General features: G+C 72.4%; 135 protein-coding genes, 1 tRNA gene and 1 pseudogene (2 of these 137 only partly in view). 55 read left to right on the top strand and 82 right to left on the bottom strand.

Features of this window, described 5'->3' with window-relative positions:
* From SD460_RS18770 to SD460_RS18730, 9 genes are all read right to left on the bottom strand, one after another.
* Positions 1-244, bottom strand: partial view of a type I polyketide synthase gene (locus SD460_RS18770; protein ID WP_318306443.1) — the beginning only. The gene continues 14,840 nt to the left of window position 1, outside the view; only the first 244 of its 15,084 coding nucleotides appear in the window; the start codon lies at positions 242-244; its stop codon lies off the left edge, out of view.
* Between the two features lie 32 nt (positions 245-276).
* Positions 277-9,450 carry a type I polyketide synthase gene (locus SD460_RS18765; protein ID WP_438860841.1) on the bottom strand — a complete coding sequence of 3,058 codons (9,174 nt, stop codon included), beginning with the start codon at positions 9,448-9,450 and terminating at the stop codon, positions 277-279.
* Between the two features lie 29 nt (positions 9,451-9,479).
* A complete protein-coding gene (locus SD460_RS18760) occupies positions 9,480-24,761 on the bottom strand; it encodes a type I polyketide synthase (protein ID WP_318306441.1) in 15,282 nt (5,093 codons plus the stop codon).
* A complete protein-coding gene (locus tag SD460_RS18755; protein WP_438860840.1) occupies positions 24,762-39,194 on the bottom strand; it encodes an SDR family NAD(P)-dependent oxidoreductase in 14,433 nt (4,810 codons plus the stop codon).
* Between the two features lie 233 nt (positions 39,195-39,427).
* The gene (locus tag SD460_RS18750) at positions 39,428-48,451 is read right to left on the bottom strand and encodes a type I polyketide synthase (protein WP_438860832.1); all 9,024 of its coding nucleotides are present in this window, start codon (positions 48,449-48,451) and stop codon (positions 39,428-39,430) included.
* Positions 48,452-48,457: 6 nt separating this feature from the next.
* The gene (locus tag SD460_RS18745; RefSeq protein WP_438860839.1) at positions 48,458-63,256 is read right to left on the bottom strand and encodes a type I polyketide synthase; all 14,799 of its coding nucleotides are present in this window, start codon (positions 63,254-63,256) and stop codon (positions 48,458-48,460) included.
* 39 nt (positions 63,257-63,295) lie between these two features.
* Entirely contained in the window at positions 63,296-82,684 is a 19,389-nt protein-coding gene (locus tag SD460_RS18740) for a type I polyketide synthase (protein WP_318306437.1), read from the bottom strand.
* 61 nt (positions 82,685-82,745) lie between these two features.
* Positions 82,746-85,511: an acyltransferase domain-containing protein gene (locus SD460_RS18735; protein ID WP_318306436.1), complete on the bottom strand. Its 2,766-nt coding sequence runs from the start codon at positions 85,509-85,511 to the stop codon at positions 82,746-82,748.
* 22 nt (positions 85,512-85,533) lie between these two features.
* Entirely contained in the window at positions 85,534-87,006 is a 1,473-nt protein-coding gene (locus SD460_RS18730; RefSeq protein WP_290056474.1) for an FAD-binding oxidoreductase, read from the bottom strand.
* A 232-nt stretch (positions 87,007-87,238) separates the two neighbouring features.
* Here SD460_RS18730 and SD460_RS18725 point away from each other — a divergent pair, with 232 nt between their 5' ends.
* Genes SD460_RS18725 through SD460_RS18705 form a run of 5 tightly spaced genes read left to right on the top strand, consistent with a single transcriptional unit; the run spans position 87,239 to position 95,360 of the window.
* A complete protein-coding gene (locus SD460_RS18725) occupies positions 87,239-88,030 on the top strand; it encodes a hypothetical protein (protein ID WP_290056475.1) in 792 nt (263 codons plus the stop codon).
* 41 nt (positions 88,031-88,071) lie between these two features.
* Positions 88,072-89,499 carry a methyltransferase gene (locus SD460_RS18720; RefSeq protein WP_290056476.1) on the top strand — a complete coding sequence of 476 codons (1,428 nt, stop codon included), beginning with the start codon at positions 88,072-88,074 and terminating at the stop codon, positions 89,497-89,499.
* Positions 89,486-92,356 carry a condensation domain-containing protein gene (locus SD460_RS18715; RefSeq protein ID WP_318306435.1) on the top strand — a complete coding sequence of 957 codons (2,871 nt, stop codon included), beginning with the start codon at positions 89,486-89,488 and terminating at the stop codon, positions 92,354-92,356. Before SD460_RS18720 ends, SD460_RS18715 begins: the two co-directional genes overlap by 14 nt.
* The gene (locus SD460_RS18710) at positions 92,353-94,119 is read left to right on the top strand and encodes a non-ribosomal peptide synthetase (RefSeq protein ID WP_290062886.1); all 1,767 of its coding nucleotides are present in this window, start codon (positions 92,353-92,355) and stop codon (positions 94,117-94,119) included. The genes SD460_RS18715 and SD460_RS18710 overlap by 4 nt, the downstream gene beginning before the upstream one ends.
* 11 nt (positions 94,120-94,130) lie before the next feature.
* The gene (locus SD460_RS18705) at positions 94,131-95,360 is read left to right on the top strand and encodes a cytochrome P450 (protein WP_290062885.1); all 1,230 of its coding nucleotides are present in this window, start codon (positions 94,131-94,133) and stop codon (positions 95,358-95,360) included.
* A 184-nt stretch (positions 95,361-95,544) separates the two neighbouring features.
* On the opposite strand, the gene SD460_RS18700 is transcribed toward SD460_RS18705, so the two are convergent.
* The 3 genes from SD460_RS18700 to SD460_RS18690 all read right to left on the bottom strand — a co-directional run bounded on the left by SD460_RS18700 (position 95,545) and on the right by SD460_RS18690 (position 99,765).
* Complete coding sequence (locus SD460_RS18700; protein WP_290062435.1) at positions 95,545-97,962, bottom strand: beta-glucosidase family protein; 2,418 nt, start codon at positions 97,960-97,962, stop codon at positions 95,545-95,547.
* 146 nt (positions 97,963-98,108) lie between these two features.
* Positions 98,109-98,417, bottom strand: a complete 309-nt coding sequence (locus SD460_RS18695; protein WP_290062436.1) for a hypothetical protein — start codon at positions 98,415-98,417, stop codon at positions 98,109-98,111.
* Positions 98,418-98,442: 25 nt separating this feature from the next.
* Positions 98,443-99,765, bottom strand: a complete 1,323-nt coding sequence (locus SD460_RS18690; RefSeq protein WP_318306434.1) for a sensor histidine kinase — start codon at positions 99,763-99,765, stop codon at positions 98,443-98,445.
* A gap of 301 nt (positions 99,766-100,066) precedes the next feature.
* Between SD460_RS18690 and SD460_RS18685 the strand changes: the two genes are divergently transcribed.
* From SD460_RS18685 to SD460_RS18665, 5 genes are all read left to right on the top strand, one after another.
* Positions 100,067-100,738 carry a VC0807 family protein gene (locus SD460_RS18685; RefSeq protein WP_290062438.1) on the top strand — a complete coding sequence of 224 codons (672 nt, stop codon included), beginning with the start codon at positions 100,067-100,069 and terminating at the stop codon, positions 100,736-100,738.
* Between the two features lie 39 nt (positions 100,739-100,777).
* Positions 100,778-101,971, top strand: coding sequence for a macrolide family glycosyltransferase (locus SD460_RS18680; protein ID WP_290062439.1), 1,194 nt, complete (start codon positions 100,778-100,780; stop codon positions 101,969-101,971).
* Between the two features lie 119 nt (positions 101,972-102,090).
* Positions 102,091-103,077 carry an ABC transporter ATP-binding protein gene (locus tag SD460_RS18675; RefSeq protein ID WP_290061581.1) on the top strand — a complete coding sequence of 329 codons (987 nt, stop codon included), beginning with the start codon at positions 102,091-102,093 and terminating at the stop codon, positions 103,075-103,077.
* Complete coding sequence (locus tag SD460_RS18670; RefSeq protein WP_290061582.1) at positions 103,074-103,910, top strand: ABC transporter permease; 837 nt, start codon at positions 103,074-103,076, stop codon at positions 103,908-103,910. Before SD460_RS18675 ends, SD460_RS18670 begins: the two co-directional genes overlap by 4 nt.
* An 86-nt stretch (positions 103,911-103,996) precedes the next feature.
* A complete protein-coding gene (locus SD460_RS18665; protein WP_290061584.1) occupies positions 103,997-104,656 on the top strand; it encodes a response regulator in 660 nt (219 codons plus the stop codon).
* Positions 104,657-104,708: 52 nt separating this feature from the next.
* Here SD460_RS18665 and SD460_RS18660 read toward each other — a convergent pair whose 3' ends face one another.
* From SD460_RS18660 to SD460_RS18625, 8 genes are all read right to left on the bottom strand, one after another.
* Complete coding sequence (locus tag SD460_RS18660; protein WP_290061585.1) at positions 104,709-105,764, bottom strand: DegT/DnrJ/EryC1/StrS family aminotransferase; 1,056 nt, start codon at positions 105,762-105,764, stop codon at positions 104,709-104,711.
* Positions 105,765-105,793: 29 nt separating this feature from the next.
* Positions 105,794-107,146 (bottom strand): glycosyltransferase, encoded by a 1,353-nt coding sequence (locus tag SD460_RS18655; RefSeq protein WP_290061586.1) that lies wholly within the window; start codon positions 107,144-107,146, stop codon positions 105,794-105,796.
* Between the two features lie 4 nt (positions 107,147-107,150).
* The gene (locus SD460_RS18650; RefSeq protein ID WP_290061587.1) at positions 107,151-108,182 is read right to left on the bottom strand and encodes a GDP-mannose 4,6-dehydratase; all 1,032 of its coding nucleotides are present in this window, start codon (positions 108,180-108,182) and stop codon (positions 107,151-107,153) included.
* 320 nt (positions 108,183-108,502) lie between these two features.
* Complete coding sequence (locus tag SD460_RS18645) at positions 108,503-111,355, bottom strand: helix-turn-helix transcriptional regulator (protein WP_318306433.1); 2,853 nt, start codon at positions 111,353-111,355, stop codon at positions 108,503-108,505.
* Positions 111,356-112,035: 680 nt separating this feature from the next.
* A complete protein-coding gene (locus tag SD460_RS18640; RefSeq protein ID WP_290061590.1) occupies positions 112,036-112,524 on the bottom strand; it encodes a hypothetical protein in 489 nt (162 codons plus the stop codon).
* 12 nt (positions 112,525-112,536) lie between these two features.
* Positions 112,537-113,139, bottom strand: coding sequence for a TetR/AcrR family transcriptional regulator (locus tag SD460_RS18635; RefSeq protein ID WP_318306432.1), 603 nt, complete (start codon positions 113,137-113,139; stop codon positions 112,537-112,539).
* Between the two features lie 390 nt (positions 113,140-113,529).
* Positions 113,530-113,976, bottom strand: a complete 447-nt coding sequence (locus SD460_RS18630) for a nuclear transport factor 2 family protein (protein ID WP_290058167.1) — start codon at positions 113,974-113,976, stop codon at positions 113,530-113,532.
* A 5-nt stretch (positions 113,977-113,981) separates the two neighbouring features.
* Positions 113,982-114,857, bottom strand: coding sequence for a TIGR03619 family F420-dependent LLM class oxidoreductase (locus SD460_RS18625; protein ID WP_290058166.1), 876 nt, complete (start codon positions 114,855-114,857; stop codon positions 113,982-113,984).
* 149 nt (positions 114,858-115,006) lie between these two features.
* Here SD460_RS18625 and SD460_RS18620 point away from each other — a divergent pair, with 149 nt between their 5' ends.
* The gene (locus SD460_RS18620; RefSeq protein ID WP_290058165.1) at positions 115,007-115,816 is read left to right on the top strand and encodes a hypothetical protein; all 810 of its coding nucleotides are present in this window, start codon (positions 115,007-115,009) and stop codon (positions 115,814-115,816) included.
* Positions 115,817-115,896: 80 nt separating this feature from the next.
* On the opposite strand, the gene SD460_RS18615 is transcribed toward SD460_RS18620, so the two are convergent.
* Both SD460_RS18615 and SD460_RS18610 read right to left on the bottom strand, forming a co-directional pair.
* Positions 115,897-116,706, bottom strand: a complete 810-nt coding sequence (locus SD460_RS18615) for an Fpg/Nei family DNA glycosylase (RefSeq protein WP_290058164.1) — start codon at positions 116,704-116,706, stop codon at positions 115,897-115,899.
* Positions 116,706-117,179 carry a ribose-5-phosphate isomerase gene (locus tag SD460_RS18610; RefSeq protein WP_290058163.1) on the bottom strand — a complete coding sequence of 158 codons (474 nt, stop codon included), beginning with the start codon at positions 117,177-117,179 and terminating at the stop codon, positions 116,706-116,708. The genes SD460_RS18615 and SD460_RS18610 overlap by 1 nt, the downstream gene beginning before the upstream one ends.
* 45 nt (positions 117,180-117,224) lie before the next feature.
* On the opposite strand from SD460_RS18610, the gene SD460_RS18605 reads away from it, so the two are divergent.
* On the top strand, positions 117,225-117,947 hold the full coding sequence (locus SD460_RS18605) for a 2-phosphosulfolactate phosphatase (protein WP_290058162.1): 723 nt from the start codon (positions 117,225-117,227) through the stop codon (positions 117,945-117,947).
* On the top strand, positions 117,944-118,753 hold the full coding sequence (locus SD460_RS18600) for an MBL fold metallo-hydrolase (protein ID WP_290058161.1): 810 nt from the start codon (positions 117,944-117,946) through the stop codon (positions 118,751-118,753). Before SD460_RS18605 ends, SD460_RS18600 begins: the two co-directional genes overlap by 4 nt.
* Before the next feature lie 79 nt (positions 118,754-118,832).
* Here the strand turns inward: SD460_RS18600 and SD460_RS18595 are convergent, their stop codons facing one another.
* Positions 118,833-119,453 (bottom strand): mycothiol-dependent nitroreductase Rv2466c family protein, encoded by a 621-nt coding sequence (locus tag SD460_RS18595; RefSeq protein ID WP_290058160.1) that lies wholly within the window; start codon positions 119,451-119,453, stop codon positions 118,833-118,835.
* A gap of 153 nt (positions 119,454-119,606) precedes the next feature.
* Here SD460_RS18595 and pepN point away from each other — a divergent pair, with 153 nt between their 5' ends.
* Positions 119,607-122,174 carry an aminopeptidase N gene (gene pepN, locus SD460_RS18590; RefSeq protein ID WP_290058169.1) on the top strand — a complete coding sequence of 856 codons (2,568 nt, stop codon included), beginning with the start codon at positions 119,607-119,609 and terminating at the stop codon, positions 122,172-122,174.
* A 112-nt stretch (positions 122,175-122,286) separates the two neighbouring features.
* On the opposite strand, the gene SD460_RS18585 is transcribed toward pepN, so the two are convergent.
* Positions 122,287-122,775, bottom strand: a complete 489-nt coding sequence (locus tag SD460_RS18585) for a DUF5130 family protein (RefSeq protein ID WP_290058159.1) — start codon at positions 122,773-122,775, stop codon at positions 122,287-122,289.
* Positions 122,762-123,016: an aa3-type cytochrome oxidase subunit CtaJ gene (ctaJ, locus tag SD460_RS18580; protein WP_290058158.1), complete on the bottom strand. Its 255-nt coding sequence runs from the start codon at positions 123,014-123,016 to the stop codon at positions 122,762-122,764. The genes SD460_RS18585 and ctaJ overlap by 14 nt, the downstream gene beginning before the upstream one ends.
* 278 nt (positions 123,017-123,294) lie before the next feature.
* Between ctaJ and SD460_RS18575 the strand changes: the two genes are divergently transcribed.
* Entirely contained in the window at positions 123,295-123,666 is a 372-nt protein-coding gene (locus SD460_RS18575) for a hypothetical protein (RefSeq protein ID WP_290058157.1), read from the top strand.
* A gap of 86 nt (positions 123,667-123,752) precedes the next feature.
* Here the strand turns inward: SD460_RS18575 and SD460_RS18570 are convergent, their stop codons facing one another.
* On the bottom strand, positions 123,753-124,247 hold the full coding sequence (locus tag SD460_RS18570) for an HNH endonuclease (protein ID WP_318306573.1): 495 nt from the start codon (positions 124,245-124,247) through the stop codon (positions 123,753-123,755).
* A gap of 361 nt (positions 124,248-124,608) precedes the next feature.
* Here SD460_RS18570 and SD460_RS18565 point away from each other — a divergent pair, with 361 nt between their 5' ends.
* The 4 genes from SD460_RS18565 (at position 124,609) to SD460_RS18550 (ending at position 128,204) form a co-directional block, all read left to right on the top strand.
* Positions 124,609-125,595, top strand: a complete 987-nt coding sequence (locus SD460_RS18565; protein ID WP_318306431.1) for a mechanosensitive ion channel family protein — start codon at positions 124,609-124,611, stop codon at positions 125,593-125,595.
* 100 nt (positions 125,596-125,695) lie between these two features.
* Positions 125,696-126,079 (top strand): globin, encoded by a 384-nt coding sequence (locus tag SD460_RS18560; protein ID WP_290058168.1) that lies wholly within the window; start codon positions 125,696-125,698, stop codon positions 126,077-126,079.
* Positions 126,076-127,629 (top strand): glycoside hydrolase family 13 protein, encoded by a 1,554-nt coding sequence (locus tag SD460_RS18555; protein ID WP_290058154.1) that lies wholly within the window; start codon positions 126,076-126,078, stop codon positions 127,627-127,629. The genes SD460_RS18560 and SD460_RS18555 overlap by 4 nt, the downstream gene beginning before the upstream one ends.
* A gap of 11 nt (positions 127,630-127,640) precedes the next feature.
* Positions 127,641-128,204: a dihydrofolate reductase family protein gene (locus SD460_RS18550; protein WP_290058153.1), complete on the top strand. Its 564-nt coding sequence runs from the start codon at positions 127,641-127,643 to the stop codon at positions 128,202-128,204.
* Positions 128,205-128,301: 97 nt separating this feature from the next.
* Here the strand turns inward: SD460_RS18550 and SD460_RS18545 are convergent, their stop codons facing one another.
* From SD460_RS18545 to SD460_RS18515, 7 genes are all read right to left on the bottom strand, one after another.
* Positions 128,302-128,547: a hypothetical protein gene (locus SD460_RS18545; RefSeq protein ID WP_290058152.1), complete on the bottom strand. Its 246-nt coding sequence runs from the start codon at positions 128,545-128,547 to the stop codon at positions 128,302-128,304.
* 52 nt (positions 128,548-128,599) lie between these two features.
* Entirely contained in the window at positions 128,600-129,235 is a 636-nt protein-coding gene (locus SD460_RS18540) for a DUF8010 domain-containing protein (RefSeq protein ID WP_318306430.1), read from the bottom strand.
* Complete coding sequence (locus tag SD460_RS18535; protein ID WP_290058150.1) at positions 129,228-129,647, bottom strand: acyl-CoA thioesterase; 420 nt, start codon at positions 129,645-129,647, stop codon at positions 129,228-129,230. The genes SD460_RS18540 and SD460_RS18535 overlap by 8 nt, the downstream gene beginning before the upstream one ends.
* Entirely contained in the window at positions 129,644-134,629 is a 4,986-nt protein-coding gene (locus tag SD460_RS18530) for an NAD-glutamate dehydrogenase (protein WP_318306429.1), read from the bottom strand. The genes SD460_RS18535 and SD460_RS18530 overlap by 4 nt, the downstream gene beginning before the upstream one ends.
* A gap of 978 nt (positions 134,630-135,607) precedes the next feature.
* Positions 135,608-138,274 carry a hypothetical protein gene (locus tag SD460_RS18525; protein WP_318306428.1) on the bottom strand — a complete coding sequence of 889 codons (2,667 nt, stop codon included), beginning with the start codon at positions 138,272-138,274 and terminating at the stop codon, positions 135,608-135,610.
* A gap of 16 nt (positions 138,275-138,290) precedes the next feature.
* Positions 138,291-139,967 (bottom strand): energy-dependent translational throttle protein EttA, encoded by a 1,677-nt coding sequence (ettA, locus tag SD460_RS18520; protein ID WP_290062225.1) that lies wholly within the window; start codon positions 139,965-139,967, stop codon positions 138,291-138,293.
* Positions 139,968-140,085: 118 nt separating this feature from the next.
* The gene (locus SD460_RS18515; RefSeq protein ID WP_290062226.1) at positions 140,086-142,113 is read right to left on the bottom strand and encodes a bifunctional copper resistance protein CopD/cytochrome c oxidase assembly protein; all 2,028 of its coding nucleotides are present in this window, start codon (positions 142,111-142,113) and stop codon (positions 140,086-140,088) included.
* Positions 142,114-142,169: 56 nt separating this feature from the next.
* Between SD460_RS18515 and SD460_RS18510 the strand changes: the two genes are divergently transcribed.
* Positions 142,170-142,808 carry a phosphoglycerate mutase family protein gene (locus SD460_RS18510; RefSeq protein WP_290062227.1) on the top strand — a complete coding sequence of 213 codons (639 nt, stop codon included), beginning with the start codon at positions 142,170-142,172 and terminating at the stop codon, positions 142,806-142,808.
* Here the strand turns inward: SD460_RS18510 and SD460_RS18505 are convergent.
* The gene (locus SD460_RS18505; protein WP_438860838.1) at positions 142,782-143,945 is read right to left on the bottom strand and encodes a sensor histidine kinase; all 1,164 of its coding nucleotides are present in this window, start codon (positions 143,943-143,945) and stop codon (positions 142,782-142,784) included. The genes SD460_RS18510 and SD460_RS18505 overlap by 27 nt on opposite strands.
* 369 nt (positions 143,946-144,314) lie before the next feature.
* Here SD460_RS18505 and SD460_RS18500 point away from each other — a divergent pair, with 369 nt between their 5' ends.
* The 3 genes from SD460_RS18500 to SD460_RS18490 are packed head-to-tail and all read left to right on the top strand — an operon-like array spanning position 144,315 to position 147,051.
* On the top strand, positions 144,315-145,568 hold the full coding sequence (locus SD460_RS18500) for an MDR family MFS transporter (RefSeq protein ID WP_318306426.1): 1,254 nt from the start codon (positions 144,315-144,317) through the stop codon (positions 145,566-145,568).
* Positions 145,565-145,714 (top strand): hypothetical protein, encoded by a 150-nt coding sequence (locus SD460_RS18495; protein ID WP_290062908.1) that lies wholly within the window; start codon positions 145,565-145,567, stop codon positions 145,712-145,714. Before SD460_RS18500 ends, SD460_RS18495 begins: the two co-directional genes overlap by 4 nt.
* Entirely contained in the window at positions 145,711-147,051 is a 1,341-nt protein-coding gene (locus SD460_RS18490; RefSeq protein ID WP_318306425.1) for a YcaO-like family protein, read from the top strand. The genes SD460_RS18495 and SD460_RS18490 overlap by 4 nt, the downstream gene beginning before the upstream one ends.
* Before the next feature lie 144 nt (positions 147,052-147,195).
* Here SD460_RS18490 and SD460_RS18485 read toward each other — a convergent pair whose 3' ends face one another.
* Positions 147,196-148,377: an MFS transporter gene (locus SD460_RS18485; protein WP_318306424.1), complete on the bottom strand. Its 1,182-nt coding sequence runs from the start codon at positions 148,375-148,377 to the stop codon at positions 147,196-147,198.
* A gap of 217 nt (positions 148,378-148,594) precedes the next feature.
* On the opposite strand from SD460_RS18485, the gene SD460_RS18480 reads away from it, so the two are divergent.
* From SD460_RS18480 to SD460_RS18450, 7 genes are all read left to right on the top strand, one after another.
* Positions 148,595-148,978 carry a peptidase inhibitor family I36 protein gene (locus SD460_RS18480; protein WP_290062905.1) on the top strand — a complete coding sequence of 128 codons (384 nt, stop codon included), beginning with the start codon at positions 148,595-148,597 and terminating at the stop codon, positions 148,976-148,978.
* A gap of 375 nt (positions 148,979-149,353) precedes the next feature.
* Positions 149,354-149,430, top strand: a tRNA-Arg gene (locus tag SD460_RS18475).
* Positions 149,431-149,758: 328 nt separating this feature from the next.
* Positions 149,759-150,034, top strand: coding sequence for a hypothetical protein (locus SD460_RS18470; RefSeq protein ID WP_318306423.1), 276 nt, complete (start codon positions 149,759-149,761; stop codon positions 150,032-150,034).
* Between the two features lie 133 nt (positions 150,035-150,167).
* A complete protein-coding gene (locus SD460_RS18465; RefSeq protein ID WP_318306422.1) occupies positions 150,168-150,773 on the top strand; it encodes a TIGR03086 family metal-binding protein in 606 nt (201 codons plus the stop codon).
* 28 nt (positions 150,774-150,801) lie between these two features.
* Positions 150,802-151,245, top strand: a complete 444-nt coding sequence (locus SD460_RS18460; RefSeq protein ID WP_290061380.1) for a VOC family protein — start codon at positions 150,802-150,804, stop codon at positions 151,243-151,245.
* A gap of 87 nt (positions 151,246-151,332) precedes the next feature.
* Positions 151,333-151,926, top strand: a complete 594-nt coding sequence (locus SD460_RS18455) for a dihydrofolate reductase family protein (RefSeq protein WP_290061379.1) — start codon at positions 151,333-151,335, stop codon at positions 151,924-151,926.
* Between the two features lie 107 nt (positions 151,927-152,033).
* Entirely contained in the window at positions 152,034-153,572 is a 1,539-nt protein-coding gene (locus SD460_RS18450; RefSeq protein WP_290061376.1) for an alpha-amylase family glycosyl hydrolase, read from the top strand.
* Between the two features lie 328 nt (positions 153,573-153,900).
* Here the strand turns inward: SD460_RS18450 and SD460_RS18445 are convergent, their stop codons facing one another.
* Complete coding sequence (locus SD460_RS18445; RefSeq protein WP_290061374.1) at positions 153,901-154,269, bottom strand: VOC family protein; 369 nt, start codon at positions 154,267-154,269, stop codon at positions 153,901-153,903.
* Positions 154,270-154,332: 63 nt separating this feature from the next.
* On the opposite strand from SD460_RS18445, the gene SD460_RS18440 reads away from it, so the two are divergent.
* On the top strand, positions 154,333-154,782 hold the full coding sequence (locus SD460_RS18440; protein ID WP_290061371.1) for a MarR family winged helix-turn-helix transcriptional regulator: 450 nt from the start codon (positions 154,333-154,335) through the stop codon (positions 154,780-154,782).
* Positions 154,783-154,841: 59 nt separating this feature from the next.
* Here SD460_RS18440 and SD460_RS18435 read toward each other — a convergent pair whose 3' ends face one another.
* A complete protein-coding gene (locus tag SD460_RS18435; RefSeq protein WP_290061369.1) occupies positions 154,842-155,795 on the bottom strand; it encodes an NAD-dependent epimerase/dehydratase family protein in 954 nt (317 codons plus the stop codon).
* Positions 155,796-155,972: 177 nt separating this feature from the next.
* Here SD460_RS18435 and SD460_RS18430 point away from each other — a divergent pair, with 177 nt between their 5' ends.
* A complete protein-coding gene (locus SD460_RS18430; RefSeq protein WP_290061367.1) occupies positions 155,973-156,575 on the top strand; it encodes a sugar O-acetyltransferase in 603 nt (200 codons plus the stop codon).
* Between the two features lie 63 nt (positions 156,576-156,638).
* Here SD460_RS18430 and SD460_RS18425 read toward each other — a convergent pair whose 3' ends face one another.
* Both SD460_RS18425 and SD460_RS18420 read right to left on the bottom strand, forming a co-directional pair.
* Complete coding sequence (locus SD460_RS18425; RefSeq protein WP_290061366.1) at positions 156,639-158,219, bottom strand: FAD-binding oxidoreductase; 1,581 nt, start codon at positions 158,217-158,219, stop codon at positions 156,639-156,641.
* Between the two features lie 248 nt (positions 158,220-158,467).
* Complete coding sequence (locus SD460_RS18420; protein WP_290061364.1) at positions 158,468-159,400, bottom strand: LLM class F420-dependent oxidoreductase; 933 nt, start codon at positions 159,398-159,400, stop codon at positions 158,468-158,470.
* 238 nt (positions 159,401-159,638) lie between these two features.
* Between SD460_RS18420 and aroB the strand changes: the two genes are divergently transcribed.
* Genes aroB through SD460_RS18375 form a run of 9 tightly spaced genes read left to right on the top strand, consistent with a single transcriptional unit; the run spans position 159,639 to position 167,761 of the window.
* A complete protein-coding gene (gene aroB, locus SD460_RS18415; RefSeq protein ID WP_290061363.1) occupies positions 159,639-160,829 on the top strand; it encodes a 3-dehydroquinate synthase in 1,191 nt (396 codons plus the stop codon).
* Positions 160,826-161,497, top strand: coding sequence for an HAD-IA family hydrolase (locus tag SD460_RS18410; RefSeq protein WP_318306421.1), 672 nt, complete (start codon positions 160,826-160,828; stop codon positions 161,495-161,497). Before aroB ends, SD460_RS18410 begins: the two co-directional genes overlap by 4 nt.
* Positions 161,490-162,389 (top strand): SDR family oxidoreductase, encoded by a 900-nt coding sequence (locus tag SD460_RS18405; RefSeq protein WP_290063210.1) that lies wholly within the window; start codon positions 161,490-161,492, stop codon positions 162,387-162,389. The genes SD460_RS18410 and SD460_RS18405 overlap by 8 nt, the downstream gene beginning before the upstream one ends.
* Complete coding sequence (locus SD460_RS18400) at positions 162,389-163,396, top strand: BadF/BadG/BcrA/BcrD ATPase family protein (RefSeq protein WP_318306420.1); 1,008 nt, start codon at positions 162,389-162,391, stop codon at positions 163,394-163,396. Before SD460_RS18405 ends, SD460_RS18400 begins: the two co-directional genes overlap by 1 nt.
* Entirely contained in the window at positions 163,362-164,318 is a 957-nt protein-coding gene (locus SD460_RS18395; RefSeq protein WP_318306419.1) for a sugar phosphate isomerase/epimerase family protein, read from the top strand. Before SD460_RS18400 ends, SD460_RS18395 begins: the two co-directional genes overlap by 35 nt.
* 11 nt (positions 164,319-164,329) lie before the next feature.
* Complete coding sequence (locus SD460_RS18390) at positions 164,330-165,586, top strand: glycosyltransferase (RefSeq protein WP_318306418.1); 1,257 nt, start codon at positions 164,330-164,332, stop codon at positions 165,584-165,586.
* Complete coding sequence (locus SD460_RS18385; protein WP_290058853.1) at positions 165,583-166,308, top strand: SDR family NAD(P)-dependent oxidoreductase; 726 nt, start codon at positions 165,583-165,585, stop codon at positions 166,306-166,308. Before SD460_RS18390 ends, SD460_RS18385 begins: the two co-directional genes overlap by 4 nt.
* A gap of 5 nt (positions 166,309-166,313) precedes the next feature.
* Positions 166,314-167,138, top strand: coding sequence for a mycothiol conjugate amidase Mca (mca, locus tag SD460_RS18380; RefSeq protein WP_290058854.1), 825 nt, complete (start codon positions 166,314-166,316; stop codon positions 167,136-167,138).
* A 2-nt stretch (positions 167,139-167,140) separates the two neighbouring features.
* Complete coding sequence (locus tag SD460_RS18375; protein ID WP_290058855.1) at positions 167,141-167,761, top strand: mycothiol-dependent nitroreductase Rv2466c family protein; 621 nt, start codon at positions 167,141-167,143, stop codon at positions 167,759-167,761.
* 63 nt (positions 167,762-167,824) lie between these two features.
* Here the strand turns inward: SD460_RS18375 and SD460_RS18370 are convergent, their stop codons facing one another.
* From SD460_RS18370 to SD460_RS18350, 5 genes are all read right to left on the bottom strand, one after another.
* Positions 167,825-169,021 carry an amidohydrolase family protein gene (locus SD460_RS18370; RefSeq protein WP_318306416.1) on the bottom strand — a complete coding sequence of 399 codons (1,197 nt, stop codon included), beginning with the start codon at positions 169,019-169,021 and terminating at the stop codon, positions 167,825-167,827.
* Positions 169,018-170,238: a MalY/PatB family protein gene (locus SD460_RS18365; RefSeq protein WP_290058857.1), complete on the bottom strand. Its 1,221-nt coding sequence runs from the start codon at positions 170,236-170,238 to the stop codon at positions 169,018-169,020. The genes SD460_RS18370 and SD460_RS18365 overlap by 4 nt, the downstream gene beginning before the upstream one ends.
* Positions 170,239-170,411: 173 nt before the next feature.
* Positions 170,412-170,861, bottom strand: coding sequence for an NUDIX domain-containing protein (locus tag SD460_RS18360; RefSeq protein WP_290058858.1), 450 nt, complete (start codon positions 170,859-170,861; stop codon positions 170,412-170,414).
* 26 nt (positions 170,862-170,887) lie between these two features.
* A complete protein-coding gene (locus tag SD460_RS18355) occupies positions 170,888-172,240 on the bottom strand; it encodes an FAD-binding oxidoreductase (RefSeq protein WP_318306415.1) in 1,353 nt (450 codons plus the stop codon).
* 21 nt (positions 172,241-172,261) lie between these two features.
* Positions 172,262-173,560 carry an MFS transporter gene (locus SD460_RS18350; protein WP_290058860.1) on the bottom strand — a complete coding sequence of 433 codons (1,299 nt, stop codon included), beginning with the start codon at positions 173,558-173,560 and terminating at the stop codon, positions 172,262-172,264.
* A 312-nt stretch (positions 173,561-173,872) separates the two neighbouring features.
* Here SD460_RS18350 and SD460_RS18345 point away from each other — a divergent pair, with 312 nt between their 5' ends.
* From SD460_RS18345 to SD460_RS18335, 3 genes are all read left to right on the top strand, one after another.
* Complete coding sequence (locus SD460_RS18345; protein WP_290058861.1) at positions 173,873-174,523, top strand: sigma-70 family RNA polymerase sigma factor; 651 nt, start codon at positions 173,873-173,875, stop codon at positions 174,521-174,523.
* A gap of 51 nt (positions 174,524-174,574) precedes the next feature.
* Positions 174,575-175,573: a dTDP-glucose 4,6-dehydratase gene (gene rfbB / locus SD460_RS18340; protein ID WP_290058862.1), complete on the top strand. Its 999-nt coding sequence runs from the start codon at positions 174,575-174,577 to the stop codon at positions 175,571-175,573.
* A gap of 87 nt (positions 175,574-175,660) precedes the next feature.
* The gene (locus SD460_RS18335) at positions 175,661-176,881 is read left to right on the top strand and encodes a class I SAM-dependent methyltransferase (protein WP_318306414.1); all 1,221 of its coding nucleotides are present in this window, start codon (positions 175,661-175,663) and stop codon (positions 176,879-176,881) included.
* 213 nt (positions 176,882-177,094) lie between these two features.
* Here the strand turns inward: SD460_RS18335 and SD460_RS18330 are convergent, their stop codons facing one another.
* Entirely contained in the window at positions 177,095-178,204 is a 1,110-nt protein-coding gene (locus SD460_RS18330; RefSeq protein WP_290058864.1) for an acyltransferase family protein, read from the bottom strand.
* Positions 178,205-178,448: 244 nt separating this feature from the next.
* On the opposite strand from SD460_RS18330, the gene SD460_RS18325 reads away from it, so the two are divergent.
* The 3 genes and pseudogenes from SD460_RS18325 (at position 178,449) to SD460_RS18315 (ending at position 180,874) form a co-directional block, all read left to right on the top strand.
* A complete protein-coding gene (locus tag SD460_RS18325; protein ID WP_290058865.1) occupies positions 178,449-179,702 on the top strand; it encodes a cytochrome P450 in 1,254 nt (417 codons plus the stop codon).
* A gap of 23 nt (positions 179,703-179,725) precedes the next feature.
* Positions 179,726-179,875: pseudogene (locus SD460_RS18320) on the top strand (hypothetical protein); the annotation flags it as partial.
* The gene (locus SD460_RS18315; RefSeq protein WP_318306413.1) at positions 179,858-180,874 is read left to right on the top strand and encodes a class I SAM-dependent methyltransferase; all 1,017 of its coding nucleotides are present in this window, start codon (positions 179,858-179,860) and stop codon (positions 180,872-180,874) included. The pseudogene SD460_RS18320 and the gene SD460_RS18315, both read left to right, overlap by 18 nt.
* Position 180,875: 1 nt before the next feature.
* On the opposite strand, the gene SD460_RS18310 is transcribed toward SD460_RS18315, so the two are convergent.
* Positions 180,876-182,459, bottom strand: coding sequence for an MFS transporter (locus SD460_RS18310; protein ID WP_290058866.1), 1,584 nt, complete (start codon positions 182,457-182,459; stop codon positions 180,876-180,878).
* 226 nt (positions 182,460-182,685) lie between these two features.
* On the opposite strand from SD460_RS18310, the gene SD460_RS18305 reads away from it, so the two are divergent.
* Positions 182,686-183,822 carry a nucleotide disphospho-sugar-binding domain-containing protein gene (locus tag SD460_RS18305; RefSeq protein ID WP_290058867.1) on the top strand — a complete coding sequence of 379 codons (1,137 nt, stop codon included), beginning with the start codon at positions 182,686-182,688 and terminating at the stop codon, positions 183,820-183,822.
* Between the two features lie 190 nt (positions 183,823-184,012).
* Here the strand turns inward: SD460_RS18305 and SD460_RS18300 are convergent, their stop codons facing one another.
* The 9 genes from SD460_RS18300 to SD460_RS18260 all read right to left on the bottom strand — a co-directional run bounded on the left by SD460_RS18300 (position 184,013) and on the right by SD460_RS18260 (position 194,773).
* The gene (locus SD460_RS18300) at positions 184,013-185,368 is read right to left on the bottom strand and encodes a nucleotide disphospho-sugar-binding domain-containing protein (RefSeq protein WP_290062966.1); all 1,356 of its coding nucleotides are present in this window, start codon (positions 185,366-185,368) and stop codon (positions 184,013-184,015) included.
* A gap of 101 nt (positions 185,369-185,469) precedes the next feature.
* Positions 185,470-186,978 (bottom strand): APC family permease, encoded by a 1,509-nt coding sequence (locus tag SD460_RS18295; RefSeq protein ID WP_318306412.1) that lies wholly within the window; start codon positions 186,976-186,978, stop codon positions 185,470-185,472.
* Between the two features lie 255 nt (positions 186,979-187,233).
* The gene (locus SD460_RS18290; protein ID WP_318306411.1) at positions 187,234-188,802 is read right to left on the bottom strand and encodes a GMC family oxidoreductase; all 1,569 of its coding nucleotides are present in this window, start codon (positions 188,800-188,802) and stop codon (positions 187,234-187,236) included.
* Positions 188,802-190,349, bottom strand: coding sequence for a GMC family oxidoreductase (locus SD460_RS18285; RefSeq protein ID WP_290062168.1), 1,548 nt, complete (start codon positions 190,347-190,349; stop codon positions 188,802-188,804). The genes SD460_RS18290 and SD460_RS18285 overlap by 1 nt, the downstream gene beginning before the upstream one ends.
* Before the next feature lie 95 nt (positions 190,350-190,444).
* The gene (locus tag SD460_RS18280; RefSeq protein ID WP_290062166.1) at positions 190,445-191,824 is read right to left on the bottom strand and encodes an aminotransferase family protein; all 1,380 of its coding nucleotides are present in this window, start codon (positions 191,822-191,824) and stop codon (positions 190,445-190,447) included.
* A gap of 127 nt (positions 191,825-191,951) precedes the next feature.
* A complete protein-coding gene (locus tag SD460_RS18275) occupies positions 191,952-193,139 on the bottom strand; it encodes an acyl-CoA dehydrogenase family protein (protein WP_290062165.1) in 1,188 nt (395 codons plus the stop codon).
* Between the two features lie 113 nt (positions 193,140-193,252).
* Entirely contained in the window at positions 193,253-193,714 is a 462-nt protein-coding gene (locus tag SD460_RS18270) for an SgcJ/EcaC family oxidoreductase (protein ID WP_290062164.1), read from the bottom strand.
* A gap of 29 nt (positions 193,715-193,743) precedes the next feature.
* A complete protein-coding gene (locus SD460_RS18265; RefSeq protein ID WP_290062163.1) occupies positions 193,744-194,211 on the bottom strand; it encodes an SgcJ/EcaC family oxidoreductase in 468 nt (155 codons plus the stop codon).
* A gap of 88 nt (positions 194,212-194,299) precedes the next feature.
* Positions 194,300-194,773 (bottom strand): hypothetical protein, encoded by a 474-nt coding sequence (locus SD460_RS18260; RefSeq protein WP_290062161.1) that lies wholly within the window; start codon positions 194,771-194,773, stop codon positions 194,300-194,302.
* Positions 194,774-194,947: 174 nt separating this feature from the next.
* On the opposite strand from SD460_RS18260, the gene SD460_RS18255 reads away from it, so the two are divergent.
* The gene (locus tag SD460_RS18255; protein ID WP_318306410.1) at positions 194,948-196,465 is read left to right on the top strand and encodes an acyl-CoA dehydrogenase family protein; all 1,518 of its coding nucleotides are present in this window, start codon (positions 194,948-194,950) and stop codon (positions 196,463-196,465) included.
* A gap of 52 nt (positions 196,466-196,517) precedes the next feature.
* Here the strand turns inward: SD460_RS18255 and SD460_RS18250 are convergent, their stop codons facing one another.
* From SD460_RS18250 to tpx, 4 genes are all read right to left on the bottom strand, one after another.
* Positions 196,518-197,546 carry a methyltransferase gene (locus SD460_RS18250; RefSeq protein WP_290056338.1) on the bottom strand — a complete coding sequence of 343 codons (1,029 nt, stop codon included), beginning with the start codon at positions 197,544-197,546 and terminating at the stop codon, positions 196,518-196,520.
* 145 nt (positions 197,547-197,691) lie between these two features.
* A complete protein-coding gene (locus SD460_RS18245; protein ID WP_290056336.1) occupies positions 197,692-198,147 on the bottom strand; it encodes an SgcJ/EcaC family oxidoreductase in 456 nt (151 codons plus the stop codon).
* A gap of 23 nt (positions 198,148-198,170) precedes the next feature.
* A complete protein-coding gene (locus tag SD460_RS18240) occupies positions 198,171-198,629 on the bottom strand; it encodes an SgcJ/EcaC family oxidoreductase (protein ID WP_160697723.1) in 459 nt (152 codons plus the stop codon).
* Positions 198,630-198,734: 105 nt separating this feature from the next.
* Positions 198,735-199,274, bottom strand: a complete 540-nt coding sequence (gene tpx / locus SD460_RS18235; protein ID WP_290056333.1) for a thiol peroxidase — start codon at positions 199,272-199,274, stop codon at positions 198,735-198,737.
* Between the two features lie 577 nt (positions 199,275-199,851).
* Between tpx and SD460_RS18230 the strand changes: the two genes are divergently transcribed.
* The 3 genes from SD460_RS18230 to SD460_RS18220 all read left to right on the top strand — a co-directional run bounded on the left by SD460_RS18230 (position 199,852) and on the right by SD460_RS18220 (position 202,549).
* Entirely contained in the window at positions 199,852-200,505 is a 654-nt protein-coding gene (locus SD460_RS18230) for a DUF899 domain-containing protein (RefSeq protein WP_290056331.1), read from the top strand.
* 78 nt (positions 200,506-200,583) lie between these two features.
* Positions 200,584-201,378, top strand: a complete 795-nt coding sequence (locus SD460_RS18225) for an SAM-dependent methyltransferase (RefSeq protein ID WP_290056329.1) — start codon at positions 200,584-200,586, stop codon at positions 201,376-201,378.
* 58 nt (positions 201,379-201,436) lie between these two features.
* Positions 201,437-202,549 carry an epoxide hydrolase family protein gene (locus SD460_RS18220; protein ID WP_290056327.1) on the top strand — a complete coding sequence of 371 codons (1,113 nt, stop codon included), beginning with the start codon at positions 201,437-201,439 and terminating at the stop codon, positions 202,547-202,549.
* 74 nt (positions 202,550-202,623) lie between these two features.
* On the opposite strand, the gene SD460_RS18215 is transcribed toward SD460_RS18220, so the two are convergent.
* From SD460_RS18215 to SD460_RS18190, 6 genes are all read right to left on the bottom strand, one after another.
* Positions 202,624-203,172, bottom strand: a complete 549-nt coding sequence (locus SD460_RS18215; protein WP_290056326.1) for a carboxymuconolactone decarboxylase family protein — start codon at positions 203,170-203,172, stop codon at positions 202,624-202,626.
* A complete protein-coding gene (locus SD460_RS18210) occupies positions 203,144-203,596 on the bottom strand; it encodes a DUF6187 family protein (protein WP_290056324.1) in 453 nt (150 codons plus the stop codon). The genes SD460_RS18215 and SD460_RS18210 overlap by 29 nt, the downstream gene beginning before the upstream one ends.
* An 11-nt stretch (positions 203,597-203,607) precedes the next feature.
* The gene (locus tag SD460_RS18205) at positions 203,608-204,936 is read right to left on the bottom strand and encodes an FAD-dependent monooxygenase (RefSeq protein WP_290056322.1); all 1,329 of its coding nucleotides are present in this window, start codon (positions 204,934-204,936) and stop codon (positions 203,608-203,610) included.
* A 34-nt stretch (positions 204,937-204,970) separates the two neighbouring features.
* The gene (locus tag SD460_RS18200) at positions 204,971-205,447 is read right to left on the bottom strand and encodes a DUF6423 family protein (protein WP_086857195.1); all 477 of its coding nucleotides are present in this window, start codon (positions 205,445-205,447) and stop codon (positions 204,971-204,973) included.
* A 256-nt stretch (positions 205,448-205,703) separates the two neighbouring features.
* A complete protein-coding gene (locus SD460_RS18195; protein ID WP_290056320.1) occupies positions 205,704-206,015 on the bottom strand; it encodes a DUF6235 family protein in 312 nt (103 codons plus the stop codon).
* A 158-nt stretch (positions 206,016-206,173) separates the two neighbouring features.
* On the bottom strand, positions 206,174-206,314 hold the full coding sequence (locus SD460_RS18190; protein ID WP_290056318.1) for a hypothetical protein: 141 nt from the start codon (positions 206,312-206,314) through the stop codon (positions 206,174-206,176).
* Positions 206,315-206,482: 168 nt separating this feature from the next.
* Here SD460_RS18190 and SD460_RS18185 point away from each other — a divergent pair, with 168 nt between their 5' ends.
* On the top strand, positions 206,483-206,728 hold the full coding sequence (locus tag SD460_RS18185) for a hypothetical protein (protein WP_290056316.1): 246 nt from the start codon (positions 206,483-206,485) through the stop codon (positions 206,726-206,728).
* 85 nt (positions 206,729-206,813) lie between these two features.
* Here the strand turns inward: SD460_RS18185 and SD460_RS18180 are convergent, their stop codons facing one another.
* The 17 genes from SD460_RS18180 to SD460_RS18100 form a co-directional block, all read right to left on the bottom strand.
* The gene (locus SD460_RS18180; RefSeq protein ID WP_290056315.1) at positions 206,814-207,005 is read right to left on the bottom strand and encodes an acyl-CoA carboxylase subunit epsilon; all 192 of its coding nucleotides are present in this window, start codon (positions 207,003-207,005) and stop codon (positions 206,814-206,816) included.
* A gap of 10 nt (positions 207,006-207,015) precedes the next feature.
* The gene (locus tag SD460_RS18175; protein ID WP_290056313.1) at positions 207,016-208,728 is read right to left on the bottom strand and encodes an acyl-CoA carboxylase subunit beta; all 1,713 of its coding nucleotides are present in this window, start codon (positions 208,726-208,728) and stop codon (positions 207,016-207,018) included.
* Positions 208,725-208,904, bottom strand: a complete 180-nt coding sequence (locus SD460_RS18170; RefSeq protein ID WP_290056312.1) for a DUF6222 family protein — start codon at positions 208,902-208,904, stop codon at positions 208,725-208,727. Before SD460_RS18170 ends, SD460_RS18175 begins: the two co-directional genes overlap by 4 nt.
* Entirely contained in the window at positions 208,901-209,944 is a 1,044-nt protein-coding gene (locus SD460_RS18165; RefSeq protein WP_318306409.1) for an NAD-dependent epimerase/dehydratase family protein, read from the bottom strand. The genes SD460_RS18170 and SD460_RS18165 overlap by 4 nt, the downstream gene beginning before the upstream one ends.
* A gap of 14 nt (positions 209,945-209,958) precedes the next feature.
* A complete protein-coding gene (locus SD460_RS18160) occupies positions 209,959-210,534 on the bottom strand; it encodes a flavin reductase family protein (RefSeq protein WP_290056309.1) in 576 nt (191 codons plus the stop codon).
* A gap of 1 nt (position 210,535) precedes the next feature.
* On the bottom strand, positions 210,536-210,988 hold the full coding sequence (locus tag SD460_RS18155; RefSeq protein WP_247020264.1) for an acyl-CoA thioesterase: 453 nt from the start codon (positions 210,986-210,988) through the stop codon (positions 210,536-210,538).
* 2 nt (positions 210,989-210,990) lie between these two features.
* Complete coding sequence (locus tag SD460_RS18150; RefSeq protein ID WP_318306408.1) at positions 210,991-216,816, bottom strand: SDR family NAD(P)-dependent oxidoreductase; 5,826 nt, start codon at positions 216,814-216,816, stop codon at positions 210,991-210,993.
* Between the two features lie 249 nt (positions 216,817-217,065).
* Positions 217,066-217,860 carry a TIGR03084 family metal-binding protein gene (locus tag SD460_RS18145; RefSeq protein WP_290056303.1) on the bottom strand — a complete coding sequence of 265 codons (795 nt, stop codon included), beginning with the start codon at positions 217,858-217,860 and terminating at the stop codon, positions 217,066-217,068.
* A 196-nt stretch (positions 217,861-218,056) separates the two neighbouring features.
* Positions 218,057-219,118 (bottom strand): carboxymuconolactone decarboxylase family protein, encoded by a 1,062-nt coding sequence (locus tag SD460_RS18140; RefSeq protein ID WP_290056301.1) that lies wholly within the window; start codon positions 219,116-219,118, stop codon positions 218,057-218,059.
* 66 nt (positions 219,119-219,184) lie between these two features.
* Positions 219,185-220,837, bottom strand: a complete 1,653-nt coding sequence (locus SD460_RS18135; RefSeq protein ID WP_290056299.1) for a GMC family oxidoreductase — start codon at positions 220,835-220,837, stop codon at positions 219,185-219,187.
* Positions 220,834-221,403, bottom strand: coding sequence for a DUF5987 family protein (locus SD460_RS18130; protein ID WP_290056297.1), 570 nt, complete (start codon positions 221,401-221,403; stop codon positions 220,834-220,836). Before SD460_RS18130 ends, SD460_RS18135 begins: the two co-directional genes overlap by 4 nt.
* Positions 221,404-221,438: 35 nt before the next feature.
* A complete protein-coding gene (locus SD460_RS18125) occupies positions 221,439-222,815 on the bottom strand; it encodes a cytochrome P450 (protein WP_318306407.1) in 1,377 nt (458 codons plus the stop codon).
* Complete coding sequence (locus SD460_RS18120; protein WP_290056293.1) at positions 222,812-223,816, bottom strand: enediyne biosynthesis protein; 1,005 nt, start codon at positions 223,814-223,816, stop codon at positions 222,812-222,814. Before SD460_RS18120 ends, SD460_RS18125 begins: the two co-directional genes overlap by 4 nt.
* Before the next feature lies 1 nt (position 223,817).
* Positions 223,818-225,791 carry a CRTAC1 family protein gene (locus SD460_RS18115; RefSeq protein WP_290056292.1) on the bottom strand — a complete coding sequence of 658 codons (1,974 nt, stop codon included), beginning with the start codon at positions 225,789-225,791 and terminating at the stop codon, positions 223,818-223,820.
* Positions 225,788-226,771 (bottom strand): DUF1702 family protein, encoded by a 984-nt coding sequence (locus tag SD460_RS18110; RefSeq protein ID WP_290056290.1) that lies wholly within the window; start codon positions 226,769-226,771, stop codon positions 225,788-225,790. The genes SD460_RS18115 and SD460_RS18110 overlap by 4 nt, the downstream gene beginning before the upstream one ends.
* A gap of 150 nt (positions 226,772-226,921) precedes the next feature.
* Entirely contained in the window at positions 226,922-227,917 is a 996-nt protein-coding gene (locus SD460_RS18105; RefSeq protein WP_318306406.1) for a DUF1702 family protein, read from the bottom strand.
* A 31-nt stretch (positions 227,918-227,948) separates the two neighbouring features.
* On the bottom strand, positions 227,949-228,854 hold the full coding sequence (locus SD460_RS18100; protein WP_290056287.1) for a helix-turn-helix domain-containing protein: 906 nt from the start codon (positions 228,852-228,854) through the stop codon (positions 227,949-227,951).
* Positions 228,855-229,352: 498 nt separating this feature from the next.
* Between SD460_RS18100 and SD460_RS18095 the strand changes: the two genes are divergently transcribed.
* Both SD460_RS18095 and SD460_RS18090 read left to right on the top strand, forming a co-directional pair.
* On the top strand, positions 229,353-230,159 hold the full coding sequence (locus SD460_RS18095) for an AfsR/SARP family transcriptional regulator (protein WP_290056286.1): 807 nt from the start codon (positions 229,353-229,355) through the stop codon (positions 230,157-230,159).
* A gap of 67 nt (positions 230,160-230,226) precedes the next feature.
* Positions 230,227-230,686, top strand: partial view of a winged helix-turn-helix transcriptional regulator gene (locus SD460_RS18090; RefSeq protein ID WP_290056285.1) — the 5' portion only. Its footprint extends 239 nt past the window's final position; 460 of the gene's 699 nt are visible here — the first part of the coding sequence; it begins with the start codon at positions 230,227-230,229; its stop codon lies off the right edge, out of view.

Below are 230,686 nucleotides of genomic sequence, written 5' to 3'. Positions count from 1 at the left end.
CGTACATGCGCTCGACGTCCCAGCCGCGGTCGTCCGGGAAGGCCGACATCGCGTCGGTGCCGGTCGCGACGAGGTCCCACAGGTCCTCGGGCGAGGCGACCCCGCCCGGGTACCGGCAGGCCAGGGAGATGATGGCGATCGGCTCCTGCTCGGCCGCCTCCGCCGCCTGCAGCCGCTGCCTGGTCTGGTGCAGGTCGGCCGTCACGCGCTTGAGGTACTCGAGGAGCTTGTCCTGCTCTGACATCGCCAACCTCATCCGTTCGTCCAGTCAGGGCGTCAGTGCGCCGGCGGGGAAATTCCGAGTTCGTTGTCGATGAAGGCGAACACCTCGTCGGCCGACGCGTCGGCGAGGTGTGCCTTCTGCGGCGCGGGTTCCGCGCTCCAGCGGTTCAACAGGGACTTCAGCCGCATTTCGACGCGCAGCCGGAGGTTCTCGTCGGTTTCAACGTCGCCCAGCGACGCCTCCAGCTGGTCCAGCGCGCCGAACGCCGACTCGCCGGGCGTGCCGCCGGGGGTGATCTCGGCCGTCAGGAACCGCGCCAGTGCCACGGGGGTCGGGTGGTCGAAGACGGCGGTGGCCGCCAGCCGCAGGCCGGTGACCTCCCGCAGCCGGTTGCGGACCTCGACCGCGGTCACCGAGTCGAACCCGAGGTCGCGGAACGGCCGTGTGCTGCCGATCGCGTCGGCGCCGCGGTGGCCGAGGACGACCGCGGCTTCGGTGCGGACCAGGTCGAGCACGGCCCGGTCGCGTTCGGCCGCCGTCAGCCCGGCCAGCCGCTCGCGCCAGCCGGCCGCAGCACCTTCGTCATAGCGAGTTTGTTCGTCTTCCAACCGGTCCAGCACCTGCCGGACCGCGGGCAGGTCCTCGATCAGCGGGCGGCGGCGCGACGCCGTGAAGGCCGGCACGAACCGCTCCCAGTCGACGTCGGCCACGGCGAGGAAGGTCTCGTCACGGTCGAGCGCGCCCTGCATGGCCGCCACCGCACGCTCGGGTGCCATCGGCCGCAGGCCGCGGCGGCGCAGCTGCTGCTCGCCTTCGTCCTGCGCCATGCCGCCGCCGGCCCACAGGCCCCAGGCCACCGAAGTCGCCTTGACGCCCCGGGCGCGGCGCTGTTCGGCGAGCGCGTCCAGGTAGGCGTTCGCGGCCGCGTAGGCACCCTGGCCCGCACTGCCCCAGACGCCGGAATTGGACGAGAACAGCACGAACGCTTCGAGGTCGTCGCCGAGCAGCTCGTCGAGGTGCGCGGCGCCCGCGACCTTGGCCGCGAGGACGTCTTCGAACTCGTGCAGCCCGGTTTCGGCCAGCGTGCTCGACTGCGGCAGCCCGGCGGCGTGCACGACGGCCGTGGGTGCGTCTTCCAACCCTGCCAACAGTTCCTCGACGGCCTTGCGCTCGGCGACGTCGCACGCGGCGATGGTCACCGCGCAGCCGAGTTCCCGCAGTTCTTCGGCCAGTTCGACGGCGCCGGGGGCGGCTTCGCCACGACGGCTGGTGAGCACGAGGTGCTCGGCGCCGGACCGGCCCAGCCAGCGGGCAACGTGAGCGCCCAGCGAACCGGTGCCCCCGGTGACGAGCACCGTGCCACGCGGCCGCCACGGCTCCCCCGCGGGCGCCGGACGGGCCGGCCGCAGCCGGCGAGCGAGGATGCCCTGGGCGCGGATCGCGAGCTGGTCTTCCCCGCCGGGCTCGGCCAGCACGCCGGCCAGCCGGTCGGCGGTGCGGTCGTCCACAGTGGCGGGCAGGTCGATCAGACCACCCCACAGTCCCGGGTATTCCAGGCCGACCACGCGGCCGAGGCCCCACAGCTGCGCGGGCACGCTCGACGCCGGTGCGTCGCCTGCTCCGGTGGCCACCGCGCCGCGGGTGACGATCCACAGTGGAGCGTCGATCCCGGCTTCGGCGAGTGCCGGAGCCAACGCCGCGGTCGCCGCGACGCCGGAAGCGATCAGCGGGTGACCGGGCAACGCCGTTTCATCCAAGCCCAGCAGGGAAACCACACCGGCGTACTCCCCCGGCGGCAGGTCCCGCTCCGAGGAGGTCGTGACGACGTCGGCGCCGCGGACGGCGAGTGCATCGACCACCGAAGTGCCGAAGGATCCGGCGGGCACGAGTGCCAGCCAACGTCCGGAAAGCAGCGGCAGCGCCGGTTCGGCGACCGGCGACCAGTCCACCTTCAGGCACCAGGAGTCCACAGTGGATTCTTCGGTGCGGCGGGTGCGCCAGCGGGACAGCGCGGGCAGCACGGCGTCCAAGGCCTCGCTGTCGACGCCGAGGACGCCGGCGAGGTCATCGGTCTCCTCCAAAGCCGTCCAGAGCCCGTCGTCGGCCGGGGCCGCCGGGGCCGGGTCCAGCCAGTACCGCTGGTGGTCGAAGGCGTACGTCGGCAGCGGGACCAGCCGGGCGCCTTCCCCGAACGCGGGCGTCCAGTCGACGTCGACGCCGTGCACCCACGCCTCGCCGAACGACGTGTACAGCCGCTCGAGGCCGCCTTCACCGCGGCGCAGGGTGCCGGTCACGACGGCTTCGTCCACAGTGTCCTGGATGCTCATCGTGAGCACCGGGTGCGAGCTGCACTCGATGAAGGCGTCGTAGCCGTCCTCGGCCAGCCGCCGCACGGTGGTGCCGAAGAGCACCGGGTTGCGCAGGTTCGTGTACCAGTAGGCGCCGTCGAGCCCGGCGGTGTCGATCGGCTCGGCGGTCACCGTGGAGTAGAAAGCGATTTCCGACGACCGCGGCGAGACCGGCGCGAGCAGCTCGCGCAGCTCGGCCTCGATCTCTTCGACCTGGGCCGAGTGGGAGGCGTAGTCGACGGGGATCCGCTTGGCGCGCACGCCGTCGGCTTCGCAGGAGCGGATCAACTCGTCCAGTGCGCCCGGTGAGCCGGAGACCACCACCGCGGCCGGGCCGTTCACGGCCGCGATCGAAAGCCCCTCGGTCAGGCGAGCCTCGACAGCCGAGACCGAAGCAGCCACCGAGACCATGCCCCCGCGCCCGGCCAGCGCCAGGATCGCCTTGCTGCGCAACGCGACCACGCGGGCAGCGTCCTCCAGGGACAGCGCACCGGCGACGGCGGCCGCGGCGATCTCGCCTTGGGAGTGCCCGATCACGGCGTCCGGCTCGACCCCGTGGGCCCGCCAGGCCTCGGCCAGCGACACCATCACGGCGAAGAGCGCGGGCTGCACGACGTCCACCCGCTGGAGCATGGCTTCGTCACCGAGGACGGCCGGCAGCGACCAGTCGACGAACGGCGTCAGCGCGCGTTCGCAGTCCCGCATGCGGGCCGCGAACGCCGGCGACGTGTCCATCAGGTCCAAAGCCATCCCCACCCACTGCGAGCCCTGCCCGGGAAAGACGAAGGCGACCTTGCCCCCGTGGCGCGCGCTGCCCCGCACCAGGCCGGGAGCGGCCTGGCCGTGGGCGAGCGCGCCCAGGACGTCGTGGCCGCTGTGCTCAGCGGCGGCCACGAGCACCGCCCGTTGTTCGAACGTAGACCGGGAGTTCGCGAGGGAGTACCCCACATCTGCGGCCCGGACCCCCTGTGCGGCCCCTACGCGCGCCTGCAGCCGGCGAGCTTGCGAAGCCAGGGAAACGGGGGTTTTCGCGGACAGTACCCAGGGCACCGGGCCGGTCGCGGCGGGCCCGGACGGCTCCGCCGCGACCGGCTCCGGTGCGGCTTCGAGGACCGCGTGGGCGTTGGTGCCGCTCATCCCGAACGACGACACGGCGGCCCGGCGCGGGCGCCCGGTCTCCGGCCACGGCCGGTTTTCCCCGACCAGCCGGACGTTCCCGGCCGTCCAGTCCACATGGGACGACGGCGTGCCGGCGTGCAGGGTGGCGGGCAGCACGCCGTGTCGCAGGGACAGGACCATCTTGATGATCCCGGCGACGCCGGAGGCGGCCTGGCTGTGGCCGATGTTCGACTTCACCGAACCGAGCCACAGGGGGTGCTCGCGGTCACGGCCGTAGGTGGCCAGGAGGGCCTGGGCCTCGATCGGGTCGCCGAGGGTGGTGCCGGTGCCGTGGGCCTCGACGGCGTCGACGTCGTCGAAGGTCAGCCGCGCGTTGGCCACGGCCTGGCGGATCACCTGCTGCTGGGCGGGGCCGTTGGGGGCGGTGAGGCCGTTGGAGGCGCCGTCCTGGTTGACCGCCGAGCCGCGGATCACCGCGAGGACCTCGTGGCCGTTGCGCTGGGCGTCGGCAAGTCGTTCGACCAGCACGACGCCGACGCCTTCGGCCATGCCCATGCCGTCGGCGTCGTCGGAGAAGGCCTTGCAGCGGCCGTCGGCGGCGAGCGCGCGCTGGCGGCTGAAGGCGACGAACGACGCCGGGGTCGACATCAGCGCCACCCCGCCGGCCAGCGCCATCGTGCACTCGCCGTTGCGCAGCGACTGGCAGGCCAGGTGCAGCGCGACCAGCGACGACGAGCACGCGGTGTCGACCGTGACGGCCGGGCCGGTGAGCCCGAAGGTGTAGGAGATCCGGCCGGAGACGACACTGGCCGCGCCGCCGGTGAGCAGGTGGCCCGCCGAGCTGTCCGGCTGGGCCAGCCCGATGCCGTAGTCGGCGTAGTTGGTGCCGACGAACACGCCGGTCGCGCTCCCCCGCAGGCTCTCCGGGTCGACGCCGGCGCGTTCCATCGCCTCCCACGTCGTCTCCAGCAGCAGCCGCTGCTGGGGGTCCATGGTGAGCGCTTCGCGCGGCGAAATGCCGAAGAAGCCCGGGTCGAAGTCGCCCGCTTCGTGCAGGAAGCCGCCGTGGCGGGTGTAGCTGGTGCCCTCGTGGTCGGGATCGGGGTCGAACAGGGCGTCGGTGTCCCAGCCGCGGTTGGCCGGGAACCCGGTGATGGCGTCGCCGCCCGCGGTGATCAGCTCCCAGAGGTCCTCGGGGCTGCTGATGCCGCCGGGGTAGCGGCAGCTCATCGCGACGATCGCGATCGGCTGGTCGTCGGCGACCGCGACGACGGTCTCGGTGACCGCGGTGGTGGCGCCGAAGAGGCCGTCGAGCAGGAACGCGGTGATCCGCTCGGCGGTCGGGTGGTCGAAGGCGAGGGTGGCAGGCAGGCTCTGGCCGGTCTCGGCGGCGAGGCGGTTGCGCAGCTCGACCGCGGTGAGCGAGTCGAAACCGAGCTCACGCAGGGCCACGCCCGGCGCGACGGCGTCCGGGCCGTCGTGGCCGAGCACCGCGGCCGCGGTCGCGCGGACCAGCTCCAGGACGGTCCGGGTGCGGTCCGCCGGGGACCGCCCGCTCAGGCGTTCGCGCAGGCCACCGGTGGTGACCGTGGTCTTCTCCACGGTCAGCGCGCGGCGCACCTCGGGCAGTTCGTCGAGCAGCGGCCGGGGCCGCAGGGCGGTGAACACCGGCGCGAACCGCGTCCAGTCGACGTCGGCCAGCGCGAGGAACGTCTCGTCGTCGGCCAGCACCTGGCGCAGCCCGGCGAAGGCGAGGTCGGGGTCGAGGAACGGCAGGCCCTGACGCAGCAGGCGGCTCGCGTCGAAGTCCTGGTTCTCCTTCGCGTTGTCCCAGGGGTTGACGGCGTTCCAGACGCCCCAGGCCAGCGAGGTGGCCCGGAGGCCGCGGGCACGACGGCGCTCGGCGAGCGCGTCGAGGTGGGCGTTGGCCGCCGCGTAGGCCGCGTGGTCGCCGCTGCCCCACACGCCGGCGATCGAGGAGAACAGCACGAACGCGTCGAGGTCGCGGTCGAACACCGCGTCGAGGTTTTCGGCGCCGAGCACCTTGGCCTTGGCGACGGCGGCGAACCCGGCGACGTCGGTGGCGTCGATGGAGGCCAGCTCGATCAGTGCGGCGGCGTGGATGACCGCGCTGAAGTCGTGGCGGTCGGCGAGGGCCTGGACGTCGGCGCGGTCGGCGACGTCGCAGGCCGCGAAGGTGACGGGGATGTCCAGTGCGGCGGCGAGTTCGGCCGCGCCGGGAGCCTGGTCGCCGCGGCGGCTGGCCAGGACGACGTGCTCGGCGCCGGTGCTCTGGAGCCACTGGGCGATCCGCGGGCCCAGCGCGCCGGTGCCGCCGGTGACCAGCACGGTGCCGCGCAGCGACCACGGACCGCTCTTCGACGCGGGCGCGCGGACCAGGCGGCGGACGAGGACCCCGGAGTCGCGGACGGCGAACTGGTCTTCATCGCCACCGGCGGCCAGGATCGCGGCGAGCCGGGTCGCGGCGCGGTCGTCGAAGTCGGCGGGCAGGTCGACCAGACCACCCCAGCGGTTCGGGTGTTCGAGGCCGATGACCCGGCCGAGGCCCCAGATCTGGGCCTGCGCGGACGACGGCGCCTCGGTGGCGACCGCACCCGAGGTCAGCAGCCACAGCGGCGCGGTGATCTCCGCGTCGCCGAGGGCCTGGGCGAGCAGCAGCGTGCCCGCGACGCCGGACGGCAGTTCCGGGAACTCCGGGTGGGGCTGTTCGTCGAAGCCCAGCAGCGAAACCACACCCGCCGGGTTCGGTTCGGCCTCGCGCAGGCGGGCGGCCAGGCTCTCGCGGTCGCCGGTCACCTCGACCGGCACGATCTCGACGCCGAGCGCGTCCAAAGTGGACGTCTCCTGGCCGGGCGCGACCACCGCGAGCCAGCGGCCCGACAGCGTTCCCGCGGGCTCGGGGGCCGGGCGCCAGCGAACGTCGTAACGCCACGACTCCACAGTGGACTTGTCGTGCGCGGTCCGGCGCCACTCACTGAGCGCGGGCAGCAGCTCGCTCAACGAAATTTCGGGGTCGACGCCGAGGGTGTCGGCGAGGGCCTGGAGGTCGTGGCTGTCGACGACCTCCCAGAACCCGTTGTCGCCTGGAGCCGCCGCGACCGGCGTACCGGGCTTCAGCCAGTAGTGGCGGTGCTGGAAGGCGTAGGTGGGCAGGTCGACGCGGCTCGCACCGGCGAAGTACGGCGTCCAGTCGACCTTGACACCGCGTACGTGTGCTTCGGCGACCGACAGTGCGAAGCGGGCCAGGCCGCCTTCGCCGCGACGCAGCGACCCGAGCGCGACGACGTCTTCGCCGATCGCCATGGTCAGCACCGGGTGCGGCGACGCCTCCACGAACGTGCCGAAGCCCTGGCTCTTCAGCTGCTCGACCGCGATGTCCAGCCGCACGGTGCTGCGCAGGTTCGTGTACCAGTACTCGGCGTCGAGCTCGGTGCCGTCGATCCACTCGCCGGTCACCGTGGAGAAGAACGCCGTCTCGCCCGCTCGCGGCGTGATCGGGGCCAGGACGTCCAGGAGTTCGTCGCGCAGCCGCTCGACCTGGACGGAGTGGGACGCGTAGTCCACCGGGATCCGGCGGGTGCGCACCTCTTCGCACGCGGCCATGAACTCCTCGAGCGCCACGGGCTCGCCGGAGACGACGGTCGCGGCCGGGCCGTTCACGGCGGCGATCGAGATGCGCTCACCCCAGGGCTCGGCCAGCGCCTCGGTCCGTTCCCGTGACGCGGCGACCGAGACCATCCCGCCGGCACCCGCCAGCGCGAGGATCGCCTTGCTACGCAGCGCGACCACCCGTGCACCGTCCTCAAGGGACAGTGCACCCGAGACGACGGCGGCGGCGATCTCACCCTGCGAGTGACCGATCACGGCGTCCGGCCGCACGCCGTGGGCTGCCCACAGCGCGGCGAGGGACACCATCATCGCGAACAACGCGGGCTGCACGACGTCGACGCGGTCCAAGTCGATTTCGCCGTCCAGCAGCGAGAAGCCGGTGTGCGGTTCGAGCGCCCGCGCGCACTCGGTGAACCGGGCCGCGAAGACCTCGGACGTCGCCAGCAGTTCCGTCGCCATCCCGGCCCACTGGGCACCCTGGCCCGGGAAGACCATGGCGACCTTGCCGGCGCTCCCGGCCGTGCCGGTGACGACGTTCGGGGCGGGGGTGCCGTCGGCCAGCGCGCGGACGCCGGCGAGCAGGCGCTCCCGGTCCTCGCCGACCACGACGGCGCGGTGCGCGAACGCGGACCGGGTCGTCGCCAGCGAGTACGCGACCCCGGCCGGGTGCGCCTCGACTGTGGACAGTCGAGCCGCCTGCTCTCGCAGTGCCTCGGCCGACTTCGCCGACAGCACCCACGGCAGCACTCCGGCAGCAGGCTCCGCAACCTCCGGTGAATCGGCGGATTCCTCGAGGATGATGTGCGCGTTGGTGCCGGAGATGCCGAACGACGACACCGCGCCCCGGCGCGGCCCGTCGGCGGTCCAGTCCCGGCCTTCCTGCAGCAGTTCGACCGCGCCTTCGGTCCAGTCGATCTTCGTCGACGGCGTCCCGGCGTGCAGGGTCGGCGGCATCCGGTGGTTCCGCAGCGCCATGACGAGCTTGATGATGCCGCTGACGCCGGCCGCGGCCTGGGTGTGCCCGATGTTGGACTTGACCGACCCGAGCCACAGCGGCGTCGAACGGTCCTGGCCGTAAGTCGCGAGCAATGCCTGCGCCTCGATCGGGTCGCCCAGCGCGGTCCCGGTGCCGTGCGCCTCGACCAGGTCGACGTCCACAGTGGACAGGCGGGCGTCGGCGAGCGCGTCCCGGATCACGCGCTGCTGGGACGGTCCGTTCGGCGCGGACAGGCCGCTGCTCGCGCCGTCCTGGTTCACCGCCGAGCCGCGGACGACGGCCAGTACCGGGTGCCCGAGCCGCCGCGCGTCGGAGAGCCGCTCGACGAGCAGCATGCCGGCGCCCTCGCCCCAGCCGGTGCCGTCGGCGCCCTCGGCGAACGCCTTGCACCGGCCGTTGCCGGACAGGCCGCCCTGGCGCTGCATCTCGGTGAACATGCCCGGGTTGACCATCACCGCGGCGCCACCGGCGAGCGCGAAGTCGGACTCCCCGCGCCGCAGCGATTGCACGGCCAGGTGCAGCGCGACCAGGGAAGACGAGCACGCCGTGTCGACGGTGACGGACGGACCTTCGAGCCCGAGGGTGTAGGAGATCCGGCCGGACAGGACGCTGGTCGCGGTGCCGGTCATCAGGTGCCCGGCGACCGCCTCGGCGTCCTCCCCCGCCTCGGTGGCGTAACCCTGGTGCGCGGCACCGACGAACACCGCGGACCGGCTGCCCCGCAACGTCTCCGGCACGATCCCGGCGCGCTCCAGCGCCTCCCACGACGTCTCCAGCAGCAGCCGCTGCTGCGGATCCATGGCCAATGCTTCCCGCGGCGAGATGCCGAAAAAGCCGGCGTCGAACAAGCCCGCGTCGTGGACGAACCCACCCTCGGCCGCGAAACCGGCGTCGTGCGCGTCGGGCCAGCCGCGGTCGGCGGGGAACCCGGACATCGCGTCGCGGCCGCCGTCCACCAGCTGCCACAGCTCCTCGGGCGAGCGGACGCCGCCCGGGAACCGGCAGGCCATCCCGACGATCGCGATCGGCTCGAACCCGGCGTCCTCCACCTCCTGGATGCGCTTGCGGGCGCGCCGGAGGTCCGCGGTCACCTTCTTCAGGTATTCCCGGAGCTTCGCGTCGTTGTCCATCAGGCCCCATCCCGTCGGTGCGTGGCGTCCATTCAGGACAGCCCGAGCTCGTTGTCGATCAGGTCGAAGATTTCGTCGTCGGTGGCGGCGTCGAGCCCGTCGCCGGACTCCTCCTCCGCCTGCGTGGCACGCCGCCGGGCCAGCAACGTCTCCAGGCGCGCGGTGATCCGCCTGCTGTCGCCGGCGGTTTCGAGCACGCGCTCGAGCCGGTCGAGCTCGGCCAGAACCGCCGCGTCCGCGTCCGCTTCTTCGGGCACGAGCCCGGCCAGCAGGTGCGCCGCCAGGTCGGCGGGCGACGGGTGGTCGAAGATCAGCGTGGCCGGCAGGCGCAGCCCCGTCTCGGCGGTGAGCCGGTTGCGCAACTCCACCGCGGTCAGCGAGTCGAAGCCGAGGTCCAGGAAGCCGCGGCCGCCTTCGACGTCGGCGGCCGAACCGTGGCCCAGCACCGTGGCGACGTGCCCGCGCACCACGTCGAGCAGGAACTCGCCGCGCTCGGCCGCGGGCACCGCCCCGAGGCGCTGGGCGAACGGCGGACCGGCGGGCTCTCCCTCCGACGCCACTTCGGCGGTCCGGCGGGCCGGGGCCCGCACCAGCGAAGCGAACAGCGGCGGCAATCCTTCCTGCGCGCCGAGCGCGGCCGTGTCGAGCTGCAGCGGCAGCAGCACCGGCTCGGGCCGCGCGGCGGCGACGTCGAACAGGTCGAGGCCGCTTTCGGCGGTGAACGGGACGAACGCGGACCGCTGCAGCTTCGCCCGGTCGGCGTCGCCGAGCCCGCCGAGCATCCCGTCGGTGGCCCACGGCCCCCACGCCAGCGAACCGGCGGGCAGGCCGCGGGCCGCGCGGTACTGCGCGAGCGCGTCGAGGAACGCGTTGGCCGCGGCGTAGTTGCCCTGGCCGGGGCTGCCCAGCGTGGCCGCCGCCGAGGAGAACAGCACGAACGCCGCCAGACCGAGGTGCCGCGTGAGCTCGTGCAGGTTCAGCGCGGCGTCCACCTTGGGCCGCAGCACCGCGTTCAGCCGCTCGGGCGTCAGCGACGCGACGACGCCGTCGTCGAGGACGCCGGCCGCGTGCACCACCCCGGTGAGCGGGCGGTCGGCCGGGATCGCGGCGAGCACCGCCGCCAGCTCCCGGCGGTCGGCGGCGTCCCCGGCGACGATCCGCACGTTCGCGCCGAGTTCCCGCAGGTCGGCGGCCAGTTCGGCGGCGCCGGGGGCGTCCGGCCCGCGCCGGCTCAGCAGGAGCAGGTCGCGGACGCCGTGCCCGGTGACCAGCCGCCGGGCGAGCAGGCCGCCCAGCGCGCCGGTGCCGCCGGTGATCAGCACCGTGCCGGGGCCGAAGCACGACGGCATGGTGAGCACGACCTTGCCGACGTGCTTGGCCTGGCTGACGAACCGGAACGCCTCGGGCGCGCGCCGCACGTCCCAGGTCCGCACCGGCAGCGGCGTCAGCGCGCCGGCTTCGAACAGCGCGATGACCTCGGTGAACAGTTCGCGGATCCGGTCCGGACCGGCTTCGACGAGGTCGAACGCCTGGTACGCCACGCCGGGGTGGGCGGCGGCGACGTCACCCGCGTCGCGGACGTCGGCCTTGCCCATCTCCAGGAACCGCCCGCCGCGCGGCATGAGCGCGAAGGACGCCTCGATGAACTCCTGCGTCAGCGCGTTGAGCACGACGTCGACGCCCCGGCCGCCGCTGGCCTCGCGGAACAGTTCGGCGAACCCGGTGGTGCGCGAGGACGCCAGGTGCGCGTCGTCGAGCCCGGACGCGCGCAGGACGTCCCACTTGCCGGGGCTCGCGGTGGCGTAGACCTCGGCGCCGAGGTGGCGGGCCAGCTGGATGGCGGCCATGCCGACGCCGCCGGCCCCGGCGTGGATCAGCACGGACTCCCCGGCCCGGAGCCCGGCCAGGTCGACGAGGCCGTAGTAGGCGGTGAGGAACACGATGGGCACCGAAGCCGCTTCGCTGAACGACCAGCCTTCGGGCATCTTCGCGAGCATCCGCTGGTCCGCGACCGAGCGCGGGCCGAACGAGCCGGGGAAGAAGCCCATCACCTTGTCGCCGGGCTTCATCCCGGTGACGCCCTCGCCGCACTCCAGCACGACGCCGGCGCCTTCGATGCCCATGATCGGCTCGCCCGGGTACATGCCGAGGCCGATGAGCACGTCCCGGAAGTTCATCCCGGCCGCGAGGATGGCCACCCGGACCTGGCCCGGTTCGAGCTTCTCCGGCAACGGGTTCGGGATGAGCGCGAGGTTTTCGAGGGTCCCGGCGCCGGTGGTGTCGAGCCGCCAGTTGCCCTCGGCGGGCACGCGCAGCAGCTCGCCGGAGCCGGCGCGGACCAGCCGCGCGGCCAGCGCGTGGCCGTCCCGCAGCGCGAGCTGCGGTTCGCCCGAAGCGACCGCGCCCAGCAACGCTGCCGAACGCGGGTCTTCGTCGTCGAGGTCGACCAGCACGAGCCGGCCGGGGTTCTCGAACTGCGCCGACCGCAGCAGGCCCCACACGGGCGCGGCGGTGAGGTCGGGTACGCGGTCGCCGTCGACCGCGCCGACCGCGCCGCGGGTGACCAGCACCAGCCGGGCGGTGCTGAACCGCTCGTCGGCCAGCCAGGCGCGGACGAGGTCCAGCGCGAAACCGGCCCGGTCCTTCGGCTGCGGCGAGTGCCGGATCGCGGAGAACACGAACTGCGGTTCCTCGCCGGTTTCCGCCGTGCTGCGGCCCAGGTCCGCGAGGTCCACATAGGACTCCACCGTGCCGGCGGAACCGAGCCCGGCGACCAGGCCGAGCGGGTCCGGGCCGATGACGGCGTACCGGCCACCGGTCGTTTCGGGCACCGGGATCGGTGTCCACTCGACGTGGAACAGGGAGTCGCCGCAGTCCGGGCCGCGGAGCTGCTCGGCCGAAACCGGCCGCAGCACCAGAGCGGCCACCGATGCGACCGGCGCCCCGGTGGCGTCGGCGACGTCGACCGCGACCGCGTCGCCGGCACCCGGGCGCAGCCGGACCCGCAGCGCGGCGGCCCCGGTGGCGTGCAGGGTGACGCCGGTCCAGGCGAACGGCAGCCGCGGCCCGGTTCCGCCGTCCCGCAGCCCGAGCGCGTGCAGTGCGGCGTCGAGCAACGCCGGGTGCAGGCCGAACGCGCCCGCCTGCTGTTGCTCCGGCAGGGCGACCTCGGCGTAGATCTCCTCGCCCGCACGCCAAGCCGCGCGCAGGCCGCGGAATGCCGGGCCGTAGCCGAAGCCGGACGCCGCGAGGGTGTCGTAGAAGTCCGTCACGTCAACGGGTTCCGCTCCGGCGGGCGGCCACTCGGTCAGTCCGGCGGCTTCCGCCGCGGCCGCCGGGGCGAGCACGCCGGCCGCGTGGGCGGTCCACTCGTCCTGGCCCTCCGGTCGCGAGTGGACGGTCAGCTCGCGGCGGCCCTCGGCGTCCGGACCGCCCACCGCGACCTGGATCGCGACGGCGTCGTGCTCGCGCAGCACGAGCGGGGCAGCCAGCGTCAGCTCTTCGAGCGCCGGGCAGCCCACCTGGTCACCCGCCCGCACCGCGAGCTCGACGAACGCGGTGCCGGGCAGCAGGATCGTGCCGAGCACGGCGTGGTCGGCCAGCCACGGCTGCGTGGCCAGGGACAGCCGTCCGGTGAGGACGACGCCGTCACCGCCGGCCAGCGGCAGGGTCGCGGCCAGCAGCGGGTGGCCCGCGTCGGTGAGTCCGGCCGCGCCGACGTCACCGGCAGCGGCGGAGACCTCGGGCCAGAAGCGCCGGTGCTGGAAGGCGTACGTCGGCAGCGGGACGCGGCGGGCGCCGGGGAATCCGGCCGAGAAGTCGACCGGGACCCCGCGGACCCAGAGCCCGGCGAGCGCGGTGGCGTACGTGCGCTCCTCCGGCCGGTCGCGGCGCAGCAGCGGCACGGCGACGACGTCCTCGCCGAGGCAGTCCGCGGCCATGGCGCTGAGGACGGCGTCCGGGCCCGCTTCGAGGAACGTCCGGACACCCTGGCCGGCCAGGGTCGCGACGGCGTCGGCGAACCGCACCGACGCGCGTACCTGGTGCACCCAGTAGTCCGGAGTGGACAGTTCGGAACCGGCGAGCTCGCCGGACACCGTGGACACCACAGCGCGCTCGGCCGGGTGGTAGGTCAGCCGGTTCGCGACCGCGGCGAAGTCGTCGAGCATCGCGTCCATCCGCGGGGAGTGGAACGCGTGGCTCACCTTGAGCCGCTTGGTCCGCACGCCGGCGGCCGCGAACCCGGCGGCCAGTTCCAGCACGACGTCTTCGTCGCCGGAGACGACGACCGACCCCGGCCCGTTGACGGCGGCGATGCCGGCCCGGCCGCCGGTCTTGGCCACCTCGGCGGCCACGGCTTCTTCGCCTGCCCGCAGCGAAATCATCGCGCCGCCGTCCGGCAGCGCGTCCATCAGGCGGCCGCGGGCGGCGACCAGCTCGGCGGCGTCGGCCAGCGACAGGACGCCGGCGACGTGCGCGGCGACGAGCTCGCCGATCGAGTGCCCGGCGAGGTAGTCCGCGTGCACGCCCCAGCTTTCGGCCAGCCGGTGCAGCGCCAGCTCCACGGCGAACAACGCGGTCTGGGTGTAGGCGGTCCGGTCCAGCAGGGCGGCCTTTTCGGTGCCGGGCGCGGCGAAGACGAGGTCCCGGATCGAGTGCTCCAGGTGCGGGTCGAGGTGCGCGCAGGCTTCGTCGAACGCGTCGGCGTAAACGCCGAACCGGGCGTACAGCTCCCGGCCCATACCGGCGCGCTGGGCGCCTTGCCCGGTGAACAGCACGGCGAGCGGGCCGGTGGCCGCCTCGCCGGAGAGCACGTCGGGCGCGGGCGTGCCCTCGGCGAGCGCGGCGAGTCCCGCCCGGAAGTCCGCGGCCGTGGTACCGAGCACGACGGCCCGGTGGTCCAGCGCGGCACGGCCGGTGGCGAGGGAGAACCCGATGTCGCCGGGCGTCCCGTCCACTTCGGACAGCCGGGCGGCCTGCGCCCGGAGCGCGGCCACCGACCGGCCCGAGACCGGCCACGGCACCAGCCCGGAGCGCCCCAATGTGGCGTTCGGTGCATTGAATGACACTGCGGCGCGAAGCGCCTCCGTTGAGGGTGGCGGCGGGGGCATGGGAGGAGCACCCAATGTGGCGTTCGGTGCATCCAGCGCACCCAATGTGGCGTTCGGTGCGTCCAACGCACCCAATGTGGCGTTCGGTGCGTCCAACGCACCCAACGCCACATTGGGGCGCTCGGCCTGCTCGATGATGGTGTGCGCGTTGGTGCCGGAGATGCCGAACGAGGAGACTCCGGCCCGGCGCGGGCGGTCGGCGGGCCACTCGCGGGCTTCGGTGAGCAGCTCGACCGCACCCGCCGTCCAGTCCACGTGCGACGATGGCGCGTCGACGTGCAACGACTTCGGCAGCACGCCGTGCCGCATCGCCATGACCACCTTGATCACGCCGGCGGCCCCGGCGGCGGCCTGTGTGTGGCCGATGTTGGACTTGATGGAACCCAGCCACAGCGGCGTTTCGCGGTCCTGGCCGTAGGTCGCGAGGACCGCCTGCGCCTCGATCGGGTCGCCGAGCGTCGTGCCGGTGCCGTGTGCCTCGACGACGTCCACCTCGGACGGCGCCAGGCCCGCGCTCGCCAGCGCCGCGCGGATCACGCGCTGCTGGGACGGGCCGTTCGGCGCGGTCAGGCCGTTCGAGGCGCCGTCGGAGTTGACCGCCGATCCGCGGACGAGCGCGAGGACTTCGTGGCCGTTGCGGCGGGCGTCGGAAAGCCGTTCCAGCAGCAGCAATCCCGCGCCTTCGGCCCAGCCGGTACCGTCGGCCGCCTCGGCGAACGGCTTGCACCGGCCGTCCGGGGCCAGCCCGCGCTGGCGGCTGAACTCGACGAACGCGCCGGGCGTCGACATGACCGTGACCCCGCCGGCGACGGCCATCGTGGACTCGCCCTGGCGCAGCGACTGGCAGGCCAGGTGCAGCGCGACCAGCGAGGACGAGCACGCCGTGTCGACCGCGACCGACGGCCCCTCCAGCCCGAAGGTGTAGGAGACGCGCCCGGCGATGACGCTCGTGGTGTTCCCGGTCAGCAGGTGCCCTTCGACGCCCGACGCCGAGCCGAGCATGGTGACGTAGTCCTGGCCGTTGGTGCCGGCGAACACGCCGGTTTTGCTACCACGCAGCGAATGCGGGTCGATGCCGGCCCGCTCGAACAGCTCCCACGACGTCTCGAGCAGCAGCCGCTGCTGCGGGTCCATCGCGAGGGCCTCGCGCGGTGAGATCCCGAAGAACGCCGCGTCGAACTGGCCGACACCCTCAAGGAAGCCGCCGTCGCGGGCGTAGCTGCGGCCGCTCTTGCCCGGGTCCGGGTCGTAGAGCGCGCCGAGGTCCCAGCCGCGGTCGTCGGGGAAGCCGGAAATGCCGTCGCCGCCTTCGCCGACGAGCCGCCAGAGGTCTTCGGGCGAGCGGACCCCGCCCGGGTAGCGGCAGCTCATCGCGACGATCGCGATCGGGTCGTCGGCGACCTCGGTCACGGTCGCGGGCGTGCCCGGTTTCGGGGCGTCGGCACCGAAGATTTCGCCGAGCAGGCGGTCGGTCAGGTCGGCCGGGGTCGGGTGGTCGAACACCAGCGTCGAGGGCAGGGCGAGGCCGGTGTCGGCGGTCAGGCCGTTGCGCAGCTCGACCGCGGTGAGCGAGTCGAAACCCAGGTCCTTGAAGGGCCGGACCGGCTCGATCGCCTCGGCGCCGTCGTGCCCGAGGACCGCCGCGGCGCGGGCGCGCACGACGTCGAGGAGCACGCGACGTCGTTCGGGCGCGGGCAGCCCGGCCAGCCGGGTGGTCAGCTCGGCCGTACCGCGAGCGGTTTCGCCTTCCGTCACGGCGAACTCGGGCAGTTCGGCCATCAGCGGCCGGGTGCGGGCGGCCGCGTACGACGGCGCGAACCGGGCCCAGTCGACGTCGGCCACGACGACGGTGGTCTCGTTCAGTTCGACGGCCTGGAGGAGCGCCCGCAGACCAAGGTCCGGGTCCAGCGGCCGGAGCCCGCGACGGCGGAGCAGCTCGTCACCCTCTTCGGACGCGCCCATGCCGGCGCCCGCCCACGGGCCCCAGGCGATCGACGTCCCGGCGAGCCCGGCGGCGCGGCGGCGTTCGGCGAGCGCGTCGAGGTGCGCGTTCGCGGCCGCGTACGCGCCCTGGTGGCCGCTGCCCCAGACGCCCGCGATGGACGAGAACAGCACGAAGGCTTCGAGGTCGTCGCCGAGCAGCTCGTCGAGGTGGACGGCGCCGTCGACCTTCGCGCTGACGACTTCCGCGAAGTCCTCAGTGGACGATTCGCCGATCGGCGTGAACCGGCCGTAGCCCGCGGCGTGGAAGGCCGCGGTCACGGACCGTCCTTCGAGGACTCCGGCCAGCGCGGTGCGGTCGGCCACGTCACAGGCGATGATCTCGGCGTCCGCGCCGAGGTCACGCAGCTGCGTCGCGAGTTCGGCCGCGCCGGGGGCATCCGGTCCGCGACGGCTGAGCAGCAGGAGGTGCCGGGCGCCCCGCGCGGCAAGTTTCCGCGCGAGAGCGCTGCCCAGTGCCCCGGTGCCGCCGGTGATCAGGGTGGTACCCGACGGCGTCCAGCCACCGGGTTCGGTGCCGGCCGGGGCGCGGACGAGCCGGGGCACGAACGCGCCGGACGCCCGGAGCGCCACCTGGTCCTCGGTCGTGCCCGCGGCGAGGAGGCCCGCGAGGCGGTCGTGGCCGCGGTCGTCGAGCGTGGCCGGGAGGTCGAGCAGGCCGACGTCACGACCGGTGAGTTCCAGCGCGGCGACCCGGCCGAGGCCCCAGACCTGCGCGAGCGCGGGGTCGGGGGCGGCGTCGGAACGGGCGGTGCGCACGGCTTCGGTGGTGACGCACCACAGTGGACCGGGCAGGTCGGCTTGCAGCACGGTGAGGGCTTCGCCGAGGCTCGCCGGGAACGCGAGCGCGCCGGCGATGTCGTCCACCTCGTGCAGCCGTTCGACGGGCAGCGTGACGACGTCCGCGCCCCGCTCGGCCAGGCTCTCGGCGATCCCGGCGGGCTCGGTGCCGATGATCAGCCAGGTGCCGGACAGCCGGTCGGCCGCGATCGGGTGCGGCCGCCACGCGACGCGGTAGCGCCACGATTCGAGGGTGCTCGCCTCGCGGTGGCGGGTGCGCCAGGCCTGGAGCGCGGGCTGGATCGCGACGGCGAGGTCTTCGTCGACGGCGAGGTCACGGGCCAGATCGCCGTTCTCGACGACGGCCCAGAACTCGGCGTCGGCGGTGTCGGCGACAGCCTGCGGCCGGGCGGGCTCGAGCCAGTACCGCTGGTGCTCGAAGGGGTACGTCGGCAGCGCGACGGCCCGGCCCGCGGAGCCGGCGTAGAGGCTCTCCCAGTCCAGGTCGACGCCGTTGACGTGCAGCCGGGCCAGCGCGGTGAAGAACGTCCGCTCCTCGTCGCGCTCCCGCCGTAGCGCGGGGATCGCGGTGCCGGAGACCATCGCGCTGAGCACCCCGTCCGGCCCCAGCTCCAGGAACACCCCGACCCCAGCGGCTTCCAACGTCGAGACGCCATCCGCGAACCGGACCGCTTCCCGGACGTGCCGCACCCAGTAGTCCGCGGTGAAGGGCTCGGCGAGAGCACCGCTCACATTCGAGATCACCGGTATCGTCGCAGAGCGGTACGTCAGAGACTCAGCGACCGCGCGGAAGTCCTCCAGCATCGGGTCCATCAGCGGCGAATGGAACGCGTGACTGACGGTGAGGCGCTTGGTCTTCGGGAACTGCGCGGCGATGGCCAGGACCGCAGCCTCGTCACCGGAAATGACTACCGACTCGGGGCCGTTCACCGCGGCGATCGAGACGCCCTCGGTGAGGGTGATCGCGGATTCGGGGGCGGCGATCGAGACCATCGCGCCACCGGTGGGGAGGGCTTGCATGAGGGAGGCGCGCGCGGAGACCAGGCGGCAGGCGTCTTCGAGGGACAGGACTCCGGCTACGTGGGTGGCAGAGATCTCGCCGATCGAATGCCCGGCGACGAAGTCTGGGCGGACGCCGAAGGACTCGACCAGGCGGTAAAGGGCGACTTCGACGGCGAAGAGGGCCGGTTGCGTGAACTCGGTGCGGTCGAGGAGTTCGGGGGTGGTGAGGGCCTCGCGGAGCTTCGGGTCGAGGTGGGACAGGACCGCGTCGAAAGCCTCGGCGTAGACCGGGAAGCGGGAGTACAGACCCTCGCCCATGCCGATCCGCTGGGCGCCCTGGCCGGTGAACAGCACCGCCAGCAACGCGTCGCGGTCGGCGGTGCCGGTGACCACGGCAGCGTCCGAACCCCCCTCGGCGAGAACTCCCAAGGCACGATCGATTTCGTCGCCGGACGCCACGAGCACCGCGCGGTGGTCGTGCGTGGCCCGCGTGAAAGCCAAGGAGTACGCGAGATCCTGCGGAGCCAGGTCTGCACCTCGAAGACGGGCGGCTTGGGCTTGCAACGCCGTCGCGCTCCGAGCCGACAACGGGACCAGCGGCGGTGTCACGTCCGGGCCCGCCGGCGAAACGGCGACCGGGGAAGCCTGTTCCAGAACCACGTGCGCGTTGGTCCCGCTCACACCGAACGCCGACACCGCGGCCCGGCGCGGGCCGTCGGAATCCCACGCACGCTCCTCGGTGAGCAGCTCCACCGCCCCGGCCGTCCAGTCCACTTGGGACGACGGCGTGTCGACGTGCAGAGTCCGGGGCAGGACGCCGTGCCGCATGGCGAGGACCATCTTGATCACGCCCGCCACGCCGGACGCCGACTGCGTGTGGCCGATGTTCGACTTCAGCGAGCCCAGCCACAGCGGCCGGTCGCGGTCGCGGCCGTACGTTGCCAGCAGGGCCTGCGCTTCGATCGGGTCGCCCAGCCGGGTGCCGGTGCCGTGCGCTTCGACCGCGTCGACGTCCGAAGTGGACAGCCCGGCGTTGGCCAGCGCGGCCCGGATCACCCGCTGCTGCGAAGGACCGTTCGGGGCGCTCAAGCCGTTGGAGGCACCATCCTGGTTGACGGCCGAACCGCGCACCACGGCGAGCACCGTGTGCCCGTTGCGCCGGGCGTCCGACAGCCGCTCCAGCAGGACCAGACCGACGCCTTCGCCCCAGCCGGTGCCGTCGGCCGCGTCCGCGAAGGACTTGCAGCGGCCGTCTTCGGCGAGCCCGCGCTGACGGCTGAACTCGACGAACGCCGCCGGGTGCGCCATCACCGTGACGCCGCCGGCGAGAGCCATCGAGCACTCGCCCTGCCTCAGCGACTGGCAGGCGAGGTGCAGGGCCACCAGCGACGACGAGCACGCCGTGTCGACGGTGACCGCCGGCCCCTCCAGGCCGAACGTGTAGGACAGCCGGCCCGACACGACCGCCGGGGCGCTGCCGGTCAGCAGGTAACCCTCGGAGCCGCCGGATTCGTCGCGCGCGCCGACGCCGTAGCCGGACGAAGTCGCGCCGACGAACACACCGGTTCCGCTGCCGCGCAACGAATCCGGGTCGATGCCCGCCCGCTCGAAGACCTCCCACGACGTCTCGAGCAGGACGCGCTGCTGCGGGTCCATGGCCAGGGCCTCACGCGGCGAGATGCCGAAGAACCCGGCGTCGAACGCGGCCGCCGTGGTCATGAACCCGCCTTCGCGGGTGTAGCTGGTGCCGAGGTTCGCCGGGTCCGGGTCGTACAGCGCGGCCAGGTCCCAGCCGCGATCCGCGGGGAACGGCCCGACGCCGTCCGCGCCCTCGGCGATCAGGCGCCACAGGTCCTCGGGCGACTGGACGTCCCCCGGGTAGCGGCAGCCCATGGCCACGATCGCGATCGGTTCGTCGGACGCGGTGGCCGTGACCGGGCCCGCGGTGACGGCCGTGCTGCCGGACACCTCGCCCAGGAGGTGCTCGGCCAGCGCCCGCGGGTGCGGGTGGTCGAAAACGACGGTGGCCGGGAGGCGGACACCGGTCACCGTCGTCAGCCGGTTGCGGAGTTCGACCGCCGTCAGGGAGTCGAAGCCCAGCTCGCGGAACGCCCGATCGGCGGGAACGGCGGCACCCGAGTCGTGGCCGAGCACGGCGGCGGCCTGGGCGCGCACGAGTTCGAGGACGTGGTGGGCGGCCTCGCGGGGACCGAGGTCGCGGACCGCGTCGGCGAGCCCGCTGCCGACCTCGGTGACGACCTCTCCGGCGGCGAGGTGCTCGCGGACCTCGGGGAGGTCTTCGATCAGCGGGCGGCGGCGAGCGGCGGTGAACCCGTCGGCGAACCGCGGCCAGTCCATGTCCGCGACGGCGACGAAGGTGTCGTCGGCGTCGAGGGCGTGCTGCAGCGCGGCGATCGCCAGCTTGGGGTTCATTTCCCGCAGGCCGCGGCGGCGCAGGTGCTCCTTCGCCTCGGCGCTGCCCGCCATGCCGTCGCCGGCCCAGGAACCCCAGGCCACCGCGGTGGCCGTCCGGCCGGCCGCACGGCGGCGGGCGGCGAGCGCGTCGAGATGGGCGTTCGCGGCGGCGTAGGCGCCTTGGCCCGCGCTGCCCCAGACACCCGCGTTGGAGGAGAAGAGGACGAACGCGTCGAGGTCGTCGCCGAGGAGTTCGTCGAGGTGGTCGGCCCCGGCGGCCTTAGCCGCGAGCACGTCGGCGAACTCTTCGACGCTCGTGTCGGCGATGGTCCCCGCCTGCGGCAGGCCCGCGGTGTGCACGACGGCACGCACGTCGAGCCCGTCGACGAGGGTGGCCACGGCGTCGCGGTCGGCGAGGTCGCAGGCCGCGAAGGTGACTTCGGCGCCGAGAGCGGTCAGGTCCGCTTCGAGCGCTTCGGCGCCCGGGGCGGCCGCGCCGCGACGGCTGACCAGCACCAGGTGTTCCGCGCCGGCCCCGGCGAGCCAGCGGGCGACGTGCCCGCCGAGCGCGCCGGTCCCGCCGGTGACCAGCACCGTGCCCGCGGGCCGCCACTTCCGGGCCGGCTCACCGCCTGGGGCGTGCGCGAGCCGGCGCGCGAAGACGCCGGAAGCCCGCACGGCGACCTGGTCTTCGTGGTCGAGCCCGGCGAGGACGGCGGTCAGCCGGCGCGCGGCCCGGCGGTCGAGCGTGGCGGGCAGATCGACGAGCCCGCCCCAGCGTTCGGGGTGTTCGAGGCCGGCGACCCGGCCCAGCGCCCAGACCTGCGCGGGGTCCGCGCCGGGTGCGGCGTCACCGGGCAGCGCGGCCACGGCGCCCCGCGTCAGCAGCCACAGCGGCGCGGTGCTCCCGGCCAGCGCCCGCACCAGCAGCAGCGTGCTCGGCGCGTCCGGCAGCAAAGACACCACGCCGTTGACATCGGTGAGGTCGCCGACGGACTCGACCACCTCGGGCTCGGCCCCGGCCGCCGCGAGGGCGTTCGTCACGTCGGTGGCGTCGGTGCCGGGCGCGACGACCACGAGCCAGCGGCCGGACAGCGTCGCGGCGGCCGGCTCGGCGAGGGGCTTCCACTCGACGCGGTAGCGCCAGGAGTCCACAGTGGACTTCTCGTGCCGGAGCCGTCGCCACCGGGCGAGGGCGGGCAGCAGCTCGGCGAACGAAGACTCGGAGCCGACGCCGAGCAGCTCGGCCAGCGCGCCGACGTCCTCCCCCTCGACGGCGGTCCAGAACCGGGCATCGGCGGGGTCGCCGGCGGCGGGCTTGACCGGCGCGTCGAGCCAGTACCGCTTGCGCTGGAAGGCGTAGGTCGGGAGGTCGACGATCCGGCCGTCGGGGAACGCCGGCGTCCAGTCGACGGCGATCCCGTTGACGTGCGCTTCGGCGAGCGCGGTGTGGAACCGGGTGAGCCCGCCGTCGTCGCGGCGCAGACTTCCCAGCGCCACGACGTCCTCGCCCAGCGCCATGGTCAGCACCGGGTGCGGCGACGCCTCGATGAACGAAGTGAACCCCTCGGTTTTCAGCCGCTCGACGGCCGAGTCCAGCCGTACCGTGCCGCGCAGGTTCCGGTACCAGTACTCGGCGTCGACGCTCTCGTTCCACTCGCCCGTCACCGTCGAGATGAAAGCGATCTCGCCCGCGCGCGGAGTAATCGGAGCCAGGACGTCGAGGAGTTCGTCGCGCAGCTGCTCGACCTGCACCGAGTGGGAGGCGTAGTCCACCGGCACCCGCTTCGCGCGGACACCGTCGGCCTCACAGGACGCGATCAACGCGTCGAGGGCACCCGGCTCACCCGAGACCACCACGGCGGCCGGGCCGTTCACCGCCGCGATGGAGATCCCGTCGGTCAGTCGCGCCTCGACGTCGGCGAGCGAAGCCGCGACCGAGACCATGCCACCCCGGCCGGCCAGCGCGAGGATCGCTTTGCTGCGCAACGTGACCACGCGAGCACCGTCCTCAAGGGACAGCGCACCCGACACCACCGCGGCGGCGATTTCGCCCTGCGAGTGCCCCACCACCGCGTCCGGCACGACACCGTACGACCGCCACAGCTCCGCCAGCGACACCATCACGGCGAACAAGGCGGGCTGCACGACATCCACCCGGGTCAGCGCTTCCGCGTCCGCCAAGACCTCTCGCAACGACCAGTCCACGAAGGACTCCAAAGCCGCCGCACACTCGTCCAGGCGAGCCGCGAACACCGGCGCCGACGACGCCAGCTCGAGCGCCATCCCGGCCCACTGCGAACCCTGGCCCGGGAACACCAGTGCCACCTTGCCGCGGGCGGACACCTCACCGGTGACGAGGCCGGGGTGCGGCTCACCGGCGGCGAGAGCAGCGAGTCCGCCTTCCCCGGTGACGACCGCACGATGGCTCAGCAGCGCCCGCGACTTCACCAGCGAATACCCGATGTCGGCCGGGTCCCCGGCGTGCTCCAGCAGTGCGGAAGCCTGTGCGCGCAACGCTTCCGGCGAGCCCGCCGAAAGCACCCACGGCACCGGTGACGAGGCGGCTCGCGAAGGCAGCGCCGGTTCCTCCGGCGCCTGCTCCAGGATCACGTGCGCGTTGGTCCCGCTGACCCCGAACGACGAGACGCCGATCCGCCGCGGCTGCCCGGTCTCCGGCCACGGCGTCGGCTCGGTGAGGAGCCGGACCTCGCCCGCGCTCCAGTCCACTTGGGACGACGGCGCGTCGATGTGCAGCGACTGCGGCAGCAGGCCCTGCCGCATGGCCTGGACGGACTTGATGATCCCGGCGACACCCGCGGCGGCCTGGGTGTGCCCGAGGTTGGACTTCACCGAGCCCAGCAGCAGCGGGCGGTCGGCGGCGCGGCCGCGACCGTAGGTGGCCAGCAGCGCCTGCGCCTCGATCGGGTCGCCCAGCGTGGTGCCGGTGCCGTGCGCCTCGACGGCGTCGACCTGCTCGGCGGACAGCTGCGCGCGGTCGAGCGCGGCCCGGATGACCCGCTGCTGGGACGGCCCGTTCGGCGCGGTCAGGCCGCTGCTGGCGCCGTCCTGGTTGACCGCGGAGCCGCGGACGACGGCGAGCACCGGGTGCCCGTTGCGGCGCGCGTCGGAAAGCCGCTCGACGAGCAGCATGCCCACGCCCTCACCCCAGCCGGTCCCGTCGGCGGCGTCGGCGAAGGGCTTGCAGCGGCCGTCGGCGGCGAGCCCGCGCTGGCGGCTGAAGGCGGTGAACGTGCCCGGCGTGGCCATCACCGTGACGCCGCCGGCGAGGGCCAGCGAGCAGTCGCCGAGCCGGACCGCCTGGCAGGCCAGGTGCAGCGCGACGAGCGACGACGAGCAGGCCGTGTCGATGGTGACCGCGGGCCCTTCGAGGCCGAGGGTGTAGGCGATGCGGCCGGAGGCGACGCTGCCCGCGCTGCCGTTGCCGAGGTAGGACTCGAACTCCGCGAACACCTCGGGCGCGAGCAGCAGCCGGGCCGCGTAGTCCTGGTACATCACGCCCGCGTAGACGCCGACCTTCTCCCCGCGCACGGACGTCGGGTCGATGCCCGCCCGCTCCAGCACCTCCCACGAGACTTCCAGCAGCAGCCGCTGCTGCGGGTCCATGGCGAGCGCTTCCCGCGGCGAGATGCCGAAGAACCCGGCGTCGAAGTCGGCCGCGTCGGCGAGGAAAGCGCCTTCCCGGGTGTAGCTGGTGCCCGCGCTGCCGGGGTCCTCGTCGTAGAGCGCCTCGAGGTCCCAGCCGCGATCGGCGGGGAACGCCCCGACCGCGTCCTCACCGGCGGCCAGCAGGTCCCACAGCTGTTCGGGAGTGCGGACGCCGCCGGGGAACCGGCAGCTCATGCCGACGATGGCGACCGGCTCCTGCGCGCGGTCCTCGTTCTCCTTCAGCCGGCGCCGCGCCTCGCGCAGATCGGCCGTGGCCCGCTTGAGGTAGTCCAGGAGCTTCTGTTCGTTCGACATTCAGGACATCCCCAGTTCGTCGTCGAGGAGGTCGAAGATCTCCTCGGCGGTGGCGTCGGCCAGTTCCGTGCCGGGTTCGTCCCGGCGGTCGTCGGTCGCGGTCCAGCGGGCCAGCAGCCCGCGCAGGCGCTCGGTGATCAGGTCGCGCTCGCCCGCGCCGGGCTCGGTCGCGGCGAGCACCGCGGCCAGCCGGTCGAGTTCCGCGTGGACGGGCAGCGCCGCTTTCGCGCCACCGGCGGGCACTTCGGCGCACAGGTGCTTGGTGAGCGCGTCCGGGTTCGGGTAGTCGAAGATCAGCGTGGCGGGCAGCCGCAGCCCGGTCACCGCGTTGAGCCGGTTGCGCAGCTCGAGCGCGGTGAGCGAGTCGAAGCCGAGGTCGAGGAAGCCTCGCCCGGCCTCGACGGCGTTGCCCGAGGCGTAGCCGAGGACGGCCGCCACCTGGGCGCGCACCACCTCGTCGACCACGCGGAGCTGCTCGGCTTCCGGCAGGCCCGCCAGCCGTTCGGCCAGTCCCGGTCCGGCCGGGACGCCGTCGCGCACGGCCCGCCGCGAAGAGGTCCGGACCAGCCCGCGCAGCAGCGCCGGGACCTCGGCCCGGGCCCGCCACGCGGCGAGATCGAGCGCCACCGGCATCAGCAGCGGCTCGCCGGTGCTCACCGCGAGGTCGAACAGCCGCAGCGCGCGGTCGGTCGGCAGCGCGCGGACGCCGGACCGGCCGAGCCGCGACACGTCGTCGTCGCCGAGGTGCGCGGTCAGGCCGCTGCGGGCCTCCCACAGTCCCCACGCGAGCGACGTCGCCGGCAGTCCCCGGACGCGGCGGTGCTGGGCGAGGGCGTCGAGGTAGGCGTTGGCCGCGGAGTAGCCGGCCTGGCCCGCGCCGCCCATCGTCGTCGCGAACGAGGAGAAGAGGACGAACGCGTCGAGGTCGAGGTGCGCGGTCAGTTCGTGCAGGTGGCGGGCGGCCACGGCCTTGGGCCGCAGCACCGTTTCCAGCCGCTCCGGGGTGAGCGCTTCGAGGACGCCGTCGTCGAGCGCACCCGCGGCGTGCACCACCGCCGTCAGCGGGTGCTCGGCGGGGATGGTCGCCAAGGCGCTTTCGAGGGCGGCGCGGTCGGCGACATCGCAGGCGAGCACGGTCACCGACGCATCGGACAGCTCTTCGATGGCCGGGGCGCTGCGGCTGAGCAGGAGCAGGTGGCGGACCCCGTGGACGGTCACCAGGTGCCGGGCGAGCAGGCCGCCGAGGACGCCGCTCGCGCCGGTGATGACGACGGTCCCGTCCGGGTTCCAGCTGTGCTCTTCGCGCGGCGGGGTCGCCCTCGCCAGGCGCGGGACGTGGAATTCGCCGCCGCGCAGGGCCAGCTGCGGTTCCCCGGACGCGACCGCCGCGCCCGCCCAGGTCGCCAGGTTTTCGGTGGTGTCGACGTCGAGGAGGACGAACCGGCCAGGGTGCTCCGACTGCGCGGACCGCACCAGGCCCCAGACGGCCGCCGCTTCGGGGTCGGCGGGTGCCTCCCCCACGGCCGACTCGGTGACCAGCACCAGCTTTCCGTCGTGCTCGCCCGCCAGGAAGTCCTGCAGGGTCTTGAGCGCCACGGCGGTCGCGTCGCCGCGAAACTCGGCGTACGCCACCGGGCCGGGCTCGCCGAGCGGAACGGCCGGGGCCGCGGGCTCGGTGTCGGTGTGCTGCCAGGTCAGGGTGAACAGGGAGTCGGTGCCGTGGTCCGCGGCGGCGGCCAGCTGCCCGGCCGAAATCGGGCGCATGACCAGGGATTCCGCCTCGGCGACCGGGGCGCCGCTCTCGTCGGCGACGGCGACCGAGACGCCGTCCGCGCCGAGCGCCCCGAGCCGGACGCGCAGGGTGGTCGCCCCGGTCGCGTACAGCCGGACGCCGGTCCACGCGAACGGCAGCCGGGCGCCGGCCTGGGCACTGGTCAGGCCGATCGGGTGCAGGGCCGCGTCGAGCAGGGCCGGGTGCAGGCCGTACCGAGCAGCCTCCGCGCGCTGGTCGTCGGGCAGGACGACCTCGGCGTAGAGGTCGTCGCCGTGCCGCCAGGCAGCGCGCAAGCCCTGGAACGCCGGGCCGTAGCGGTAGCCGTGGCCGGCGAGGTTTTCGTAGTGGCCGTCGACCGGCAGGGGTTCCGCGCCGGCGGGCGGCCACGCGGTCAGCGTCGTGCCCGGCTCGGCGCCGGTCGCCAGCACCCCTTCGGCGTGCTGGGTCCACTCGGCGTCGTCGTTCGGTCGCGAGTGGACGGTCACCGTGCGGCGGCCGTGCTCGTCGGCGGCTTCGACCCGGGCTTGGACGGCGACGCCGCCACGCTGAGGCAGGACCAATGGTGCCTGCAGGGTCAGTTCTTCGACGGTGGCGCAGCCGACCTGGTCGCCGGCCCGCACGGCGAGTTCGACGAACGCGGTGCCCGGCAGCAGCACGGTGTCGCCGACCGCGTGGTCGGCGAGCCACGGGTGGGTGCTCAGCGAGAACCGTCCGGTGAGCAGGGTGGCGCCGGTGCCCGCGACCGTGACGGCGGCCCCGAGCAGCGGGTGCCCGGCATCGGTCAGGCCGAGCCCGCCGGCGTCGCCCGCGGTCGTGGCGGTCCACTGTGGCCAGTACCGGTCCTGCTGGAACGGGTAGGTGGGGAGGTCGGTGAGCCGGGCGCCGGGGAACGCCGGGGTCCAGTCGACCCGGACACCGTTGACGTGCGCTTCGGCGAGCGCGGCGTAGAAGCGGGTCAGGCCGCCGTCGTCCCGGCGCAGCGAGCCCAGCGCGAGGACGTCGTCGCCGAGCGCCATCGTCAGGACGGGGTGCGGCGAGGCCTCGACGAACGTCCCGAAACCCTCGCTCTTGAGCCGTTCGATCGCGGTGTCGAGCCGGACGGTGGTCCGCAGGTTCGTGTACCAGTACTCGGCGTCGACTCGTTCGTTCCACTCGCCGGTCACCGTCGAGATGAAGGCGATGTTCCCTTCGCGCGGGGTGATCGGAGCGAGGACTTCCAGCAGTTCTTCGCGGAGTTGCTCGACCTGGGCCGAGTGCGACGCGTAATCCACCGGGACCAGCTTGGCGCGGATTCCGTCGGCCTCGCACGACGCGATCAGCTCGTCGAGGGCCTGCGGCTCGCCGGAGACCACGACCGCGGCCGGGCCGTTGACCGCCGCGATGGAGATACCGTCGGTCAGCCGCTCCTCGACGGTTTCGCGGGAGGCGGCCACGGAGACCATGCCGCCCTGTCCCGCGAGGGCGAGGATTGCCCTGCTGCGCAATGCGACCACCCGGGCACCGTCCTCGAGGGACAGCGCGCCGGACACCACCGCGGCGGCGATCTCGCCCTGCGAGTGACCCACCACCGCGTCCGGGACCACGCCGAACGAGCGCCACAGCTCGGCCAGCGAGACCATCACCGCGAACAGCGCGGGCTGCACCACGTCGACCCGGGTCAGCGCCTCCGCGTCGGCGAGGGCGTCCCGGAGATTCCAGTCCACAAAGGTCTTCAGTGCGGTGCCGCATTCGTCCAACCTGGCGGCGAACACCGGCGACGACTCCGCCAGTTCGAGAGCCATTCCCGGCCACTGTGAACCCTGGCCGGGGAAGACCAAGGCCACCTTGCCGGGCGTGCCGGCGATCCCCGTGACCGCATTGGACGCGGGGGTTCCCCCGGCGACGGCGGCCAGCGCGCCGGCGCCGAGCACCACCGCGCGGTACGGGAACCGCGAACGGGCCGTGGCCAGGGAGAAGCCGATGTCCGCCGGGTCGCCGTCGATCGCGGAAAGAGCGGTGGCCTGGTCGCGCAACGCGGCTTCGGTCCGGCCGGCCAGCACCCACGGCACCGGACCGGAGACCGGCTCGCGCTCTTCGACGACGACGTCCGGCGCCTGCTCGAGGATGGTGTGCGCGTTGGTGCCCGAGATGCCGAACGACGAGACGCCCGCGCGGCGGGGCCCTTCGGATTTCCACTCCCGCGACTCTGTCAGCAGCTCGACCGCGCCGGAATCCCAGTCCACATGCGACGAAGGCGCGTCGACGTGCAACGTCTGCGGCAGCAAGCCGTTTCGCATCGCCATGACCATCTTGATGATCCCGGCGACGCCCGCCGCGGCCTGCGTGTGCCCGAGGTTCGACTTGACCGAACCGAGCCACAGCGGCTCGTCACGGTCCTGGCCGTAGGTCGCGAGCAGGGCCTGCGCCTCGATCGGGTCGCCGAGGGTCGTCCCGGTGCCGTGCGCTTCCACGGTGTCCACTTCGGACGGGGTCAGCCCCGCGTCCGCCAAGGCGGCCCGGATCACCCGCTGCTGCGAGGGGCCGTTCGGCGCGGTCAGGCCGTTCGACGCGCCATCGGAGTTGACCGCCGAACCGCGCACCACGGCCAGCACCCGGCGGCCCTGGCGCTGGGCGTCCGACAGGCGCTGCACCAGCAGCATGCCCGCGCCTTCGGAGAACCCGGCGCCGTCGGCGGCCTCGGCGAACGCCTTGCTCCGGCCGTCCGCGGCGAGGCCGCGCTGGAGACTGAAGTCGACGAACATGCCCGGGGTCGCCATCACCGTCGCGCCGCCGGCCAGCGCCATCGAGCACTCGCCGCGCCGCAGCGCCTGCACCGCGAGGTGCAACGCCACCAGCGACGACGAACACGCCGTGTCCACGGTCAGCGACGGACCTTCCAGCCCGAACACGTACGACAGGCGCCCGGAGACGACACTGGCGGCGTTGCCGACGCCCGCGTGACCCTCCAGCTGCTCGGTCGAGCGCTCCAGCAGGGCCGGGTAGTCCTGGCCGTTGGTGCCGGCGAACACGCCGATCCGTTCGCCCCGCACGGAAAGCGGGTCGAGCCCGGCGCGTTCGAAGGCCTCCCAGGACGTCTGCAGCAGGAGCCGCTGCTGCGGGTCCATGGCGAGGGCCTCCCGCGGCGAGATGCCGAAGAAGCCGGGGTCGAACTTCGTGGTGTCGGCGAGGAAACCGCCCTCGCGGGCGTAGCTCTTGCCACTGGCGCCGGGTTCGGGGTCGTAGATCTCCTCGAAGTCCCAGCCGCGGTCGGCGGGGAACGGCGTGATGCCGTCGCCACCCGCCGCGACCAGCCGCCAGAGGTCTTCCGGCGAGCGGACGTCGCCGGGGAAGCGGCAGCCGATGCCGACGATGGCGATCGGCTCGTCGGCGGCGATCGCCGTGGCGCTTTCGGTGGTCGTCTCCCGGCTGCCGAGCAGTTCGCCGAGGTACCCGGCGAGGACGGTGACCGTCGGGTGGTCGAACACAAGGGTCGCGGGCAGCCGCAGGCCGGTCGCGGTGGCCAGGCGAGTGCGCAGCTCGACCGCCGTCAGCGAGTCGAAGCCGAGTTCGGAGAAAGCGCGTTCGACGTCGACCCCGGCCGGGGACGCGTGCCCGAGCACCGCCGCGGCCTGCGCGCGGACCAGGTCGGTCAGCACGCGGTGAGCTTCCGCCGCGCCCAGCCCGGCGAGCCGCGCCGCGAAACCGGAGGTCGGGACCGGCGTTTCCTCGACGGCGGCGGGGATCTCGGCGAGCAGCGGCCGCGGCCGGGCGGCGGCGAACGCCGGGGCGAACCGCGCCCAGTCGACGTCCGCGACGACCACGGTCGTGTCGTCGTGGTCGAGGGCCCGGCCGAGCGCGGTCAGCGCCAGTTCGGGATCGAGCGGCGGCACGCCTTCGGCGCGCAGGCGGGCCCGGTCGACGCCTTCGTCGGCGTCCCAGACGCCCCAAGCGATCGAGGTCGCGGTCGCACCGCGAGCCCGGCGCCGCTCGGCGAGCGCGTCGAGGTGCGCGTTGGCCGCCGCGTAGGCACCGTGGGCGCCGCTGCCGACGACCGCGGCGATGGACGAGAACAGCACGAAGGCGTCGAGGCCGTCGGGCAGGAGGGCGTCGAGGTGGTCCGCCGCGCCCGCCTTGACGCGGCAGGCGCGCTCCAGGAGTTCCGGCCCGGTTTCGTCGAGCGGCGCCAGGTCCGTGACAGCGGCGGTGTGGAACACCGACCGGACCGGCCCGTGCGCTTCGAGCACCGCGGCCAGCTGGTCGCGGTCGGCGATGTCGCAGTAGGCCTCGACCACGTCGGCGTCGCGCAGGGTTTCCACGCCGGGCAGCGCGGCCGCGGCGAGCACGATCCGGGTGGCACCCCTGGCGATCAGCCAGCGGGCGAGCCGGACGGCCGCGTGGCCGTCGGCGTCGGTGACGAGCACCGTGCCCTCGGGCCGCCAGCGACGCGCCGGTTCCCCGGGCTCGGCGTGGATCAGGCGTCGCGCGAACACCCCGGACGCGCGCAGGGCCACCTGATCTTCACCGGTGGTCCCGGTGAGCACGGCGGCGAGCCGCGCACCGCCGGTCTCGTCGAGGGACGGCGGCAGGTCGACCAGGCCGCCCCAGCGGGTGGGGTGCTCGAGCCCGGCGATCCGGCCGAGGCCCCAGACCTGGGCCTGGGCGGGGTCGGGAAGGTCGTCGGGCCGGGCCGCCACGGCGCCTTCGGTGAGGAGCCAGAGCGGGGCGTCGACGCGGGTCAGCTCGAGGGCCGTGGCGGTGTCCGGCCGGATGGCGACCAGGCCGGTCAGGTTCTCGGCGTCCTCGACGATCTCGGCGCCGTGAGCGGTGAGGATCTCGCGGACGTCATCGCCGTCCCCGACGACTCGCCACCGGCCGCTGAGGCGGGCCGGCGACGTCGTGACGGGGCGCCAGGCGATGCGGTAGCGCCAAGAGTCCGTGGTGGACTCGTCGTGGCGCCGGCCGCGCCACTTCGCCAGCGCGGGCAGGACGGCGTCGAGCGGGGCGTCTTCGGCGAGGTCGAGGACGCCCGCGAAGGCCGGGACGTCCTGGTCGCCGACGACCTCCCAGAACCGCTGGTCCGCGGGGTCGGCGTGGGCGGGCTCGGCTTCGGGGACGTCGAGCCAGTACCGCTCGCGCTGGAAGGCGTAGGTGGGCAGGTCGGCGGGGACGACGTCGGGGAAGGCCGGGGTCCAATCGACCCGGACACCGTTGACGTGCGCCTCGGCGAGTGCGGTGTGGAACCGGGTCAGCCCACCGTCGTCACGCCTCAGACTTCCGAGCGCGACGACGTCTTCCCCGAGCGCCATCGTCAGCACCGGGTGCGGGGAGGCCTCGATGAACGTGCCGAACCCTTCGCTCTTGAGCCGCTCGATCGCGATGTCGAGGCGGACGGTGCTACGGAGGTTGGTGTACCAGTACTCGGCGTCGACTTCTTCGTTCCACTCGCCGGTCACTGTGGAGATAAAGGCGATGTCCCCTTCGCGGGGTCGGATCGGAGCCAGCACTTCTCGCAGCTCTTCGCGGAGTTGCTCGACCTGCGGCGAGTGCGAGGCGTAGTCCACCGGCACCCGCTTCACGCGGATGTCGTCCGCACGGCAGGCCGCCATGAACTCTTCCAGGGCCTCGGGCACGCCGGAAACCACCACCGCGGCCGGACCGTTCACCGCCGCGACCGAGACGCCCTCGATGAGCCGTGCCTCGACGGTCTCCCGGGAGGCCGCCACTGACACCATCCCGCCACCACCGGCCAGCGCGAGGATCGCCTTGCTCCGCAAGGCCACCACCCTCGCACCGTCTTCCAGCGACAGCGCACCGGAAACGACGGCGGCGGCGATCTCACCCTGCGAGTGACCCACGACCGCGTCCGGGACCACCCCGAACGAGCGCCACAGCTCCGCCAGCGACACCATCACCGCGAAGAGGGCCGGTTGCACGACATCGACCCGAGTCAACGCTTCCACGTCGGCCAGCACGTCCCGGAGTTGCCAGTCCACAAAGGTCTTCAGCGCGGTGCCGCACTCGTCCAGCCGGGACGCGAACACCGGCGAGGACTCCGCCAGCTCCAGGGCCATGCCCGCCCACTGCGAACCCTGACCCGGAAACACCAGCGCCACCTTGCCCGGCGCACCTGCTTCCCCGGTGATCACGTTCGCGGCGGGAGCACCCTCCGCGAGCGCCGTGAGACCTCCCGTGAGATCTCCGACGACGACCGCCCGGTGCCGGAACAGCGACCGCGCCGACACCAGCGCGGCCCCGACCGGCGCCGCCGGCAGTTCGCCCTGGCCCAGCAACGCGGCGGCCTGCGCCCGCAGCGCCTCGGCCGACCGCCCCGAGAGCACCCAAGGCACCGGCCCCGAGCGCCCCAATGTGGCGTTCGGTGCGTCCAGCGCACCCAATGTGGCGTTCGGTGCGTCTGACGCAACCAACGCCACATTGGGGCGCTCGGGCGCCTCCAAGATCGCGTGTGCGTTGGTACCGCTCACCCCGAACGACGACACGGCCGCTCGCAGCGGCCGGTCGGCCGTCCACTCGCGGGACTCCGTCAGCAGCTCCACCGACCCGGCCGTCCAGTCCACATGGGACGAAGGCGCGTCGACGTGCAGGGTCCGCGGCAGCACGCCGTGCCGCATCGCCATCACCATCTTGATGACGCCGCCGACCCCCGCGGCGGCTTGCGTGTGCCCGATGTTGGACTTGAGCGACCCCAGCCACAACGGATCCTCGCGGTCCTGGCCGTAGGTCTCCAGCAGCGCCTGCGCCTCGATCGGGTCGCCGAGGGTCGTGCCGGTGCCGTGCGCCTCGACCGCGTCCACTTCGGACGTCGTCAGCCCCGCGTTCGCCAGCGCCTGGCGGATCACCCGCTGCTGGGCCGGGCCGTTGGGGGCGGTGAGGCCGTTGGACGCGCCGTCCTGGTTCACCGCCGAGCCGCGGACGACCGCGAGGACCGGGTGGCCGTTGCGGCGAGCGTCGGAAAGCCGCTCCACCAGCAGCAGGCCCGCGCCCTCGCCCCAGCCCGTGCCGTCGGCGGCGTCGGCGAACGACTTGCACCGGCCGTCCGCGGCGAGCCCGCGCTGGCGGCTGAACTCGACGAACAGCGCGGGCGTCGACAGGACGGCGACGCCGCCGGCCAGCGCCAGGTCGCACTCCCCCTGCCGCAGCGACTGGCACGCCAGGTGCAGCGCCACCAGCGACGACGAGCACGCCGTGTCCACCGTGATCGCCGGGCCTTCGAGACCGAACGTGTACGCGATCCGGCCCGAGGCGACACTGCCCGCACTGCCGTTGCCGAGGTAGCCCTCGTAGCCTTCCAGTCCACTTCGGACGTTCGACAGCCGCGTCGCGTAGTCCTGGTACATCACGCCGGCGAACACACCGGTCCGGCTGCCGCGCACCGACTCCGGCACGATCCCGGCGCGTTCGAACGCCTCCCACGCGATCTCCAGCAGCAACCGCTGCTGCGGGTCGGTCGCCGTGGCCTCGCGCGGGGACATGCCGAAGAACTCCGCGTCGAATTCGGCGGCGTCGTAGAGGAAACCGCCTTCGCGAGCGTACGACGTGCCGCCGTGCGCGGGGTCGTCGTCGAAGAGGTCGGCGACCGGCCAGCCACGATCGGCGGGGAACACCGAAACGGCGTCGCGGCCCTCGGCGACGAGCTGCCAGAGGTCGTCCGGGGACGCGACCCCGCCCGGGTACCGGCAGCTCATCGCGACGATCGCGATGGGCTCGTCGGGCTCTACCGTGCGCGTGACCGCGGTTCGGTTCGTCCGCCCGGCGAGGTGGGCGGCGAGAACCGCCGGGGTCGGGTGGTCGAACACGAGGGTCGCGGGCAGCCGCAGGCCGGTGGCCGCGGCGAGCCGGTTGCGGAGGTCGACCGCGGTCAGCGAATCGAAGCCGAGGTCCTTGAACGCGCGCGCCGGGTCGACCGCCTGCGCCGACGCGTGCCCGAGCACCGCCGCCACCTGCGTGCGGACCAGCTCGACCAGGCCTTCCTCGGTGAGTTCCGCCGGCGCGTGGCCACCGGCCGCGGCGGCCCGCCGCACCGGCGGGAAGAGCCCGCGAAACAGCGGGGAAACGCTGCCGTCGGCGGCCTGGCGGCGCAACGCGGCGGCGTCGAGTGCGATCGGGACGAGCGCGGCCGGGCCCGCGACGACGGCCCGGTCGAACAGCGCGAGGCCGTGCGCGGTCTCGAGCGGGCGCACGCCGGAGCGGCCGAGCCGGTCTCGCGCGCGGTCGTCGAGGTGCCCGGTCATGCCGCTGGCCTCGGCCCACAGGCCCCACGCGAGCGAGACGGCGGGCTGTCCGGCCGCGCGGCGCCGCTGGGCGAGGGCGTCGAGGTAGGCGTTGGCGGCGGCGTAGTTGCCCTGCCCGCTGCCGCCGGTGGTACCAGCGGCGGCGGAGAAGAGCACGAACGCCGTCAGGTCGCCGGTCAGCTCGTCGAGGTTGCGGGCGGCGACGGCCTTCGGGCGCAGGGCCGCGTCCAGCCGTTCCGGCGTCAGCGCCTCGACGACGCCGTCGTCGAGCACACCGGCGGCGTGCACGACGGCGGAAACCCGCTGCGCGGCAAGCACTTCCGCGAGCCGCTCGCGGTCCGCCGCGTCACAGGCGGCGAACACGGCTTCGGTGCCCGCCTCGGCGAGGTCGGCGGCGAGCTCGGCGGCACCGGGTGCGTCCGCGCCACGGCGACTGAGCAGCACCAGCCGCCGGACGCCGTGCTCCCGGGCGAGGTGCCGGGCGACGATCCCGCCGAGCACGCCCGAAGCGCCGGTCACGAGCACGTCGCCGTCGCCCCAGTCCGGCGTCTCCCCGGTGGCGGCGGCGCGCGCGAGCCGGGGCACGAACACGCGCCCGTCGCGGACGGCGGCCTGCGGCTCGGGCGGGACGACCGGGTGGTCCGGGTCGTCGGTGTCGAGCAGCGCGAACCGGCCGGGGTGCTCGGACTGCGCCGAGCGCACCAGGCCCCACGCGGAGGCGAGATCCGGGTCGGGCGCATCGCCGTCGTGGACCGCGACCGCGCCATTGGTGACGAAGACGAGGACCTCGGCGCGCTCGGTGGCGAGCCAGTCCTGGACGAGCCCGAGCACGTGGTGCACGGGCGCCCCGGCGAGGGGTTCGAAGACGGCGTCGCCGCTGCCGGCTTCGGCGGTTTCGGTCCAGTCGACGACGTACAGGTCGTCGGCGGCCCGGTCCAGACCACCGGCGGGCAGCGGGCGGAAAGCGAGCGACTCGGCCGAGGCGACCGGGGCGCCGGCCGGGTCGGCGACCTCGACCGTGATCACGTCGGTGCCGCGCCGGGTCAGCCGGACACGCAGTGCGGCGGCCCCGGTGGCGTGCAGGGCGAACCGCGTCCAGGCGAACGGGAGCCGGGCTTGTCCGTCCTCAGTGGACGCGAGCGCGAGCGGGTGCAGAGCCGTGTCCAGCAGCGCCGGGTGGAGGCCGAAGCGCGCCGCGTCCGGCGTTTCGGGCAGCTCGACCTCGGCGAAGATCTCGTCGCCGCGGCGCCACGCCGAGCGCAAGCCCTGGAAGGTGGGCCCGTAGCCGTAGCCGGCGGCCGCGCGGAGGCCGTCGTAGAACCCGTCGAGGTCGATCCTGGCCGCGCCCTCGGGCGGCCAGGAGTCCAGGGTGAACCCGGCTTCGGGGGTCCCGGGGGCGAGAACGCCGGCGGCGTGCCGGATCCAGAGGTCGTCCTCGTCGCGTCGCGAGTGGACCTCGACGGCTCGCCGGCCGGTCTCGTCGGCCGCGCCGACCCAGACCTGCAGCGAGCGGGTGTCGCGCGCACCGAGCGTGAGCGGGGTTTCGAGGGTGAGTTCCTCGACGGTGCCGCAGCCGGCGCGGTCGCCGGCCTGCACGGCGAGTTCGATGAAAGCGGTTCCTGGCAGAAGGATTGTGCCGTGCACGGCGTGGTCGGCGAGCCACGGCTGGGCCTGCGGGGAGACGCGGCCGGTGAGCACGAGACCGTCGCCGGCGGCCAGCGCCACGGCGGCGCCGAGCAGCGGGTGCCCGGTCGCGCTGAGGCCGAGGGCGCCCACGTCGCCCGGGTCCGCGACGACGTCGGGCCAGAAGCGCTCGCGCTGGAAGGCGTAGGTGGGGAGGTCGGTCGTGCGTGCATCGGGGAAGGCGGGGGTCCAGTCGACGTCGACGCCGCGGACGTGCGCCTCGGCGAGGGCGGTGTGGAACCGGGTCAATCCCCCGTCATCACGCCTCAGGCTTCCCAGCGCGACGACGTCTTCCCCGAGCGCCATCGTCAGCACCGGGTGCGGGGACGCTTCGATGAAGGTGCCGAAGCCTTCGCTCTTGAGCCGCTCGATCGCCGTGTCAAGGCGGACCGTGCTGCGGAGGTTCGTGTACCAGTACTCGGCGTCGACGCTTTCGTTCCACTCGCCGGTCACCGTCGAGATGAAGGCGATCTCACCTTCACGAGGACTGATGGGGGCGAGTACGTTTCGCAGCTCCTCGCGGAGTTGCTCGACCTGCGGCGAGTGCGAGGCATAGTCCACCGGCACCCGCTTGACCCGGATGTCGTCCGCACGGCAGGCGGCCATGAACTCGTCCAAGGTTCCCGGCGTGCCGGAAACCACCACCGCCGCCGGTCCGTTCACCGCCGCGATCGAGACACCCTCGATCAGCCGTGCCTCGACGGCCTCCCGGGAGGCCGCCACTGACACCATCCCACCGCCACCGGCCAGCGCGAGGATCGCCTTGCTCCGCAGAGTCACCACGCGAGCACCGTCCTCAAGGGACAGCGCACCCGAGACGACGGCGGCGGCGATCTCGCCCTGCGAATGCCCGACCACCGCGTCCGGGACCACGCCGAACGAACGCCACAGCTCCGCCAGCGACACCATCACCGCGAACAACGCCGGCTGCACGACATCCACGCGGGTCAACGCTTCCGCGTCGGCCAGCACGTCCCGCAGTCGCCAGTCCACAAAGGACTCGATCGCCGTCGCGCACTCGTCCAGCCGGGCCGCGAAGACCGGTGACGACTCCGCGAGTTCCAGCGCCATGCCCGCCCACTGCGAACCCTGCCCCGGGAAGACCAGCGCGACCTTGCCCGGCGCGCCGGCTTCCCCAGTGATGACGTTCGCCGTGGGCGTGCCCTCGGCCAGCGCGGCCAACCCGGCGTCGAGGTCACCGACCACGACCGCGCGGTGCGGGAACGCCGTGCGGGTCTTGACCAGGGAAAACCCGGTGTCGGCGGCGTTGGGGTGATCGTGCGCGGCCAGTGCGGCGGCCTGGGCCTCGAGCGCCTCGGCGGTCCGCGCGGAGAGCACCCACGGCACCGGCCCGGCCTCGACGGCTTCGGGTTCCTCCATGGCCGGGGCGGCTTCGAGGATCGCGTGCGCGTTGGTGCCGCTCATGCCGAAGGCGGACACGCCCGCGCGCCGCGGCTCGCCGGTCTCGGGCCAGGGCCGGGCCTCGTCGAGCAGCCGGACGCCGCCGGACGCCCAGTCGACGTGCGAGGTCGGGGCATCGACGTGCAGGGTCTGCGGGAGGACGCCGTTCCGCATCGCCATGACCATCTTGATCACGCCGGCGACGCCCGCGGCGCCCTGGGTGTGGCCGACGTTCGACTTCAGCGAGCCGAGGAACAGCGGGTCGTCGCCGGTGCGGGCGCGGCCGTAGGTGGCCAGCAGGGCCTGCGCCTCGATCGGGTCGCCGAGGACCGTGCCGGTGCCGTGCGCCTCGACCGCGTCGACCTGCTTCGCCGACAGGCGCGCGCTGGCCAGCGCCTCGGTGATCACGCGTTCCTGCGCGGGGCCGTTGGGCGCGGTCAGGCCGTTGGAGGCGCCATCCTGGTTGACCGCCGAGCCGCGGACGACCGCGAGGACGGGGTGGCCGTTGCGCTGCGCGTCGGACAGGCGTTCCAGCACCAGCATGCCGGCACCCTCGCCCCAGCCGGTGCCGTCGGCGGCCTCGGCGAAGGACTTGCAGCGGCCGTCGGCGGCCAGGCCGCGCTGGCGGCTGAACGCGACGAACGCCGCCGGGGTGGACAGCACGGTCACCCCGCCGGCGAGGGCGAGCGAGCACTCGCGGCGGCGGAGGGCGTGGCACGCCCAGTGCAGCGCGACGAGCGAGGATGAGCAGGCGGTGTCGACCGTGACGGCGGCACCGGTGAGGCCGAGGAAGTAGGCGAGCCGCCCGGAGACGACGGCGGTGGCGGTGCCGGTGAGCAGGTGCCCTTCGACGGCGTCGCCGGCGCCGCGCATGAGGTTCGCGTAGTCCTGGCCGGTGTTGCCGACGAAGACGCCGGTCTCCGAGCCGGCCAGCGAGGCCGGGTCGATGCGCGCGCGTTCGATGGCCTCCCAGGTCGTCTCCAGCAGCAGCCGCTGCTGGGCGTCCATGGCGAGGGCTTCGCGCGGGGAGATGCCGAAGAACCCGGCGTCGAAGTCGGCGACGTCGTGCAGGAACCCGCCGGACGCGGTGTGCGAGGTGCCGGGCCGGTCGGGATCGGGGTCGCGGAGCGCGTCGAGGTCCCAGCCGCGGTTCTCCGGGAAGCCGGTGACGGCGTCGGTGCCCGCGGCGACCAGGTCCCACAGGTCCTGCGGCGACCGGACCCCGCCGGGCAGCCGGCACCCCATGCCGACGATCGCGATCGGCTCCTGCTCGGCGTCCTCGACCGCCTGCAGCCGCTGGCGCGTCTGGTGCAGGTTGGTCGTGACCCACCTGAGGTGCTCGCGCAGCGTCTCCTCGTCGGCCATGTCAGTGCCACCAGCCTTTTCTCCAGCGAACTGCGGAACCCCGGCTCGGCCGCACCGCCGAAAGCGGCACCGGGCCCGCGCCGAAGTGGCATCAATCTGCAGGCTATGGGACCTTTTTTGGCCCTACAACCCCTAATGATCCCCCTTAAAGGGGCCCCTACACAGGGAAAACCCGCCCCCTTGCCGGGGGCGGGTTTTCTGCTCAGGAATTGCTTCTACAATTTCCCGAGGTCATTGTTGATGAATTCGAGAAGGGCGTCGTCGTCGGCGAATTCGAGGCTGCTCGACGGCGCCGGGACGGCCACGGGTTCGGCGTACCGGCTCAGCAGGGCCTGCAGCCGGACGGTCAGCTCACCGCGCGTCAGCCGGTCGGGTTCGCCGCCGGCCAGCGCCGTCTCCAGCCGTTCGAGCTCGGCCAGCACGCTCGGGACGCCGTCCCCCAGCTCCGCCCGCAGGTGCTCGGCGAGGGCGGTGGCGTTGGGGTGGTTGAACACGAGCGTGGCGGGCAGCTCGAGGCCGGTCTCGGCGGCGAGCCTGCCCCGCAGTTCGACGGCGGTGAGCGAGTCGAACCCGAGCTCGGTGAAGGCCCGTTTCGGGTCGACGGCGGCGGTCGTGGCGTGCCCCAGGACGTGCGCGGCCTCGGTCCGGATGAGGGTGACGAGTTCGGCTCGCTGGTCGGCCGGGCTGAGCCCGGCGAGCTTGGCCCGGAAGCCTTCCCCCTGACCGACAGTCGTCTGCGGCTCGTCGACCCGCGCTTCGGGCAGCTCGCCGAGGAGCCGGCTCGGCCGCGTGGCGGTGAAGGCCGGGGCGAACTTCGCCCAGTCGACGTCCGCGACGACGACGTTCTCGTTCCCGGCCCGCCGCAACGCGGCGAGCGCCTGGGCCGGCGGGAGGGTCGTCAGGCCGCGCTTCCGGAGGTGCTCCTGCGCGGCGGGATCGGCGGCCATCCCACCCTCGGCCCAGGGTCCCCAGGCGACGGAGGTGGCGACCCGGTTACGGGCGCGACGCTGCTGCGCGAGCGCGTCGAGCTCGGCGTTCGCGGCGGCGTAGGCGGTCTGGCCGCCGCTGCCCCAGACGCCGGCGATGGACGAGAAGAGGACGAAGGCTTCGAGGTCGTCGCCGAGGAGTTCGTCGAGGTGGCGAGCCCCGGCGACCTTGGCCTCCCGGATCCGGTGGAAGTCGGCGTCGGCGAGATCGGCGAAGGCGGTGGCCTGACTGACCCCGGCAGCGTGCACGACGGCGGTGATCTCGGGGAGCTGGTCGAGGACGCGGGCCAGCTCGGCGCGGTTGCCGACGTCGCAGGCGCGGATCGTCGCTTCCGCCCCGGCGGCGGTGAGCTCCTCGGCGAGGGCTTCCGCGCCCGGCGCTGCTGGGCCGCTGCGGCTGAGGAGCACGAGGTGCCCGGCCCCCGCGCCGGCGGCCCACCGGGCGACGGTCGCGCCCAGGGCGCCGGTGCCCCCGGTGATGAGGACGGTCCCGCGTGGAGTCCAGGAGGGAGCGGGGCTGGGCAGGGGCGCGCGGACCAGGCGGCGGGCGAAGACGCCGGTCGGGCGGAGGGCCAGCTGGTCCTCGCCGTTGCCGGCCGTGACGATGCTCCACAGGCGGGCGATCTGGTGCTCATCGGGGATGGTCGGTACGTCGATCAGGCCACCCCAGCGGTCGGGGGTTTCCAGCGCCAGCGCCCGCCCGAAGCCCCAGAGTGCGGCCAGGGCTGGGTCGCCGGGGTGGTCGTCGCCGGGTACCTGGGCCGCGCCGAGGGTCACGCACCACAAGGGCGCGGTCGCTTCGGCCCTGGCCAGGGTCATGGCGGTGGCGAGGGCGTTGCCACCTGGGGCGGCGATCAGGATCACGCCGTCGGCCGCGGGGAGCTCGGTCGGCTCGACGACGGGGATGCCGAGTGCGTCGGCCCAGCGCCGTGCCGCGCCGGGGGCGGCCACGACGAAGTAACGCCCAGGGTTGGGCTCCTCGGCCGGGGCCACGTGCCGTCCCGAGATCGCCGCGGTGGGATCCGCGACCGGGAGCGCCTGCCGTCCCGAGGTCGCCGAGGTGGGGTCCGCAGCCGAGACCACCTGCTGTCCTGTAGTCGCCGCGGTGGAGTCCGCCGCCACGACCACCTGCCGTCCCGAGGTCGACTCGCCGGCCGCAGCCGCCCGCCACCCCGGGGTCGGCGGAGCGGGGTCCTCGACCGGGAGCCAGGTTGTCCGGTAGCGCCAGGAGTCCGTCGCCGCTGTCTCCGCCCGGTCCCGGCGCCAGGACGCCAGTGCCGGCAGCACCTTCGCCACGTCCGGCTCCGGGACTCCGGTCTCCGCCGCGAGGCCGGCCGCGTCCGCTCGGTCGACCGCTGCCCAGAACTGGGCGTCCACCTCGCCGCCGGTTGGGCGCGGGGCCGGGTTGGGCCAGAATCGCTCGCGCTGGAAGGCGTAGGTGGGCAGGGGAATTCGGTGGCCGGGCAGCTGCGTCCAGTCCACCGGCACCCCCACGGTGTGCAGCCCGGCCAGCGCGGTGAAGAACGTCCGCTCCTCGTCGCGGTCCCGCCGCAGCGCGGGGATCGCCGTGCCGGGGGTCATCGCGCTGAGCACCCCGTCGGGTCCCAGCTCCAGGAACACCCCCACGCCGGCGGCCTCCAACGTCGCCACGCCATCCGCGAACCGGACCGCCTCGCGGACGTGGCGGACCCAGTAGTCGGCGGTGAAGGGCTCGGCGAGAGCACCGCTCACATTCGAGATCACCGGTATCGTCGCAGAGCAGTATGTCAACGACTCAGCGACCGCGCGGAAGTCCTCCAGCATCGGATCCATCAACGACGAGTGGAACGCGTGGCTCACCGTGAGCCGCTTGGTCTTCAGGAACTGCGCCGCGATCGCCAGCACCTCGGCCTCGTCGCCGGAGATGACCACCGACTCCGGACCGTTCACCGCCGCGATCGAGACACCCTCGGTCAGGGTGATCGCAGATTCGGGCGCGGCGATCGAGACCATAGCGCCGCCCTCCGGCAGCGCTTGCATGAGAGAGGCGCGGGCCGAGACCAGGCGGCAGGCGTCTTCGAGGGACAGAACGCCGGCTACGTGGGCTGCGGAGATTTCGCCGATCGAGTGGCCCACGACGAAGTCTGGGCGGACACCGAAAGATTCGGCCAGCCGGAAGAGCGCCACCTCGACGGCGAAGAGCGCCGGCTGGGTGAACTCGGTGCGGTTGAGCAGCTCAGGATCAGTGAGGGCCTCGCGAAGCTTCGGGTCGAGGTGGGACAGCACCGCGTCGAACGCTTCGGCGTAGACCGGGAAGCGGGAGTAGAGACCCTCGCCCATGCCGGTCCGCTGGGCGCCCTGGCCGGTGAAGAGAACAGCGAGCGGGCCCGGGACCGCCTCCCCGCGCACCACGGAAGGATCCGACGCGCCGTCCGCCAGCGCGGTCAGCCCGCGCACCAGCTCGGCATCGTCCGACGCGAGCACGGCCGCCCGCCGGGGCAGCGCCGCGCGACCCGTTGCCAGTGAGAAAGCCACGTCCGGCAACGCACCGCGCTCGCCGTCGAGCAACCGGCGCGCCTGCGCACGCACGCCGTCCTCGGTCTGCGCGGACAACAGCACCGGCAGCACACCGACCGGCGCAGTGTCGTGGACGACGGCCTCCTCCGGCGCCTGCTCGAGGATCGTGTGCGCGTTCGTCCCCGAGATCCCGAACGACGAGACACCCGCCCGCCGCGGACGGTCCGACGGCCACTTCCGCGGCTCGGCGAGCAGCTCCACCGCGCCTGCCGTCCAGTCCACATGGGACGATGGCGCGTCCACGTGCAACGTCTGCGGCAGCACACCGTGCCGCATCGCCATGACCATCTTGATGATCCCGGCGACCCCGGCGGCCGCCTGCGTGTGGCCGAGGTTGGACTTCACCGAACCCAGCCACAGCGGCTCGTCGCGCTCCGCGCCGTAGGTCGCCAGCAGCGCCTGCGCTTCGATCGGGTCGCCGAGTTTCGTTCCGGTGCCGTGCGCTTCGACAGCGTCCACTTCGGACGCGGCGAGCCCGGCGTCGGCGAGTGCCGCACGGATCACCCGTTGCTGCGACGGGCCGTTCGGCGCGGTCAGGCCGTTCGACGCACCATCCGAGTTGACCGCCGAACCCCTTACCACGGCGAGGATTTCGTGACCGTTGCGCCGCGCGTCCGACAATCGCTCGACCAGCAGCAGGCCGACGCCTTCGCCCCAGCCGGTGCCGTCCGCGCCGTCGGCGAACGCCTTGATGCGGCCGTCCGGGGCGAGGCCGCCCTGCCGGTCGAATTCCACGAACGCGCCCGGGGTCGACATCACCGTGACGCCACCCGCGATGGCCATCGAGCACTCGCCCGCCCTCAGCGCCTGCCGCGCCCAGTGCACCGCCACCAGCGACGACGAGCACGCCGTGTCCACGGTGACCGCCGGGCCCTCCAGCCCGAACGCATACGCGATCCGGCCGGAGACGACCGCCGCCGCGTTGCCCGTGCCGACGTAGCCGGCGACGTCGTCGCCCGCGTCGGTGAGCAATGCCGGGTAGTCCTGGCCGTTGGTGCCGGCGAAGACGCCGATCCGCTCGCCGCGCAGCGAACGCGGGTCGAGGCCGGCGCGCTCGAACAGCTCCCACGCCGTTTCGAGCAGCAGCCGCTGCTGCGGGTCCATGGCGAGGGCCTCGCGAGGCGAAATGCCGAAGAGACCGGCGTCGAAGTCCGCGGCGCCACTGAGGAAACCACCCGGCCGGACGGCGGCGAGGCCACCCGGCCAGCCGCGGTCGGCGGGCGGGGCGGACAGCGCGTCGGCGCCGCGGGCGACGAGGTCCCACAGGTCTTCCGGCGACCGGACGTCGCCCGGGAACCGGCACGCCATCGCCACGATCGCGATCGGCTCGTCTTCGTTCGCGGCGACGGCGGCCGTCGCGACGGGGTCGGAAGCCGAACCGGCGAGCAGGCCGTGCAGGTGCCGGGCGAGCGTGGCCGGGTCGGGGTGGTCGTAGGTCAGGGTGGCGGGCAGGTCGAGCCCCGTGGCGGTGCGCAGCCGGTTGCGGAGTTCGACAGCCGCCAGCGATGTGAAGCCGAGGTCGCTGAACGCGCGGTCGCGGTCGATCGCGGCGGCCGAAGCGTGCCCGAGCACCGCGGCGACGTGCTCGCGGACGAGGTCCAGCACCCCGGCGACGGTGAGGTCGAGGACGACGGGGGCTTCGGCGGGCGGCGCCAGCTCGGCGAGCAGCGGGCTCGGCCGCGCCGCGGTGAACGCCGGGCCGAACACCGGCCAGTCGACGTCGGCGATCGCGACCGTCGTGTCCCCCGCGGCCAGCGCCCCGCCGAGCGCGGCGAGGGCGAGGTCCGGGTCGAGCGGCCGGAGCCCCGCCGCGCCGAGCCGGGCGGCGACGCCGTCGTCCGCCATGCCGCCGCCGGCCCACGGGCCCCACGCCACGGCGAGCGCGGGCCGTCCCGCGGCGCGGCGCGACTCGGCCAGCGCGTCGAGCCGCGCGTTGGCGGCCGCGTACCCGGCCTGGCCGGCCGCGCCGAGGGTGCCCGCGAGACCGGAGAAGAGCATGAAGGCGTCGAGGTCGTGGGTCAGCTCGTCGAGGTGGAGCGCGCCGGTGACCTTGGCCGCCTCGACGCGCGCCAGGCGCTCCGGGGTCAGTGCGTCGAGGACGCCGTCGTCGAGGATGCCCGCGGTGTGCACGACCGCGCGCAGGTCCGGAGTCCGCTCGAGGAGGGCGGCCACGGCGTCGCGGTCGGCGACGTCGCAGGCCTCGACGGTGGTCGGCGTGCCGGCCTCGGTCAGCTCGGCGGCCAGGTCGGTCGCGCCTGGGGCGTCCGGGCCGCTGCGGGAGGTGAGGACGAGCCGCTCGGCGCCGTTCGCCGCTGCCCAGCGGGCGACGCGGGCGCCGAGCGCGCCGGTGCCGCCGGTGATCAGGACGGTGCCGCGCCACTGCCAGTCCCGCGCGGTGTCGGCCGGGGCGGGGACGAGCCGCCGCGCGAAGACGCCGGACGCGCGGATGGCGACCTGGTCTTCGTCGCCTCCGAGGACGGCGCGGAGCTGTGCGGTGGTGCGTTCGTCCAGTTCGGCGGGGAGTTCGATGAGGCCGCCCCAGCGTTCGGGGACTTCGAGGGCGGCGCTGCGGCCGAGGCCCCAGATTCCGGCGTGGGCGGGGGTGGGGTGGGTGAGGCACCACAGGGGGGCGGCGATTCCTGCGTCGCCGAGGGCTTGGAGGAGGGTTGTGGTGGTGGCTGCGTCGCCGCCGGTGGAGAGCACTCCGGTCCAGTCTTGGCCGGCTTCGCGTAGCCGGTCGGCGAGTTCGGTGCGGGACTCGCCTGCTGTGGTGAGTGGGACGGCTTCGGTGAGTAGCGCGCTCAGCTGGGCGGCGGTTTCGTCGCCTGGCGGGGCGATCAGCAGCCACCGCTCGGGGGTAGTGCCGTCGGGGGTGATCGGCGACCGCCGGCTCGGGTTGATGGTGCCGGGGGTGATCGGGGTCCACTCGGTGCGGTAGCGCCAGCCTGCGACCGTGCGGTCTCGGCGGCTGCGGTGGCGCCACGCGGACAGCGCCGGTCGCACCGCTTCCGCCAGGTCCTGGTCGAGGCCCAGTGTGGCGGCGAGGTCGTCCGTGTCCGCGCTCTCGACCGCCGACCAGAAGGCTTGGTCCTCAGTGGACACTTCGGCGGCGCCGGTGAGCCAGTAGTGCTGTCGCTGGAAGGCGTAGGTCGGCAGCTCGACGTTCGCTTCGGCCGGCAGGAACGACGACCAGTCGACGTTCACACCGTGCACGTGAACAGTGCTCAATGCTGAGAGCAGTGTTCTGTCTTCGGAGCGATCTCGTCGTAGAGCACTGCTCACGGTTCCGTCGATCATCGCGCTCAGCACGCCGTCGGGGCCCAGCTCGAGGAAGATGCCTGCTCCCTCGGCCTTGAGGGTGGCGACGCCGTCGGCGAAACGGACTGCTTCGCGGACGTGGCGGACCCAGTAGTCCGCGGTGAACGGCTCGGCGAGAGCACCGCTCACATTCGAGATCACCGGTATCGTCGCAGAGCGGTAGGTCAGGGACTCGGCGACCGCGCGGAAGTCCTCGAGCATCGGGTCCATCAGCGGGGAATGGAAGGCGTGGCTGACGGTGAGGCGTTTGGTTTTCGGGAACTGGGCGGCGATGGCCAGGACCGCTGCCTCGTCGCCGGAGATGACCACTGACTCGGGGCCGTTGACCGCGGCGATGGAGACGCCGTCGGTGAGAGTGATGGCTGACTCGGGGGCGGCGATCGAGACCATGGCGCCGCCCTCGGGCAGCGCTTGCATGAGGGAGGCTCGGGCGGAGACCAGGCGGCAGGCGTCTTCCAGGGAGAGGACTCCGGCCACGTGGGCCGCCGAGATCTCGCCGATGGAGTGCCCGGCGACGAAATCTGGGCAGATGCCGAAGGACTCGACCAGCCGGTAGAGGGCGACCTCGACGGCGAAGAGGGCCGGTTGGGTGAATTCGGTGCGGTCGAGGAGTTCGGGGGTGGTGAGGGCCTCGCGGAGGGTTGGGGGGAAGTGGGCGAGGACTGTGTCGAAGGCCTCGGCGTAGACAGGGAAACGGGAGTAGAGAGACTCGCCCATGCCGACCCGCTGCGCGCCCTGGCCGGTGAACAACACCGCCAACGCGCCGGGCGCAACGCTGCCGTGCACCAAGTTGGGGGCGCTACCTCCGGCAGCGAGGGCTTCTAGCCCCGCCCGCATCTCCTCAGCCGAACCGCCGACCACGACCGCTCGATCCTCGAACGCCGCACGGCCCTTCAACAGAGCCGACCCGACCTCCGGGAGAACGCCGGCGTCAGCCAGGGGAACCAGCGCCGCGGCTTGGGCGTGCAGGGCGTCCGCCCCTCGGGCCGAGACCAACCACGGCACTGGGCCCGTCACCTCCGTCGACTGCGACGGCGCGGACTCCACCTGTTCGAGGATCACATGCGCATTGGTGCCGGAGATCCCGAACGACGACACAGCGGCCCGTCGCGGCCGGTCGGACGGCCACTCGCGGGCCGAAGTGAGCAGCTCGATCGCGCCGGCCGTCCAGTCCACTTGGGACGACGGCTCCTCCGCGTGCAACGTCTGCGGCAGCACGCCGTGACGCATCGCCATCACCATCTTGATCACGCCCGCCACGCCGGACGCCGACTGCGTGTGGCCGATGTTCGACTTCACCGAGCCCAGCCACAACGGGGTCGTGCGATCCTGGCCGTACGTTTCCAGCAGCGCCTGCGCTTCGATCGGGTCGCCGAGCGAGGTGCCCGTGCCGTGGGCTTCGACGACGTCGACGTCCGATGTGGACAGGCGGGCCGCCGCGAGGGCCGCCGTGATCACTCGGCGCTGGGACGGGCCATTCGGTGCAGTGAGGCCGTTGGACGCACCGTCGGAGTTCACCGCTGAACCGCGCAGGACCGCCAGGACCGGGTGGCCCAGGCGCTGGGCGTCCGACAGGCGTTCGACCAGGAGCATGCCGACGCCCTCGGCCCAGCCGGTGCCGTCCGCGGCGTCCGCGAACGCCTTGCAGCGACCGTCGGCCGCGAGGCCGCCTTGGCGGTCGAACTCGGCGAACGTGCCCGGGGTGGCCATCACCGTCACGCCGCCGGCGATCGCCAGCGTGCATTCCCCGCGCCGCAGCGCCTGCGCGGCCAGGTGCAGGGCGACCAGCGATGACGAGCACGCCGAGTCGATCGTCACCGACGGGCCCTCCAGCCCGAGGTGGTACGACAATCGTCCGGACAGGACACTGCCCGCGGTACCGGTGAGCAGGTAGCCGGCGACGTCCTCGTCGCCGGCCGCCGAAGTGCCGTAGCCGGACGCGGCGCCGCCGACGAACACGCCGGTGCTGCTGCGCTTCAACGACTTCGGCGCGATTCCCGCCCGCTCCAGCAGCTCCCACGACGTCTCCAGCAGCAGCCGTTGCTGGGGGTCCATCGCGAGGGCCTCGCGGGGCGAGATGCCGAAGAAAGCGGCGTCGAATTCTGCTGCGCCGTAGAGGAAACCGCCTTGGAACGAACCCGCGGGCCAGCCGCGGTCGGCTGGGAAGCCGCCGATCGCGTCGGTGCCCGATTCGACCAGCTGCCAAAGGTCTTCGGGCGAGCCGACGCCGCCGGGGTAGCGGCAGCTCATGGCCACGATCGCGATGGGCTCCCGGTCCCGGGCCTCGACGTCGGCGAGGCGGTCGCGGGTGTCCTTCAGATCGGCCGTGACGAACTTGAGGTAGTCACGGAGTTTCTGCTCGTTGGCCATGGCTCCCACTGTCTTTCACGAAGTCCGGAAGGTGTTGTCGATGAAGTCGAAGAGCTCGTCGTCGCTGGCGCCGCCGAGGTCGGTACCAGCGGTCTCACCCGCCAGATCACTCCAGCGCGCGAGGAAACCCTTCAGCCGCGCGGTGACTTCACCGCGCTCGGAAATCCCGTCGAGGTCCGACTCGGTGACGGTCTCGAACGCCGCTTCCAGCCGGTCGAGCTCGTCGAGGAGCCGGACGCCCGTCGCGTCGCCGCCGCCGAGTCGCCGGTCCAGTTCCTCGGCCAGGTCGGCCGCGGTCGGGTGGTCGAAAGCGAGGGATGCCGGCAGGCTCAGCCCGGTCGCGGCGGCGAGCCGGTTGCGCAGCTCGACCGCCATCAGCGAATCGAAGCCGAGCTCCTTGAACGCGCGCTCGGGCGCGATCGCCGTGTGCCCGAGCACGCCCGCGACCTGGTCCGAAACCAGTGCCAGCAACGCCTTCGGACGCTCCTCAGTGGACATCGAAGCGAAGCCGGTCTCCTCGGGCTCGGGTTCGGTCAGCGCGGCCCGCACCGCCGGGAGGTCGGCCAGGACAGGCCGGGGCCGGGCCGCGGTGAAGACCGGTGCGAACCGGGCCCAGTCGACGTCGGCGACCACGACGGCGGTGTCGTCGGCGGCGAGCGCCCGGCGGAACGCCGTGACGCCGAGCGCGGGAGCCATCGGCGGGATGCCGCGCCCGCGCAGCATCCGCACCGCGTCGTCGTCGGCCGCCATCCCGGACTCGGCCCACGGGCCCCAGGCGATCGCGGTCGCGGTGTGCCCGCGGCCACGGCGTTCTTCGGCCAGCGCGTCGAGGAACGCGTTGGCCGCACCGTAAACCGCCTGCTCGCCGCTGCCCCACACGCCGGAGATCGAGGAGAACAGGACGAACGCGTCGAGGTCGTGGTCGCGGGTCAGCTCGTCGAGGTGCCGGGCGCCGGCCACCTTCCCGGCCAGCACCGCGGTCACCTCCTCGGGCGTGATCGCGGTGAGCGGGCCGTGCTGGCCGGTGCCGGCGGCGTGCACCACCGCGGTCAGCGGCAGATCCGCCGGGATGGCCGCGATGACCTTCTCGAGGGCCTCCCGGTCGGCCGCGTCGCAGGCGGCGAGGGTGACGCGGACGCCGAGGGCGGACAGCTCCGAAGCCAGCTCGGCCGCGCCTGGCGCCTGGGTGCCGCGACGGCCGGTGAGCACGAGGTGTTCGGCCCCGGTGGCGGCGAGTTCGCGGGCGACGGCGGCGCCGAGCGCGCCCGTACCGCCGGTGACCAGCACCGTGCCGCGCGGCCGCCAGTCGCGTGTCGCGCCGGCCGGAGCGGGCGCGAGCCGCCGGGCGAAGACGCCGTCCGGGCGGATGGCTACCTCGTCCTCGGTGCCGTCGGCGAGCACGGCCGCGAGCCGGGCGCCGGCCGCCGCGTCGAGCGACTCGGGCAGGTCGGCGAGGCCGCCCCAGCCGGACGGCAGCTCCAGGGCCGCGATCCGGCCGAAGCCCCACGTCGTCGCCTCGCCGGGCCGGGTCACGCCCTTGACCGCACCCCGGGTGAGGCACCACAGGCGCGCCGGGATGCCGGAGTCGGCAAAAGCCTGTGTCAGCACCAGGTTCGCGGCGAGCCCGGCTTCCGCGTCACGGCCGATGGCCAGCAGCGACACGACTCCTTCGACGTCGGCGTGGTCACGCAGCAGCGTCGTCAATGCGGCCCGGTCACGGAGTCCGGTGTGGACCACGGGCTCGGCGCCGTGGGCGGCGAGTGCTTGCGCCACCTCACCGGCGGGCCCGTCTGCACCAAGCACGAGCCAGCGGCCGGTCAGCCGTCCCGCGGTCTCGGCCAGCGGCCGCCAGGTGACGCGGTAACGCCAATTGTCCACAGTGGACGACAATCGCCAACGGCCGAGCGCCGCCATGGCGTGGTCGTCCAGTCCGAGGTCACCCGCGTCGACCGCGGCCCAGAACCCACTGTCGCTTTCGGACGGAGGCGCGGGCTCGAGCCAGAACCGCGACCGCTGGAAGGCGTAGGTCGGCAGCGCCGTCCGACGGGCGCCGGCGAGCAGGGCCCCGGCGTCCAGCGGGAAGCCGGCGACCCGGAGCCGCGCGAACGCCGTGACCAGGGCACGCGACTCGTCCTCGCCGTCGCGGAGCGTCGGCACGGCGGGGAGATCGGTGCTCTCGGCCGCCATCGCGGACAGCACGCCGTCGGGGCCGAGTTCGAGGAACGTGCTCGCGCCCTGCTCGGCCAGGGTCTTCACCGCGTCGGCGAACCGGACGGCTTCGCGCACGTGTCGCACCCAGTACTCCGCGGTGTACGGCTCAGCGAGAGCACCGCTCACATTCGAGATCACCGGTATCGTCGCAGAGCGGTATGTCAGCGACTCGGCGACCATGCGGAACTCGGCCAGCATCGGGTCCATCAGCGGCGAGTGGAACGCGTGGCTGACGCGCAGCCGCTTGGTCTTCACGCCGCGTCCCGCGAACTCCGTGGCCAGCGCGAGCACCGCGGTTTCCTCACCCGAGATCACGGTGCTCCGGGGACCGTTGACCGCCGCGATGCCGACGCCGTCGCCCGGCAGCTCGGCCCGGACGTCGGCCTCGGGAGCGCCGATCGCGACCATCGCGCCGCCCTCGGGCAGCGCCTGCATCAGGCTCGCGCGGGCGGAGACCAGCGCGCACGCGTCGGGCAGCGAGAGGACACCGGCGACGTGCGCGGCGGCCAGCTCGCCGATCGAGTGCCCGGCCACGAAATCCGGCCGGACACCCCAGGACTCGACGAGCCGGAACAGCGCGACTTCGAGGGCGAAGATCGCGGGCTGCGCGTAACCGGTCCGGTCGAGCAGGTCCGTCTCGATCACTTCGCGAACCGGCGGGTCGGTGTCGAGCAGGGCGCAGGCCTCGTCGAACGCTGCCGCGAACACGGGGAACCGCACGTACAGCTCCCGGCCCATCCCGGGCCGTTGCGCGCCCTGGCCGGTGAAGAGCACGGCCAGCCGGCCGGGGGTCCCGCTGCCGGTGAGCGCGCCCGGGTCGCCGTCGGCGATCGCGGCCAGCCCGGCGAGGAGCTCGGCGCCGGTTTCGCCGACGACCGCGGCGCGATGCCCGAGGTCGGCGCGGGTGGTGGCCAGGCTCAGCGCGATGTCGGCGGGCGCGTCCGCACCGGCGAACTCGCGCAGCCGGGCCGCCTGCGCCCGCAGCGCCGCCGGACTCTTGGCCGACAGCACCCACGGCACCGGCCCCGAAACCGGCTCGCGCTCCTCGGCGACGACGTCCGGCGCCTGCTCGAGGATCGTGTGCGCGTTGGTCCCGGAGATGCCGAACGACGACACACCCGCGCGCCTCGGCCGGCCGGGAGTCCAGTCCCGTGGCTCGGTCAGCAACTCGACCGCACCCGACTCCCAGTCCACATGGGACGAAGGCGCGTCGACGTGCAGGGTTCGCGGCAGGACACCGTGGCGCATCGCCATGACCATCTTGATGACACCCGCGACGCCGGCGGCGGCCTGGGTGTGGCCCAGGTTGGACTTCACCGAACCCAGCCGGAGCGGGGTTTCGCGGTCCTGGCCGTAGGTCGCCAGCAGCGCCTGCGCTTCGATCGGGTCGCCGAGCTTCGTCCCGGTGCCGTGCGCCTCGACGGCGTCCACTTCGGACGGATCCAGGCCGGCGTCGGCGAGCGCGGCCCGGATCACCCGCTGCTGCGACGGGCCGTTCGGCGCGGTCAGGCCGTTCGACGCGCCGTCCGAGTTCACCGCCGAACCCCGCACCACGGCGAGGACTTCGTGGCCGTTGCGGCGCGCGTCCGACAGCCGTTCCACCAGCAGCAGGCCGACGCCTTCGGCCATGCTGGTGCCGTCCGCGCCCTCGGCGAACGCCTTGACCCGGCCGTCTTCGGCCAAGCCGCGTTGCTGGCTGAACGCGAGCAGGACGCCGGGCGCCGGCATGACCGTCACGCCGCCGGCGAGCGCCAGGTCGCACTCGCCGCGCCGCAGCGCCTGCACCGCCAGGTGCAACGCCACCAGCGACGACGAACACGCCGTGTCCACCGTCAGCGACGGGCCCTCCAGCCCGAACACGTACGACAACCGGCCCGACGCCACCGACGACGTCCCGCCGGTCATCAGGTGCCCTTCGAGGCCGTCGGTCGCCGCACCCGCGCCGTAGCCGGACGTGGCGGCGCCGACGAAGACGCCGGTCCGGCTGCCGCGGGCTGAAGCCGGGTCGATGCCGGCGCGTTCGAAGGCCTCCCACGTCGCTTCGAGCAGCAGCCGCTGCTGCGGGTCCATGGTCAGCGCCTCTCGTGGCGCGATCTCGAACAGCTCCGGGTCGAAGCGGTCGGCGTCCGCCACGAACCCGCCGCTGCGCGTGTAGATGCGGCCGGGCGTACCGGGTTCCGGGTGGTACAGCCCGTCGAGGTCCCAGCCGCGGTCGGCGGGGAACGGCGTGATCGCGTCGACGCCACCATCCACGAGGGACCACAGATCCTCGGGTGAATCGACGGAACCCGGGTAGCGGCAGCTCATCGCGACGATGACGACCGGGTCGTCGCCACTCGGTCCGTTGTGGACGGCCGCGGCCGGTTCCGCGGTGCCGCCGAACAGTTCGGTCCGCAGGAGCGTCACGAGCGCCGCCGGGGCCGGGTGGTCGAAGATCAGCGTGGCCGGCAGCCGCAGGCCGGTCGCGGCACCGAGCCGGTTGCGCAGCTCGACGGCGGTCAGGGAGTCGAAGCCGAGTTCGGCGAACGAGCGGCCGGGTTCGATCTCGTCGGCGGTGTCGTGCCCGAGCACCGCGGCGACGTGGTCGCGGACCAGCTCCAGGAGCCGGCGGTCACGCTCGGCGGCGGGCAGCGGCTGCAGGCGGGCGGCCAGTCCGCCGTCGCTCGCCGCCGCCGCGGTGGCGGCCCGGCGGGTGGCGCGGACGAGGCCGCGCAGCAGCGGCGGCACCGGGCCGTTCGCCGCCGAGAGGTCGAGCCGGGCCGGGATCGCGAGGGTTTCGCCGCGGGCGACGGCCGCGTCGAACAGCGCGAGGCCTTCGGCGTCGGACAGTCCGGTCATGCCGCCGCGGGACATCCGGGCCAGGTCGGCGGTGCCGAGGTGGCCGGTCATGCCGCTGGCCTCCGCCCACAGGCCCCAGGCCAGGGAAACGCCCGGCAGGCCGAGGGCGCGGCGGTGCGCGGCCAGTGCGTCGAGCGCGGTGTTGGCGGCCGCGTAGTTGCCCTGCCCGGAGGTGCCGAACACGCCCGCGGCGGCCGAGAAGAGCACGAACAGCGCCAGGTCCTGGTCGCGGGTCAGTTCGTGCAGGTTGACGGCGGCGTCGACCTTGGGCCGCAGCACGTCCGCGAGCCGCTCGGGGTCGAGACCGGTGACGAGGCCGTCGGCGAGGACGCCCGCGGTGTGCACGACGCCGGTCAGCGAACGGCCGGCCAGCAGCCCGGCCAGCGCGTCGCGGTCGGCGGCGTCGCACGCGGCGATCGTCACCTCGGCGCCGAGCGTCGTCAGCTCGCTCGCCAGTTCCGGGGCGCCCGGGGCGTCCGGGCCGCGGCGGCTGACCAGCAGCAGGCGCCGGACGCCGTGCGCGGTGACCAAGTGCCGTGCAATGCGCGCGCCGAGCGTGCCGGTGCCGCCGGTGACGAGGACGGTGCCGTCCGGGTCGAGCGGCCGCGGCAGGGTGACGACGTTCTTGCCGACGTGCCGGGCCTGGCTGATGAACCGGAACGCTTCCGGCACCTGGCGCAGGTCCCAGGTGCGGCGCGGCAGCGGGGTGAGCGCGCCGGTTTCGAACAGCCCGGCGAGTTCGCGCAGGATCTCCTGCAGGCGCTCGGGTCCGGCTTCGATCAGGTCGAAGGCCCGGTAGCGCACGCCTTCGTGAGTGCGGGCGACTTCCTCGGCGTCGCGGACGTCGGCCTTGCCCATCTCGACGAACCGGCCGCCGCGGGGCAGCAAGCGGAGGGAGGCGTCGACGAACTCGCCCGCGAGGGCGTCGAGCACGACGTCGACGCCGCGCCCCTCGGTCACTGTGCGGAAGTGGTCCTCGAAGGACAGTGATCGGGAGTCTCCGATGTGGACGGTGTCGAGGCCGAGTTCCGCCAGTACGTCGTGCTTTCCGGTGCTCGCGGTGGCGAAGACCTCGGCGCCGTGGTGCCGGGCGAGCTGGACGGCGGCCATGCCGACGCCGCCGGCGGACGCGTGGACGAGCACCGACTGGCCCGGTTGGAGGCCGCCGAGGTCGAACAGGCCGTAGTAGGCGGTGGCGAAGGCGACCGGCACGGACGCGGCTTCGGCGAAGCTCCAGCCGGACGGCATCGGGGTGACCAGGCGGTGGTCGGTGACCGCGACCGGGCCGAGCGCGCCGGTGAACAGGCCGGTCACGCGGTCGCCGACGGCGAGGCCGCGCACGCGCTCGCCGGTTTCGAGGACGATGCCCGCGGCCTCGCCGCCCATCAGCGCCTGGCCCGGGTACATGCCGAGGGTGATCAGGACGTCGCGGAAGTTCAGGCCGGCCGCGCGGACCTCGACGCGGATCTCGTCGGGGTGGAGGTCGGCTTCGGCTTCGGGGGCCGGGAGGGTGGTGAGGCCGTCGAGGGTGCCGGTGCCGGTGGTGCCGACGCGCCAGGCGCCGGGGGTGGGCGGGGTGGGTTCGGCGCCGGCGTCGGCGGTGGGCAGGGTCAGTTCGGTGGCCGGGCGGGCCAGCCTCGGGGCCAGCAGCGCTCCCGCGCGGGCGGCGAGTTGCGGTTCGCCGGACGCCAACGCGGTGCCGATCGCGGCGGCCGCGTCGGATCGGGGGTCGAGGTCCAAGAGGACGAAACGGCCGGGGTTTTCCGACTGGGCCGAGCGGATCAGGCCCCACGCCGGGGCCTGGGCCAGGCCGGGGATCGGGTCGCCCGGCAGTGCGGCGAGGGCGCCGGTGGTGAGCACGAGCAGCCGGGCTGTCGCGAACCGGTCGTCCGCCAGCCACTCCTGTGCGGTCGACAGGACGTGCGCCGCGACGGCGTGCGGGTCGGTGCCCGTGACCGGCAGGACGACCGCGTCCGGCACCTCGGTGAGGTCGGCGAGGGCGCCGGAAAGCCAAGTGAAGCCGGGTACTTCGCCGGTCGCGGTGACCGGCGTCCACTCGGTGCGGAAGAGGGCGTCCGGCACTTCGTCCACTGTGGACGCGACCTGGAACGCCAGCGAACCGATACCCGCCACCGGGTTTCCGGCTGGGTCGGTGGCCGTGAGCGAGACCGCGTTCGGGCCTGCCTGGCGCAGCCGGACGCGCAGGGCGGTGGCCCCGGTGGCGAACACGCTGACGTCGGTGAAGGCGAACGGGAGCCGGGCCTGGCCGTCGTCGGGGAAGAAGCCGCCGAGGCCGAGGGCGTGCAGGGCGGCGTCGAGCAGGGCGGGATGCACGGCGAACGCGTCGGCGCCCGGCAGCTCCACCTCGGCGAAGACCTCGCTGTCGCGCCGCCAGGCCGCGCGCAGGCCGCGGAACGCGGGTCCGTAGTGGTAACCGGCGCCGGCGAGCGCGGTGTAGTGGGCCTCGACGTCGAGGGCTTCCGCGCCCGCGGGCGGCCACTCGGCCAGCGTCTCGGCCTCCAGCGCACCCGGAGCGAGGACACCTTGGGCGTGCCGGGTCCAGCGCGCGCCGGGGCGGTCCGGGCGGGAGCTGATGGTCAGGCCGCGGCGGCCGTCCTCGCCGGGTGCCTCGACGGCCACCTGGATCTGGACTCCGCCGGTGGCGGGCACGGCGAGCGGGGCGCCGAGGGTGAGTTCTTCGACGGTGCCGCAGCCGGTGTGGTCCCCGGCGTGGATCGCGAGTTCGGCGAACGCGGTGCCGGGCAGGAGGGCCGTGCCGAGAACCTCGTGGTCGGCGAGCCAGGGGTGCGTCTGCCGGGACAACCGGCCGGTGAGGACGAACCGGTCCTCCTCGGCGAGCGTGACCGCGGCACCGAGCAGCGGGTGGTCGACGGCGCCGAGGCCGAGCCCGGCGGCGTCGCCGGTGCGGGTGGCCGGGCGGGGCCAGAACTGCTTGCGCTGGAACGCATACGTCGGGAGGTCGACGACCCGGGCGGCCGGGAAGGCCGGGGTCCAGTCAACCCGGACGCCGTTGACGTGCGCCTCGGCGAGTGCGGTGTGGAAACGGGTCACTCCCCCGTCGTCGCGGCGCAGGCTTCCCAGCGCGACGACGTCTTCGCCCAGCGCCATGGTCAGCACCGGGTGCGGGGAGGCTTCGATGAACGTGCCGAAGCCCTCGCTCTTGAGCCGCTCGACCGCGGTGTCGAGGCGGACCGTGCTGCGGAGGTTCGTGTACCAGTACTCGGCGTCGACTTCTTCGTTCCACTCGCCCGTCACCGTCGAGATGAAGGCGATTTCGCCGGCACGCGGGGTGATCGGGGCCAGGACGTAGAGGAGTTCGCCGCGCAGCTGCTCGACCTGCGCCGAGTGCGACGCGTAATCCACCGGGACGCGCTTGGCACGAATACCGTCGGCCTCGCAAGACGCGATCAGCTCGTCGAGGGCTTGCGGCTCGCCGGAGACCACGACCGCGGCCGGGCCGTTGACCGCCGCGATCGACAGCCCGTCGGTCAGCCGTCCCTCGACGGTTTCGCGAGAGGCGGCCACGGACACCATCCCGCCTCGGCCGGCGAGGGCGAGGATTGCCCTGCTGCGCAGCGCGACGACTCGGGCACCGTCCTCAAGGGAGAGTGCGCCCGAGACCACGGCGGCCGCGATCTCGCCCTGCGAGTGGCCCACGACCGCGTCCGGCACGACGCCGAACGAGCGCCACAGCTCGGCCAGCGAGACCATCACGGCGAACAGCGCGGGCTGGACCACGTCGACGCGGGTCAGTGCTTCGGCGTCGGCCAGCACCGCACGGAGCCGCCAGTCCACAAAGGAGTCCAGGGCCGCCGCGCACTCGTCGAGACGGGCGGCGAACACCGGCGAGGCGTCCGCGAGTTCGAGGGCCATGCCGGCCCACTGCGAGCCCTGGCCCGGGAACACCAGCGCCACCTTGCCCGGGGTCTCGGCCACGCCGGTGACGACGTTCGCCGCCGGGACACCATCGGCCAGCGCCGTCAGCCCCTCGGCGACGTCACCGACCACGACCGCGCGGTGCGGCAAGGACGCCCGGGTGGTGGCCAGGGAGAAGCCGATGTCGGCCGGCGCGCCCTCCACCTCCAGCAACGCCCGCGCCTGGCCGCGCAGAGCGTCGGCCGAGCGGGCCGACAGCACCCACGGGACCGCGCCCGGCTCCGCGGCAGGCGGAAGCTCCGGCTGGGCAACGGCTTCCAGGACCGTGTGCGCGTTGGTGCCGCTCATGCCGAACGACGAGACCGCGGCCCGCAGCGGGCGATCGGCCGTCCACTCGCGCGACTCCGTCAGCAGCTCGACCGCGCCCGCCGTCCAGTCCACATGGGACGAAGGGGCGTCGACATGCAGGGTTCGCGGCAGCACGCCGTGGCGCATCGCCATCACCATCTTGATCACCCCGGCGACGCCGGCCGCCGCCTGGGTGTGGCCGATGTTGGACTTCACCGAACCCAGGTACAACGGCGTCGAACGGTCCTGGCCGTACGTCGCCAGCAGCGCCTGCGCCTCGATCGGGTCGCCGAGGGTGGTTCCGGTGCCGTGGGCCTCGACCGCGTCGACGTCCGAAGTGGACAGGCCGGCGTCGGCCAGTGCCGCGCGGATGACGCGCTGCTGGGCCGGACCGTTGGGCGCGGTCAGTCCGTTGGACGCGCCGTCCTGGTTGACCGCCGAACCGCGGACCACGGCCAGCACCCGGTGCCCGTTGCGCTCGGCGTCCGACAGCCGCTCGAGCAGCACCAGGCCCGCGCCCTCGCCCCACGCCGTGCCGTCCGCGGCCTCGGCGAACGCCTTGCAGCGGCCGTCCGCGGCGAGGCCGCGCTGGCGGCTGAACTCGACGAACGTGCCCGGCGTGGCCATCACGGTGACGCCGCCCGCCAGTGCCATCGAGCACTCGCCGAGCCGCAGCGACTGGACGGCCAGGTGCAGGGCGACCAGCGACGACGAGCACGCCGTGTCGACCGAGACCGCCGGGCCCTCCAGGCCGAACGTGTAGGCCAGGCGGCCCGAGGCGACGCTCGCCGCGTTACCGGTGGCGATGTGCCCTTCGAGGGCGTCGGCCGAGCCGAGCAACAGCGTCGTGTAGTCGTGGCTGTTGGTGCCGGCGAACACACCGGTCCGGCTGCCCCGCACCGAAGCCGGGTCGATGCCCGCGCGCTCGAACGCCTCCCACGTGAGCTCCAGCAGGAGCCGCTGCTGCGGGTCCATCGCGAGGGCCTCGCGCGGCGAAATGCCGAAGAACCCGGCGTCGAACGCGCCCGCCGCGTCGAGGAACGCGCCCTCGGTGACGCTGACCGAGCCGAGCCGCGAGGGGTCGGCGTCGTACAGGTTTTCCAGGTCCCAGCCGCGGTCGGCGGGGAAGCCGGAGACCGCATCCGCGCCGCCGGACACCAGGCGCCACAGGTCTTCCGGCGACGCGATCCCGCCCGCGTACCGGCAGCTCATCGCGACGATGGCGATCGGCTCGTCGGCGGCCGCGGCCACCGTCGTGGTGGCCGCGGTGACGGCGTCGCCCAGGACGCCGGCCCGCAGGTGACCGGCGAGCGCGGCCGGCGTCGGCCAGTCGTAGACGAGCGTCGCGGGCAGCGCGAGCCCGGTCTCCGCGCGCAGGGCGTCCCGCAGCTCGATCGCGGTCAGCGAGTCGAAACCGATCTCCTGGAAGGCCCGGTCGGGCGCGACGGCGGCCGCGCTCGCGTGCCCGAGCACCGCGGCGGCCTGGTCCCGGACGAGCTGCAGCAGCACCTCGTCGGCGACCGCCGCGGACAGCCCGCGCAGCCGGGCGACCAGCCCGCCGGTCGCGGGCGCCTCCGGCTCGGGGACGGCGCCGGGGATCCCGGTCAGCAGCGGGCTCGGCCGCCGCGAGGTGAAGGCGGCGGCGAACCGCGGCCAGTCGACGTCGGCGAAGGTGACGTTCGTGTCGCCACCCGCGGCACGCAGGAGCGCCGTGACGGCCACGCCCGGGTCCAGCGCGCGGAGCCCGCGGCGGAGCAGGTAGTCCTCGGCGTCGTTGTCGGCGGCCATCCCGCCGTCGGCCCACGGGCCCCACGCCACGGCCGTGGCGGCGAGACCGCGGGCGCGGCGGCCTTCGGCGAGCGCGTCGAGGAAAGCGTTTGCGGCGCCGTAGAGCGCCTGCTGCCCGCTGCCCCACACCCCGGCGATCGAGGAGAACAGGACGAACGCGTCGAGGTCGGCGTCGGCGAGCAGTTCGTCGAGGTGACGGGCACCGATCGCCTTGGCGGCCCACAGTTCGGCCACCGCTGCGCTGTCCACTTCGGACAACGGCGCGGAGCGGACGACACCCGCGGTGTGCACGACGGCGGTGAGCCCGGGGCTGACCCGCTCGATCAGCTCGGCCAGGAACTCCCGGTCGGCGACGTCGCCGGCCGCGAACGTCACCCGCACGCCCAGCTCTTCGGCCAGTTCCGCCGCACCGGGGGCGTCGGCCCCGCGGCGGGAGACCAGCACGAGGTGGTCGGCGCCGTCCCGGGCGAGGCGGCGGGCGACGTGCGCGCCCAGTGCCCCGGTGCCGCCGGTGACGAGCACCGTGCCACGCGGGGTCCACGCCGGGGTCGTGACCGGCTCGGCGGGCTCCAGCCGCCGTCCGAAGTCGGCATCGGCGCGCAGGGCGACCTGGTCTTCGCCGCCGCTCAGCCGGGCCAGGAACCGGGCCGCGATTCCGGCGTCCACATCGGACGGCAGGTCGATCAGGCCACCCCACCGCTCGGGGAGTTCGAGCGCGGCGGCGCGGCCGAGGCCCCAGACCGCGGCTTGCGCCGGGTCCGGCGCGGAGTCGGTTCCGGTGGCACGCACGGCTCCGGCGGTGACGCACCACAGGGGAGCGTCGATCCCGGCGGCGGCGAGTTCGCCCAGGAGGTCGACGGTCCGCTCGAGCCCGGCGCCGCTGAACACCACGACCGGCTCGGCGTCACCGAGGGGGCCGTCGAGCCGGATGACCCGGCCGTTCCAGTGTTCGAGGACGGCTTCCAGCTGCGGGGACGGGTCGACGACCAGGCAATCGCCCTGGGGTGCGGCCGCCTCGGTGGCGTCCAGCGCGGTCCAGGTGACCCGGTAGCGGCAGGCGTCCGCGGCCGTTGCCTCTTCACGGCGTTGCCGCACGGCCGCGAGGGCGGGCCGCAGGGTGTCCTCGGGCAGGCCGAGCTCGGCGGCGAGCGCGGAGACGTCGACGTCGGTCTGCGGTGCGGGCGTCGGCCAGAAGCGTTCGCGCTGGAACGGGTACGTCGGCAGGTCGATCCGCGGGCCGGCGGGCAGGTACGCGGCCCAGTCGACGGTGCCGCCGTTCACCCACACGCCCGCGAGGGCGGTCACGAGGGTCCGTTCCTCGTCGCGGTCGCGGCGCAGCGCGGGGAAGGACGCACCCGGCACCATCGCGCTGAGCACGCCGTCCGGACCCAGCTCCAGGAACGTCTGGACGCCTTCGGCCTCGAGGGTCACGATGCCGTCGGCGAACCGCACGGCTTCGCGGACGTGGCGGACCCAGTAGTCGGCCGTGAAGGGCTCGGCGAGAGCACCGCTCACATTCGAGATCACCGGTATCGTCGCAGGGCGGTACGTCAGGGACTCGGCGACCGCGCGGAACTCGTCCAGCATGGGGTCCATCAACGGTGAGTGGAACGCGTGACTCACCGTGAGGCGCTTGGTCTTGGGGAACTGTGCGGCGATCGCGAGGACTTCGACCTCGTCGCCGGAGATGACCACCGACTCCGGGCCGTTTACTGCGGCGATGGAGACGCCGTCGGTGAGGGCGATGGCCGACTCGGGGGCGGCGATCGAGACCATCGCGCCACCCGGCGGGAGGGCCTGCATCAGGGAGGCTCGGGCCGAGACCAGGCGGCAGGCGTCTTCCAGGGACAGGACTCCGGCGACGTGGGCGGCGGAGATCTCGCCGATCGAGTGGCCCGCCACGAAGTCTGGGCGGACGCCGAAGGACTCGACCAAGCGATAGAGGGCGACTTCGACGGCGAAGAGGGCCGGTTGCGTGAACTCGGTGCGGTCTAGGAGTTCGGGGGTGGTGAGGGCCTCGCGCAGGCTGGGGTCGAAATGCGCGAGTACGGAGTCGAACGCGGCGGCGTAGGCCGGGAAGCGGGAGTAGAGGGACTCGCCCATACCGACTCGCTGCGCGCCCTGGCCGGTGAACAACACGGCCAGGCGGGCGTCCTCGCGAACCTCGCCGGTGATCACATTCGGGTCGAGGACGACCGCGCGGTGCTCGAACGCCGTCCGGGCTGTCGCCAGTGTGCGCGCGATATCCGCCGGGTCGGCCGAGACCTCGGCGACCTGGGAAACCTGTGCCTGCAAAGCTTCCGAAGTCTTCGCCGACAGCACGAACGGCGTCAGCGTGCCGACCGGCGCCGCCGAGGGCACCGGCTCCGCGGGCGGGACGGCTTCGAGGATCGTGTGCGCGTTCGTGCCGCTGACACCGAACGACGACACAGCGGCCCGGCGCGGCCGGTCACCGGCAGGCCAGTCGCGGGCTTCGGTCAACAGCTCGACCGCACCCGCCGACCAGTCCACATGCGACGATGGCGCGTCGACGTGCAACGTCTGCGGCAGCACGCCGTTGCGCATCGCCATGACCATCTTGATGATCCCGGCGACACCCGCGGCGGCCTGCGTGTGCCCGATGTTGGACTTCACCGAACCGAGCCACAGCGGTGTCGAGCGGTCCTGACCGTAGGTGGCCAGGAGCGCCTGGGCTTCGATCGGGTCGCCCAACGTGGTTCCGGTGCCGTGCGCCTCCACGACGTCGATGTCCGAAGTGGACAGCCGGGCGCTGTCCAGCGCCGCGCGGATCACCCGCTGCTGGGACGGGCCGTTCGGCGCGGTCAGGCCGTTGGACGCGCCGTCGGAGTTGACGGCCGAACCCCGGACCAGCGCCAGGACTTCGTGGCCGTGGCGCTGGGCGTCCGACAGGCGCTCCACCAGGAGCATGCCGACGCCTTCACCCCAGCCGGTGCCGTCGGCCGCCTCGGCGAACGCCTTGACGCGGCCGTCCGGGGCGAGCCCGCGCTGCTTGCTGAACTCGACGAACGTGCCCGGGGTGGCCATCACCGTCGCGCCGCCGGCCAGCGCCAGGTCGCATTCGCCTTGCCGCAGCGCCTGCACGGCGAGGTGCAGCGCGACCAGCGACGACGAGCACGCCGTGTCGACGGTCAAGGACGTGCCCTCGAAGCCGAACAAGTACGACAGCCGCCCGGAAACGACGCTCGCCGCGTTGCCGGTGCCGAGGTAGCCCTCGACGTCCTCCGCCGACGAACGCAGCAGCGTCAGGTAGTCCTGGCCGTTGGAACCGACGAACACGCCGGTCCGGCTGCCCCGGACCGAAGCCGGGTCGATGCCGGCCCGTTCGAAGGCCTCCCACGACGTTTCCAGCAGGAGCCGCTGCTGGGGGTCCATGGCGAGGGCCTCACGCGGCGAGATCCCGAAGAACCCGGCGTCGAAGAGGTCGGCGTCGTGCAGGAAAGCGCCTTCACGCGCGTAGGTCGTGCCCGGGCGGCCGCCAGCCTCGTCGAACAGCGACGCCGTGTCCCAGCCCCGGTTGGCGGGGAACGCCGAGACGGCGTCCCCGCCGCGGGCCACCAGGTCCCACAGCCCTTCCGGCGACCGCACGCCACCGGGGAACCGGCAGGCCATCGCGACGATGGCGACCGGCTCGGTCGCGGCGTCGACGAGCTGCCGGTTCTGCCGCCGCAGCCGTTCGGCCTCCTTGACGGAGGCGCGCAGCGCGTCGAGCACCTTCTCAGGCGTGGCCATGGTTTCAGCTCCAGGGGTGGGTCATCGGGAATCGGTACCGTCCAGCGCCAGCCGCACCAGCGCTTCGGCGTCCAGCTCGTCCAGGTCGTCGCCGGCGTCCGCGACGTCCTCGAGGCCGGCCAGCTCCAGCAGCGCCGACATCAGGCCGGCGTCGCGGAACTTCGCCAGCGGCACGGTGGCCAGCGCGGCCCGGATCCGGGCTTCTTCGGGGTCGGCCGCGGCGCCGGGCCGCAGGACTTCCAGGAGGTGCGCGGCCAGCGCGGCCGGGGTCGGGTGGTCGAAGACGACCGTCGCGGGCAGCGCCACACCGGCCGCCGCCGCGAGGCGGTTGCGGAACTCCACCGAGGTCAGGGAGTCGAAGCCCAGCTCGGTGAACGGCCGGGCCGCCGGGACGGCGTCGGCACCGCGGTGCCCCAACGCGACCGCGGCCTCCGCGCGGACCAAGCCCAGCAGCGTCCGCTCGGCCTCCGCCGGGGACAGCTCGGCCAGCTCCTCGCGGAGATCGCTTTCGGCCACCGGTTCGGCCGCCGCTTCGATCACACCGCGCGCCTGCGGCACGCCGAGCAGCAGCGCACTCGGCCGGGCCGAGGTGAACGCGGGCACGAACCGCTCCCAGTCGACATCGGCCAGGGTCAGCGCGGTCTCGTCCCGCCCGACCGCACCGGCGAGCGCGCGAACCGCGAGAGCGGGCGGCAAGGTCCGCAAACCGCGGCGCCGCAGGTAGTCCTCGGCGTCGTGGTCGGCCGCCATGCCGCCGTCGGCCCACGGGCCCCAGGCGAGCGCGGTCGCGGTGCGGCCCGCGGCCCGGCGGCGCCGGGCGAGCGCGTCGAGGTGGGCGTTGGCGGCCCCGTAGGCGGATTGGCCGCCGCTGCCCCAGACACCCGCGATCGACGAGAACAGCACGAAGGCGTCGAGTTCCGTGTCGCCGAGCAACGCGTCGAGGTGCTCCGCGCCGGCCACCTTCGCGGCCAGGATGTCCGCGAAGGGCCCGAGGTCCGCGTCGTCCAGCGGGGTCGCTCCCCCGGTGCCGGCCGCGTGGACGACGGCAGTGAGGCCGTCGCGGATGCCGTCGAGCAGCTCGGCGAGCGCGGCGCGGTCGGCGACGTCGCAGGCCGCGATCGTCACCTCGGCACCCAGCCCGGTCAGCTCGGTCACGAGGTCTTCCGCGCCCGGTGCCTGCCGGCCACGGCGGCTGGTGAGGACGATCTTCTCCGCACCGGCGGTCGCGAGCCAGCGGGCGACGTGGGCGCCGAGCGCGCCCGTGCCGCCGGTGACGAGCACCGTGCCGCGCGGCTGCCACGGCCGTCCGGCGGGGGCGCCGGTGACCGGGGCGAGGCGCCGGGCGAGCCGCCCGCCGTCCCGCACGGCCGCCTGGTCCTCGGCCGGGTCGGCCAGCGCCTGGACGAGCAGGTCCCCGGTCCGGCCGTCGAACTCGGCGGGCAGGTCGACCAGGCCGCCCCAGCCGGCCGGGCGGTCGAGGGCGGCGCTGCGGCCGAGTCCCCAGACCTGCGCCTGCGCGGCGTCGGGCGCGTGGTCGGCGGGCCCGGTGGCGACGGCACCGCGGGTGACCGTCCACACCGGAATGCCGGGCACCGCCCGGAGGAGGGCGAGTGTGGCCGACACCCCGGCCGGGACGACGTCCGCTCCCGGCGTGAGAGCGAGCAGGGACAGGACGGCGTCCGCGCTGCCCGCCGCTTCCGCCAGGCGCTCGGGGGTGGGGTCGTCGAGCCGGGTGCTCGTGACGCCGTTCGCGGCGAGCGCCGCCGCGATCCGGTCCCCCAGCTCGGTTTCCGTGGCCGGGACGGCGAGCAGCCACGTGCCCGCCGGTGTCTTCCCCGTCTCGCGGGCTGGTTCCCAGGTGACACGGTAGCGCCAGGAGTCCACAACGGACTCTTCGTCGCGCTGCCGTCGCCAAGTCGACAACGCCGGGAGCAGCGCGGTCAGGGAGGCACGCTGGGTCTCGTCGATCGCCAGCGCGCCGGCCAGTTCGCCGACGTCCTCGCGTTCGACCGCCGACCAGAACGCGGTGTCCGCCGCGGGCGCCGGAGCGGCCGCTTCGAGCCAGTAGTGCTCGTGCTGGAAGGCGTAGGTCGGCAGGGCCGCGGGCCCGGCGGGCCGGAAGACCGCCGAGAGGTCCGCGGCCGCGCCGTTCGCGTGCAGTGTCGACAGCGCGGTCAGCGCCGCTGCTTCCTCCGGCCGGTCACGCCGCAGCGACGGCACGACCACGGCGTTCTCGGCCACGACGTCGCGGGCCATCGAGCTGAGCACGCCGTCCGGGCCCAGCTCCAGGAAGAAGCGTGCGCCTTCGGCTTCGAGCGTCGCGACGCCGTCCGCGAACCGGACGGCTTCCCGCACGTGCGCCACCCAGTAGTCCGCGGTGAACGGCTCGGCGAGAGCACCGCTCACATTCGAGATCACTGGTAGCTCCGCCGGGTGGTAGGTGACCTTGTCGGCGGCCGCGCGGAACTCGTCGAGCATCGGGTCGAGGTGCGGCGAGTGGAAGGCGTGGCTGACGCTGAGCCGCTTGGTCCGGACGCCCCGCTCGGCGAACGTCGCCGCGACCGCGAGGACTTCGGGCTCGTCACCGGAGATGACGACCGAGGCCGGGCCGTTGATCGCGGCGATCGACACCCGGTCGCCCAGCAGCGGCAGCACCTCGGCCTCCGGTGCGGCGATCGACACCATCGCGCCGCCCTTGGGCAGCGCCTGCATCAGCGCGGCACGGGCCGAAACGAGCAGGCACGCGTCTTCGAGGGAGAACACGCCGGCGACGTGCGCGGCGGCCAGCTCGCCGATCGAGTGCCCGGCGACGAACGCCGGCCGGACGCCCCACGACTCGAAGAGCCGGTACAGCGCGACCTCGACGGCGAACAGCGCGGGCTGGGTGAAGCCGGTCTCGTCCAGGCCCGGCGCGTCGCCGAAGACGACGTCCCGCACCGGCACGGTGAACTCGGCGCAGATCGTGTCGAACGCGGCCGCGTAGACCGGGTACCGGTCGTACAGCTCACGGCCCATGCCCGCCCGCTGCGCGCCCTGGCCGGTGAAGAGCACCGCGAGCTTCCCAGCTGACGCCGTGCCGCGGACGGCTCCGGGCGCGGACTCCCCCGCGGCCAGCGCGTTCAGGCCGGAGAGCAGTTCTTCGCGGCTGCCGCCGAGCACGACCGCGCGGTCCTCGAAGCGGGTGCGGGTGAGCAGCGCTCCGGCGACCGCCGCGGGAGAGGCATCCGCGACCGATGCCGCCAGCTTGCGGGCCTGGGCTCGCAACGCCGGTTCACCCTTGGCCGACAGGGCCCAGGCCACCACCGGCGGCTCCGGCGCGACGACCGGCGTGGCGGCCGGTTCGGCGGGCAGTTCCAGGATGGCGTGGGCGTTGGTGCCCGAGATGCCGAACGCCGAGATCCCGGCCCGGCGCGGGTGCCCGGTCGACGGCCACGGCCGCTGCTCGGTGAGCAGCTCGACCGCGCCCGCTTCCCAGTCCACTCGGGACGATGGCGCGTCGACGTGCAGGGTCTTCGGGAGCACGCCGTGGCGCATGGCCATCACCATCTTGATCACCCCGGCCACGCCCGCCGCCGACTGCGTGTGCCCGAGGTTCGACTTCAGCGAGCCCAGCCACAGCGGTTCCTCGCGGTCCTGGCCGTAGGTCGCCAGCACCGCCTGCGCCTCGATCGGGTCGCCGAGCGTCGTGCCGGTGCCGTGCGCCTCGACCACGTCGACGTCCGAAGTGGACAGACCGGCGCTCGCCAGTGCCGCGCGGATCACGCGCTGCTGCGAGGGTCCGTTCGGCGCGGTCAAGCCGTTCGACGCGCCGTCGGAGTTGACGGCCGAGCCGCGCAGGAGCGCGAGGACTTCGTGGCCGTTGCGCCGGGCGTCCGACAGCCGCTCCAGGACGACCATGCCGGCGCCTTCGCTCCAGCCGGTGCCGTCGGCGTCGTCCGAGAAGGCCTTGCAGCGGCCGTCCGGGGACAGCCCGCGCTGCCTGCTGAACTCGACGAAGATGTCGGGTGTGCCGAGGATCGCGACGCCGCCGGCCAGCGCGAGGTCGCATTCGCCGTGGCGGAGTGCTTGGCCGGCCAGGTGCAACGCGACCAGCGACGACGAGCACGCGGTGTCCACGGTGACCGCGGAGCCCTCCAGGCCCAGGTGGTAGGCGACCCGGCCGGACAGCACGCTGCCCGCGTTGCCGGTCATCAAGTGCCCTTCGACGCCGTCCGTGGCGGCCGTGGCACCGGCGGCGTACCCGGAGTGGGCGGCGCCGACGAACACGCCGGTGTTGCTGCCGCGCAACGTGCCCGGCTCGATCCCCGCCCGTTCGAAGGCCTCCCACGAGACCTCCAGCAGCAGCCGCTGCTGCGGGTCCATCGCGAGGGCCTCGCGCGGCGAGATCCCGAAGAAGGCCGCGTCGAAGCGTGCGGCGCCGGGGAGGAAGCCGCCGCCGGAGGCGTAGAACGTGCCCGGGTGCGCCGGGTCCGGGTGGTACAGCTCGTCGACCGGCCAGCCGCGGTCGGCCGGGAACCCGCCGATCGCGTCGCGGCCCTCCGCGACCAGCTGCCAGAGGGCGTCGGCCGAATCGACGTCGCCGGGGAAGCGGCAGCTCATCGCGACGATGGCGATCGGGTCGTCCACCCGGTTGCGCACCGGGACGACCGGGGCCGCGGCGGGTGCCGCGCCCGCCAGTTCGCCGTGCAGGAACCCGGCCAGCACCTCGGGACTGGGGTAGTCGAAGACGAGCGTCGCGGGCAGCGTCCGGCCGGTCGCGGTGGCGAGCCGGTTGCGCAGCTCGACCGCGGTCAGCGAGTCGAAACCGCTGTCCTTGAACGCCTTCGCCGGGTCGATCGCGTCGGGGCTCGCGTGGCCCAGCACCGCGGCGACGTGCTTGCGGACGAGGTCCAGCAGCTTCTCGCGCGCCGCTTCGGCGTCGAGGCCGGCCAGCCGCGCGGCCAGGCCGTCGTCGGCGACGGCGGCCCGCGCGCTGCGGCGGACCGGGGTGCGCACGAGCCCGCGCCACAGCGGGGCGAGGTCTTCCGCGGCACGCAGGGCAGCGAGGTCCAGGCGCAGCGGCACGGCGACCGGGCGGCCGAGCCCGATCGCGGCGTCCATCGCGGCGAGTGCGTCCTCTGTGGACAACGGCCGGATCCCGGCCCGCTCGATGCGGCCGCGGTCGCGATCGCCCAGCTTGCCGGTCATCGCGCTGCTGAGGGCCCACTGGCCCCAGGCGAGGGAGACCGCGGGCAGGCCGCGGGAACGGCGTCGGGCGGCCAGCGCGTCGAGGGCGCTGTTCGCCGCGGCGTACCCGCTTTGCCCGGCCGCGCCGACGATCCCGGCGACCGAGGAGAACAGGACGAACCAGGCCAGGTCGTGGTCCCGGGTAAGCCTGTCGAGCGCCTCCGCACCGTCCACTTTGGCGCGGAGCACGGCGGAAACCCGTGCCGGTGTCTGCGCTTCGAGCACACCGTCGTCCAAGACGCCGGCGGCGTGCACCACCCCGATCAGCGGCTGCCCGGCGGGGATCGCCCGCAGCACGTCCGCCACGAAACCGGGCTCGGCCACGTCGCCGGCGGCCACGACCGCCTCGACGCCGAGCGCGGTCAGTTCGTCGATGAGCCCGGTGGCGCCGGGCGCGTCGAGCCCCCGCCTGCCGACGAGCACCAGCCGCTCGACGCCGGGGCGGCGGGCGAGGTGCCGGGCCACGGCCGCGCCGAGCGTGCCGGTGCCGCCGGTGACGAGCACGGTGCCGGCCGGTTCGGGCTGCGGCAGCGTGAGGACGTTCTTGCCGATGTGCTTGGCCTGGCTGACGAACCGGAAGGCGTCGGCGGCGCGGCCGAGGTCCCAGGCCCGCACCGGCAACGGCGTCAGGTCGCCGCGGCCGAAAGCGGCCAGCAGGTCGGCGAGGATGGCGGCGATCCGGTCCGCGCCCGGGTCGCCGAGGTCGAAGGTGTGGTAGCCGTCGCCCTCGCGGACGTCGGTCTTGCCCAGCTCCACGAACTGCCCGCCGGGCTTGAGCAGCTCCAGCGACGCGTCGGTGAACGCGCCGGTCAGCGAGTTCAGGACGACGTCGACGCCGCCGCGGAACTTCTCGCGGAAGTCCAGGGTGCGCGAGCTGGCCAGGTGCGCGTCGTCGACGCCGAGCGAGCGCAGGACGGCGTGCTTGCTCTCACTGGCCGTCGCGAACACCTCGGCGCCCTTCCACCGCGCCAGTTGCACCGCGGCCATCCCGACGCCGCCGGCCGCCGCGTGCACGAGCACGGACTGGCCCGCTTCGAGGCCGCCGAGGTCGAACAGGCCGTAGTAGGCGGTGACGAACGCGACGGGGACGGTGGCCGCTTCGGCGAACGTCCAGCCCGCGGGCATCGGCGCGAGCCGGCGCGCGTCGGCGGTGGCTCGCGGCGCGAAGGCGTCGTCGATGAGGCCGAACACGCGGTCGCCGACGGCGAGGTTCCTCACCCCGTCACCGATCTCGACGACCACCCCGGCCGCTTCGGAGCCGAGGCGGGCCGCCGGGTCCGGGTACATGCCGAGGGAGATGAGCACATCACGGAAGTTGATCCCGGCGGCGCGGATCTCGATCCGGACGTCGCCCGCGGCCAGCGGGGCTTCGGTCGTTTCGGTCAGCGCCAGGCTGTCGGTCGTGCCGCCGCCGGTGGTGTCGAGCCGCCAGGAGTCGCTTGTGGACGTCAGCGGCAGCCCGCTCGCGCGGACCAGCCGGGGTGCGGTCGCGATGCCTTCGCGCAGCTTCAGCTGCGGTTCACCGTAGTTGTCTACAGTGGACAGCAGGGCTTGCGACCGCGGGTCGTCGTCGGTGTCCACCAAGAGGAACCGGCCCGGGTGCTCCGACTGCGCGGACCGCACCAGCCCGGTCGCGGCGGCCGCCGCGAGGTCGCCGTCGGCCGCGCCGCGGGTGACGACGACGAGCCGGCCCGGCCGCTCTTCGGCGAGCCAGGTCTGCAGCCGGTCGAGGACCCAGGCAGTGGTCTCGTGCACGTCGCCGCCGGTCACCGGGGCTAACTCGAGGTCCGCGCCCGCCGCCGCGGGGTCGGCGGTGACCTCGGTCCAGACCGGCTCGAACAGCGTGTCCGGGACGGTGGCCGCCGCGGGGGCGACCGCGCGCAGCAGCAGCGAGCCGACGCTGACCACCGGGGCGCCGGTGGCGTCCCACGCGGTGAGCGCGACGGCGTTCTCCCCCGCCGGTGAGAGCCGGACCCGCAGTTCGGTGGCGCCGGTGGCGTGCACCGCGACGCGGGTGAAGGAGAACGGGACCCGCGCCGAACCGTCGTCGGGCGTGACGATGCCGAGGCCGAGCGGGTGCAGGGCGGCGTCGAGCAGGGCCGGGTGCACCGCGAACCCGGTGGCGTCGAACGGCTCCGGTAGCGCCACTTCGGCGAACACGTCGGTGCCGTCCCGCCAGACGCGGGTGAGGCCGCCGAAGGCCTCTCCGTAGACGAAACCCATCGCGGCGAGCCGCGCGTAAAGCCCGGAGGTGTCGACCGGTTCTGCTGCGGCCGGCGGCCATTCGGCCGCACTTTCACGTGAAAGTGCGGCTTGGCTGACGCTGCCGGTGGCGTGCTGGGTCCAATCGGCGTCGGCGGAGCGCGAGTGCACCGCGATCGGACGGCGTCCGGCGGCGTCGGCCGGGCCGGCCGAGACCTGGACGGTGACCGCGCCGCGGGCGGGCAGCACCAGGGGCGCGGCGAAGGTCAGCTCGTCGACGACGGCGCAGCCGACCTGGTCGCCAGCCTGCACCACGAGTTCGAGCAGGGCGGTGCCGGGGACGAGCACGGTGCCGGAGAGCGCGTGGCCGGCCAGCCACGGGTGCGTCTCCAGCGAGAGGCGTCCACTGAGGACGGTGCCTTCGTCGCCGGCCAGGTCGACGGCCGCGCCGAGCAGCGGGTGCTCCAGCGCGCCCACGCCGACCGCGCCGAGGTCGCCGCGGGCCGCTCCGGCGCGCGGCCAGTAGCGCTCGCGCTGGAACGGGTAGGTCGGGAGGTCGATGCGGCGGCCGCCGGGGAAGAACGCGGCCCAGTCGACGTCGATGCCGTGGACGTGAACAGTGCTCAACGCCGAGAGCAGTGTTCTCTTTTCGGAGCGATCTCGTCGTAGAGCACTGCTCACGGTTCCGTCGATCATCGCGCTCAGCACGCCGTCCGGGCCCAGTTCGAGGAAGACCGTGGCGCCCGCTTCTTTCAGCGTGGCGACGCCGTCGGCGAAACGGACTGCTTCGCGGACGTGGCGGACCCAGTAGTCGGCGGTGAACGGCTCGGCGAGAGCACCGCTCACATTCGAGATCACCGGTATCTGCGCCGGGTGGTACGTGAGGGATTCGGCGACGGCGCGGAAGTCCTCGAGCATGGGGTCCATCAGCGGGGAGTGGAAGGCGTGGCTGACGGTGAGGCGTTTGGTTTTGGGGAATTGGGCGGCGATGGCCAGGACCGCAGCTTCCTCGCCGGAGATGACGACCGACTCGGGGCCGTTGACCGCGGCGATGGAGACGCCGTCGGTGAGGGTCAGGGTGATGGCTGACTCGGGGGCGGCGATCGAGACCATCGCGCCGCCCGGCGGGAGGGCTTGCATGAGGGAGGCTCGGGCGGCGACAAGACGGCAGGCGTCTTCGAGGGACAGGACTCCGGCGACGTGGGCGGCGGAGATTTCGCCGATCGAGTGGCCCGCTACGAAGTCTGGGCGGATGCCGAAGGACTCGACCAAACGGAAGAGGGCGACTTCGACGGCGAAGAGGGCCGGTTGCGTGAACTCGGTGCGGTCTAGGAGTTCGGGGGTGGTGAGGGCCTTGCGGAGAGTCGGGGGGAAGTGGGCGAGGACTGTGTCGAAGGCCTCGGCGTAAACAGGGAAGCGAGAGTAGAGACCCTCGCCCATGCCGACTCGTTGGGCGCCTTGGCCGGTGAAGAGGACCGCAAGGAGCGCGTCCGGGTCGGCCGTGCCCGCGATGGTGTCGTCGCCGAGGCGCACCGCGCGGCGCTCTAGGCGGGCGCGGGTGGTGGCCAGTGAGTAGCCGACGTCGATCGGGTTGGCGGCCGGGAGCTGGTCGAGCAGGGTGGCGAGGGCGGGCTCGTCCGCGGCGGAGAGCACGAACGGGAGCAGCGTGTCCGTCGGCTCGGGTTCGGGCTGCGGCTCCACGGCCGGGGCCTGCTCCAGGATCGTGTGGACGTTCGTGCCGCTGACGCCGAACGCCGAGACCGCCGCGCGGCGCGGGCGGTTGTGCTCCGGCCAGTCGCGGGGCTCGGTGAGCAGCTCCACCGATCCGGCCGTCCAGTCCACTTGGGACGACGGGGCGTCGACGTGCAGGGTGCGGGGCAGGACACCGTGCCGCAACGCCTCGACCGTCTTGATGACGCCGGCCATGCCGGCCGCCGCCTGGGTGTGGCCGAGGTTGGACTTGACCGAGCCGAGCCACAACGGCTCGTCGCGGTCCTGGCCGTAGGTGGCCAGCAACGCCTGCGCTTCGATCGGGTCGCCGAGGCGGGTGCCCGTGCCGTGGGCCTCCACCGCGTCGACGTCCGAAGTGGACAGACCGGCGTTGGCCAGTGCCGCCCGGATGACCCGCTGCTGCGAGGGGCCGTTCGGGGCGCTCAAGCCGTTGGACGCGCCGTCCTGGTTGACCGCCGAGCCGCGGACGACGGCGAGGACCTGGTGGCCGTTGCGTTCGGCGTCCGAGAGGCGCTCCAGCAGGATCAGGCCGACGCCTTCGCCCCAGCCGGTGCCGTCCGCCGCGTCGGCGAAGGGCTTGCAGCGGCCGTCCGCGGCCAGGCCGCGCTGGCGGGCGAACTCCAGGAACGCCATCGGCTTGGCCATGATCGCCACGCCGCCGGCCAGCGCCAGCGAGCACTCGCCCTGCCGCAGCGCCTGGCTCGCCAGGTGCATCGCGACCAGCGCCGACGAGCACGCGGTGTCCACCGTGACGGCCGGGCCCTCCAGCCCGAACGTGTAGGACAGCCGCCCGGACATCACGCTGGGGGCTTCGCCGGTGAGCAGGTAACCCTCCGAACCGGACGGTCCCTGTTCGAGGTTCGAGCCGTAGCCGGAGCTGCTGGCCCCGACGAACACGCCGGTCGCACTGCCGCGCAGCGACGCCGGGTCGACGCCCGCCCGCTCGAAGACCTCCCACGCCGTCTCCAGGAGCACCCGCTGCTGCGGGTCCATGGCGAGGGCTTCGCGCGGTGAGATGCCGAAGAAGCCCGCGTCGAAGTCGGCCGCGCCGGTCACGAAGCCGCCGACCTCGGCGAATTCCGCGTCACCGAAGGAAGTCAGGTCCCAGCCGCGGTCGGCCGGGAACGGCGTCAGCGCGTCGGTGCCGTCGGTGACCAGGCGCCAGAGGTCCTCCGGCGAGCGGACGCCGCCGGGGAAACGGCAGCCCATCGCGACGATCGCGATCGGTTCGTCGGTCGCGGCGGCGGAGGTGACCACCGCGGTTTCGGTGCGGCCGAGCAGCAGCCGGTGCAGTTCGCCGGCGAGCGCGGCCGGGGTCGGGTGGTCGAACACCAGCGTCGCGGGGAGCGTGAGGCCCGTGGCCGCGTTGATCCGGTTGCGGACCTCGACCGCGGTCAGCGAGTCGAAGCCCAGCTCGCGGAACGCGCGGCCGGCGGGGACCGCCGTCGCCGAGTCGTGCCCGAGCACCGACGCGGCCTGGCCGCGGACGAGGTCCAGCAGCAGCCGGCGGGCCTCGGCCTCGCCTAGTCCGGCCACGCGCCGGGCGAGCGCCGGACGCTCAGCGGCCGATGGCTCGTCGGTGGCTTCGAGCAGCGCCCGGACCTCGGGGAGGTCTTCGATCAGCGGACGCCGCCGCGAAAGCGTGAAGCCGGGCGCGAACCGCGCCCAGTCGACGTCGGCGACGGCCAGGAAGACCTCGCGCGCGTCGAGCGCCTGGCACAGCGCCTCCACCGCAGCTTCCGGCGCCATTTCGCGGAGCCCGCGGCGGCGCAGCTGCTCTTCCAGCTCGACGTCGCCGGCCATGCCCCCGCCGCCCCAGAAGCCCCAGGCGACCGAGGTGGCGGCGGCCCCGCGGGCGCGGCGCTGCTCGGCGAGGACGTCGAGGTAGGCGTTGCCCGCGCCGTACGCCCCCTGGCCGCCGGAGCCCCAGACACCGGCGTTCGAGGAGAAGAGCACGAAGGCGTCGACGTCGTCGCCGAGCAGCTCGTCCAGGTTCCGGGCGCCCGCGACCTTGCCGCCGATGACGTCGGCGAACTCGGCCGCGGTGGTCTCCAGCACCGGGGTGGCCTGCGGCAGCCCGGCGGCGTGCACGACCGCGCGCACCGGCTCGCCGAGGTCCGCCAGCAGCGCGGCGAGCGAGGCGCGGTCGGCGACGTCGCACGCGGCGATCGTCACCCGCGTGCCGAGCGCGGTCAGCTCGGCTTCGAGCTCGGCCGCCCCCGGCGCGGCCGGACCGCGGCGGCTGGTGAGCACCAGGTGCTCGGCACCGTCGGAGGCGAGGCGGCGGGCCACGTGCGCGCCCAGCGCTCCGGTGCCGCCGGTGATCAGGACCGTGCCACGCGGCTTCCACCGCTCGACCGGCGGCGTGAAGGGCGCGCGGACCAGCCGCCGGGCCAGCAGCCCGGACGGCCGGATCGCGAGCTGGTCCTCATCGTCCACTCCGGACAGTGCGGCGGCGATCAGGCTCGCGGTCACGGCGTCCGGTTCGGCGGGCAGGTCGAGCAGGCCACCCCAGATCGCGGGCAGTTCGAGGCCGATCACCCGGCCGAGGCCCCATGTCATGGCCTGCGCGGGAGCGCGGTCGATGCCCCCGCGGGTCACCAGCCACAACGGCGTTTCGCCGTCGGCCATGGCCTGGGCCAGCGCGAGGTTCGCGACGGCGCCGGCGGGGAGGAAGTCCGCCTCCGGTGCGGCGGACTCGTCGAGGGCGAGCAGCGAGACGACGCCCGCGTACCCCTCGGCGCCGGTGAACTCGGCCGCGACGACCGGCTCGGCACCGTGCGCGGCCAACGCGGCGGGAACGCCCAAGTCGTCGTGCCCGTCGGGAACGACGACCAGCCAGCGCCCGGACAGCTCCGGAGCGGACGGCGTGCCGACCGGCTTCCACTCGACGCGGTAGCGCCACGAGTCCACTTCGGACGCGGCACGGGCGCGCTCGCGCCAGCGGGTCAGCGCGGGCAGGACTTCGGCCAGGGTGCTGCTCGGCCCCACGTCGAGGGTGCCGGCGACCGCGTCGAGGTCGAGACCGTCGACGGCGGCCCAGAAAGCGGCGTCCACCGGGTCGGCGGCCGACTGCGGCGCGGCACCGGCGTCGAGCCAGTAGCGGCGGCGCTGGAAGGCGTAGGTCGGCAGGTCGACGCGGTGGGCGCCGGGGAACGCGGGCGTCCAGTCCACGACGACCCCGCGCACGTGCGCCTCGCCGAGCGAACGCAGGAACCGCTCGTACCCGCCGTCGTCGCGGCGCAGCGAACCGAGCGCCTCGACGCCGTCGGCCTCGCCGATCGCCATCGTCAGCACCGGGTGCGGCGAGGACTCGACGAACGTGCCGAACCCTTCCGCGGCCAGCGTGGTGACGGCGACGTCGAGCCGGACGGTCTCGCGGAGATTCGTGTACCAGTACTCGGCGTCCAGCGCGGCGCCGTCGATCCAGGCGCCGGTGACGGTCGAGAAGAACGCGACGTCGCCGGTCCGCGGCCGGATCGGGGCGAGCACGTCGAGGAGTTCGTCCCGCAGCTGCTCGACCTGCGCCGAGTGCGACGCGTAGTCGACCGGGATCCGCTTGGCGCGCACGCCGTCCGCCTCGCACGCGGCGATCAGCGCGTCCAGCGCGCCGGGCGCACCCGAGACGACGACGGCGGCCGGGCCGTTCACCGCGGCGATCGACAGCCCGTCGGCCAGCCGCGCCTCGACGTCGGCGAGCGGCGCCGCGACGGAAACCATGCCGCCGCCACCGGCCAGCGCCAGGATCGCCCGGCTGCGCAACGCGACCACGCGGGCACCGTCCTCAAGGGACAACGCGCCGGACACGACCGCCGCGGCGATCTCCCCCTGCGAGTGCCCGACGACCGCGTCCGGCACCACCCCGAAGGAGCGCCACAGCTCGGCCAGCGACACCATCACGGCCCACAGCGCTGGCTGCACGACATCGACGCGGGCCAGCGCTGAAGCATCGGCCAGCACATCGCGCAGCGACCAGTCCACAAAGGACGTCAGAGCGGCACCGCACTCGTCGAGCCGGGCCGCGAACGCCGGTGACGAGGAAGCCAGTTCGATGGCCATGCCCGCCCACTGCGAGCCCTGGCCGGGGAACACGAGCGCGGTCCGGCCCGTACCCGCCGTCCCGGTGACGACGTTCGATGCCGGAATCCCCTCCGCCAGCGCGGAAAGCCCCGCCAGCAGCGCGTCCCGGTCGCCGGTGACCACCGCGCGGTGCGGGAAAGCGGTCCGGGACGTGGCCAGCGAGAACGCCAGGTCGGCCACGTTGTGCTCGGTCTGCCCCCGCAGCGCAAGCGCTTGCGCCTGCAGTGCCTCGGGCGACTTGGCCGCCAGCACCCACGGCACCACGGGCGGCTCGGGCGTCGGCTCGACGTCGGCGACGTCACCCTGCTCGAGGATCACGTGGGCGTTGGTGCCGGAGATGCCGAACGACGAGATCGCGGCCCGCCGGGGCCGCGGCCGCTCCCACGGACGTGCCTCGTCGAGCAGCCGGACCGCGCCGCTCTCCCAGTCCACATGGGACGACGGCGTGTCCGCGTGCAGCGTCCGCGGCATCAGCCCGTGCCGCAGGGCCTGCACGGTCTTGATCACCCCGGCGACGCCGGCGGCGGCCTGCGAGTGGCCGATGTTGGACTTGAGCGAGCCGAGCCACAGCGGCTCCTCGCGGTCCTGCCCGTAGGTGGCCAGCAGCGCCTGCGCCTCGATCGGGTCACCCAGCGCCGTGCCGGTGCCGTGCGCCTCCACCAGGTCGACGTCCGAAGTGGACAGACCGGCGTCGGCCAGCGCCGCGCGGATCACGCGCTGCTGGGCGGGTCCGCTGGGCGCGCTGAGGCCGTTCGACGCACCGTCCTGGTTCAGCGCGCTGCCGCGCAGCACGGCGAGCACCGGGTGCCCGAGGCGACGCGCGTCGGACAGCCGCTCGACCAGCACGACACCCGCGCCCTCGGCCATGCCCATGCCGTCGGCGCCGGCCCCGAACGCCTTGCAGCGCCCGTCCGCGGCCAGGCCGCGCTGACGGCTGAACGCGGTCAGCGACGCCGGCGTCACCATCACCGCGACGCCACCCGCCAGCGCGAGCGAGCATTCACCGCGGCGCAGGGCCTGCGCGGCCAGGTGCAGCGCCACCAGCGACGACGAGCAGGCCGCGTCGATCGTAAGCGCGGGACCTTCCAGCCCGAGCGTGTAGGCGACCCGGCCGGACAGCACGCTCGACACGCTGCCGGTGAGCAGGTGCCCTTCGAGGCCGTCCGGGATGTCGCGCATCCGGGCGTGGTAGTCCTGGTAGTTGGCGCCGACGAAGACGCCGGCGGACTCGCCGCGCAGCGTGGCCGGGTCGATCCCGGCGTGCTCGATCGCCTCCCACGAAATCTCCAGCAGCAGCCGCTGCTGCGGGTCCATGGCCAGCGCCTCGCGCGGCGAGATTCCGAAGAAGCCGGCGTCGAAGTCGGCGACGTCGTGCAGGAAACCGCCGTGGCGCACGGTGGAGGTGCCCTGCTCGTCGGCGTCGCCGCCGAAGAGCTTCGCCAGGTCCCAGCCGCGGTCGGTCGGGAACCCGGAGATGGCGTCGCGGCCGTCGGCGACGAGGCTCCACAGGTCGTCGGCGGACATCACGCCACCGGGGTACCGGCAGCCCATGCCGATGATCGCGATCGGGTCGTCGGCGTTCGCGACCCGGGTCACCGCGACGGACTCGGTGCGCGTGCCGAGCACCTGGTCACGCAGGTGCGCGGCCAGCCGCCGCGGCGTCGGGTGGTCGAAGACCAGCGTCGCGGGCAGCCGCTGGCCGGTCGCGGCAGCGATCCGGTTGCGGACGTCCAGCGCGGTCAGCGAGTCGAAGCCGAGGTCGGTGAACGGCCGGTCCGGCTCGACGGCGGCGCCGTTCGCGTGCCCGAGCACCGCGGCGGCCTGCGCGCGGACCAGCTCCAGCAACAGCCGGTCCGCCTCGTCGCCCGACAACCCGGCGAGCTGCGCCGCCAGCGCCGGCACGTCCGCGGCGGGGGCCTTCGCGGTTTCCTTCAGCCGCTTGACCTGCGGCAGGTCGTCGAACAGCGGCCGGGCGCGGCCGGCGGTGAAGACCGGCAGGAACCGGGCCCAGTCGACGTCGGCGAGCACCGCGAAGGTCTCGTCGTGGCCGAGCGTTTCGTGCAGTGCGGCGACGGCCGTGGCCGGGTCCATCAGCGGCAGCCCGCGCCGGGCGAGCTGCCCGGTGTCGACGCCTTCGGACATCCCGCCCTGGCCCTCGATCTCCGTCGGGGCCCAGACGCCCCAGGCGATCGACGTCGCGGTCGCGCCCCGGGCCCGGCGTCGCTCGGCGAGGGTGTCGAGGAAGTTGTTGGCCGCGGAGTAGGCGGCGTGGTCACCGCTGCCCCAGACGCCGGCGATGGAGGAGAACAGGACGAACGCGTCGAGGTCGGCCCCGAGCAGCTCGTCGAGGTGGCGGGCGCCGGCGACCTTCGCGCGGACGACCTCGGCGAACCCGGGCAAGGTCGTCTCGGTCACCGGCAGGAGCTCGACCGTGCCCGCGGCGTGGAAGACCGAGCGGACCGGCTCGTCCAGGTCCGCCAGCAGCGCGGCGAGGGCGTCGCGGTCGGCGACGTCGCAGCGGGCGAGCGTGACGCGGGCGCCGAGCGCCTCCAGCTCGGCGGCCAGGTCGGCGGCGCCGGGCGCGTCCGGGCCGCGGCGGCCGGTGAGCACCAGGTGCGACGCGCCTTCGCCGGCGAGCCACCGGGCGACGTGCGTGCCGAGGGCGCCGGTGCCGCCGGTGACGAGGATCGTGCCTTCGGGCCGCCACCGCGCGGGCCGGGCCTGCTCGCCCTTGCCCGCGGGGTGCAGCCGCCGGACCCGGACGCCGCCGGGCCGCACGGCGAGCTGGTCTTCGTCCCCGCGCGCGGCGAGGATCCGGCCCAGCTGGCCCAGTTCGGCGGACGTCGGTGCCGCGGTGAGGTCGACGAGCCCGCCCCAGCGGTCGGCGTGCTCCAGTGCGAGGACGCGCCCGAGGCCCCAGAGCAGCGACTGCTCGAGGCCGGGCAGCTCGTCGGCGGGTCCGGTGCGGACCGCGCCGCGGGTCAGCACCCACAGCGGCGCACCGACCCCGGCGTCACCCAGTGCCTGGGCGAGAACGAGCGTCAGGATCAGCCCGGCCGGGCTCTCGGGGAAGTCCGGGTGCGGCCGTTCGTCGGCGGCGAGCAGCGAGACCACGCCGTCGAACGGCCCGGTGAGGCGCTCGGCCAGCGCGGTGCGGTCGGTGTCCGTGAGGACGAGGGTCTCGACGTCGGCGGTGCGGCTCAGTGCGTCGACGACGTCCTGACCGGAGCCGTCTTCGCCGCGCACGACCAGCCAGCGCCCGGACGGCGTCGCGGCGGGCAGGTCGGCGGGCTTCCAGGTGATGCCGTACCGCCAGGAGTCCACAGTGGACTCGACCGCGCGGAGCCGCCGCCACCGGGCCAGTGCCGGGAGAACCTCGTCCAGCGGGGTGTCGACGGAGACGCCGAGGGTGCCCGCGAGGCCGGCCGGGTCGTCCCGGTCGACGACGTCCCAGAACCGCGCGTCGGCGGGCGCGACCCGGCCGCCGTGGCCTTCTTCGGTGCGCAGCCAGAAGCTTTCCCGCTGGAACGCGTAGGTCGGCAGGTCGACGCGGCTCGCGCCGGGGAACGCGGGGGTCCAGTCGACGTCGACGCCGGCGCAGTGCGCTTCGCCGAGCGCCAGCTGGAACCGGGCGAGCCCGCCGTCGCCGCGGCGCAGGGTGCCCAGCGCGGTCGCGGTCTCGCCGATCGCCATCGTCAGCACCGGGTGCGGCGAAGCCTCGATGAACGTCCCGAAGCCGCGCTCGGTCAGCGCGCGGACGGCGTCGTCGAGCAGCACGGTGCCGCGGAGGTTGGTGTACCAGTACCCGGCGTCCAGCTCGCCGCCGTCCGCCCAGTCGCCGGTCACGGTGGAGAAGAAGCCCGTCGCGGCGGTCCGCGGGGCGATGGGGGCGAGCACGCTCAGGAGTTCGTCGCGGATCTCTTCGACCTGCGCGGAGTGCGACGCGTAGTCCACGGGAATCCGCTTGGCGCGGACGCCGTCGGCTTCGCAGGCCGCGATCAGTGCGTCCAGGGCACGGGGTTCTCCCGAGACGACGACCGCGGCCGGGCCGTTCACGGCCGCGATCGAGAGCCCGTCGGTCAGCAGCGCCTCGACGGTTTCCCGCGGGGCGGCCACCGAAACCATGCCGCCACGACCGGCCAGCGCCAGGATCGCCTTGCTGCGCAACGCGACCACCCGGGCACCGTCCTCAAGGGACAGCGCACCCGACACCACGGCGGCGGCGATCTCGCCCTGCGAGTGACCCACCACCGCGTCCGGAACGACTCCGTACGAACGCCACAGCTCCGCCAGCGAAACCATGACGGCCCACAACGCGGGCTGCACGACGTCGACCCGCGCGAGCGCGTCCGCGTCGGCCAGGACGTCCCGCAGCGACCAGTCCACAAAGGATGACAAGGCGGCACCGCACTCGTCGAGCCTGGCGGCGAACACCGGCGCCGACGACGCCAGTTCGAGCGCCATCCCGGCCCACTGCGAACCCTGGCCTGGGAACACCAGCGCGACCTTGCCGGGCTTTCCGGCGATCCCGGTCACCACGGCGTCGTCCGGCGCACCGGCGGCGATCGCGGCGAGCCCGCGGGCCAGTTCTTCCCGGTCGTGCCCGACCACGATGGCCCGGTGCTCGAACCGCGCCCGCGTCACGGCCAAGGAATAGCCCATTTCGGACAGCGGTTCGTCCACAGCGGACAGGCGGGATGCCTGCTCGCGCAGGGCCTCCGCCGTGCGACCGGAAAGCACCCACGGCACGACCGCGGGCACCGGAGCCGGTTCAGGAGTCGCCACCGGCGGCGCGGCTTCGAGGATGGCGTGGGCGTTCGTGCCGCTGATGCCGAAGGACGACACCGCCGCCCGGCGCGGGTGGTCACGCTCGGGCCAGGCGACGTCTTCGGCCAGCAACCGCAGCGTGCCGTCCGACCAGTCCACTTCGGACGTGGGACGCTCGGCGTGCCGCGACTTCGGCAACGTCGCGTGCTGCAGCGCCAGCACGGCCTTCATGATCCCGGCGACACCGGCGGCGGCCTGCGTGTGACCGATGTTCGACTTCACCGAGCCGAGCCACAGCGGCTGTTCCGGCGACCGGCCGCGCCCGTAGGTCTCCAGCAGCGCCTGGGCCTCGATCGGGTCGCCGAGCGGCGTCCCGGTGCCGTGCGCCTCCATCAGGTCGACCTGGCTCGCCGCCACGCGGGCGTTGGCGAGCGCGTCGAGGATGACCCGCTCCTGCGACGGCCCGTTCGGCGCGCTCAACCCGTTCGACGCGCCGTCGGAGTTGACCGCCGAGCCGCGCACGACCGCGAGCACCGGGTGCCCGTTGCGCTGGGCGTCGGAAAGCCGTTCCAGGACCAGCATCCCGGCGCCCTCGGCGGCGCCGAACCCGTCGGCGTCGGCGGAGAACGGCTTGCACCGGCCGTCCGGGGAGAGGGCTCGCTGCCGGCTGAGCTCGATGAGGATGCCCGGCGTCGCCATCACGGTCACGCCGCCGGCCAGCGCCAGCGAGCACTCGTCGCGGCGCAGTGCCTGCACCGCCCAGTGCAGCGCGACCAGCGACGACGAGCACGCGGTGTCGACGGTGACCGCGGGACCCTCCAGGCCGAGGACGTAGGCGATCCGGCCGGAGGCGACACTGGTGATCGTGCCGGTGAGCAGGTGCCCCTCGACCGACTCGGGGACCTTGTGCGAGCTCGGCACGTAGTTCTGCTGCATCGCGCCGACGAACACGCCGGTGCGGCTCGACTTCAGCGTCCGCGGGTCGATGCCGCCGCGCTCCAGTGCCTCCCACGACGTCTCCAGCAGCAGCCGCTGCTGTGGGTCCATGGCCAGCGCCTCACGCGGGGAGATGCCGAAGAAGCCCGCGTCGAACCGGTCGGCGTCGTGCAGGAACGCGCCGCCGCGCATGGAGAACGTGCCGGGCCGCGACGGGTCCGGGTCGTAGAGCGACGCGAGGTCCCAGTCCCGCCCGTCGGGCAGCTCGCCGACGACGTCCTCGCCGTCGGTCACCAGCCGCCACAACGCTTCCGGCGTCTCGATCCCACCCGGGAAGCGGCAGCCCATGCCGACGATCGCGATCGGCTCGGTTTCCCGCGCCTCGAAGTCCCGCAACCGCTGCTTGGCCTGACGCAGGTCCGCCGTGGCCAGCTTCAGGTAGTCGCGAAGCTTGTCCTCGTTCGACATGTACCGTCAACTCCGTGCCTTGTCCGCGCCGCCGAGGTGGCGGCGGCGGCCCGAACCCGTCTCAGGACAGGTCGAGCTCTCGATCGAGCAGTGCGAAGATCTCGTCGTCCGACGCGGCGTCGAGCGGGGCGTCCCCGGCCTCGGGGCCGCCCGTGTCGTCCGCGCCGTCCAGCCGGAACAGCAGGTCGCGCAACCGGACCTTGACCCGGCCGTGCAGGGGCGGGCCGCCCGCGTCGGCGAACAGCGCCTGCTCCAGCCGGTCCAGGCCGGCGAGGACCTCGGAGTCCTCAGTGGACGGCTGCAGCACCGCCAGCAGGTGCCCGGCCAGCGCGTCCGGCGTCGGGTAGTCGAAGACCAGCGTGGTGCGCAGCTTCAACCCGGTCGCCTCGGCGAGCCGGTTGCGCAGCGCCACCGCCGTGAGCGATTCGAAGCCGAGCTCGCTGAACGCGCTGTCGCCGCCGATCCCGGCCGCGGTGTCCCGGCCGAGGACCTCCGCGGTGTGCTCGCGGACCAGGTCCAGCACCAGTTCCGCGCGGGCGGGCTCGGGCAGCCCGGCCAGCCGCGCCGCCAGGCCGCCCGCGGGAGCGGTCCGCGTGACCGGCTCGGTGTGCGGCGCGCGGACGTACTCCCCCGGCAGTGCCCCGAGGACGACGTTCTCGGCGGAGAAGACCGGGCGCCCCACGGTGTCGGTGGCCGTCACCGACACCGAGTCCGCGCCGGTGGCCCGCAGCCGGACCCGCAACGCCGGCGCCCCGGCCGTGTGCAGGGCCAGCCCGCTCCACGACGACGCGAGCCAGCCGTCGGACTCCGCGGCGGCGGGGAACAACGCGACCGCCTGGAGCGCGGAGTCCAGCAGCGCGGGGTGGATGCCGTAGCCGGCGCCGCCGCCGGCCTGCACCGGCAGCGCCACTTCGGCGAACAGCTCGCCGTCGAGCGACCAGGCGCCGGTGAGGCCGCCGAACTCGGGACCGAGCTCGATGCCGTGCGCCCGCAGGCGATCGCGGGCGGTGCCCGCGTCCTCGGCGACGGCACCCGGCGGCGGCCATGCGGCGGGCGGTTCGACGCCGGCCGCCGCGCCCTCGGTTTCGGCCATGATCCCGGTCGCGTGCCGCGTCCAGGGCCCGCCCTGGGCGGCGCCGACCGAGTCGGGCCGGGCGAACACGCCGATCCGGCGCGCGCCGGCGTCGTCGACCGGGCCGATCCGCACCTGCAGGCACAGCGCCTCTTCGGCGAAGACGACCGGCAGGTGCTGGGTGAGTTCTTCGATCCGCGCGCAGCCCAGCTCCGACGCCGCGTGCAGGATCAGCTCGACGAGCACCGCCGACGGCAGCACCGTCCGGCCGAACACGGTGTGCCCGGCCAGCCACGGCTGCTGCGCGGCGGACAGCCGGCCGGTGAACAGCCAGCCGCCGTCCTCGGCGAGCTCGACGGCGGCACCGAGCAGCGGGTGCCCGGCGGCCAGCAGCCCGGCGGCGGCGACCGTGGCGTCCGAACCGGACTCCGGCAGCGTCACCGGCTCGGCCCCACCGGGGAAAGCGGCGGTCCAGTCGACACCGACGCCGGACACGTAGGCCGCGGCGAGCGAGCCGAGGAACGAGCGCGGGCCGTCCTCGCGACGGCGGATCGAGCCGAGCACGACCGCGCGGCCGTCGAGCGTGTCGATCGTGTCCTGCACCGCGACCGTGAGCACCGGGTGCGGGCTGATTTCGGCGAAGACGCCGATGCCCTGCTCGACCAGCCCGCGGGTGGCCTCGTCGAAGCGGACCGGGTTGCGCAGGTTCCGGAACCAGTAGCGGGCGTCGAGCACGGCGGTGTCGAGCGGGCCTTCGGTCACCGTCGAGTGGAACGGGACGGCGGTGGACGACGGCGCCAGCGGGGCGAGGTCGGCCAGCAGCCGGTCGCGGATGCCGTCGATGTGGCGCGAGTGCGCGGCCAGCCCGACCGGGATGCGCCGGGCGCGCACGCCCTCGGCGGTCAGATCGGCCAGGAGTTCCGCCACCGCGCCGGAATCGCCCGAGACGACGACCCACGACGGCGCGTTCACCGCGCCGATGTCGAGCCCCTCCCGGCCCGCCAGGCGGGACCGGACGTCGGCCACCGGCAGCGGCACGGAGATCATGTCGCCACGGCCGGACAGCGTGGCCTGGGCCTGGCTCCACCGCGCGGCCACCCGCATGCCGTCCTGGTGGGACAGCGCGCCGGTCGCGCAGGCCGCGGCGACCTCGCCGAGGCTGTGCCCGACGACGGCGGCGGGCTCGACGCCGTGCGAGCGCCACAGCGCGGCCAGCGCCACCATCACCGCGAAGAGCACCGGCTGCACGACGTCGGCGCCGTCGTCCAAAGTGGGCGCGCCGGGGCGGCCGTGCAGGACGTCCACAATGGACCAGTCGGCGAAGGCAGCGAGCGCGGCGTCGCAGCGTGCGATCTCCCCGGCGAACACCGGCGACCACTCCAGGAGGTCCAGGACCATGCCCGGCCACTGCGAACCCTGGCCGGGGAAGACGAACACCACCCGCTCGGCGCGGCGGGCGCTGCCGCGCACGACGTCGGGCGGGTTCTGGCCGGCCGCGAGGGCCTCCAGCCCGCGCAGGCCGCCGTCGCGCCCGGCCGACAGCAGCACGGCCCGGTGCGCCCGGCCGGTGTCCTCGGCCGCGACCGAGCGCGCGAACGACTCGAACGGCGTGTCGGGGTGCTCGGCGAGGTACCGCGCGAGGCGGTGCGCCTTCGACCGCAGGCCCGCCTTGCTGTCGGCGGAGACGATCAGGGGCACGACGTCGTGACCACTGCCGGTGTGTTCGTGCTCGGTCGTCAGGGTCGGGGTGGCCACTGGAGTACCTCCGGGGTCGGGCTCAAGGAAGACGCACGGAGAACGGGTTCCGGAACACCTCAGCCGGGTCCCAGCGCGCCTTCACCCGCTGCAGCCGCGGGTAGTTGTGCTGGTGGTACAGCTCGTGCCAGGCCAGTCCGGAGCGGTTCCACCGCTCGTCCTGCACGTCGAAGTCCGGGTTGTTCACGTACGAGCCGTTGGTGCGCTCGTCCGGCACCGGCACGCCGCCGGTCCCGGCGTAGACGTCCGCGTAGAACTCGCGCAGCCACGCCAGGTGCGCCTCGGGCTGCTCGGAGGCGTCCCAGTGCGTGGAGTAGACGAGCTTGAGGATCGAGTCGCGCTGCGCGATCGCGGTGTCGGCGGGCGACAGCGCGTTCATCTGGCCACCGCAGCCGACGAACATCACGCCGGCGCGGTGGTTGCCGTAGTCCTCGCGCAGCAGGTGCCGGTAGATCTTGCCGGCCTGCTCGTCGGTGCAGCGTTTGCGCAGGTCGGCCGCCTTGATCTTGAAGCTCAGCGTGTGGTCTCCGCTGTCGGCGATCCCGCCCCACGACGTCGAGTGCAGCCACGGCAGCTCCTGCCGGCTGCTCAGCGCCGGGGCGACGCCGAGGTCCCGGCGGATCGCGGTCACGTAGTCGTCGAGCAGGCCGGCGGCGTTCGGCAGCGCGCTGTCGATCTGGGTCGACATGGCGACGAACTGCGAAGCGCGCGTCCCGCACCAAAGGCCGCTGTAGAGGTCGTCGTAGGGCGAACCGGGCGCGCTGTTGCGCTCGTACCAGTCGCCGTGGTTGCGCAGCAGGCGGGTGAACGCGGCTTCGTCGAGCATGTCCCACACCCAGACGTCCTGCTGCACCAGCAGCCGCGCGGGCGGGGTGGGCAGCAGCGCGCTCGGGGCGCCGGTGACGCCGGGGATCCGCAGCCAGTAGCGCGTCACCACGCCGAAGTTGCCGCCACCGCCGCCGGTGTGCGCCCACCACAGGTCGTGGTTCTCGTCGTCGGGGTCGCGGGTCGCGACCACCGCGCGGGCGGTGCCGGCCGCGTCCACCACGACGACCTCGACCGCGTACAGGTGGTCGGAGACGTAGCCGAACTTCCGCGACAGCGGGCCGTACCCACCACCGGCGATGTGCCCGCCCAGGCCGACGCTCGGGCAGGAGCCGGCAGGGATGGTGACACCCCAGCGCTTGTACAGCGTCCGGTAGGCCTGGCCGACGGTCGCGCCCGGCTCGACGACGAAGGCGTCGCGCTCGGCGTCGAAGTCGATGCGGTTCAGCTCGGAGAGGTCGATGACCACCTGGACGTCCGGGGCGCCGACCATCTCCTCGACGCAGTGGCCGCCGCTGCGGACCGCGATCCGCCTGCCCTCGCGCACGGCGGTGCCGACGGCCTCGACGACTTCTTCGGTGGAGGTCGCCACGCAGACGTAATCGGGTTTGCCGACCCAGCGCTGATTCACCCCGCGCACGAGATCGGCGTACCGGGCGTCGTCCGGCATAACCGTTACCGCACCCATCGATCGCCCTCATTCCCGAGTTTATTCGCCGTCGCCGAACACTACGGTGGCGCCGCTGACCGCTCCAACCCCTAACCCCCCGGAACCGCTGCTCACCAGCCTCTTGCTTAGGGGCGCGCTAGGGGTTACCGGCCCGATCCGCCGCTGCTAGCTTCAGACTGCGGAAATCTTTATTCTGCCGAACTGCGCTAGGGAAAAGACAGGGCGGGCAATCGTGGCCGAACTCCATTCATGGCATCCGATCGACGAAAACGCGGACGACAAGGAAGTAATCATCACAGTTGATTTCACGGTCACCGGGCGACCGGAAGCGGGGTTCGCCGAGCTCGCGACCCACCTCGAGACGCCCTACGGCGTCTGGGAGAGCCTGCCGCCCGCCGTCGGCGACGAAACCGGCATGAACGGGGACGACTACCTCGACCGGTGGACCACCGAGCTGCGGGACAGCGGCGTCGAGGTCAAGGCGGTGTTCGGCTACTGCGCGTCCAGCGTCTTCGCGCTGGCCGTGGCCGAGCGTGTCGCGACCTGGCAGGCGAAGCCGCAGGTCGTGCTGTTCGACCCGACCGCCGCGACCGGGTTCACCGTGCTCTACTACGGCTTCTTCCGGGTCGTGGACGCCCTCGCGGCCGTGCTCACCGAGGACGAGGTCCGCGACGCGCACGCCGCCGGCGAGACCGCGCAGCAGACCCACGACGACCTCGAGACGCTCACGAAGGAGTTCGTGCGCATCTACCGCGAGGTCGGCGGCACCGCCTTCGAGCGCGTCGGCCTGGAAGCCGACCGCGCCGAGGAGCTGGTCGCGTGGTTCAGCAGCTACATGACCTACCTCGTGGCGGCCTCGCAGCTGACGGTCCCCGCCGACCTGTCCGGCGTCGACGTCATCCGCTCCGCCGAACTGCCCGGCGCGCTGGAGATCGGCGCGCGCGAAGTCCGCTTCGACATCGACCACTCCGGCCTGCTCAGCCAGCCGGAGGTCGCGCAGGCCGTCAGCGGCCTGCTCGCCTGATCGTCCCTTTTCTTCCTTCCGGAAATCCAGCAGGAGAGCTGATGCCGACGTCACCGACCGGTCTGGGCACCGGCACGGACAGCCAAGCCGAAGCCGCGCTCGCCGGGCACCCGGGGATCGCGCGCGCCCGCGTGACCCGCGAACCCGGGACCGGGCGGCTCGTCGCCCACGTCGTGCCGCGGGACCCGGTCGCCGAGGACGGCGACGACCGCAAGCGCGTCGACGAGTGGCAGCTGATCTACGAATGGGTCTACGGCGAACTCCCCGAGTCCGGTGGGCTCGGGGAGAACTTCGTCGGCTGGCACAGCACCTACACCGGGCTGCCGATCGAACTCGCGCAGATGCGGGAGTGGCGGGACGCGACCGTCGAGCGGATCAAGGCGCTGCGGCCCCGCCGGGTGCTGGAGATCGGCGTCGGCACCGGCCTGCTGATGGCCAAGCTCGCGCCGTCGTGCGAGGATTACGTGGCGACGGACTTCTCCGCCACCGTGGTCGAAACGCTCACCGGGCAGGTCGCCGAGGACCCCGCGCTGGCCCACGTGACGCTGCACAACCGGGAGGCCAACGACTTCTCGGGGTTGCCGGACGGGCACTTCGACACCGTGGTGATCAACTCGGTCATCCAGTACTTCCCCGACATCGGCTACCTCGCCGACGTGCTGCGCCAGGCGGCCGCGCTGCTCGCGCCCGGCGGCGCGGTGTTCGTCGGCGACGTGCGCAACTTCCGGCTGCTGCGGGCCTTCCGGACCGCGGTGCTGGCCGACGAGATCGCCGCGGCGCCCGAGTCGGCCCGGGAAATCGTCGAGAACAGCGTGCTGGAGGAGAAGGAGCTGCTCGTCGACCCCGACTTCTTCCCGGCGCTGGCCGCGACGCTGCCCGGGATCGCCGCGGCGGACGTCCGGCTCAAGCGGGCCCACCACCACAACGAGCTGAGCCGCCACCGCTACGACGCCGTGCTGCGCAAGGAACCCGCGGAGAACGTCGAGCCGGCGCTCACCGCGGCCTGGGGCCCGGGTGCGCTGGAGACGCTGCTGAGCGACGTCCGGCCGGCGTCCGCGCGGATCACCGGCGTGCCGAACGGCCGGGTCGCGCGGGAGCTGGCCGAGCTGGCGAAGCTCGACACCGGCCGGACCCCGGCCGCGGTGACCGCGCCGGACCCCGAAGACCTGCACGAGATCGGCAGGCGGCGCGGCTACCAGGCCGCGGTGACCTGGTCCGCCGACGGTCCCGGCCTGGTCGACGTCGTGTACACCCGCGACGGCGAGCCGGTGACCGTGCCCACCTCGGCCGCCACCCCCGGACTGCCCTTCACCGCTTACGCGAACGCGCCCTCGCGCGCCGCGAAGACGAGCTCGTTCGTCGCCGAGCTGCGTGCGTACCTCGCCGCGCGGCTGCCCGCCGAAGCGATCCCGCACGCCTTCACCACCGTCGAAGACCTCCCCGAAGGGACCGGACATGCCGACCACTGAGGGCACGCGAATCCCCGCGACCCGCAAGGAAGAGGGCCTCTGGCTGCTCGAGCGGCTGGTCCCCGGCGAAGGCGTGAACAACGTGCCGGGCGTCGCGCTGCAGGTGGGCGGCCGGCTCGACCGGGCCGTGCTGCAGGAAGCCGTCACGCGGCTGGTGCGCCGCTACGACGCGCTGCGGACCGTCTTCCACGCCGACGACACCCGGCTGACCAAGGAGGTGCTGCCGTCCTTCCCGCTCCGGCTGGAAGGCGAGGACAGCACCGACGTCGAGGCCGGGCTGCGCGAGCTGATCACGCGGCCGTTCGCCCTCGACGGCACCCCGCTGCTGCGCGTCGGGCTCTACCACGGCCCGGAGCACGACTCGGTCGGCGTCGCCGTGCACCACCTGATCTTCGACGGCACCTCGATGTCGATCTTCCTGGAGGAGCTCGCCGCCGCGTACGACGCCGTGCTCGCCGGGGACCTCCCCGACGCGAGCGAGCCCGTCCCGCTCTGGCCGGAGTCCGAGCCGAAGCCGGCGAGCCTCGCGTTCTGGCGCGAGCACCTGCGCGACTTCGACGCGAGCGGCCTCGAACTGTGGTGCGGCGGCCAGGAAAGCGCCCAGCCGACCCTGCGCGGCGAGCAGCTGGTCCGCGCGTTCTCGCCCGAGGCGAAGGACGTCGTCACCGCGCTGCAGAAGGACCTCAAGGCACCCGACGTCGTCCTGCTGCTGGCCGCCTACTACCTGCTGCTGCACGCCCACGGCGCCGGCCCCGACCTCGCCGTCGGCTTCCCGGTGAACGTCCGCAGCCAGCAGGCGCAGCGCGCGATCGGCTACCACGTCAACATCGTCCCGCTGCGCGTGCGGATCGACCCCGCCGAGACGTTCCGGACGTTCAGCCGCCGGGTCCGCGACCTGTTCTTCGAGGCGATCGCGCACGCGGACGTGCCGATGGACGTCCTGCTGCCCGAGGTCGAGCGCGCCGATTCCTCCTGGCGCACCACGATGTTCCGGCACGTGTTCAACTACCTGCCCTTCGGCGGCCGGGCCGCCACGAGCATCGGCGGCGCGCCCGCCGAAGTCGCCGAGATCGACCCGGGGCACAGCAAGTTCGACCTCGAGTTCGTCATCCTCCCCTCGGCGGAGGAGAGCCGCGTCAAGGCGGTGTACGGCGCCGAAGTGCTCGGCGCCGACGACGTCGGCCTGCTGCTGGAGCGCTACGACGCCCTGCTCGTCGCGGCGGCGGGCGCGCCCGACCGGCCGCTGGGCGAGCTGGCCGCCTGGGGCGCCACCGACCACCGCGTGCTGGACGCCGCCGCGAAACCGGCGTCACCGGACACCGCGCTCACCGCGATCGCCCACCACGTCAAGGAAAACCCCGGCGCCACCGCGCTCGTCACCGACGACGGCACGACGTCGTACCGCGAGCTCTGGCGGGCCGCTTCGGCGGTCACGACCCTGCTGGCCGACGCGGGGACCGGCCCGGGAGACCTGGTCGCCGTGGTCGCGCCGCGCGGCCGCGAACTCGCGGCCGCGGTGCTCGGCGGCTGGCTGGCCGGGGCCACGGTGACCACCGTCGACCCCGGCCAGGCCGATCTCGCCGAGGCCGTGTCCGGCGCGAAGCTGGTGCTGGGCGCGGCGGAAACCGCACCGCACGCCTCGATCCCGTGGCGGCCGATCTCGTACGCGGTCACCGTCGCCGTCGAGCCGGACGCCGGGGCCGTGGTCCCGGACAGCCCGGCGCTGATCGGCGTGACCCACCACGAACTCGCCGCGTCGATCCGCCACAGCGCGGCGCTCGTGACGCCAGGCCGTCCGGTGCTGTGGCTGACCTCCCCCGCCACCGGTGCCGCCGTCTCCGAGCTGCTGCTGGCGCTGACCACCGGCGCCCCGCTCGTCGTCGCCCCGGACGCCGCCCGCACCGACGGCCACCTGCTCGCCGGGCTCCTCACCCGGCACGACGCCGGCGTCGTGCACGCCACCCCGGCCGTCTGGTCGCGCGTGGTCGAGCACCTCGGCGAAGCCGCCGGCGGCCGGACCGCGCTGATCGGCGCGGAACCCGCGCCCGGCCCGCTCGTGCGCACCCTGCGCGCGCTCGAGGCCGACGTCCACACCGTGTTCTCCGGCGGCGGTCGCTGGGTGCTCGGCGACGGCATGCCGGTCGCGGGCCTCGACGCCGACGTCGTCGCCCCGGACGGGCGGCGGCTGCCGCTGGGCGTGCGCGGGGAGCTGCGCCTCGGCGGGCTCGCCACCGGCGTCCTCGCGCACTGGCGCACCGACGGGTCCCTGCACGTCCACGGCCCGCGCGAGCGCCAGCTGTCCCTCGGCGGCACCCGCGTCGACCTGGCGACCGTGGAAGACGCGCTGACCGGGTACACCGACGTCGTCGCGGCCGCCGTCACCACCCGGGTCGTCGACGGCGTGACCGAGCTGGTCGCCGTGGTGCACGCGCCGGACAAGCCGCAGCTCGCCGCCGAACTGGCCCGGCACGCCGAGACGGCCCTGCCGCCGCGGGCGCGCCCGGCCTGGTACCTGCGGGTCGACGCGCTGCCCGAGACCGCCGGGCACGAGGTGGACCGGGCGGCGGTCGCCGAACTGGCCGCGACGGCCGGGCCGGTGGCCGAAGCACCCGCCGAAGCCGTGCCGGACGCCACCACCACCGCCGTGATGGCGATGTTCGCGACGCTGCTCAAGCGCAACGACGTCACCGAAGACACCAACTTCTTCGCCAGTGGCGGCCATTCGCTGCTGGCCGCCCAGCTCGTCCAGTCGATCCAGAAGCAGACCGGGGTCCGGCTGAAGCTGTCCGCCGCCTTCTCCCACCCGACGCCGGCCGCGCTGGCGGAGCTGATCACCGAACGCGGGAGCACCCGATGACGACGTCCTTCAACCCGGCACCGCGGCCGTTCGAGCGGGCCGAGACCATGCACGGCCTGTTCGAGTGGTGCGCCGAGCGCTGGCCGAACCGGACCGCACTGCACCACCTCGGCCGGGACATCTCCTACCGGGAGCTGGCGGAGACCGCCGACGCGTACGCGGCCGAACTGCAGGCGCGCGGCGTCGAGCGCGGCTCGATCGTGCCGGTGCTGCTGCCCCGCTCCCCCGAGCTGTTCGCGACGCTGCTCGCCGTGCTCAAGTGCGGCGCGGCCTACGCGGCGCTGGACCTGCGGTGGCCGGAGACCCGGCTCGCCGAGCTGATCGAGCACCTCGGTGGCCCGGTCGTGGCCGCCGAACGCGGTGCCTCGTGGCCGTCGGTGTGGTCGCCGCCATCGGAGCCGATCCTCGGGGCCCGCCCGGCCGCGATCGACGTCGGCGCCGACGACCCCTGCGCGGTGTTCTTCACCTCCGGGACCACGGGAACGCCGAAGGGCGTGGTGACCGCGCACCGCGGCAACGTCCGGCTCTTCGACGACTGGCTGTTCACCCCGCTGGACTCCGGCGCGGTGATGCCGCAGGCGCTCGCGGCGACGTGGGACGCCTTCGGCCTCGACTCGTGGGGCGTGCTCTTCAACGGCGGCACCCTGGTGCTGCTGGAGGACACCCTGGAGCTGGCGACGAAACTGCGTGACCTGGTCGCGATCCACGGCGTCACCACGATCTTCCCGCCCACCGCGGTGTTCCACAGCATGGTCGACAACGACCTCGACGCCTTCGCGGGTCTGCGGGCCGTCGGCACCGGCGGCGAGAAGCTCTCCGCACGGCACGCGGCCCGGTTCCTCGAGGCGTACCCGGACATCCCGCTGTACAACATGTACGGCCCGGTCGAATCGAGCGTGGCGGCGACCTGCCACCGCGTCCGGCCGTCGGACCGCACCGAGGTGCCGCTCGGCGTCCCGTTCCCGAACACCCAGGCCTACATCCTCGACGGCGACCGCCTCTGCGACGTCGGCGAGAGCGGCGAGATCTGCCTGGGCGGCAAGGGGTTGGCGCTCGGGTACTTCGAGGACGCTTCGCTCACTGCGCGCAAGTTCGTCGAGATCGCGCTGCCGTCCGGCCCGGAACGCGTCTACCGCACCGGCGACCTCGGGCGCTGGACCGCCGACGGCCTGCTGCACTTCGAAGGCCGCGCGGACCGCCAGGTCAAGATCCGCGGCCACCGCATCGAACTCGACGACGTCGAGCACAACGCCGGCCGCGTACCGGGTGTCGGTGCCTGCGCAGTGGTACCGGTGACCGGCGCGGACGGTGCGTACGAGGACCTGTGCCTGTTCTACACCGGGTCCGGCTCCGCGCCGGGAGAGGAGGAACTGCGCACCCTGCTGGCCGAGCGGCTGCCCGGTTATCTGGTGCCCGCGCTGGTGCAGCGCCTGGAGCGGCTGCCGGTGCTGGAAGACCGGAAGCTGGACCGGCGCGCGCTGACCGAGCTGGCGGCGAACCGCCGCACCGAGTCCGTGGCCCCGGTGGCGGAGGACCTTTCGGACACCGAAGCCGCGGTAGCCGGGTTCCTGCGCGAGATCATCGGCGTGCCCTCGATCGCCACCGACGTCTCGTTCTTCCGCCAGGGCGGCAACTCGCTGTCCGCGGCCCAGTTGTGCTCCCGGATCAACCGGGACCTCGGCGTCCGGCTGCGGATCTCCCAGGTGTTCGAAGCGCCGACCGTGCGCGGTGTCGCCGGGCTGATCACCGCCGGAAAGCCGTAGGAAGGAAAGCCATGCCGGTCCAGACGGCCGAGGACATGACCACCCAGATGCGAGTGCTGTGGACCCTCGGCGAACTCGGCGACCCACTGGCGCTGCTGCTGCGCGGCCCGGAGGATCCCTACCCGCTCTACGAAAAGATCCGCGCGAAGGGTCCGCTGCACCGCAGCGAACTCGGCGCGTGGACGACGGTCGACCACGCGACGGCCACGAAGGTGCTGCGCGATCGCCGGTTCGGGGTGCTCAAGTCCGACGGCAAGCCGATCAGCCCGGTCATCACGTCGTTCGACAACTCGATGCTCGGTGCCGACGGCGCCGACCACGCGCGGCTGCGCAAGCTGGCCACGCCGTTCCTCAGCCCCAAGGCGATCCTCGGCTTCCGCGACAAGCTCACGGCGATCTGCCACGAACTGCTCGACCGGGTGGACACGAGCCGGGAGTTCGACCTGATGACGTCGTTCGCCGACCTCATCCCGGTCACGGTCGTGGCGACCATCTTCGACATCCCCGAGCCGTTCCTCAGTCGCTACCTGGAGCACGGCCCGAAGTTCGGCACGATCTTCGACGAGATCACGTCGGTGGAGCACATCGCGAGCGTCCAGCGGTCGCTGGACGAGCTGGACGCGCTGTTCACCGAGCTGATGGAGATGCGCCTGGCCCACCCGGGCGACGACGCGGTCAGCAAGCTCCTCACGGCCCGTTCGGAAGACCGGCTCACGACGCACGAGCTGGTCTCGATGTGCCAGCTGCTGACGCTGGCGGGCGCGGAGTCGACGGTGAACCTGATCGGCATCGGCGTGAAGACGATGCTGGAGCAGCGTGACCAGTGGGACAAGCTGGTCGCCGACCCGGACCTGGCGCCCCAGGCGGCACAGGAGTCGTTGCGGTTCGAGGCCCCGGTCCAGCAGTCCAGCCGCGTGTCCACAGTGGACGTGGAGGTCGGGGACACGGTGATCCCGGCCGACACGGCGGTGGTCGTCCTGACGGCGGGCTGCAACCGCGACCCCGCCGTGTGGGCTCGTCCGGACGTCTTCGACATCACCCGCCCGACCACCCCGGACAACCTGTCCTTCTCGGGCGGCTCCCACTACTGCCTGGGCGCGCCGCTGGCCCGCCTCGAGGCGGACGTGGCGTTCCGGGTGCTGGCCACGCGCCTGCCGGACCTGCGTCAGACGGGCCCGGCCGACCGCCGGCGCTCGGCGATCATCCGAGGCCTCCGCCACCTACCGGTGACGAACGGCTGACGACCCCCTCCCGGACGGCCGGTCCCCCACCCCGGGGACCGGCCGTTCGCGCGCGCGGCACCGTCGCCGTGCAGGTCGGTCGTGAGTGTTTAGGAGGGTTAGAACCCTCCTAAACACTCACGAGCCACGCACGCAACCGGCCGGTGCCCCCACACGGGAGCACCGGCCGGCCGGTCTGCTCGGGTCAGTTGACGGTGACCGTCGTGCTCAGCGGCAGCGACGCCGACGACGAGCCCGCCTTCACCGACCGCGTCCCGCCTCCGCGCTTCCACGCCTTCGCCGCCGAATCCCAGTAGCTCAGCTGCCGCGGGTCCACGTGGATCGTCAACGTCCGGTACGCCCCGGCCGTCAGCGTCACCTTCGCGTACCCGCCCAGCGCCGTCGGGGCCTGCGGGGCCGTCACCTGCGGGCTCGGGCCGACGAACACCTGCGCGACCTCCGTGCCCGTCCGGGTGCCCGTGTTCCGCACCGTCACCTTGACGTCCAGACCACCGTCCGACGCGTTCGAAGCCGTCAGGCCGCTGTAGGCGAACGACGTGTACGAAAGCCCGTAGCCGAACGGGAAGAGCGGGGTCACCTTCTTGTCCGCGTACCAGCGGTAGCCGATGTCGACGCCCTCCGTGTACTTCACCTGGCCGTCCTGGCCCGGGTACAAGCCGGCTTCGCCGCTGACGAGCGTGTGGGCCTCGTCCACCGGGAACGTCTGGGTCAGCTTGCCCTGCGGGTTGACGTCGCCGTACAGCAGCGCCGTCGTCGCCTCCGCGCCCTTCTGGCCCGGGTACCACATCTCCAGCACCGCGGCCGTCTTCGCCAGCCACGGCATCTTCACCGCGGACGCCGTGTTCAGCACGACCACCGTGCGCGGGTTGGCCGTCGCGACCGCGTCGATCAGCTCGTCCTGGTAGCCCGGCAGCGAGAGGTCCGGCCGGTCGAGGCCTTCGGAGCTGTCGTCGTAGGCGAACACGATCGGCGTGGTGGCCGCCTTGGCCGCCGCCACCGCCTCGGCGATCTTGGCCTGGGCCGTGACCGGGGTGAGCCAGTGCAGGTTCACCTTCAGCGGGTTGACGAAGTCCGCGAAGCCGTACAGCAGCAGCGAATGCTGGCCGGCGGTCAGGTGCACGGTGATGCCCGTGTAGCCGGTCGCGATCGAGTCGCCGAACAGGCCGCTCGCGGTGCCGTCCACCTGGAGGAAGCCACCACCGCCGGTGGCCTGCAGCTGGATGCTGTAGTCGCCTTCGGTGGGCGCGGTGATCGTGCCGTTGTAGAACACGCCTTCCGAGCCGGCGGGCAGCCCGCCGCCCTGGGTGTACGCCGGGGACAGCGCGTCCGCCGGGACGGCCTCGCCCGCCGGGTCGTAGCCCGCGGTGTACGTCGTGGTGCTGCCCGCGCGCTTCTTGATCTGGTCCAGCGGGGTGGCGGGCGTGGCCGACGGGAGCACGTGGGAGCTGCCGCCGCCGTTGAGCTTCGGCGTCTTCGCGTTGTACCCGATGACCGCGACGCTGCCCGAGCGCGTGGTGCTCAGCGGCAGCGCCGCCTTTTCGTTGCGCAGCAGGACCGCGCCCGCCTGGGCGACGTCCTGCGCGGTCGCGGTCAGCCCGGACAGGTCACGCGCCGGGCGCGCCGGGTTGTCGAGCAGGTGGAACCGGTCCATCTGGCCGAGGATGCGCGCGACCGCGGTGTCCAAAGCGGACTGCGGGATCTTGCCCTCGCTGATCGCGGTCTTGAGCTGGTCGCCGAAGTACGTGCCGTCCGGCATCTCCTGGTCGAGGCCCTTGGGCAGGGAGTCGGGCGTCAGCGACATCCGCCAGTCCGACATCACCCAGCCCTTGAACGCCAGCTGCTCGCGCAGGATCCCGGTCAGCAGGTCGCCGTTCGCGCACGCGGACGGGCCGTTGAGGTTGTTGTACGAGCACATCACTGCGCCGGCGCCGGCTTTCACCGCCGCCTCGAACCCGGGCAGCTCGACCTCGTGCAGGGTCTGGTCGTCCATCTGGACGTTGATCGTCTGCCGGTCGTTCTCCTGGTTGTTGCCCGCCAGGTGCTTGACCACCGGGATGGTGCCCTGGCCCGCGATGCCCTTGACCTCCGCCGCGGCGATCCGCGACGTCAGCAGCGGGTCCTCGCTGAAGGTCTCGAAGTTGCGCCCGCCGTAAGGAATCCGGATCGTGTTGACCATCGGGGACAGCAGCACGTCGGTGCCCAGCGCCCGGGCTTCGCGGCCGACGCCGGCGCCGTAGCGGGTCGCGAGCGACTCGTCGAAGCTGGACGCGAGCGCGACCGGCGCCGGCATCACGACCGACGGCTTGTCGACGCGCACCCCGGCGGAGCCGTCCGCCAGCCGCAGCGAAGGCACGCCGAGGCGCGGTACGCCCGGGACGTAGCCCGCTTCGCCGACGCTGTTCGGGTCCGTGCCGCCGTGCACCAGGGAAAGCTTCTCGTCGAGGGTCAATTCGCCCACGAGACCGCGCACCCTCGGCGAGAACTTCGCGGCCGGATCGGCCGCGGCGCCGGCCGCGGCCAGACCGGACGTCAGGAGCACGCCGGCCAGGACGACCGCCGCGGTGCGCAGCCGTGGCCGCGCACGCAGAAGATCATTACGCATAGTCACCCCAGAAACCCGCGAAAGGGTCGCCCCTCACGCATGTTGGTCCAATTGACGACCAACCTAGGTGACTACTGCACGGACCGTAACCCCTGTCTTGACCAGCACGTTCGGCGATCAGTCCGGGTCGTGCGGTGAACCCCGGGCTAATTCCGGGTGACGTCCAGACTGGCTTCCCCGCCGCGGATCTCCCCGAGGTGCAGGTGGTACCCGAGGAAATTGATGTCGACGCCCTGGAAGAGGGAGACGCTGATCCCGTTCGACAGGAAGGTCACGGAATTGTTGTCGACCTTCTGCACTTCCAGTTCCTGCCCACCGAGGTCGACTTTGCCGCCACTGGTGAGGTTGAAATGGCACGCCCGGTCGGCGCACCCGAGGTCGATCAAATGGTCGCAACCGGCCACCGAAAAAGAAGCGACCAAAGCGAACAGGCACACCACGATCCCACGACGCATTTCGACCCCCGGTATCGGTTTTCGATCAGGCTGATGGCAGGACGCAGGGAATGAGGATGGTGATTTCGGTCGGGCCGCCGGCCGGGCTGTCGATTTCCACGACACCGTCGAACGCCGCGACCCGCCGCTGGACGCCCACGAGCCCGCTGCCGCGGCTGAAGTCGGCACCGCCCTTGCCGTCGTCGGCGACGACGACCTTGAGCACGCCCGGCCGGTGGGTGACGCTGATCCGCACCCGCTTGGCGGCCGCGTGCTTGGCCGCGTTGGCCAGCAGTTCGGCCACGGAGAAGTAGACCGCCGACTCCAGCGCCGCGTCGGGCCGCCCGATCAGGCCGACCTCGACGTCGGTGGGCACCGGCGCGTCCATCGCGAGGTCGTCGAGCGCGGCGCCGAGGCCGCGGTCGGCGAGCATCGGCGGCTGGATGCCGTGCACCAGCCCCCGCAGCTCCCGCAGTGCGGCCGCGGACAGGTCACGTGCTCCCGCCAGCTGCCGCCGGACCTCGTCGATGTCGGTGTCGAGCAGCATCTCGGCGGTGCTCAGCGACATCCCGATCGCGATCAGCCGCGCCTGGGCGCCGTCGTGCAGGTCGCGCTCGATCCGCCGCAGCTCCGCGGCCTGCGCGTCGATGGCCGCGGCCCGCGTCGCGAACAGCCGCTCGACCCGCCGCGTCAGCAGCGTGCGCTCGTCCGGCGCCAGCAGCCACCGCGTCCAGGCCTCGTGCAGGCTGACCGCGCCCGGCGCGGCCACCAGGCCCAGCACCAGCAGCGCCAGGCCGGCCACGGCGGTCCCGGCCACCCCGGCCGGGGTGTCCATCGGCAGCGGGAAGTACCACTCGCCGGTCGCCAGGTACGGCGCGGTCAGCGGCGAGACCAGCAGGAACGCCCCGAACGCGGCCAGCGCGACCGGGACGGCCGCCAGCACGCCGCCCGTGAGCGGGTTGACCACCAGCCAGCACAGGTCGCGCCAGGTGGCCGGGTCGGTGAAGAACCAGCGGCCGCGGCGCTGGGCGAGGGAGATCCAGCGGGACTTGTGGAAGTCGTAGCCGTTCCAGTACCACCCGTTTTCGGTGCGCTCCAGCGCCGGCAACGGGAGGTACGGCGATTCGATCGCGCGGCCGTAGAGCGCGGGCGCGCTTTTCCGGGAAAGGGCGGGCAGCACCCGGCACGCGGGAATGGCGACCAGCACGGTGAGCCCCGCGGCGGCGACGTATTCCGGCAGCCAGATCACCGCGGGCAGCGTGAGAACGCACACCTGCGCCGCCGCGAAGAGGACGAGAACGACCAGTCGCGCCATTCCGGCGAAGCCGCGCCGGACGGCCGACGCGCTCCGCTGGGGAATCGTCGACATCGGCAGATCATACTCTCCGCGGGAGAGTGTTCCCGGTCGGCTCATCGCGTCCCCCATCCGCCTGAGGCGGCCCGATCGGGCCCGCTCGCACTCGAGGTCGTCCCAGTCTGGGGCGCCCCGAGCGGGGAGACAATCGGCTTGGCCCACACATAGGGGTATAGCCAGCCATACCCCTATGTTCGGTCTAACAGGCTCACGCCGACCAGCATCGCGACACTACCGTTGTCCAAGCAAGCGGCGCCACGCCTCGAGCGAATGGCACCGGAAACGCGAACGAACTCGCGAACACCCAGGAGCAGCAATGAACGAGGCCGGCATCCAGCGCACCCAAGCGGGTACGCAGTCCCCTTCGGAACCCCGGAACCCGCGGCTGGCGCTGTTCGCTTCCGCCGCATTCGACCTGATCGTCCCCCTCGCCGTCTACTACATCCTGCGCCAGAACGGCGTCCCGCTGTTGACCGCGGCGATCATCGGTGGCATCGTCCCGGTCGTCCGCACCGTGTACGTCTTCGCCCGGTACCGCAAGATCGACGGGCTCGGCCTCTTCATGGTGACGATGATGGTCATCGGCACCGCGGTTTCGCTGATTTCCGGCGACGCGCGGTTCTTCTTCGCCAAGGACGGCTGGCTCACGGCCATGTTCGGCATCTGGATGCTGATCACGCTGTTCTTCGAAAAGCCGTTCTTCCTGCACGCCGGGGTCAGCATCGCCCGCACCAAGCGGGGCGGCGCCGGCGCGGAGGTCTGGGAGCGCCGCTGGGACACCGAGCCCAAGATGCGCCACGGCCTGCGCCTGCTGACGGTCGTCTTCGGCGTCGGCATGATCGTCGACGCCGTCGTCCGCGTCGTGCTCGCCTACTCCCTGCCGCTCGACGACATCAACCTGGTGACGACCGTGCAGTGGATCGTGGTCCTCGGCGGGCTCATCGGCTTCATGGCCTACTACACCCGCAAGCACGACCTGCGTGCCTGAGGGCCCCCGGCCGACCACCGCACTCCGAGGAGCTTTCCCATGGCACACATCGCGCTGCTGAACATCCCCGCGTACGGGCACGTCATGCCGACGCTGGACGTGGCCGCCGAACTGGTCCGCCGCGGTCACCGCGTCACCTACGCCACCACGGACCAGTTCGCCGACCTCGTGGCGCCGACGGGGGCCCGGGTCCTGCGCTACGAGTCGTCCTTGACGCCGAAGCCGCGCACCGAGGACCCGCCCGCCGACTTCGCCGCCTGGCTGCCGCTGGTGCTGGTCATGGAAAGCACGGCGACCATCCCGGTGTTCGAAGCGGCTTTCGCCGACGACGTGCCGGACCTGATCCTGTACGACCGCACCGTTTACGCGACGGGACGGGTGCTCGCCGCGAAGTGGGGCGTGCCCGCGGTGGAACTGTTCCCGTCCTTCGCCTACAACGACCACTGGTCGCTGGCGAAGTTCCTCGGGGAAGAAAACGGTTTCAGCGAAGACCACCCGGCCCGCGTGGCGTTCCGCGAGAAGATCGCGGAACTGACCGCGGCGCACGGCGTCCCGGAGATCTCCCCCGCCGACTTCGCCATCGGCCGCGAGCAGTTCGCGCTCGCGTTCGTGGCGAAGGAGTTCCAGTACCACGGCGAAACCTTCGACGACCACTTCGCGTTCGTCGGCCCGTGCCTGGGCGACCGGACGTTCCAGGGCGACTGGCAGCCGCCGTCGGACGGCAAGCCCGTGCTGCTGGTTTCGCTCGGCACGGCGTTCAACGACCGCCCGGACTTCTTCCGGGCCGTGGTGACGGCGTTCACCGGTGAAAACTGGCACGTCGTGCTGTCGATCGGCACCCTCGACCCGGCCGAACTGGGCGAGCTGCCGCCGAACTTCGAAGCGCACGCCTCGGTGCCGCAGCTGGCGGTGCTGAAGCACGCTTCGGCCTTCATCACCCACTCCGGCATGGGCGGGACGATGGAGGCGCTGTACTTCGACACGCCGATGGTGTCGCTGCCGCAGAGCGTCGAGCAGGCCGCCGTGGCCCAGCGCGTCGCCGAGCTCGGCCTCGGCACGAACCTCGCCGGCCAGGAGCCCACCCCGGAACTGCTGCGCGAAGCCGTCAGCGCCACGGCGAGCGACGAGAGGATCGACGCCGCCGTCGCCGCGATGAGCGCGAAGGTGCGCACGGCCGGCGGTGCCGTGCGCGCCGCCGACGAGCTCGAGCGGTACCTCAAGCACGTTTCCTGACCCGCTGGTCCGTTTTCCGGACCAGCCGCCAGTGGGGAAGGGCCGAGGTTGTCCCCCAGCACCACGGCCCTTCCTCACCCCCGTCTGCCCTTTCGACCCTGATTTCCTGGAGGACCAGCGTGCAGGACGCTGTGGTGGTGCGGGACCTCGTGAAGAGGTACCCGAAAGCAGAACGGCCTGCGGTCGACGGCCTCGGCTTCACGATCGCCGCGGGCGAGGTCTTCGGCCTGCTGGGCCCCAACGGCGCGGGCAAGACGACGACGGTCAGCATGCTGACCACGCGCGCGCTGCCGACGTCCGGCCGGGCCGAGGTGGCCGGCATCGACGTCGTCAAGGACGCGACCGCGGCCCGCCAGGTGCTGGCGGTGGTGCCGCAGCGCAACAACCTCGACCAGTCGCTGACGGTACGGCAGAACCTACTGTTCCACGCCGCTTACCACGGCATGGGACGGGCGCAGCGCCGCCGCCGGGCCGACGAGCTGATCGAGTGGATGGGCCTGGGCCCGCGGGCGAAGGCCCGGGTGGACGAGATGTCCGGCGGCCAGGCGCAGCGCGTGATGATCGCCCGGGCGCTGATGCACCAGCCGAAGGTGATGTTCCTCGACGAACCGGCGACCGGGCTGGACCCGCAGTCGCGGTTGTTCGTGCACGAGCGCGTCGCCGAGCTGACCGCGGAGGGCGTCACCGTCGTGGTCACGACGCACGACATGGAAGAAGCGGCCAAGCTGTGCGACCGGGTCGGCATCGTCGACCACGGCAAGCTGCTGGCCCTCGACACGACCGAAGCGCTGACCCGGTCGCTGCCCGGCAACACGACGCTGACCGTGGGCGTCACGCTCGCCGACGCGCCCGCCGAAGCCGTCGGCAAGGAACTGGAGCTGGTGCCCGCCGTCGTCCGGGTCGAGCGGCTCGCCGCGACCGGCCGGGCCGCGGCCGACGAAAGCGCCGTCCAGTTCCGCCTCTACACCGAAGCGGACCCGGCGTCGCTGCTGCCCGGCGTGCTGGCCGTGCTGGGCCGTGAGCGGTGCGAGGTCACCGGCATCTCGTTCGGCAAGCCGACCCTCGAAGACGTGTTCATCTCCATCACCGGACGGGATCTCCGATGACCGCCACGACGCTCACCCCGCAGCCCGGGCTCGGCACCGGGACCGGCCAGGCCGGGAACCCCAGCCAGGCCCGCGCGTTCCTCGCCGTGCTCGGCCGCGACTGCTTCGTCACCGGGCGCGAGCTGCTGCCGTTCCTGGCGCAGATGCTGATCCAGCCGCTGTTCCTGCTGTTCATCTTCGGCAAGGTGCTCTCGCAGATCGGGTACGCGGGCGCCGGGTACGCCCAGATCCTGCTGCCCGGCATGGTCGCGATGAACGCGTTCACCGGGGCGCTGCAGAACACCGCGCTGCCGCTGGTGCTGGACTTCTCCGTGACCAGGGAGATCGAGGACAGGCTGCTGGCGCCGCTGTCGATCCGCCTGGTGGCGGTGGAGAAGATGCTGTTCGGCGCGATCCGCGGCGTCATCGCCGGCCTGGTGATGATCCCGATCGGCCTGCTCATCCTCGACGGCGTCAGCTGGGACGTCGCGGCCCTGCCGGGCGTGGCCGGCGTGGTCGCGCTGGGTTCGCTGGCCGGCGCGGCGGTGGGCATGGTGCTGGGCACGATCGTTCCGCCCCGGCACATCAACCTCGTCTTCACGATCCTGCTGGTCCCCCTGATCTTCACCGGTTCCGGCCAGTTCCCGTGGCTCAGCCTGTCCGGTTTGCGGTGGTTCCAGGTGATCTGCGCGGCCAACCCGCTCACGTACGTGTCGGAGGCGCTGCGCCGGCTGGTGATGCCGACCCAGGTCGAGTCGATCCCGCTGTGGATCTCCCTGGTGGTCATGGTGGCCGCGACGGCGCTCTTCGGCTTCTTCGGGATCCGCGGGTTCCTCAAGCGCGCCCTGGACTGACGCCGGGTAACCGGGCGGATGCGCCGGCGGTACGGTTGGACCACCCAGCCCCGGCCCCGCCCGGCCCGGAAACCCAGGAGCGGTTCGTGCGCGTTGTCCTCGCGGAGGATCTCTACCTGCTTCGAGACGGCATGACCCGCCTGCTCGAGGCGAAGGGGTTCTCCGTGGTGGCCGCGGTCGGCAACGCGACCGAGCTGCTCAAGGCGATCGACGACCACGAACCGGACATCGCGGTGGTGGACGTCCGGCTCCCGCCCGGTTTCAGCGACGAGGGGATCCGCGCCGCGCTGGCGGCGCGGAAACAGCGTCCCGGGTTGCCGGTGCTGGTGCTCTCCCAGCACGTGGAGCAGACGTACGCGCGCGAGCTGCTGGCCGACGGCACGGGCGCGATCGGGTACCTGCTGAAGGACCGCGTGCTCAACGCGGACCAGTTCGTGGACGCGCTGCGCATGGTGGCCGCGGGAGGCACGGCGATGGACCCCGAGGTGATCTCGAAGCTGCTGGCCAGCCGGTCCCGCCGAGACCCGCTGGACGCGCTGACGCCCCGGGAGCGGCAGGTGCTGGAGCTGATGGCGGAAGGCCGCTCGAACGCGGCCATCGCCCAGCGGATGGTGATCAGCGAAGCCGCGGTGGGCAAGCACACGGCGAGCATCTTCACCAAGCTGGACCTGGCGCAGCACGAAGACGACAACCGCCGGGTGCTGGCGGTGCTGACGTACCTGAGCAGCAAGGTCCCGAAGCCCTGACGAAGAAGGCCCGCAGCCGGTGGCTGCGGGCCTTTCCGTGCTCAGCTCGCGATCAGCAGCCGTAGAACTTCCGGACCCGGGAAGTGATGTACTCCTGGTCGGCTTCCGTCAGCGAGGTGTACGTCGGCAGGTACAGCCCCTCCTCCGCGAACCGGTTCGCCTTCAGCGACGACCACACCGGATCCAGGTACATCGGCTGCCGGCTCATCGGCTTGAAGAACACCCGCGTTTCGATCCCCTCGCCAGCGAGGAACTCCCTGAGCTCCTCACGCCGCGAGCACAGCAGGTCGTACATCCACAGCACGTCCCGGCGCGGCATGAGCGTGACCCCGGGGACGTCCCGCAACGCGGCGTCGTACCGAGCCTCGATCTCCGAGCGCAGCGCGAGGATCGAGTCCAGCTTGCCCACCTGGGCGACCGCCACGGCCGCCTGGAGGTTGGTCATCCGGAAGTTGTAGCCGATCTTCTTGTGCAGGAACGTGTGGTCGCGGTTGAAGGCCATGCCCCGCAGGTGCTTCATCTGCTCGGCCAGCCGCGCGTCCGACGTGAGGCAGATCCCGCCTTCGCCCGACGCGATGATCTTGTTGGCGAACAGCGAAAAGCAGGCGATGTCCCCGACCGGGCGCACGCCGTGCGCCTCCGCGGAATCCTCCACCACGCGCAGGTTGTATTCGTAGGCCAGCTCCATGACGGCGTCCATGTCGCACCGGCGGCCGTAGACGTGCACCGGCATGATCGCCTTGGTGCGCGGGGTGATCTTCGCTTCGATGAGCGAGACGTCGATGTTCAGGTCGTCTCCGCAGTCGACGAACACCGGGGTCGCGCCGGTGTAGGTCACCGCCCACGCGGACGCGATCATCGTGAACTCCGGGACGATCACCTCGTCACCGGGGCCGATGCCGAGCGCGCGCAACGCCAGCGTCAGCGCCGTCGTGCCGGACGAGCACGCCACGCCGTGCTCGACCCCGTTGTAGGCCGCGAACGACTCCTCGAACCGGGCCACGTACGGGCCCTGCGAGGAGATCCAGCCGCTCGTGACGGCTTCGGTCACGTTGGCCAGCTCGGCTTCGTCCAAGTACGGCTGCGACACCGGGTACCTGACGGACATGTCCTTCCCTTCCCCAGCCACGGAATCGGTCACCGGACCGCGGCCAGCACGGCGTCGGCCGCGGCCGACGCCCCGCCCGCCGATCGGAAGCGGTCCGCCCAGTCCTCGGCGTTCGCCGTGAACTCCTTCTCCTCCAGCACCCTCCGCAGCTTGGCGACGATCGCGTCCGCGGACACCGTCTCCTCGTGGGAAAGCACGAGCCCGCAGCCGCTGTCGAGGACGCGGGCCGCGTGGTCGTGGCAGTCCATCCAGAACGGCTGCACGAGACCGGGCTTGCCGAAGTAGACGCCTTCGTACGCGCTGTTGCCGCCGCCGTGGTTGTAGTAGACGCGCACGTGCGGGTGGGCCAGCACGTCGAACTGCGACGGCACCCAGTTCTCCAGCCGCACGTTCGGCGGCAGGTCCGCCGGCAGCAGCGCGCGCTGCGCCTTGGGCAGCTTCCACAGCACGTGGTGTTCCGGCCCGAGCTTCCGCGCGGCTTCGGCGATCGCCGTCACCTGGGGCGCGGTCAGCCGCATGTGGGTGCCGAACGCCAGGTAGACGACCGACTCGTGCTCGTCGAGCCACGCCGACAGCGCCGGGTCCGGCTCCACCGCTTCGGGCAGCGGCGGCACGACCGGGCCGACCATCTTCAGGTGCGACGGCGCCGCGGCGAACGGGTACTCCATGCCGAACACCGAGTAGGCCAGGATCGCCTGCGCGCGGTCGGCGTAGGTGGACTGGCCCGCGGTCGCGTTGAGGATGCCGGCTTCCTTGCGGGCCTTGGTGAACTGCACCGCGGGCACCTTCGTCAGCATGCCGAGCAGCAGCCGCAGCCGGAACCCGAGGTTCGCCAGCTTCTGCCGCCCGGAAAGGTCACGCGGCAGCCCGGTGTTCGGGCTCGGGTAGCTCAGCGGCAGGCGGTCGGCGAAGACCTCGCTCACCGAGATCGGCACGCTGTAGACGTACGGGATGTTCCGGGCGATCGCCGCGTCGGTCGGGTAGACGCTGGAGGAGTCGATGACCATCAGCGCCGGCTCGACCTCGTCGACTACGGCCAGCGCGCGCTCGTACATCGTCACCATGATGCTCGCGTCGGTGACGCCGCTCAGGTAGGCGATCACGTTCTGCGGCCGCGCGGTGAGGGCGCCGGGCTTCGCGGGCTGCGTCGCGGCGGCGTAGAGCTCCGGGTTCCACTCGCCCGGCGGGCGCTCGAGGCGCTCCCCGAACGAAACGAACTTCACCGGGTTGTCGGCGGAGATCGCCTCGACGGCCGCGCGACGGTCCTCAGTGGACGCGAAGTACAGGTCGGGTACGCCGCGGCGGGCGAGCTCGCCCGCAATGACCAGCAGCGGGTTGATCATGCCGGCGTCGGCGATCGACGCGAACAGGATGGGGGCCATCGTCTCACCAGCTCCCGGCGAGCATCAGCTCGCTGTACTTGTGCTCGTTCGACGCCTTGCGCAGGTCGGCCTCGACCATCATGCGCATCAGCTCTTCGAAGTCGACCGACTGCTTCCAGCCGAGCTCGGCACGCGCCTTTTCCGGGTTGGCGCAGAGGGTTTCGACCTCCGCGGGCCGCACCAGGGCCGGGTCGATGACGACGTAGTCGTGCCAGTTCAGGTCCACCGCGTCGAAGGCGATCTGGACGGCGTCGCGCACCGAGTGCATTTCGCCGGTGCCGACCACGTAGTCGGTCGCCGTGTCCTGCTGCAGCATCAGGTGCATCGCGCGGACGTAGTCGCCGGCGAAACCCCAGTCGCGCACGGCGTCCAGGTTGCCGAGGTACAGCTTGTCCCGCAGGCCCAGCTTGATCTCCGCCACCGCCATCGTGATCTTGCGGGTGACGAACTCGGCCCCGCGGCGCGGCGACTCGTGGTTGAACAGGATCCCGGAAACCCCGAACATGCCGAAGGATTCGCGGTAGTTCTTGGTGATGAAGTGCCCGTAGGTCTTCGCGACGCCGTAGGGGCTGCGCGGGTGGAAGATGGTCTGCTCGTTCTGCGGGGTCTCGGCCACCTTGCCGTACATCTCCGACGACGACGCCTGGTAGAACCGCATCCCGCCGCCACCGGTCGGCCGGGACTTGTCCAGCCCGCACACCATCCGGACCGCTTCGAGCACCCGCAGCACGCCCATGCCGTTCACCTCGGTGGTGAGTTCCGGCTGCTGCCAGGACATCGGCACGAACGAGATGGCCGCCAGGTTGTAGACCTCGTCCGGCTGCACCAGGTCCACCGCGGACACGAGGCTGACCTGGTCCATCAGATCCCCCTCCACGAAGTGGAGATCGGAGACCAGCCTGCTGATCCGCGACTTGCGCGGGTTCGCCTGGCCGCGGACCAGGCCCCAGACCTGGTAACCCTCGGCCAGGAGGTGTTCGGCCAGGTACGACCCGTCCTGTCCGGTGATCCCGGTGATCAACGCACGCTTCGCCATGAATGTGTGCCTTCCTGTGCCACGTAACGGATAGAGGCCCCCGCCGTGGCGTCGTCCGGCCGCCTTGCGAGCAGCTCCGGTGAACCCTGCCGCCGCGAAAATCGCGCTGTACCGCCGAATCCGCGTCCGGTGGTCGGCAACGACGTCCACGCTCGCGCTCGCCGCTCGCGAAGTCAAGGAGATCGGCGCCAAGTCAATGGCCCCGCCCCTACCCCTCCCGGCCGGGCCTAGGGGCGGGGCGGAAACCTAGGGGTGGGGCCGAAAACGCGCGAAGGAGCCGGGGCCCGCGCGAGGCGGGTCCCGGCTCCTTCACCTCGGGCTCAGCGCACGGGCGGCACCGGGCGCAGCGGGCGGCGCACCGGGGGCACCCCCTGGTGGTTGACCGCCACGGGCTGGCGGGCGGGCGTACCCGGCAGCCGCTCCTGCTGCTCCGGCACCCGCAGCTGCGGCTCTGACGCCAGATCGCGGCGCCGGGTGACGCTCAGCTTGCGGTAGACCCGCGTCAGGTGCTGCTCCACCGTGCTGACCGTGATGTAGAGCCGGCTCGCGATCTCCCGGTTGGTGTGGCCGCGGGCGGCGAGCCAGCCGACCCGCTGTTCGGCGTCGGTCAGCAGCTTGACGTCGGCGGGCGCCACCGCGCCGCGCAGGGACACCACGACGTCGTCGTTGCCGCCGTCGAGGAAGGACCTCCGCAGCAGCTCCGCCCCGCACTCCTTGGCCAGCGCCCGCGCGTCCCGGCTGGCCGTGCGCACCACGGCGGGGTCGGCGCTCGCCCGGCTCAGCTCGGCCAGCGCCCGGGCCAGTTCGAGCTTGGCCCCGGACTTTTCCAGCACGTCGACCGCTTCCTGCAGCAGCTTCGGCCGCCGGACCGGGTCGGCCACGAGCGCCAGCGTCCGCAGCGTGATGCCCCGCGTGCGGTCGCCGCAGTCCGGGCCGAGCTTCGCCGCCTGCTCCTCGGCGAGTTCGCGGGCCTTTTCGCGGTCACCCAGCTTCAGGTAGACCTCGGCGGCGCTGGAGCGCCACGGCACCAGCGCCGGCTGGTCCAGTTCCCAGCGCGCCATCTGCTCCCCGCACGCGAGGAAGTCGTTCAGCGCGGTCGGGAGCCGGCCCGTCGCGAGGTAGTAGTGCCCCCGCGCGTGCAGGTAGTGCAGGCCGAACCGGGTCTCGCCGAGCGCGTCGGGCACCGGCTGGTTGAGCAGCTCCGCCGCCTCGTCGAACCGGCCCATCTCGGTCAGCGCCGCCAGCAGCGTGGCCAGCGGGGCGCCCACCCCGATGCCCCACGCTTCCGGCGTCATCTTCGTCAGCGCGATCTTCGCGTTGCGGGCCGCGAGCGGCAGGTCTCCCTGGCGGAGGGCGACCTCGGCGCGCAGTTCCGCCAGCGACGCCTGCCACGTCGGGGCCGGGCGCCCGGCGGCCTGCGCCATCAGGTGCTCGGACCAGGTCGCGGCCTTGTCGAGGCGCTCGGCGTAGATCAGCACCGTGGCGGCGAACACCAGGTGCCGCAGGCTGGTGTCGGTCATCCGGGTGCCTTCCAGCACCTGCTCGGCGTCGAGCACGGCGGCCTCGGTCGGGCCTTCGCGCACGGCGCTGGTCAGCGCGTCGACGGCCTTCTGCTGCGAGTTCACCACGAGCCCGAGCCGCGGCGCGGCCGGGTCACCCGCGCAGGTCGCGAGCATCGGCTCGACGAGGTGCCGCATCCCCGGCACCGAGCTGGCCAGCCACGAGTCGAGCGTGAGCAGCTCGCCGCGGGTGCGCCGGTCGGTGGAGTCGACGAGGTCGCCGAAGGCGTTCGCGATCTCCACGGCCTCGTCGACCCGGCCGAACCAGAGCAGGAACTCGAAGATGCCGACCACCCGGATACCCGGCAGGTGCCCGGCGCGGGTGGCGTCCACCAGCTCCGGCAGCCGCCGCATCGCCTTCGCCGGGGTCGTTCGCCACTCGATGCCGGCCATCGACGCCTTGGCGATCGCGCGGTCGCGGTCGTCGGTGCAGCAGCGGCTGGCCAGCGCGATGCAGGCGCGGGCCAGTTCGACGTCGTCCTCGAGCAGCGCTGCTTCCGACGCCTCGGACAGCAGGTGCTCGGTCCACGGCTCGTCCAGGTTCCCCGCCACGACGTGGGCGGCGATGGCGGTCGGCCGGGCCCCCTGGTCGAACAGCAGGCGCGCGGCCTGCCCGTGGAGGGCGGAGCGGACCGCCGGGTCGAGCTCGTCGAGCACCGCGACGCGGGCCTCGACGTGGCGGAACCGGTGCCCGTCGAGGACACCGGCCGACTCCAGCGCCTTGCGCACCGGCTCGGCGGTGGCCGGTGCGAAGGAGACCATGCCGCCCGCCAGCGGGATCGGCGACTGCTCGCCGTCGCCGAGGACGGCGAGCGCCCTGGCGAGTTCGAGCGCCCGCGGCTCGCTGGAGTGCAGGCAGCTGAGCACCGCGTGCCGGTAGGCGGACCCGGCGACGATCCCGCCCGCGCCCGCCGCCTTGGTGTCCTGCACCAGGGCGGTGGCCAGCAGCGGGTTGCCGCCGCTGACCGCGAAGCACTCCGCGGCCAGCGCGTGGGCCTTGCCTTCGTCGAGCTTGCCCGCCAGCAGCACGCCGACGCCGTTGCGGGACAACGGCGCCAGCCGCAGCTGGCGGCAGTGCGGCCGCCGCATCAGGTCGACGTGGCGGACCGGGCGCCGTTCGCCGGGATCCGCGCGTTCGGCGAGCAGCACGAGCACCCGGGCGGGCCGGATGCGCCGCGCCATGTGCTGCAGGAACTGCAGCGACGCGGGGTCGGCGTAGTGGGCGTCGTCGACGCAGATCACCAGCGGGGTCTCGGCCGACCAGCCGATCACCGCGCTGGACAGGCGGTGCAGGAACCGGCTGTCCAGCAGCGTCGCGTCGGCTTCGGCGTCCTCCACGTACGCCGAAACCTGCTCGACGATGTCCGCGCGGACACCCGGGGTGTGCACCAGCTGGGAAACGACGCCGAGACCGACGGCGGTTTCCGACCGGGCACCGGAGGCGGACAGGACGACCGCGCCGGTACCGGCGGCCTGCCTGCCGAACTCCTCCAGCAGGGCCGTTTTCCCGCTGGCGACCGGACCGAGGACGAGGCCGACACCGCCGGCCCCGGAATGGCAGTCGGCGAGCATCTGACTCAGCGTCGCCGTTTCGAAGTCACGTTCGATGAGCATGACGGAACTTCCCCCAGAAATTCTCTGTGTGGTGGACTCCTTCGATCCACGGCCGGAACGACGGCCCCCAGGCCGCTGACTCCGGTTTTTTCCGTGAATCAACAGCACAGCCACGCGTGCGGGCAGCCGAATGGCGCCGCACGCATTGCTTCACGGCAATCTCACGGCACGCCGCTCCCCAACGGCGCCTGCCGGCGATTGCGAACTCGACCGGCTCGCGCATGAGCCGGCTTCAGTGTCTATTCGGTGTCCCTACGAAGGACAGCGATAACCGTTCATCAGACGAACCTTTCCCCAGACCCCAGATCCCCGCAGTTTCCCGGTTGGGTGATTACTGCCCCGATCACCCGGTCTCCCGCGAGGAGATAACGAACCAGAAGCTACCACCTGCCCCTACGTGCCGCAACGAGCCACGAAGGGGGTTCACCGGACCGCGATGTCCGTTTGGTCCCGTTCGGCGGGACCTCCCGCAAACCCGTCCCGACCAGCGTTTACCACGGGGAAACGCCGGTCGTCGGGCAAGGATCGAAAGTAGGTGGGCGTTATGAGCCGCACCACTTGTTCCGCGCCGAGGCGCGCACTTATTTCCGGCGCAGTTGAAATCGCCCGAAGGAAACAGAATGTGAACAGTTTTTTGACGGGCGCCGCGTCCACGGACCGGGACGCGGCGCCCACCGCGGTCAGACCTTCGCCGGAACCCGGCCCTCCTTCGAGAAGTACCCGCGGACGCGCTTCGAGCAGAGCAGCAGGAACAACACGAGCAGCACGACGGCCTGGACGACCTGGCCGGCCCGCATCCAGTCCGGGAACTCGGCCGAGACGACGAGGTACACGAGACCGGCCAGCCCGAGCACGGTCACCAGCATCACGCGGACCCACGTGCGCCGCCTGCCGAGCTTGAGCCGCGCGGCCAGCCGGACGTAGACGATGGCGATGACCAGCACCGACACCGGGCGGATCCACAGGACGCTTTCGAGCGAAGCGCGCGTCCCGGCGTGGTCGGCCGGGTCGGCCTGGCCGGTCTGCTCCCAGTGCAGCACCTGGTAGTCGAGGATGCCGTCCTTGTTCAGGAAGGTCAGGACCGCGAAGGCGATGCTGATCAGCAGGTTCAGGTAGAGCAGGAAGATGATCGGCCGCAGCACGCGGTCGGTCGAGGGCGTGGTCGCCATGGTTTCCCCAGTTCAGTCGTGCGCGGTGGCACGTTCGACGATGCGGACGAGTTCGGCCGCGTAGGCGGCGACGTCGATCCCCGGACGGCGGATCGATTCGGTGTGGAAGCCGTCTATGGCCTGGCGGATGGTGATCGCCATGACGCGCGGGTCGAACCGGCCGAAATCGCCGGTCCGCTGACCCTCGCGCAGGCAGACCTCCAGGACGTCGATGGCGCCGTGGTACCACTCGCCGGTGCCGCCGTCGGCTTCGCCGCCGGGGGCCCCGCCGTGTCGGAGGCTTTCGAGCAGCGCGGTGAGTTCGATCGGGTGCTCGGCGATGAACGCCAGGTTCGACTCGATGTAGACCCGCAGCTCCGCCGCCGGCCCGTCCACCGCGTCGATCCGCTCCCGCATGTACGCGAGGCTCGTGGTCAGCACGTCCCGGACGACTTCGGCGATCAGGTCCGCCTTGCCGTCGAAGTGGTAGGAGATCATGCCGGTGCTGCTCAGCCCGGCACGCTTCGCGATCTGCCCGAACGATGCCTTCGCGTACCCGAGTTCACCGATGGTTTCGATCGCCGCGCGGACTATCTGCGCCCGCCGGGCGGTCTCGGTGAACGTTTTTGCTTGCATGAGCAAAAGGTAGCATGGTCGAGCAAACAATCGCCAGAATGCCGTCTTTCCGCAATCGCGCGATTGCGGTACGTGTCGATCATTCCCGGGAATTGAGAAGGCCGCCCCGGGGAGACCCCGTGGGCGGCCTTCACGCGCGGCCGGCGTGCCGGTGGAGCAGCTCCGGCGGGCAGGCAGCGACTGGCCCCGGGCAGCGCCGACTCGGCCCCACCGCCCCCGGAGCGGCCTTCACGGCGTCGAGCGGGCTGGACGGGTGCCGCGGTGGACGCGCGCGTCAGCTCCCTGCCGCCGGCGGGTGCGCGAAGGTCGCGAATGACTCATTCGGGACCTCCGACGTCCCGAATGAGTCATTCGCGACCACCACGACCGCGGCCGAACGGTGCGGCCGGCCTACTCGGTCACCTGGCGCGCGGTCGCCATCGCGCGCTCGGTCTCCCAGAACGCCCGCATCGACCGGATCAGCCCGTCTTCGCCGACGCGGTAGACGAACACCCCGTCGGTGTCGACGCGGTAGCCGCCCGGCAGGTACGTCGTGATCGTGCCGACGTTGGCCACCTCGTCGCCCGCCGCGTGCGAGTCGCGGATGACGAATTCGAAGCGCTCCACGTTCGCGATCGTCTTGTCCCAGAACGCGCTGATCCCGTCGGGGCCGTGGTGCCCCTTGCCCTCTTCGTCGAAGAAGGACGGCCCGACCGGGTCCTCGACCACCCCGTCCGGCGCGAACAACGCCAGCCACGCCTCCTTGTCACCCGCCGCCGCCGCGGTCATCGACGCGAACGCCGCGCGCCGCGCGGGCGGCTGCTCCGCCGATGTGTCCCAGCTGACCTGCACGCCCACGGCAGTCACTCCTCGAACTTCGCGATGATTTCGGCCCCGAACTTGCGGATCGATTCGAGCTTCGGCTCGACCGGCGCGTCGAACCCGACGCCGTCGAACACCCACGGCATGGTGATGATGTCCGTGACGCCGACCTCCGCCTGCTCGCGGTAGCCGTCGAGGCCGAACCGGTCGATGCAGACCGCCTGGTACTCGAACGGGTCGTCGGCGCGGCCGCGCTCGGCCAGCAGCTCCTTGAGCCGGGCGATGGTGTCGCGCAGCTCCTCGAGCTTCATCATCGCCGACGACCAGCCGTCGGCGACCCGCGCGGCGCGCTTGAGCGCGACCTCGGTGTGCCCCCCGATGTAGAACGGGACGCGCGAAGGCGGCGCCGGGCTCATCTGGATCTTGTCGAAGTCGTAGAAGTCGCCGTGGTACTCGACCATGCCGCCGTCGAGGATCAGCCGCAGCACGTCGATGGCCTCGTCGACGCGCTTGCCGCGCTTCTCGAACGGCACGCCGCAGTACTCGAACTCCTGCGGCAGCCAGCCGACGCCGAGCCCGAGGCCGAACCGGCCGCCGGTGAGCACGCTCGCCGAGCCCACCTGGCGCGCCAGCAGCACCGGGTTGCGCGAGCCGAGCTTGAGCACCGACGTGTAGAAGTTGATCCGGCTGGTGACCGCCCCCATCGACGCGGTGGCGACGAGCGGGTCGACCCACGGGGTCTCCCCGGTCCAGAAGCGACTGCCGTCGGGGGTGTACGGGTAGTCCGTGTCCACCGTTTCGGCGTAGAAGAGCGAGTCCGGCAGGGCGATGGAGGCGAAGCCGGCCTCTTCGGCGGCCCGGGCGAGCTCGCCCAGCTGATCGAGGGGGTTCATCGCGATCGACAGGGTGAACTTCATGGTGTCGAACTATAACGTGTTCTAGTTTGCTCGGCCAGCTCTGACGGTGTGCCGGATCACTCGCCGGGAACCCTCCGCGTAACGTCCGCGTTGTCCGAATCAGAAGGTGACTTCCGGTCACCCGAGCCCCGAACTTCTGGGAGTGGTCCATGGGCACCGCGATCTTCCTGATCGTGCTCGTCGTCGTGATCGTCGGTGGCGGCCTCTATTTCTCGCGGCAGCGCGCCGCGGCCCGGCAGCGGGAGCTGGACGACGCCAAGGCCGACGCCCGGCGCCTCGTCGAGCGGCTCGGCGGTCAGGTCCTCAACCTCACCGGCAACGACACCGCGTCGATGCAGGCGATGGCGGACGCCGCCGAGCGCTACAACGCGGCCGGCTCGCAGATGGAGCAGGCACGCACGATCGAACAGGCCCGGCTGGTGAAGGACACCGCCGTCGAAGGCCTCTACTACGTCCGCGCGGCGCGCGTCGCGATGGGCATGGACCCCGGCCCGCAGCTGCCGGAGGAGGCCGAGCGCGAGCGCGCCGGCAAGGTCACCGAGCGCCGCGACGTCGACGTGGAGGGCCAGCACTACGCGGCCTCCCCCGAGGCGGGCCAGGACACGCCGTACTACTACCCGGGCGGCCGCGTGGCCGGGCGCCCGGTCCCGCAGGGCTGGTACAGCGAGCCGTGGTGGAAGCCCGCGCTCGTGGCCGGCGCCTGGGGCCTCGGCTCGATGTTCCTGTTCAGCGCGATGTTCTCCGGCATGGGCGGCATCGCCAGCGCCTCGGCCTGGGAGTCGGGCTACGACGCGGGCCAGCAGGACGCCCTCGAGTCCGGCGACGCGGGCGGCGACGGCGGTGGTGACGGCGGCGGCGACTTCGGCGGCGGAGACGGCGGCGGCGACTGGGGCGGCGGCGGTTTCGACGGCGGCGGCTTCGACGGTGGGGGCTTCGACGGCGGCGGCTTCGACTTCTGACCCGCCCCTGCCGCAGCTGGTCGTGAGTGTTTAGTCGGGTTAGAACCCGACTAAACACTCACGACCACCGGCACCGAGCGTCAGGCGGGCTGGCAGGTGGGGCACCAGTACAGGTTGCGGCCCACCAGCTCCGAGTTCGCCACCGGCGTCCCGCACACCAGGCACGGCTCACCGGCGCGGCGGTAGACGTAGACCTCGCCGCCGTGGCGGTCCACCCGCGCCGCCCGCCCCATCGCCTCCGGCAGGTGCTCGGGCCGGACCGTGTCGATCCGCCCGACCCGGACGCCGTCGCGCATCAGCACGACCAGGTCCGCCCACATGTCGTCCCACAGCGCCCGGTCCAACGACCGTCCCGGGGTCAGCGGCGCGACGCCGTGGCGGAACAGCACCTCCGCGCGGTACACGTTCCCGACCCCGGCAAGCACCGCCTGGTCCATCAGCAGCGCCGCGATCGACGTCTTCGAGCGCGACACGCGCTCCCACGCCTGGCCGGGCTTCGCGTCACGGCGCAGCGGGTCCGGTCCGAGGCGGGCCTTGATCGCGTCCGCCTGGTCCGGGGTCAGCAGCTCGCAGCGGGTGGGCCCACGCAGGTCCGTCCAATGTGTCCGACCGGCCAGCCGCAGCCGGACCTGGCCGACCGGGTCCGGCGCGGGAAGCGGGGACTCGCCGAACGTGCCGTACAGGCCCAGGTGGATGTGCACGATCCCGTGCGGGCCGTAGTCGTGGAACAGGTGCTTGCCGTACGCCTGCGCGCCGACGAACACCTGACCGTCCAAACGGGACGCTTCGGCGGCGAACCGGCCTTGCGGACTGCTGACCTCGACCGGGGCGCCGGCGTACCGGCGCTTGTGCAGCCGCGCGAGCCGGTGCAGCGTGTGCCCTTCGGGCATCAGGCCTCCGGCAACGCCGGCGGGGTCCCGGTGCGCTCGTAGTCGAGCAGCTGCTGCACGCGGCGGGCGTGCCGCTCTTCCGGCGAGACCTCGGTCGCCAGGAACGCCTCGACGATCTCGGTGGCCTCTTCGGCGGTGTGCATCCGGGCGCCGACGCCGATCAGCTGGGCGTGGTTGTGCTCGCGGCACAGCTTCGCGGTCTCGACGCTCCACGCGAGGCCGGCCCGCGCGCCGGGCACCTTGTTCGCGGCGATCTGCTCGCCGTTGCCGGAGCCGCCGACGACGATGCCGCGGCTGCCCTCGTCGGCCACCACGCGCAACGCCGTCGCGACGCAGAACGCCGGGTAGTCGTCGGCCGCGTCGTAGACGTGCGGACCGATGTCGGTCACCTCGTGGCCCTGCTTCTCCAGGTGAGCCACCAGGTGGTTCTTCAGCTCGAAACCGGCATGGTCGGATCCCAAGTAGACACGCACGGCTGGGAGTCTGCCACCACGCCCGGTTTCGGGCATGCTCCGGGGGTGGGCATCTGGGAGCAATCGGGGCACGACGTGCGGCTCGACTGGGGTGGCGAAGGCGTGGCCGCGCTCGGGCGTGAATGCACGGTCCTGGTGGTCGTCGACGTGCTTTCCTTCAGCACCACCACGGATATCGTGGTCGGCCGCGGCGGCCGCGTGCTGCCGGTGCGGTGGCGCGACGAACGCGGCATCGCGCGGGCGAAGGCGGCGGGCGCGGTCATCGCCGGTGAGGCCGAATTCACGCTGCGGCCCTCGTCTGTGACCGACATCCCGCCGGGGACGCTGCTCGCGCTCCCCTCGCCCAACGGCGCGACCCTGTGCGAAGCGGCCGCGGAGACCGGGGCCGCCGTCCTCGCGGGGTGCCTGCGCAACGCGTCCGCCGTCGCCGCGAAGGCGCACGAGCTGGGCGGGCCGATCGGGCTCGTCGCGGCCGGGGAACGCTGGGGCGTGAACATCTTCGGGTCCGGAGACGCCTTCGGGCCGCTGCGGCCGTGCCTCGAAGACCAGGTCGGCGCGGGCGCGATCGCCGCCGCGCTGGCCCGGCTGGGCCGGTCCCTGTCTCCCGAAGCCGCCCTCGCCGCGCGAAGCGTCGACGTCGATGCCGTGGCGGGCTGCGTTTCGGGGCGCGAACTGACCGGATCGGGCCACGGCGGGGACGTCGCGCTGGCCACGGAGCTCGACGTGAGCCAGGCTGCCCCTGTCCTGAACGAAGGAGTACTGGCATGACCGGCCGCTGGATCGACGTCGCCGACGGCGTGCACGCGCGCCGCTACGAGGAACTGGACCTGACCGTCGGGCTGGTGGTGGGCGCCGAGCGCTGCCTGGTCGTCGACACGCGCGGCGACCTCGAGCAGGGCGCCGAACTGGCCGCGGCGGTACGGGAGATCACGCCGCTGCCCTGGTCGGTCGTGTTCACGCACGCGCACTTCGACCACACGTGGGGCACCGAGGCGTTCACGCCCTGCGCCGTCTGGGCGCACGAAGGCTGCCGCGCCGAGCTGGCCGAATACGCCGAAGACGCGCGCGCCAAGTGGATCGCCTACTACCGCGAAGCGGGCAAGGCCGGCGTCGCCGACGCCATCGCCCGGACGACGTTCGTCGTGCCCGACCACCTGTTCACCGACCGGGCCGAGCTCGACCTCGGCGGCCGCACGGCCGTCCTGCTGCACCCCGGCCGCGCCCACACCGACCACGACGCCGTCGTGCACGTGCCGGACGCGGGCGTCGTCTTCGCGGGCGACGTCGTCGAGAACGCCGAGCACGGCTTCAGCGCGTTCTCCTTCAGCGCGGAGTCCGACCTGACCGCCTGGCCGGACACCCTGGACGCGCTCCTCGCCCTGGAGCCACGGGTGATCGTGCCCGGCCACGGCGACCCGGTCGACGCCGACTTCGTCCGCTACCACCGCCACGGCCTGCACGAGCTGATCGCGCTGAAGGCGGCGATGGGCCGCGGCGAGACGACCGAGGCCGCCGCCGTGGCCGCTTCGCGCTACCCCGGCGACGTCACCCTGGCCGCCCTCGCCACCCCCTGAGGCGCAACTTTCCCTACGAAAGTGACGCCCTCGCCCCCCTGAGGCGCAACTTTCCCTACGAAAGTGGCGCCTCCGGTCGTCAGTCGAAGTTCAGGTCGCCGGTGCGGGTGCGCTTGAGCTCGAAGAAGTCCGGGTAGCTCGCCAGCGCCACGGCGCCGTCGAACACCTTCAGCGCGTCTTCGCCGCGCGGGATGGAGCTCAGGACCGGGCCGAAGAACGCCACGCCGTCGATGTGGATCGTCGGGGTGCCGACGTCCTGGCCGACCGGGTCCATGCCCTCGTGGTGGCTCTTCTTCAGCGCCTCGTCGTACTCCGTCGAGTCCGCGGCGTCGTAGAGCTCGGCCGGCGCGCCGATCGCGGCCAGCGCTTCCTTGATGACCTGGTCGCGGTCCTTGTTGCCCTGGTTGTGGTAGCGGGTGCCGAACTCGGTGTAGTACTCGCGCAGCATCTCTTCGCCCTTGAGCTGCGAGAGCGCCACGGCGACGCGCACCGGGCCCCAGCCCTTCGCCAGGAGCTCCTTGTACTGCTCGGGCAGCTCGTCCCGGCCCTCGTTGAGCACCGACAGGCTCATGATCCGGAAGCGCAGGTCCAGGTTGCGGTGCTTCTCCACCTCGAGGATCCAGCGGGAGGTGATCCACGCGAACGGGCAGATCGGGTCGAAGTAGAAATCGACCTTCGTGGGCTGCTCGGCAGCGGTCATCGGGGTACTCCTGAGTCACGTCTCGATGTGGGCGGACCCCCACACGACGGGCCAACACCCGCGGACCCGAGCTTGTTCCCTTGTCGCCCGGCACCCCGTACCCATGATTGGATGCGGGGAGTTGAAAACCGATACCAACGACCAGAGGTGCCTGTGCCCGCCCCCAACCTGACCCGCGACCAAGCCAAGCTGCGCGCGGATCTGCTCGACGTCACCGCGTACGACATCGAGCTGGATCTGACCGACGGCCACGGCGGTCCCGGGGAGAAGACCTTCGCGTCGACGACGACCGTCCGGTTCTCCAGCGCCCGGGCCGGCGAGAACACGTGGGTCGACATCGTCGCCGACCGCGTGCACTCGGCCACCCTGAACGGCGCGGACGTCGACGTCAGCGCGTACGTCGAGGACAAGGGCATCGCGCTGGCCGGACTGGCCGAGGCGAACGAGCTCACCGTGACCGCCGACTGCCGGTACATGAACACCGGCGAGGGCCTGCACCGGTTCGTCGACCCGGTCGACGACGGCGTCTACCTGTACACGCAGTTCGAGACCGCCGACGCCAAGCGGATGTTCGCCTGCTTCGACCAGCCCGACCTGAAGTCGGTCTACCGGCTCACGGTCATCGCGCCGCGGGACTGGAAGGTCGTCTCGAACACGATGGCCGAGTCCACCGAAGAGACGCCGGAAGGCGCCGTCCGGACGGTGTTCAAGGAGTCCGAACGGCTTTCGACATACCTGGTCGCGCTGATCGCCGGCCCGTACGCCGAGTGGCGCGACGAGTACACCGACGCCCACAAGACCATCCCGCTCGGGATCTACTGCCGCGCGTCGCTGGCCGAGCACATGGACGCCGAGCGCCTCTTCACCGAGACCAAGCAGGGTTTCGGCTTCTACCACGAGAAGTTCGGCACGGCCTACCCGTTCTCCAAGTACGACCAGCTGTTCGTGCCGGAGTTCAACGCGGGCGCGATGGAGAACGCCGGCGCGGTGACGTTCCTGGAGGACTACGTCTTCCGCAGCCGCGTCACCCGCTACGCCTACGAGCGGCGCGCCGAGACGCTGCTGCACGAGATGGCGCACATGTGGTTCGGCGACCTGGTCACCATGCGCTGGTGGGACGACCTGTGGCTGAACGAGTCGTTCGCGACCTTCGCGAGCGTGCTGGCGCAGGCCGAGGCGACCGAGTACAAGAACGCGTGGACCAGCTTCGCGAACATCGAGAAGTCGTGGGCCTACCGGCAGGACCAGCTGCCTTCGACGCACCCGATCGCGGCCGACATCGTCGACCTGCACGCGGTCGAGGTCAACTTCGACGGCATCACCTACGCCAAGGGCGCGAGCGTGCTCAAGCAGCTCGTCGCCTACGTCGGGCTCGACCACTTCCTCGACGGCCTGAAGGTGTACTTCGGCAAGCACGCGTGGGGCAACGCGACGCTGGCCGACCTGCTGGGCGCGCTGGAGGAGGCGTCCGGGCGCGACCTGTCGTGGTGGAGCGCGCAGTGGCTGGAGACGACCGGGCTCAACTCGCTGAGCCCGCGCTACGAGGTCGGCGCGGACGGCAAGTTCACGGCGTTCGCCGTCGTGCAGTCCGGTGCGAAGCCGGGTGCCGGTGAGCTGCGCACGCACCGCGTCGCCGTGGGCGTGTACGACGAGGACGCGAACGGCAAGATCGTCCGGAAGCACCGCGTGGAGCTGGACGTCGACGGCGAGCGCACCGAGGTGCCGGACCTGGTCGGCCTGCCCGCGGGCAAGCTGGTGCTGGTCAACGACGACGACCTGACCTACTGCACGATGCGTCTCGACCCGACGTCGCTCACGACGCTGATCGACCGCGTCGCCGACATCACCGAGTCGCTCCCCCGCACGCTGTGCTGGTCGGCGGCGTGGGAGATGACCCGCGAGGCCGAGCTGAAGGCCCGCGACTTCGTCACGCTGGTGCAGCGCGGCATCCACACGGAAACCGAGGTCGGCGTCGTCCAGCGGCTGCTGCTGCAGGCCCAGACCGCCCTGAACTCGTACGCCGAGCAGAACTGGGCGGCCTCGACGGGCTGGCCGGCATTCACCGGACGGCTGCTGGAGCTGGTCCGCGCCGCGGAGCCGGGTTCGGACCACCAGCTGGCGTTCGTGAACTCGCTGGCGGGCTCGGTCCTGGACGACGCCACGCTGTCGGTGGTGGCCGGCTGGCTCGACGGTTCGGCCCCGCTCGACGGCCTGACGGTGGACACGGACCTGCGCTGGCGCCTGCTGCACGCGCTGGTCGCCCACGGCAAGGCGGACGCGACGGAGATCGACGCCGAGCTGGCCCGCGACAACACGGCGACGGGCCGCCGCCAGGCGGAGCGCGCCCGCGCCCTGCGCCCGACGGGGGAGGCCAAGGCCGACGCGTGGCAGCGAGCGGTGTACGACGACGAGCTGCCGAACGCGGTGAGCGACTCGCTCATCTCGGGCTTCTCCCACCCGGGCCAGAAGGCACTGCTGGGCTCGTACGTGGCGAAGTACTTCGAGGTGATCGACGAGGTGTGGCAGCGCCGGTCCAGTGAGCGCGCGCAGCCGATCGCGATCGGCCTGTACCCGTCGTGGGCGGTGGCCCCGGAGACGGTGACGGCGTCGGACGAGTGGCTGACGGGCGACCACTCGCAGGCCCTGCGCCGTCTGGTGTCGGAGGGGCGGGCGGGCATCGTCCGCGCGTTGGCGGCGCGGGACTTCGACGCGCAGTCCTGACCGCTCGTGAGTGTTTAGGGCGGTTAGAACCGTCCTAAACACTCACGACCAGCCGCGGCGACGTAAAAGAGCCCCGCACCTCCACCGAGGTGCGGGGCTCTCGCGTAAGAAATCAGCGGGGCGCCGGACCCGCCTGGTCGGACAGCATCCGCAGTGCGTTCGCCAGGCCGTTGACCAGCCCGCGAACCAGGTCGCCCTCCTTGAAGGACGCCACCATGCTCGCCACCGCCAGCTTGGCGCCGCGGTCGGGAAGGCGGGTGTACGCCGTCTTGCCCGTGACGATCTCGATCTTGCGCTCGCCGGGCGAGACCGCGATCAGGACCGCGTTCGCCGGGTCGGTCGTCGTCGAGTGCAGCTTCTCCGCCGTCGCGCGGCTGTCCTCGCCCAGTTCGCCGAGGTACACGCTGAAGTCGAGGCCGGTCTCCCGGCTCGCGAACGTCAGCGCCTCGTCCAGGCGGGCCAGCTGGCGGGTGTCGAACGGGCCCGTCGGTCCGGCCGGCTCGTACATCTTCGCGGCCGATACGCGGCCGCTCGACGTCAGTCCTTCGCCGTAGCCCAGTTCGGACTCGTCGACGCGCTTCGTCAGCTCACCAGTTGCCACGAGCGCCTCCCGCCGCGGTCGGGGCGCCCGAGGGCGCGCTGCTTTCGGCGCCGGCGTGCCGGTGCCCCTCGCCGACCCCGTCGGGGTTGGCGCTCCACCACATGGCCGGGTAGTCCCAGGCCTGGCCGGACCGGTACCGCGGGGCGCCGCCGGACCTGCGCCGGAGCGTCAGGAGCCCGGCGAGACCGTAGATGGCCAGCGGGATCACGGCGAAGACCACGATCGTCTCGACAACGTTCACGGCGCTGAGCGTATCGGATGACCTCCGCGGCCACCGCGCGCGGCGCACTCGACCGTTCGTCGTAAGCCGAGTGCCGTCCGCCGCTTGGCTCGCGGCCACTGGAACGTTGGGGCGAAGACCGTCGGGCCGAAAGGTTGCAACTCAACGTACAGGCGGCCGCACCCGCCGCTGTCGTCTTGTCGCAGCCTTGAAATCCTCGTAGCTTTTTCACCTGTACGGGCCTTGCGCCCCGCTCCCCAGCACCAGCAGGTAACGCACCGGTCCCAGGAGGCCTTGCCATGAACAGCGTCCACACCCCCGCACAGGCGATCACCGAGACCTTCTCGTCACTGAGCGACATCGACTTCGTGCCCGGAACACGTGTGACGGCGGGCACAAGGGTTACCCGCGGTACACGCGTCACTCGCGGTACACGCGTCACGGCCGGAACCCGCGTCACGGCGGGCACCCGGGTGACGGCGGGGACGCGCGTCACGCGGGGTACGCGAGTCACCCGCGGCACTCGCGTCACGATGGGCACTCGTGTGACGGCCGGCACGCGAGTCACCTGCGGCACCCGCGTCACGCGCGGCACGCGGGTCACCCGTGGCACGCGCGTCACCATGGGCACGCGCGTCACCTGCCAGAGCGACTACGCGCTCGCCGCCTGACCCGTACTCCAGGGACGCACGCACTACCTGAAGCACCACCCCGGCTCGCCCCGGCCGCCGTCATGGCAGCCGGGGCGCCGGTGTGTTCAGGCCGCCGAGCCCAAATAGGGCTGCCAGAGCGGATCGGCCTCTTTGGAGTGGGCGAGCAGCCGCCAGTGGGGGCCATGGGGAGCCCGCGGGACGACGCGCAGCCGCCAGCCGATCTCCGAGAGCAGCCGGTCCGCTTTGCGGTGGTTGCACTTGGCGCAGCAGGCCACACAGTTCGTCCAGCTGTGGGGCCCGCCACGGCTGCGCGGCTGGACGTGGTCGATCGTTTCTGCCCGCCCCCCGCAGTAGGCGCAGCGGTACCGGTCTCGGTGCATCAGCCCGGCGCGGGTCAGCGGCACCTTCGCCCGGTAGGGCACGCGCACGTACGTGCTGAGCCGGATCACGGAGGGCACCGGCAGCGACACCTTGGCCGAATGCAGCTCGATGCCGCCGGGGTCGCCGTGCACCACTTCGGCCTTGCCGCACATCACCAGCACCACGGCCCGCCGCAGCGGCAACGCGGTCAGCGGCTCGAAAGTGGCGTTGAGCAGCAGGACCCGGCGCCGGCCCCAGGCCGGGACGGCCGGATCACGGCCTCTACTACGCTGTCCGGGCGGGCGGGTAACTCCCCCTGGGCGGTTCCCCGGCCCGGCCGGGACGGCTCCGCCGGATGCGGAACCCCCCGGATAGGCGCGCAGGACCACCTCTGGCGTCTCGGCGGCCGTGGCTTGGCCGGAGACGCCGCGGGGGCTGGGTTGTCGGTCTGGCACTCGACCACCTCCAGGGGCGTAGGCATAGTCGACCACAGAACAGCCCCCCAGCGCACGTGTGTTACAAGACGTGTCACATCCGCGCGACCCAACATCCACTCGAAGTTGGGCAGACCGACCAGATCGGAAGGATGATCGAACTCCCGTGTCCCCCTTGCTCCCCGCCGCGGTGCCGCCGTGCGCGACCGACCCCAGCACCTTCTGCTTCCAGGTGTACGAGGCCACGAACAACGCGTGGCTGGCCGGCTCGGCGAACTGGCTGCTCACCAAGCCGCTGAAGATCCTGATGATCCTCGTGATCGCGTTCTTCGTGCGCCTGCTCCTGCGGCGCCTGATCAACCGGGTCACGACGTTCCCGCGCTCCGGCGGCAAGCTCCCGGCCCTGCTGCGCCCCCTGCGCGAGCGCGCCCCCGAGGTGCTCGGCTCCGCGGTGATCGAACGGCGGCGGCAGCGCGCCCAGACCATCGGCTCGGTGCTGAAGTCGATGGCCACGTTCCTGATCTACGGCCTCGCGTTCATCCTCGTGCTGGGCGAACTCGGCCTCGACCTCGCCCCGATCATCGCCTCGGCCGGCATCATCGGCGTCGCGATCGGGTTCGGCGCGCAGAACCTCGTCAAGGACTTCCTGTCCGGCATCTTCATGATGGTCGAGGACCAGTACGGCGTCGGCGACGTCGTGGACATCGGTGAGGCGACGGGCACCGTCGAGGCGGTCGGCCTGCGGATCACCACGCTGCGTGACCTCAAGGGCACGGTCTGGTACGTCCGCAACGGCGAAGTGCTGCGCGTCGGCAACTCCAGCCAGGGCTTCGCGGTCGCGGTCGTCGACGTCCCGCTCGGCTACACCGCGGACGTCGAGCGCGCGACCACCGTGCTCGCCGCGGCGGCCGCCAGGGCCACCGAGAGCGACGCGCTGAAGGACAACGTCCTCGAGCCGCCGGAGATGCTGGGTGTGGAAAGCGTCACACCGGAGGGTCTCCAGCTGCGCCTGACCGTGAAGGTGCGCCCGGGCAAGCAGTGGGCCGTCCAGCGCGCCCTGCGCGCGCAGCTGCTCGGGGCGCTGGAAGAGGCCGGGTTCGACCCGCCGCTCGGCCGGCTGTTCCCGGCCGTGACCCCGGCCGTCGAAAAGTAGCGCCGTTACGCTGGGAAGCGGGTTCGCGACCATCCGGAAGCGAGCGGGACCGGCGTCGGGAACCCGCACCCAGGAGGGCAAAATGGAAGGCGTGTCTGCAGTGAGCGAACCGGCGAACCTCTACGAAGCGGTCGGCGGCGAACCGACGTTCCGCCGCATCGTCGGGCGGTTCTACGAAGAGGTCGCGCGCGACGAGATCCTCCGCCCGCTCTACCCCGAGGAGGACCTCGGCCCGGCCGAGGAGCGCTTCCGGCTGTTCCTCATGCAGTACTGGGGCGGCCCGCACACCTACTCCGACCAGCGCGGGCACCCGCGGCTGCGGATGCGGCACGCGCCGTTCAAGATCGGGCCCATCGAGCGCGACGCGTGGCTGCGCTGCATCCGGATCGCCGTCGACGAGGAGAACCTGGACGAGCCGTACCGCGGTCAGCTCTGGGCGTACCTGGAGATGGCCGCGCACAGCATGATGAACAGCTTCGTATGAGACCCGGGCCGGACTGGTGGCGGGATGCCGTCTTCTACCAGGTCTACGTACGCTCGTTCGCCGACTCTGACGGTGACGGCGTCGGGGACCTGGAGGGCATCCACTCCCGGCTCGGTTACCTGGAGCTGCTGGGGGTCGACGCGCTGTGGCTGACCCCGTTCTACCGCTCCCCGATGGCCGACCACGGCTACGACATCGCCGACCCGCGCGACGTCGACCCGATGTTCGGCACCCTCGGCGACTTCGACGTCCTGCTGACCGAGGCGCACAAGCGGAACATCAAGGTCACCGTGGACGTGGTCCCGAACCACACCAGCAACCAGCACGCCTGGTTCAAGTCCGCGATGGCCGCCAAGCCGGGCAGCCCGGAGCGCGACCGGTACATCTTCCGCGACGGCGTCGGGCCGAAGGGCGAGGACCCGCCGAACAACTGGGTCAGCGCGTTCGGCGGCCCGGCCTGGACCCGGGTGCCGGACGGCCAGTGGTACCTGCACCTGTTCGCGCCGCAGCAGCCGGACCTCAACTGGACCAACCCCGAGGTCGCCGCCGACCTCGAACGCACCCTGCGGTTCTGGCTCGAACGCGGTGTCGACGGCTTCCGCATCGACGTCGCGCACGGCATGGCCAAGCCGCCCGGCCTGCCGGACATGGACCCGCGGGCGGACGCGCTGGGCCCGAGCCACTACTACGACCCGCGCTGGGACCACGACGGCGTCCACGAGATCCACCAGATGATCCGCAAGGTGCTCGACGAGTTCCCGGACGCGATGGCGGTCGGCGAGATCTGGGTGACCGACGAGGAGCGCCTTTCGCGCTACCTGCGGCCCGACGAACTGCACCTGGCGTTCAACTTCCGGCTGGTGCTGACCCACTTCGACGCCGACGCGATGCGGACGTCCATCGAGCGCTCCCTGACCGTCCCGGCCAAGGTCGGCGCGCCCGCGACCTGGACGCTGGGCAACCACGACGTCTGGCGCCAGGTCAGCCGCTACGGCGGCGGCGCGACCGGGGTCCGGCGGGCCCGGGCGATGGCCCTGGTGGAGCTGGCGCTGCCCGGCACGGTCTACCTGTACAACGGCGAAGAGCTGGGCCTGGCCAACGTCGAGATCCCGGCGTCGGAGATGGCCGACCCGCGCGCGAAGACGAGCGGCGCCGAGTTCGGCCGGGACGTCTCCCGCGTCCCGCTGCCGTGGGAGGGCGACCTGCCGCCGTTCGGGTTCTCGCGCAACCCGCGCACGTGGCTGCCGATGCCCGCCGAGTGGGCCGGGCTGACGGTCGAGAAGCAGATAGAGGACGAAGACTCGACGCTTTCCCTGTACCGCCAGGCGATCGAGCTCCGGAAGACCCATCCGGCGTTCGGCGGCGAGGAACTGGAGTGGTACGGCGCGCCCGCGGGGTGCTTCGCGTTCCGGCGCCGCGGCGGCGGCCTGGTGTGCGCGCTGAACACGTCCGCGAGCCCGATCGCGCTGCCGCCGGGTGAGGTGCTGCTGTCGAGCAGCCCCCTGGTGGACGGGAAACTGCCGGCGGATTCGGCCGCCTGGCTGATCTGAGGGGTGGACCCGTGCGGAAACTGATCTACGGCATGAACCTGAGCTTGGACGGCCGCACCACCGCGACCGGCGGCGACCTCGGCTGGAGCGAGCCGAGTGACGAGCTGTTCGAGTGGTGGCTCGAGCGGGAGCAGGCGATCGACCTGTTCCTGTACGGGCGCAAGCTGTGGGAGACGATGGGCTCGCACTGGCCGACCGCCGACGAGCTGCCGGGCGCCACCCCGGCGGAGATCGCGTTCGCGCGGAACTGGCGGGACACGCCGAAGGTGCTGTTCACCTCGGCGGAGATCGACGAGCCCGGCTGGAACACCCGCGTGGTGACCGGCGACGCGCTCGCCGAGATCACCCGGCTCAAGGCCGGCGACGGCGGGCCGATGCGGGTCGGCGGTCCGACGCTGGCCGCGCCGGCCGTGCGGGCCGGGCTGGTCGACGAGTACGAGATCGTCACCCACCCGGTCATCCTGGGTGGCGGCGCGCCGTTCTTCACCACGCTCGACAGCTGGGTGAACCTGACCCTGGTGGAGACGCGGACGTTCCCCGGCGGGGTGGTCCTGACCCGGTACGAGCGGCGCTGATCAAGCGCCCCAATGTGGCGTTCGGTGCGTCCAGCGCACCCAATGCCACATTGGGGCGCTTGCCCCGGCCCGAACCGAGCGAGCGGCGCTGAGCGGGCTAGCCGCTCTGGTCGCCCGAGCCGTCGTCGAAGGCGCCGCTCGCCAGCCACACCGCCAGCGCCGCGGCCTGGAGGTAGGGCGCCGCCTGGGCAGCCGCCCGGCCCGCCGCACGCGTGCGGCCCCACCTCTCAGGTCGTTCGGCGCGCTCCGGCGCCCGCTCACCCGCCGGACGGTCCTGCCGCCACGGGGTCTCTTCGGCGCGCACGGCGTCGAGGAAGTCCGCGGTGGGGTCGTCCGGCTTCACGACTCCAGACTGCCACCCCTCGGCGAGAACGGTGGCAGTCGTAAGGAATCCGTCAGAACAGCAGCGGCAGCAGCGCGTGGCGGCGCCGCACGATGGCGCCGTAGCGCGCGTCCAGGCGCAGCCACGAATCGGTCGCCGACACGCGGACGACGTCCTCCGCCAGGTCCGCGTCCACGAAACCCATGCCCGACATCGCGAACAGGCAGCGCATCTGGACCTTGACCTCCCGCGCGTCGCCGGACACGGTGAGCACGGCCTGGTCCATCAGCGACGACGGCGGGTTGCCGTGCGGGCCGGCGTTGTCCCTGGCCAGGGTCACGCCCCGGTCGGCCAGCTCCGCGACGACCCGCGCCGGGAGCTCGTCGACCAGCGGCCAGCGGCCGGACGGCGGCAGTTCGCCGTGCCAGAGCAGGTCGCGGGCCGGGCCCGGGTCCATCCGCGGGCCGCCCGCCACCGTGAGCGCCGCCAGCAGCTCGTTGCCGGACACCGTGACGTCGCCGGGGGTGACGTCCCCGGCCACCGCGCGCGTCGCGAAGCACTCGAACGGCGTCGCCGTCCACGCCTCGACCACGCCGTCTCCACGCTGGCGCAGCCGGACGGCCGTCTGACCGTCCAGCCGGACCGCGCGGGCGACGAACGCACCGAGGGTCTCCCGGTCCGCCGCGTCCGGCACGAACAACTCAGGCATCCGCGAACCCCTGCTTCAGAAACTCCGACTCGGGCGGGCTGAGCCTACGCGGCCGCAACTTGACCGTGTCGTACGGCGCCAGCACCGTCTCCGCGGTGACCGCGACCGGGTCGTCGTCGGCGGGCCCGGTGTGCACGCGGTAGGCCAGCGTGAAGCTCGCCGCGCGCAGCTCCGTCAGGTCGATGCCGACCCGCAGTTCCTGCCCGGACACCACGATCGGCGCTTTGTAGGCCACCGCCAGCTTGACCACGACGATGCCCTTCGGCAGCTCGTCGAGCCCCGCCTCGACGGCGCCCTTGAACAGCAGCGGGATCCGCGCCTCTTCGAGCAGCGTCACCATCTTCGCGTGGTTGATGTGGCCGTAGACGTCCATGTCCGTCCACCGCGGGCGGACGTGCGCAACGTAGGTCACCGGACCGTGCTCCGGATCTGCCGGGCCGCCACCGAAAGCGTCGCGAGGTCGAGCCGGCCGGAGTTGTGGATCTCTTCCAGCGCGACCCGCGCCCGCTGCAGCCGCGAGGAGTTCGTCTTCTCCCACTGGGCGATCTTGGCGTCGCCGGACGAGCCGGGATCGCTGTGCCGCAACGCGTCCAGCGTGATCGCCCGCAGCGAGCCGTAGACGTCGTCGCGCAGCGAAAGCCGGGCGAGGGCGTGCCAGCGGTTGCCGCGTTCGAGCGCGCTGATCTCGGTGAGCATCTTGTCGACGTCGAGGTGGTCCGACAGCGCGTAGTACAGCTCCGCCGTCTCGGCCGGGCTGTGCGCGGCGTCCATGCCGACCTGCTGCTCGGCGAGCTCGGCCACCTCGGTGACGTCGAGCAGGCCGAAGGTGTGCAGCAGCAGCGACACCCGGCGGGCCAGCCCCTCGGGCACCTTCGCGGCGATCAGCTCGTCGGCCTTCCGCTGCACCGACTCCGCCTCGCGCCCGCGCAGCAGGTCGCCGATCTTCGGGACGAGGTCGCCGAGCACCCGGCCGAAGCGGTTGATCTCCGCCAGCGGCGCGAGGGGCTGCGGCCGGTTGGTGAGGAACCAGCGCGCGGCCCGGTCGAGCAGCCGCCGCGTCTCCAGCACCATGGTGTCCGCGACGTCGGTGTGCACGACGTTGTCGAGCGCGTCGATCTCCTGCCACAGCGCGGGCAGGTCGAACACCCGCGTGACGACCGCGTACGCGCGCACCGCGTCGGTCGCGGTCGCGTTCATCTCCTCCATCAGCCGGTAGACGAAGGAGATGCCGCCGCCGTCGACCACTTCGTTCGCGATCAGCGTGGTGATGATCTGGCGGCGCAGCGGGTGCTCGCCGATCGCGTCCGGGAACCGCTCGCGCAGCGGCCGCGGGAAGTACTCGGGCAACCGGGCCGCGAACACCTGCGAGTCGGGCAGGTCGCTGGCCAGCAGCTCGCCCTTCAGCTCCAGCTTGACGTGGGCCAGCAGCGTCGCCAGCTCCGGCGACGTGAGGCCCTTGCCGGCCTTCTCCAGCTCGCGGAACTCCGAGTTGCTCGGCAGCGCTTCCAGCTTCCGGTCGAACGCGCCCGCGGCCACCAGCGCCTGAACCTGCCGCTGGTGCACCGAAACCATCGGCGCGGCGTGCGCCCGGCTGACGCCGAGGACGGCGTTCTGCCGGTAGTTGTCCGCCAGCACCAGCGCGCCGACCTCGTCGGTCATCTCCGCCAGCAGCTCGTTGCGCTGGGCCTCCTCGAGCTTCCCGGTCTGCACCAGGTGGTCGAGCAGGATCTTGATGTTGACCTCGTGGTCGGAGCAGTCGACGCCGGCCGAGTTGTCCAGCGCATCGGTGTTGATCTTGCCGCCGTTGCGGGCGAACTCGATCCGGCCCAGCTGGGTGAGGCCCAGGTTGCCGCCTTCGCCGAACACCTTGACGCGCAGCTGCTTTCCGTCGACGCGGATGGCGTCGTTGGCCTTGTCCCCGGCCGCGGCGTGGGTTTCGTTCTCCGCCTTGACGTAGGTGCCGATGCCGCCGTTCCACAGCAGCTCGACCGGCGCCAGCAGGATCGCCTGGATCAGGTCCATCGGCGCCAGCGCGGTGACGCCTTCTTCGAGCCCGAGGGCCGCGTGGACCTGCGGGCTGATCGGGATCGACTTCGCCGAGCGCGAGTAGATCCCGCCACCCTCGCTGATCAGCGAGCGGTCGTAGTCGTCCCACGAGCTGCGCGGGAGGTCGAACAGCCGGCGCCGCTCGGCGAACGTCGCGGCGGCGTCCGGGTTCGGGTCGAGGAAGACGTGCATGTGGTTGAACGCCGCGACCAGCCGGATGTGCTCGGACAGCAGCATGCCGTTGCCGAAGACGTCGCCCATCATGTCGCCGATGCCGACCACGGTGAAGTCCTCGGTCTGGGTGTCCTTGCCCAGCTCGCGGAAGTGCCGCTTGACGCTCTCCCAGGCGCCCTTCGCCGTGATGCCCATGGCCTTGTGGTCGTAGCCGACCGAGCCGCCGGAGGCGAACGCGTCGCCGAGCCAGAAGCCGTACTGGCCGGAGACCTCGTTGGCGATGTCGGAGAACTTCGCGGTGCCCTTGTCCGCCGCGACGACCAGGTAGGAGTCGTCGGGGTCGTGCCGCACGACGCCCGGCGCGGGCACGGTCTTGCCCTCGATCCGGTTGTCGGTCAGGTCGAGCAAGCCGGAGATGAACATGCGGTAGCAGGCGATGCCCTCGGTGAGCTGGGCGTCGCGGTCGATGCTCGCGTCCCCGGTCGCGACCGGCGGGCGCTTGACGACGAAGCCGCCCTTCGCGCCGACCGGCACGATCACCGCGTTCTTCACCGCCTGCGCCTTGACCAGGCCGAGGATCTCGGTGCGGAAGTCCTCGCGCCGGTCCGACCAGCGCAGGCCACCGCGCGCGACCTCGCCGAAGCGCAGGTGCACGCCCTCGACGCGCGGCGAGTACACGAAGATCTCGAACTTCGGCCGCGGCTCGGGCAGTTCGGGCACGCCGGCCGGGTCGAGCTTGATCGCCAGGTACGGCCGCGGCTTCCCGTCGGCGTCGGTGACGTGGTAGTTCGTCCGCAGGGTGGCCCGGATGACGGCCATCAGGCGGCGCAGGATCCGGTCCTCGTCGAGGCTGGTGACCTCGTCGATCATCGACCCGAGCTCGCTCGCCAGAGCTTCGGTGGCCGCTTCGCGGTCGGTCTCGCCCAGCTGCGGGTCGAAGCGGGCCTCGAACAGCCGCAGCAGCTTGGTGGCGACCTGCGTGTGGTTCAGCAGCGTGTTCTGGATGTAGTCCTGGGAGAACGCGCTGCCGGCCTGGCGCAGGTACCGCGAGTACGCGCGCAGCACGGCGACCTGCCGCCAGCTGAGCCCCGCCCGCAGGACGAGCCCGTTGAGGCCGTCGACCTCGGCGTCACCCCGCCACGCGGCCTCGAAGGCGTCCTGGAAGCGGTCACGCAGCTCGGTGACGGCCTCGGCGTCGGTCTTGGCGATGACCTTCTGGTCGATGCGCAGGCCGAAGTCGTAGATCCAGCAGGCGCCGCCGTCCTCGCGGTGCAGCTCGTACGGCCGCTCGTCGACGACCTCGACGCCCATCGCCTGCAGCACCGGCAGCACCTTGGACAGCGTCACGCCCTCGCCGCGCAGATACAGCTTGAAGCGCCGCTCGCCGGGCTCGGCGCCGGCGGGCAGGTAGAACGACAGCGCGAGGTCGCCCTCGTCGGTGAGCGAGTCGAGGGCGCGGAGGTCGCCCAGCGCCTCTTCGGCGGTGAAGTCCTCCTTGTAGCCCTCGGGGAACACGCCCGCGAAGCGCTGGCCCTGCTCGGTCGCCGACTCCTCGCCGACGATCCCGACCGCGACGCCGCCGTCCGAGCGCTCGCGACGCTCGTCGAGGACCGCCTCGACCATCCGGTCGTCCCAGCTGCGGACCGCGGTGTTGAGCCGCTCCTGGATGCGCTGCGTGTCGGGTTCCAGGCGGCGCGCCGGGTCGGTGTGCACCATGAAGTGCACCTGCGCCAGCACGGTCTCGCCGATCCGCGCGCTGTACTCGAGCTGGGTGCCTTCGAGCTCTTCCAGCAGGACTTCCTGCATGGCCAGCCGCGACCGGGTCGTGTAGCGGTCCTGCGGGAGGTAGACGAGGCAGGAGTAGAAGCGGCCGTAGGGGTCGCGGCGCAGGAACAGCCGCAGCCGGCGGCGGTCGGACAGCGTGATCGCGCCCGTGGTCGTCGCGTAGAGCGAGTCGGTGTCGGCGGAGAACAGGTCGGCGCGCGGCCAGTTCTGCAGCACCTCCAGCATCCGCTGGCCGGAGAAGGACTCCATCGGGAAGCCGGCGCGGTGGATGACCTCGCGGACCCGCTTGCACACGACCGGGATGTCGAGGACGTTCTCGTGCAGCGCGGTGGTGGTGAACATGCCGAGGAAGCGGTGCTCGCCGGTGACGGTGCCGTCGGCGTCGAACGTCTTCACGCCGACGTAGTACGGGTACACCGGCCGGTGCACGGTCGAGGGCGCGCTCGCCTGGGTCAGCACCAGCAGCGACGGCGCGAGCGCGGTGGCGGCGGTGTCCGGCCCGGCGGTCAGGCCACGGGCGGCGAGGCTGTCCTGGCGCAGCACGCCGAGGCCGGAGGCCAGGACCGCACGCAGGGCGGGGTCATCGGATTCGGGGTGGGGGTTTTCGACCAGCTCGTAGCGGCGGTAGCCGAGGAAGGTGAAGTGGCCGTCGGCCAGCCACCGCAGCAGCCGGGCGCCCTCGGCCACTTCGGCCTGGGGCAGCTTGGGCGGGTCGGTTTCCAGCTCGCTCGCCAGCTGGCAGGCGGTCTGGGCCATCTTCTCGGCGTCTTCGACGACCTCGCGGACGTCACCGAGAACGCTGGAGAGCCGGTTGTCGAGCTCACGCGCGCGGTTGCGATCGGTGACGAAGTCGATCTCGATGTACATCCACGACTCGGCGGCGGAGTTCGCGGGCGGCTCCCCCGGGTCGGCGTCGGGGTGGACTTCCTGCAGCTCACCGGTGAGATCGCGGGTGACGACGACGATCGGGTGGACGATCCGCTGCACCTGCACGCCGTCCCGCGCGAACTCCGCGGCGATCGAGTCGACCAGGTACGGCATGTCATCGGTGACGACCTGCACGACGGTGGCCTCGCGAGCCCACCCGTCCTCGGCGACGGTCGGGTTCAGCAGCCGCACAGCCGGGCGGCCGGGCATCCGGTGCTTCGCGAGCTGCAGGTGCGACCGCACCGCACCGACGAGGTTCACGGCCTCGTCGCCGACGATTTCTTCGGCCGGGATGTGCCGGTAGTACAGCCGGATGAGCTCACCGATCTCCGGCGCCAGCCCCGCGGCCGCGTCGATCAGGTCGTCCCTGATCTGCTCCGGACTGGCCGGGGCGCGGCGGCCGAACTCGGGTTCGGTTTCCGCGCCGGTTCCGGATGGGGACGAGACTCCGGTCGAGCTCATTTGAGACAACTCTCCAGTTTGCGTGAGGTGGCACCGCGCCGGCTCGTCGTTGAGCCGGACTCACCCCACACTAATGCGCCGGGCCGCGCGGCCACACGAAGACCCAGAGGTTGGTTCGAGCGGAAAAACCCTTTCGGGCCAGCGGATTCGCGGGATCGGTAAAGCTACCGACGGGTTGTGTCCGAGGCGGTCAGGAGGCCCTGACCAGCCACACTGGAGGGCGCTCACGCGGGTGGAGGGGAACGTGATCGGTTCAGCTGTGGAAGCTGGGAGCCGCTCGGCGAAGGTTGTCGGCCGGTCGGCGACGTGGGAACGCGAGGGAAGTCACGACGGCGGGGTCGCGACAGGTCGGCGACGAAACGGGGGGTCTCACCGACCGGGCGGCGATCTCTCGTCGGGGCCGGGCACGCGGGGATGACAGGAATGAGTCATTCACGTCGTCGGACGACATGGTCCCGGCAAAGTCGCGTGTGCGCGGTCGGCCGGATCAGCCGCGATGTCATGAACGACCCGTTCACCACGCCCGGGCCACCGATCCCCGGACACCGCTCCCGCGCACCGAGCGGCTTGCCGAAGGCGAGGTCGCGAATGACTCATTCGGGACCTCCGAAGCCGCCAATGACTCATTCGCGACCTCACTCGAACTGCTCAGCCGCCTGCCACCGGTGAAGCGAGCCGGGGCCGGCGACTTTGCCTGAGCCCTGTCGCCAGACGTGGTGAATGGGTCATTCATGACACTCCGGCCGGATCGCGGGACAGCCGACCGACCACCGTGGCGAAGCGAAGCCAGTCCGCCCAGCCGCGCCGCCGGGCCAGCTCAGCGAAGCCGGTGTGGTGAGCCGCAGCGGTCGAGCCGGTAGGCCAGCCCACAGCGACCGGACGAGTCAGTCGGCTGAGCCGTGGCGGTGGGAGTCCGGGACCTCGGCACCGTGGCCGTACCAACCCACCAGCCCCAGCGGCCGGGCCAGTCAGCCGCGGTCAGTCGGCTGAGCCGTGGCGGCGGGAGTCCGGGACCTCGGCGCCGTGGCCGTTGCGGCCGTGGCCGTTGCGGCGGCCCGTATCCTGGGAGCCCAGCTGCTTGACCAGCGCGGCCGCGCTGGCTGTGCCCGCCTGGTGTTCGGCCAGTGCGCGGGCGAGGAGGTCGGCGAGGCCCGCGTCCGGGGGTGGCTCGTCCTCCGCGATGGCGCGGGCGTAGCTCTCCGGGAACGGCGCCGTGGCCGGGGTCCAGTGGCCGAAGTCCTCCATCGGCTCCAGCGACGGTGGCATCCGCAGCCGCGGGAGCCAGGGCTCGGCTTCGTCACGGTAGTCCGGCGCGGACGGCGGCTGGTCTTCCGGCCGCGGCGGCGGCGCGAGTTCCGGCTCGGGGCGGTCCTCGGCCCGGCCCGTGTCGGAGTCCTCCGCCCGGCGACGGCCCCCGGCGCCACCGGCGGGAGAAGAGATGCCCAGGCGATCCAGCACCGACCGCGCGGCGACGGACCCGTGTTCGGCGTCGTGCCGGGTCGAGGGCTGCGGCTCCCGTCGTGACCGCGGCTCGGGTTCCCGCTCGGCGGCGGGCTCAGGCGCGAGCGGCAACGCGGGAGTGATCCGCGTTGGCGCCGACTCCCGCTCGGCGGCGGTTTCCTTCAACCGGGCTTCAGCCAGCGCGGCCCAGGAGAACTTGGTCTTCCCGCCCGCCGCGGGCTCAGGCTCGGCGCTCTCGACCACCCGCTGCGGCTCCCGCTCGGACGACTCGGACCGCACCTCCACCGGCTCGGCCTCGCGGCCGTGCTCGGCTCGACCAGGCTCGGGCCGCCGCTCGACAGGCTCCGCCCGGAACTCCGGCTCCCGCACCGAGTGCACCTCGATGGGCTGGAGCCGAACCTCCACGGGCTCCGCCCCGAGCACCGGCTCAGGCCGGAACTCCGGCTCCCGCCCACGCTCCCTCGGGGACCGCACCTCGGCCGCCTCGCGACCACGCTCGGCCCGAAACTCCGGCTCCCGACCACGCTCGGCCCGCAACTCCGGCTCCCGACCGCGCTCTGCCCGGAACTCAGGCTCCCGGCCGCGCTCCGCCCGAAACTCGGGCTCCCGACCGCGCTCTCCCTGAACCTCCGCTTCGCGATGGCGCTCCGCCCGAAACTCCGGCTCCCGCACCTCCGCGACCCGAACCTCAGCCACCTCACGACCGCGCTCCGCCCGGAACTCCGGCTCCCGCACCTCCGCAGCCGCCTCGCGACCGCGCTTAGGCACCGCCCGCGCCGCACCTGGCCGGGCCTCGCCAGCCGAACGCACCTCGATCGGCTCAGGACGTCCCGGCGGCTCCGGGCGCCGCGCCACCACGACCGGCTCCGGGGCCGGCTCGTCGCGGATCGCCGGCATCACCGTCGTCTCGGCCGCGTCCGCCGTCACCCGGGGCCGCTCGAACGACCACCCCGGCGCCGCCTTCTCCTCGCGCCCGAACGACCAAGCGGGCGCCGCGGGCGAAGGGGCCGGTTCGGGCGCGACCGGGCGTGACGGCACCGCCTTCAGCACCTCGTCCAAGTCGACCGAAGCCGGCTCGCCCGTCCCGAACTCGCCGGCCAGCACGCTGCACGCCTGACGCCGGGCCCGCGCGTGCAACTGCTCTGCCGCCCGCGAGCGGTACAGGCACGCGATGGCCTCCTCGGCCCGGCCGAACCGCTCCTCCAGCTGCGCCAGCTCGAGCCACAGCCGCGCGGTGACCGCCGGGAGGCCGTGGCGGTCCGTGCTCGCCACCGCTTCGCGGACCAGCTCGATCGCCGCCTCGCCGGAGCCGGCGGGCAGGTGGATGCGGGTCGCCACGGCCAGCCGCAGCCAGCCCATCGGGGCGACGCCCGCCGCGCGCACCGGCTCGGCCAGGATCGGCTCGGCGATCTCGTACGCCATTTCCGTGTCGCCGCGGTCGAGGAGCGTGCTGACCAGCAGCAGCACCAGCCGGATGCGGACGAGGCCGCCGTCGTCGGCCGGGTTGTCGAGCTTCTCCAGGAAGCCCAGCCCGGTCCGGGCCGCGTCGGCCGCCGCCGTCAGGTCGCCGTGGCGACGCCGGTGGGCCGCCGTGCCGACGCGCAGCAGCGCGCGGACCAGCAGCTGGGTGTCGGCGCCCGAGGACTCGTCGCCGAGGACGAGCTTGTCCGCCTCGACGAGCACGCGGTCCAGCTCGGCCTTCCGGCCCAGCAGGCCCAGGCAGCCGACTAGGTGGCACAACGCGGCGGCGCGGTGCACCGGCGAGACCACGGGATCGGTCAGCACCGGCCGCAGCGCCGCGAGGCCGGTCAGCGGCACGCCCAGGCTCCGGGCGCACACGGCGAGGTCGATGCGCAGCCGCGCGGCGATGTCGCCGTAGCCGGCGTGCTCGGCCGCGCGCAGGGCCGCGACGGCCCGCCCGACCGTGCCCGGCCGCATCCCGAGCCGGACGCGCGAGGACACGACCAGGCTCTCGGCCCGGATCCACTGCTCGTCGGCGCCCGCGGCTTCCGAAAGGGCGGCCGCGCGCTCGCCGAGGACCAGCGCGAGCTCGGGCGCGCGCAGGTGCAGCGCGTCCGCGCGTTCGATCAGCCTGCCGACTGCGGAGAGGGTTCCCCCGGCATTGGCGGAGCGCCCGCTCTCGTGCGAGAGCGGGCCCGTCCGGTGCGCTTTGCTGGCCTCCACGGGGAAACCCGCCCCCTCAGTCGCGGGTCAGCTTGCGGTGGGTGACACGGTGCGGGCGGGCGGCTTCGGCGCCCATCCGCTCCACCTTGTTCTTCTCGTACCCTTCGAAGTTGCCTTCGAACCAGAACCACTGCGACGGGTTCTCGTCGGTGCCTTCCCAGGCCAGGATGTGCGTCGCGACCCGGTCGAGGAACCACCGGTCGTGGGAGATCACGACGGCGCAGCCGGGGAACTGCTCCAGCGCGTTCTCCAGCGAGCCCAGCGTCTCGACGTCCAGGTCGTTCGTCGGCTCGTCGAGCAGGATCAGGTTCCCGCCCTGCTTGAGCGTCAGCGCCAGGTTGAGCCGGTTGCGCTCACCACCGGAGAGCACGCCCGCCGGCTTCTGCTGGTCCGGGCCCTTGAAGCCGAACGCGCTGACGTACGCGCGCGACGGCATTTCGGTCTGGCCGACGTGGATGTAGTCCAGCTCGTCGGAAACGACCTGCCACACGGTCTTCTTCGGGTCGATGCCGCCGCGGTTCTGGTCCACATAGGACAGCTTGACCGTCTCGCCGATCTTGACCACGCCGTCGTCCGGCTCCTCGAGCCCGACGATGGTCTTGAACAGCGTGGTCTTGCCGACGCCGTTCGGGCCGATCACGCCGACGATGCCGTTGCGCGGCAGGTCGAACGACAGGCCGTCGATGAGGACGCGGTCGTCGAAGCCCTTCTTGAGCTTCTCGACCTCGACCACGACGTTGCCCAGCCGCGGGCCCGGCGGGATCTGGATCTCTTCGAAGTCGAGTTTGCGGTGCTTGTCCGCCTCCGCCGCCATCTCTTCGTAGCGGTCGAGGCGCGAGCGGGACTTCGTCTGGCGCGCCTTCGCGTTGGACCGGACCCACTCGAGCTCGGTCTTCAGGCGCTTCGCGAGCTTCTGGTCCTTCTTGCCCTGGACCTCGAGGCGCTCGCGCTTCTTCTCCAGGTACGTGGAGTAGTTGCCCTCGTAGCCGACGACGCGGCCGCGGTCGATCTCCATGATCCACTCGGCCACGTTGTCCAGGAAGTACCGGTCGTGGGTGACGGCGAGGACGGCGCCGGCGTAGCGGGAGAGGAACTGCTCCAGCCACAGGACACTCTCGGCGTCCAGGTGGTTGGTGGGCTCGTCGAGCAGCAGCAGGTCGGGCGCCGACAGCAGGAGCTTGCACAGCGCGACGCGGCGGCGCTCACCACCCGAGAGGTGGGAGACGCCTTCGTCCGGCGGCGGGCAGCGCAGCGCGTCCATGGCCTGCTCGACGGTCGAGTCGAGCTCCCAGGCGTCGGCGTGGTCCAGCTCCTCCTGGAGCTGCCCCATCTCCTCCATCAGCTCTTCGGTGTACTCGGTCTCCATGAGCTTGAGGACCTCGTTGTACCGGTCGAGCTTGACCTTGACCTCGCCCAGGCCCTCTTCGACGTTCTCGCGGACCGTCTTGTCCTCGTTGAGCTCGGGCTCCTGCATGAGGATGCCCACGCTGGCGCCCGGCTGGAGGAACGCTTCGCCGTTGCTGGCCTGCTCGATCCCCGCCATGATCTTGAGAACGGTGGACTTACCGGCACCGTTCGGCCCCACCACGCCGATCTTGGCGCCGGGGTAGAACGCGGTGCTGACGTCGTCGAGGATGACCTTGTCCCCGACGGTCTTGCGCACCTTCTTCATGGTGTAGATGAACTCGGCCATACCCACGATCGTAGAGCGCGCCTGATCGCGTCTCGACGCCGGTCACCACCGGACTACCGAAAGTCAGGCCGGGATCACCGGAAGCGCTGTTTTCCGGCCGCCGGACGTGCCCTCAACCTCAACTGGAACCCGAGGGTCGCTTGCCCTCGGCGAGGTTCTTGAGCATCGCGTTGTAGGCGTTCAGCTCTTCGTCGCCGGTGACCGCTTCGCGCCGGTCACGCCGCTTCGCCTCGCGCTCGTCCTGGCGCGACCACTGCACCAGCAGCGCGATCAGCACGAGCAGCACCGGGATCTCGCCGGCGGCCCAGGCGATGCCGCCGCCGAGCCGCTGGTCGGTCAGCAGGTCACTGACCCACGGCAGGTGCAGCTGGCTGTAGAACGCCTGCCCGATGACGGTCTGCTTGCTCATCAGGATCACGCCGAAAAAGGCGTGGAACGGCATCGCGGCGAACATCATGCCGAGCCGCCCGAGGTACGGGATCCGCCGCGGCGCCGGGTCGACGCCGATCACCGGCCAGTAGAAGACGTACCCGGCGAGCAGGAAGTGCCCGTTCATCACCAGGTGCGCCCAGTGGTAGTTCAGCGCGTTGTCGAACAGGCCGGAGAAGTACAGCGCGTAGAACGAGCCGACGAACAGCAGCAGCGCGACCACCGGGTGGGTCAGGAAGCGCGACACCGGGGAGTGCACGAAGGCGACGAGCCACTCGCGCGGCCCCGGCGGGTTCTCCTTGCCGGCCGCGGGCAGCGCGCGCAGGGCGAGCGTCACCGGCCCGCCCAGCACGAACAGCACCGGCGTCACCATCGACAGCAGCATGTGGTTGCCCATGTGGACGCTGAACATCGCGGGCGCGTACCGGCCGATGCCGGACGACGTCGCGATGAGCAGCACCACGCAGCCGCTGATCCAGGCGACCGTGCGGCCGACCGGCCACGTGTCGCCGCGGCGCAGCAGCCGCCGCACGCCCGCCAGGTACAGCACGCCCGCGACCAGCGCGAAAACGCCGTAGACCAGGTCGAAGCGAGTGTCGAAGAGGAGCCGCCACAGCGTCGGCGAGCCGTCGAGGTCGTAGCCGATCAGCAGCTCGGTGGTGGACGGCTGGGTGACCGCGTCCGCCGGTGGCGGCGTCCGCGCGAGCCCGGACGCGATCCCGATCGTCACGAACATGATCAGGATCTCGACGGACGCGAGGCGCAGCAGCTGCGCACCGCCCTTGCCGTCCACGAGGTTCGCGACGCCCTTTTCGCGCTGCTGGTGGCCGAACACCCCGAGCAGCAGCAGCGCGACCGTCTTGGCGACGACCAGCAGGCCGTAGTCGGTGGTGAAGAGGTCGTTCAGGTTGATCCGGACCAGCGCGTTGACCACGCCGGAGAGCAGCATCACGATCCAGCAGACCAGCGCCAGCCGGGAGAACCGCCGCGCGGCCAGGCTCAGGTGGTTCCCGCGCCGGTAGCCGAGCGCGAGCAGCGCGATCAGCCCGCCGACCCACAACGCCGCGGCCACCAGGTGGAACAGCAGGCTGTTGGTGGCGACGTCGTGCGAGCCGCCGCTGGCGGAGTGCCCGGTGACGGCGACCGGGACCAGGCCGACGACGGCGAGCACGAACAGCACCGCCGTCCAGCCCCAAGTGAGCGCGAGCCGGCAGCCGAGCGCGATCAGGACCGCGATGAGCGCCGTCCACAGCCAAGCCTTCGGCTGCTCGATGGCGCCGACGAGGTCGAGCAGCGTCTGCGGGTCCAGGATGTCGCCGAACGGCTTGCCCGCGGTGTCGGCGGCGGTGAAGGCGACCGACAGCAGCGCGGCGGCGAACCACACCCACGCGGCGATGCCGGCCGCGCGCAGGGCGCCGTAGCCCTCGGGGCCGAGCGTGCCCGACTTCTGCGGCGGCACCAGGAACGCGGCCAGCAGCAGTGAACCGACGCAGATCACCGACGCGGCCTCGGACAGCACGCGCACGACGGTGACGCCGTACTGCGTGACCAGGCCCGGATCGGGCAGGCCGGCGATGACGTAGCCGGCCCCGCCGGTGAGGGCGATCAGCCCGACCGCGACCACGGCGGCCAGCAGCACGCCGACCGAGAGCAGGGGCAGCACACTCGCCCGGCGCTGCGTGGGGACGTCGGGTTCCTTCACGGACTGCTCGGACACGCCCCTGAGGGTATGCCCAGCCCCGGTCAGGCCCGTGTGACGGGCAGGATGGGAGCGTGAAGATGATCCTGCTGCGGCACGCCGAGTCGCTCGGCAACGTCGACGAGCTCGCCTACACGCGGATCCCCGACCACGCCCTGCCGCTGACGGCGAAGGGCGAGCGGGAAGCGCTTGCGGCCGGTCCGGAGATCGCCCGGCTGCTCGACGGCGAGCGGCCCGCGGTGTACGTCAGCCCGTACCTGCGGACGCGGGAAACGTTGCGGCTGCTGGACATCGAGGCCTCGTGCGAGCGGCTGCTGCAGGAGCCGAGGCTGCGCGAGCAGGACTGGGGCAACCTGCAGGACCCGGCCGACCAGGAGATCCAGAAAGCGCGGCGCAACGAGTTCGGGCACTTCTTCTACCGGCTGCCGTTCGGCGAATCGGGCGCGGACGTCGACGACCGCGTCGCGGCGTTCCTTTCGGACCTGCGACTGCGCGACGAACGTCACCCGGAGACGGTCCTGATCGTCTCCCACGGGCTCACGCTGCGGCTGCTGTGCCGCCGTCTGTTCGGCTGGAGCATCGAGCTGTTCGAGTCCCTGTCCAACCCGGGGACCTGCGAATACCGCGTCCTCGAAGAGCAGGACGGCAAGTGGTCGATGGACCGCCCCTTCGCCCAGTGGCGGGACTCACCCGACGGGGAAACGCAGCTCTAGCGGCGCGGTCAGCACGACGCGGGTGCCCTGCCCCGGCGCCGAATCGACGCGCGCGGTGCCGCCGATCTCGGCCAGGCGCGCGTGGATGGAGTTGTCGATGCCGAACCCCGCGCGGCGCGCGGCCGGGTCGAAGCCCGTCCCGTGGTCGCGCACGGACACGGTGACGACGGCTTCACGCTCTTCGAGGCAGACGACGGCCTTGGTGGTTTTCGCGTGCTTCAGGGTGTTTCGCAGTGCTTCGCGGGCTGCGTCGTGCAGCGCGTTGACGACGGCTTCGGGCACTTCGGCGGGCTTCGCGAGCACGACGAGGTCGACGCGCAGGCCGTCCGCCGTCATCTCGACCGCCAGCGCGCCGAGGCGGTGTTCGAGCCCACCCGGCTCGGCGGGCGCGTCGCCGTCGAGGCTCAGCCGCAGGCGCAGCGCGTGCGCGCGGGCGGTGCGCCGGACCTGGTCGAGGCTGCCGACGGGATCGAGGGCGTCGCCGGGGACGGGCAGGGCGAGTGATTCCATCACCTGCAGCACGGTGTCGTGGACGTCCCGGCGGTGCCGCTCGCGCTCGGCCGCCCGGCCGCGCTGCTCGCCCAGCCGGTGCGCGAACCGCATCGACCCGGCGACCAGCAGCACGATCGCCAGCCCCGTCACGAGGGCCGCGAACAGGGCGAACAGGATCCACGTCGCCGGCGCGGACGTGCCCGAAACCGCGGCCGTGCCGTAGCGCAGGAGCACGGCACCGGCGATCGCCGCCGCACCGGCGGGCGCGCCGCGCAGCAGCGTCCAGACCATGACCGTGCCCATCACGTTCGGCCAGGTCAGCGCCAGCAGGCCGGGAGCGAACGCGGCCGCGGCCAGGCTGCTGACCAGCGTGTACGCGGTGTCGGCGACCAGCACCGGCCGGATCCCGGTGGCGCGGCGGAAGACCCAGGCCACCTCGAGGAGGTTCGGCACCAGGAAGAACGCCACGGCGAGCCAGAGCACCGGCGCGGTGGGCCCGCCCGCGGCCCACAGCGCCTGGAGGAAGAGCACCAGCCGGAACACGACCGGCACCAGCACGAGCCGTGGCACCGCGCCCTGGACCAGCGACAGCGCACCCCACCGACCGCTCCCGCCGGCGAGCGCCCCCGCTCCGCCGAGCAGCACAACCCTCACGACGTCCTCCCCGGATCAAGGGCCCCCGCCCTGATCAGCCGACCTGAAATCGAAGCGTCGCTGCATTCATTTCAGTTTACCGACAGGGTCAGCTTGCCCCCACCGGTTCGGCACTGTCAACGGGTGCCGCCGAGCGGCCGGCAATCGAGGAGATGAGCGATCTCCATGCCCGAAGCCATGATTTATCCATGAGTTCGGGGGTGCGCCTCCCAGCTGAGACCCAGCGGAAGGCACCCGGCTCGATGGGAGAACCACACCCGAGGTTCTCCCGCAGGAGCCCCGGGAACGCCATCCCCGCTGCGATCCAGACGGAACGGCAACCCGGCTCGGGACGAGAAACCAGGGGAACGGAGGCCGGCGGTGACGCACACGATGACGTCCCGCCGGCACTCCGGCAGCTTGCCGCCGGTGTTCTGGTGGATCTGGATCAGCCTCCTGGTCAACTGGGCCGGCGCCTTCACCCGGCCGGTGCTCGCGCTGTCGCTGACGGCCGGGCACGGGTACCCGGTGTCCTACGCCGGGTTCGTCATCGCCCTGATCGGGCTGGGTGGCGTGCTCGGCACCGTGGCCGGCGGCGTGCTCGCCGACCGGCTGGGCCGTCGGCCGACCCTCGTGCTGGCGCACGTCGTCACCGCGGTGGCCATGGTCGCGCTCGGCACCGCGAGCGGCCGCTGGCAGCTCGAAGCGGCCGCCTTCGCCGTCGGCGTGGGCTCGGTGGCGGCCCGGCCGGCGATGAACGCCGCGCTCGCCGACGTCGTGCCGCCCGCCGACCGGCCGAAGGCCTTTTCGCTGAACTACTGGGCGGTCAACGTCGGGGTCGCCGTGTCCGCCGCGCTCACCGGCGTCATGGTGGGCTTCGGTTACCCGGTCGTCTTCGTCGCCGACGCCGCCGCGACCGCGTTGTGCGCGCTCGTCGTGCTGCTGAAGGTGCCGGAAACGCGGCCGCCGTGGACGCCGCGGACCCGCGTGGCCCGGCCGCCGCTGCGGTTCGACCGGCGGTTCACCGTCTTCCTGCTCGCCACCCTCGCGATCGGCTGCGTCTACGAACAGAGCGCGACGACGCTGCCGGTCGTCATGGTCGGCGCCGGGCTCACCGCCGGGGCGTTCGGCCTCGTGCAGGCCTTGAACGGGCTGCTCATCGCGTTCCTGCAGCTCCCGCTGACCCGGTGGGCGCGGCGGCACCAGCGACGACCGGTCCTGGTGGCGAGCGCCCTGTTGATCGGGTGGGGCTTCGGGCTCAACCTGTTCGCCGAAGGGCTGCTCGGGTACGCCGTCATCGCCCTGGTCTGGACCGTCGGGGAAATCCTGCAGATGCCCGTCGGCAGCTCCGTGGCGGCCGACCGGGCCCCCGGCACGCAACGCGGCCGGTACGCGGCCCTGTACACCGGCGCGTGGTCGGCCGCGGCCCTGCTCGGGCCCGCCGGCGGCGGCTGGCTGCTCGACCGCGGCGGCCCCGCGGCCGTCTGGCTGGCCTGCGCCGGGCTCGGCGCGCTGGCCGCCGCGGGGTTCGCGTTCGGTACCAAGCTTCCGCGCGAGGTGGGCGCCTCGGACGCGCGGAACGATCCCGCCACCGCACCCGGTGGCGGGCCGTCGATGGAAAGGGTAGCGCCATGAAGCAGGAGCAGTTCTCCGTCGAGACCGCCCCGGAAGCACTGGTCGTCAACACGTGCGTCGCGGCGAGCCTCGTCGTGAACACGTGCGTGGCCGCGAGCCTCACGGTCAACACGTGCGTCGCGGCCTACCTGCCGGAACGCCGATGACCGCTGTGCACGAAGGGATGCCCGGCCGGAGCGGCGAGCGCCGCTCCGCGCCGGGCCCCGGCCCCATCGTCACGCGGCTGCGGTCCTTCGCCGGCCTGGAAGGCGTTCCGGCGGCCCTGCACCTGGCGGTCGCCGACATCCGCCGGGTCGACCTCCCGTGGCAGGCCGACCCGCAGGGCTTCGGCACGTCGTGGGACGACCCGGTGCACGCGCGCGTGGCCGCCCGGGGCGAGGCGGTGGAGCGATACTGCGCGACCTGGCCGCCCGAGGACCTCGTCCACGGCAGCCACGACGACCTCGTCGCCCGCGGGCTGACGGCGCTGTCCCCCGCGCGCGTCGCCCTGTATTCGCCCCGCCAGTACGCCACGCCCGGGTTCCCCTTCACGCCGTTCCTCGGCTCGTCACCGGTCCACTGGGTGCGTGCCACCTCCCTCGGCGGTGGTGACGTCCACGTGCCGGCGTTCCTGGTCCACACCGGTTGGCCCCACGTGCCGAAACAGGTCGCGGAACCGCTGCACGCGTTCCCGGCGATCGGCGGCACGGCCGCGGGCGAAACCCTCGAAGCCGCGATCCGGTCGGGATTGCAGGAGATCGTCGAACACGACGCCGCGGCGGTCTGGTGGCTCAACGGCGCGCCCCAGCCCACCCTGGCCCCGACCCCGCGCCTGGCTGCCCTCGGCGGCGACGCCCGCTTCTGGTCGATCGAGAACGCGTTCGGCGTGCCGGTGATCGCCGCCGCGGTCCGCTCGCCGGAAGGGTGGCTGACGGTGGGCACGGCGATGCGGCCCGACCCCGAGCAGGCGGCGCTGAAGGCACTGGCGGAGGCGTACACGCTGCAGATCACGTGCCGCACGCTCGACGACCGCGACGCGGTGTCGGCGATCATCGCCAACCGCCCGAGCCCGCTGAAGCCGTGGCGGGCGGCGCGGGACTACGCCGACCAGTACGGTCCGGCGGACCTGGTGGAGCTGCTGTGCCACCAGCAGTTCCACCTCGACCCCCGAGCCGGCTCGGCAGCGCTGGCCTGGGCCACGGGCGGTCCCGAAGTCGCCTGGGCAGCGATCCCGCGGCCGGCGGACGACTCGCTGGACGCCCTGCACGCGTGCGTGACCGCGGCGGGGCACGAGGTCCTGTACGTCGACCTGACAACGCCGGAAGCGGCGGCGGACGGCGTGCGGGTGGTGCGGGTCCTGGTCCCGGGCACGGTCGGCACGGCACCGGCCGCGTATCCCCCGCTGGGCCTGAGACGGGTCCAGGACCTCGGGGCGAGGCTGGGGTGGCACCCGGAGCCGCTGGCCGAGGAGGAACTCAACCGCGCCCCGATGCCACACGGCTGAGGCTCGGCGCGCGGGCGCGGCTCCGCTCGGGACGAGCGCCCCAATGTGGCGTTCGGTGCGTCCAGCGCACCCAATGTGGCGTTCGGTGCGTCAGACGCACCCAATGCCACATTGGGGCGCATGCCCAGCCGGACCGGCCCGAACTCACCCCACTGCGGCCTGCCGCGCTTCCTCCCGCCGCCGCGACGACCGGGCCGCGACCGCCGCGGGCAGGATCAGCGCCGCGACCAGCGCGACGAACACGAACGCGGCGCCGTACCCGATCCCCTGCGCGATGCCCCCGATGACCGGCGGCCCGGCCAGGAACCCGGTGTACGCGATGGCCGACACGAACCCGATCTCGCGCTCGCCACCGGTGCCGTCACCGCGCTTCCCGGCGTCGCCGGCGAGGCTCAACGCGAGCGGGAACGACGCCGCGAGACCCGCGCCGGCCAGCGCGAAGCCGACGTACGCGACCGCCGCGGCCGGGATCGTGGCCGTCGCGAGGAACCCGGCCGTGGCCAGCGCCGCACCCGCGACCAGGCAGCGGGTCGGCCCGAACCGCCGTTGCACCCACGGGCCGGTCAGCCGGGCCAGCGCCATGACCAGCTGGAACCCGGCGAACGCCAGCGCCGCCGCACCCTGGCCGACGCCGCGTTCGGCGGTCATCAGCAGCGCGGACCAGTCGGCCGCCGCGCCCTCGGCGACGGCCGAGCACAGCGCGACCGCGGCGAGCAGCCACAGCACCGGGCGGCGGATCGGCGCCCGGTGGCCGGTGACCACCGGCCCGGTGGCGTGCTCGGGACGGCTGCCCGGCACCGCCCGGACCACCAGCAGCAGCACCGCGACCGCGACGACGGCCGCGGTGGTGAGGTGGCGCGCCGGGGACCAGCCGTGGCCCGCGGCGAGCCCCGCGGCCAGCGAACCGGCGAGGGCGCCCACGCTGAACCCCGCGTGGAAGACCGGCATGAGCGGCCGCCGGGTGCGTCGTTCGACGGCCACCGCGGCGACGTTCATCGCGACGTCGAGCATCCCGACGCTCGCGCCGACCGCGAACAGCGCCCCGGCCAGGAGCGGAATGCCCGGCGCGAACCCGATCAGCACCAGCGCGACGGCGGCCAGGACGGTGGTCCCCGCCACGACCACCCGCGCGCCGAAGCGCTCGACGACCCGGCCGGCCACCGAAGCGGCCGAGAGCATGCCGACGCTGGCGCCGAGCAGCGCGAGCCCGAAGACGCCGGGGGTGGCGTGCACCTGGGCGGCCAGCGCGGGCGTCCGCGTCGCCCACGAGCCGATCGCCAGCCCGTTGAGGGCGAACACGGTGAACACCGCGACCCGATCCCGCATGGTTCCCCCTTCCGCGGCCCCAGCTTGACACGGCGCGCATAACACCGGAACCGCCCCGGTCGCAAGCCCCGGAAGCGGCCCTGTGGACAACTGCGCCCGCTTCCCGGAGTTGTCCACAGAATCGAAATTGCGGGCTGACAACCGTTCCCCGGCGAGCCAACCTGGAATCACACATCCACCGCGGCCACCGGGCCGCGACTCCCGAGGGGAATCCACCATGTCTTCAGGCCGTCTCCGTTCCCGGCTGCCGCAGTTGCTCGTCCTGGCCGTCGTCGGACTGCTGACCAGTGCCGGAGTGGCTCAGGCCGCTTCGCCGCCGCCGGATCCGGCTTGTCAGAAGGGTGAATTCTGCCTGTGGTCGGCGGATGCCTACGGCGGCGAGTCCGAACGGCTCGATCTGCGCACCGCGAATCCCGGGGAATGCATTCCGCTGCCCGAAGGATTCGCGGGATCGTCGTTCGCGAATCTGATGAGCCGCGACGTCACGGTGTACCAGGACGAGGAATGCTCGACCGAGGGCGATTTCATCACCTACCCGGGTGGTGGCACGTACGTCCCGAACGCGCCCTTCCTGGTCCGCGCGGTCCAGATCTGGGAATGACCCCTTGAGCTGGGCCCGTGCCCGTCGCCCGCTCCAAGGGGGGAGCCGGCTCGCGGCGACGGCCGGGCCCGTCCGGGGCCGCTCCCCCGACAGCGGCCCCACCCCCGTGGGCGCGCCTCTGCGGCGTGGCGCGCCCACGGGGCTTCCCCGGCGGCGGTCTGCCACCGCACCCCGAACGGGGCCGGGCCGGACAGGTCCGGACACCTCCCCCGAGCGGGTCAGATCGCCGGTGGTGACGATGTCGCTACCGGACTCCCGAATTACGTCGAACGAGACCTGAAACGATTCGCCGGTGTCGAACGATCGAGAGGATGGCGACGACTAAGCTGCCCGTGCCGGGCGACCGGCACGATCGGCAGCAGGCCGTCGGCGCGGGCCCTCGTAGCTCAGCTGGATAGAGCAAGAGCCTTCTAATCTCTAGGTCGCAGGTTCGAGTCCTGCCGGGGGCGCCACCAGGGAAGACGTCGTGCGCGGCTGCGCACGACGTGCCCTGGCCACGTGATCGGCCCCACACCGGAACACCTTCCCGCACCCGGTGTGCTCCCACAATGGACGGTGGCGGCGCGCATTCCCCCGCAGCGCGCAAAGGTCCGGACGACGCACCGCGCGAGCGGCCAGGTGGCCCAATCCAGCCGGTCGAGTTCCAGTCGAGACAACCTTGTTACCCAGACGGCGAACCGTCCGTCGTGCTCCCGCGCGACCGAACGGTCACACCGAGCGATGAACGCGTCAACCCGACACGCCGGCTCGATCCGGCACACCCCTGTGGAGGACACCATCGTGGCGGACCACGGATCCACCCCACGTCACCGCCGTCGCCGTGAGAACGGCGCCGCGCGCGCCATCTTCGCGGAAGCGCGCCGGGCCGGTCTGGTGCAGCGGCACCTGAGGAAGCTGCACCACTTGGCCTTCCGCGCGGACGCGGAGCATTCCGGCACCGCACCACCGTCGGCGCCGACCGGCGGCGCCGCACTGTCCAGTTCGGATCCGGCGCCGAACACCGGGCGGGCGGCGTCCGATCCCGCGGCGGCGCAGCCCACCGCGGAGGCCGCTTGACAGTCACTTGCGGACACTCAACCGCGCGCGCCGAGCCGCTGACCACCGCAAAGAGCAACTTCGCACGCCACAAGATGATCTCTTGCGTGATCTTGTCCCAGATTGGAGGAAAGCAGGCGACGAGAGGACGGACATGGATCTGCCCACACTGCTCGAGCGCGCTTTCCGGACGACGGCGGGTGTCGTGGCCGCCATCGAACCGGCGGCCTGGGACGGGCGGAGCCCGTGCCAACGGTGGTCGGTGCGCCAGGTCGGCAACCACATGCTGGGCATGGTCGGCCTGGCGACGCAGGCCGCGACCGGGCCGGCGCTGGACCCCGCCGACTCGCAGCCGGACCGGCTCGAACACCTCGCGCACACCGAGCGGCTCGGCGCGGACCCCGCGGCCGCCGTTCGCGCGCTCGGGGACCGGTGCGTCACCGCCTTTTCCGAGCCCGGGATCCTCGACCGGGTCACCCCGGGCAAGGGTGGCGCGGACACGCCCGGTTCGGTGCACGCCTTGATGTGCCTCAACGAGGTGCTCACCCACGGCTGGGACCTGGCGAGCGGCGGCGGGGTGGACTACGCGCCCGACGTCGAGGTCGTGGCGGCGGCGCAGAAGTTCGCCGCCGTGCTCGTCGGGCCCGAAGCGCGGGCGCTCGGGATGTTCGGGCCGCCCGTGGAGGTCGGCCCGGAGGCCGATCTGCTGACCGCGCACCTGGGTCACGTGGGGCGCCGGGCGCCGTGGGCGCGTGCCTGAACCGGCCGAGGGACAAGGAGAATTCGCGATGAGCGGTGGGGTGCGGCGTTTCGAGCACGTCGGGGTGATCGTCGACGACCTCGAAGCGGTGACGGCCTTCTTCGCCGATCTCGGCTTCGAAGTCGCCGCGCCGATGCGGATCGAAGACGAGTGGGTCGACCGGATCCTCGGGCTCGAGGGTGTGCACGCGGAAATGGTGATGGTGAACGCACCGGACGGCAGCGGGAAGCTCGAGCTGACCAAGTTCCACCACCCGGTCGACCCGGCGCCCGCCGGGGCTTCGGCGGTGAACCGGTTGGGATTCCGGCACATCGCGTACATCGTCGACGACCTCGACCGCACGATCGAGCGAATTCGGGCAAAAGGTCTGGACACCGTCGGCGAAATCGTGAACTACGAAAACATCTTCCGGATGTGCTACGTCCGCGGGCCCGAAGGGCTCATCGTCGAACTCGCCGAGGAGAGCAACTAGGAAGATGCGGGGTGCCGTCCGGTCGATAGCATCGCCAACGGGCGCAGGAATGCCCTGCGCCGCCGATGAATCCAAGGAGCGGATGCAATGGCCCGAGTTGTCGTACACGCTGTGGTATCTCTGGACGGCTACATCGCCTACCCGGATGACACGGTCGGGCCGCTGTTCGACTGGTACGGGAACGGCGACGTGACGGTCCGCGCCAACGACGAGTGGTCGTTCAACGTCAGCCAGGCTTCCGCGGACTACGTGCAGCCCTTCTGGGACGCCATCAAGGTCACGGTGATCGGCCGGCACCTCTTCGACACCTTCGACGGCTGGGGCGGCAAGCCCGCGTCCGCGGACGAGCTCGTCGTCATCACGCACCGGCCGCTGCCGGAGGAGTGGCTGGCCCGGTTCCCCGACGCGCCGTTCCACACGGCCGACTCGATCGAAAACGGCATCAACCTGGCCAAGAAGCTCGCCGGTGACGGGCTGGTCTGCGTGGCCGCGGGGGACGTGGCCGGGCAGGCGTTCTCGGCCGGGCTCGTCGACGAGGTCGCGCTGGACGTCGCGCCGGTCGTCTTCGGTGAAGGCAAGCGGTACTTCGGCAGCCACTCCGGCACCGTTCAGCTGGAGGACCCGGACGTCGTCATCCAGGGTGACCGCGTGCTGCACCTGCACTACAACGTCAAGCGCTGAACGGGAAAACCTTCACCAGATCGCCGGGAGCACCACCGCTCTCGGCGATCTGCGTGCCGCACGTTTGAATACGCCTGCCGACCGGCGGTTCTTGTAGCTTGGCAAGCATGGCTGACTGGTTGGCGGATGCGGTCCTATACCAGATCTATCCGCAGAGCTTCGCGGACTCGAACGGGGACGGGATCGGCGATCTCGGGGGTGTCGAGTCCAAATTGGACTACCTCGAGTGGCTGGGTGTCAACACGGTCTGGCTGAACCCGTGCTTCGCCTCCCCCATGTTCGACGCGGGGTACGACGTCGCCGACTACTGCCGCGTCGACCCGCGGTACGGCAGCAACGACGACCTGCTCAAGCTGGTCGACTCGGCGGGCAGGCACGGGATCCGGGTGCTGCTCGACCTCGTTCCGGGGCACACCTCCAACGAGCACCCGTGGTTCGTGCGGTCGGCGAACGACCCCGACGACCACCGGTACATCTGGGCGGCCGAGCAGGGGCCGAACTTCCAGCCGTCGCCCGGCAGCCGGGAGGGTTTCTACCTGCCGAACTACTTCCCCGTGCAACCCGCGCTGAACTTCGGGTACGGGCGGCCGAACGAGGCCGAGCCGTGGCGCCAGCCGGTGGACGCCGAAGGGCCGCGGGAAAACCGCCAGGCCCTGCGCGACATCATGGACTTCTGGATGGGCTTCGGCATCGCGGGGTTCCGGGTCGACATGGCGCCGTTCCTGATCAAGGACGATCCCGGGCTGGTGGAGACGTCGAAGCTGTGGCGCGATGTCCGTTCGTGGATCGACCGCGCGCACCCCGGCACCGTGCTGCTTTCGGAGTGGAACGACCCGAAGCTCGCCGTCCCGGCCGGGTTCGACGCGGATTTCTTCATGCACTACGGGGAAAGCCGCGCGTTCCGTTCGCTGTTCCACAACCGGGCCGTGCATGACATGACGTGGGACGACCCGAAGCCGGCCTACTTCGACGCGGCCGGCCAGGGGTCGATCGACGTGTTCCTCGCCGAATGGGCGACGACGACGGCGGAGATCGGCGACCGCGGCCACGTCATCCTGCCCACGGCGAACCACGACTGGCCGCGGCTGGTGGCGGGTTCGCGCACGGCCCGGCACGCGCGCAGCGCGCTGGTGTTCCTGCTGACCTGGCCGACGCTGCCGGCGATCTACTACGGCGACGAGATCGGCACGCAGTACCAGCCCGGCCTCCCCGACCACGAAGGCAGCCTGCTGCAGGTCTTCGAAGACGGCTTCAACCGGGCCGGCTCGCGCACGCCGATGCAGTGGGACGCGGCCGATCCGGACGTGACCTACCTGCCCGCGAACCCATCGCCGACCCGGCCGGACGTGGCTTCCCAGCGCGCCGACCCGGCCTCGAACCTGAACCTCGTCCGCGAGCTGATCGCCCTGCGCAAGGCCCACCCGGCGCTGGGCACCCGCGGGGACGTCTCGATCGTCCGGGCCGGGTACCCGTTCGTCTACCGCCGCGGCGAGTTCACCGTGGTGGTCAACCCAGCACTGCGGGCGGCGACGGTGAACGTGACGGCGCCGGGTGAGCTGATCCTCGGGCAGGGCACGAGCTACGACGCCGCCGGCCTGCACGTCGCGGGCTTCGGCTACGGCATCTACCGGGCCACACAGGACTGACGGACCAAGCGAGCCAGCCGGACGGCGGGCCAGCCAAGCCAGCGGGACGGTGGGTCAGGCACGTCGGGCAGACAGCGGGCCAGCCGAGCCAGCCGAGCGGCGGGCCAGACAAACGGGGCAAGCCGGCCGGGCGACGGGCCAGGCAAGCCGCGCAAGCCGGCCGGGCGACGGGCCAGGCAAGGCGGGCAAGCCGGCCGGGCGGCGGGCCAGGCAAGGCGGGCAAGCCGGCCGGGCGGCGGGCCAGGCAAGGCGGGCAAGCCGGCCGGGCGGCGGGCCAGGCAAGCCTGCCGGACGGGCGGGCCGCACGAGACAGCCGGGGCCGTGGCGGTCAGGTGCGGTCGTGGAGCGTGATCTGGTAGCCGTCCGGGTCGGCGAAGGTGAACGTGCGGCCGAACGGGCCGTCGATCGGGGCTGACACGATGCGATGGCCGTCGGCGACGAGCGCGTCGTGGATGGCCTGGACGTCCGTCGCGTGAAGCCAGATCGCCGCGCCGATGCCGGGCTGGGTGACCGCGTCGAGGTCGGTGTCCGGCAGGACGTCGCGGAGGGCGAACGCGATCGGCTTCGTCTCGAAGACGACGGCGTGCGGGGGTCCGGCCGGTGAGCGGACCAGGCCGAGGTACTTCTCGTAGAACGCCTGCGAAACGTCGAGGTCGCGTGCCTGGAGCGAGAGGAAGTCGGGGCCGGTGGCGGGCATGGCAGTACTCCTTCTTTCCGTGTCAGCCTTCTGACACGCACCAACCTATGTCAGAATGCTGACATGAGTCAAGACGGGGCCGGCGTCGACCTGGAGACGTCACTGGGCTACCTGCTGAAAGAGGCCTCGAGCGCGCTGCGCGCGGCCATGGAAGAAGTGCTGCGACCACTCGGGATGAGCGTGACGCACTACTCCTGCCTCGAACTGCTGGCCCAGCGGCCGGGGTTGTCGAACTCCGAGCTCGCCCGGGGCGCGTTCGTGACGCGGCAGACGATGAACGTGCTGCTCCAGACCCTCGAACGCGAGGGGGACGTCACCCGGCCGGCGGAAGCACCCGTCGGGAAGGTGCTTCCCACGCGGCTCACGCCTCGCGGCCGGCGGAAGCTCGAGAAGGCTACCGCCGCGGTGCGGTCCGTGGAAGTCAGGATGCTGGGCGGCCTGAGCGAGGCCGAGCGGGCGAGCGCGTTCCGGGTCCTGCGCAGCATGGTCCGTTCCCTGCGCGAGGGCGCGTAGCAACGCGAAGGAGCCCCGGGCGGCGTGCTGCCCGGGGCTCCTTCCAGACCATCCTCTACCTAACGCTCGTGCGTCTTCAGCCAAGCCACGTAGTCCTGGACCGTGCGCGCGGAGTCGTACTCCGGCTCGAAGCCGGTGTCCTCGCGCAGGCGGGTGATGTCCAGGTAGTTCGGCGACGGGCGCTCCGGGCTGCGGCCCGGCGGGAGCGTGATGTTCGCTCCCGGCACGGCCTTGTTGATCTCGTCGACGACCTCGGCGTAGGGCACCAGGCGGCCGCTGGAGACGTTGTACGTGTTGTGGTTCAGGTGCTTCGCCGTCATGAGGAGGGCGATCGCGCGGCCGCAGTCCTTGACGTAGCAGAGGTCCGTGGCGTCCTCGGCGAAGGCGTCCGGGCGGGGCGGGGTCAGGTCCGCGTCCTCGCCCAGCACCGCCGAGCTCAGCAGCCGCGGCAAGGCGAAGAACGGCGAGTCCGGCAGGCTCAGCGGCCCCCAGATCGTGCCGATCCGCAGGTTGACCAGCTCGAAGCCGCCGGCGGCCGCGGCCGCGATCGAGAACAGCTCCGCGGTCTTCTTGAACTGGAGGATCTGGGGCAGCGGCAGCACCGGGAGGGCCGCGTCCTCGCGCCACGGGGCCGAGTCGTCCACGCCGACGTACACGCCGATCGAGCTGGCGACCGAGAACCGGCGCACGCCCCAGACCGACGCCGCCTTGAGGGCGTTCAGGAGGCCGAGGGTCTCGACGCGGAGGTACTCGACCGGGTCGGGCGTGGCGAAGTAGCTCGCCGCGAGGTGCACGATGCCCGTGATCTCGTGGCGCTTGCCGATGTCGAGGAAGGCCTGCTCGTCCGTGGTGTCCAGCGGCTCGACGACGACGCGGCCTTCCGCCTCGTTCGCCAGGTACTCCGGCAGCCCGGTGGACCGGTGCGCGGTGAGCACGACGGATTCACCCAGGTCGAGCAGCGCCCGTGCGGTGTGCGACCCGATCGAACCCAGGCCGCCGGTAACGAGTATCATTGTCATCCTTTCGCGCTTTTCCGACGATGATCGAGCTCGTCTTCGCCGACAGTCATCCTGCCTTACCTCACCGCATTTCCGGGCGGAGCGAAAGGGAATCGGCACGCTGGGAGATGTCCTGATCACGGCCGCACGGGCACCGTGGAACGGTGAACCGGAACCCCGAGGAGCGTCGCCATGCAGCTTGATGACCACGCGATGAAGGAATTGATGCTGGCCGGCGAGTACCACCTCGCCAACGGCGAACTCCTGAGCGAGGAGGTCCGGCGCGCGCAGGTGCTGCTCGAGGAGTACAACCGCAGTTCCGTGTTGGAAGGGCAGCGGCGCCGCGAAATCTGCGAGGAACTCTTCGGCGAGTTCGGCGAAGGCGCCTACCTGCGCCCGCCGTTCTACTGCAACTACGGCTACCAGACCAAGATCGGCGCCCGCAGCTTCGCGAACTTCGGCGTCATCTTCCTCGACGTCGGGCAGATCACCATCGGCGAGGACGTCCTGCTCGGGTCGTACTCGCAGCTCCTGGCCGCCGGGCACACGATCGAACCCGAATCGCGCCGCGCGAAGTGGGGCTACGGCAAGCCCATCACCATCGGGGACAACGTCTGGCTCGGCGCGGGCAGCATCGTCGGGCCCGGCGTCACCATCGGCGAGAACGCCGTCATCGGCGCGAATTCCGTGGTGATGAAGGACATCCCGGCCAACGTCGTCGCCGTGGGCGCGCCGGCGCGCGTCATCCGGACCATCGAGCCGGGCGAAGACCGGCCCATCGACATCGCGAGCTGACCGCTGACAACCGGAAAGGCCCCGGACCGCTGAGCGATCCGGGGCCTTTTTCCGTCCCCTGGGTCAGGACGGGAGCTCGACCGACTGGCGGTGCCGGAACACGTTGCGGGGGTCGTACTTCTTCTTCACGGCCTGCAGGCGCGGGTAGGCGCCCTTGTAGTACAGGTCGTGCCACGGCGAAGCCGACTTGTTGAACGCCGGGTCGCTCAGGTCGGCGTCGCAGTGGTTGACGTAGGAGCCGTCCGAGACGCCGTTGGGCACCGGGACGCCCCCGGTGGCCGCGTAGACCTCGGAGTAGACCTCGCGCGCCCACGCGATGTTCGCGGCGTCGCCGGCGGCGCCGTTCCACACCGACGACCACTGGACCTGGTAGGCGGCGTCCCGGTGCTGGATGGCCGAGTTCGCCTGCGGCACCGCGGAAACCTGGCCGCCGTAGGGCTGGAAGATGATGTTGATGTTCGGGTTGCTGATGTCGGACCGGGTCAGGTGCTTGTACATCGCCGCGGTCTGCGCCGGGGTGAACAGCCCCTTCATGAACGCGGCCTTGTACTTCGCGCGTGACGTCGGGTCGTTCGCGACCGAGTTGGTGGTCCCGGTCAGCTCGACGAACTGCAGCCACGGCAACGTCTGCGGCGCGACGAAGTCGGGCGTCGCCACGCCGTCGGCGAGGTAGGCGATGAAGCCGTCCATGATGGCCTGCGCGTTCGGCACCGACACGTCCAGCTGCGCCAGCGCGGTGACCGAACCGCTCGACTTGTGGTTCACCGACAGGGCGCCGGTGAGGTCGCGGGCCGGGCCGTTCGGCGACTTGTTGTCGATGTGCCATTGCGAGTAGTTGCGCACCAGGCGGGAGAACTGCGCCTCCGACAGGTTGTTCAGGTTCCAGCCGGCGACCGTGAAGTTCACCCGCGCGGGCGGCTTCGGCAGCAGCTTGCGCGGGTCGGTGCCGGTCGCGCCCGGCGAGCGGAAGAAGTACCGCGTCACGACGCCGAAGTTGCCGCCACCGCCGCCGGTGTGCGCCCACCAGAGCTCGCGGTGCGGGTCGCCCGGCTCGCGGGTGGCGACGACCGTCTGGGCCCGGCCCGCGGCGTTCACGGTGACTACCTCGACGGCGTACAGGTGGTCCACGACCAGCCCGTTGCGGCGCACCAGCCAGCCCCAGCCGCCGCCGGCGACGTGCCCGCCGACGCCGACGGAGTAGCAGACCCCGCCGGGGATGACGACGCCCCAGGTCTTGTACGTCTTCTCGTAGACGTCCAGCAGGGTCGCCCCGGCTTCGATCGCGATCGCGTTGCGCTGCTGGTCGTAGTAGACGCGGTTCATGTGGCTCAGGTCGAGGATGACCTGGGTTTCGTCGCTGTAGACGAAGTCTTCGTAGCAGTGGCCGCCGCCGCGGACGCTGATCCGCTTGCCGGCGCTGACGGCCGCGGTCACCAGCGGCGCGACCTGCGACGGCGAGTCGATGACGGCGACCCGCTCCGGGTGCGCCACGAACCGGGCGTTGAGGGCGCGCACCAGGTCCGGGTACTGCTGGTCCGCGGGGTTGACGATCGAGGCGGGGCAATCGGCGCCCGCCGCGGTGGATTCGGCGGCTCCCGCCACCCCGGTGAGGAGCCCGTTGTCGAGCAGCGCCGTCCCGCCCACTCCGAGAACTGCGCCAGTGAGGAATTTTCTCCGACCAGTGACCTGCCGCTCATTGAGCATTTCTGCCGTTCCTCTGCGATCGCGACTGAGTGCCGAGTCAAGAATTGAGAGGAAAAAATTAACCGATCAGGTGATTGACCAGCATCTTGCGTCGTGCGGTTAGCGAAAAAGATTCGCTTCGCCACTCCCCGTGAGCGCACAAACAAAGGGGGCTTCCCTCGGTCGAGGAAGCCCCCTTCGGTGGACGGCTAGACCTGCGGGACGACTTCCGCGGCGATCAGGTCCAGGTGGTCCAGATCGGAGAGGTCGAGGACCTGGAGGTACACCCGCGAGATCCCGGTGCGCTCGCGCCACCGGCCGATCTTGTCGACGACTTCGGCGGGCGAGCCGGCGAGCGCTTTCTCACGCAGTTCCGCCACTGGGCGGCCGATCTTGTCCGCGCGGGCGGCCAGCGCGGCCTCGCCGTCGCCGACGCAGATGGTCTGGGCCACCGAGAAAGTGATCTCCGCCGGGTCGCGGCCGATCTCCGCGCACGCCGCGCGGACGCGGTCGAACTGCGCGGCCGTGTTTTCCTCGTCCCACAGCGAGTTGTTGAACTCGTTCGCGTAGCGCGCGACCAGCCGGGGCAGGCGCTTCGGACCCTTGCCGCCCATGATGATCGGCGGGTGCGGCCGCTGCACCGGCTTCGGCAGGGCAGGCGAGTCGACGATGCGGTACTGCTTGCCCTCGAAGGAATACGTTTCTCCGACCGGAGTTCCCCACAGTCCGGTGAGGATCTCGAGCTGCTCCCCCAGCCGGTCCACACGCTCGCCCTTGGTCGGGAACGGCGCGCCGATCGCGTGGTGCTCGCCTTCGAACCAGCCGGAGCCGATGCCGAATTCCACGCGCCCGCCGGACATTTCGTCCACTTGCGCGATCGTGACGGCCAGCGCGCCGGGGTACCGGAACGTCACCGGGCTCAGCAGCACGCCGAGCCGGATGCGGCTGGTTTCCCGTGCCAGCGCACCCAACGTGACCCACGCGTCCGACGGACCGGGGTGCGCCGCCGCGGTTCCGGTGCGCATGTAGTGGTCGGACCGGAAGAACGCGGGGAACCCGGTCGCTTCGGCGTGCCGGGCCACGCGCAGCAGATCGCCGTGGCCGGCCCCTTCCTGCGGTTCGGTGAAGATCCTCAGCTCCATGCCGAAAAGCCTATCCCGGTAAGGCGGGCAAGCTAAGCGAGGCGGCACGCTCGGAGATGAGCACGACAAGGACCGGTGCGAGAGTTCGATGAGCGACGGCGCAGCCCGCGGACCTCGCGAACCGGCCAGTCCCGGTGACTACAAAGTACCAGCCGGAGCGAGGCGTTCCACGATTTGGACACCGAGCGGGTCCGCAAGGTGCGGTTGCGCGAAAGAGGACTTCAAGGGGAGTCAAACCATGCTCGAGCACGTGCGTTGTCCGCATCTGGTACCGATTCCCGCCGCGGACGATACCGAGCCGTTCACCGCCTCCGCCAGCCGCGACGACATCTACTCGGTGTTCGTCTGCAAGGCCGAACCCTGCGCCGAAAAGTTCCTGCTCAACCAGATCGACGGGCGCCGGGTCGCCCTGATCACCGACGACACGGTCTCCGCGCTGCACGCCGAGCGCCTCGCGACCTCGTTGCGGGACAAGGGGATCGACGTCGCCATGACGTCCTTCCCGCCCGGTGAAGCCAACAAGTCGATCGACACCGCGGTCCGCATGCTCGACTGGCTGGCCGGCACGTCCATCGCCCGGCGCGACATCATCCTGTCGGTCGGCGGCGGCGTGGTCATCGACACCATCGGCTGGGTCGCCAGCGCGTACATGCGCGGTGTCCCCTACATCAACGTCCCCACCACACTGCTGGGCCAGGTGGACGCGGCGCTCGGCGGCAAGGTCGCCGTCGACCACCCGAGCGCGAAGAACCTCATCGGCGCGTTCTACCAGCCGAAGGCGGTCGTCTCGAACGTCGCCTACCTGTCCACTCTGGACCGACGGCAGATCGCGGCCGGGCTGGCCGAGGCGATCAAGAAGGGCGTGATCGGCTCGCCCCCGCTGTTCGACCTCATCGAGGACAACGCCGATCTGGCGCTGGACCGCGACCTGCCCGCGCTGGAGCAGATCGTGCGCGCGGCGAGCGTCGTGAAGTCCGAGCTGATCCAGCTCGACCCGTACGAAGTGGACCTGCGGCGGCCGCTGAACTTCGGGCACACCGTCGGCCACGCGGTGGAGACGGTGACCGGCTACGGCCCGGTGCTGCACGGCGAGGCCGTCGCCTACGGCATGACGATCGCCGCCGAAATCGCGGTGCGGCGCGGGATGCTGGCCGAGAAGGACCGCGCGCGGCTGGTCGGCCTGCTGAACCGCTGCGGGCTGCCGACGTCCACTTTGGACCTGCCGAGCTCGGTGCAGGCGGGTGCCGTCACGGCGGCGCTCGGCCAGATCCGGAAGATCCGCGACTCGAAGATCCGGTTCGTGCTGCCCGTCGAGTACGGCTGCACGGTCATCGCCGACGACGTCACCGACGACGAGGTCGCCATGGCGATGGCCGCCACCCGCGCCACCGCGCTGGCCGAAGCGAGCCAGGGGGCGAGGGCGGCATGAGCACCCCGGCCGATGCGCTGTCGTGCGCGGCGGTGCTGTTCGACCTCGACGGCGTGCTGGTGGAATCCGGCAGCACCGTGGAGCGGTCGTGGCGCGCCTGGGCGGTGGACCACGGGCTGGACGCGGACGCCGTGGTCGCCGCCTGCCACGGACGCCCGTCGGCCGAGACGATCGCGGCCGTCGCGCCGCACCTCGACGCCGCCGGTGAAGCCGCCGCGCTGGAACTGCTCCAGGCGGCGGACACCAGCGAGCTCGTGGCCTGCCCCGGGGCGGCGGAGATCCTCGCCGCGCTGCCGTCGACGCGGCGGGCCGTGGTGACGTCCGGGACGCGGCCCCTCGCGACCGCGCGGCTGACCAGCGTGGGGCTGCCGGTCCCGGCCGTCCTGATCGCCGCCGGCGAGGTCCCGCGCGGCAAGCCGGCCCCCGACGGCTACCTCGCCGCGGCCGCCCGGCTCGGCTTCGCGCCGGAGTCGTGCGTCGTCGTCGAGGACGCCCGGCCCGGTGTGCTCGCCGCGCGGGCGGCCGGCTGCCGCGTCATCGGCATCGCCGGTCCGACGCTCGGCGATCCGTCCGATGTGGACATCCTGGTGCCGGACCTCGCCGCGGTGGCGGCCTCGGTCGGCACCGGCTCGATCGCGCTGACGAGGAGGAGTGAAACCCATGTCTGACCACACGGTTCTGGTCGTCGGCCGCGGGCTGATCGGCGCTTCGGTGGCCGACCGGCTGCGCGCCGACGGCCACGACGTGGCGACGGTGTCGACCACGCCGCTCGCGCACGCCGGGCACCTGTCCGTCGACCTCGACGACCCGGCGGGCCGCGAACGCCTGCGCGGCCACGTCGACGCGCTGCGCCCGGCGCGGGTCATCCTGACCCACGGGCCCAGTGACGTCACGTGGATCGAGGCGAACGAGCAGCGCGCGGAGGCCGTCCACCACGGCGTGGCCAAGCTGCTCGCCGGCTCCGGGGTGCCGACCGTGCTGGTCTCCACCGACAACGTCTTCGACGGTTCGCGCGGCGGTCACCGCCCCGCGGACCCGATCAGCCCGCACAACGTCTACGGGCGGGTCAAGGCGCTGGCGGAGCAGGAACTGCTGACCGGGCCGAACCTCGCGCTGCGCGTCAGCCTCGTCTACGGCTGGACCGGCCCGGCGCACCGCGCCACCTACGGGCAGCGCTGCCTGCAGGCGGCCGCGGCCGGCGAGGAGCTGGAGGCGCCGACCGACCAGTCGTTCACGCCGGTGCACATCGACGACGTCTCGGCGGTGCTGGCCGCGCTGTGCCGCGTGCCGGAGCTGCCGACCGGCATCGCGCACCTGGCCGGGCCGGCCGAGCTGAGCCGGTTCGACTTCGCGACGGTGGCCTACCGCCTCACCGGTGCCGACCCGGCGCTGGTCCGGCCGGTCCTGCGCCGCGACACCCTGTGGGCCTCGCGCCCCCGGCACTCCTCGCTGGCCTGCGACGACTTCGGGCACCTGCCCGGGCTCGCCGGCTGGACGCCGATGACGCCGGCGGACGGGCTGCGGCAGATGCTGCGGACCGGCCCTGTGGTCGCGGTCTGATGGTCGGCCGGTTCGCGATCGACGCCGGCGGCAGCCGCACCCGGGCTCTGGTGGTGCCCGGGGACGGCGGCCCGCGGCGGACGTTCGAGCTGCCGTCGATCAACCCGCACGCCACCGGCGACGCCGCCGGCCGCACCCTGCGGGAGGCGTTCGCCGAGATCGGCGCCGTGCTCGGGACCGGGCCCGCGGTCGGCTGGCTGGCCAGCGCCGCGGCCGGGCCCGGCGGGATCGGCCCGGAGCTCGAGCGGGCCCGTGCCGCCGCCGACGACGCCGGGCTCGACGCCGGGCTGGTCGTCTCCAACGACGTGCTGCCGCTGCTGTGGGGCGTGCCCGCGCTTTCCGGCGTCGGCGTGGTCGCCGTGTGCGGCACCGGCTCCGGCTTCTTCGGGACCGACGGCAAGCGCGTGGCCAACGCGGGCGGCTGCGAATACCTCGGCAGCGACGAGGGCGGTGCCGTCGACATCGGCCTGCGCGGGCTGCGGGCGGCCGTCCGGGCCACCGACGGCCGCGGCCCCGAGACCGCGCTCGTCGACGCGCTCGGCGAGTACGCCGGGACGACCGTCGCCGGCCTCGCGCGCCGGCTGGCCGCGCAGCCGTTCCCCAAGCAGGGCCTGGCCGCGCTCGCGCCGGTGGTCTGCGCGACCTGGCTGGCCGGCGACGACGTCGCCCTCGGGGTGATCGACCAGGCCGTCGGCGATCTGGCTGAAGGCGTGTACGCGGTCCGCGACGCGCTCGGCCTGCCGGACGGGTTCGCCGTCGCCGCGGCGGGCGGGGTGTTCACCGGGTGCCCCGAGCTGTACGAGCAGTTCGCCCACCACCTGACCGGGCCGGTCGGCGCCGGCAGCGCCGACCTGGTGACCGACACGGCCTCGGTCGTCCTGACCGCGCTCGACCGGTTCGCCGGCTCCGGTGAACCCGCGCTGCCCGGCGGGCTCGACGCCTACGCCGCGGCGCTGCCCCCGAGGAGGCGACATGAAGCTGGGACTCTGCTTGGCGGCGTTCGGTGACCTCGACCTGGCCACCGCGCTGCGGCACGCGGAGAAGTTCGGCCCGCTGTGGCTGGACGTGCCGACGGACACGACGTTCGGGCTGATCGACGCGGTCCGGTGCGCCGACGACGCCGCCTACCGCGACGAAGTGGCGGAGGTGCTGCGCGGGCAGCAGGTCGGCTGCGTCAGCAACAGCCGCGACGCACAGCTGCTGCTCGGACCCCATGACCGGCACACCGACCCGGTGCACCGCGGCGACGCGGCCGCCAAGCGCGCCCACGCGCTCACCTGCTCCCTCGGCGCGATCCGGCTCGCCGAGCGGCTCGGCGCGCCGGACGTCCGGCTGCTGCCCGGCTGCCCCGACTTCGGCCGCTGGCTCTCTTGGTGGCACAGCGACGTGAGCTGGGCGGACAACATCGCCGCGTTCCGGACCGCCGCCGAGCCGCTGGTGCACGCCGCGCGCGAGGCCGGCGTCCGGCTGCTGGTGGAGCCGCACCCGAAGCAGGTCGTCTACGACCGGGCGAGCGCGGACCTGCTGTTCGCCATGACCGGGGACTGGGCCGACGTGCTCGGGTTGTGCGTCGACCCGGCGAACCTCGCGGCGACCGGCCACGACCCGGTCGACGGCGTGCGCGGCTGGGAAACGCGCATGGGCGCGGTGCACGCGAAGGACCTGCAGCGCTGGAGCGGGCGCGGCCTGCCGTCCGGCCCCGGCTGGGGCCGCTACGGCCCGCAGCCGCCGATCCGGTTCCGCGCGCTCGGCCTCGGCGAGCTGCCGTGGGCGGAGATCGTCGCGACGCTGCAGGACGAAAGCTTCGACGGCGTGCTCTACCTCGAGCACGAGGACACCCTGCTCCCCCGCGACCGCAGCATCGACCGCGGTCTGGGCGTGCTCCGGTCGATGGTGCCGGACGCCGTGGCCGAAGGGCGGACGTGGTGAGGCCCGCGTGGGTGCGTGAGCCGGGTCCGGGCCCGCGGCTGGTGCACGTCAACGCGACCGCGACCGGCGGCGGCGTCGCCGAGCTGCTGCACGGGCTGGTCCCGGCGCAGCTGGCGAGCGGGGTCGACGCCGGCTGGGCGGTGATCGCCGGGGACGACTCGTTCTTCGCGTTCACCAAGTCCCTGCACCACCTGCTGCACGACCGGGGTGCGCCGCGGATCTCCGCCGCCGACCTGGACCACTACCGGGCGGTGCTGGCGCCGCAGGCGGCGTGGCTGGCCGCGCGGGTGGGCCCGGGCGACACCGTGGTGCTGCACGACCCGCAGGTCCTCGGCTTGGCCCCGGCTCTGTCGGCGGCCGGTGCCCGGGTGGTGTGGCACTGCCACATCGGGACGGACGCGCCGGGCGCGGCGGGACCCGAGGTGGTGTGGCGGGCGTTCGCGGCCGAGTTGTCCACAGTGGACGTCGTCGTGACGGCGCTGGCGGCGTACGCGCCGCCGGGACGCCCGGTCGCGGTGTGCGCGCCCGCGTTCGACCCGAAGGCGGCGAAGAACCGGCCGATGAGCGCCGCGGAGGCGAACGGGCTGCTGGCCGAAGCCGGGCTGACGGCGGAGGGTGCGAGCGAACTCGCCGTCGCCGAGCAGGACGGGCCGATGCCCGCCGGCGCGCGGATGGTGCTGCAGGTTTCGCGGTGGGACCCGCTCAAGGACATGCCCGGGGTGCTGCGGCTGCTGCCCGGCCTGCCCGGCGACGTCCACCTCGTGCTGGCGGGCAACGACCCCGAAGAGATCCCGGACGACCCCGAAGGCCTCGCCGTGCTCGCCGAGGTCCGGCGGCTGCGGGCCGAACTGCCCGCGTCCCTCCGGCGGCGGGTGCACCTCGTGCGCACTTCGCAGCGCGACCCGGAGCGCGCCGCGCTGCTGATCAACGCCCTGCAGCGGCGCGCCGACGTCGTCGTGCAGAAGAGCCTCGCCGAGGGGTTCGGGCTCACCGTCACCGAAGCGATGGCGAAGGGACGGCCGGTCGTCGCGGGACGCGTCGGCGGGCTGTGCGCGCAGATCGAGCACGGCCGGACCGGGCTGCTGGTCGATCCGGCGGACACCGCGGCCGTCGCCGACGCCGTGAACGGACTGCTTTCGTGCTTGCGGGAACGCGAGCGCATCGGCGCGGCCGCGGCCGAAGCGGCGGCGGCCACCTACCCGATGGACCGCCTGGTCGCGGACTACCGCGCGGTGGCGGCCCGGATCCCGGAAGGGGCGGCACGATGAGGACCGGAGTGGTCACCGCGGCGGGCGGGCGGATCGGCTCGGCGGTGGCCGGGCGGCTGCTCGACGCCGGCGTGGTCGACGAAGTCGTGGCGGTCGACGTGGTCGAGCCGGCGGTTCCCGCCGGTGCCAAGGGTTTCGTCTGCGACCTGCGTGAAGCGTCCGAAGTGGACAAACTGGCGGCCGCGCTGCCCGGCGAGCTCACCGTGCTCGTCAACGTGCTGGGCGGCGAGCGGCGGCCGCACCTCGAACCGGTCGACGACGCGACCTGGCCGCCGGAAGCGGTGTTCGACGACATCTTCGCGCTCAACCTCACCACGGCCTACCGCGTGACGAAGGCCCTGCGCGAACGCTTCGGCCGCGGCTCGGCGATCTGCAACGTCAGCTCGATCGCGGCGAACATGCCGTGGGTCGTCTCGCCCGCGTACGGCGCCGCGAAGGCCGCGCTCGAGCACTGGAGCACCTCGCTCGCCGTCGCGCTGGCGCCGGCCGGGGTGCGGGTGAACACCGTCCGGCCCGGGTTCGTCTGGAGCAAGCAGTGGCAGGACGTCAGCCGCGCCGAGTTCGACGAGGTCGTCGCCGACCGCGTCCCGCTCGGCCGGGAGCAGACCGCCGGCGACGTCGCCGACGTCGTGGCGTTCCTCTGCTCCCCCGCGGCGAAGCACATCACCGGGCAGGGCCTGGACGTCGACGGCGGGGCGACCCTGGTGCGGAGGGCACGATGAGGCTGATGGCGGTGCACGCGCACCCGGACGACGAATCGAGCAAGGCCGCGGCGACGCTCGCGCGGTACGTCGACGAGGGGCACGAGGTCCTGGTCGTCACCTGCACGGGCGGTGAAGAGGGCAGCATCCTCAACCCGGCCATGGACACCCCGGAGGTGCGCGCCGACCTGACCGCGGTCCGCCGGGACGAGATCGCCCGCGCGATCGAGGTGCTCGGCGTGGAGCAGCGGTGGCTCGGGTTCGCCGACTCCGGCTGGCCGGACGGCACCCCGGTGCCGCCGGGCCGGTTCGCGAGCCTGCCGCTTTCGACGTGCACCGAGCGGCTGCTGGTGGAAATGCGCGAGTTCCGGCCGCACGTGGTGATCACCTACGACGAGAACGGCGGCTACCCGCACCCGGACCACATCCGGGCGCACGAGGTGGCGGTCGCGGCGTTCGAAGCGGCCGGCGACGACCCGGACTGGCAGCCGCTGAAGCTCTACTACGTCCACGAGTGGTGCGGCAAGAAGATGGCGATGTTCCACGAGGCGCTGCTCGAAGCGGGCTTGGAATCGCCGTACCACGAGTGGCTGAAGGAGTGGGACACCAAGCCGGACGTCTACGCCCGGATCACCACCCGGGTGCCGTGCGCGGACCACTTCCCGCGGCGTGACGCGGCGCTGCTCGCCCACGCCACCCAGATCGACCCGGACAGCCACTGGTTCGCCGTCCCGCTTGAGCTCCAGCGGCAGCTGTGGCCGACCGAAGATTTCGAGCTCGCCCGTTCCCGGGTGGGCGGCTCTGGGCCGGAGGACGACCTGTTCGCCGGCATCGAAGTGCGGAAGGGGTAACGATGAACACCGTGGAACAGTGGTTCGACCCGATGGACCCGTGGTCCTGGGTCGTGTCGCGGTGGCTGCTGGAGGTCGAGCAGGTCCGGGAGATCGACCTGCGGTTCCGGGTGATGAGCGTGTCGGTGGTCAACGCCGACCGCGAGATCCCCGAGCAGTACCTCGACGACCCGGAGGCCTACCTCAAGCGGATGCAGGCGGCCTGGGGCCCGGTCCGCGTGGCGACGGCGGCCGCCGACCAGCTCGGCCCGAAGGTGCTGCGCGACCTGTACACCGCGCTGGGCAAGCGGATCCACGAAGAGGGCAACAAGGACTTCCCGGCGGTGATCTCGGCGGCGCTGGACGAGCTGGGCCTGCCGCCCGAGCTGAACGACGTCGCGGCCACGGATTCGGCCGACGACCAGGTCCGCGCGAGCACCCGCGAGGCGATGGACGCGGTCGGCATCGAGATCGGCACGCCGATCATCCGCATCGACGGCGCGGCGTTCTTCGGCCCGGTGGTCTCGAAGATCGCGCGCGGCGAGGACGCGGGACGGCTGTTCGACGCGCTGGCGACGCTGGCGGGCTTCGAGCACGTTTCGGAGATCAAGCGGGCCCGCATTTCGGAGCCCGACTTCTCCTGAGGGCCGGTCCGAACGTAGTGAATGACTCATTCCTGTCGTCTGACGACAGGAATGAGTCATTCACTACGTCTGCACCAGGCGGCCGCGGGCGACGACCAGCCGCACGTCGGCCAGCACCGACGTCGAGGTGCGCGGATCGCCGTCCACCACGAGCAGGTCCGCGCTCAAGCCCGGCAGGACCCGGCCCGTCACCGACGACAGCCCCAGGATGTCCGCCGCGCCCGACGTCGCCAGCTCCAGGACGCGCTCCGGGCTGAAGCCCAGCCACTCGTACATCCCCAGCAGGCCCGCGTATTCGCCGAACACGGCGTTGCGCACCCCGCCGTCGGATCCCGGCAGGATCGGGACGCCGAGCGCGTCGAGCCAGGCGATCCGGTCGAACAGCGGCCGCGCCGCCGCTTCGCCGAGCGTCGCACGCTGCACCAGCCAGTCGCGCGGCCCGGCCGTGCAGCACGCGGCGATCCCGGCCGCGGCCATCCGGCGCGCGATGTCTTCGCGGCGCTGCCACTGCCCGTCGCCGGCCAGCCAGTAGCAGTGCTCGATCGTGTCCGCGCCCGCGTCGACCGCGAACTCGATCGACTCCGTGCCGTGCGCGTGCGCCGCCACCGGCAGGCCCAGCGCGTGCGCCTCCGCCACGACCGCCTTCACCTCGGCCGGCGTGAACTGGGACTCCCACATCGCCGCGCCGCCCGGGGTGAGGCTGCCGCCGCTGGCCATCACCTTGATGACGTCGGCGCCCGCTTCCGCGTTGGCCCGCACCAGCTCCCGCATCGCCGCTTCGCCGGACACCTCGCCGCCGAAGAACCAGCAGTGGCCGCCCGGCGGGGTCAGCGGGGCCAGCGCCGCCAGGATGCGCGGGCCCGGCCGGGTGCCGGCGTCGATCTCGCGGCGCAGGCCGGCCACCCGCGGGGGCCGGTCGCCGAGGTCGCGGACCGTCGTCACGCCGGAAGCGACGAGCCGCGCGGCCCGCTCCGCCATCCCGGCTTCGACTTCCCCCGGACCGGCGGCGAGCAGCGCCCCGACCGGGTCGTGGCCGCCGTCCATGGCCAGGTGCACGTGCCCGTCGATCAGGCCGGGCACCAGCGTGGCGCCGGGAAAAGCCAGGCGCCGCGCGGATTCCGGGGCCACCACGGACTCGCGCGGGCCCGCCGCGGCGATCTTCCCGTTCACCACCAGGACGGCGGCGTCCGGGACGCAGTCACCGAGCGGGCCGCGCAGGAGCCTGCTCACCTCGATCAGCAGCGGCCCCGGAGCACTCATGCCACGGACGATAGCAACGGAACGCTGCGCGCCACCCGGCCTTTCAGGTCGCAGAGCAACGGCCAAGAAGTCGCGAAGTTCAGCCGCGCGAACCCCTGCCCGCCGCGCCCGAACGACTCGCCGGGGCTCAGCTCGATCCCGGCGTTCTCGCGCACCACCGACGTCGGGTCCGACCAGCCGAACGCCCGGAAGTCCAGCCACGCCAGGTAAGTGGCCTCGGGCAGGTGGTAGCGCACCATCGGCAGCTCGGTCCGCATCGTCTCGGCGACCATGTAGCGGCTGCGGTCGAGGTAGGAGACCGTCGCGTCGAGCCACTCGTCGCCTTGGGTCCACGCGGCCACCGTCGCGGCCGCGCCGAAGATGTTGACCGAACCGAGCAGGCCCGCCTGGACGTCGATCACCGCGTGCATCCACTTCGGACCGAGGTGCGCCACTGCGCAGCGCAGCCCGGCCAGGTTGAACGCCTTGCTGGCGCCGTACACGGTGATCGTGCGCGCGCCCATTTCCGTGCTCAGCGAAGCGAACGGGATGTGCCGGTGCGGCGCGAACGTGAGGTCGGCGTGCAGCTCGTCGGAGACGACCAGCATGTCGTTGCGCTCCACCGCGGCGGCGAGCGCGGTCAGTTCCCCGCGGGTGAACACGCGCCCGGTCGGGTTGTGCGGGCTCACCAGCAGGAGCAGCTTCGCCCCGGCCAGCGCCGAGTCCAGCTGCCCGGCGTCGAACCGCCAGCCCTCTTCGGTGTCCTCCATGGGGATCGGCACGACCCGGCGGCCCAGGCTGGTGATCATCTTGGTGAGCGGGCCGAACGCCGGGGTGTGGATGGCGATCCCGTCGCCCGGCCGCGTCGCCGCTTCCAGCACCACGCGCACGGCTTGCGCGACGTTCGTGAACTCGCGCACGTCACCCGGGTTCACGAACCAGCCGTAGCGGTCGGCCATCCGGTCGACGAAGGCTTCGCGCACGGTCCGCGCGCCCGTCGGCCAGTCGGGGTAGCCGAAGTCACCGCTCGAGATGAGGTCGTGGAGGGAGTCCCGGATCGGCTCGGCGACCGGGAAGTCCATGTCCGCCACCCACGCGGGTACCACGTCCGGGCGCACGACCTGCCACTTGGCCCCGGGACGGGACCGCAGCTCGGGTTCCGTCAGCGCCGAGAACTGCTGGTGCAGCCGCGATCGCGCCGCCGGCAACAGCGTCGCGCTCGCCTGCTCGATCGTCATGACCGTACCTCGTTTTCGTTTCCACCCAGTGAGTGTTGCCTGCTCGTATGACGGCTCGGGCGTGCAGAACTCATCGGTACCGGGCGAAAAATCCCCTGCCCGCGACGTTTTTCCTGGTCAGGGCATGGGAAGAGCCCGGCCGCGGCCGGGCTCTTCTTTTCGGGAGCGGAGTTTCAGCCGTTGCCGGCCGGCTTCCCGCGCTCCAGGTTGAGCGTTTCGGGCGCGGCGTGCGCGACGGTGAACCGCGCCGCCAGCTCCGGCGGCAGGTATTCGGCGAGCCGGTCCACCGGGACCCACTCCGAGCGGTCCAGCCCGTTGCGGCCGAGGGTGAGCCGGATGTCGTCGTCGGCGAGCTCGCCGCCGTCGAAGACGTAGAGGAACTCGTCGCCGTCGTCGCCGGGGACCCAGTCGACGACGACCAGCCCGGCCGGCTCCCGGTCCAGGCCGAGGTCCTCGCCGAGCTGGCGCCGCGCGGCCGCGGCCGGCGACTCGCCGTGCCCCACCAGCGCGCCCGGGATGTCCCAGCCGTTCTCGTAGATCGAGCGGTGGAGCAGCAGCACCGTGTCACCGCGGGTGAACAGCGTCCCCGCGCAGACCCGCGGCGCGGGCGTGGGCTCGGTCATGGATCCTCTCCTTCCTGGCCGCGCCGCTACGCGAGCGGCACGGACTGGGCGAACCGGAACAGCCCGCCCGGGTCGTAGTGCGCCTTGACCTCGCGCAGCCGGGCGAGGTTGGCGCCGTAGTAGGCCGAAGGGGCGTCCTCGAGGTCGGGATCGGGGAACCCCGGGTAGGCGCCGCCGGTGCCCCACGGGCGCGTCAGGTCCCACGAGCGGTGCAGCCACTTGCGCGAGTCGGCGGGTTCGAGGTCGGCGTCGAGATCGGCGGCGTGCTTGAGCAGGTACCGCGCGTCCCGGTGCGGGAAGGCCGTCGCGGCCGCGTCGACGTCGTTGTACGCGCCGCCCGAGGGCAGCAGCTCCAGGGAGCGGCCCTCCCCCGGCTTGCGCCCGTCGTCGAACTCGGCCAGCAGCGCCTCGACGACGTCGGCGGGCAGCGGACTGCCGATGAACTCCGACCGGCTGTACAGGTGCGCCCCCGGGTGGTCGTCGCCCGGCCCGTTCTCCGCGAGGAACGCCTTGGTTTCGCGGTAGGGCAGGGTGACGCGGGTGTCGGTGACCGGCTCGGGCAGCGAGCGCACGAACTCCGCCACCGACTCGGCGCCGCCGGTCAGCGTGCCGAACAGGTGCGTGACGGGCTCTTCGGCCGGGTTCGCCGACGCCGTCACCATCAGGCTCGGGGCCACTTCGCGCGGCGCGCCGTCGAGCCACTCCTGCCAGGCGAGCACCAGCGCGGAGGCGTGCTCGCGGCCCCAGGTGAGGTGGAAGCTGGTCGCGTCCGGCGCGGGCACCGGGTCGAAGACCAGCCGCGTCACCACACCGAAGTTGCCGGTGCCGGCCCCGCGCAGCGCCCAGAACAGGTCCGGGTCCCGCTGCTCGGAGCAGGCCACGACCCGGCCGTCCGCGAGGACGACCGTGGCCGCGCGCAACCGGTCCAGCGCGAAGCCGTACCGGCGGCCGAGGATGCCCATGCCGCCGCCGAGGGCGTGCCCGGCCAGGCCGACCGTCGGGCCGCAGCCGGCCGGGATCGTCCGGCCGTGCGGCGCCAGCGCGTCGTAGGCGTCGGCGAGCCGGGCGCCCGCGCCGACGACGAGCCGCCCGTCTTCGACCGACGCCGTCGCCATCGGGCGGGTGTCCAGCAGGATCCCCGTGGTGGACGAATGCCCGGCGAAGTCGTGGCCGCCGCCGCGCACGGCCAGCGGCAGCCCGGTTTCGCGGGCCGCGGCCAGCGTCACCGCGACGTCGGCGTCGGTGGTGCAGCGAACCACCGCGGCCGGGCGGACGGTGTCGTACCGGGCCATTTCGGGGCGGCGGGCCTCGTCGTAGCCGGCCGAAGCCGGCGTGAGGAGCTCACCCGCCAGCCGCCGCTCCAGCGCGTTCCAGCGCACCAGCGTCGTCCTTCCTCGCGGTCAGGCAGCTTCGTCCGTGCGTTCGGGGGCGCCGGCCGTGTCCGCGGGGGCGGCGGCCGGCGAGACCGCCGCGACCGGCCGGCTGCGGAGCAGCAGCAGGAAGGTGACGATCGGCAGGATCCCCATGATCTCCGCCATGATCGAGTACCCGCCGGAGCCGAGCAAGGCGGTACCGCCGATGGTGCCGGTCGCCGAGACGCACCAGACCACGGCGTCGACCGCGCCGACGACCTGGCCCTGCCCGTTCGAGGACAGCGTCGTCGCGAGCGTGCGGCTGCCCGCCATGAACCCGAGGTTCCAGCCGTAGCCGAGCAGGAACAGCGAGAAGGAGCCCATGTGCGCGTGGGACATCGTGGAGCTCGCGCCGATCGCGGCGGCGACCACCAGCACCGCGAGGCCGGCGAACATCACCTTCCGCGCGCCGATCCGGTCGATCATCCAGCCGGTGAGCGGGGCGAAGAGGAACATGCCGCCCGCGTGCGCGGCCAGCGCGGTGCCCACGAAGACGAGGCTGCCGTCCTTCAGGGTGATGTCCATCGGGGCCGCGGTCATGATCGCGACCATGATGAGCTGGCTGACGATCATGACCAGCAGCAGCATCCGCGCCGAGCCGGAGCGGAACACCGAGCTCAGCACGGCCAGCTGCGAGCCTTCCGGGCGCGGGGCCTTGTGCCGGGGCAGCGTGATCCCGCCGAGCCCGGCGACCGCGCTGACCACCGCCGCGAGCAGGAACGGCCCGGACAGCTCGGGCAGGCCGAAGCTGCCCATCAGCGAGCTCATGGGGTACAGCAGCAGCGGCCCGCCGACCGAGCCGACGGCGCCGGCGGCGACGACCAGCCCGAGCGCGTACCCGCTGCGATGCCGCGGGTAGAGCTCGGCGGCGGCGTACCGCGAGACGATCGAACCGCCGACGCCGAGGCCGAGCACGAACATCCCGGCGTCCAGCAGGGGGATGTTCTCGATCAGCGTCGCGGTGAAGCAGATCAGGCCGCCGAGCGTCCCGACGGCGAAGGCGACCATCAGGCTCGCCCGCCAGCCCAGCCACGAGGTGGCGCGCACGAGCAGCAGCGCCCCGAGGCCGGTGCCGAGGATGGTCAGCGTCTGCGGGAACGCGCTCCACATGACACCGACGTACGGTTCGGCCCAGATGGTGCTGGTCGGCGCGACGGCCGCCATCGCGGCGTTCATCAGCGTGGCGGTGGTGAACAGCGCCAGCATCCCGCGACGGCGCGCGGACAGCTCGGCCCGGGTCGCCGTGTCGGCCGGCGGTACTCCGGCGGCTCCCAATCCTGGTGACACGACTTCCTCCCGGCATCGGCGTCAACCACCTCATCGTGCGGGAGCACCGCGACCGGCTCATCTCCCGCCTTGCCGAGCGGCGGACCGCACCGTGGGAGTAGCGGAGCCGGGGTGCGGGGCACTCACCGCTGATCAACGGGCCGTCGGGCCCTTCACGGCACGTGCCCGGGTGGGGACTGCGCGCGACCGCCCGGGGCGGTGGACCGCAACGTGGGAGAAGTCGCCGTGCGGTGAAGGGGACCGCAAGCGAGGAGTAGGGCGCCGTCCGGTGCGCTGCGAGCCTGGACCGGGGATGCGAGGGGAGTACGACGAGTGGACGACAGACCTGATCGGGCGAGTGCCGTCCCCGCGGGTGACGAGCGGGCGTTCGGCAGGCTGCTCGAACGGCACCGCCACGAACTGCGCGTCCACTGCCACCGGCTGCTCGGCTCGTACGACGAGGCCGAAGACATGGTGCAGGAGACCTTCCTCCGCGCCTGGCGCAAGCGGGCGCAGTACGCGGGCCGCTCGACCTTCCGCGCGTGGCTGTACCGGATCGCCACCAACTGCTGCCTCGACCACCTCGCGCGGCAGCCGGAGACGGACGAGCTCGACGGGGGCCCGGAGCCCAGCACGCCGGGCGCGGACGCCGCCGTCCTCGCCCGGGAGGTGCTCGAGCTGGCGTTCCTCACCGCCCTGCAGCACCTGCCGCCCAAGCAGCGCGCGGTGCTCGTCCTGCGTGACGTGCTCGGCTGGTCGGCCAAGGAGTGCGCGGACGTGCTCGAGATCAGCGTCGCTTCGGCCAACAGCGCGCTGCAGCGGGCGCGTTCGACGATGAAGCGGCACCTCCCCGGCGCACGCAGCGAACGGACGCGGCCGCCCGGCGCGGAACGGGTGCTGCTCCGCCGGTACATGAGCGCGCTCGACCGGTCCGAAGTGGACGTCGTGGCGGAACTGCTCGACCAGGACCGGCCGGCGGCCTGACGCGCACGTGAAGAGACGCGCCGGCGGGCGGGACTGTGGAACCGTGCCCGCATGCGGCGGATGCTGGTCACGGGCGGAGCGGGGTTCATCGGCGCGAACTTCGTGCTGGACACGATCGAAAGGCGGCCGGACGCGGAGGTGACCGTGCTGGACGCGCTCACCTACGCGGGCAACCGCGACAGCCTGAACGCGGTCGCGGACCGGATCACCTTCGTGCACGGCGACATCTGCGACGCGGCGCTCGTCGACCGGCTGGTCGCCGGCGCCGACACCGTCGTCCACTTCGCGGCCGAGTCCCATGTGGACAATTCGCTGCACGATCCCTCGCCGTTCGTCCGGACGAACATCCTCGGCACTTTCACCATCCTGGAGGCGGTCCGCAAGCACGGGCGGCGGCTGCACCACATCTCCACCGACGAGGTGTTCGGCGACCTGCCGCTCGACGCGGTCGAGCAGTTCACCGAGGAAACCGCCTACGACCCGTCGAGCCCCTACTCGGCGAGCAAGGCGAGCTCGGACATGCTGGTCCGCGCCTGGGTCCGCTCGTACGGCGTCGAGGCCACGCTTTCCAACTGCGCCAACAACTACGGCCCGTACCAGCACGTCGAAAAGCTCATCCCCCGCCAGGTGACCAACCTGCTCACCGGCACCCGGCCGAAGCTCTACGGCGCCGGCGCCAACGTCCGGGAATGGACCCACGTCGCCGACCACAACGACGCCGTGCACCGGATCCTCGACGGCGGCCGCGCCGGCCACACCTACCTCATCGGGTCCGGGGACGAGCGCAGCAACAAGGAAATCGTGGAACTGATCCTCGAACTTTCCGGGCAGCCGACCGACGCCTACGACCACGTCGCCGACCGCCCGGGCCACGACCTGCGCTATTCCAACGATTCCACCAAGGTGCGCACCGAACTCGGCTGGCAGCCGCGGTACGCGGATTTCCGCGCCGGACTGGCCGCCACGCTCGATTGGTACCGCGAAAACGAATGGTGGTGGAAAACGCAGAAAACGGACACCGAGGCGCGTTACGGGATTATCGGGCGGTAGCTCGCAATCGCGAAGACGCGTCCGCGGAACCGGGCGCCGTACGTTTGTCCACCGGAGCACCGTACGGCTAGCCCGAAGGAGTAGGTCGTGAGTAAAACGCTCTGCCAGACGTGTGGGGACGTGGAGGTCCGCAAGTTCCTCTCACTCGGCCAGCAGCCTTCGTTCCATTTCCCGGCGAATCGGGAAGAAGCGGAGAACGAACGCCTCTGGCCGCTCGAACTGGGTTTCTGCGAACAGTGCAGCCTGGTGCAGGTCTTGGAGTCGGTCAGCGAGCGCATCCTGTTCTCGGGCGACTACCACCACCTGGCCGGCCTGACCGCCGGTTACCACGAGCACCTGCAAGGACTCGCCGACACGCTCGCGGGTCTGTTCGACTCGACCGACGGCCGGTCCGTCGTCGAGTTCGGCAGCAACGACGGCAGCCTGCTGGACAAGCTGGCCGCGCGCTCGTTCGACGTCCTCGGCGTCGACCCGGTCGGCCAGGTCACCGCGGCCGGCTCCCAGGTCGTCAAGGACTACTTCAGCTCGACCGTCGGGGCCGGCCTCGCCGCCACCCGCGGCAAGACCGACCTCGTCGTCGCGCTCAACGTGTTCGCGCACGTCACCAACCTGCACGACGTGCTGGACGGCGTGACCTCGCTCCTCAAGGACGACGGCCTGTTCGTCACCGAGTCGCACTACCTCGTGGACCTGCTGGAGACCCTCCAGTACGACTTCGCCTACCACGAGCACTCGCGGTACTACTCGGTGACGGCGCTGGACGAGGCGTTCCGGCGGCACGGCCTGGAGACGGTCAAGATCGAGCGGATCCCGACCCACGGCGGGTCGATCCGGGTCTACGCCGGCTTCGTGGGCGAGCACGAGGTCGACCAGTCGGTCATCGAACTGCGTGAGCTCGAGGACTCCCTCAAGCTGCGCGACTCGATGATCTACACGCAGTTCGCCGAGCGCGTCGAACAGCACCGCGAGAAGCTCAACGAGCTGGTCCGGTTCCTCAAGAACACCGGCGCGCGCGTCGCGGCGGCGTCCGCACCCGGGCGCGCGGTGACGATGCTCAACTACTGCGGCCTCGGCCCGGACGACATCGACGTGGTCTCGGAGATCAGCCCGCGCAAGATCGGCAAGCTGTTCCCCGGCACGCACATCCCCATCATCAGCCAGCAGGAGCTGGCCGGGGACAACCAGCCGGAGTACGCGCTGCTGATGTCCTGGCACATCGCCGACGAGGTCATCACCAACCTCCGCAACGAAGGCTTCCGCGGCACGCTCATCGAGCCGCTGCCGGAGCCGCGGATCCTCGAGCGCTGACGCGCCGCCCGCCGTACGGGAGCCCGGTGGCCCCGTCCCTCTCCGGAGGGGCGGGGCCTCCGGCGTTCCGGCGCACGGCGGCCCGGCTTGAGATGTAGTGAATGACTCATTCCTGTCGTCGGACGACAGGAATGAGTCATTCACTACATCGGTCCCGGCGGGCATGCAGCGACCCCGCCACCACGAGGGTGACGGGGTCGCCGGCGGTAAGCGCTAGCTCGCCCGGGGCGCGGGGATCCGCGGGGGCCGGGCCCGGCTGAACCGGCGCATCATCGGCGTCTCGACGAACCGGTACAGCAGCCACCCGACGAACAGGGTGACCACGAACAGCCCGATCAGCACCAGGATCGCGAGCGGGGTGCTCAGCACCGCGTTGCCCATCAACGACCGCAGGTAGAAGATCGTCACGCCCTGGGACAGGTAGAACCCGAAGGACACGTTGCCGAGCCAGACGGCGACCCGGCCGCGCAGCCGCGTGCGCGTGCCGTGCAGGTCCGCGTTGGCGAACGACGCCACCATCACCGCGATCGGGATCAGCGTGGCGAAGTTCAGCGAGAACTGGAACGGCACGAACATCGAAGCGACGTACCCGACGACCATGAACACGACCGACACGGCCGGCTTGATGCCGATCCACTTGCCGGCCAGCACGATCCGGGCCAGCACCGCGCCCAGCACGAACTCGAACAGCCTGCCGACCGGCAGGAAGTAGCCGAACCAGTACTGCAGCGGTGAAATCGGGATGTTCGGGTTGGCGCCGTCGCTCGGCACGACGAACGTCGCGACGAGCTGGTAGGCGAACAGCCCGGCCACCATGATCCCGGCCCACAGCCAGAGGCGGCGGACGTCCATCTTCAGGATCGGGCGGATGATCAGCGGGAACAGCACGTAGAACAGCAGCTCGCCGCCGAGCGACCACGACGGGGTGTCGACGCTCATCGCGATGCTGAAGTCCGGGAACCACGGGTGGATGAGGAACAGGTTGGGCAGCCACGCCTTCCAGCTGGTGTAGGCCGCCGCGAACAGCACCATCGCCGCGACCCACATCGCCAGGTGGTTGGGGAACACCTTGACGAGGCGGCGGCGGATGAACGCCCGCGCGCGCTCGCCGGGTTTCACCGACCAGGACAGGACGAACCCGCTGAGCACGAAGAAGAAGGAGACGCCGACGAAGCCGCCGGTCCCGAAGATCGCGCCGTACCACTTCGCGACGTCCACGTCGGCGAACGGGTTGATCGGCCCGGTCGGCAGGGCCGGGTTCATCATGATCCCCGTGTGGAAGAGGAAAACGACGAACGCGGCGTAGAACCGCAACCCGGTCAACGAATCGAGTTTCCTCGGTGCCCCCAGGTGGTGGGGCTCGAGGGGGACTTCCACAGTTTGCGCCATGCCGGCTCCAAGTCGTGATGACAGCCGAAGCTGATGTTCCGGTTTCACCCTCCCCGCGCCGTGCGGTGGCGGCGTCTTCCCGCGTGCCGCCCTCGCGCGCAACCTCGAAGGCGCGCGGACCCGCCGTCCTCTGCGATAGTCGGCGGTACACCGTACTTTGGGCGTGGAGGCCGGAAAAATGACCACGATCGACCTTTCCGATTTCGAAGGCTTCTGGGCCAAGCCCCTGGACTACCGGCACGCCGCCTTCGACGAGCTGCGCGCCCGGCCGGGGCTGCCGTTCTTCGAGGAGCCGGAATTCGGCTCGCTGCCGCGCGGCCGCGGCTACTACGCGGTGACCAAGATGGACGACGTCCTCTTCGCCAGCCGCAACCCGGGCACGTTCATCTCCGGCAAGGGCAACGCCACCCCGGTCGACATGCCCGCCGAGTTCCTCGACCAGTCGATGATCTCGATGGACGACCCCCGCCACGCCCGGCTGCGGCGCATCGTTTCGCGCGGCTTCACCAACAAGAAGATCAGGTCGCTGCACGACAACGTGGCCCAGGTGGCCAAGGAGATCGTCGACGAGGTGATCGACCGCGGCGAGGTCGACGCGGTCGAGGACATCGCCGCGAAGCTGCCGCTGCGCATCATCTGCGACATGATGGGCGTCCCGGAAGCCAACCAGCAGTTCGTCTTCGACCAGACGAACAAGATGATGGGTGTCCAGGACCCGGAGTACGTCCCCGAGGGCGAAGACGCGTTCGAGGCGCTGTTCAAGGCCGTGCAGGAGCTGACCAACCTGCTGCACGAGCTGGCCGCCAAGCGCGCCGAAAACCCCACCGACGACATGATCTCGCAGCTGATGACCGCCGAGGTCAACGGCGAGTCGCTCACGCCGAACGAGCTGGCGCAGTTCTTCATCCTGCTCACCGGCGCCGGCACCGAGACCACGCGCAACGCGATCGCCTGGGGCATCCACCTGCTCACGAAGCACCCCGAGCAGCGTGAGGCCTGGCTGGCCGACCTCGACGGCGTCACGCCGACCGCGGTGGAGGAGATCGTCCGCTGGACGACCCCGGTCATCGCGCAGCGGCGCACGATCGCCGAGGACGCCGAACCGGTCGAGCTCTCCGGCCAGCTGCTCGTCCCCGGCGACAAGGTGATGATGTACTACTGGGCCGCGAACCGGGACCCGAAGTACTTCACCGACCCCGCGGGCTTCGACGTGCGCCGCGACCCGAACCCGCAGATCGGGTACGGCGGCCCCGGCCCGCACTTCTGCCTCGGCGCGCACCTGGCGCGACTGGAGATCGGCGTGATGTTCCGAGAGCTGCTGACGCGGATCCCGGACCTGCGCTCGACGGCGGAGCCGGCGCGGCTGACGTCGCCGATGATCAACGGCATCAAGCGCCTGCCGGTGGCCTTCACCCCCGGCGGTGCGCGGTAACCACCAGCTCCTGCCGGACGTGCCCGGGCGTCGAGGTCCGTGAGTTCCTCTCGCTCGGGCGGCAACCAGCCTGCCTGTTCCCGGCGGACCCGGCGGCCGAGCCGGCGTGGCCGCTCGACCTCGCGTTCTGCCCGCGCTGCGGCCTGGTCCAGATCGTGGCGCCGGTGGGTGAACGCGTGCTGTTCGACGGCGACTACCACCACCTCGACGGGGTGACCGGCAGCTACCGGCGGCACCTGCGCGGCCTGGCGGCGGACCTCGCCACCGCGTACCCGCGCGCCTCGGTCGTCGAGATCGGCAGCAACCACGGGGTCCTGCTCGCCGAACTGGCCGCTCGCGGGCTCGACGTGCTCGGCGTCGACCCGAACGGCTTCGGCGCGGCGCCGGTCGTGCGGGAGTTCTTCGGCGCGGAACTCGCCCGGCGACTGTCCCCTGTGGACATCGTCGCCGCGGTCAACACACTGGCCTACGTCGAGGACCCGGGCGGCTTCCTCACCGGGGTGCGCGCGATCCTGCGTGACGGCGGGGTGTTCGTCTCCGAATCGCACTACCTGCCGGATCTGCTCGAGACACTGCAGTACGACTTCTTCTACCACGAGCACCCGCGGTACTACTCGCTGACGGCGCTCGAAGCGGCGTTCGCCCCGCACGGGCTGGAGGTGTTCCGCGTCGAGCGGATCCCCACGCGCGGCGGATCGATGCGCGTCCACGCGGGCTCCCCCGGCGAGTCCGAAGTGGACGAGTCCGTCGCCGCGGTGCGGGAATTCGAGAAAACCCTGGCGCTGACCAGTGAGGTGACCTACCGGAAGTTCGCCGCGCGCGTGGCCGATCACCGCGACCGCCTGCGCGGCCTGCTCGCCGAGGTGACGCGGGACGGCTCGCGCGTCGCGGCCGCGACGTCACCGGCTCGGGCGACGACGTTGCTGACCTACTGCGGGCTGGGCCCCGCCGAGCTCGAGTTCGTCTCGGAGGTCAACCCGCGCAAGATCGGCCGGTTCTCACCGGGCGCGCACCTCCCGGTGGTCGCCCAGGAGCGGCTGTGCGGGCCGGACCAGCCGGAGTACGCGCTGCTGCTGTCGTGGCACATCGCCGATGAGCTGATGTCCCTGCTGCGCGCCGACGGGTTCCGGGGGCGGTTCATCGTCCCGCTCCCGGAACCCGTCGTCGTCTGAGCTACGCGGCCGGCACTTCGTCCGGAATGGACTCCGCGGCCGGCGCCGGCTCCTGGCCGCTCTTCGGCACGTGCCGGAACAGCAGCAGCGCCACCGCCGCCAGCACCACCATGAGGACCGCGCAGACGATCGCCGCACCGGCGAACCCGCTGGTGAAGGCCTCGCGGATGGCGGTCAGCAGCGAACCGGCGAGGTCACCGGGCAGGCTGCCGGCCGCGGCCGTGCCCTCGGCGATGCCCTCGCGGGCGGCCGCGGCGACGTCGGACGGCACCCCGGCCGGGACCTCGGCCACGCCGCGGTAGACGGCCGTGGCGATCGACCCGAACACGGCGATCCCGAACGCGACCCCGAGCTCGTTGCTCGTCTGCGAGATCGCACCCGCCGCCCCGGCCTTCTCCGGCGGCGCCGAGCCCATCACCAGGCCGATGCCGAGCACCAGCATCGGTGAGAGACCGGCGGTCGCGAGGACCGTGCCGAGCACCGTGATGACCAGGCCGCCGCTCGCCGGCACCTGCGTGAGCAGCACGAAACCGACCAGCGAGACCATCATCCCGGCGGCGATGACCACCGCGGGCCGGAACTTCTGCGCCAGGCCCGGCGACACCATGTACCCGGCCACCATGCCGACGGTGTACGGGATCAGCCACAGGCCGGAGTTCAGCGGCGAGAGGCCGAGCACCAGCTGCAGGTACTGGTTGAACAGCAGGATGATCCCGCTGATCGTGGACCCGCCGAGCAGCATCATGCCCAGCGCGCCGCTGAAGGCCGGGCGGCCGAGCAGCCGCACGTCCAGCAGCGGGTCGGCGAGCCGGCGCTGCCGCCGGACGAACGCCACCCCGAAGAGCAGGCCCGCCGCGAGGACCGCCAGCGACACCACGACCGAGCTGCCCCGCGCCAGTTCCTTGAGGCCGTAGATGACCGGCAGGATGGTGGCCAGCGACAGCACGATGCTGACCAGGTCGAGCTTGAAGCCGCCGGCCCCGGCGGCCTTGTGCTCCGGCAGCAGGATCGGGGCCACGACCAGCAGCAGCCCCATCACCGGCAGGCCGAGCAGGAACACCGAGCCCCACCAGAAGGCCGACAGCATCACGCCTCCGACCAGCGGGCCGATCGCCATGCCGACCATGAAGAAGCTCGTCTGGACGCTGATCGCGACCGCTCGCTGCTTCGCGTTCCGGAACATGGTGGAGATCAGGCCCAGCATCGTGGGCATCAGCGTGGAGCCGGCGATGCCGAGCCCCGCGCGGGCGGCGATCAGCATCTCCGCGCTGGACGACCAAGCCGCCACCGCCGAAGCGACGCTGAACAGCGCGGCGCCGATCATCAGCAGTTTCCGGTGTCCGATGCGGTCACCGAGGTTGCCCATGGTGACGAGGAGACCGGCGATGGTGAAGCCGTAGATGTCGACGATCCACAGCATCTGCGCGCTGCTGGGGTGCAGGTCCGCGGTGACGTGGGGAATCGCCAGGATGAGAACGCTCAGGTCCAGCGAAAGCAGCAGGGTCGGGAGGATGAGGACGGCGAGGCCGATCCACTCCTTCTTGCCCGCCAGCTCGCCGGGGGGCGTCGAGCTGTTGGTGGTCATGATCCCCTTTGGGTCTTTTGTCTGAATCGTTTCAAGAGTCACGTGGCGTGACTCGTCCAACACTGATCGTCGGTCACTCTCGATCACGGCCGCATCTTTCTGATTGCTCTGCGTCACGAAGTCCGCAAGCAATCGACGAGACGCAGGCGGGAGTCGGCGGCTGGGAACCTCGAAGGCAAGGACCGTCGCCCACCTGGGCGTTCGCCGACGCTGGGAGCACACGATCATGCGGATCCTCTTCGCCACGGTGCCCCTGTCGGGACACTTCTTCCCCCTCGTGCCGCTCGCGTGGGCCTACCGGGCCGCCGGCGCCGAGGTCGTGGTGACCACGTCGGAGGACTACCTCCCGACGGTGCTGCGCGCGGGGCTCCCCGCGACGCCGGCCGGGCCCGCGGCGGACTTCACCGGCCTCGCCGGCGACGGCTACGAAGACGCCGGCGAGCACCTGCTCGCCCACGGCCGGGTGTTCGCGGGCATCTCCGCCCGCAACCTCGTCGGCACCCTCCGGCTCGCCGAAAGCTGGCGGCCGGACCTCGTGGTGTTCGAACGCGCGGCCGCGGCGGGCGCGATCACGGCGGCGGTGCACGGCGTCCCCGGCGTCGAGCTGCAGTGGGGCGTCCCGGCGCTGCGCGAGTACCGGGCCGCGGCGGAGGAGGTGCTCGCCGGCGAGCTGGCCGCGCTGGGCCTGCCCGGGCTGCCGCGCGCGGACCACGTCGTCGGCACCTGGCCGCCGAGCCTGCGCCACCTGCACGCGGCGGAGCAGTCGAGCCTGCGGCACGTGCCCTACAACGGCGACGCCCGGCTGCCGGACTGGCTGGCGGTCCCGCCCCGGCGGCCGCGGGTGTGCCTGACGCTCGGCACCGTCCTGCCCGGACTCGGCACGGCCGGGCTGTTCCTGGCCCTGCTCGAGGAGTTGTCCACATTGGACATCGAGCTGGTGGTGGCGGTGGCCGACGAGACGGCGGCGGAGTGGGGCACGCTGCCGCCGTCGGTGCTCCACGCGGGACGGCTCCCGCTGGCGCAGGTGCTGAGGACGTGCGACGCGGTGGTCCACCACGGCGGCAACGGCACATCGCTGGCGGCGCTCGAAGCGGGCGTCCCGCAGCTGGTCCTGCCGCACTTCGACGACCAGATCGGCAACGCCGAAGCCGTGGTGCGCTCGGGCGCCGGGCTGCGGCTGTCACCCGGGGAGATCACGCCGGAGGCCGTGGCAGCGGGGTGCGCTCAGTTGCTGGACGACCCCCGGTTCGCCGAGGTGGCGGCCGCGGTGGCGGCGGAGAACGCCGGCCTGCCGTCGCCCGCTGAGGTCGTTCGCACGCTGACTCCCCTGGCGCTGCGGCCGGAACTGCGCCGCGCGGGCTGAGTCCCCCACTCCACGACAAAGGCCGCGGGCCGGGTGACTGCCACCCGGCCCGCGGCCTTTTCGTCCGGTCGCGCGCGTCCCGCCCCAAGCGCCCCAATGTGGCGTTGGTTGCGTCCAGCGCACCCAATGTGGCGTTCGATGCGTCTGACGCACCGAACGCCACATTGGGGCGCATCGGCCAGACCCGGGCTCAGCTCTGGTGGTCGAGCGTGAGCTGCTCCAGGATCTTCACGTACTCGGCCGGGCCGGGGACCGAGTTGATCTCCTTCTGCAGCCGCTGGGCGTTCTCCTTGAAGGATTTCTCCTCCAGGACCCGGCGGATCTGCTCGCGCATCACCGCGGCGTCCGGCTCGGCCACGTTCAGCACCAGGCCCGCGCCCTTCGCCAGGGTGAAGCGGGCCAGCGCCGGGCCGAGGCTGTAGCGCGAACGGGCCAGGCGGGCCGCGCCGGAGGGGTTCGCGCGGATGCTGTGGCCGACGAAGTCCACCAGCAGCTGCGGGACGCTGTTCAGGATCGCCGGCATGACCGTGCCGACGCCGCCGTGGTGGATCAGCAGCGAGCACGTCGGGACCAGCTGGTCCAGCGGGACGAAGGGGAGCACGCGGACGTTCTCCGGGATCTGCTCGACCTTCGCCAGCTGCTGGTCGTCGAGCGTCGCGACGACCTCGACGTCCAGTTCGGACAGTGCGTTCAGCAGCACCGGGATGTGGTCCCAGCCGCCCTCCATGAACGCGCGCTCGGACAGGCCCAGCGACACCGCGACGCGGGGGCGCTCCGGCACCGGGTACAGCCAGCCCGGCATCGGCTGCTGGCTCGAGTACGACACCCACCGCATCGGGACGACGTTCGCGGACACCTCGGGGCCGATCTCCGTCGGCTGCGAGTTGATCGTCCACTGGCCCCACAGCAGCTCGTCGTCGATCTCGACGCCGTAGCGCTCCGCCGCCGCGCGGACCGTCTCGACCGCCGGGTTCGGCAGCTCCGGGGCGCCCGGCTTGCCGGTGAGCTCCTTGAACTTGTCGATGCTGCGGCAGAAGACGTCGGGCGCGGTCCACCAGCGGGCGTGCGCCGCGCCGGCGACCTTCGCCGCCACCGCGGCCGCGGGCAGGCAGGCGTCCCAGATCACCAGGTCCGGCTTCCACGCCTTGGTGAACTCGACGAGGCCGTCGAGGAACGGGAGCGGCTCGTTCGGGTCGCCCTTCCACGGCGCGAAGTCCCACTGCGCGGGCAGGTAGTACTGGCTGTAGACGTCCCAGTGTTCGCGGTCCGGGTCGTCGGCGTCGAAGCCGAGGGCTTCGAGGGCCGCGGTGATCTCGGCGAGGTCCGCGCGTTCCTTCTCGTAGGCCCGGCCGGGGCCCATCGGGATCGGCATGCTGTCGATGTCGCAGACCGCGACCGGGGTGATGCCCATCGACGCGATCGTCTCCACCCCGCCCGGGTGCGTGGCGATCACGACTTCGTGCCCCGCGGACTTCAGCGCCCAGGCCAGCGGCGCCAGCGGGAAGGTGTGCGCCGGGGCCGGCCAGATGGCGAATTGCACACGCATTGTTTCGGCTCCTCCAGGACGTGTCGGCGGGAGACTTTCTTCAGCCGCCAAAGGAAAATCGTAGGGGCGCTGAGCAGTGCGGACATCTCCCCGAGTGCCGCTCAGGCGGCTTCGGCCCGCCGGTCACCGTGTTCTTCCGGGTCCGGGACCGCCGTCAGCCCGCCGCGTTCCGACGCGATCCGGGAAAGCGCCGCATAACGCTCGGGACGCCGGGCGCGCAGCCACACCGAGAAGCCCGCGCCGGCCGCGACGACGACCACGAACGCCCACGGCAGCGAGTTCACCAGCGTGCTGGTGGTGCCGGTGAGCAGGTCGAAGTTCTGGATCACCAGCACCGCGGACGCCACCAGCCCGAGCAGTCCGAGCACGGGCGCGACCCCGGTGCGCCACCAGTGCCGGTCCGGGCGGCGGCGGAAGAACGCGATGACCGAAAGGGACGCCGCGGCCTGCAGCCCGACGATGCCGAGCGTACCCAGCCCCGTCATGGTGGTGGCCAGGTTGACGTACGGGTCCGCGCCGGCGATCGCGAAGATCGCGGTCACGGCGACGGTGAAGATCGTCTGCGTCAGGCTCGCGCGGTGGGGCGACCCGTGCTTGCGGTGCACCGCGCCGAGCCCGGCGGGCAGCACGCGGTCGCGGCCGAGGGCGAACAGGTAGCGGTTGGCCGCGCCGTGCATCGCGAGCATCCCGGCGAACAGGCTGGTGCACAACAGGATCTGCATCCCGGTGGTGACCGTCGAGCCCAGGTAGTCGTCGGTGAGGCTGCCGAAGAGGTTGCCGAGCTGCTGCCCGGCGACGTCCCGCAGCTGCCCCGGCCCGACCGCGCCGACCGCGACCCAGCTCGTCAGCGCGTAGAAGACGGCGATGAGGATCACCGACCAGTAGGTGGCGAGCGGCACGCTGCGGCGCGGGTTGCGCGACTCTTCGCCGTACAGCGCGGCGGATTCGAAGCCGATGAAGGAGATCAGCGCGAACATCAGGGAGACGCCGAGCCCCGCGCCGACGATCGTCGCCGGGTCGAACGAGGCCGCGGGCAGCGCACCGCCGCCGTGCCGGATCAGCACCGCGACGTCGAGCAGTACCAGGATCGCGACCTCGGCGATCATCAGGACGGCGAGGACCCGGGCACTGAAGTCGATCTTGCGGTAGCCCAGGACACCCATCAGCGCCAGCCCGATCGCGGCCCACACCGGCCACGGCCAGTCGAGGCCGTAGGAGGACGCGACGAGCTGCGCGAAGTAGGCGAAGGCACCGGTCATCCCGACGGTGGCGGTGTTGTAGGCGAGCACGGCGGCCCACCCGCCCCCGACCGCGGCCGGCCGGCCGAGCCCGGCGGACAGGTAGCCGTAGAACCCCCCGGACGTCACGATCCGGCGGCTCATCGCGGCGTACCCGACGGAGAAGCAGAGGAGGGTGAGCCCGGCGAAGACGAACATCGCGGGCACCGCGGCGCCGTTGCCGATGGCGAACGCCAGCGGGACGGTCCCGACCATCGCGGCGAGCGGAGCCGCGGCGGCCACGACCAGGAACACGATCTTGGGGGTGCCGAGGGTGCGGCGGAGGGACGCCGGTCGCGCGTCCCCGGAACCGCGGTCGGATGCTGCGCTCACGGGGTTCTTCCTCTCACTCGCTCGCGATGTGTTCGCGACCAAGTTTTCGCCTGCGAGCGGCCCGCCCTCGTCTCCCCCGCTGCGGACTCGAGCGCCCCAATGTGGCGTTGGTTGCGTCAGACGCACCGAACGCCACATTGGGTGCGCTGGACGCACCGAACGCCACATTGGGGCGCTTGGGCGGAAGCGGAGCGGATGCGAAAAGGGGCGGCCGGCGAGTGCCGGCCGCCCCTTCTCTTCCGCACGGGAGGTGCGTCAGGACGCCTTGGCCAGTCGCGTCGACTGCGCGCCGCGGACCAGGTCCGCGGCCTTCTCCCCGATGACGATCGCCGTCGCGTTCGGCGCGCCGCGGCCGACGGTCGGCATCACCGAGACGTCGGCGACCCGGAGGCCGTCGACGCCGTACACCTTGAGCTCGTGGTCGACGACCCGGCCCATCCCGCAGGCGCCGCTGCCGTGGAAGATCGAGTTCGTGTAGCGCCGCACGTACTCGCGCAGGTCGTCGTCCGAATCGGACGCCGGGGCGTTGAGCAGGCGCTCGTTGAACTTCGCGAACGCCGGCTGGCGGGCGATGTCCATCCCGATCCGGACGCCGGCCACCGCGACGTCGAGGTCGCCCTCCGCGGTGAAGTAGCGGTGCTCGATCTTCGGCTTGGCCGTCGGGTCCTCCGCCACCAGCGTGATCTGCCCGCGGCTGCGCTGCGTCAGCAGCACCGGGCCGAAGGTGATCGCGTGCCGGGTCGGCACCGTCAGGCCGCTGTCGACGAACTCCATCGGGCCCGCGAAGTACACGACGTCCGGGCCCGGCAGGCCCGGCTGCGTCCGCACGTAACCGCCCGCCTCGGGGCCGTTCGACGTCAGAGGGCCGCGGCCCTCTTCCTGGAACGCCCGGATGCTCTCCGGCTCGAACGCGCTCAGCAGGCTGTTCGGCTGCGAGTGTTCGTAGATCAGCGGAACCAGCGGGTGGTCCTGCAGGTTCTTGCCGACCTCGGCGTGGTCGAGCACGACCTCCATGCCCAGCCCGCGCAGCTGGTCGGCCGGGCCGACGCCGGAGAGCAGCAGCAGCTGCGGCGAGTTGTACGCCCCCGCCGAAAGGATCACCTCGCGCTCGGCGTGGATCGTCAGCTCGTCGTCGACCTGACGGCCGGTGACGCCGATCGCGCGGCCGTTCTCGATCAGCACGCGGTAGACCTGGTAGTTCTTGATCAGCGTCAGGTTCGGCCGCTCGAGCGCGGGGTGCAGGAACGCCTGCGCGGTGCTCCACCGGCGCCCGTTGCGCTGGGTCACCTGGAACCGGCCGAAGCCGTCCTGGGTGGGGCCGTTGAAGTCGTCGTTGGCCGGGTGCCCGGCCTGCAGCGCCGCTTCGACGAGCGCCGTCGTCGACGGGTTGAGCGAACGACCGTCCGAAACGGACAGCGGGCCGCCCGCGCCGTGGTATTCCGACGCGCCGCGCTCGTTGTCCTCCGACCGCTTGAACAGCGGCAGCAGGTCGTCGTAGCTCCAGCCGGGCTGGTTCCAGCCGTCGTAGTCGATGCGGTTGTTGCGCAGGTACAGCATCGCGTTGATCGAGCTGGTGCCGCCGAGCACCTTGCCGCGCGGGTGGAAGATCCGCCGCCGGTTCAGCTGCTCTTCTTCGTGGGAGTCGTAGTCCCAGTCGACCCGGGTGCGGAACAGGTCGCCGAAGACGGCCGGGATGTGGATGTTCTCGACGTCGTCGTTGCCGCCCGCCTCGACCAGGGCGACCTTGACGTCGGGGTCTTCGGACAGCCGGGCCGCGAGCACGCAGCCCGCGGAGCCGGCGCCGACCACGATGTAGTCGTACATCAGCTGGCCTCCTTGATGAGGTCGGCGGCCTTCTCGCCGATCATGATGGCGGACGCGTTCGGGTTGCCCCGGCCGACGACCGGCATCACCGAGCAGTCGGCCACGCGCAGGCCGTCGACGCCCTGGACGCGCAGCTCGGCGTCGACGACCTCGCCGATCGCGCAGGTGCCCGCCGGGTGGAAGATGGAGTGGGTGTACCGGCGCAGGTACGCCTTGAGGTCGTCGTCCGAATCGGACGCCGGGAACTGGTAGAACGACTCGTGGAACGGCCGCAGCGCTTCCTGCTTGGCGATCTCCATCGAGACCCGCAGCGCCCGCACGCCCGTCTCCAGGTCGGACTCCTCGGCGAAGAAGTTGTTGAGGATGCGCGGTTTCGCCGTCGGGTTGGTCGACTGCAGGGTGATGTTGCCGCGGCTCTCCGGCGTGATGAGCACCGGGCCGAGGGAAATCGCGTGCTCGTAGGGGAACGCGAGACCGCTCTCCACGAACATCACCGGCGCCGCGAAGATCGCCGCGTCCGGGGCGGGCAGGTCCGGCAGGGTGCGGAAGTAGCCGCCGGCCTCCGGGCCGTTGCCGGTCAGCGGGCCGCGCTGCTCCTCCATGAACAGCCGGAAGTTCTCCGGCGTGGCCGCCGCGATCATGCTGATCGGCTGCGAGTGCACCGAGACCAGCGGCACCAGCGCGTGGTCGGAGAGGTTCTGGCCGACCTGAGGGCTGTCCGCGACGACCGGGATCCCGAACGCCGAGAGCAGGCAGGACGGGCCGATGCCGGACAGCTGAAGCAGCTGCGGCGAGTTGTACGCGCCCGCCGAGAGGATGACCTCGCGCTCGGCGCGGATGTCGACCGGCGCCTCGTCGCCCTGCTGCCCGGTGACGCCGACCGCGCGGCCGTTCTCGATGATCACTTTGTGCGCGCGGAACTCCGTCAGCACGGTGAGGTTCGGCCGCCCGAGCGCCGGGCGCAGGAACGCGGCCGCGGTGCTCCACCGCCTGCCGTCGCGCTGGGTCAGCTGGAACTCGCCGAAGCCGTCCAGCTCGGCGCCGTTGAAGTCGTCGGTGGCCTTGTAGCCGGCCTGGACGGCGGCTTCGACGAGCGCCACCGAGCTCGGGTTGTGCGAGCGGTTGTCCGAAACGGACAGCGGGCCGCCTTCGCCGTGGTACTCCGACGCGCCGCGCTCGTTGTCCTCGGACTTCTTGAAGTACGGCAGCACCTCGTCGAACGACCAGCCCGGCTGGTTCCAGCCGTCGTAGTCGATCTTGGTGCCACGGACGTAGAGCATCGCGTTGGTGGAGCTGGTGCCGCCCAGCACCTTGCCGCGCGGGAGGTAGAGCCGGCGGCCGCCGAGGTGCGGCTCCTCCGCGGTGTCGTAGTCCCAGTCGTAGCGGGTGCGGAACAGCTGGCTGAACGCCGCCGGGATGTGGATCTCCTCGGCGTCGTCCGGCGGGCCCGCCTCCAGCAGGGCCACCTTGACGTCGGGATCCTCCGACAGCCGGGCCGCCAGCACGCACCCCGTCGAACCCGCGCCGACGATCACGTAGTCGTACATCTGCTCTCCAAGCTCCAGAAGGTGGATCGGGGTCGAGCTCGCTGCCGGAGCTCGGCGGGCGGGGCGGCGGGCTCGCGCCCGCCACCCCACGGGGGTCAGCGCGGCGCGAGCGTGCCGTCCGGACGCAGCCGCGACACGACCTCGACGACCGCCGCGGTCGCCCGGCGCGCCTCCGCCTCGGTGAACACCAGCGGCGGCGCGAGCACGAAGTTGTGCCCGTACGGCCGGGCGATCACGCCGTGGACCTTGCGCGTCTCGAACGCGACCGCCTCGACCTGCGACCAGTCGAGCGGGATCGTCGTCTCCTTGTCGGCGACCAGTTCGAGGGCGGCGAGGGTGCCCTCGATCCGGACGTCGCCGACGTTCGGCAGGTCACGCGCCGGGGCCAGCCCCTCCTCGAACCAGCCCTGGATGCGCCGCGCGTTCTCCAGCAGGCCTTCGCGCTCGATGATGTCGAGCGTCGCCAGGCCGAGGGCGCAGGCGACCGGGTGCCCCTGGAAGGTGTAGCCGTGGAAGAAGCCGCCGTCGCCGATCAGGGTGTCGGCGATGTCGTCGGTCATCAGGGTGGCGCCCAGCGGCGCGTACCCGCCGGCGATGCCCTTGGCCGCGGTGATGATGTCCGCGTCCATGCCCTGGTTGGCCGACTCGAACCACGAGCCGATCCGGCCGAACGCCGTGACGACCTCGTCCGCGATCAGCAGGATCCCGTTCTTGCTCAGGACCTCGCGCACGCGCTTCCAGTAGCCGGCCGGCGGGGCCAGGACGCCGCCGCCCGCCATGATCGGCTCGCCGATCATGGCCGCGATGTTGCCCGCGCCGATCCGCTCGATGGTGTCCTCGAGCTCCTTGACCAGGAAGTCGGTCGGGTCGACGTCACCGTAGAGCTGCTTCGCGCGGTACGGGTAGGGCGGGGAGAGCTTCTCGACGTGCGGCAGGTTCGGGCCGACGCCGGCCTGCATGGGCGGGAAGCCGGTCGCGGTGCCGCTGCCGTAGGTCGCGCCGTGGAACGAGTAGTGCCGGGCGAGGATCCACGTGCGGTCCGGCGAACCCTTGCGGGTGTGGTAGAGCCGGGCGGCCTTGATCGCCGTCTCCACCGCTTCCGAGCCACCGCTGGAGAAGGCGACCCGGTTGATGCCGGCCGGCGCGAGCTGCGCGAGCCGCTCGGCGAGCCGGATCGCCTTCTCGTTGGTGAACTCGAGGAGGCTCGTGAAGAACTCGATCTCCTTGATCTGCTTCGCGGCGACCTCGGCGAGGTCGGCGCGGCCGTGACCGAGCGGCGAGTGCCAGACCCCGCCGCCGGCGGCGTCGAGGAGTTCGTTGCCGCGCGCGTCCCAGACCGTGCTTCCCTGCCCCTTGACGATGACCAGGCGGTCGGTGATGTCACCGCGGTGCATCGAGCGGACCAGGTGCTTGCGGTCGAGGTCTTCGAGCTCCGCGGCCGGGGCGGACAACGGCGGGATCCCAGGTGTGGTCACGGCTTTCAGTCCAATCATGAGAGGAGACGACGTTATTCGCCCCAGGAACGTTGGCACACAACACTTTCCGAAACCGTTTTCACCGTACCCGGCGGTCGGTCGGGGACTTCTCCGCCGGTGCGGGCGCTCAGATGTACTGCGTGTTGGGTTCCAGGCCGAGCAGGACCCGGCCGTAGAGCTCGTTGTTCGTGTCGGGCGCCATCAGCGCGTGCAGGTTCACCACGTGGATGTCGCGGGCGATGCGCTGGATCGGCACGCTGGTGTAGGCCGACGAACCACCGCTGGCGAGGCTCAGCGCGTCCACCGCCGACTTGGTGAGCCGGCAGATCGCGCCGATGTCCGCGCGGGTGCGGGCGCGCTCGAGCAGCGACCACTCCCCGCCCGTCGCGGCCTTCTCGTCGGCGGTGCGGGTGATCCGGTCCGCGTGGAAGGCGGCCTGGTCGATCTGCAGCCGGGCCTCGGCGACCTTGAGGTGCGTGACGGGCGCCTCGGCCTGGTGCGCGTAGTCGGTGTAGGTGATCTTGCGGGTGCCGACGCGCTCGAGGAAGTTCTCCATCGCCGCCTCGGCCAGCCCGATCGCCGTGCCCGCCGAAGACGCGTTCGCCACGCCCAGCAAGGGGTTCCGGTAGATCGGCAGCTCGGCGCTGGCCGGCGAGTGGCTCTGGCCCTGCAGGATCGAGACCAGCGGGATGACGCGCTCGGCGGGCACGAACAGGTCGTTGGCCGCGGTCGTCACGCTGCCGGAGCCGGCCATGCCCATCGTGTACCAGTCGTCGATGACCTGCAGATCGCTCAGCGGCACCAGCGCGGCGACCGGCCACATGCCCTGGCCGTCCGGCGTCGGGGCGATGGCGATGATCTCCTGCCAGTGGCTGTGCAGCGCGCCGCTGATGAACCCCCAGCGGCCGTTGACGACGTAGCCGCCGTCGGTCGGCACGGCCTGCCCACCCGGGCTGAGCGTGCCGCAGACGCGGACGTCCGGCGTCGAGTAGACCTCGTCCTGGACCGCGTCCGGGAACATGCCGACCATCCAGCCGGGGATGTTCCACACCGACGTCGTCCAGCCGACGGCGCCGTCACCGCGCGCGAGCTCCACGAGCACCGCGTTCAGGGTGGCGGTGTCGACCTCGAACCCGCCGTAGCGCTTCGGCACGCGCAGCTTGAAGAACCCGGCGTCGCCCAGCGCCTCGAGCGTGTCGTCGTGCAGGCGGCGGTTCTCTTCGTGCCACAGGGCGTTCTTCTGCAGGAGGGGCACCAGGTCCTGGGCCCGGCGGACCAGTTCCTCGCGCGAAGGGACGGGGACGTTCGTCGTCATCGGTGGTCCTTCCGGGTTTCCACGTGCGGCGTCGGATCGAGAATCCGCTTACCCGCTCCGGCGGCGCACCTCCGCGATTGCGGAGCACGCCGCCGGTGCGGCCGGAGCGGTGCTCAGCCGCGGATCGGGCTGCTCTGGTGCGACAGGAGCGACCACTCGCCGTCGCGCTCCACCACGATCCAGGTGGCGCGGATCTGGCGCGCCGGCGCGGTTTCGGTCTCGCCGTCGAGGATGATGCCGCCCTGGGTGATCACCAGCGCGGTGTCCTCGGCCAGGAACGTGACCTGCAGCGGCCAGCCCTTGACGTGCGCGCCGGCCAGCGGGCCGTCGAAGCCCGCCTGCATGTAGGCGCGGATCTGCTCCCGGCTGGTCAGCTGCTCGTCCTGCATGAGCAGGCTGCCGTTCTCGGTGAAGACGCTCGCGAACTCGTCCGCGTCGTTGGTCTTCCAGGCGTGCGTGATGCGCAGCGGCACGGTGAGCGCGGCGCGGTCGCGCGGGTCGTCGAACTCGCGGTAGAACTCCGTGTCCTCCTCGACCCCGTACGAGGCGAGGATCTCCGTTGCGGTGGCGGGCATTGCGGCTCCTTCGTCGGTGTTCCGGGTGTTCACCAGCGGAGGGTCGCGCCGGTGCCGCGCGGGCTGTTCTGGTAGCCGGCGAGGTACCACACGCCGTCTTCTTCCTTCTTGACCGTCCAGGTCGAGCGGACGGCGAGCTCCGGCGAGATCTCGGTCTCCCCCGGCGCCAGGATGCCGCCGTGCGTGCGGATCAGCGCGACGGTGTCGTTCACGATCCGCAGGTCCACCGGCTTGCCGGTGATCCGCGAGCCCTTGAACGGGCCGGCGAACGCGGCCGCCAGGAACGGGCGGATCTCGTCGCGGCCGACCTTGTAGACGTCACCCGGCAGGATCAGGGTGCCGTCCTTGGTGAAGACGTCGACGACCGCGTCGACGTCGTTGCGTGCCCAGGCTTCCACCAGCCGCAGCGGGACACCCAGCACTTCCTTTTCCCGCTCGCTCGTGAACGGGCCGTAGTAGTCGTCCAACGCGGACGACGCGTCGACTTCAGCGGACACCGGGTCCTCCTCTTTCGCGTCAGCGGACGGGTCCCGCCCATCATCGGCGCTCACCCCGTGACCCGGCGCCTTCTGCATTGCCGCTACGTCACGCGCTCCGGTCGAGGCCGGCGACGAGCGGCTCCGGGCGCACGTTGTGCGGGTACGGCCAGCCGCGCTGCGTCAGGTAGAGGACGAGGTCGACGGTGTTGCTCGCGACGTCGATCTGCGCAATGCGGTGGTCCTCGATCTTCAGCACAATTGTTTCCACGGACGTTCCCTCGCGGCCGGTCGGCCCGATGTGGAAGAACGGCTCGTCGTGTTTCCAGTGCAGGGTGAAGACGATGAAACCCCGCCCGTTCCCCTGTTCGTCGAGGGCGAGGTGCTCGTCGACGAGGTCGATGCGCTTGCCGAGGCGCACGAACCACTTCGCCCATTCCTTCAGTGCCCCCAGGCCGATTTGCCCGAACTGGGCCGGGCTGTTGATGAGGACGTCGTCGGCGATGATGGCGTCCCAGCGGTCGAACTCGACGAGTTGCAACCCGTCGTAAAGTTCTCTGGTCAGCGTGGTTTCCGAAGTCACGGTCACTCCTGTGGAGAGTAGGTGTGGAATGACCGAGAATGGCACCGTCGCGGCGGGCGCTGCCACCTTCCGGGCGAATCACCGAACGTACCCGGCATTCTCGGAGTAGTGCGCCGTGCCCGCCCCGGTTACCGTGCGACAGTGGAGTGCTCCCGGCCCGCGGAAAGGGCGGACATGATTCCCTTGCGCACCGAGGAGCCGCCGGAAGCGCGCCTGCGGGCCGCGCTCGCCGCCGACCGGCCGCTGCTGCACGACCCCCTTCGCCTGCGGTCGCTGCTCGAAGCGAGCGCGGTGCGCGACCCCGGCGAGTTCTTCCTGCTGTTCCTGCACCACTGCATGGCCACCGGTGCCGCGCTCGACCAGGGCGCGGCCGAAGAGGACGTGGCGGGCCTGGTCTCCGGGCGGTGGGCCGGCGCCGCGCTGCTCGCCGAACTGGGCCACGCCAACAGCAACTCCGGCACGCACACCGAGGCCGTCTTCGACCCGGCGACGCGGGAGTTCGCGCTGTCGACCCCGGTTCCCGGCGCGGCGAAGTACCCGGCCACCTTCGGCCCGGCGGGGTTGCCGACGCTCGCCGTCGTCAGCGCCCGGCTCGTGACCGGCGGCTCCGCGCACGGCACCGCGCTGTTCCTGGTCCCGGTGCGCGACGAGCGCGGCCCGTGCCCCGGCGTCACGATCGAGCCGTGCCCGCCGACGGCGTTGCTGCCGCTGGACTACGCGACGGTCCGGTTCGACCGGGTCCGCGTCCCCTACCGGCGCTGGCTGCGCGACGGCGCGTCGATCACCGCGGACGGCACCTTCCACGACCCGCTGGCCGACGCGGGCGCCCGCGGCCGGCGCACGATGAGCATGGGCCGCTTCGGCTGGGGCGCGATCACCGCCGGCCTCGCCGCGGTCGCGCGCGCGAGCGTCTCGCTCGCCCTCGAGCGCGCCGGCCGCCGCCGGACGCTCGACCGGCTGGCCGGCGAAATCCCCGCGATCGATCACCTCAACCAGCAGCGCCTGCTGTTCGGCGCGCTGGCCTCGGCGCTGGCGGCGACGACGCTGGCCCGGCGCGAGACCGGCCGCTACTGGTCCTTCGGCGCGCCTCCCGGCGTCCACCGCGAGCTGGGCCTGACCAAGGTCGCGGTCACTTCGCTGGCCGACGACGCCGTGCACCGCGCCCGGTCCGCGAGCGGGACTGCCGGGTTCTTCTCCGAACACCGGCTGATCGGCTACCAGGGCCTGACGCTGGCCTTCCAGTCAGCCGGCGGCGACAACCGGCTGATCGGGCTGGACGCGGCCTGGACGATGGCGTCGGGCCAGGACTACACGCCGCCCGCCGACGAGCCGGGCGCGGACGAGTGGGTCACGCTCTTCCGGCACCGGGAACGGTTGCTGCACAACGAACTCACGGCCGGTCTCGACAGGACGTTCGCCGACTGGAACGCGCGTTCGGAACTGGCCCTGCGTTTCGTGTCCGCGCACTCGGCCCGCCGGACGGCGGAGGTCGTGTCCGGGGAGCTACCGCCGGACTTGTACGAGCTGCACTGCCTCGAGGAGATCGAGGCGCACGCGGGCTGGTTCCTGGCCCACGGGCTGCTGACCGCCGAGCAGGTCCTCGGCCTGCCGGAGCGGCTCAACGAGCTCTGCCGCCGCCTGCACCAGGACCCCACCGCGTTCGCGCACCTGCTGGCCGGTGCGGGCTCGTGAGTGTTTAGTCGGGTTAGAACCCGACTAAACACTCACGACCTTCCCGAGTCGATCAGCGCGCGACGGCCTCGACGACCGACACCGCGAACCCGGTGTCGAGGACCCGGGTCAGCTCCAGCTCGGCCTTCGCGAACAGCGTCCGGAACTCCTCCTCGGTGCGCTCCCGGCCTGGCAGGATCGACATGACCATGATGTCGAACAGCTTGCCGAGGTGCGGTTCGTTGCGCGGCGGGATCACCGTGTCCAGCACCACGATCCGGCCGCCGGGGCGCATCGCGCGGCGGCAGTTGCGCAGGATGCGCACGCACTGCTCGTCGTTCCAGTCGTGGATGATGTGCTTGAGCAGGTACACGTCGGCCGGCGGGCACTCCTCGAAGAAGTCGCCGGTGACGAGCTCCCAGCGGTCGTCGTCGCCGAGCTCGCCGAGGCGGTGGCCGGACACCACGTGGTCGCCGAGGTCCATCAGGAGGCCGTACAGGCTGTCGTCCGCGCGCAGCGCTTCGAGCAGCAGCCCGCCGTACCCGCCACCGACGTCGACGACCGTCGCGCCCGCCGGGAACGTCAGGTTGCGGACGATGGAAGCGTTTTCCGAGTCGGACTTCGACTGCATGCCCGAGTAGAACGTCTCGGGCGACTCGACGTCCCGGAAGTAGTCGAAGAACGTCGTACCGAAGACCTTGTCGAAGGACGCGTCGCCGTGCTCCACGCTGTGGGCGAGCTCGCCGTGCGAGTTCCAGAACGTCTTGTCGGTGAACGTCAGCACCGCGGACCGGAGCGAACCTGGCACGTCCGAGCGCAGCAGCTCGGCCTCGGGGGTCAGCTCGAACCGCCCCCGGTCGTCCTCGTGGAACACCCCGCGCATGGCGAGGGCGCGCAGGACGCGGTTCAGGTTGTCCGCGTGGGCGCCGGTGGCCTGCGCCAGCTCGACGACCGTCTTCGGGCCATCGGCCAGGTGGTCGGCGACGCCGACGGCGGCCGCGGCGCGCAATGCCGCGGAATAGACGTAACCCAGTGTCTCCTCGAACAGGCGGATCCCGGCCTGCTCGGTGTCGGAGAGTCTTGCCGGACGGTTGCTGTCCACGGGATCACCTTCCGCTCGTCGCCTGTGGCCACCCATCGTGGCGGCGCCCCGCGCCCGGCGTCGACTTCTCCCGTGCGCGACCACAGTGGACAGTCCACGCGCGAAGGCCACCCCACGTCGGGGTGGCCTTCGCACCGCGGCGGGCTCAGCCGCGGATCGGGCTGGTCTGGTGGGAGACGAGCTTGTAGTCGCCACCCTCCTTGCGCACGACCCAGGTGGCCCGGTTCTCGTTCTCCGGCGCGATTTCGGTCTCGCCCTGGTTGATGAAGCCGCCCTTGGTGATGGCGAGCGCGACGCCGTCGGCCAGGAACTTGACCTGTACCGGCTCGTCGGCCACGCGGCTGCCGCGGTAGGCACCCGCGAACTGCTCGGTCAGGTAGGCGCGGATCGCGTCGCGGCCGCGCAGCTGCTCGTCGCCGATCAGCATGCTGCCGTCGTCGGTGAACAGGTCGGCCAGCGCGTCGGCGTCACCGGCGTCCCAGGCGGCACGCAGGCGCAGCGGGACGGTGAAGACCGCGCCCTCCTCGCCGTTCGGGAAGTCGCCGTAGTAGCCGGCCCACTGCTTGGCCTTGGCGACCAGGTCGGAAGCCTTGGAAGTCATCGGTTTCTCCTCGAAGATGGGGGTTACCAGCGGAGGGTGGCGCCTTCGCCGCGCGGGCTGTTCTGGTAGCCGGCCAGGTACCAGGTCCCGTCGCGCTTGACGGTGATCCAGGTCGAGCGGACGGCCAGCTCGGGCGCGATCTCGGTCTCGCCCTCGGCGAGGATGCCGCCGTGCGTGCGGATCAGCGCGACGTCGTCGGTGACGAAGCGCAGGTCGACCGGCTGCCCGGTGACACCGCTGTTCTTGAACGGCCCGGCGTAGGCGGCCTTCATGAAGATGCGGATCTCTTCCCGGCCTTCCTTGTACACGTCACCCGGCAGCAGCAGGAGGCCGTCCTCCAGGAAGACGTCGGCGACGCCGTCGGCGTCGTTCTTCGCCCACGCCGCCACCAGCCGCAGCGGAACCTGGAGCACCTCCTTCTCCTTGTCGCTGGTGAACTCTCCGTAGTACGCGTCCAAACGGGATTGTTCGGTGGTCGTCATTCCGGCCCCTTGTCGTCACGGATCTCTGCCGGGTTCGGCACAGCAAACCCCGACTACCATGGTGGGCACCCACTTCCGCGCGGGCGCCTTCATTCGTGCTTGGCGTTACGCGGCCGCGCGCGCGGTCTCGGCGGCCTTGGCGGCGGCGATGACGGCGTCGTAGTCGGGGTGCTCGCCGATTTCCGGCACGTATTCCGCGTGCACGACGGTGTCGTTCGCGTCGATCACGAAAACGGCGCGGGCGAGCAGGCGGAATTCCTTGATCACCACACCGTAGGCGGTACCGAAGGAAAGGTCGCGGTGGTCGGAGCCGACCAGCGCGCCCTCGATCCCGGCGGCACCGCACCAGCGCGCCTGCGCGAACGGCAGGTCGACGGAGACGGTGAGCACGGAGACGTCCCCGAGCCCGGCGACCTCCTCGTTGAACCGCCGGGTCTGCAGGTCGCAGACCGGCGTCTCGAGCGACGGCACGACCGAGACGATCCGCACGCGGCCGGCGAGCGAGGCGCCCGCGACCGGGGACATGTCCGGCGCCACGACGGTGAAGTCCGGAGCCTGGTCGCCGACACCGACGGCCGGCCCGAGCAGGGTGACCGGACGGCCGCGGAAGGTCGTGACGCCGGTGCGTTCGGGAATCGCGTTCATGGACTGAACCACTTTCGGCTGGGTACGGGTCGAGGCCCCAGTTTCCGGCTCCGGCTCGCGCGGCGCCTCTCCTCGACTGCCGGATTCCGTGCGCGGGTCCGAACGACAGGAATGAGTCATTCACGTCACCAGACGACATGAATGAGTCATTCACGGCATCGCACCCGGCCGCGAGAGGGCCTGCGCGCTCCGCCGGCGGCCCGTGGCCTGACCTGACCGGGCCCGGCCGGCCCGACGTCCCAGGCGGAGGTCGCGAATGACTCATTCGGGACCGCCAGCGTCCCGAATGAGTCATTCGGGACGCTCGCCGCCCGCGCCACCGACCACGCACCTCTCCTCCACCACCCATCCCCTCCCGGCCCGAACGACAGGAATGAGTCATTCACGTCACCAGACAACATGAATGAGTCATTCACGGCATCGCACCCGGCCGCACCGGCGAAAGAAAAGCTTCAGTCTTTCACCCACACGATTGACCGGCGTCTCCTCCCGTGCCCTCCCACCCGCGACCGGTGTTCCCCACCGGAACCCGCTGCTACGGTCGATTTCCCCCACCGCCGAAGGAAAGGACCACCCCATGAATCGCCCGCCCGTCGTCTCGGCGGAGGAATGGCAGGCCGAGCGCGACAAGCTCCTCGTCAAGGAAAAGGAGCTCACCCACGCGCTGGACGACCTCGCCGCCCAGCGGCGGCGGTTGCCGATGGTGCGGTTGAAGGACGGCTACGTCTTCACCGGGCCCGACGGCGAAACCGGCGATCTCGTTTCGCTGTTCGACGGCCACAACCAGCTCATCATCTACCACTACATGAAGCAGCCGGGCAGCGACCACCTCTGCGTCGGCTGCGCATCGCTGACCGACAACCTCTCGCCGTGGGCACACCTCGCCCCGCGCGGGGTGCGGCTGATCCTCGAGTCCGTGGCGCCGCAGGAAGAGCTGGAGCCGCTGCGGCAGCGGTTCGGCTGGCAGATCCCGTGGTACTCCAGCTACGGCAGCACGTTCAACGAAGACATGGGCACCGGCGGCGGGTTCGGCGTCAGCGTGCTGCTGCGCGACGGCGACGAGGTCTTCCGGACCTGGTTCACCAACGGGCGCGGTACCGACCGACTCCGGCTCGACTTCAACCTGCTCGACCTCACGCCGTACGGGCGCCAGGAGGTCTGGGAGGACTCGCCGGAGGGCTGGCCGCAGACCTCGACCATGGGCTGGCTCCGCCTGCGGGACGAGTACTGAACCTCCGCACGCACGAAGGCGCCCGCGGTCCCGGCGCGGCCTAGGCTCGCGGCCGGGACCGACGTGCGGGAGGCCAGGATGCCGGGAGCAGAAGACGCCGTGGCGGCGGAGAAGCCGTCGCCGGCGCGGATGTACGACTACTTCCTCCACGGGGACAACAACTTCCCCGTCGACCGGGCGGCCGGGGACGCGGTCATCGACCAGGTCGGCGAGGTGCTCACCAAGGACGTCGTCTGGGAGAACCGCCGGTTCCTCGGCCGGGTGGTGCACCACCTCGCCGCCGAGCACGGAGTGCGGCAGTTCATCGACGTCGGGGCCGGGCTGCCCAGCATGGAGAACACCCACCAGATCGCCCGGCGGTCCATTCCGGACGCCCGGGTCGCCTACGTGGACCTGGACCCGGTCGTCGCCACCCACGGGAAAACCCTGCTTTCTGAGGAAGAGCAGAAGATCACCCGGCTGCTGACCGCCGACCTGCGCGAGCCGATGTCCATTGTGGACAACCCGGAGCTGGCGGACCTGATCGACTTCGCGCAGCCGGTCGCGCTGCTGTGCGTCGCCGTCTTCCACTTCATCACCGACGAAGACGACCCGCACGGCATCGTCCGCACGTTCCGCGAACGGCTGGCGCCGGGGTCGTTCCTCGCGCTCTCGCACCTCAACGCCGACGAGTCACCCGAAGCCGAGCAGGACACCATGCGCGCGATCTACCGCAACGCGACGTCGCCCATGGTGTTCCGGACCCGCGCCGAGATCGAGGCGCTGTTCACCGGCTTCACCCTGCAGCCGCCCGGCCTGGTGCCGACCGGGCACTGGCGCCGCGAAGGCGACACCACCCGCCGGATGTACGGCGGCCTCGGCCGGCTGGGCTGACCACCGCGCCCGCGGCCGGGTCCGCGGCCGTGGTCACCACGAACGAAGGGCGAATCCCTTGCCGAAACCGGAACCGTTCCGCATCGCCGTGCCCGACGAGGACATCCAGGACCTCCGCGAGCGCCTCGCGCGCACGCGCCTGCCCGGCGACCTGGCCAACGACGGCTGGGAGTACGGGACCAACCAGGAGTACCTGGCCGGGCTGCTGGCCGACTGGCGGGACAGCTACGACTGGCGCGTGCACGAGGCCGAGATGAACGAGCACGCGCACTACCGCGTCGATTTCGACGGCCAGCCGGTGCACTACCTGCACGTCCCCGGCGACGGGAAGCTGCCGCTGCTGCTGATCGGCGGCTGGCCGTGGACGTTCTGGGACTTCAAGGAGGTGCTGCCGCACCTGGACGGCCACGAGGTCGTGGTGGTGGACCTGCCCGGCTACGGCTTTTCGACGCCGCTGGCCCGGCCAGGCATCGGGTACGCCGAGACCGCGGACCTGTTCCACCGGCTGATGACCGAGGTGCTGGGCCACGAACGCTACGGGATCTACGGCTCCGACTGGGGCTCGATCATCGGCCAGCACCTGGCCCACCACCACCCGGAGGCCGTCGTCGGGCTGCACACGACGATGCCGTTCAGCCTCGAAGGCCCGATCCCCGAGGAGCTCTGGGCGGACGACGAGAAGGTGCGGCGCGCGGCCAACACGGCGTGGGCGCGCTACAGCAACGGCTACTTCGTGCTGCACACGACCCGCCCGCAGAGCATCGCCTACATCGGCGACTCGCCGGCGGCGACCGCGGCGTGGCTGGTCGAAAAGCTGCACGACTGGACCGACCACGACGGCGACTTCGAGACCGGGTACCCGCGCGAGCGCGTCCTCACGACGCTTTCGCTGTTCTGGTTCACGAATTCGATGGGCAGCACCGCGCGGCTGTACGCGGAGAGCTTCCAGAAGCCGTGGACGCCGAAGAGCGACGCGCAGCCGCTGTTCAACGTCCCGACCGCGGTCGCCGCCTACCCGCGCGAACCCGCGGCGGTGCCGCGGAAGTGGGTGGAGAGGCGCTTCGACCTGCGCCGCTACACGGTGATGGAGCGCGGCGGCCACTACCCGGCCGTCGAGTCGCCGGACACGCTCGGCCGCGACATCGCCGAGTTCTTCGCCGAACTGGCCTAGTCCGAGCGCCGCCAGGGTCGTGAGTGTTAAGTCGGGTTAGAACCCGACTTAACACTCACGACCCCGCGCGGCGCTCAGGCTTCGGGGAGCAGTTGGGCGAGGCCGCCGTAGCCGCTGTGCTTCAGGCGCTCGCCCGAGAGCTTCTTGTAGGCGTCGTCGGCCTGGATGCCGAGGCCGTCGACCATCCGGTTCATGAAGTTGAACAGCGCGCAGACCAGCACCGCGTCGTGCAGCGCGCGCTCGTCCCACCCGGCCGCGAACACCGCTTCGGCGTCGGCGGCGGTCATCCGGGACGGCGTCCGCGTCAGCTTGCCGACGTAGGCGAGGACCGGCTTCAGCCGCTCGTCGATCGGCGCGGAGTCCAGGTCGTCCAGCGCCGCGCCCAGCAGGCCCGCTTCGACGCCGAACGCCTCGGCGGTCACCGTGTGGATGCCGTGGCAGTAGCCGCAGTCGTTGACGCCGGAGACGTAGGCGGCGATCAGCTCCCGCTCCCCCGGCGTGAACGGCGAATCGCCGCGCAGCAGCTCCTCGTGGAAGGCCAGCAGGTGCCGGGCCGGGCCGGGGTTGGCCTGGAAGACCTGCAGCAGCGTGGTCTCAGCCGGCAGGGACTTCAAGTACGACATCGGTGTCCTTTCGATCCGCGATCCGGTCGACGTCGGCGCGGCGGAGCACGCACGCCGTCAGGTAGGCCAGCGACGCGGCACCCGCACCGGGAACGGCCGCGGCGACCCGGGCCGACGCCCGGTCCCACTCCCGCCGCAGCGAGCCCGGCGTCGACGTCGACGGCGGGTCGCCGAGCGTCGCGCGCAGGGCCCGCCAGTGCTGTTTGCCGGTGTCCAGGAGCCCGGGCAGGCCGGTGTCCGGGACGCCGTGCCGGGCCTGGTCGACGACCTGCGTCACCAGGGCCGGGTCGTCCGCCAGCCGGGCCAGCCCGAGCCCGGCGAGCAGCCGGTCGGCCTCGAGGCCGAGCAGGATCACCCCGACCTCGGTGGCGGCGGGCGCGTCGACCTCGGGCAGCGCGAACCGGGTGTCTTCGCCGGCGTCCATCACGTTCCTCCTCAGACGCCGACCGCGGTCTTCGCCGGCGCCGGGAGCTCGCCGCCCTGCAGCACCTGAGCGATCGCCGCCGCAGCTCGGGTGGTCGCCACCCGGTGGCCGTCGATGTTGCGGGCCGCCGGGCCGAGGACCATCGCCGCCGCCGCGCCGACCACCGACACCCGGGGGGCGCGGAGGTGGGTCAGGGTCCGCTCGTCGAGTTCCGGCCAGCCGTCTCGGACCGCGAGGGCGTCGTCGGGCAGCAGGCCTTCGCCGATCGACGGGGTGGTGCCCAGCGCGAGCTGGACGTGGTCGGCCGCGATCCGGCCGCCGCCGGCCAGGCGCACCACGGTCGTTCCGCCGACACCGGGTCCGATGCTCTTGACCTCGGCGCCGCGGTGCACGACCAGCCGTCCCTCGGCCTGCGCGCGTTCGAGCAGCGGGCGGAACTCGAACATGATCGACGCGCGCCGGAACGTGCTCATCAGCTCGAGCCGCTCGGACCAGCCGACGCGGTTGAAGCGCAAGCGGCCTTCGGGGCGGAAGAACGAGGAGTTCACGTCGGCGCACTGGTAGCGCTCGCCGGTTTCCCGCACGACCCAATGCACTTCGCGGCCTTCGTCGAGCGCGCCGGCGATGAGGTGGGCCGCGGTGAGCCCGGCGCCCACCACCGCCAGGCACCGCCCGCCGACCGGCACCGATTCGTCCCAATAGGACACTCCGGCCGGCGCGGATCCGCCGCCCCACCAGGAATCCGGCGCGTCGCGGCGCTCTTCGCCGAGGCACAGCACGACGTGCCGGGCGGTGACCGAGAACCGGTCGGCGCGCACGGTGACCGCGTCGCCTCCGGGCACGACCTCGCGGACGCGCGCCTGCCAAGCTTTGCGCCCGATGTGGTGGCTGGCGATCAAGTGGTCGCAGTAGGCGTCGAAGACGTCCACGGGCACCACCGAGCGGTGGCCCGACTGCGACATCCGGATCTCGCGCCGCTCGGTGCGGGTCAGCTTGCCCCAGTGCAGGCGCGCGAAGTCCAGGAGTTCGCAGTCGCGGTAGCCCTCGACGCCGGGGTGGTGCTCGTACGGCGAGCGCAGGACACGCTGGCCGAGGCGGTCGATGCGGCCGAAGAACCGGCTGCACGGACGGCCGGTCCGGTCGGCGATGACGACGTCGCGGACGCCGTGGTGCCACAGCGCGGACGCCACCGCGACACCGGCCGGGCCGGCGCCGACGACCACGACGTCCGCCGAGGTGGCGGGCAGCGTCCCGCGGACCGGGGCCGGCACCGGCGGGCGGGGCCAGTCACGTCCACGGGGCGAGTCCAGCAGGTGCGGCTCGGGCACGAACGAGATCATGTGCTCCCCAGCTCGATCGGGACCCGGCGGGTCGTCAGATGACGGTCACCGGGACGATCAGCTCGATCACGGGTCGCTGGTTCATGCCGTGGGCGACCAGCTCGTCCAGCGTCTGCTGCGACTGCTCCGCGCTGTCGGTGGGGATGGGGCTGTACCGGGAGTAGAAGTACGCCGGCTTGCGCCCGCCCGTCTCCATCGAGTACGCCTTGAGCACGGTCTCGCCCGGACGCACCTCGCCGTCGTAGAACGTGAGGCGGCGCTGGTCCGGCGTCATGAAGCTCTTCGTGAACTGCGGCGACATCAGCAGGTCGTCGTCGAGGAACGTGGAGTCCTCGTCGAGCACGGCCTGCATGGCGACCCAGGTCTGGTCGGTCAGGTTGGTTTCGGCCTTGATCACGTGCCAGCGGCCCGGTTCGGGCAGGTTGACGCTGACCGAAACGTCGTGGTCGGTCGTGTCGACGGCGCCCGTGATCATGAGAACCCGGCGGCCGAGATCGGCAGTCCCGGTCATCTGGATGTCCCGTGCCCGGACCCGGCTGGAAACGTCAAGTCCCGGCAGTTCAGGTGACGACATTGTGCTGCCTCCTCGTTATTCGCCCCAAAAATAACGTTCTGACCAGCGAACATATGAAGAGTTTCATACCGAGAGGGCCATAGTCAAGGTGTGAAACACATGACCGGAGCAGGTGTTGTTGCGCCACCTACGCGGGGTGGTTCGACCACACGCGAACGCCCGTTGCGCCGTTCGGACCACGAACTTTCGCCGGTTACTCCGGGTTGGCCGGGCTCGACTGGGCCGGCGCGACGTCGACGTCGTCCTCGAGCGCGCCGACATAACAGATTTCGAAAGACGATTCCGCGCGCTGGACCATGATTTTGAGAACCAGATCCGCTTTCACGACAATGACGAAATTGCGCGGGTTCGCCGCGTCGCCGAAAATGTCGTAAACGAGGAACGCCGATCCGTCGCCGACCGCGAACAGCGCTTCGTAGAGCGCGTTGCGGCGGGCCTGGGTCGCGGATTCAGCCCACGCCTCGAGGATCTCGAAGCCAGCGGTGAGCTGGAGGCGCACTGCCATTCGCCGGCCTCCCTACCGAACGTCCGCCGGCGCGCCGGCCCACGCGGACGTGCGTCGCGGACAGGCCACTGGCGCGCCCCGCCGGGAACCCCGTGACGCCCCGGCCGACCTCCAGTTTCCCGTGGCGGCCGGGACGTGGTCATCTTCGAACGTGCGAGTCAGTTGTAGCCGAGCACGATGTGCCCGCGCTCGTCCGCCTCCGGCTCGGGGTCCGGCACCGCGATCAGGTGCCGTTCGGCGGCGCGCTGGACGGGCTCGGCGGGCTGCTGGGGTTCGGCCGGAACCGCTGCTGCTGTCATGGTTCTCTCCTTCCGGTGGGACGTCCCACCATGCGCCCGCCCGGTCGCGGATCGGATGTGCGCGACTCAGGTCCGGGTGGATGCGCACCGCACGAGTGGCGGTGGGCATCGCGCCGGGAGTGCACTGGGGTGACCGAGATTCACCTGGACCTTTGAGCGGGGTGCCTCATGACCGATCACGAGACCCACTGGGGCGCCGCGGAGCGCCAGCGCACGTGCGCGGCCTGCGGGGGCGCGTTCCTGCCCGGCGAGCACACGGAGGTCGAAGTCCTCCTCGACGGGATGGTGCGGTACGTCGCGGTCCACCCGGGCCACAGCACGTATTCCCCGGCACGGGAAGGCGAGGCGGCCGCCCGGCTCCGGGAGCTCACCTCGGCCCGCCAGGCGGAAGAGCGCGACGACCGGGCCGCTTGACACGTCGGCTCAGCGCGTGGCTCGTGAGTGTTTAGTCGGGTTCTAACCCGACTAAACACTCACGAGCCGCGCACCGAACGTCCCTTCAGCGGGGCAGGCCCGAGAGGCGCCAGGCGCCCGGGCGGCGGAAGGGCGGTTCCGCCGAACCCCGCGCCCGCCAGCCCGCCACCTCGGCGGCCGGCTCCGGCGGGGAGCCCGCCGACAGCACCGTCAGCGCCGTGACCAGCGCCGCCAGTTCGACGTCGTCCGGGGTGCCCCGGACCACCCTCAGCACCATCCGAGCCCCCTCAGATCGGCAGGTTCCCGTGCTTGCGTGACGGTCCCGGCTTCCGCTTGTCCCGCAGCATGGCCAGCCCGCGCGCCAGCGCCGCCCGGGTTTCCGCCGGGTCGATGATGTCGTCCACCAGCCCCCGCTCGGCCGCGTACTGCGGGTTCAGGTACTCCTCCGTGTACTCCGCGACGAGCTTCGCCCGCAACGCCGAAGGATCCTCGGCCGCCGCCAGTTCGCGGCGGTGCAGGACGTTCACCGCGCCCTCCGCGCCCATCACCGCGATCTGGTTGGTCGGCCAGGCCAGCGACAGGTCGCAGCCGATCGACCGCGAGTCCATCACGATGTACGCGCCGCCGTACGCCTTCCGCAGGATCACCTGGACCCGCGGAACGGTCGCTTCGCAGTACGCGTGCAGCAGCTGCGCGCCCTGGCGGATGATCCCGCTCCGCTCCTGCTCCACGCCCGGCAGGAACCCCGGGACGTCGACCAGGCTCACCAGCGGGATCCCGAACGCGTCGCAGAACCGCACGAACCGCGCCGCCTTCTGCGACGCCGGGCCGTCCAGGACGCCGGCGAACACCACCGGCTGGTTGCCGACCAGGCCGACCACGCGGCCGTCGATGCGGGCCAGCGCGCACAGCACGTTGCGGGCCCAGCCTTCGTGCAGCTCGAAGAACTCGCCGTCGTCGGCGATCTCCGCGAAGACGTCGTGCATGTCGTACGGCTGGTTCGGCTCGACCGGCACCAGCTCGGCCAGCCGCGGGCGGTAGTCGTCCCTCGCGCCGGACGGGCTCGCGTCCGGCAGCGGGTCGAGGTAGTTCGACGGCAGCAGGGACACCAGGTAGCGGACGTCGGCGAGGCAGCTCTCCTCGTCGTCGTGCACGACCGTCGCCACGCCCGAATGGGTGCCGTGGACGTCGGCGCCGCCGAGCTCCTCGTGGGTGACGCGGCGGCCGGTGACCGCCTCGACGACGTCCGGGCCGGTCAGGTACATCCGCGCGGTGTCGCGCACCATGAACGTGAAGTCCGCCAGCGCCGGCGAGTAGGCCGCGCCGCCCGCGCAGGGGCCCAGGATGACGCTGATCTGCGGGATCACGCCGGACGCCTCGACCTGGCGGCGGAAGATGCCGCCGTAGCCGTTGAGCGCGAGCACGCCCTCCTGGATCCGGGCGCCGCCGCTGTCGTTGAGCCCGATCACCGGCGCGCCGTTGGCCACCGCGAGGTCGAGCACCTTGTGGATCTTGGCCGCGTGCGCCTCGCCGAGCGAACCGCCGAACAGCGTGAAGTCCTGGGCGTACACGAAGACGCGGCGCCCGTCGATGGTGCCGGACCCCGCGACGACGCCGTCGGTGTAGGGGCGGTTGCCCGCCAGGCCCGGCCCGCTCGCCTGGTGGCGCCGGTAGGGCTCGATCTCGGTGAACGAATCCTCGTCGAGCAGCAGGGCCAGCCGTTCGCGCGCGGTGAGCTTGCCGAGCGAGTGCTGGCGGCGCACGGCGTCGAGCTTGCCCTCGTGGATGTGCCCGCGGAGCTCGTCGCGGCGGCGCCGCAGCAGCGGCATGTCCGCGGGCTCCGCGCGCACCTGGTCGGTCGCCCTGGCCAGCTCGATGACCTGGGCGTCCCCGGTCTCCCCCGGCCGCGCGAGCCGGCGGCGGCCCGGCCGGGGCCCTTCCGGGACCGGCACCACCTCCGCGTCGGCTCGCTGGGCCCCGGATTCGTGGCCTCCGCTCACGCGGCATCCCTCATCCGTAGCTGCTGGTCGTGCTCGATCTCGGCGACGATGTCGGACCACACGATGCCGCGGCCGAGGCGGGGCATCGGGCGGACCGGCCACTCGGCGGGCACGTCCGGCACGGCGGGCGGCGCCGCGGCCGACCGGGCGGGTTCGATGGCATCGCTGGCGGTCATGGCAGGACCTCCTCGGTCGGGGCGCCGGCACCGGCGTCCACAGTGGACACACTGGACAGGACAACGGCGCCCGCCTGCCGGTCGGTCAGCCGGCCGGTCGCGTGCAACCAGGCCACCGTGTCGCGCACGGTTTCCAGCGGCGGCCGCGCGGGGACGCCGGCGTGCGGCGCGCCCGCGTCGACGGGGACGGCGGTGGCGCAGACGTAGAGCGCGCCGTACTCGGCCGGGATGTGCCACGGCCAGGCGCGCTGCAGGAGATCGGCGGCCCGCCCGACCGGGAACATCGCCCGCGCGGGCAGGAACACCGCGGGCAGCCGCCGTCCGGTCGCGGCCCGGACCACGCCGAGGTAGTCGCGGGTGCGCAGGAAGTGCCCCGGCCCGAAGTACGCCGGCCCCGGCGCCGCCGGATCGAACAGCCGCGCGTGCAATTCCGCCGAGTCGCGGACGTCGCCGATCGGCAGCCCGCCCGAGGGCCACATCGGCATCAGCCCGCGCAGCAGGTCCCGCAGCCGCGCGTTCTGGTCACCCAGGTGCGGGTCCGCCGGGCCGAGCAGCGCGGGCGGGTAGGTGATGGTGACCGGCGCGCCGTCGTCCCGGTGACCGCGCGCGATCCGGTCGGCCTCGGCCTTGGCCGCGAGGTAGGCCTCCCGCGGCGCGCCGACCGGGCTCGCCGCCCCGATCGACGGCTCACCGGTCGGGAACAGCGCCCCGACGGTGGAGACGTGCACGATCCGCCCGGTACCCGCGCGGCGGGCCGCGTCGAGCACGGCCGACGTGCCCTCGACGTTGACCCGCCACACCTCGGCCCGGCGCCGGCTGTCGAAGGTGTACACGCCCGCCGCGTGCAGCAGCGCGTCCGCCCCGTGGACGAGCCGGGCCACCGCGCCCGGATCCGCGACGTCACCGGTCACGACGTCCACAGTGGACGGAACGCGGCCGGGGTCACGGGCGAGCAGGCGCACCCGGTGGCCCCGCCGCAGCAGGGCCGCGACCGTGTGCCCGCCCAGGAACCCCGTCCCGCCCGTGACCGCGATCAGCATGACTTCCGTCCCCTTCAGGCCGCGCGAGCGCGCCCGTCGATCTGGTGGTAGCCGCCGCCGTAGAAGACGAGCGCGTGCTCGCCCTCGCCGCGGCTGGTGGCGACCACCCGGCCGAGGAAGATCGAGTGGTCACCACCCTCGATCACCTGCGCGAGCTCGCACTCGAGCCACGCCAGCGCCCCGGTCAGCAGCGGCGAGCCGGTCTTGCCGCCCACCGTGTAGCCGACCGCTTCGAACTGGGCGATCCCGTCGGGACGGCGCCAGTCGGCGAAGTACTTCGACAGCTCCTGCTGGTCGGCCGAGAGGATGTTCACCCCGAACGAGCCCGCGGTGACGATCGCGGAGTGCATCCGGGCCGCCTTGGAGACGCAGCACAGCACCATCGGCGGCTCCAGCGAGACCGACGAGAACGCGTTGGCGGTCATGCCGTGCGCGTCCTCCCCGCCCGCCGTCAGCACCGTCACCCCGGTCGCGAACTGCGCCATCACCTGGCGCAGCCCCGGCTGGGCCGACAGCCCGCGGCGGGCGGGCGAGGTCCGCAGCCGCTTGAGGACGTGCGTCCTCTCGGCCGGCTCTGCTTCGTAGCCCACGTCAGACTCCCTTGCCGTTGACCGCGGCCGTCGAGTAGGGCACCAGCGCCTCGCGCAGCTGCTCGGGGACCCGCGACGGCACGGTCGCCGTGTTGGGCCCGCGCATGCAGGCGATGCGCTGCCGTCCCCGGGCCACCAGGCGCTCCTCGCCGTCCTCGGTGAGGTGCACGTAGTCGAACGCGAACTGGATCTGCGTCGAGGTGAGCTCCTCCAGCCGCAGCCGGATGGACAGCTCGTCGAACGCGGTGATCTCGGCGAAGAACTCGCACTCCACCTTGAGGGTGAACAGCTTGAGGTCGTGGCGGACCTCTTCGAGCACCGCCGGCGCCTTCTCCTTCAGGAACATCTCGCGGCACCGGCCCTGCCAGCGCACGTAGTTCACGTAGTAGACGTTGCCCACCAGGTTGGTCTCTTCGAAGCCGACCGTGTGGCGGATCTCGTAGTAGTCGGTCATCTTCAGTTCCCCTCTGCGTGGAGCACGGCGAACACGATCGGGTCGGTCCGGTCGTTGACGGTGGTCGACCAGGTGGCGATCCGGGCGTTGCCGGAGGCGAGCAGCGCCCACCCGTCGGCGTCGACCTGGCGGACGGTCAGCGCCTGGGTCATCAGCCCGGTCTTGCGCACGCATTCGAGTGCGCTCCAGACGCGGGTGTTCGCGACGCTGATCGGTTCGCCGGTGTCGGCGGCCAGCAGCCGGCCGAGACCGAGCAGCTCCTCGCCGAGCAGGCCGGCCCAGTCCTCTTCGGTGCGCTCGATCGCCGTCTCGATGTCGCAGGCGACCTGGTCGGCGCCGGCGACCACGAGGGTCAGCTGGGAGGTGTGCGAAGCGCCGACGTTGCCGCCGTCGAACTCGGGCTTGCCGTCGGGGCGGTAGCGGACCTCGACCGGCTTGTCGAGCGCGCGGCCCGCGGCGAGCGCGGTCTGCGCCCTCCGCTCGGCGATGCCCTCCGCCGGGCGCCCGGCCGGGTCCGGCTCGAGCACGACCGCCCGCGTCCCGCCGAGCAGCCGCTCACAGGCACGCTCCACATAGGACCCGAGCATCGACGGGACCCACGGGCCGGCGCCGTCGCGCTTGCGGACCGCGCGCAGCTTCAGCCCTTCCCAGCGCTCGACCAGGGTGCCGTCCGGGTTGCGGACGTCGAGGTCGTAGACGTAGCTGTCGCCGTCCTGGAAGCGTTCCTTCGCGTCCAGCAGGACGTACTCGTCGTGCTGGGCGCCCGGCTCGGCCAGGTACAGCTTCTCGATGCCCTGCGGCAGCAGCGTCGCGTCGGGGACGCAGCACTGGATCGCGTGCATCATCGCGTCCCGCGTGCCGGGGTCGGCCAGCAGCCGGTCCTGCGGGAGGAACGGCGCGAACCAGTAGTGGTTCGAGCTGGTCGCGATCTCGGCGACGGCGTGCCGGGCGCTCGCCCGCTGGTAGCCGAGCACCCGCTGGAACCGCTTGCCCTGGAACAGGACCGAGCCGTACAGCTCGCTGATCGGCTCCACCGGCACCGGCGGCAGCGCGACGTCGCGGGGCACCTGCTCGCCCAGTTCCGCCGGCCGCGCGAAGCTCAGCCGCGCCCGGAAGTGGTCGGCGCTGAAGCCCGTCTCGTCACTGCGGATGACGACGTCCACCGTATCCGCGTCGCGGGCCAGCGTCGCCAGCCGGACCGTGGTCGACCCGCCGGGCGAGACGATGATCGGCCGGAGGAACTCGACGTCGGAGAGCACCGGGGTGCCGACGCGGTCGAGCGTCGCCGCCGCGGCCTGCGTCATGGCCTCCATGCCGAGCACCGCCGGGAACAGCAGCTGCCCGTCGAGCAGGTGGTCGGTCAGGTACGGGTCGGCCCCGTCCGACAGGTCCGCCTCGGTGATCAGCTCGACGCCGGGGTAGTGCACGACCGCGCGGTCGACGAACCGGGTCAGCGGCAGCTCCCGCTTCTGGATCGGCAGCGTGGCCAGGCCCGACGTGCGGCCGCAGACCACCAGCACCGGCGGCGCGGCCGGGTCGGCCAGCACCTGGCGGAGGATGGTGATGCCCTCCTCCGTCGGGATCGGCGTGATGCCGTCGCGCATCAGGGCGCTGACCACGCCGAGCTTCTCGCCCATGCCGGTGCCCGACCAGACCGACCACTCCAGCGCGATCGCCCGCGCCCGCGGGTGTTCCTGGCCGAAGCGCAGGGTCAGCTCGGTCATCCAGTCGTTCGCCGTGGCGTAGTGCGCTTCACCGCGCAGGCCCGCCCGGCCGATGATGCTGCCGAAGGTGACCAGGAGCTTGATCTTGTCTTGGTCGACCGCGTTCAGCACCGCGTTGAGCCCGCCGATCTTCGGCGCGAGCGTCTTGCGGAAGCTGTCCTCGGTGAGGGAGAACAGGGCGGCCGGCTCGTTGCGGCCGGCGCCGTGCAGGATCGCGGTGACCGGGCCGAGGTCGGCCTCGATCCGCGCGACCACCTCGGCCACCGCCGGGGCGCTGGTGACGTCGGCGCGCTCGTAGCGGTAGCGGATGCCCGCCGCCTCCATGCGGTCGAGGTTCTCCGCCAGCTCGGTGTCGGACTCGGGGTCGCTGCGCCCGAGCAGGGCCAGCCGCGCTCCGGAGTCCTTGGCCAGCGCGAGCGCGCTCTCCGCCGTGATGCCCTTGCCGCCACCGGTGACGAGCAGGACGTCGGTCGCGTCCAGCGAGTCCTGGATCGGGCCGGGCTTCGGCGCGGCCAGCGCGGACAGCCGCGGCACGGTGCGCCCGCCGTCGGCGCCGTAGCGCGCTTCGGTGAAGTCCGTGGTCGCGGCGACCTCGGCCACCACGGTGGACACGGCCGTCGCGATCTCGTCCTCGCCCGCCGGGGTCGGGTCCGCGAAGTCGATGATCGTCGTCTTCGCCGACGGGTCCTCGAGCCGCAGGGTCCGGGCCAGGCCGGCGGCGCCGTAGCCGTGGTGCACGACCACGAAGCGCGTGCCGTTGGGGGCGGCCATGACCGCGCGGCCGGCGTCGAGGAACAGGCCGACGTGGCTCGAGTCGCAGTCCGACGGCAGGACCAGCAGGACGCCGTCGCCGACGCCCGCCTTCGCCAGCGCCGCCTTCAGCGGCTCGGCCAGCGGGTGCCGCGGCGTGGCGAAGACCTGCCACTCGGCGTGCCCGGCGCCCGGCGTGAGGTCCGCGGTGGGCCGCGGCGCGGGCACGTATTCGACCGCGAACGGCCGGACCCACGGGCCGACACCGGCGGCCTCGCCGGCGCCGGAGTCGGTCGGCTTGGCCGTCTGCGCCAGCTCGTCGATCATCTCGGCGAGCTCACCGAGGCACACCGTCGCGAAGTTCGGCATGCCTTCCAGCGCGGGCCGCCCGAGCGCCCGGGTGACGTCGTTGACCAGCTGCCCGACCGTGATCGACGACAGGTGCAGGTCGTCGAGCGGGTGGGTGTCGGCGGTGACGGCTTCCAGGGGCAGCTCGACGCGCTCGGCGGCGAGCTTGCGCAGCAGGTCCAGCGTCGAGCCGGACTCGCCCTCGGCGGCGCCGGCCTCGGCGTCGGCGGCCTGCGCCTTCTCCGCGGCCAGTTCGGCGGCCAGCTCGCTGTCGATCGACGGCGCCGCCTCGCACGGGCTGGCCAGGAAGTTGAACACCCCGTCGGCCGGCAGGGCACGCACGACCCGGCCCTCGAACAGCGCGTCCACCGCCAGGTCGGCGCCGAGCGCGAACGCCGCGCCGACGACCCGCAGCAGCGCCTGCAGCGACGCGTTGTCCGTGTCGATCGCGAGCACCGGGGTCTCCGGCGCGATCTCCTCGAACAGCCCGGTCAGCACGCGGCCCGGCCCGACCTCGACCACGAGGTCGCTGCGCTCGGCCACCTTGGCGGCGGCTTCGCGGAAGCGGACCGGCAGCACGATCTGGTCGCGCAGCAGCTCCGCCAAATTCTCGGCGGCGTGCAGGACGTCGCCGCTGACGGTGGAGACGACCGGCCGCTCGAGCCGCGAGAAGGTGAACTCGCCCAGCTTCTCGGTCATCGCGTTCGCGGCGGGCTCGACCGCCGGCGAGTGGAAGGCGTGCGAGACCTTGATCCGGGTCGCGCCGACGCCCTGGGCCTTGGCGCGAGCCACGAGCTTGTCGATCGCCGGGGCGGGCCCGGAGATCACGGTCTGCTCGGGCGCGTTGTACCCGGCGATGACGACGTCGTCGCCCAGGCCGAGTTCTTCGACGCGGCCCGGCGAGGCGGCGATCCCGGCCATCGCGCCGGTGCCGTCACCGGTCGTCGTGGCCATCACCTTGCCGCGGACCTTCGCCAGCGCCAGCAGCCCGCGCTCGTCGAGCGCGCCGCCCCAGTGCAGGGCGGTCAGCTCGCCGAGGCTGTGCCCGGTGGCCGTGGCCGCCTCGATGCCGAACGAGCGCAGCACCCGCAGCGCGGCCAGCGAACCGGTGACGATCCGGGGCTGCGCCACCTCGGTGGCGACCTGGTCGCCGGTGGCCGGCAGCCCGGCCGCGCGGTAGATCTCCTCGGCCGAGGAGAACCGGCGGCGCAGGGCGCTGTCGCCGCCGCGTCCCGAACCCTGGCCGGGGAACAGGTAGCCGATCTTCGGCGCGGTGCCGCGGCTGCTCGCGAAGATGCCGTCGGCGCTGTCGAAGACCGAGTCACCCGACTCGAGCTGCTCCAGGAGCTTCGTCAGCTTCCGCTCGGCGTGCTCCGGGTTGGCCGCGACGACCGCCGCGCGCACCGCCTTGCCCGAAAGCTCCTTCGCCAGCGACGCGGCGAGGTCGGTCAGCTCGGCGAACGACAGCTTCGGGACGGCTTCCAGCGTCGCCGCGATGTTCCCGCGCAGCGTCGCGAGGTCGTCGGCCTCGAACAGCAGCAGCTCGGCGTCCTGGCGCCCGGCGACCAGCGAGCGGGCCCGCTCGTCGAGCTCGCGCCGCCGCGGCGCGGTCGGCGACTCGGTGACGGTGATGTGGGAGTTGATCCCGCCGAAGCCCATCGCGGAGACACCCGCGCGGACCGGCTGGTCCTCCGGCCACAGCGTCGCCTCGCGCGGGACGTACATCCGCGCCGAGGAGCCGGTCAGCGACTCGTGCGGGTCGTGGTGCCCGGTGGCCGGCGGGATGACCTGGTGGTACACCGCCAGCGTCGCCTTGATCAGGCCGGCGACGCCCGCCGCGGCCTTGGTGTGGCCGATGTTGCCCTTGATGGTCGACAGCGCGGCCTGCTTGGCCAGCGGGTCGGCGTCGCGGCGGGCGGTGGACAGCGCCTCGATCTCGGTGGCGTCGCCCAGCGCGGTACCGGTGCCGTGGCCCTCGAAGTAGGAAACGGTCTCGACGCCGTAGCCCGCGCGGTCGTAGGCGCGCTTGATGGCCAGCCGGTGCCCGGCCGCCTCGGGCCGGGTGATGCCGCCCTTGCCGTCGGAGGAAACGCCCCAGCCGCCGATCGACGCGTAGATCCGCTTGCCCTGCTCCAGCGCGTCGCTTTCGCGCATCAGGACCAGCATGCCCGAGCCCTCGCCGGGCCAGAAGCCGTTGGAGTCGGCGTCGTAGACCTTCATCTCGCGCTTGGCCAGCGCGCCGGTCTTGGCGAAGCCGATCACCTCGAACGGGTCGATCGACAGGTCGACACCACCGGCGATGGCGAGGTCCAGGTCGCCCTGCACGAGCGCGTTGGCCGCGGTGACCACCGAAAGCAGCGAAGACGAGCAGGCGCCGTCGACGGTGTACCCGCCGCCGGCGAAGTCGAAGTGGTTGCAGACGCGGCCGGCGATGGTGTTCGCCAGGCCACCGGCGAGGGTGTCCTCGTTGATCTCGGGGAACGGCTCCTTGTACTGGATCTCCAGTTCCCGCAGGAAGCTCGCGGTCTCCTCGTCCTCCCAGCCGCGGGAGCCCAGCGCCGCCGCGACCGTGCGGCGCACGTACGGCCAGCGCAGCCGCATGATGTTGGCGCGGGAGAACTCGCCGGTCAGGCTGTTGCCGATGACGACACCGGTGCTCTGCCTCGGCGCGCCGTCACCCTCGTCGAACCCGGCGTCGGCGAGCGCCTGCGCGGCGACGTCGAGGGCGAGCCAGTGCGTCGTGTCCGTCGCCCGGAACGTGCTGCCGGCGACCTTGTGCGCCACCCGGTCGAATTCGTAGTCCCGCAGCACCGCCGCCTTCTGGGCGTAGAAGCGGTCCGGCGCCTTCGGGTCGGGCGAGTAGTAGTCCGCCCGGTTCATCCGCTCGTCCGGCAGCCTGCGGAACGCCCGGCGCCCGGCCAGCACGTTTTCCCAGAGCTCCTCCGGAGAACTCGCGTCGGGGTACCGGAGACCGATACCGACGATCGAAATCCGCTCTACGCTCATGCCACCGCACTCCCACTGGCTCTCGAGCCCCGTATCACCGGGACCATCAGGTCCCCGCTGTCCTCCGGCGCGGGGCTTCCGCCCCGCCGCCGGTCTGTCTCCTCGGGCGGCCCGGCCGCCGGAGTGCCCGTCCACCGGGCCGTGAAGTCCAGCATCTCCCGGCCGGTGCGGACCGTCTTCTCTCTCCCTGCCCGCGGCGGGCACGTCAGCACGCTGGGACAAGGGATCCACACCGTCCACTTTGGATGATCAGGCGCCGAACTGGCCGGGCTTGCGCCCCTGGCCGGCCGGCCCGCGGTACGCCTGGGCGATGTCGAGCCACTGGTCCGCCAGCGTGCCCTGCGCCCGCACGTCGAGGTCGTAGCGGTGCCGCCGCCGGGTGACCAGCAGGCAGAAGTCCGCCGCGCTGCCGGTGACCCGCTGGGTGGCGTCCTCGGGCCCGAACGTCCAGAGCGCGCCCGAGGGCGCGGTCAGCTCGAACCGGAACTCCTCCGACGGCGGCTTCAGGTTCCGCGCCTCGTAGCCGAAGTCCCGGACCCGCACGGCGAAGCCGACCAGGTGCTTGATCCGGTCGGTCCGCTCGCGGCGCACCCCGAGCGCGTCGGCGATGTCCTGGCCGTGCCCGAAGACCTCCATCATCCCGGCGCACGCCAGCACGTACGGCGGCAGCGGGTTCACCAGCCACGGCACCAGCTGGTCGCCGGGCACGGCCGCGAGGGCCTTGATCCCCGCGTCCCGCTCGGCGCGCCAGCGCGTCAGCAGCACCTCGGCCGGGTCGTGGACGTAGTCCTCCAGCGCGGCGTTCACCGCCGCCTCGAAGCCGCCCTTGAGCGACTTCGTCATGGCGACGAAGGCCTCCGGCTGCGCGGCCGAGAGGCCCGCGATGCGGAAGATGAACGCGAGGTGCCCGATCTGGTGCCGGACCGGCCAGCCCGGCGCCGGGGTGGGGGTGTCCCACTCCGCTTCGGAAAGGGCGGCCACGAGCGCGTCCACCTCGGCGGCCTCCGCGGTCAGGTCGGCGATCACGCCCGTGGTGTCAGTCACCTGTCTGTCCTTTCACCCGATGCGACGTCTTCTCGTGGGCCGGCGGCCGCCGCGGCGGTGGCGGGGGTAAGTGCGCCACCGTGCGGCGACCGCCGGCCCGGCGGATCGACTGCCGCGCGGGGCGGCGACGCGGTCCCGGGTTTCTGCGTGTGTCCCGGTGCTGCGCGCCCCGGCGGGCGATCCGACCTCCCGATCATCACCCGTGCCGACCTGCAGGGTCTTCTCTTGGCGGGCGGACCGGCAAGCGCTCACCGGCGGCCACGGCGGCGGTGAAAGCCGCCCACGACACCAGCTCCACCAGGCCCCGATCGCCGTCGTGGACGGCGGCGACGTCGTCGGCCCCGACTTGGTACGCCGCCTTGGCGACGAGCAGGGCCAACCGTCCCGCAGCGCGCTCCCCGGCGGGCAGTTCGGCGAGCAAGGGCTCGGCCCACGCGCGGCTCAGCCCGGGCGGTTTCCCGTCCCAGGCCTTGATCTCCCGGCGGACGAGGTCCCGCACCCGGCTGGGCACCGACCGTTCCCCGGCGGCCTCCACCGCCGCCGTGGCGCGCGCGAAGGCGTCGGCCAGGGTGTCCCCCGGCACCGCCCAGTCCGGCCCGTCCCCGGCCGCCGCGGGCAGCAGTTCCAGCGCCCGCCCGGCCGGCGGCGGGGTCCCGGGCTTGAGCAGGAACCCCAGCACCGCCTTGGCCTTGGCCCGCGCCGGCGGCGGCACGTTTTCCGGCAGGGGCGACGGGCCGAGGAAGACGCTCACCACCCGGTTGAGGTAGTGGAAGGCGACGGCGACCCCGGTGAACTCGGCGGCGGTGCCGGCCGGGACGTCCGCGGGCAGCGGCCCCTCTCCCCGCGCCCACGCCGCCAGCGCCCGCGTGTCGCGGTCCGGGATGGCCCCGACGTCCCCCGCCTCGATGGCCGCGGCGGCCGCGGGATCCCCCAGCGACCCGAGCGCCATCCCGTGCACCTCGACGCAGTACGGGCAGTCGTTGGCCGCGGACACAGCGGCCGCGACGACCTCCTTGTCCGCCCGGCTCGCGGACCCGCCCGCCACCAGCGACTCCCGCAGCACCAGCCAGGCCGCGGCGAGCACCTCCGGCGACGGCGAGTGCAGCGCCATCGGCGGGGCGAGCATCCCGAAGTCCCGCTCCACCTGCCGGTAGACGGCCTTCACGAGCCCCTTCGCCCGCCGCGGCCGCACAGCCTCGACGTACTTCACGTCCCGCAGCGTCCGCCGCAGCGCGAGCCTGACCAATCCCGGAGCCATGGTTCCTCCTCCTGAAACGCCGAACTCGCGCACCCGGGCCGGGTGCGCGAGTTCGTTGACGGTGGTTCAGTTCCCCGCGACCAGGTCCAGTTTGGACACCGCACGCCGTCCCGTGATCGAGCCGTCCGGCGAGGGGGCGCCGTACTTGACGTCGACCCCGCGCGCCTGCAGCTCCCGGACGATGCCCGGGACCGAGCGCTCGGCCAGCGCGGCGATGGTCATCGCCGGGTTGACCGTGAGCGCGCCCGGCACCGACGCGCTGTCGGTGACGAAGATGCCCGGGTGGTTGCGCAGCTCGTGGTTCGGGTGCAGCGCGGACGTCGCCGCGTCGTCGCCGATCCGGCAGGACGCCAGCGGGTGCACGGTGTAGGCCCCGACGACGTCGTTCGTCCACGGCGCGACCTTCGCCAGGCCGTCCTTCTCGATGATCGCTTTGCAGTCCGCGTCCGCGAGCGCCCAGCCGTGGCGGGTGTTCTCGGTCGGGTCGTAGCGCAGCGAACCGCGGCCCAGCATCTGCTGCGAGATGCGGTAGGCGTTGCCGGTCGGCGGCGGGGTGCCGAAGACGCCCTCGTTGTCGTCCTCGGTCATCAGGAAGATCGTGAGCCAGTTGGCCCACTGCTTGAGGATCTCCTTCTTCTCCGCCCCGTACCAGCGCGGCTCCTCGCCGCCGGGCACCTGGGCGAGGATCGTGCCCAGCCCGGGCGGGAAGTACAGCTGCTCCAGCGAGTACCGCTCGTACTCCGGCAGCGACCCGTCGAGCTTGTCCCAGTTCGCCACGGTCGGGCCCTTGCCGATGTGGTTGGCCGAGTACACCGGACCGTCCTCACGGGACAGCCCGAGCACCTCGCGGACGCGGTCCTCGTCGATGATCGCGGTGTTGAGCCGCTCGCCGTTGCCGGAGAAGTAGCGGCCGACGCCGTGCGGCATCTCGCCCAGCGCCGCCTCCGAGCGCTGCAGGATCACCGGGGTCGCGCCGGCGCCTGCGGCGATGATGACGACCTTCGCCTCGATCACGCCGGTGCCGGTGTGCACCCGGTAGTCCTCTTCGTCCACGGTGTCGAAGTGGACGCGGTAGCTGCCGTCCTCGGTGCGCTCGAGGCGCTGGACCTCGTGCAGCGGCCGGATTTCCGCGCCGTGCGACAGGGCCGCGGGCAGGTAGTTGGTCAGCATCGACCGCTTGGCGTCGAACTTGCAGCCCGCCATCATGAAGTTGCAGTTGACGCAGGTGTCGTTGTCCACCGCGACCGGCGCCGGGTTCGCCGTCCGGCCCGAGTGGTTGCAGGCCGCGGCCCACAGCCCGCCGGCGTAGGAGACGTCACTCCAGTCCTGTTTGGACACCGGGATCGACTCGTCGACGCGGTCGTACCACGGCTCCAGCGTGTCGCGGGAGATGACCGACGGCCACATCCGGCGCCCGATGCTGCCGTGGCGCTCGAAGACGAACCGCGGCGCGCGCGGCATCGCGGCGAAGTACACCACGCTGCCGCCGCCGACGCAGTTGCCGCCCAGCACGCTCATCCCGTCGCCGACGACGAAGTCGAACGCGCGGGTGTAGGACGAGCCGAGCAGGTAGTCGTGCTCGAAGTCGGCCGCGGCCAGCCACGGCCCGCGCTCCAGCACGGTCACCTTCGCCCCGCCGGCGGCGAGGTGGTAGGCCGGGATGGACCCGCCGAAACCGCTGCCGACGATGACGACGTCGGTCTTGTCGATGGCAGTCATGCGGGGCTCCCGGAAGGCGTGGTGTCGGGGTGGAGCTCGGCCAGCTTGCGGCCGTAGCCGTACTTCGGGAACCGCCAGAACCCGTCCGCGTCCGGCTCGGTGTACCCCAGCGCCAGCAGGCCGGGGTGCCCCTCGCGGATGGCCTCGGCGGTGTGCTTGTGCGCGGCGCTGTCGAAGGCCATGTTGCAGAACAGCGCGAGGCTGACCCAGCCGTCCTTCTCCGGGTGCCCCGGCGTGGTCAGCCGGTTCACCAGTTCGCGGCGGTGCTCGTACGGCAGCGCGACGAACGGCGGGACGTCGTGGTCGAGCTCCAGCTCCACCTCCCCGGCGTAGGCCTTCGCGTGGTCGTTGAGCGACTGCGCGAGGTAGGGCAGGCCGGCCGTGACGCCGGTCGCGTCGAAGTTCAGCAGCTCGAGCGCACCAGCGGCGACCGAGCCGGGTCCGGGCGCCGCCCCCGCGATCGCCCGGTCCTCCGGGTACCGCTTCTCCCCGGGCACGATCGTGTCCGCGTACGCCTCGAGAGTCATGTCCTTGACGCGTTCTTCTTCGGTGGCCTCGGGTTGCACCGGCCTACCTCCTCATCGAATGTCCACAGTAGACGTCAGGCTGCTTCGGACCGCCGAGTCCGTTCCCGGCGGTGCACGGTCATCGGCAGCCCGCCGCGCACCCGCAGCGAGAGCATCGCTTCGGGTTCGACGACCTTGCCCGGCACCTTGCGCAGCTCGAGATCGCGCGCGGCCATCGCGAGCACGAACACCGCCTCCATCACCCCGAGGCTGTTGCCGATGCAGAACCTCGGCCCGGCCCCGAAGGGCAGGTAGGCGTAGCGCGGCGGGCGTTCCGCGGCGGTGAACCGGCCCGGGTCGAACCGCTCCGCGTCGGTCCAGAACTCCGGGTGCCGGTGCAGCGTGTAGGGCACCACGACGACGTCGGACCCGGCCGGCACGTGGTACCCGCCGATCTCGTCGTCCGCCTGGGCGATCCGCGGCAGCAGCCACACCGGCGGGTACAGCCGCATGACCTCTTCGACGACCGCGACGGTGAACGTCAGCCGCCGCAGGTCTTCGTGCTCGGGCAACCGGTCGCCGAGCACCTCGGCGGCTTCGGCGTGCAGCCGCTCGCCGACCTCCGGGTGCTCGTCGATCAGGTGGAACGCCCAGCCCAGCGTGCTCGCGGTGGTCTCGTGCCCGGCGAGCAGCAGCGTGATCAGCTCGTCGCGCATCCGCTCCCGCGACGACCCGTCCCCCGAGTCCGACGCGATCAGCCGCGACAGCACGTCCTCGCCGCCCTCGACCGGGTTCGCGAGCCGCTGGTCGACGAGCTCGTCGGCGATCCGGCGCAGGTCTTCGCGCGCGGTCCGGAAGTGCAGCTGCTTCTTGAGCGGCACCCATTCGGGCACCATGCTCAGCGTGACCGCCTCGAACATGGCCTGGTCCTGCACGGCTTCGAACGAGTGGCCGAGGGTTTCGTACCCGCCCAGTTCGGCGTCGAGCAGCGTCTTGCCGAGCACGCCGAGGGTCAGCCCGGTCATCTCGTGCAGGATCTCGACCGGCCCGTCGTGCGCGGCGAGCCGCCGGACGAGACCATCCACTTCGGACGCGACGATCCCGGCCTGGCGCGAGATCCGCTTGGGCTGGAACACCGGCTGGATGGTCCGGCGCTGCTTGCGCCAGGTCTCCCCGTCGCTGGTGAGCAGGCCGTCGCCGAGCGCCCGGCGGGCCTCCTGCAGGCCGATGCCCTTGTGGTAGTTCGCGGCGTTGTCCGCGAGCACGTGCTTGGCCAGGTCGGGGTGGTTCACCAGGTACATCGCCTTCGGTCCGATGGCGATGCGGACGACGTCGCCGTAGGCCTCGGCGTTGTCGCCCATGAGCGCGAGCCGGTCGGTGAAGAGCTGCTTCAGCAACCGGATCGTCGCTCGGCGCGGCGGCCCGGGCGGCGCGGTGCGCGCCGCCCGGGTGTCGTCCGTGGGCTCCGTCATGCCGCGACGGCTCCCGGCTTCTCGTCATCGGCCGGCGGGGCCGCGGCGAGTTCGAGCTTCGCCTTCTGCGCGGCCTGGTCGGCTTCGAACTTGATGCGGGCCTTGTTCGAGAAGTGCAGGCCCCACAGGAACATCCCGCGGATCAGGCAGACGGTCGCGGTGGCCAGGAACAGCCCGTAGGCCACGTGCACGGCGGTGAAGAAGCCGTACGCCAGCGCCACGCCGGACCCGAAGGCGAACTGCGAGAACGGCTTCGACGGCGACGTGCCCGGGTCGGTCACCATGTAGTTGGTGTAGAGCACGAACGCGACGCCGGTCCCCATCGCCAGCGCGCCGGGGATCGACGTGCCGAAGAGCCAGCCGCGGACGAAGGCCTGGACCACGAAGAAGCTCAGCCAGCCCAGGATCAGCCACATCCGGTTGGTCAGCAGCGCGTTGAGCACCGTGCCCGACACCAGGATGATGCCGACGATCAGCCAGCCGCCCCAGGTGGGGATCTGCTCGGTGAAGTGGTACGGCGGCGCGATGCTCGCCCACGGGAACACCAGCAGGATGATCGTGATGCCGAAGTTCGACGGGTTCATGTAGTGCCGCATCCGGCCGTACACCGGGGCCTGCAGCACCCACTTCGCACCGACGGCGACGACGACCCCGAAGATCATCACGAAGATCCGGTCGTTGACGTAGGTCAGCATGTTCAGCGCGAGACCGGTGATGTGCGCCGGGAGGAGGAACTCCACGAGCCCCTTGAACCCGTTGCCCCGGAACCGGACGTCGCGCTTGGTCACGCGGGAGTTGATGATCTCGAGCAGGATCTCCGTGGTGTACGCGGTCGCCAGCGCGACGAACGGGTACAGGTACGGCTGCTCGAAGCCGAGGAACGTGTAGCCGACGATGTTGAAGATCGTGATCGAGATCGCGAAGCGCCGCAGTGCGGTGATGACCTTGTTGGTCCGCTTCGGTGGCGCGCTCTCCACCTTGGTCAGAGTCGGGGTGGCCATGTCACATCGCTTCCTTCGCCGTGGAGCCCAGCTGGTACATGTGGCAACCGGGTTCGAGCTTCAGGTCCTGCGTCCGCAGCTGCCCGGTCCGGTCCCGCCACTGCAGGTGCACGTCGAGCGGGCCGCTGACGTCCTGGCCGAGACCGATCTGGATGTCGAAGCTGCGCCGGCCGGCTTCCCCGCTGCTGCCGTCGACCCGGCCGAGGTACTTCTTGCCGTCCGAGGTCGTCACGGTGACCTGGGCGCCGATCGCGGGCGGGCCGGCCGCGGGCAGCGGGCCGGGCGCCACCGGGGCGTCGGTGAACAGCTTCAGCTGCAGGAACTTGCCGGGGTTCGGGCTGTCGTTGTGGTAGAAGATCGGCTGCTCCCACTGCCGCGCCACGGCGAACTCGGGCAGGCCGTCCCCGTCGGTGTCGCCGACCGCGATGCCGCGGGTCGGGACCGGCACCGCCAGGCCCAGCTTCGGCGCGAGGTCGACGTACCGGCCGTCCGGGCTCTTCACGAAGAAGTGCAGGGTCTGGTCGCCACCGATGTCGTCACCGGCACGGGCGTTCGGCCACCAGAACGGGTTCGACAGCAGGCCGTCGTGGGCGGTGGCGATCTCCTGCAGGTTCGGCCAGCGGTTGACCTGGCCCTTGACGAACCCGGTCGCCTGGGCGATCTGGTTCTCGCCGCTGTTGTTGAAGTCCTGGATCTTGACGTCCCAGCCCCAGCCGGACCACGCCGTGCCGGCCGAGCCGCTGTCGTCGTGGAAGGGGGCAACCCCGTCCTTCAGCTGCGCGGTCAGGTCCGCGTTGTCCTTGGCCCGGTTCATGAACTGGAAGTTCGACTCTTCGATGCCCCACGACGTCGTGATGTTGCTGACGAACAGGTCGTAGAGGCCGTCGTGGTTCAGGTCGCCGAAGTCGACGCCCATCCCCTTGAAGGAGTCGTGGCCCAGCACCTTCGACTTCGGGTCGTCGATCCCGCGGACGCCGTTGACCTCACCGAACTCGATGTGGCCCGGCGTGGACTTGTTGTACAGGAAGTGGTCGTGCCCGAAGTCGTTGGCGATGTAGAGCTCGGGCAGGCTGTCGCCGTCGACGTCGGTGGCGCTGGAAGCCAGCGTCCAGCCGAGGCGCGCGCTCTCCGGGATGCCCTGGGACGCGTCGACGAAGTTCGCCTGCGGGTTCGCCCCGGACTTGGCGCCGGTCCAGCGGTAGATGTACTTGGCGCCGGAGTTCGTGGCGTGCGACATCGACTGGTTCAGCGTGATGCCGCCGTCGGCGTTCGGGTCGAGGACCTTGCTGTCCGGGAAGTAGTTCCCGACGAAGATGTCGACGTGCCCGTCACCGTCGAAGTCGCCGATGGTGACCGAGTCGGTGTTCCACAGTGGACCGTTGTACTTGCCGTCGGCGCCGCGGTGGTTGCCCGGCACCAGCTCGGTCGGCTGGAACGCGGACGCGTCGAACTTGGTCGCGTTCGCCTTCTGCAGGAACAGGACCGGCGTCCGGCCCCAGTAGTAGGCCAGGATGTCGGTGCGGCCGTCTTCGTTGTAGTCACCGGGCACGCAGCCCATCGGCGCCATGTAGTCCCACGTCGGCAGCGCCGGGGCGGGGTCGAGCGCGAAGGGTGCGTACCGCGGGCCGGAGTCCGGCGCCGGCGTGATGACGACCTGGTCGCTGCGCGGGTCGACGAGGCAGAGGTCGTTGGGCTTGCCGCTGCCGCTGATGTCGTTGATCGCGATCGCGGCACCGACCGAGGAGATCCACGCGGCGATGTGCTCGTACTCCTTGTTCACCGTCCGGATCGACTGCGACTTCGTGGCCGCGGGCAGCGCGATCGTCATCGGGGTGAAGTGGAACTGGTCCGCCAGCTTGTCCTGTTCGGCGGCGGAGACGCTGGGCAGCCGTGCGACCAGGAACAGGCCGAGGATCAGCACCAGCGCCACGATGCCCGCCAGCTGCTTGCGCAGCCAGCCGAAGGTCGCGGTCATTTGTTCTTCCCTCCGTGGGTCAGCACTTCTTCGGCGATCCGCTGCCGCCAGGTTTCGAACGCCGGGACGTCGTCACCGTCGACGACCACGGCCGGCCGGACCTCTTGGGTGATGGCCGCGGCGCGTTCGGCGGACAGCCCGCAGATCGCCTGGGCCGCCATCTCGGTTTCCGGGATCATCAGGCCCGAGCGCACCCGGCACTCGGCGGCGAAGGCGCTGCCCTGGGCCAGCTGCCCGTGGTGGATCCCGGCGCGGTCGACCAGCTCCCCCAGCTCGTCGGCCGTGACGCCGCACGCGTAGGTCGAGGCCAGCCCGACCCCCGCGTACAGGTCGCCGTGACGCGAGGTGGGGAACTCCTCGATCGTCTTGGTCACCAGCTCGACGTCGGTGCCGCAGATGAACCACAGCGCCCGGCCGATGCCCTGGTCGATGGCCCGCAGCGCGTAGCCGTCGTAACGCCGGTCCGGCCAGGAGAAGCCCGGCTCCTGGTACTGCTGCCGGATGTACTTGTCGGTCTTGAAGTAGGCCTGGTGGAAGCCGTAGCCGTCGAGCACGAGCCAGCGCAGCAGCGGGTCGAACGCCGACGCCTTCGGCCACGCGAACCGCGGGAGCCGGCACATGGCCCAGCCGACCCCGACGTAGATGATGTAGTCGTGCTTCTCGCCGGGACCGGCCAGGAATTCGGCGATGTTCGTGCTCTTGCCGAACGGCAGCCCGTCGAGGACGCCGTACCCCATTCCCGCGCCCTCGTAGGCGAAGCCGCGGAACTGGGTCGGGATCTGCTCGAGCCATTCCTCGGCTTGCTCGACCGAACGCGCTTCGACCGCGTGGGCGTACCCGAGGAGGAATTTTTCGCCGACCGTCTCGAGTCGTTCCTGTGCGGCTGGGCTCTTCCGGTGGAAGCCCCGCTTCTCCAGCGAAGTCTCCGAGACGTTCGGTGTCAGGATGCGACGCCTGAGCGCGCGCCAACCATTGCCCAACGCACTCTCCCCCTTACGGGTCGAATTGGAATGGATCGGTTTCCCGTTCTACGGTCACAGATGTGCAGGTCAGCGCTCTACTCCACCCTTGCGTGGGCGCCGCCGGTCGTGAGTGTTCAGTCGGGTTAGAACCCGACTGAACACCCACGACTAGCTCGCGCGGCGCCGGGCGGCCACGTCGAATTCGTCGCGGATCCGCTGCCGCCACAGTTCGTAGGCCGGTTCCGGGCCGTCCTCGCCGTCGGCTCGCTCGGTGCGGTCCGCGAGGTTCTGCGCGCCCTGGACCGACAGGTCGATGAGCACGCCGGCCGCGAGGTGGGTGTGGGCCGGGACGTAGGAGGAGTACGTGCGGGCCTTGACCGCGAACACCACGCCGAGCGCGAGCTCGTCGTAGTGCTCCCCGGCCAGCTGCCGCAGCTTGCCCAGCCCGGACTGGTCGGCGCCGCCGGCGAACGTCGCCGCCAGGCCGACCCCGCTCCACAGGTCCGCCCGGCGACCCTCGGCGAACCGCCCGACCGCGGCCGCGACCGCCTCCGGGTTGCCGCCGTTGATGAACCACAGGGCCCGGCCGACGCCCTGGTCGAAGGCGCGGGCGAAGTACTCCGGGCGGCCCGCCCACGGGTAGGGCTGCGGCTCGGCCTGCTCGCCGACCCACTTGTCCGTGTCGAAGTAGGCGCGGTCGAAGCCGTAGCCGTCGACGGCGAGCCAGCTCATCACCGGGTGGTAGGGCACCCCGGTCAGCTCGGGCAGGATGTTCTTCCACAGTGGACGCGGCAGCCGCGCCATGGCGAAGCCGATCCCGATGTAGGTCAGGAAGATGTGCGGGCGGCCCGGTCCCTCGAGCAGCTCGCGAGTCCGGTCGCGGCCGCCGCCCGGCATGGCGTCGAGGATCGAGTAGCCCATCGTGGCGCCTTCGTAGGCGAAGCCGCGCTGCTCCGGCTCGATCAGCGCCAGGCGGCGCTCGATCTCCCACAGCGAGGCACCTTCGATGGCCCATTCGAACCCGCACACGACCGCCTGCGGCACCGCCTCCAGCCGGGCCGTCGCGTCGGTGTGGGTGACCGGGAAACCGCGGTCGGCGAACCCGACCGAAGCGAGTGAAGGCGCGAGCACCTTCTTGCGCAGAACTCCGATGAAGGTGGACATCGTCGTAGTCGTCCTTACTCGTCGAAGGGGATCAGGCGACGGCGCGCAGGTGCGGCCGCTGGGCGGCGAGCATCCGCTGGGTGAACGGCGACTGCTTCGACGCCAGGGTGATCGCGATCGGCGCGTCGGTCGACGCGGGCGCGCGCAGGCCGACCCGGCCGGTCGACTGGCCGTGCGGGGCCACCTGCACGGCCGAGTAGCCGATCGAGAACCGCGGCCCGGCGTTGCCCGGCTGGTGCTGGGCGACCGCGATCGCCGTCCACCGCCCGGCCGGGACCCCGTGGATGGTCAGGTCACCGGAGCTCATGTTGGCCATGCCGCCGAAGGCGACCGGCCCGCACTGGGGCACCGGATCGGCGAACAGCCCGACCAGCGTGTCCGCGGGTGCCGAGCCACGCGGCATGTCCAGGTGCAGGGACAGCACGCCCGTGCCGGTCTGCAGCGAAGCGCAGCTGCGGCCGGCCGCGCGCAGCGTCCGCAGCGGCGGGAGCCGCTGGAACGTCGGCGAGATCGCCACGAGCAGCTCGGCGACCTGCGGCTCGCGGTACTGCGTCGGGGTCATCCCGACCGCCCGCGAGAACCGGCTGGTGAACGTGCCGACGCTGCTGTAGCCGACGCTGCACACGATGTCCGAGACGTTCAGCGACGTCGTCAGCAGCAGCCGCTTCGCTTCGAACAGCCGCACCGCGGTGAGGAAGCGGCCGGGGGTGACCCCGGTGGCCTCCGCGAACATCCGGGAGAAGTGGAACCGGCTGACGAACACCTCGGACGCCAGCTCCGCGAGGGTGATCGGCTCGAAGTACCGCTCCTGGATGGAAGAGATCGCTTGCAGGACGGCGGGCCGGACCGACTTTTCCACTCGCTCGAGCGCCGGTTCGCGGCGCTGTTCGCCGAACTCGCCGTCGTTCCCGACAGCCGCAATAGAGCGCAACATCATCAGTCCAAACCTCGAATTCCCCTGATGGCAGTTCTCCTGGTTCTCCTGGTGCCAGGGAAGACGCCACTTCTCGCAGATCGATCGACGAGCGATTGAGGAATGCCGATGTCCGTCCGACCCGGACGCGTGACACCCACCCGGGTGCGGGGGTTCCACCCGGGTGTGGGGTGCGCAACACCCGGCTCCGGCGTGCGCAACACCCGCCGTCTTGATCGTCCGCGGTCCGCCGGGAGTCCCGTTTGGTCCGATCCAGGGACCCCCCGGACGGCCGGGGTCCCTGGTTCGGCCAGATGGCCGAGGATGCGAAACGCACGTGCGGACCCTGCGAAACGCATGCGCGGACAGGGCGAACGCACAAGGACTCTGGTGGGCGGTTCACTGGCCGTTGCGGCCCCGCTCTGTCACATTCGGATAGAAGCCCGGAGTTCGGCCGTCCACCGACCCGCGCGGCACGAACTGGGGAGCGCGAGGACGCATTGATGATGCTGGAGGCCTGCCATGTACTCCGAACAGCGGCGAACCAACGAGCCGGACCGAGGTGGTGTCCGCTTCACCGTGCTGGGGCCGCTGGAAGTGCTGCGCGGGGGAACGGATTTCGCCCCGACGACCCCGAAGGTGCTGGCACTGCTGGCCGTGCTCGTGATGCGACCGGGGAAGATGGTACACATCGACACCCTGATCCGGGAGCTCTGGTCGGACAACCCGCCGCGGACGGTCCGGACCACGCTGCACACCTACGTCTACCACCTCCGCCGGTGCATCGACCAGAACGAGCTCGCGGCCGACGGTGAGAAGATGTTGACCACCAAGCAATCGGGTTACACCTTCCACATCGACCCGGCCCAGGTGGACACCCACGACTTCACCCGGCTGCAGCAGATCGGCCACGAGCACCAGGACGCCGGCGACCACTCGGCCGCCGCGGACGCCTACCGGGCGGCGCTGGACCTCTGGTCCGGCACCCCGTTCGCGAACGTCCACTGTGGACCGGTGCTGTCCGCCTACCGGACCGAGCTGCTGGAGCAGCGGCGCAGCGTGCTGCACCTGCGGATCGAAGCGGAGATCATCGGCGGGCGGCACCGCGAGCTGATCGGCGAGCTGCGCTCGCTGACCACCGGCAGCCCGCTCGACGAAGCCCTGCACGGGCAGCTGATGCGTGCGCTCGGCCGCAGTGGACGGCGGTCCGACGCGATGACCGTCTACCGCAGACTCCGGTCCCGGCTGGCCGGCGAGCTGGGCGTCGAACCGTGCGACGACCTGCAGATCCTGCACCGGGAACTGATCTCCGAAGGCGACCACCGCTGATCCGCCCAGACTTCCCCGGCACCCGCCGAACCGTCGGATCGCCCGAGAAAGAAGTGAGGAACGTTCGATGCCCACTGCACAAACCCGTGCCTACGGCCAGTTCTGCGGCGTCGCCCGCGCGCTCGAGCTCATCGGCGAGCGCTGGTCGCTGCTGATCATCCGCGATCTGGTGCTCGGCGCGAAGCGCTACGACGAGCTGCAGGCCGGCCTGCCGAAGATCCCGCCGTCCATCCTGTCGGCCCGGCTCAACGAGCTGGAGGCGACCGGCGTGATCCGCCGCCGCGTCCGCGCCGAGCTCGAGGCGGGCCTGGTCTACGAGCTGACCCAGTACGGCAGCGAGCTCGACCACATTCTGCTCGACCTCGGCCTGTGGGGTGCCCGCTCGCTGCACGCCCCCGGCGCCGACGACGTGTTCACCCTGGACGCGGCGATCCTGTCGCTGTACACGACGTTCCGCGCCGAGTGCGCGGAAGGCGTCCAGATCAACTTCGAGATCCGCTACGACGACCGCATGATCGTGCACGCCC

The organism is Amycolatopsis solani, from assembly GCF_033441515.1.
Taxonomy (GTDB): Bacteria; Actinomycetota; Actinomycetes; order Mycobacteriales; family Pseudonocardiaceae; genus Amycolatopsis; species Amycolatopsis solani.
This window is presented reverse-complemented; position numbering and strand designations above follow the sequence as displayed.

What these genes read in the sequence shown, in the direction of transcription:
- SD460_RS18760 (WP_318306441.1), bottom strand. Translation starts at nt 24,761, where the DNA reads ATGTCGAACGAACAGAAGCTCCTGGACTACCTCAAGCGGGCCACGGCC.
- SD460_RS18740 (WP_318306437.1), bottom strand. Translation starts at nt 82,684, where the DNA reads ATGTCGAACGAGGACAAGCTTCGCGACTACCTGAAGCTGGCCACGGCG.
- SD460_RS18730 (WP_290056474.1), bottom strand. Translation starts at nt 87,006, where the DNA reads ATGCCGGACGACGCCCGGTACGCCGATCTCGTGCGCGGGGTGAATCAG.
- SD460_RS18720 (WP_290056476.1), top strand. Translation starts at nt 88,072, where the DNA reads ATGCCGACGTCACCGACCGGTCTGGGCACCGGCACGGACAGCCAAGCC.
- SD460_RS18715 (WP_318306435.1), top strand. Translation starts at nt 89,486, where the DNA reads ATGCCGACCACTGAGGGCACGCGAATCCCCGCGACCCGCAAGGAAGAG.
- SD460_RS18710 (WP_290062886.1), top strand. Translation starts at nt 92,353, where the DNA reads ATGACGACGTCCTTCAACCCGGCACCGCGGCCGTTCGAGCGGGCCGAG.
- SD460_RS18705 (WP_290062885.1), top strand. Translation starts at nt 94,131, where the DNA reads ATGCCGGTCCAGACGGCCGAGGACATGACCACCCAGATGCGAGTGCTG.
- SD460_RS18700 (WP_290062435.1), bottom strand. Translation starts at nt 97,962, where the DNA reads ATGCGTAATGATCTTCTGCGTGCGCGGCCACGGCTGCGCACCGCGGCG.
- SD460_RS18695 (WP_290062436.1), bottom strand. Translation starts at nt 98,417, where the DNA reads ATGCGTCGTGGGATCGTGGTGTGCCTGTTCGCTTTGGTCGCTTCTTTT.
- SD460_RS18690 (WP_318306434.1), bottom strand. Translation starts at nt 99,765, where the DNA reads ATGTCGACGATTCCCCAGCGGAGCGCGTCGGCCGTCCGGCGCGGCTTC.
- SD460_RS18685 (WP_290062438.1), top strand. Translation starts at nt 100,067, where the DNA reads ATGAACGAGGCCGGCATCCAGCGCACCCAAGCGGGTACGCAGTCCCCT.
- SD460_RS18680 (WP_290062439.1), top strand. Translation starts at nt 100,778, where the DNA reads ATGGCACACATCGCGCTGCTGAACATCCCCGCGTACGGGCACGTCATG.
- SD460_RS18670 (WP_290061582.1), top strand. Translation starts at nt 103,074, where the DNA reads ATGACCGCCACGACGCTCACCCCGCAGCCCGGGCTCGGCACCGGGACC.
- SD460_RS18660 (WP_290061585.1), bottom strand. Translation starts at nt 105,764, where the DNA reads ATGTCCGTCAGGTACCCGGTGTCGCAGCCGTACTTGGACGAAGCCGAG.
- SD460_RS18655 (WP_290061586.1), bottom strand. Translation starts at nt 107,146, where the DNA reads ATGGCCCCCATCCTGTTCGCGTCGATCGCCGACGCCGGCATGATCAAC.
- SD460_RS18650 (WP_290061587.1), bottom strand. Translation starts at nt 108,182, where the DNA reads ATGGCGAAGCGTGCGTTGATCACCGGGATCACCGGACAGGACGGGTCG.
- SD460_RS18645 (WP_318306433.1), bottom strand. Translation starts at nt 111,355, where the DNA reads ATGCTCATCGAACGTGACTTCGAAACGGCGACGCTGAGTCAGATGCTC.
- SD460_RS18640 (WP_290061590.1), bottom strand. Translation starts at nt 112,524, where the DNA reads ATGGCGACCACGCCCTCGACCGACCGCGTGCTGCGGCCGATCATCTTC.
- SD460_RS18635 (WP_318306432.1), bottom strand. Translation starts at nt 113,139, where the DNA reads ATGCAAGCAAAAACGTTCACCGAGACCGCCCGGCGGGCGCAGATAGTC.
- SD460_RS18625 (WP_290058166.1), bottom strand. Translation starts at nt 114,857, where the DNA reads ATGAAGTTCACCCTGTCGATCGCGATGAACCCCCTCGATCAGCTGGGC.
- SD460_RS18620 (WP_290058165.1), top strand. Translation starts at nt 115,007, where the DNA reads ATGGGCACCGCGATCTTCCTGATCGTGCTCGTCGTCGTGATCGTCGGT.
- SD460_RS18615 (WP_290058164.1), bottom strand. Translation starts at nt 116,706, where the DNA reads ATGCCCGAAGGGCACACGCTGCACCGGCTCGCGCGGCTGCACAAGCGC.
- SD460_RS18600 (WP_290058161.1), top strand. Translation starts at nt 117,944, where the DNA reads ATGACCGGCCGCTGGATCGACGTCGCCGACGGCGTGCACGCGCGCCGC.
- SD460_RS18595 (WP_290058160.1), bottom strand. Translation starts at nt 119,453, where the DNA reads ATGACCGCTGCCGAGCAGCCCACGAAGGTCGATTTCTACTTCGACCCG.
- SD460_RS18575 (WP_290058157.1), top strand. Translation starts at nt 123,295, where the DNA reads ATGAACAGCGTCCACACCCCCGCACAGGCGATCACCGAGACCTTCTCG.
- SD460_RS18555 (WP_290058154.1), top strand. Translation starts at nt 126,076, where the DNA reads ATGAGACCCGGGCCGGACTGGTGGCGGGATGCCGTCTTCTACCAGGTC.
- SD460_RS18540 (WP_318306430.1), bottom strand. Translation starts at nt 129,235, where the DNA reads ATGCCTGAGTTGTTCGTGCCGGACGCGGCGGACCGGGAGACCCTCGGT.
- SD460_RS18530 (WP_318306429.1), bottom strand. Translation starts at nt 134,629, where the DNA reads ATGAGCTCGACCGGAGTCTCGTCCCCATCCGGAACCGGCGCGGAAACC.
- ettA (WP_290062225.1), bottom strand. Translation starts at nt 139,967, where the DNA reads ATGGCCGAGTTCATCTACACCATGAAGAAGGTGCGCAAGACCGTCGGG.
- SD460_RS18495 (WP_290062908.1), top strand. Translation starts at nt 145,565, where the DNA reads ATGAAGCAGGAGCAGTTCTCCGTCGAGACCGCCCCGGAAGCACTGGTC.
- SD460_RS18490 (WP_318306425.1), top strand. Translation starts at nt 145,711, where the DNA reads ATGACCGCTGTGCACGAAGGGATGCCCGGCCGGAGCGGCGAGCGCCGC.
- SD460_RS18485 (WP_318306424.1), bottom strand. Translation starts at nt 148,377, where the DNA reads ATGCGGGATCGGGTCGCGGTGTTCACCGTGTTCGCCCTCAACGGGCTG.
- SD460_RS18480 (WP_290062905.1), top strand. Translation starts at nt 148,595, where the DNA reads ATGTCTTCAGGCCGTCTCCGTTCCCGGCTGCCGCAGTTGCTCGTCCTG.
- SD460_RS18465 (WP_318306422.1), top strand. Translation starts at nt 150,168, where the DNA reads ATGGATCTGCCCACACTGCTCGAGCGCGCTTTCCGGACGACGGCGGGT.
- SD460_RS18460 (WP_290061380.1), top strand. Translation starts at nt 150,802, where the DNA reads ATGAGCGGTGGGGTGCGGCGTTTCGAGCACGTCGGGGTGATCGTCGAC.
- SD460_RS18455 (WP_290061379.1), top strand. Translation starts at nt 151,333, where the DNA reads ATGGCCCGAGTTGTCGTACACGCTGTGGTATCTCTGGACGGCTACATC.
- SD460_RS18450 (WP_290061376.1), top strand. Translation starts at nt 152,034, where the DNA reads ATGGCTGACTGGTTGGCGGATGCGGTCCTATACCAGATCTATCCGCAG.
- SD460_RS18445 (WP_290061374.1), bottom strand. Translation starts at nt 154,269, where the DNA reads ATGCCCGCCACCGGCCCCGACTTCCTCTCGCTCCAGGCACGCGACCTC.
- SD460_RS18440 (WP_290061371.1), top strand. Translation starts at nt 154,333, where the DNA reads ATGAGTCAAGACGGGGCCGGCGTCGACCTGGAGACGTCACTGGGCTAC.
- SD460_RS18435 (WP_290061369.1), bottom strand. Translation starts at nt 155,795, where the DNA reads ATGATACTCGTTACCGGCGGCCTGGGTTCGATCGGGTCGCACACCGCA.
- SD460_RS18430 (WP_290061367.1), top strand. Translation starts at nt 155,973, where the DNA reads ATGCAGCTTGATGACCACGCGATGAAGGAATTGATGCTGGCCGGCGAG.
- SD460_RS18420 (WP_290061364.1), bottom strand. Translation starts at nt 159,400, where the DNA reads ATGGAGCTGAGGATCTTCACCGAACCGCAGGAAGGGGCCGGCCACGGC.
- aroB (WP_290061363.1), top strand. Translation starts at nt 159,639, where the DNA reads ATGCTCGAGCACGTGCGTTGTCCGCATCTGGTACCGATTCCCGCCGCG.
- SD460_RS18410 (WP_318306421.1), top strand. Translation starts at nt 160,826, where the DNA reads ATGAGCACCCCGGCCGATGCGCTGTCGTGCGCGGCGGTGCTGTTCGAC.
- SD460_RS18405 (WP_290063210.1), top strand. Translation starts at nt 161,490, where the DNA reads ATGTCTGACCACACGGTTCTGGTCGTCGGCCGCGGGCTGATCGGCGCT.
- SD460_RS18400 (WP_318306420.1), top strand. Translation starts at nt 162,389, where the DNA reads ATGGTCGGCCGGTTCGCGATCGACGCCGGCGGCAGCCGCACCCGGGCT.
- SD460_RS18395 (WP_318306419.1), top strand. Translation starts at nt 163,362, where the DNA reads ATGAAGCTGGGACTCTGCTTGGCGGCGTTCGGTGACCTCGACCTGGCC.
- SD460_RS18385 (WP_290058853.1), top strand. Translation starts at nt 165,583, where the DNA reads ATGAGGACCGGAGTGGTCACCGCGGCGGGCGGGCGGATCGGCTCGGCG.
- mca (WP_290058854.1), top strand. Translation starts at nt 166,314, where the DNA reads ATGGCGGTGCACGCGCACCCGGACGACGAATCGAGCAAGGCCGCGGCG.
- SD460_RS18375 (WP_290058855.1), top strand. Translation starts at nt 167,141, where the DNA reads ATGAACACCGTGGAACAGTGGTTCGACCCGATGGACCCGTGGTCCTGG.
- SD460_RS18370 (WP_318306416.1), bottom strand. Translation starts at nt 169,021, where the DNA reads ATGAGTGCTCCGGGGCCGCTGCTGATCGAGGTGAGCAGGCTCCTGCGC.
- SD460_RS18365 (WP_290058857.1), bottom strand. Translation starts at nt 170,238, where the DNA reads ATGACGATCGAGCAGGCGAGCGCGACGCTGTTGCCGGCGGCGCGATCG.
- SD460_RS18360 (WP_290058858.1), bottom strand. Translation starts at nt 170,861, where the DNA reads ATGACCGAGCCCACGCCCGCGCCGCGGGTCTGCGCGGGGACGCTGTTC.
- rfbB (WP_290058862.1), top strand. Translation starts at nt 174,575, where the DNA reads ATGCGGCGGATGCTGGTCACGGGCGGAGCGGGGTTCATCGGCGCGAAC.
- SD460_RS18325 (WP_290058865.1), top strand. Translation starts at nt 178,449, where the DNA reads ATGACCACGATCGACCTTTCCGATTTCGAAGGCTTCTGGGCCAAGCCC.
- SD460_RS18310 (WP_290058866.1), bottom strand. Translation starts at nt 182,459, where the DNA reads ATGACCACCAACAGCTCGACGCCCCCCGGCGAGCTGGCGGGCAAGAAG.
- SD460_RS18305 (WP_290058867.1), top strand. Translation starts at nt 182,686, where the DNA reads ATGCGGATCCTCTTCGCCACGGTGCCCCTGTCGGGACACTTCTTCCCC.
- SD460_RS18300 (WP_290062966.1), bottom strand. Translation starts at nt 185,368, where the DNA reads ATGCGTGTGCAATTCGCCATCTGGCCGGCCCCGGCGCACACCTTCCCG.
- SD460_RS18290 (WP_318306411.1), bottom strand. Translation starts at nt 188,802, where the DNA reads ATGTACGACTACATCGTGGTCGGCGCCGGCTCCGCGGGCTGCGTGCTC.
- SD460_RS18285 (WP_290062168.1), bottom strand. Translation starts at nt 190,349, where the DNA reads ATGTACGACTACGTGATCGTCGGCGCGGGTTCGACGGGGTGCGTGCTG.
- SD460_RS18275 (WP_290062165.1), bottom strand. Translation starts at nt 193,139, where the DNA reads ATGACGACGAACGTCCCCGTCCCTTCGCGCGAGGAACTGGTCCGCCGG.
- SD460_RS18270 (WP_290062164.1), bottom strand. Translation starts at nt 193,714, where the DNA reads ATGCCCGCCACCGCAACGGAGATCCTCGCCTCGTACGGGGTCGAGGAG.
- SD460_RS18255 (WP_318306410.1), top strand. Translation starts at nt 194,948, where the DNA reads ATGATTCCCTTGCGCACCGAGGAGCCGCCGGAAGCGCGCCTGCGGGCC.
- SD460_RS18245 (WP_290056336.1), bottom strand. Translation starts at nt 198,147, where the DNA reads ATGACTTCCAAGGCTTCCGACCTGGTCGCCAAGGCCAAGCAGTGGGCC.
- SD460_RS18240 (WP_160697723.1), bottom strand. Translation starts at nt 198,629, where the DNA reads ATGACGACCACCGAACAATCCCGTTTGGACGCGTACTACGGAGAGTTC.
- tpx (WP_290056333.1), bottom strand. Translation starts at nt 199,274, where the DNA reads ATGAACGCGATTCCCGAACGCACCGGCGTCACGACCTTCCGCGGCCGT.
- SD460_RS18230 (WP_290056331.1), top strand. Translation starts at nt 199,852, where the DNA reads ATGAATCGCCCGCCCGTCGTCTCGGCGGAGGAATGGCAGGCCGAGCGC.
- SD460_RS18225 (WP_290056329.1), top strand. Translation starts at nt 200,584, where the DNA reads ATGCCGGGAGCAGAAGACGCCGTGGCGGCGGAGAAGCCGTCGCCGGCG.
- SD460_RS18215 (WP_290056326.1), bottom strand. Translation starts at nt 203,172, where the DNA reads ATGTCGTACTTGAAGTCCCTGCCGGCTGAGACCACGCTGCTGCAGGTC.
- SD460_RS18210 (WP_290056324.1), bottom strand. Translation starts at nt 203,596, where the DNA reads ATGGACGCCGGCGAAGACACCCGGTTCGCGCTGCCCGAGGTCGACGCG.
- SD460_RS18205 (WP_290056322.1), bottom strand. Translation starts at nt 204,936, where the DNA reads ATGATCTCGTTCGTGCCCGAGCCGCACCTGCTGGACTCGCCCCGTGGA.
- SD460_RS18200 (WP_086857195.1), bottom strand. Translation starts at nt 205,447, where the DNA reads ATGACCGGGACTGCCGATCTCGGCCGCCGGGTTCTCATGATCACGGGC.
- SD460_RS18195 (WP_290056320.1), bottom strand. Translation starts at nt 206,015, where the DNA reads ATGGCAGTGCGCCTCCAGCTCACCGCTGGCTTCGAGATCCTCGAGGCG.
- SD460_RS18190 (WP_290056318.1), bottom strand. Translation starts at nt 206,314, where the DNA reads ATGACAGCAGCAGCGGTTCCGGCCGAACCCCAGCAGCCCGCCGAGCCC.
- SD460_RS18185 (WP_290056316.1), top strand. Translation starts at nt 206,483, where the DNA reads ATGACCGATCACGAGACCCACTGGGGCGCCGCGGAGCGCCAGCGCACG.
- SD460_RS18180 (WP_290056315.1), bottom strand. Translation starts at nt 207,005, where the DNA reads ATGGTGCTGAGGGTGGTCCGGGGCACCCCGGACGACGTCGAACTGGCG.
- SD460_RS18170 (WP_290056312.1), bottom strand. Translation starts at nt 208,904, where the DNA reads ATGACCGCCAGCGATGCCATCGAACCCGCCCGGTCGGCCGCGGCGCCG.
- SD460_RS18165 (WP_318306409.1), bottom strand. Translation starts at nt 209,944, where the DNA reads ATGCTGATCGCGGTCACGGGCGGGACGGGGTTCCTGGGCGGGCACACG.
- SD460_RS18155 (WP_247020264.1), bottom strand. Translation starts at nt 210,988, where the DNA reads ATGACCGACTACTACGAGATCCGCCACACGGTCGGCTTCGAAGAGACC.
- SD460_RS18150 (WP_318306408.1), bottom strand. Translation starts at nt 216,816, where the DNA reads ATGAGCGTAGAGCGGATTTCGATCGTCGGTATCGGTCTCCGGTACCCC.
- SD460_RS18140 (WP_290056301.1), bottom strand. Translation starts at nt 219,118, where the DNA reads ATGGCTCCGGGATTGGTCAGGCTCGCGCTGCGGCGGACGCTGCGGGAC.
- SD460_RS18135 (WP_290056299.1), bottom strand. Translation starts at nt 220,837, where the DNA reads ATGACTGCCATCGACAAGACCGACGTCGTCATCGTCGGCAGCGGTTTC.
- SD460_RS18125 (WP_318306407.1), bottom strand. Translation starts at nt 222,815, where the DNA reads ATGACGGAGCCCACGGACGACACCCGGGCGGCGCGCACCGCGCCGCCC.
- SD460_RS18120 (WP_290056293.1), bottom strand. Translation starts at nt 223,816, where the DNA reads ATGGCCACCCCGACTCTGACCAAGGTGGAGAGCGCGCCACCGAAGCGG.
- SD460_RS18115 (WP_290056292.1), bottom strand. Translation starts at nt 225,791, where the DNA reads ATGACCGCGACCTTCGGCTGGCTGCGCAAGCAGCTGGCGGGCATCGTG.
- SD460_RS18105 (WP_318306406.1), bottom strand. Translation starts at nt 227,917, where the DNA reads ATGTCCACCTTCATCGGAGTTCTGCGCAAGAAGGTGCTCGCGCCTTCA.
- SD460_RS18100 (WP_290056287.1), bottom strand. Translation starts at nt 228,854, where the DNA reads ATGATGTTGCGCTCTATTGCGGCTGTCGGGAACGACGGCGAGTTCGGC.
- SD460_RS18095 (WP_290056286.1), top strand. Translation starts at nt 229,353, where the DNA reads ATGTACTCCGAACAGCGGCGAACCAACGAGCCGGACCGAGGTGGTGTC.